We start from the raw sequence: 225,784 nt of genomic DNA, 5'->3' as shown, positions 1-225,784 counted from the left end.
CGCCGCCGGCGCGATCTTCGAAACATGCACCGCGTCATGGCCGGCGCCGCTCATGATCTCGCGCGCCGCATGCCCCGCGGCGGCCGCGCCGTGGCGAACGGCGGCGACGCAGCCGGCGTCGAAATGCACCGGCGGCGAGAACCAGGTCTCGGTCACGTCTACGGCCATCGCCCCGTCCCTGGTGAGCGCGGCCACGGCGTCGCGGAATTCCCGGTCCATGCGATCCAGTTCCGGCACGGTCGGGTTGCGGATGTCGACGGTGAAGAACACCTCGCCCGGGATCACGTTCGGCGAGCCCGGCTTCACCTCCATTACGCCGATGGTGCAGCGGCCGTCGACGCCGCGCTTCTGCATGATCCCGTCCAGCGCCAGCACGATGTGCGCCGCGGTGGTGAGGGCGTCGCGGCGGTTGGCCGGCGGTGTGGTGCCGGCATGGGATTCGCGGCCCGTCACCGTCACCTCGTACCAGCGCATGGCCTGGACGCCGGTGACGATGCCGACGCTTTTGTCCTCGGCCTCCAGGATCGGCCCCTGTTCGATATGGCATTCGAAATAGGCGCCGATCTTGCGTCCGCCCATCGGCGTCTCGCCCTGGAAGCCGATGCGCACCAGTTCGTCGCCGAAGCGCGCGCCCTCCAGGTCGCGCAGGTCGAGCGCCTGCTCCAGCCCCATCTGGCCGGCAAAGACCGCGCTGCCGACCATGGGCGGCGGGAAGCGGCCGCCTTCCTCGTTGGTCCAGTTCACCACCTCCAGCGGCGCCTCGGTCTCGATGCCCAGGTCGTTGAGGGTGCGGATCACCTCCAGCCCGGCCAGCACGCCGAACACGCCGTCGAACCGCCCGCCGGTCGGCTGCGTGTCCAGGTGCGAGCCCATCAGCACCGGCGGCAGGGCGTCGTTGCGGCCGGGGCGGCGGGCGAACATGTTGCCGATCTTGTCCACCGTCACGGTCAGGCCGGCGGCCTCGCACCATTGCCGGAACAGGTTGCGGCCCTCGGCGTCCGCATCGGTCAGGGTCTGGCGGTTGTTGCCGCCGGCAATGCCGGGCCCGACCCTGGCCATGTCCATATGGGTATCCCAGAGGCGTTCCGGGTTGATGCGCAGGTTGTCGGCAGTGGCCATGGCGTTGGAAGTCCTGTCTGAATGGCGGTCGCAGGGTCGCAAACCCAGTGTACCGGACCGGCGGTGCCGCGTCACGGCCGTCCGCATTCGCTGCGGGTTTGCCTTGGGAGCGGTTGCGCCGGTTCGGTGTCACGCTATTGTGAACGGATGCGACCCGAGGGATTTCCTTCACTTCCCGATCGAAAGACGGCCACGGCGCGCTCCCGGTTGTGGGGCGCCGTCGCGCTGGCGGCTGCCCTGGTGCTGTCGGTCCTGGCGCTGGAGGGCCTGACACTGGTGGGCGCGGTGGCGGCCGAGCCGGCGCCGCTGCTGCTGCTGGACCCGCGCGCGGCGGCCGCGTTGGCGCCGGACACGCTCGGCAGGGTGATCGCTGCCGACGCGGTGGAATCGCCGGGCGTGGCCCTGGCGAACGGCTCGGCGGATGGCGGTTGCGCCGGCTGGACGCTGCTGCGCGCGCCCGGCGCGACGACGCCGGTCCGGCTCGCGGCCCCGGTGGCGGGCCGGTTCTCTCCCGACGCGGCCCTGCGGGCGGTCGGCCGGTTGCCGCAAATCCCGGCGCATGTGGTGCTGGTGGCGGCGGGGCCGCCGCAATGCGTCAGCGTCGCCTGTAGCGTCAGCCGTCAGTTGGCGGCGCGAAAGCCGGGCCTGCGGATCGACGTGCTGGCGCTGCCCCCGGCGGGCGACCGCCTGCGCTGTGTCGCTGGCAACAGCGGCGGCGCGTTTCGGAGCCTCGAAGCCGACGGCCTGGCGCCGGCGCTGACCGGGCTGTTCGCGGCCAAGGGGGTGGCGGTAGCCGCTGCGCCTCCACCGCCGGCAACCGCCGGCCCGGAGCCTGCCACGGTCATCCCCGATGCGGCTCCGGCCAAGGAAGCGGAGACCAGGCCCGGCAGCGTACCGGTTCCGCGCCCGGCGCCGCGCCGGTCGGCGTCCGTGGCGAAGGAGCCTGCCGCCGGGACGGCACTTGCAAGTGCGCCCGCCGTGGACACGCCCGCCGCAGACACCCCCGTTGCGGACGAGACGACTGCGGGAGCGACACTGCGGGCACTGCCCTGGGTGGGGCCAACGGCCGAGGATCTGCCGGGCGCGCCGGAGCCGGAAGCCTGGCCGCAATCGTCTCCGCCTTCGGTCCGGCTTCAGGCGGTGCCGGCGCTGGGCGACGTGCCGCTGGCCAGCGAACTCTCCTATGAGGTCAAGGCGATCGGGCCCGACGGGGTCGTCCGGCTGGTGGGCCGGTCCTGGGCGGCCCAGCCGATTTTCGCGTTGCCGGCCGGCGATTACGTGGCGCGGGTGACCTATCGCGGCGTTTCGCGGGAATACCGGTTTCACACCAAGGGCCAGGGGTTGGAGCATCGCTCCCTGCCGCTGGACATCGGCTATGCGGCGCTGCGGACCGTGGCGACGGCCGGCGCACCGCCCTTGTTGAGCAATCTGGAATACACGGTGCGGCTGCCGGGCGGCGCGCCGGTGATCCGCCGCGATCCGCAGCCGGTGCTGGCCCTGCCCGCGGGCCGATACGAGATCGCCGTTCGTTCGGGCGCGGCCCGCGCGGTTGCGACCGTCACCGTCAAGCCGGGCGAGACGCTGTCGCAGACCTTCGACCTGCGCCTCGGCTATCTGCGCCTGCGCGCCAGCACCGGGGGCGAGGGACCGGTGCTGTTCCGGGTGCGGCGCGAGGCGGATGAGGACACTGCCGCTTCCGATCCGCCGGTGGAGGCCGAGATTACGGCGCCGCAAGGGCTGGCCTTGTTGCGCCTGCCGGCCGGCCGGTATGTCGCCACCGCCGAGCATGATGGCCGTGCCGTCCACCAGTTGGTCACGGTTGCGCCCGGCGAACTCACGCAGGTGACGCTGCAACCGCAAACCGCGCGGATCGGCGGCGGCCCGATCTGACCGCGATCTGACTGTGATCTGACCGGCCCCGAGCTGACCGGCCCCGAGCTGACCGGCGCGGACGGCCCGCACCCTCTCAACGACAAGGCCCAGCCCGACACGGTCGGGCTGGGCCTTGAATTGGGCCTTGAATTGGGAACCCGGCGGCCGGACGGTGCGAAACCGTCCGGCGATTGCCGGATGCGTCAGGCGGCCGGGCGGATGGCGGCGGCCAGAACCTCGCGGCCGACATGGCCTTCGTACTGGGCGAAATTCTCGGCAAAGCGCGAGGCCAAGTCGCGGGCGGTGGAATCGTAGGCCGCCTTGTCCGACCAGGTGTTGCGCGGGTTCAGCACCTCGTCCGGCACGTCCGGGCAGGTCTGCGGCACGTGCAGGCCGAACACCGGATCCGCCTGGGTGGCCGCGGTGGCCAGCCGGCCGTCCAGCGCCGCGCGCACCATGGCACGGGTGTGGGCGATCTTCATGCGCTGGCCGATGCCATAGCCGCCGCCGCTCCAGCCGGTGTTGACCAGCCAGCAATTGACGTTGGTGCCGGCGATCTTCTCGCCCAGCAGCTTGGCATAGACCGACGGATGCCGGGTCATGAACGGCGCGCCGAAACAGGTGGAGAAGGTGGCCTGCGGCTCGTTCACGCCCTTTTCCGTTCCCGCCACCCGGGCGGTGTAGCCGGACAGGAAGTGGTACATCGCCTGCTCGACCGTCATTTTCGAGATCGGCGGCAGCACGCCGAACGCATCCGCGGTCAGCATGACGATATTGGTGGGCTGCGGCCCCATGCCGGTCTCGCTGGCATTGGGGATGAATTCCAGCGGATAGGACGAGCGCGTGTTCTCGGTTAGCGCCGTGCTGGTCAGGTCCAGCAGCCGGGTCGCCGGGTCCATCATCACGTTTTCGAGCACGGTGCCATAGCGGTGCGAGGCCGCGTAGATTTCCGGCTCGGCCTCCGCCGACAGGTTGATGACCTTGGCGTAGCAGCCGCCCTCGAAGTTGAAGACGCCGTTGCCGGACCAGCCGTGCTCGTCATCGCCGATCAGCGTGCGCGAGGCGTCGGCGGACAGCGTGGTCTTGCCGGTGCCGGACAGGCCGAAAAACACCGCCGCATTGCCGTCTTCGCCGATATTGGCGGAACAGTGCATCGGCATGATGCTCTGGCTCGGCAGGACGTGGTTCAGATAGCTGAACACCGACTTCTTCGCCTCGCCCGCATAGGACGTGCCGGCGATCAGCACCACGCGGTGGCTGAAGCTCATGGCGATGACCGTGCCGGAGCGGGTGCCGTCGATTTCCGGGTCGGCCTGGAAGCCCGGCGCCTGGATCACGGTGAAGTCGGGCTCGAAGCTGGCGAGTTCGGCGACCGGCGGCCGGATGAACATGTTGCGGCAGAACAGATTGTGCCAGGCGTACTCGTTCACCACCCGCACCCGCAGGCGATAGTCGGGGTCGGCGCCGGCATAGGCGTCGCGCACGAACAACTCACGGCCCTGCAGATAGGCCATGACGCGACGATAGAGCCGCTCGAACGTGTCGGGCGCCATTTCCTGGTTGACCGGACCCCAATCCACGGTCGAATCGGTCAGTTCATCGCGGACAATAAACTTGTCGCGCGGGGATCGGCCGGTGTGCTCGCCGGTCGTGGCCAGCAGGGCGCCGCCGGTGGCCAACTGCGCTTCGCCGCGGCGGATCGCGGCCTCGTACAGGACTTCGACCGGCAGGTTCCAGTGCACGGAACCGGTATTGTTAATGCCTCGGGCGCTTAGGGCGGCGTTGCGTTCCACCGACTTTCCCTTTTTTGCAGATCGTCATGACGGATGGGCGCGCGTCTGCGGCACGCAGAACAGCGCGGATGCTGATAAAGCATAGCGAAGTTTCGGCCCGCTGTACTGATTCCTTGCCTTGCTTATTGTCGCGGAGCGGTCCGGCCCGCAACCAACAGCCGAACGGGCTCCGGGGCGCAAAAAGCATTGGGCTCCATCCGCAGTGTTGCCATATTTGATATGCGTTAAGGCGCAATCAGACCTCCCACCCGGAAGGAAAGGGCTTGGCGTGAGCGAAGACACGACCCCATCGGCACCGCGGGTCATCGCGTTGGTCGATGACGATCGCAACATTCTGACCTCCGTCTCGATTGCGTTGGAGGCAGAGGGCTTTACCGTTCTCTGTTATGCCGATGGCGAGTCGGCCTGGCGCTCGCTTCAGGTGCAGTCGCCGGACCTGGCCGTGCTCGACATCAAGATGCCGCGCATGAACGGCCTCGATCTGCTGCAACGTCTGCGCGAGCGTTCGAACCTGCCGGTGATCTTTCTCACCTCCAAGGCGGACGAGGTCGACGAACTCACCGGCCTGCGGCTGGGCGCGGACGATTACATCACCAAGCCATTCTCGCAGCGCCTGCTGATCGAGCGGATCCGCACGCTGCTGCGCCGCACCGACCTGACCGAACAGCCGGAAGCCAGCGGCGAGGAAAAGATCGTGCGCGGCGATCTGGTGTTGGACCACCAGCGCCATCTCTGCACCTGGCGGGAACAGCCGGTGCCGCTGACCGTGACCGAATTCCTGTTGCTGGAGGCGCTGGCGATCCGGCCGGGCTTCGTCAAAAGCCGCGATCAGTTGATCGATGCCGCCTATGGCGAGAACGTCTATGTCGACGATCGCACGGTGGACAGCCATATCAAGCGCCTGCGCCGCAAGTTCCGCCAGATCGATTCGGACTTCTCCGAAATCGAGACCCTTTACGGCGTCGGCTATCGCTATCGGGCGATCTGAGGCTCAGACGCGTTGGGGTGGTGGGCTCGCCTGGTGATCATCGCACTGGCCACGGGCGTGGTGTCGTGGGGGGCGATGAGGGTCGAGGACCGGGGCGACCAACGGGCGTTGGCCAGCCGGATGGAGCAGTTGCACCGCGGCACGGCGATGATGGCGCGGCTGTTCGCCGAGACGGCGTCGCGGGTCGCCGCGGCGACGGGAACGGGCGACAACCGCCGGGTCATCGATACCGGGCGCGCGGCGCTGCTGGTGGCGCGGCTGGGCGAACCGGCGGTTCGGGTGCGGCTGTTCGATTACAATGGGCGCCTGGTCGCCGATTCGGAATTGCGCGACGAACCGCCACCGGCGGCCGAAGACCTGACGCCGCTGCAACAGGCCTATGAGGATTTCGCCCGTTGGTTGCGGGCCGGGACCGGTCTGACCGACGCATCCGGCGTGCCGTTGATCATCCACCTTCCGGAGGCACGGGAAGCGTTGCAGGGAACGGCGGGCGAGCGGGTCGAGCCGGGCGAGGATGGCCGCACCCTGTTGAGCGTCGCCGCGCCGGTGCTGGACGCATCGCGGGTCATGGGCGCGCTGGTGGTCAGCACGGTCGTACGGCCCGACCCGGCGGCCCGATGGCGGCCGGCGGAACGGATCGGGTTGGCCGCGGTCCTGGCCCTGTCGGTGCTGGTGCTGGGAGGCTTCCTGCTGACGTGGCCGCTCGAGCGCGGCGTGCGTCTGCTGGCCGCGTCGGCCGAGCGCGCCCTGCGCCGGGGGGCGGTCGCGGTCGCCTCCGAGGCGGGGCCCGGCCGGGTGTTGGAGCCGCTCTCCGGGGTGATCAATCGCCTGTCGGGCCGCCTCCAGGCCCAGATCGAGGAGGCGGAACTCTATGCGCGCGAAGTGGCGCACGAGGTTAAGAATCCGCTGTCGTCGCTGCGCAGTGCCGTGGAAACCGCGGCGCACATTTCCGATCCGCACCAGCACAAGCGCCTGATGGAAGTGATCGTTCAGGACGTGGCGCGGCTGGACCGGCTGATCTCCACCATCACCGACCTGAGCCAGGTCGATGCGGAACTGGCGGCGATCCCGGATGACGAGGTGGACCTGGAAGCCATGCTGGATGCGCTGGTGGAAATCGAGAACGCCGCCAGCGCGCAGGAATGGGACCCGACCTTCGTGCTGTTGAGCGGCGGCGGGCCGTTCCGGGTTCGGGGTGCGGAGGCCCGGCTGGCACAGGTGTTCCGCAATCTGATGAGCAATGCCCGCTCGTTCAGCCCGCCAGGGGGAACCATCCGGATGACGGCGACGCGCAAGGGCGCGGTCATCACCCTGACCTGCGACGACGACGGGCCCGGCCTCTCCCCCGGCAAGGAAGAGGCGATCTTCCAGCGCTTCTATTCCGACCGGCCGGATCATCAGCCCTACGCCGGCCATTCCGGCCTGGGGCTGAGCCTGTGCCGCCAGATCGTGCGCGCGCATGGCGGCACGATCTGGGCCGAGAACCGGCTGGATCCGATCGGCCAGGTGATCGGTGCCCGCTTTACCGTCGTACTGCCGTCGGCGTAATTCCGTACGGTTTTGCCCGATTTTCGCGCGTGCCATGGCCTTTTCGCCCGAAATGGGCGATATACGGGGCAAGTCGGCGTCGGAACCGCCCGACACCATGCGGGGAACGGGCCATGCAGGAGCGATCCACGGAGCGACAGGGCGGCCGGCAGCGGCGTTTGGTGCTGCTCACCGGGCTGTCCGGTGCGGGAAAGACGACGGCCTTGAAAGCGTTCGAGGACATCGGCTTCGACGCCATCGACAATCTGCCCTTCCGCCTGCTCGCCCCCCTGCTGCACGACGATCCGCCGGCGCGGCTTGCCATCGGCGTCGATGCGCGCACGCGTGGCTTCGATCCGGCCGAGTTGCTGGCGCTGCGGCGCCGGCTGGTGGATGCCGACGGCTGGGATGTGGCGCTGGTCTATCTGGATTGCGACGACGACACGATGTTGCGCCGCTTCACGGAAACGCGGCGACGCCATCCGCTCTCGGACCTGGGCGGCGCCCGCGACGGCGTTGCGCGCGAGCGGGAATTGCTGGCGCCGCTGCGCAGCGAGGCCGACCGGGTGCTGGACACCTCGCTGATGACCGCACGCGAGTTGAAGCGCTGGGTGGCCGGCGGCTTCGAGTCGGAGGGGCCGAGCGGCCTGGCGGTGCAGGTGGTGTCGTTCTCGTTCCGGCAAGGGTTGCCGCGCGAGGCGGACCTGGTGTTCGACGTGCGTTTCCTCGCCAACCCGCACTATCAGCCGGACCTGCGGCCCCTGACCGGCCGCGATGCCCCGGTGGCGGACTATATCCGCACCGACCCCGGATTGCAGACGTTTCTGGACCTGTTGCAGGGCCTGACCGAGTTCGCGCTGCCGCGCTACGAGCAGGAGGGCAAGAGCTATCTGACCCTGGCGATCGGGTGCACCGGCGGCCGCCACCGCTCGGTGTTCGTGGCCGAGCAACTGGCGGCGATGCTGCAACGCCAGGGCTGGACGGCCAGCGTCCGGCACCGGGAATTGGGGATCGGCTGACCGGCGCATATATCCCAGCCGCATGGGCCGCAGAGAACCGCCGGAGATCCCTCCGGTCAGACAGTGTTTCAGGGTTTGCGATGAAGACGAGGACTGCCGCAGCGGCGAAGGGTGGCGGGCCCAGGCGATGGTTGGGGGCAATGGATGCCTGGGCCCACCGCTGCATCGCCCCAAATGTGGGCGTCGCAGTCAAACTCTGGAATACAAATAAGGCGTCCGGGTCCATCTGCCAAGGGCAATTCGTCGGGATGGCACCAAAATGCAATTTCCGGACTTATGGCGGTTCGGCGGCACCGCTTTACCGTTGTGGCGGCAGCAACACGCCGGGATTCATGATCCCCGCCGGATCGACCGCACCCTTGGCCCCCGCCAGCGCGCCGGCGAACACCGGCGAGCGTTGTTGCGTATACCAGGGCATGTGGTCGCGGCCGACGGCGTGGTGGTGGGTGATGGTGCCCCGGTGCCGGATGATCGCGTCGGAGGCTGCGGTCTTGACCGCGTCGTATTGCGCGCGCATCCGGCCGCGCCGGCCCTGGCCGATGAAGGTGAAATAGGGCGCGGGGCCGTCCGGATAGACATGGGTGAAGCGGCAGGCGACCGCCGCACCCTTGCCCGTCTCCCGCTCCACCGCCTCGCGCGTCGCGTCGTGGACGGCGGTGTAGAAGCTCTCGAACCGGTCCCAGGTGGTCGCGGTCTCGAACGTTTCCTTGATGATGCCGCGCGCGGTCAGCATTTCGCGCAGATAGCCGCCCTTGATGAAGGCCTCGCGCCAGCGCCCGGCGGCCCCGGCGCGCGGGTCGTCCTGGGCCGACAGGCTTTCGTCCGGCAGAAAGCCCTTGTGGTCGAGCGCGCATTCCAGGGCCCGGGCCATCCAGGCGTCCATCGGATGATCCGCGCTCTCGAAGCCCAGAATCAGCACGGCGGTGGAGCCGTCGCCGGTGCCGGAATAGCGGCATTCGTTGTGGTCCAGCAGGCGCACATTCGCGGGATAGAGGCCGGCCTGGCTGATGGCGCGCACCGCCCGCACGCCGTCCCAGTAGTCACGGAAATGCACGGCCGCGTTGTTGCGGAAGGTCGGCCGCTTTACCAGCTTCATCCACGCCTCGGTGATGATGCCGAGCGCGCCTTCGGAGCCGAGGAACAGCCGGTCCTGGCTCGGCCCGGCGCCGGAGCCGGGCAGGCGGAAGCTGTCATGGGTGCCGGCCGGCGTCACCGCGCGGATGCTTTCCGTCTGGTCGTCGATATGGGTCCAGCCGGTGGCGAAATGGCCGCCGCCCCTGGTCGCCAGCCAGCCGCCGAGGGTCGAGAACTCGAAACTCTGCGGATAATAGCGCATGGTGAGGCCGTGCGGCTTCAGCTGGGCTTCCAGATGCGGGCCATAGACCCCGGCCTGGATGCGGGCGGCGAGCGAGACGGGGTCGACCTCCAGCACCCGGTCCATGCGCGCCATGTCGATGGAGACCGTGGCCTTGTAGGCGTCGCCCACGTCCGGATGCACGCCGCCGACGACGCTGGAGCCGCCGCCGAACGGGATGGCCGCGGCGTCTGAGCGGGCGCACCAGTCGAGCAGGTCGGCCACGTCCTGCTCGTTGCGGGGAAAGGCGACCACGTCCGGCGCGCCGCGGAAGTCGCCGGCCATGCGCCGCACCTGCTCGTGGAAGCTCTGGCCGTAGGTGTGGACCAGCCGCTCCCAATGGTCGTGGGTGCAGACGTCTTGCAGCGAGTCCGGAATGGCGAGGCGCGGCGGGGCGAGCGCGATGGCCTCGGCCTTGGGGAAGGGATCGGCGGTGAAACCGTCGACGCCGAAGGCCTCGGCGAATTCCGCCTCGAACGGCACCATGTCGGCATCGGTGTAGCCCTGGCCGACATGGCCCCAACCCCAGAATTTGCGGCGCGGCTTGGTCATGGGTGGCGTCCTCCTCCGTCGGGGCGATGGCTGGCCCCTGGGAACAGTTTGCCGGCGCGGGCGGCGCTGCGCAATCGCCCCCGACCGGGCCGGGCGCCCGGTCGGAAGCCCGGGGGTCAGAACGCCAGGGTGATGCCGCCGACCGCTGCGAACCCGGACGAATCCCGGCCGCCGGTACCGGCATCGTAGTCGACATAGTAGACGGACGCCTGCGCGCTGACGCCGGGGCCGAGGTCGTAATGCCCGCCCAGTTCGACCGAGACCTGGTCCGCGTCGTCCCCGCCGCCGGTGGCGTCGGCCGTGCCGTATATCAGCGCCAGCGACACGCCGGTGGGGCCGCTGGCGTAAAAGACGCTGCCGCCGGCCACAGTACGCTCCTCGAAGCCGACGGTCGGCTCGTTTTCGTAGGAAACGGCGAAGGAGGCCCCGAACGGGCCATAGCCCAATTCCAGGCCGCTGGCGACGATATAGGCGCCCTGGCCGCTGGTGCCGTTCGTATCGCCGAAGACTTCCGTGCCCAGCGACGCGGCCACGCTCAGGTCGCCGAAAGTGTGTTCGTAGTTGACCGCGGCCTGTACGATCTGCTCGGCGGTCGTGCCGTCGTTCTTGGCCTCGGTCGGGAAGGCATCGTCGTCCTCGACGCCTTCCGGGGCGTAGCTGACGCCGAACTGGAAGCCCGCGACGCGCGGCGAGAGATAGCGGACCTTGTTGGCGTCGTCGTCGCGGAAGAAGAACGTGGCCGTGGTGAACAATTCCGCGCTGACGCCCAGGATCCAGTTGCCGGCTTCGCCATCGTCGAGGCCGATGCCCTGGGAGGCGACGCCATAGTGCATGGCATAGGCCGCCCCGTCCTCGCTGCCCAGCAGGAGTTCGCCGAAATCGCCGCGCAGGAACAGAAAGGCCTCGTCGATCTGGTCGTCGCTGGTCTCCGCTTCGAGCTGCACCTGCACGCCGACCTTGAGACCGTTGTCCAGGTTGGTGTGGGCGATGAAGTGGATTTCGGCGTCGGCCTGGGTATCGAAGCCGCTGACATCCTCGCCGCCGCCGGCGTCGGTCGAGGCATAGCCGATCCATTGGGTCATGAAGCCGCCCAGGGTCATGTCGAAGCCTCCGGCCGCCGCGGCGCCGGGCCAGGCCAGGGCGGCGGCGATCAGGGCGGCGCCGATCAGGGCCGCGTCGGTGCGGGGCGGCATGGCCGGCCGTGTCCTGTTTGGAAACGCAAAAAGGGTGCGGCGCGGCGCGCGTGCGCCGGCCGTCGGCGAGTGGGGCGGCATGGCCGATGTCTCCATTCGTCGGGTGGGAGGGGAGCGAACCGCAAGGCCTTGCGGTCGCGGCCACAATAAGCGAATGAGAGTCATTCGCAATACAAAAACCCACAAACCCCATTCAACGGCAGATGATCCGGCCGGGTCCGATCAGGTGGGAGGGATCAGGTGGGAGCGGCGTCGGCCGGCACCAGCGTGCCCTCGTTCAGGTAGAACGGGAACACGATATTGCTGCGATTGTTGGTGGCCCGCACCGTGTAGACGATCGTGATGTCCAGCCGTCCGCCCAGGGAATCCCGCACCGTCACGGTCACCGCGTCCAGGCGGATGCGCGGCTCGAAGAACAGGATGGCCTGGCGGATCTCGTCCTGGAGGTTCGCTTCCAGGTTGGCGTCCATGATATCGAACACATAGCGGTAGATGCCGCAGCCATAGTCCGGCTGCATCACCCGCTCGCCCGGCCGGGTGCGCAGCAGGATGGTCAGGCTCTGGCGGATGTCCTCCTCGGCGGAGACCATCATGGCGGCGCCGTCGGCGCCGGCAAAGGCGGGCGGAAACGCCCAGCCGGTGCCGAGGAAGGCCGCGTCGGGACCGGGACGTCGCACGGTTCGGGCCTCCTCAGTTGATCATGACCACGCCGCCCTCGATCGTGGTCGAGGCGCTGCCGCTCAGTTTGGCGGTGGCGTTGCCGGTGGCGGAGAAGGCGGTGTCGGCACTGGCCGAGACGTTCAGGCCCTTGATGTCGACATTCATGGTCGCGGTCATGCTGATATTGCCCTGGGCCTTGAGGGTGATGTCCTTCGGGCTGTCGATCAGCACGCCGCTGGTGGAAAGCTCGATCTTGTTGCCGGTTTCGTCCTGGACGGTGATGGTCTTGGACGAGTCGTCATAAATCATCCGGTTGTCGGCCGGGGTGGTGATGGTGATTTTCTTGTTTTCCTCGTCGAACTCGACCTTCATTTTCTCGCGCGTCACCACCGCCTTGGTGTTGTTCTGGTCTTCCATGTCGTAGGGCGGCTTCAGCTTCGGATTGTAGACGCTGCCCAGCACCACCGCCTGGGCCGGGTCGTCGTTCAGGAAGCCCACCACCACCTCGTCGTCGATTTCCGGCAGCCAGAAGCCGCCGAACTGGTTCGAGGCGTAAAAGCCCGCCAGCCGCGCCCACACCGCCGGCTGGTCGTCGCCCAGCAGCGGCAGCTTCACCTCGATCCGGTAGAGATTGTCCGGGTCTTCCTGGAGTTTCTGCACCTTGCCGATCTGCAACCCCTGCATCGGCGCCACCAGGCCGGCGGCGTCCGGGTTGGCGATGCTGTGGCGCTCGGCATGGGTGTCCGGGTCGATGCCGGTCTCGACCGTGGTGGTCCAGCTGCCGGCGCGGATGCGCTGGCGGACGGCGCCGATATAGCCGGTGCCGCTGAACCGGTCGCCCAGATTGGCCAGTTCGATGGTCTCGCCCAGCACCGCCTTGGCCGAGCCCGGAAAGGTCAGGCTCGCCCGGTTCGCCGCCAGCGCGGCCCGCAACTGCCGCGCCTTGGCCCAGGGCGAGAGGCTGTCGCCCAGCACGGCCGCGGTCTGCAACAGCGCCGGTTCGCCGCCAAACGCGTCGGCGAGCGTGCCGGGCGCCAGATTGCCGGGGCCGGCCTGGCTCTGGCCGAGTGCGGCCGCGATCTCGGAGCGGACCGCCTGGCTGTCCACGTCCCAGGTCGACGCCTGGGCCTGCGCGCGCTGCGGCCGCGCATCCACCTGCCCGTCGAAGCGGATCAGGTCGGTGCCATAGGTCACCACCAGCGTCGCCGACTGTGTCGCGTCCGGCGCGGTCACGGTCAGGCCGTCATTGGTCGGCACCACCACCAGGCCGTTTGCCTCCGCGCGCGCCAGCAGGAAATCCCAGTCGGTGGCGTCGAACTGCACCAGCCTGGTGAATTCCGGCGCGGTGCTGTCCACGGTTGCCGACAGCCCGGCATCCTGGACCAGCTTGGCGATGACGGCGCTGTCCTTCGCCTTCTCGGTCACGGTATTGCTGCGGGCCAGGGTCATTTTCACCGCTTCGTGCAGGCACTCCACCTCCAGTTCCGCATCGTTTTCGCCGCTGATGGCGAGCCGCTGGGCCACCACCACGCCCTTGAACAGCGTCTTCGGCGCATCGGTGCCATAGCCCGCGGCGATCTCCACCTTGGTGCCGGGGGCGAATTTGGCGTCCGTCAGCGGAAACCCGCTGAAGCCGGGATCGCCATCGGCATAGGCAAAGCGGGCGCGGCTGAGGCGGTTCACCGCGAATTCGATGTCGACCCGCAGCAGGTTCTCGCCGTCGATGGCGGTGCCGTCGGCCTTCACCGTCACGGAGACGACGCCTTCGGTGGTTTCCAGCGGAGAGGTGGCCATGCCCGATCCTGGCTCAGGTCAGCGGGGGGAAATGCAGCACGGTGTTCGGTTGCAGCGACCGGAAATCGGTCAGGCCGTTGAACCGCGCCACCATCGGATAGTGCGAGCCATCGCGATAGATGCGCTCGCAGAGCAGCGGCAGGGTATCGCCGTCGCGCACGATCACCGCATGGGTCATGTCCGGCGAGTTGTCGCCCTTTTCCTTTTGCGCCTCGGCATTGCTGGTATAGCGCACGAATTTCAGCTTCAGCTTGGCCCGCAGCGGCTCGCCCGTGGGCTTGAACAGGGTGTAGCTGAGGTTCAACTCCCGCGTACGGCCGTGGAAATTGTCGAAATTCTCCGCCCAGTTCAGCTTGACCACGTTCGGTTCGTGATAGTCGCCCTTGTAGGTGTAGCAGACCGATTTCAACTGCTCGATCAGGGTCGCGACCGGGGTCGGCTCCGGTGGCGGGCTGCCGGGCGGGGCGGGCGTGGCCGGCGGCACCACGCCGGTGGAGTCCAGCACCAGCGCGAACGACACCGACTCCGGCACATAGCGCGCGTATTTCTTGTTCTGGCTGTTGCCGTTGATCGGGATGTCCGGATCCTGGTCGCTGCCATAGTCGATGCCGAAGGCCCGCTCCAGCTCGGCCGGGTTGATCAGCGCGGTGAAGGTATCGGCCGCGCCCGTCTTCGGCGTTACGGCGCCGCTCTTGGAGAGGGTGCAGGCCTGGATGGTGAGCTTGGTCAGCCCGGCCATGGCTCAGCGCTCCCGCTGCCGGCGGAGCGCCTCGGCAATGCGGCGGTCGCACTCGGCCATCATTTCCCGTCGCAGCGCCCGCAGCGCCTGGGCAAGACGGGCCTCGTCGCCCCGCGGCTCGGCCCTGCTGCCGTCGGGCTCCAGCTCGCAATGTATGGTCAGGTTGCGGATTTCGACCGCCACTTAGAACATCCTCTTGATTTCGGTATAGGCCAGCTCGATCCGTTCGAGCGCCACTTCGTTCTTGGTCGAATTGAACGCCTCCACCGTCCACGCCACCGGATAGGCGTTGGCGATGTTCCAGAACCGATCCGGCCCGCCGGCGGCGTTCAACAGCGACACCTGCACGGTCTTCGGCTGGATCGCCTTGGCGAAGCCGCCTTCCAGCACGCTTTTGCACCAGGTCACCAGCGGCGAGCCGATGACCGTGACGCCGCGTTTCAGCACCAGGTTCGGGTGGCTGATTCCCTTGGGCAAATGGTGCTTGAAATTGTTCTCCCCGCCTTCACCGACCTCCTCGACGTCGATCTTGGACGCCAGCCCGTCCACCTCCTGAAACGCGGTGTCGGACTTGTTCGTGTCCAGGATGGTGACCTTGAAATGGAAGGCGGGCAGGGGATAGGGGTTGAGGGCCATAGGCGCAGTCACCCAATGCTCGGCAACGGACGAGCCCCGGGCATGGCCCGGGGCTCGGGGATGGCCGGCTAGCCGTTGGCGATGGTCAGGCCTTCGTGGGCGATCTCGATGGTCTCGACCGCGACCTCGTTGCCGTCCGACTTCAGATCGGTTCCGGTGATCTTGGTCGGGAAGGCGTTGGTCAGCGTCCAGACCATGGTCGGCGAGCCGGACTCGTCCAAGAGGCTGATCGTGATCGGGATGCGCTTGATCGTGTTCATCTTGATCTGGTTGAACCAGTCCCAGAACTTGTTGTCGGACTTGAACACGCCCTTCTTCATGGTGATGTTCGAGTATTTCTTGATGCCCGGCATTTTCACCGTGCTGAACACCGGATTGTCGCCGGCGCGATACTCGATCGGTTGGGCCTCCACGTCGAGGCCCGAAACCTCCTGGAAACTCATGACGTTGCTGTCCCATTTCACCTGGAAGTGAAACTTGGGAATGGGCCAGATGCTGGTGCTTTGGGCGGAACCGTCGTCGGCCATGGGGGTGTCTCCTTAGGTCGTGCGGATAGGTCGGCGCGGCGCCCTACGAGCGCTGCTGCTGTTGCTGGAAGGTGATCTCGATGAACTCGGCGGGCCGCGTCGGCGCCAGCAGGACGGTGACGCGCAGAATGCCCTCCAGAATGTCGTTCGCCGTCATGGTCTCGCCCAGGCCCACATGCACGCTGAACGCATCCTCCGGCACGGCGCCAGCCAGGCCGCCGGCCTTCCAGATGCCGGTCAGGAAGTTGGCGATCATGGCCTTGATCGTGATCCAGGTGTTGGCGGTGTTCGGCTCGAACACATAGGCCTTGGCCGCCAGCCGCACCGATTCCTCGATCATGATCATGGTGCGGCGCACGTTGATATAGCGCCAGTCCAGGCTGTTGCCGTCGAGCGTGCGCGCGCCCCAGACCAGCACGCCCTCGCCGATGAAGGGGCGGATCGCGTTGATCGACTTGCCCATGGGCGTGACGTTCAGGTCCTCCTGTTCGGCATTGGAGATGTTGACGGTCGGCGAGACCACCGAGGCCAGGCTGACATTCGCCGGCGCCTTCCAGACGCCGCGGGTGGCATCCACCATGGTGTAGATGCCGACCATGGCCGCCGCCGGCGGGATCAGGTTCAGCTTGCCGGCAATATGCCCGGTCAGTTCGCGATAGAGCAGGCTCTGGGTCTGGAGCATTTTCTCCAGCATGGCCTTGTCGTCGGGCTTGCCGGTCCAGTCGTCGGTGATGGAGGCGATCGCCTTCTCCAACTGCTGCTGCGCCGGCGTCAGGCTGCTGGCCGCCGGGGCGGCTGCACCGCCGGCGCTCGCGTTGCCTTCGGCCGCGGTTTCACCCTCCGCCGGGGTGTCGCCCCCCGCCGAGGCGCCGCCTCCCGCCGGGGTGTCGCCCCCCGCCGAGGCGCCGCCTCCCGCCGGAGCATTGCCGCCATCGGAGGCCGCGGGCAGGCCCAGTTCCGCCCGCAACAGGGTCTGCAAGGCCGTCTTGCCGTCGTCGTCGAACTGGCTGAACGAGATGTCGCGGGTCTGGTAGATGGTGGTGTTGACCCAGGGGTAATAGGCGCAGCCATAGTTCAGGAAGTTGATGCCCAGCTTGTCGCGGAAGGCGTCGACCATGTCGCCGGCCGGGTCCTGCCGGTCGCGCCAGCCGTCCCAGACGTCGAGCACGGCAAACCGGTTCATCATCTTGCCGCAATGCGCCAGCATCGCCTGCTGCACGCTGATGCAGTCCTGATGCGAGAGGCGCACCGCCTCCGGCACCACCACCAGCGTCGGCTCCTGCTCTTTCTCCAGCGCGATCAGCGGCTTGGTCATCTTCGAGGCGTCGAAGTCGTCGCCATAGCCGCCGATCGAGACGATGTAGCAGGGGCCGCCGCCGTTCTGGAAGAACAGGCTCATGGCCGCCGACATCAGATACGGGGTCGAGGTCTGCGGCAGCCAGTAGTCGGTCCCGCCCAGGCTGATATCCGCCGGGTCCTGCACCGGGGTCACCGCATAGATGTCGTCCCGCGCTTCCGGCTGTTTCGTGGTCAGCCCGAACTGCGCCGGCGGCGGCGCGCCGAAATAGGTGATGAACTCCGCCATGGAGGAAATCCGCCAGGGCACGTTGCGCAGCGAGCGATTGCCGTTCACCGCCTTTTCCGTGTGGCCGATGAACACCGGCACCGCCGTCGCGACTTCGACGATGGAATTGGGGAAGGCGTCCTTCTCGACGATATAGACGCCGGGGGTCTTCATCACGGCCATGGCTAGGGGTTCCTCTGGCTGTTAGACATGAACGAATATCTCCGCCTGCATCGCCCCGTCCGGCTGGCCGGGGATGGGGCGAAACCGGTTGCCGGCGCCGGGCAGGCGGCGGATCAGCACCCGCTCGGCGACGCTGCCCTGTTCGCGCAGCTGAAAACGGTAGGGCGGCCGCTCCGCCAGCGCGAGCGGGTCGGCGGAACGGAAGGTCTGCGCCGGCGCCCGGCCGGGCAGGGGCGTCTCGTCCACCGCCTCGAACCGCAATTCGCCCGCGGCGTCGACGACGCTGAGCGGCCCGCGATCCGCCGCGCCCTGCACCAGATAGGTCCAGAACACCTTGCGGCTCGCCAGCCGGACGACGGTCTCCAGTGGCGGAGGCGTATCGCCCTCCGGCGGCGACGTATCGCCCTCCGGCGGGGCGAGGCGCACTTCCAGCAACGGTCGGCGCCCGGGCACGGCCGGGTGGGGACCGGCGTCGGCTTCGGGGTCGGCCAGATCGGCGGCGTTCACACAGTCGCCGGCGTGCAGCCGCCAGCGGCCGTCGTCCTCGCGCACCCCGGCGTCGGTGGAGAGCACCGCCATTTGCGGCCCGTCGCTCAGGAACGCCTCGCTGGCGGCGGGCAGGTCCGGGTCGGTCGGCCAGACCAGGAAGCGGAAGGGGGCGGCGTCCGCGGGCGGCAGGTCGGCCGCGTCCACGGCAATCGTGAGCCGGCCGCCCTGGCCGCGCCAGGCATACCAGCGGGCGGCGAGGCGCCGCGCCGTCGCCGCGTCCGGCACGAAGCGCACGCCGGTCGCGACGCCCTCGGCATAGAAGGCGTGCTCCAGCGTGAGCGTGACCAGCGGGCGGAAGCGCATCAGGATGCCCCCCTTCCGCCGACCCTGGCCAGCGCCACCTCCGGCGCCGTTATCGGCTCGGCCACGTCGTCCAGCGCCTCGGGCGCGATCGAGACCGTGCGCATGGAATAGAGCACCGAGGGCAGGTAGCGGCCGCCGAACACGCCCCAGAGATGGCTGAGTTCCTGGGTGGGCAGGTTCTGGATTTCCAGCACGACCCGGTCCAGCCCCGCGTCCATTTCCGGCGCGTTCTGATGCGTGAAGACGGCGTTGGCCTGGAGGAAGCGCACGGCCGTCGCCACATGCTTCAGCGCCTGGAGATAATTGCCGTCGGTGTAGCCGGCCGCCAGCATCACCAGCATGTTGAGCCGCAGCGGCTCGCGGTGGATGGCGAAGCGGTCGCCGGGCATCATGGGCGGCGGCGGCACGCGCGAGACGGTCTCTTTCTCGATATTGACGATGAACAGCGCCAGCTTGTCGTCGATCAGCTTGCTCGGCGAACCGTCGGTGTCGACCGCATTGGTGACCACCACCAGATCCTCGTCCGACCGCAGCCGCACCCGCAAATGCTGGTTCAATCGGCTGGCGATGAGTTCGAGGGCGCGATCAATCATGGCGTGTGGTTCTGCCCCTGATGCCGTTCCGCTGACGGTCCGGGCCGGGGCGACAAGCCACTGTCACTGGCTGTTCGGTCATCCATACCGCGTCGTCCGATCCCTGGGCCGTTGGATCAACGGGTTGAGCGTTGCGAACAGCTTATGGGTTTTGCGGTTGGGTGCAAGGCCGATTCCTGTACAACCATGAGAACAGGTGCATTTTCCCCGCGGCCACGGCGGACCGCGCGGGCTTGGGCCTTGGGGTGTCGGCAAAAGAAAAGGCGCCCGCCCCCGTTGGGGGACCGGCGCCCGATCCGACCGGGGCGGAGCCCCGGCAACCAGAGTGGCTTGCGGCTCAGTTGAGCCGGCGCGGCAGTTCCGCAATCGCGGCATCGACGGCGGCCTGACCGGACGCGCCGGCCATGTCCTCCGCCAACACGCGGCGGCTGGCCTCGATGGCGATGTCGACTGCCTTGGCGCGAACCTCGCGCAGGGCTTCGGCTTCCGCCTGGCCGATCTTTTCCAGCGCCTGCTCGCGGCGACGGGCAATGGCGGCTTGCAGCGCAGTTTCCGCTTCCCGCTCGATGCGGCCGGCCTGTTCCTGGGCCTCTTCGATCATGGCCGCAGCGGTGGCCGTGGCTTCCTGCTGCTTCTTGGCGATGTCGGCATACATGGCCTCCGCCTCTTCGCGCAGGCGGCGGGCTTCGTCCAGCTGGTTGCGGATCGCATCGGTCCGCTTGTCCAGCACGGCGAGGATCGCGGCGCGACCCTTCCACCACACCAGGGCGAGGAAGATGAGCAGCGCAGCGGCGACGACGAGTTCGGGGGTCATCGGCGGGCCTCCATGCTGGCGTCAACGGCGGATTCGATCCGCGCGGCATCGACCGAGCCACCGGACAGGCGACCGCTGGCAGCCGTCGCGACCTCGACCGCAACCGTGCGGATATCGGCGAGCGCGGCATCCTTTTCGGCGGCGATGCGCTTCTCGGCCTCGGTGGCCTGCGCGGCCAGTTCCTGGCCGACCTGCTCCAGCGCCGCGGCCTGCTGCTGGGCCATGCGGGCCTGGGCCGAGGCCAGTTCCGCCTGGGCTTCGGCGCGGGCGGATGCGAGATTCGCCTCATAGGCGGCGCGCATCTCTTCCAGCTCGTCCCGGCGGCGTTGCGCCAGTTCCAGGTCGCCCTGGATGCGGGCGTCGCGTTCGGCCAGCAGGCTGGCGACGCCGGGGACCACCCGCGATTTCAGCAGGCGGTAAAACAGATAAAACACGATCACCAACCAGAAAATCTGGCTGGCAAACCATGTTGGTTCAAACTGGGGCATTGTTCGGCTCCAAGGGAGCTAGGCGATCCGCCGACCGGAGTGCGCCGCGCCGACGGGGGACTGGGATCGTCCCCGCCGGCGCACCGCCGCTCGAACGAGTTGTCGGGCCTGGCCGCGGTCGGGTGGAACCCCGCACCCCGCGACCCCTGGCCCGGCAACCGGTCTTAGGCGAACAGCGCGATCAGCGCGACGATGAGGGCGAACAGCGCGATGGCTTCGGTAACGGCGAAGCCGATCCAGATGTTCGCGCCGATCTCGTCCTTCGAGGCCGGGTTGCGCGCAATCGCCGAGATGTAGGACGACCAGACATTGCCCACACCGATACCGGCACCGATCATGCCGATCGCAGCCAGGCCAGCGCCAATCAGTTTCGCGGCATCCGCTTCCATGTCGAAAACTCCTCTAAGCGTACTCGTTCGAGCGGGTTACAAGGGATCAAGGTTGGGAACACCGGCCAGCCGGTCAGGGCCGCCTAGTGCAGGTGAATTGCGTCGTGCAGGTAGATGCAGGTGAGAATGGTGAACACATAGGCCTGCAACGCCGCAACCAGAAACTCCAGCGCGGTAATCGGCACCAGCAGGGCCAGCGGCAGCACGCCGGCTGCGCCCATCAGCACCGCAAACCCGCCCAGCACCTTCAGCAGGGTGTGGCCCACCACCATGTTGGCGAACAGACGCACCGACAGGCTGACCGGACGGGAGAGATAGGACACCAGTTCGATCGGCACCAGGATGACCGCGGTCCAGCCGGGCGCGCCTTCGGGGAAGAACAGCCGCAGGAAATGCGTGCCGTGGCGCACGATGCCGATGACGGTGACGGCAATGAAGATCACCGCCGCCATGAAGAAGGTCACCGCCAGATGGCTGGTGAAGGTGAACGAGCCGGGGATCAGGCCCAGCACGTTGCCGAACAGCACGAACAGGAACAGGGTGAAGATCAGCGGGAAGTATTTCTTGCCCTCGTCGCCGACATTGTCGCGCAGCATGTTGGCGACGATGCCATACAGCATTTCCGCGATTACCTGCATCCGGCCCGGCACCAGCTGCGCATTGCGCATGCCCATCCACATGATGCCGAAGGCTACTGCCGACGCGATCACCATCCACAGCGAGGAATTGGTGAAGGACAGGTTCAAGCCCGCGATATGGATGTCCAGGATCGGCCAGATCTGGAACTGGTGCAGCGGATCGATCACCTTTTCGGCGTGTTGCAGAGCGGCGTCCACAGCGTGTGACGCTGCGTTCTGAGCCTGGTCGGCGTGTCCGGTCGATGCCACGGTCGTTTACCCGTTTCGTGTCGTCTACTGGTCGTCTTTAACGCGATCCGGTTCGGCACCGGCCTGTTTTGCTTCCCGGCGCTTGCGATCCATCTCGCGCGCCGTCCGCATCACATTGACCAAAGCCGCACCGAACCCCAGCATGCAGAACAGAATCAGCAGCCAGGGCTTTGTGCCCAGCCATCCGTCCAGCATCAGACCGATCGCGACCCCGACGGCCACTGCCGCCAGAATCTCGACCGCGATGCGAAAACCGACGGCCGCGCCCGACATCGAAGCAACGCTCCGCTTCGGCCGGATCTGCGACTCCTGTTGCGCGCGCGCGGCGGCAAGGCGTTTGTCGAAATCGTCCGAAGGCCTGGGATCGCTCATTGCGGGTTGGCTGCCTGGTTCGCTTTGTCAGCGCCTTGAACTGTCCGCCCGCAACATCGCATCCCGAGAGCGGCCGCCCCGGTGCAAGGCGGGCGGAACATAGGCGGGTCTGGGGAGAAGGGTCAATGCACCCTGCGCAGCCTTGCGCTTACTTGCCACAGTTCGGCTAGGGGCCGAACGGAGCGGGAGGAATCCGGGCTCCGCTCCCGCCGGCGACGCGGGCCGGGGGAAGGGCCGGCGGAAGCCGGCGGAACGCCCGCCTATTGCAGGGCGGACGCGGGCTTGTCGGCGACGACGGACCAGTTGGCGTTGGCCTTGGCGATGTTGCCGGGAACATCCTGCAACCAGCGGTCCCGAACCGCCTGGTTGAAATTGAGATAAAGCTGGCCGTCGACGACGCGGAAGGCGGTGGGGTCGGTGTCCACCTTTTTGGCGAACACCATGGCCATGGCGCAATAGCCGCCGAAGGCCGGCGTGTAGCGGGCCGGGTCGGCGGCGAAGGCGTCGCGGTTGCCCGCGCTGGCAAAGCGGTAGGTGGCGCCGTCATGGGTGGCCGTGAAGGCCGCCTTGCCCGGCACGGCCGCGCCCTCGGTCTGATAGGCGACCGGGTCATAGCCCTTCAGCGCCAGACCGTCCGGGCCCAGATTCTGGCGCACATCGCCGGCAAGCGCGCTGCCGGTCCAGGCAACGACCAGCAACAGGGCGAGGGTATGGAAGAGAGGGCGCATGGCGGGGCTCCTTAGGCGTCTGCGTTTTCCGCACCATAGCCGGAATGCCCGACCGCCGCCGTTCACACTCCGGCCGTACCGGGTCAATTGCCGGTGAGCGGGCGGTGAGGTGAGTGGGCGGTGAGGTGAGTGGGTGGGGAGGTGAGCGGGTGGGGAGGTGAGCGGGGGCTATTCCGCCGCCCGCAAGGGCAATTGCATCTGGCGCAGCGAATCCGCCTGGCGCAGGTCGACCGAGACCAGCCGCGACACGCCCCTTTCCTCCATGGTCACGCCGAACAACCGGTCCATGCGGGCCATGGTCAGCCGGTGATGGGTGATGCAGAGGAAGCGGGTGCCGGCCTCGTCGGCGATTTCCTCGATCAGGCGGCAGAGCCGGTCGACATTGGCGTCGTCCAGCGGCGCGTCGACCTCGTCCAGCACGCAGATCGGCGCCGGGTTGGTGAGGAAGGCGGCGAATAGCAGCGCCACCGCCGTCAGCGCCCGCTCGCCGCCGGAAAGCGCGGTCAGCGCCTGCGGTTTCTTGCCGGGCGGGCAGGCGAACACTTCCAGCCCCGCCTCCAGCGGGTCGTCGTCGCCCACCAGCCGCAACTGCGCCTCGCCGCCGCCGAAGAGGCGGGTAAAGAGCCGGCCGAAATGGCCGTTGACGCTCTCGAATGCCGCCAGCAGCTTTTCCCGCGCATTGCGGTTCAGGTCGCCAATGCCGCGGCGCAGCTTGGCGATGGCGGCGGTCAGGTCGTCCCGCTCGGCGGTGAGGGTGGCCAGTTGGTCGTCGAGGGCGGTGATCTCCTCGTCCGCCAGCAGGTTGACGGTGCCGAGCCCCTCCCGCTCCCGTTGCAGGCGGGCGAGCCGCTGTTCCAGATCGCCTTCCGCGGCGCCCTGCGGCGGCGGCGGCAAGTGCTGGGGCGAGAGCGCCAGCCGCTCGCGGATGCGCTCGGTCAGATGGGTCGTGGCCTGCTGGCTCTGCTCGTGCGCGGCGCCGGCGCGGATGCGGGATTCGCGCGCCTGGCTTGCCGCGGATTCGGCCGCTTTCAGCCCGCGGTCGCGCTCGGCCAGCGCGGCCTCGGCGGCGGCGAGACGGTCGGCGGCGACCCGGCGCTCGGCCTCCGCGTCGATCAGCCGGTCGGCCAGCGCTTCCAGGTCGGCGGCGAGCGTCGCCGGCTTGTCCGCCAGTTCCACGGCGCGGGCCTGTTCCGTGGCCAGGCGCGCGCGCAGGGCAGCGCCGTGTTCGTCGCTGGCCCGGCGCTGCCAGCCAGCGCGGTCGCGGGCGATGGCCTCCAGGCGCTGGCGGCGGCGCGCCGGCGGCGCGGCTGTGGCGGTCGTGCTCCTCGCGTGCCGCGAGCCAGGCGTCCCAGGCGGTGGTGACCGCGGCGCGGGCGCTTGCCTGCGCGGCCTGGGCCGCGGCGGGGTCGGCGAGGCTTGCCAGCACGTCCGTCGCTTCGCCCAGGCGCTGCTGCCAGTCCGCCTGCTCGCCCGCGAGCCGTTCCACCGTCTCGCTGCAGCACCTGCACCCGCGAGGCGCCGACCGCGGCCGCCTGGGAGAGGCGGCTGGCCTGCTGGTCCGCGCGGGCGAGTTCGCCCTCGGCGGCGCGCAGCTCCTCGCGCGCGGCGTTGCGGGCCGCCAGCGCCTGCTCGCGCCCGGCCTTGGCCTTGGCCGCAGCGGCGGTCGCCTCGGCCAGCGCCGTGTCGGCGGCTTTCAGTTCGCGCTCCAGCGCGGCCAGGCGGTTGCGCTGTTCCAGGCGTTGCGCCGCGGCCGTGGGCGCGCCGGGCAGGGCGGTGTAGCCGTCCCAGCGCCAGAGGCCGCCATAGCGCGTCACCAGCCGCTGGCCGGGCCTGAGCGTCGGCGCCATGGCGGCGGCGGTGAGCGGGTCGGGCGCGATGCCGATCTGGCTCAGGCGGGGGTGGAGCGCATCCGGCGCCCGCACATGGCGGCCGAGGCCGTCGCAATCGGCGGGCAGCGGCTGGTCCGGCTCGTCGAGGCCGCCGCGCCAGTGCAGCGGTTTGGCGGTGTCGAGGTCGGCGGCGATGTCGTCGCCCAGCGCCGCGGCCAGGGCCTGCTCATAGCCCGGCTCCACCTGCAACAGGTCCAGCAGCGGCGCCTTCACGCCGGCCAGGATCTTGCGCAGCGTGTCCGCCTCGGTCTTGCATTGCAGCCGGCGGCGCTCGGCGGCCTGGCGTTGTTCGCCGGCCCGGGCCGCCGCCTTTTCCGCCTCCGCCTCCGCCTCGCGGGCCCGGGTCTGGGCCTCCTGCAGCGCGTTGCGCTTGCGCCGGCCCGCGTGCGCGGTCGTCGTGGCCGCGGCGATGGCGTCCTCGGACGGCAGGTCCCGGGCGGCGGCGGCATGGTCGCGGGTCGCCTGCTCCGCCTGCCGGGCCAGGGTGGCGAGGCGCGATTCGGCCTCCTGCCGCGTCCGCTCCGCCGCCTTGCGTTCGGCCTCGGCGGCGGCGAGCGCCCGGCCGGCAGCCTCGGCCTCGGCCTCGGCGGCGGCGAGCGTGGCCTGGGCGGTGTCCACGGCGGCTTTCAGCGCCGCGCCCGCGCGCTGGCCGCGTCCTGCTCCGCCTCCAGGCCGGTGGCTTCCGCGGCGAGGGCGGCGAGCGCGGCCGCGGCTTCCGCCGCCAGGTCCGCCTCGCGCTTCAGGTCGCCTTCCAGCGAGGCGATGCGGCCGGCGAGCTGGGTCTGTTCGGCGGCGACGCGCTTGGCTTCCTCGCTCTTGCGGTCGCGCTCGACGGCGAGGCGCTGCCAGGCGTTGGCGGCCTCGGCCTCGGCCTTGCGCAGCGCCGGCAGCGCGGCGGCGGCATCGGCCTGGAGCTTGGCGGCGTGCGCGGCCTCGCGGGCGGCGGCATCCTCGGCCGCCTGGGCGGCGCGCACGGCCTGGCGGGCCTCCGCTTCCGCGGCGGCGACCGCCTGCCAGCGCAGCGCCAGCAAGGCCGTCTCCGCCTCGCGCAACTGTTCCTGCAACTTGCGGTAGCGCCGGGCCTGACGCGCCTGCTTTTCCAGCCCCTGGCGCTGGGTCGCAAGCGTGGCGAGCACGTCGTCCAGCCGCTCCAGATTGGCGTCGGCGGCGCGCAGCCGGCTTTCCGCTTCCTGGCGGCGGGAATAGAGGCCGGCGACGCCGGCGGCTTCCTCCAGCACGCCGCGCCGCTCGGTCGGCTTGGCGGCGACGAAGGCGCCGATCTGGCCCTGGGCGACGATGGCGGTGGAGCGGGCGCCGGTGGCGGCGTCGGCCAGCAATTGCTTCACGTCGCGGGCGCGGGCGCCGCGGCCGTTGATGCGATAGGCGCTGCTGCCGCCCCGCGGCAGGCGGCGCACCACCTCGATCTGGGCCTGGTCGCGATAGGGCGCCGGCGCCAGGCCGTCCGGATTGTCGAGCGCCAGCGCCACCTCGGCAAAATTGCGGGCCGGGCGCGCGGCGGTGCCCGCGAAGATCACGTCGTCCAGTTCGGTCGCGCGCATCTGCCGGGCCGCGCTTTCGCCCATGACCCAGCGCAGCGCCTCCACCAGATTGGACTTGCCGCAACCGTTCGGGCCGACCACGCCGGTCAGGCCCGGTTCGATTCGCAGTTCCGTCGGCTCGACGAAGGACTTGAAGCCGGCAAGGCGCAGGCGCGTGAGATGCACTGGGGCTCCTGGCGGCTTCGGCTGCGAGCCGCTGTTACGGGGTGGCGTCGGCGACCAGTTTCGCGATCTCCTCCACCGACATCTCGCCGGCATAGAGCTTGCCGCCGATGACGAAGCTGGGGGTGGAGTTCACGTTGTACTTCTTCTCGCCCTCCAGGCGCTGCGCGATGACCGCGTCCAAAAGGGTCTGGTCGTTCAGGCATTTCTGCACGACCTCCGAGGACATGCCCACCGCCCGGCCGATCTGGTCGAGCGCGCCCAGCGGGTCCTGGCTGGTGGCCCAGGTCTGCTGGGTCTCGAACAGCAGGCTTAGCATGGCCGGGCGTTGCAGCGGCTGGGCGCACCGCACCAGCGCGGCCGCGCGCAGCGCCAGCTGGTCCAGCGGAAAATCGCGGAAGACGAGGCGCGCCTTGCCGGTGTCGAGCAATTGCTTTTTCACCTCCGGCAGCACCTCGGTCTGGAACCGGGCGCAGTGCGGGCAGGTGAGCGAGGCGTATTCGACGATGGTCACCGGCGCGTTCGCATCGCCGATGACATGCTCGTCCGGGCCGATCTCCACGGCCAGGTCGCCGGTGTCGGCCGCCCGTGCCTGGGACCCGGCCGGAACGCCGCCGCCCAGGCTCAGGGAAACGGCGGCGGTCGCGACAAGAGCGAGCGCCGCTCGCCGACCGATCAACCAAAGCTTGGACATGGCGCCCATGCCTCCTTCTGTTCGTTTGCGTTGATAGTGCCGATTCGCCGGGGTGCCAACGCCCCGGTGCCGGCGGTTGCAAGCGCATAGGTAAGGGCGCGGCCGCTGCGGTTCCAGTCCGCAGTGTGCCGCGCGCCGGCCGGAAGGGACGGGCCGCCGGGCGGTCCGGTTCAGTTCAGGGTGCTGCGGACGATGCGGCGGAGATTCTGCCGCAAGTCCCGCTCCAGCCCAGTATGAACCAGTCCGTCCGCATCGTTGGCGGCGGCCGAGAGGGCGGTGCGCATCGCCAGGATATGGGCCAGGACCACGTCCGCCTCGCGCTCGCCGATGCGGCGCGCGGCACGGGCGATGGCGTGGATGGAAGCGGCGAAATCCGCCAGCAGGTCCAGGCCGAACGTGTGGGCCTGGCCTTTCATGGCATGGCTGAGCCGCAGCACCGCATCGTGCCGCGCGGCCTCGCCGTCTTCGCCCTCGCGGGCATAGCGGCGCAGCGCCAGCACCGCCGCCTCCATCTCGTCCAGTGCTTCCGGCGCCCAGTCGCAGACATAGACCCAGCGCAAGCGCTCGACCACCGCCCGCGCGCGCTCTACGGCGGTTGGGTCCGTGGGACCCAGTTCCCTTGGTGTTTGATCGTTCGACATCCCAACCGCCTTCGCGAGGATGACCCCGTCCGCCCGAAACCGGATTGAACCGCAAAGCGATGAAGGAGCGACGAAACCCGGTCCCGGCAATTCGCGCAAAAATGGCGGCGCCGCCGCCGCTGCGGGCTCAGCCGTAGGTGTCGCGGAAGCGGTAATAGGCGGCGACGGCCGTCAGGAACCAGGGATTGCCGGAATAGAACGGCATGGTTGGGAAGGTGCGGTTGTCCAGAGCGGTCTCGCCGGCCGGGTCGCCCATGGCCTGCAACGCCATTTTGTGGCCCAGATAGTTGCTCATGGCGACGCCGGAGCCGAGATAGCCGCCGGCGTAATGGATGCCGTCATGCTCGCCGATGTGCGGCAGCTTGTCGAAGGTGAAGCCCAGGCTGCCACCCCAGGCATGGGTGATCGGAACCTCTTTCAACTCCGGCCAGACTTGGCCCATGAAGTCGTAGAGCATGCGCGCGGACACGCTCCAGTGCGCTTCCCGCATGGCCGGCCGGCCGCCCATCAGGATGCGCGTGCCGTCGGGCGAGGCGCGGTAATAGTGCACCGTGCGCTTGGTATCGATGATCATGTTGTCCCGCGGCACCAGCCGGCGCACCAGCGCCGGGTCCATTTCCGCGGTGGCGATGATGTTGGAGGTGACGGGGATGAAGCGCCGCTCCAGCCAGGGAATGGCGCCGCCGGTATAGCCGTTGGTGCCCACCACCAGCTTGTGCGCCTTCACCGTGCCGCGCGGCGTCTGCAAGGCGAGCGTCGCGCCCTCGCGCTTCACGGAACGCACCGGCGTCTGCCCCAGTACCAGCCCGCCGGCGGCCTGCACCCGGTCCAGCAGGCCCTGGTGCAACAGGCCCGGATGCACGACGCCGTCGCGGGCGTTGAAGCGGCCGCCCAGATAATAGTCGCTGCCGATATGGGCGTGCTGGTCGGCCTTCGACACCATCTCCACCGGCAGGCCCAGCCGATCCTGCATCAACTCCACTTCCTTGCGCAGGCCCGCCTCGGCGCTGGCGCGGTGGATGCCGGTGAAGCGGCCGGAGCGCTTGTAGTGGCAGCGGATCTGCTCGGTCTCGATCAGGTGCTCCAGGTGCTCGATGCTGGCGATGCCCTCGCGGAACAGGCGCACCGCGCCCTCCCGCCCCAGCTTGGCCTCGGCCTCGGAATATTTGAGCTTGAAGGGCGCGGCGCCGACGCCGCCGCCATTGCGCGAGGACGCACCGTAGCCCGGCTCGTTCGCCTCGAACACGGTCACCTGCCGCCCGGCGCGGAGTGCGGTCAGCGCGGCGGAAAGCCCGGTGAAGCCCGAGCCGATCACGGCGATGTCGGCCTCCGGCGGCAGCGCCGGCGGCTCGCCGGTCGGGCGCGGGACTTCATCCCACCAGAACGGGGCATTCTTGACGGTTTTGGGATCGAACATGGCGGGGCGGCATCTCGAGCAGGCGGGCGGGGGCGGCGGCGGTCCGGGGCCGTATTGCCCCCGGAGTGGGCTTGGGCCAGACTGCCATGCCCGACGCCGGGACGCAAAAGCTCTGAGACGGAAGCGAGGACGGTCATGACGAAACGCCGGGTACTGGTGGCGGGCGCAACGGGCCTGGTCGGCAAGGCGGTGGTCGAACACCTGCTGGCCGAGGGCGAGGCGGACGTGATTGCCGTCTCGCGCCGCGACCCGCGTCTGCCCGGAGCCCTGCACCTGGCCGTCGACCTGACCGACCCGGCCGCCTGCCGCGCGCGGCTGGGCGGGCTGAGCGGCCTGACCGACATCGTCTTCGCCGCGCTCTATGAAAAGCCGGAACTGGTGGCCGGCTGGCGCGATCCGGAGCAGATGGCGGTGAACCGCGCCATGCTGCTGAACCTGCTGGACGCGATCGAGCCGAACGCGCCCGACCTGCGCCATGTGGCGCTGTTGCAGGGCACCAAGGCCTATGGCGTGCATGTGGAGCCGATCCGCGTGCCGGCCAAGGAGCGCTGGCCGCGGCACGACCATGAGAATTTCTACTGGTTGCAGGAAGACCTGATTCGCGAGCGCCAGGCGCTGGGCCGGGGCTGGAGCTTCTCGATCTGGCGGCCGCAGGCGCTTCTCGGCAATGCGCTCGGCAGCCCGATGAACCTGATCGGCGCGCTGGGCGCCTGGGCGGCGATCCGGCGCGAGCAGGGGCGTCCGCTGGCGTTTCCGGGCGGCGGCCCGCTGGTGACGGCGGCCACCGACACGCGGTTGCTGGCCGAGGCGATCGTCTGGGGCGGCACGGCGGAGACGGCGGCGAACCAGACCTTCAACATCATCAATGGCGACGTGCTGGTCTGGCCGCACATTTTCGGCGCCATCGCCGAGGTGTTCAACATGCCCATGGCCGAGCCGCAGGAGGAGTTCCTGCAACGGACCATGCCGGGCGAGGAGGCGGTCTGGGCCGAGATGGTGGAGAAATACGACCTGCGCCGCCACACGCTGGCGGAGTGGATCGGCTCCAGCTGGGAGTTCACCGACCGCTCGCTGGCGACGGGTATCGAACACCCGGCGCCGTCGGTGCTGAGCCCGGTGAAACTGTACCAGGCCGGCTTCCACGACGCGGTGGACACGGAAGACTGTCTGGTCTGGTGGCTCCAGCGCCTGCAGCGCGAGCGCTGGCTGCCGGCCTGAGGCGCGGGCAGCGCCCGTCCGCCTTCCCGGCTTCTCGCTTTCCCGGCCCCTTGCTTTCCCGGCCTTGAGCCGGGATCTCCGGCCGCCTGGTCCGGGGGCGAGAGATCCCGGATCGCGGCGTTGCCGCGTCCGGGAGAGCTGGATATTGAGCGGCGGTTCGGGCCGGCCTATTTCGTGGCCGTCACCATGATCTCCACCAGGATTTCCGGACGGGCGAGGTCGGCCTTGACGCAGGCGCGGGTCGGCGGGTTCTCCGGGTCGACCCAGGCGTTCCAGACCGCGTTCATGGCGGCGAAATTGCCCATGTCGGTGAGCCAGAGCTGGGCCGTCAGCAGCTTCGACTTGCTGGTGCCGGCGCGCTGCAGATAGCCTTCGATCTGGTCGAGGATATTCTGGGTCTGGCCCTTGACGTCCAGCTTGATGTCGCTCGCGACCAGGCCGCTCAGATAGACCATGTCGCCGTTGATGACGCAGCGGCTCATGCGCGGGCCGGGACCGGAGGTGATGTCGAGACGTTCGATGGCCATGAGGCAGGCTTCCTGTTCAAGTCGGAGGTTTTTTGGACGACCGAGCCTAAGGCCGTGCCGCACGATAGGGAAGGGGGTGGCGCCCGCGTCCGGCCCCGTCTCAGACCGGCGCGCTGTTGCGGCGGATCCACTCCGCCAGCAAAGCCTCGCTCAGGCTGCCGTCGGCGAGGGCGATGAAGGTGCGGTACGCATCGACTTTGTCTGCGGTCAATCGGTGGCCGTTCAGGCGCAAGAACGCACCGGCCGCGATGAAGGCGATCCGCTTGTTGCCATCGACAAAGGGGTGATTGCGCGCCAGCCCGACGCCATAGGCCGCCGCCAGGGCCGCAATATCCGGCGGAGGGTCGCCATACGCCGCAAGTTGGCGGGGACGCGCCAATGCTGACTCCAGAAGACCGTCGTCCCGAACCCCCTCCGGCCCGCCGTGGTCGGCCAGGCTGCGTGCATGGGCGATCAGAACCGTTTCCTTCAAAAGCCAGCGCGGTTCCGCGCGCTCACTCATTTGGCGAGGGCGCGCAACGTGTCGCGATATTCGTTCATGAAGTCAAAGGCGACGCCGGTTTGCTCGGCGACTTCCGGATCGTACGGCGTGATCAGATAGCCGCTGGGCGTTTCCACCAGATAGAGGTGGTCGCCCTTGGCCACGTTCAGCTTGGCCAGGAGTTCCTTGGGGAACACGGCGCCGGTCGAACTGCCGACGGTGGTGAGTTTCAGCTTGTGCATGGCTGCGGGTCCTCGGGTCAGGCCATTATAATAAGCATTATAAGTCCTGGCCGCAAGGCCCGCCCCGCTGGCCCCCGTCGCCGCGGGGTTATTCGGCGAAGAACGGGGTTTCGCCCTCGCCGTTCATGCGGATGTCGAGGCGATAGCTGGCCTCGCTCTCTTTCACGGCGATCAGCCGGCCGCGCCGCGCTTCCGGCACCAGCGACAGCACCGGGCAGGCGCTGTTGTCCTCGTCGGCGAAATAGACCCGGGTCACGATGCGGCGCATCAGGCCGGGGCCGAAAATGCCGAGGGCCGCGTGCGGCGCCTGCCAGCGATTGCCGCCCGGCTCGGCGTCGAACGGCACCGCGCCCGGCTTGACCGTGACGAAGGTGAACGAGCCGTCCGGCCGGGTGATGCAGCGCCCGAAGCCGCGGAAGGCGGCGTCGGCGCCGGTGGCATACTGGCCGGAGGCATCCGCCTGCCACCACTCCATCAGAAAGTCGCGGCGGGCCGCGCCCTCGCCGTCGTAGAGCTTGCCGGTGACGGTGATGGCGGGGCCGTGCTGGCCGCCCCGGGTCAGGTCGTGCTCGCCGGCACGCAGGAAGGCGTAGTTGTAGAACGGGCCCAGGGTCTGGGCGGCGGTGGGGCGGGTCATGGCGGAAAACTCTCCCTCGGTCTCAGTCGACCATCGGCGTTTCATTGCGGCCGCGCAGCACGATGTCGAAGCGGAAGCCGAGCGCCATTTCGTGAATGCCCAGGCTCTCGTCCGGCCGGGCGATCAGGCGGGTGCGGGCGGCGGCGTCGGGGATCGCCTGCAGGATGCCGTCAATGGCGTTCAGGGGCTCGCCCGGGAAGAACATCTGCGAGATCAGCCGGCTCGCGAACGCCTCGCCATAGAGCGAGAAATGGATGTGCGGCGGCCGCCACCAGTTGCCGGTGTTCGGCACCGGATAGGCGCCGGGCTTGATGGTGGTGAAGCGATAGCGCCCTTCGGCATCGGTCAGCATCCGCGCCGCGCCGGTGAAATTCGGGTCCTGCGGCGCGGGGCGCGCGTCGACCTCGTGCGGGTATTTGCCGGAGGCGTTGGCCTGCCAGACCTCGACCAGGGCGTTCGGCACCGGCCGGCCGTCCTCGTCCGTCACCTGTCCGGCGACCACCATCAGCGAGCCGAGCACGGTGTTGTTGTTGGAGATATCCGTGCCGAGGCCGCCCAGATCGCGCGCGTCGAACGCCGGGCCGCTGGTCTCGGTCAGGGTGCGCGGCAGTGGGATCAGCGGTTCGGCCGGCGCGGTGGTGGTGGTGCGGAAATAGCGCTGGGTGCGCAGGTCCGGCTGGGTCGGTCCGCCGAAGGGTTCGTAGATCCGGGTCATGCGGGGCGGCTCCTCTGGTGTCTTTGCCACCCAGTCTAGGACAGCGCCATGACGCCGGCTAGGTGCGGCGGAGGCCGGCCGGCAGGTTTTTCGGATCCAGATAGTGGCGCTCGTCGCCGCTCCAGCCGACGCCGGCGGGCACGGTGTAGTCCAACTCCGCCACCATGGCCGCAAAGCGCCAGCCGTCCGGGGTGCGCCGATAGCGGTCGTCATAGCGCCCGGCCACCAGATAGGAGACGCCGAAGCGGCCATAGGTCGCCTGCAGGTAGGAGGTGCCGGTGGCGGTGTCGCCGTCGACGGCGATGCGGTGGCTGTGGATGTACTGCTTGATGAAGAAGCGCTCGCGCTCGCCCATGCCGCAAAAGCCGGCGTCGATCTGGGCCCGGCCCCGGTATTCCGCCAGATAGCCGAGCTTCACATGGGCATCGTCGGTGAACAGGTCCGCAATCGCGCCGAAGCGGCCGTCATTGATGCAGGCGTGGTAGGAGTCGCGCAACGCCCGGATTTCCTCCTTGTCCTCCAAGAGGCGGAGCCGGGCTTCCAGGGCGGCGATGCGGCTGGCGGTTTCGGCGGCGTCGCTCATGGTGGGCGCCCTCAGTTCGGCCGCACGTCGCCGGCGACGGCACGGACGGCGGCCAGCGCCTTGTCGATGCCGGCGGCGTCCACGTCCAGATGGGTGACGGCGCGCATCAGGCCGCGCGGGCCATAGCCGGCGCCGATGCGCACGCCGTGCTGCAACAGCCGCCGGTTCATCTCCTGGTTCGTGATGCCGAGGCCGCCGCAGTCGAAAAACACCATGTTGGTGGCGATGTCCGGCGGGTCCAGCTCGATGCCCTCGATCTGGGCGAGGCCGCGGGCGAGCCGGCGGGCGTTCTCGTGGTCGTCGGCCAGGCGCTCGATGTGATGGCCGAGCGCATAGACGCCGGCGGCGGCGATGATGCCGGCCTGGCGCATGGAGCCGCCGAACTGGTGCTTCCAGTGCCAGGCCTCGTGGATCGCGTCCTTCGAGCCCACCAGCACCGCGCCGACCGGGCAGCCGAGCCCCTTCGACAGGTCGATCCAGGTGGTGTCGCAGAGTTGGGCATAGTCCCGCGCCGGCCGGCCGCTGGCCACCGCCGCGTTCAGCAGGCGGGCGCCGTCCATGTGCACGGCGAGGCCGTGCTCGCGCGCGGTCTCGCTGACGCTTTTCAAAGTCTCGTAGGGCCAGACGGCGCCGCCGCCGAAATTCGAGGTCTGCTCGACCGAGACGGCCTTGGCGACGACGCGGTTGTGCTTGTAGGGGCGGATGGCGCCCCGCACCTGGTCGGCGGTGAAGATGCCCCGCTCGCCCTTGACCGTGATCATCATCGCACCGGACAGCGCCGCCGGCCCGCCGGCCTCCGCGTGGATCGGGTGGGCCAGCTCGTCCAGGATGACGCCGTCGCCCTGGCGGCAATAGAGGCGATAGGCGATGGCGTTGCACATGGTGCCGGATGGCAGATAGACCGCGGCTTCGTGCCCGGTCAGTTCGCAGGCCATTGCCACCAGCCTGTTGACGGTCGGGTCCTCGCCCGCCTGCTCGTCGCCGACCTCGGCGCTGGCCATGGCCTGGCGCATGGCGGCGGTGGGGCGGGTGCCGGTGTCGCTGATCAGGTCGACTTCGAGAACGGGGGGCATGGCAGGACCTCGGGAACGACGGGGAGACCTCCACGGTTACGACGACAGAGAGGCCAGCGCAATTGCTTGTTGAGCTTTGGCGTTGTTAGGCTACCGGGCAGTACCCGTCAGCCGAAGGGCGACACATCAAGACAGAGAGGAAACCGACCATGCTTCGCAGCATTGCAATGGGCCTGGCCCTGACGATCGTATCCGGCGCGGCCGGCGCGGCCGGCGCGGCCAGTGCGACCGGTGCGACCGGTGCCGCCGATATCGTCGACGGACCGCGGGTCCACTGGAACTATTCCGGCTGGGGCAAGCCGCGGGCGTCCTCCGTCGCCTATATGGGCCTGGGCGAGTATCTGGAGAAACGCACCGGCGGCAAGTTCACCATGCAGATTCACTGGGGCACGCTGTCGCCGCCCCGGTCCGTGCTGGACGGGCTGAAGCTGGGGGCGTTCGAGGCCGGCAGCTATTGCGCCAGCTATTACCCGGCCAAGGTACCGGCGTCGGCCGGCATCGAACTGCCCTTCCTGCCGATCGTCTCGCCGGACCAGCAGGCCAAGGTGGCCGATGCCTATGCCGAAATCGACGCGGTGCAGAACGATTTCAAGAAGTGGAACGCCATCAACTACCACAATTCGATCCTGCCGCCCTACGAGGTGCTGGGCAAGGGCACGCCGCCGAAATCGCTGGACGACTGGGCCGGCCTGCGCATCCGCTCGCCGGGGCCGAGCGGCATCGCCCTCAGCAAGCTGGGCGTGACGCCGACCAGCGTGCCGGCGCCCGACGTCTATACCTCGATGGATCGCGGGCTGATCGATGCGGCCGGGTTCGCCATGTATTCGCATCTCTCCTACCGCACCTACGAACTGGGCGACTGGTACACGTTCGGCCTGAAATACGTGAACCTGAACTGCGGCCTGGCGATCTCCATTCCGGCCTATGAAGCGCTGCCGGCGCAGTACAAACAGTTGCTGGAAGACTACAAGGACTATGGCTACAAGAAGCAGATCGAAGCCTTCGACATCAGCGAGAATATCGAAGGGCCGGAGACGTTCGATTCCGCCGGCCTGACCCGCATCACCATCTCGCCGGAAGAGCACGACGCCTTCGCCGAGCGGGCGGGCAAGCCGGTCTGGACCGAATGGGTCCAGAAGATCACCGCAGACGGCTATGACGGCCAGATGCTGCTGGATTCGATCCTGGCGGCGGCCAAGACGTACCGGGACTTCAAGTTCCAGTGACTCCGGGGCCGCGATGCTGACCCCTCGGTCTCCTTCTCCCCTTCTGCCGCGGAAGCGGGAGTCCATGCCGGAGAGTGTTTCACAGAGTCCGGACTTTGTGGGCAGCGCTCAGGCATGGGGCCCGCGTCGGGCGCGGGACGGGAATGCGGTGGCGGCGGACTTGCCTTGATGGCGACGGGGCGGCTAGAACCGCTCTTGTGTCCCGCCAGACGAAGGAACGCACACGGCCATGATGGACCAGGAAAACCAGGGCGACCTGCCCGACAGGATGGGGCTGGCGACGACGCTGGCCGGCTATGGCCTGTGCCTGCTGGTGATCGTCCTGATGTTCACTCTCGCCCAGCCGTCCTATAGCTGATCGCGCTATAGCAGATCGCGTTCGGCGACCCGCGCCTCCACCCGCTCGCAGAGATAGTGGTAGAGGGCGAGGTGGCCTTCCTGGATACGCGGCGTGTGCCGGCTCGGCACCGCCAGCAGCGCGTGCGCCAGCGGGGCCAGCCTGCCGCCGCCCTCGCCGGTGAACGCCACCACCTTCATCCCTTCCCGCCGCGCAGCCTCGGCCGCCTGCACCACATTGGCGGAGTTGCCGCTGGTCGAGAGCGCCAGCAGCACGCCGCCGGCGCGGCCGTGCGCCTCCACCTGGCGGGCGAAGACGCTTGCATAGTCGTAGTCGTTGGCCCAGGCGGTCAGCACCGCCGGGTTGGCGGCGAGCGCGATCACGTTCAGGCCGCGGCGCTCCTTCAGGAAACGCCCCACCAGCTCGCCGGCGATGTGCTGGGCGTCGGCGGCCGAGCCGCCATTGCCGCAGACCAGCACCGGCAGCCGGGCGGCGAGCGCGGCGGCGGTCCAGTCCACCGCCTGGGCCATGGCCTTGTCGAGGTTGGCGGCGGCGGTCGCCTGCAGCACGGCGGCGCTGTCGGAGAGGTAGCGGGACAGGTCCATGGGGCTCGGTCGCCTCCGTTCAGGCGGTTTCGGTCAGTTGGGCAATGATGGCGGTGGTGCTCTGGCCCTCGACCAGGGGCGCCAGCAGCACCCGGCCGCCGTTGGCCTGCACCACGTCGGCGCCGACCACCGTGGCGACGGTATAGTCCGCGCCCTTGACCAGCACGTCCGGCTTCAGCGCCTCGATCAGGGCGAGCGGCGTGTCCTCGGCGAACGCGGTGACCAGATCGACGGGCTTCAGCGCCGCCATCACCTCGGCCCGCGCCGCCAGCGGGTTGACCGGGCGGCTCGGCCCTTTCAGGCGGGTGACGGAGGCGTCGTCGTTCAGGCCGACCACCAGCCGGTCGCAATGGCTGCGGGCATAGGCGAGCAGGGCCACATGGCCCGGATGGATCAGGTCGAAACAGCCATTGGTGAAGCCGACTTTCAGCCCGGAACGCTGCCAGGCGGCGACGCGGCGGGCGGCCTCGTCCGGCGCGGCCACCAGCGATTCCGCCGGCGGCGGCCGGCGGCGGGCGGCGTAGAGCTCGTCCGGCGTCACCTGCGCCGTGCCGCGCTTGCCGACCACCACGCCGGCGGCGGCGTTGGCCAGGTTTGCGGCCTCGCCCCAGTCGAGGCCGGCGGCGAGGCCGAGCGCGAGGGCGGCCACCACCGTGTCGCCGGCACCGGAGACGTCGAACACCTCCTGCGCCTCGGTCGGGATGTGGATCGGCGGGGCGCCGTCGCGGAGGACCGAGAGACCGTCCTCGCTGCGGGTGGCGAGCACCGCCTCCAGCTGGCAGGTCTCGATGAGATAGGCGCCGGCCGCCTCGACCGAGGCGTCGTCGTGCACGGCGATGTCGGTCGCCTCCGAGAGTTCGCGCCGGTTTGGCGTGATGACGCTGGCGCCGCGGTAGACGGTGAAGTCGCGGCCCTTGGGGTCGACCAGCACGCGCTTGCCGGCATGGCGCGCGGCGGCGATCACCGCGGGCGCCATGGGCGGCAGGGCCGTGCCCTTGCCATAGTCGGACAGCACGACGATGTCGGCGGCCTCCAGCCGGGCGGCGAAGGCGTCGAGCAGGCCGGTCTGTTCCGCCAGCGACACCGGCTCCGTCCGCTCCCAGTCGTGGCGCAGCACCTGCTGGCCCTGGGCGAGGAAGCGGGTCTTGACGCTGGTCGGCCGCTCCGCGGAAGCGACGAGACCGCTCGCATTCACGCCCCATTCCGCCAGCACGGCGCGCACCGCCTCGCCATCGGCGTCCTGGCCGATCAGACAGACGAGGTCGACCTTGCCGCCGAGCGCGGCGATGTTGGCGGCGACATTGCCGGCGCCGCCCAGCATCTGGCGCGTCGCGTCGTGGCGCAGCACCGGCACCGGCGCTTCCGGCGAGATGCGCTCGATATGGCCGGAGACATAGCGGTCCAGCATCACGTCGCCGATGACGAGGACGCGGGCCTTGGCGAAGGCGGGCAGGCGGTCGAGAAAGTCCATTGGGGCGGTCACTGTGGGCATCGGCCTCCCTGGGGCCTAGAGCAATTTCAAGCACAATGGAATCACTGTGCGACTCGGGTAATGGCGTAAAATCCAATGGCTGGAGCAGGCGCCGTGCGCCAAGGCGAACGGAAACTGCTCTAGCGGTACGGGTCGGTCTGGCTGAGGAAACGGGCGACATAGTCGCCGACGCCGTCCTCGATCGACCGGAACGGTTGGTTGTAACCGGCTGCGGCGAGGCGGTCCATGCGCGCCTCGGTGAAATACTGGTAGCGCGGGCGCAGCCCTTCCGGCATCGGCACGAATTCGATCCGGGGCGGCCGATCGCAGGCGGCTGCCAGCGCCTCCACCAGGGCGCGGAAGCTGCGGGCCTGGCCGGTGCCGACATTGTAGAGGCCGCTTCGCGGCCGGGCGCGCAGCAGCCAGAGGGCGACGTCGGCGCAGTCGGCCACATAGACGAAGTCGCGCAACTGGCCGCCGTCGGCATAGTCCGGCCGGTGGGACTGGAACAGCTTTACCGTCTCGCCGGCGGCGACGGGGGCGTGGTTCTTGGCGACGATGCTCTGCATGTCGCCCTTGTGATACTCGTTCGGGCCATAGACGTTGAAGAATTTGAGCCCGGCCCAGAAGGGCGGCTGCGGCCGGCCGCGGTCGCGCTGGTCCACCGCCCAGCGGTCGAACCACAGCTTGGACCAGCCATAGAGGTTCAGCGGCCGCAGGCGGGCCAGCGCCTCGGCGCCGTCGTCGTCGTCGAAGCCGGCGCTGCCGTCGCCATAGGTGGCCGCCGACGAGGCGTAGACCAGCGGGATCTGCCGCTCGGCGCAATAGTCCCAGAGCAGGCGCGAGGTCTGGAAATTCTGGCGCACCACCGCATCGCCGTCGCGGACCGTGGTCGACGAGATCGCGCCCATATGCAGCACGGCCGAGAGGGGCTGCCGCGGCAGCCAGTCGGCCAGCGCCTCCGGCGCCACCACGTCGTCGACCAGGTGATGGGCGAGGTTGCGCCATTTCTCGTCGCAGCCCAGCCAGTCGCAGACGGTGACCGGCTCGGCCCCGCTCTCCCGCAAGGCCGCGACCAGATTCGAGCCGATAAAGCCGGCGCCGCCGGTAACCAGGATCATGGGGCACTCCGAATGCGGGAAGCCAGCGCCGCAGGGCGCCGGGGGCGTTGCCTGCAACATAGTCACGCTTCGCCGTTGGGCCTATAGTCGATGGCGTCCCAGGGTTCGCCGCTGAACGGGCGCGCGCGGGACGAACCGGTGCACCGGGCCAAGGAGATTTTCGGCGGATGAAAACCGACAGCACGGCGGCGGCCGGCGAACTGGAACGCCTTTGGGATTTGGCCGGCGGCGCAGCCGACGCGCTCGACCGGGTGGTGCTGACCGGCGACGAGCCGGCGCTGCCGGGCCTCTACAAGGTGGGCGTGCAGGCGCAGGCGGCGATTGCGGCCACCGGTCTGGCGGCGGCGGAACTGCACCGGGCGCGGGGCGGGCCGGCCCAGGACGTGGCGGTGAGCATGCGCCACGCGGCGGCGGCGTTCCGCTCGGAACAATATGTGCGCCTGGACGGCAAGCCGACCCGGGATTTCTTCGATTCGATCCACGGCTTCTACAAGTGCGGAGACGGCGGCTGGGTGCAGGTGCACGCCAACTATCCGGCCCACCGCATGGCCGTGGCCGAACTGCTGCACTGCGCCTATTCGCGCGAGGGCGTGCAGCGCGTGTTCGACGGCATGGCGGCGCAGGCGGTCGAGGACCTGCTGGCGGCGAACCGGCTGCCGGTCGGACGCATGCGCTCCGAAGACGAATGGGCCGCCCACCCGCAGGCGGCGGCGCTGGACGCGCAACCGGTGCTGATCCTGGAGAAGATCGGTGAGGCGCCGCCGCGGCCGCTGCCGCCGGTGGGCGCCCGGCCGCTGGAGGGGCTGCGGGTGCTGGACCTGACCAAGGTCATCGCCGGGCCGGTCTGCGGCCGCACGCTCGCCGAGCACGGCGCGGACGTGCTCCAGGTCACGGCGGCGCATCTGGCCCATGTGATGCCGCTGGTGATCGACGCGAACCGCGGCAAGCGCAGTGCCTATCTGGACCTGCGCAAGGCGGATCAGGTGGAACGGCTGAAGGCGCTGGCGGCCGACGCCGACGTGTTCGCCCAGGGCTATCGCCCCGGCACGCTGGCGGCGCGCGGCCTGGGGCCGGAGCATCTGGCGGCGATCCGGCCGGGCATCGTCTATGTCTCGCTCTCGGCCTTCGGCCACCAGGGGCCGTGGGCGGCGCGGCGCGGCTTCGATTCGATCGTGCAGACCTGTTCCGGCATCGGCCATGCGGGCGGCGTGGCGGTCGGCAAGGACGGCATGAAACACCTGCCCTGCCAGGCGCTGGACCATGCCAGCGGCTATCTGATGGCGCTGGGCGCGATCATGGGCCGGCTGCGGCAGGCGCAGGAGGGCGGCTCGTGGCTGGCGCGGGTGTCGCTGGCGCGGACCGGGCGCTGGCTGCAGTCGCTCGGCAAGCAGGATGCCATGGGCGCCGACGACATGACGCTCGCGGCCATCGGCGACCTGATCGAGGATTATGGCGCCACCGCCTTCGGCCACATGACCGGCGTGAAGCCGGCGGCCGAGTTGAGCGCCACGCCGGGACACTGGGCCACCCCGACCGTGCCGCCGGGTGCGCATGCGCCGGAATGGCGGTGACGAGGGTTCGAGCGGCCCCGAAATCCCATGGCATAACCGACCCACCAAAAAGAGCCTGTTTCCCGGACGGTGCGGAGCGCCGGTCCGGGATCGCTTTCGGCGCGCGAACACGGACGGGGCGGTGTTCGAAGGATGAGGCCGGCCCCGGATGCCCGCTTCGCGGGGCTCCGGGGTACATGCATGCCCGCTCCGCGGTCTCCGGGGATCAGGGCGAGGCCGCTGGCAGGATCGGGCGGAGATAGGGCGCGATGCCGGCGGTGCGGTCCCAGTGCTTGGGGTAGCCGAGCGAGACTTCCTCATAGCGCACGCCATCCCAGTCTTCGGAGCGGCGGATGTGCAGATGGCCGTAGACGACGGTGCGGGCGCGGAAGCGCTCGGCCCAGCCGGCGGTGCGTTCGGTGCCGCACCAGGGCGCAAAACGCGGGATGCGGCGCAGGCGCACCAGGTCGCGGCGCAGCGGGTAGTGGTTGATCAGCACCGTCGGCAGCGCCGGCTCCAGGGCGGAAAGGCGGGCCTCGGCCGTGGCGCAGAGCGCCCGGCACCAGTCCTCGCGGCTGGCATAGGGGGCGGGGTTCAGGAACAGTTCGTCGGCGCAGGCCGCCCGGCCCTCGCGCGCCCAGGCCACCACGTCGGCGCGAGCCACCTCCGCCGGGCGGAAGCTGTAGTCGTAGAGGGTGAAGAGCGGCGCCAGCACGCAGGGGCCGCCGTCGCCGGTCCAGACCGGCCAGGGGTCTTCGGGGGTGGCGACGCCGTAGGAGCGGGCGAGTTCGACGATGGCCCGGTATTTCGCATCGCCGCCGAGGCCGGCGAATTCCGGGTCGTCGGTCACGGTCCAGAGATCGTGGTTGCCGGGCGTCCAGATCACGCGGGCGAAGCGGCGGGTGAGCGTCCGGAAGGCAAGGTGGAAATGCTCGCTGCGCTCGGCGACGTCGCCGGCGAGGATCAGCCAGTCCGGTCCGTAATCCGGCAGCGCCGCCAGCGCGTCGCGGTTGATGGCGGAGGCAAGGTGCAGGTCGCTGATGGCCCAAAGTCGCATGGGGCGGCACCCTAGCGGCTGCGGCCGCGGAGGGCCAGGGCGGAGCGCGTTGCGGCGAGGGCGGTGTTCGGGTGTGGTGTTTGTGGAGGGCTCCCGATCCATGAGGCCCGGTGTTTCCCGGGCGAAGCGGAGCGCAGACCCGGGATCGGTGAGAGGGGGAGCGAACACGGGCCGGGCGGTGTTCGCTAGAGGGGACCGGCCCCGGATCGGTGCTCCGCGCCGTCCGGGGTACACGGACCGTTTCGTGACGCCCAGAGGGGATGGCGGGTGGCTCGCCTCAGTGGGGCTTGCCGAGGTCTTTCACCATGTTGGCGCTGGTCTCGGTGACCTTGCCGGACTTGTAGTCGGTCAGGCGGTAGGCCCAGCCGGCGAGGTGCTTGTTCAGGGCGGCGATCTCGGCGGTGACCGCGTCGGCTGTCTTCACCTGGTCGGCGATGCGGCCGGCGGCGGAATCCTCGCCCTTCTTTGCCTTCGCGAACGCGTCGAGGCCGTCGACCCGCGGGCTGGCGGCGGCGGCGGCCTTGACCCAGGTGTGGTCGTCCTGCTTCACCGCGGTCAGGGTCAGGGTCAGGCCGTCATAGGTGCGGTAGGTGCTGACGACCGGATCGGCGGTCCAGGTGACCTCTTGGGCGGGGCGGACATCCTCGAAAATCAGGAAGTCGGTGACGTTCGCCATGTTGTTCATCTCGTTCGGCGCCTTGGGTTCCTTGCCCTCCGGCACCGGCGAGGCGTAGGCCATGTTCTCCGCGCCCAGGTCCGGCCGCTCGACCGTGAAGGTGTCGCCGTCCGGATGGGTCATGGTCACGCGCAGGATGCGGCGCGAATCGATGTTGACCACGTCGCGGTCGAGCCATTGCAGCGTGCGCCGCGGCGGCTGGAACGAGCCCGAGGCGAGCCAGACCTGGGTGTCGCCATGCTTGCGCACGAACACGCCGGCGCCCATGTCCTTGGGCCGGGTCAGGCCGATCAGCAGGTCGGCCAGCGGCTTGTCCCCGGCCTTGGCGGTGAAGCGGATCGAATCGGTGTTGCCGCCGTCCTTGGGCGTCACGTCCTGCACGTGCAGCGCGGCGAAGTTCTCGGGCTTCTGCGTCTTGGGCTCCAGCGTTTCCATGCTGGCGAGTTCGACCAGGGCGTCGCGGATTTTGTCGAAGTCGGCCTTGTAGCCATACTTCTCCGCGACGGTCCAGGTATCGCCCTCTTTGGTCATGGTGACGGTGCCGTCCGACTGGGTGGCGACGCGGACGCTGGTGGCGTCGTTCACCCGCTCCAGCAGGCCCGGATAGAGCGGCTGGCGCTGCCATGGGTCGGCAATGGTCGCGTCCCGTTCCAGGGTGGCGTAATAGGCGCCGCCGGCCACCGCGACGGTGACCACGGCGAGGGCGGCGAAGGCGATCGGTTTCATGCCGTTGGGCCTCTTTCTGCGATCAGGCGGCGCGGTTGGCGTGGCGGCGCATGTTGCGGCGGACCAGGGCCAGGACCAGCGCGAACACAGCGACCAGCACCGGGACGGCGGCGATGTTGATCAGCTTCACCCAGTCGGTGACCTGCTCCACGTCCTTGCGCAGCTTGTATTGCACGTCGCGCAACTCGCGGCGCAGGCCGACCGCCTTTTCGCGGAAGCGGGCGATCTCGTCCTTCTGCTGCTGGCTCAGCACCACGCCGCTGTCGCCCTTGACCTGGGTCTGGAGCTTTTTCAGCGAGGCTTCGGCCTGGTTCAGCTCACGCACCAACTCCTGCTCCTTCTGGCGGAAGTCCTGCTCGGCCTTGCGCTGGATCGCCTGGATATAGGTGAAGGGCCGCTGGAACACGCCGCGCGAGCGCAGGCTGATCAGCGCGTCCGAACCGGACAGGTTTTCCGTGGCGTTCACCAGCAGATTGCCGTTGTCGGCATAGGGGGCGGCGATCTTCTTGCCGAAAAAGTCCTGCACCCGCACCCAGAGCCCGTCGGCCAGGAAGTCCACGTCGGCGACGACGATGGCGTTGAGCGGCGCCTTGGATTCGGCGATGTGGGCGGCCTTGGCGGCGTCCCACTTCTTTGTCTCCGCGTCGAGCTCCGCCTTCTTCTTGGCCGTGTCCTCGCCTTCCTTGGCGTTGGCGATCGCCTTTTCCAGCTGGTCGATCATCGGCGGCTTGGGCGGGCCGTCCGGGAAGGCGGACTTGACCGGGCCGCGAATGCGCGCGGCGAGGGTGTATTTGCCGTCCGGCTTGAACGTGTTGGTCTGCTCCAGGATCTGGGTCGAGCCCTGCTGCGCCAGGGAGAGATCGCCCTTGCCGCCCTCGGCGGAGGTCCAGAGCAGCGGCGTGAAGGTGGTGGTGGCGCCCTTTTCCGGGTCGAGATGGCCGGGCGAGGCCAGGTTCAGCAGCGAAAGCTGGCTGGTGACCAGGTCCTGCTGGCTCATTTCCTCCGGCCCGAGGGCGAGCCAGAGCGGGTAGTCGATGGCGGCGACCCGGGTCTTGACCGGCCCCTGGGTCGGCACCTGGACTCGGCGGGCGAGCTTGGCGTCGCCGATCACGTCGCCCGGCGGCATTTCCAGACCCCAGGCCTTCAGCAGCTTCGGCAGGTTGGAGGCGGCGACGATGTTGGGCGACGGCCCGCGGCGCATTTGCGGGTCGCTGGCCTGCACCTCCGAATGCGGGTCGATCAGCACGACGACCCGGCCGCCCTTGAGCGCGAACTGGTCGATGGCATAGCGGGTGCGGTCGTCGATCTTGTCCGGGTGGATCAGCAGCAGCAGGTTGGCGTCGTCCGGGATGACCGCGTTGGTCATCGGCAGTTCGCGGACGTCGAACAGCTCCTTCAACTGGCCCCAGACCGCCCAGGAATCGTCCGGCGCGCCGGGCACGGATTTCGCGTAGGGCGAGCCGGAGACGGGCAGGCCGCTGATGACGGCGGCCACCGGCTTTTTCGGGTGGGCGAGATTGTAGACCAGCCGGGTCAGATCGTATTCGAGGAAGGCCTCGCGCTTCTGGTCGAAGAAGGGAATGATCTGCTGCTGGTCGGTGGAATTGGTGCCGGCGAGGCCGAAATAGACCAGGTCGCCGCCCTGGTCGATCGGCACGCCTTGCAGGCCGACGGCGACGGCCAGGTCTTCCTCGTCGGTGAAGGGCTGGGGATCGTGGATTTCCAGCCGGACCTTGCCGCCGGCGATGCGGGCGTATTCCTCCAGCATGTCGCGCACGCGCTGGGCATAGACGCCGATATCCGGCAATTCCTCGGCGATGCGGCTGGAATAGTAGAAGCGCAGCGTGATCGGCTCGTCGATCCCTTGCAGCACCTCCTTGGTGCCCTTGGAGAGGGTGTAGAGCCCGTCCTCGGTCAGGTCGACCTGGGAGGAGCGGAAAAGCTGGTTCGAGAGCACCACGACGGCGACGAACAGCGCCGCGATGACGATCAGTCCCAGCACCGACAGCAGGTTGCGCTGGCGGACGGGGTTTTGGGCGGGGTCTGCCATCGGATCAGTCCGCTTTCTTCAGGTCGACGACGAGGACGTTGGCGGCGAGCCACGCGGCGATCAGGGCCACGAAGAACACGGCGTCGCGCAGGTCGATCACGCCCTTGGCGATGTTCTGGAAATGGTTCAGGAAGCTGAGGCTCTGCACCGCGCTGACGACGGCCTGCGGCGCCCAGCCCTGGACCAGGCCGACGACGACGCCGGAGCCGCCGGCGGTGAACAGGAAGCTGACCGTGATGGTGAGCACGAAGGCGATCACCTGGTTCTTGGTCACGGCCGACAGGCACGAGCCGATGGCGAGATAGGAGCCGGCCATCAGCAGCGAGCCCAGATAACCGGCGGCGATGACGCCGTTGTCGGGCTCGCCCAGCACGTTGACGGTGATCCACATCGGGAAGGTCAGCGCCAGCGCCAGGCCGACAAAGGCCCAGGCGGCCAGGAATTTGCCCACCACCGCCTGGGTGATGCTGATCGGCAGGGTCAGGAACAGCTCGATCGTGCCCTGCTTGCGCTCCTCGGCCCAGAGCCGCATGGAAACCGCCGGGATCAGCAGCAGGTAGAGCCAGGGGTGGAACAGGAAAAAGGTCTGGAGGTCGGCGTTGCCGCGCTCGATGAAATAGCCGAGATAGAAGGTGAACGACCCCGCCAGCGCCAGAAAGATGATGATGAAGATGAAGGCGACGGGGGTGGCGAAATAGCCGGCGAATTCGCGCCGGAACACGGTGGCGATCGGGCCCATGGCTCAGGCGGCCTCCCGCGCTTGCGGCTGGGTCAGGCGGCGGAAGACTTCATCCAGATTGCCGCGTTCGGTTTGCAGATTGCTGATCGGCCAGTGCTCGGCCGCGGCCCGCTCGGCGATGGCCGTGGCGATGTCGGTGCCGGGGGCGGGGAAGACGGTGAGCGACACGCCCGCGCCGTTGCGCTTGCCCTGCTCGACCGCGCCGATGCCGGGAATGTGGCTGAGCGCGGTCTTGATCGCCTCGGTCTGGCCGGCCGGCAGCGTCAGGCTGACGGCGCCGTGGCGGGGCGAGCGGGCGACCAAGCCCGCCGGCGTGTCGTCGGCGATCACCTTGCCCTGGGCGATGACCACGGCGCGCGAGCACACCGCCTCCACCTCCTCCAGGATGTGGGTGGAGATGACGATGGCCTTGGTCGGCGAGATTTCGTGGATCAGCTTGCGCACCTCGTGCTTTTGGTTCGGGTCCAGGCCGTCGGTGGGCTCGTCCAGGATCAGCACGTCGGGGTCGTGCAACAGCGCCTGGGCCAGGCCGACCCTGCGCTTGAAGCCCTTGGAGAGGGTGTCGATCGGCTGCGCCAGCACGCTTTCGAGCTGGGTCATGGCGATGGCCCGGTCCACCCGTCCGCGCCTGTCGGCGCCACGCAGGCCGCGGGCGGCCGCGACGAAGTTCAGGAAGCCGCGGGGCGTCATGTCCGGATAGAGCGGGGCGCCCTCGGGCAGATAGCCCAGATGCCGCTTGGCGGCGATGGGATGGTCGAGCACGTCCTGGCCGCAGATCGCGGCCCGGCCAGCGGTCGGGCGCAGGAAGCCGGTGACCATTTTCATCGTGGTGGATTTGCCGGCGCCGTTCGGGCCAAGGAAGCCGAGAACCTCGCCCCGGCGGACGGTGAGGCTGACCGAGTCAACGACCGTCTTGGCCCCGAACACCTTGGTCAGGCTTTCGGTGGCAATCATCGTGTCCATGGTGGCGTGACGCCTCCCTTTGCATCCGCGTGCGCGCAACTGTGACCAGTTCGCATGAGGCGGCTTGCCCGGCATCGTGTCGCGCCGCGGTCAGCGCCACCTGAGCGCGAGGTAGGCTATCGTCCAACATGTTGCAACGGGACGATTTGGCACTGACGCCGTTGTCAAAAGTCCAGGATCAGGCAGGTGGTGCTGCCATGGGCCAGCAGCTTGCCGTCGGCGTCGACGATCTCGCCTTCGGCCGTGCCGGTGCGCCGGCCGACATGGCGGGCGCGGGCCTCGCAGCGCACCGGGCGGCCGTCGAGCCGGGCCGCGCGGACCATGTTGATCTTGAATTCGAGCGTGGTCTGGCCCTTGCCCGCCGGCAGGGTCGACTGGATCGCGCTGCCCAGCACCGAGTCGAGCAGGCTCGCATACCAGCCGCCGTGCAGCGTGCCGAGCGGGTTGGAAAAGGCGATGTGCGGCGTGCCGGCGAAGACGACGCGCCCGGCCTCCGCCTCCTCCATCCAGAGGTCGAGCGACTCCATCATGGTCGAGCGCGGCAGCGTGCCGGCCTTCATGCGGTGCAGCAGCTCCAGATAGGGCAGGTCGCGGGCGGCCTCTGCCAGCGTTTCCGGGTCGGTGTAGCGGATGGTGCGGGTGGGCATGGGCTCGGGTTCGGCTGGAAAAAGGCCCCGGCAGCGCGCGGGCGCGTCGCCGGGGCCGGAACGGACGGGCGAACGGCCGCGCTACACGGCGCAGTGGCCGCCATCCACCACCAGTTCGGCGCCGGTGATGTAGCTGGCCTCGTCGGAGCAGAGGAACAGGGTGGCGTTCGCCACCTCCCACACCTCGCCATTGCGGCCGAGCGGCACGCGCTTCAGCATTTTGGCGCGGGTCACCGGGTCGGCGGTCTTGCCGCTGGTGCGCATGGGCGGCATCAGGCCCGGATGGACGCTGTTGACGCGGATATTGTCCGGCCCGAAGCGCGAGGCCGCTTGCTTGGTCAGCAGGCGCACCGCGCCCTTGGATGCGTTATAGCCCGGATGAATGAAGCCCTGGCCGACAAGACCGCTGATGGACGAGATGTTCACGATCGCGCCGCCGCCCTGCTTTTTCATCTCCGGCGCGCAGTATTTGATGCCGAAGAACGGGCCGGTGGAGTTGATGGTCATCAACCGGTTCCACATTTCGGTGTCGTCCAGGTCCTCGGCCGCGCTGCCGGAAATGCCGGCATTGTTCACCAGCAGGTCGAGTTTGCCATAGGCATCGACCGCCGCCTTGACGGTGGCGGCCCAGTCGGCCTCGCTGGTGACGTCCAGATGATGGAACAGGGCGGTCAGGTTCTGGCTGGTCAGCTGCTGCGCCAGCTCCTGGCCCGCCTGGTCGTCGACATCGGCGATGACGACCTTGGCGCCCTCGCGGGCGAAGATTTCGCAGGTGGATTTGCCCATGCCATGGGCGCCGCCGGTGACGATGGCGACTTTGTCGGCGAGACGCATTTCTCAGGCTTCCTTCCGGTTGGTTCGGTTCGCGTGTAACCGCTGGGCCGAGAGTGTTCCACCCGGAACGAGCGCCGACAAGACCGCGCGCGCATATCCCCCGCAACCGCAGGCGCCGCCGCGCCCGCGGCGCTGCCGCCTCGGGCTGCGGCCGGCGCCCGGTCGGGCGGGTCGCCTAAAGCCCCGCGCCCTCGTCCAGGCCCAGCATGAGGTTGAGGTTCTGGACCGCGGCACCGGAGGCGCCCTTGCCCAGATTGTCCAGCACCGCGATCAGGCTGGCCGCACCGGTCTTCGGGTTGCCGTGGACCGACAATTCCAGACGGTTGGTGCCGTTCAGCCGCTGCGGCCAGACGCGCGCGCCCTCGGCCTCGGCGGTGATCACGGCGACGAAGCGGGACTCGCGATAGGCCGCGCGCAATGCCGCCTCGGCGGCGGCGATGCCGTTGGCGCCGAGTTCGGGCAGATGCACCGCCACGGCCATGCCCTGGGCGTACTGGCCGACCGAGGGCACGAACACCGGGGCGCGGGCCAGCCGGCCGTGCCGGGTGATTTCCGGCAGGTGCTTGTGGGCCTGGCCGGCGGCATAGAGAAACGAGCCGGAGACGTCGCCGGACTCGAACTCCGCGATCATCGCCTTGCCGCCGCCGGTATAGCCGGACACGCCGGAAATCGCCGGCGGGTGGTCCGGGTCGATCAGGTCGGCCTCGACCAGCGGCCGGATCAGGGCGATGGCGCAGGTGGACCAGCAGCCGGGGTTCGAGACCCTCTGCGCGTCGACGATGGCGTCGCGCTGGCCCGCCGCCATCTCCGGAAAGCCGAACACCCAGTCGGGGTTCACCCGGTGCGCGGTGGAGGCGTCGATCAGGCGGGTGCCGTGCGGGGCGGCCAGCGCCGCCGCCTCGCGCGCGGCGTCGTCCGGCAGGCAGAGAATGGCCACGTCGGCTTCGGCCAGCGCCTCTTCGCGGGCGGCCGGGTCCTTGCGGCGCGCGGGATCGACCTGCACCAGCGCGATGTCCGTGCGCGGTTGCAGCCGGTCGCGGATCTGGAGGCCGGTGGTGCCGGCTTCGCCGTCGATAAACACTTTGTGGACCATTGCGCGACTCCCGATGCGGCGCAGGCGTGGGGCCTGGCGCGTTGCGCGACCCCGCCAAGGGGGCGGGGAGGGCTTTTGAGCGGACCTTACATACGGTGCAACGGTGCGCGCGCCAACGGTTCTCTGGTCGCGGCCCGAGGCTCCGGCGGGTTCAGCGGGTGAAGACGATATCGCCGCGGGAGCTGAGCGTGACGGCGCCGAAGCAGTCGGCCGGCGTCTCGGCCGGGGCTTCGGCCTGGCATTCGGTGATGTCGTTCAGCAGCACCTCGCCGACAGTGCCGCAGTCGAGGTCCGGCATATCGAACACGTGGATCGAGGTCTTGTGCGCCCGCAACGGCGCCAGGTCGACCAGCACCCGATCGTTGATGATGCCGTCCTTGTCGAAGAAGGCGAGGTCGATCTTGAAGGCACTGTAGGCGATGTCGCTCTGATTGCCGACGCGAATGAACACCTGGCAGACATCGTTGCGTACCGCGATGCTGTTCAACTCGATCTTGATGGCGCCGTCGTCCGCGGCTGCACTGCCGGCCCACAGTACCATCATCAACACCAACAACTTCTTCACTGCGCGGTCTCCTTCGCGGTTCTTGCGGGCCGAATCGTCAGACCTTGCCGACTTATCAACGGCCCCGGATAGCGTGACACGCCGGCAAAGGCAATGGCGATGGCGGCCGGAGCGCCCGCTTTCGCCCGAGAAGGCTTGCGCGGGCGCGGCCGAAGCCGCACTTTGGCCGCCGCCGGTTGCTAGGGAGATCAACACACGATGGCGTCGCTCCAATGGCCGAACGGGGCCAAGCTTGCGCTCTCGCTGGTCGTCAATGTCGAGGAAGGGGCGGAAGCCCGCGTCGACGAGGGCGACAAGCGGCCGGAACCGGTGGACGAGCTGGGCATCGCCATCCGCCACCCGATCCGCAATTACGGCAACGAGAGCAACTACGCCTACGGCATCAAGGCGGGCGCGCCCCGGGTGATGCGCCTGTTGCGCCAGCACGGCGTGCGCGCCACCTTCACCGCCGCCGCCCAGGCGCTGGAGCGCGCGCCGGAGCTGGCGCGCCAGATCGTGGCGGGCGGGCACGAGGTCTGCTCGCACGGCTACAAATGGGTGCACCAGTTCGGCCTGGACGAGGCGGCGGAGCGGGACTTCATCCGCAAGGCCGTGGCCTCGATCCGCGCCAGCACCGGCGAGCGGCCCCATGGCTGGCTGTCGCGCTATCTCCTGACCGACAACACGCGGCGGCTGCTGATCGAGGAAGGCTTCACCTATCACATGGACGACTATTCCGACGACCGGCCGTTCTGGAACGACCCGGCGGCGCGGGACATCGTCATTCTGCCCTACGCGCTCGATAGCAATGACATGAAGATGTGGACCGACCCGGCGATGACGCCGGCGCAATGGCTGGACTATGCGGTCGACACGTTCGACTGGCTCTATGACGAGGGCGCGGCGGGCGAGCCCAGGATGATGAGCCTGGGCGTGCATCTGCGCATCATCGGCCGGCCGGGTCGCATCGGCTATTTCGCGAAATTCCTGGACTATGTGGCGACCAAGCCGGACGTATGGGTCGCCACACGGCGCGAGATCGCGGACCATTTCCGCACCCAGGCCGTTTGAGAGGGCGTCCCTCGATACGCGCCTGCCCCCTCCCTCGCTTCATCCCGAGTAGCGCCGCAGGCGCGTATCGAGGGACGTCCCGCCACGCCGCCCCGAAGCCTCCCTCGATACGGCGCATTGCGCCTACTCGGGATGAAGCGAGGATTGCGCGGGGCCACGGATCGGAGGCCGGTGCGCACGCTTTTCCTTTGCCGCCTCTGCCGGCCATCCCCTCTTGCTTCATCCCGAGTAGGCGCAATGCGCCGTATCGAGGGAGGTTTCGCGGCGACATGGCGGGACGTTCCTCGATACGGCGCATTGCGCCTACTCGGGATGAAAGGGCGGGGGTGAGGCGCCGGTCGCCCGGCATCGTGCGAGGATGGTTTCGCGGGCGAGTCCGGATGCTGTAGGGTTCCGGGCACGCCATTCAGCGCCAATTGAGGACCCGCCCCATGGACGGCATCGCCCGTTTCGCCGCGCACGTCGCCGATACCCCGTTCGAGGCGCTGTCGCCGGCGGCGGTGGCGGCGGCCAAGACCTTTCTGCTGGACAGCCTGGGAGTCGGCCTCGTCGGCAGCGTCGGTCCCTATGCGGCGGAGTTGGTGGCGCTGAACGGCGGCGAGGCGGCCGCGGTCGGCTCTGCCAGGGTGCTGGGGCAGCAGGCGCGGCCCGTGCCGGCGCCGGGGGCGGCGTTCTGCAACGCCTACCAGATCCACAATTCCGAGTTCGACTGCGTGCACGAGGCCGCGGTGGTGCATCCGATGGCGGTGATGCTGGGCGCGATCCTGGCCCAGCTCGACCGCTCGGGCGGCCAGGCCAGCGGCCGGGAGCTGCTGGCAGCCATCGCGCTGGGCGTCGACGTGGCGGCGGGCATCGGCGTCGCCAGCAAGGCGGGCCTGCGCTTTTTCCGGCCGGCCACCGCCGGCGGCTTCGGCGCGACCCTGGCGGTGGGGCGGCTGATGAGCTTCGACGCGCAGGGCCTGACCGATGCCGCCGGCATCGCCTACAGCCAGATGGGCGGCACCATGCAGGCGCACACCGAGGGCTCGCCGGTGCTGGCGATGCAGGTGGGCTTCAACGCCCGCAACGCCATCACCGCCTGCGACATGGCCGCGGCGGGCATTGCTGGGCCGCAGAATGTGCTGGAAGGGCCGTTCGGCTATTTCCCGCTGTTCGAGGGCGCGTACGACCTGGCGCCGGTGCTGGAGAGCCTGGGCCGCACCTGGCGCATCGCGGAGGTGGCGCACAAGCCCTTCCCCTCCGGCCGGGCGACGCACGGGCTGGTGGACGCGGCGCTGCAATTGCAGCGGGAGCTGGGCTTTGCCGCTGCTGACGTCACCGCGGTCACCGCCGCCGTGCCGCCGCTCACCCACCGGCTGATCGGCCGGCCGGTGAAGGACGACATGGCCGTCGGCTATGCCCGGCTCTGTGGCCAATATGCGGTGGCGAGCGCGCTGATGGGCGGCGGGCTTGGCATTGCCGACTTCGCGCCGGCGGCGTTGGCGGACGCGGACCGGCTGGACCTCGCCCGGCGCGTGAGCATCGCCGCGGATGCGAATCCGGACCCGAACGCGCTCAGCCCCGTCACGGTGACCGTGCGGCGGACCGACGGCAGCGAGCATGCGCGCACGCTGACGGCGATCTATGGCAACCCGGCCAACCCGATGACGCGCGCGGCGCATCTGGCCAAGTTCCGCACCAATGCGCGGGCGGCGGCGCGGCCGCTGGCGGACGAGGCGATTGCAGCGCTGATCGCCCTGTTGGATGATCTGGACCGTCAGCCGAGCACCCAGCCGCTGCTCGCCCTCATCCACGGAGAGAGGCCATGACCGTCACCGACATCCCGCCCGAACCGGAGGTGGCATTGCCGGCCTACTGGGCCGGGTTCGACCCACGGCAGGCGCTGGCGGACTATCCCATCGGCGACGCCTTCCTCGCCGGACCCGCCCAATGGTCGGCGGACGAACTGCGCGCTGTGCAGGAGCGGCGCTTCCAGCGCGTGGTGGCGCGGGCCTGGAGCGTGCCCTTCTACGAGCGCCGCTGGCGCGAAGCCGGGCTGTCGCCGTTCGACATCCAAACCCTGGAAGACCTGCCGAAAATCCCGCCCTTCTCCAAGGCCGACCTGATGGCCTCGATCGAGGCGCTGCCGCCCTGGGGCGACTATCACGGCCTGGACCACAACAACCCGCAGAGCTTTTTCCACACCACCAGCGGCACCACCGGCGTGCCGCAACCCCTGTTCTTCGGGCCGAGGGACCGGGAGATGCAGAATCTGCTGCTGGCACGGGCCTATCGGTTGCAGGGGCTGGGCGACCAGGATGTGGTGCACTCGGTCTATGGCTTCGGCATGGTCAATGGCGGCCATTATGTGCGTGAGGCGGTGACCCATTTCACCAGCGCGCTGTTCCTGCCCGCCGGCACCGGCCGCGACCTGCCGAGCGTGCAGCAACTGCACCTGATGCAACGCTTCGGCGCGACGGTGCTGGTGGGCTTTGTCGACTACATCAAGCGCCTGGCAGAGGTGGCGCGGGAGCAGGGGCTGGACCCGGCGACGGACCTGGGCGTGCGCCTGATCGCCGGCCATCTGGGCAACGAGGACCGGGCGGCGCTGTCGGCGCTCTGGGGCGGGGCCGAGTGCTTCGACTGGTACGGCGTCGGCGACACCGGCATCATCGCGGCCGAAGGACCGGCCCATGACGGGCTGCACCTCTGGGAGGACGCGCATCTGGTCGAAGCGCTGGACCCGGAGACGCGGGCACCGGTGGCGGACGGGACGCCGGGCAATCTCTGCACCACGGTGCTGTTCAAGGACGGCGTCTACCCGATCATCCGCTTCGACACCCAGGACGTGACGACGCTGCTGCCGCCGGCGGGCGACATCAATTTCCGGCGCATGGCCGGCTTCCAGGGCCGCAGCGACAACATGGTGAAGCTGCGCGGCATCAACGTCTATCCGACCGCCATCGGCGCCCATCTGGAAGGCGTGGCCGAGGCCACCGGCGAATATGTCTGCCGCTGGACACGCGACGGCGCGCGCGAGGAACTGACCGTGCTGGTGGAGGTGCGGGGCGCCGGCGCCGGCCTGGACGCCCGGCTCCGCGGCCTGCTGCGCGAGCGGCTGGGGGTCGAGGTGGCGGTGGAGTTGGTGGCGCCGGGCGCGACCGCACCGCTGACGGAGATCGAGCACCGGCAGAAGCCGATCCGGTTGGTGGACGAGCGCGGGTAGCGGCGTCCCTCGATACGGCGCTGGCGCGCCTGCTCGGGATGAAGCCGGGCTGGGAGAGGATGAAGCGGGGCTGGGAGAGATGGAGGCCTCAGGGGCCGGGTTGCGGGCGCTGGGGTTGGGTCGCGGGGCTTCTGCCCTGGTTTTGCTTCATCCCGAGTAGCGCCGCAGGCGCGTATCGAGGAGGCGGCGCGGAGTTGAGGCGTCCCTCGATAGGGCGCTGGCGCGCCTGCCCGGGATGAGAGGGGAGGGGCGCCGGGAGAGTGTCGCGAAGAAGAGAGAGGGGTCTGTGACCACGCCGCACAGGCCCTTTTGGTGTGTCCCGGCCTTGAGCCGGGACCGGCCGGCGGATGCGAACACCAACCGCGGCGGTGTTCGCACGATGACACCGGCCCCGGATGGCGGCTCCGCCACCTCCGGGGAACGGGATTAGTAGGCGTATTCCGTGAACAGGGGGTCGACGCTTTCGTTCCAGCGCTCGTGATAGGCGCGGAGCTTGGCGGCGGCGGGGGATTCGCGGGTGGCGACGATCTCGTCCAGCACGTCCAGGAAGCCGGTCTCGTTGTTGCCGGCGCCGTCGAGCCGGGCGCGCGCCTGCAGGCCGGAGCGGGCGATTTTCATCACCTCGCCGCCCAGGTCGGCCAGGGTGCGGCCGCGGAACGGCGTCGCCAGGCCCAGGCGCGGCGCCTCGTCGCGCAGCCGGTTGCGCTCCTCCGCCGTCCAGTCCTTGACCAGGTCCCAGGCGGCGTCGAGCGCGCTCTGGTCATAGAGCAGGCCGACCCAGAGCGCCGGCAGGGCGCAGAGCCGGCGCCAGGGGCCGCCGTCGGTGCCGCGCAACTCCAGATAGCGCTTCATCCGCACTTCCGGAAAGGCGGTGGTGACGTGGTCGGCCCAGTCCTCCATCGACGGCCGGTCGCCCTTGCGGATGACATGGCCCTGGTCCTCCGCTTCCAGCTCGCCGGCCAGGAACTGGCGGAAGGAGCGGCCGGCGAGGTCGACATAGTCCTGGCCCCGGTGGACGAAATACATCGGCACGTCGAGGATATAGTCGGTGTAGCGCTCGAAGCCGAACCCGTCCTCGAACACGAAATCCAGCATGCCGCTGCGATCCGGGTCGGTGTCGGTCCAGACATGGCTGCGATAGGACATGTAGCCGTTCGGCCGGCCCTCCTTGAAGGGCGAGTTGGCGAACAGCGCGGTGGCCAGCGGCTGCAGGGCCAGGCTGACGCGGAATTTCTGCACCATGTCCGCTTCGGAGCCGTAGTCGAGATTGACCTGCACCGTGCAGGTGCGCAGCATCATGTCGAGCCCGAGCGTGCCGACCTTGGGCATGTAGTTGCGCATGATGCGATAGCGGCCCTTGGGCATCCACTGGATGTCCTCGCGCCGCCATTTCGGGTCGAAGCCGATGCCGACCATGCCCAGGCCCAGGTCGTTGCAGACCGTGCGCACCTGGTCCAGATGGGTGTGCACCTCGCGGCAGGTCTCGTGGATCGTCTCCAGCGGCGCGCCGGAAAGCTCGAACTGGCCGCCGGGCTCCAGCGTGATCGAGCCGCCGGCATGGTCGGTCAGCGCGATGGTGTTGCCGTTTTCCTTGATCGGCTCCCAGGCATAGCGCTCGGCCAGGCCGCGCAGCAGCGCGCCGATGCCGTCCGGGCCCTCATAGCCGGGACGGGTCAGGTCCTTCAGGCGGAACACCAGCTTTTCGTGTTCGGTGCCGATGCGCCAGTCTTCGGGCGGCTTGTTGCCCGCCGCGAAATAGGCGACCAGCTCATCCTTGCTTTCGATGGGGGCGCTGTCCGAATGTCCTGCCATGCACGCTGCCTTACAGCACCAGGGGGTAAAGAGAAGCCCGTCAGGTTGCGCGCACGGGACGGTCGCCGTCACCGGCCAGCGCCTGGCCGATGGCCAGGGCGGCGATGGCGGCGGTTTCCGCCCGCAGAACGCGCGGCCCCAGGGCCACCCGGCTAACAAAGGAGACTTCGCCGAGCCCGTCAAGTTCGCCCGACGCAAAACCCCCTTCCGGCCCGATCATCAATCCCCAGGGACGGGGTGGGGCGGTCTCGTCCGGCCCGTAGAGGCCGTCGAGGGCATCGGCGATGGGCACGCCGCCGCCCTGCTCGTCGCACCAGAGCAGGGTACGGTCCGGCGGCCAGGCGGCCAGCAGATCGCCCAGGCGCTGCACGGGTTCGATGGTCGGCAGGTCGAGGCGCTCGCACTGTTCGGCGGCCTCGATGACGATGCGGGCCAGGCGGTCCGGGTTCAGGCGCTCGGCCATGGCGCGGGCGCTGGCGACCGGCAGGAATTTTGTCGCGCCCAGCTCGGTGCCCTTTTGCAATATCCACTCCAGCGCCGGGCGTTTCGGCACGCCGAAGGCGAGCCAGGGGCCGTCGGCGGCCGGTTGCGGCCGCAATCGCTCTGCCAGTTGCAGCGTCGCGCGGCGGCGGTCGTCGCCGGCGACCCGCGCCCGCCAGAGCCCGTCGCGGCCGTTGAACAGCAGCACCTCGGCGCCGGGGCCGCGGCGCATCACCCGCAGCAGATAATGGGTCTGCTCCGGCCCCAGCGCCACGGCGGCACCGGGCGCAAGGGTCGCGTCCACGAACAGGCGCGGCGCGCTGGAAATCGGAGTATGATCGTCGCCTGACATGGTCGAACTATGACCCGATTTGCCCCTGGCCCGAAATGACATCTGCGCGCACCAGTCTTTCCCGCGATCCGCACAAAGCGACCGACATTCGCCGCAGCGTGGCCGAGCGGTTGTTGCCGGCCGCCCTGCACCCGTATGCGCGGCTGGCGCGGCTGGACCGGCCCATCGGCACCTGGCTGCTGCTGCTGCCCTGCTGGTGGGGGCTGGGGCTGGCGGTGAGCGGGGCCGGCGCGAGTGGGGGCGGCGCGAGCGGGGCCGGTGGGAGCGGGGTTGGTGCGAGCGTCTGGGCGGCCATCGGCTATGGCCTGTGGTTCGCCCTGGGGGCGCTGGCCATGCGCGGCGCCGGCTGCACCTACAACGACATCGTCGACCGGGATTTCGACGGCCGGGTCGCGCGGACGGCGCTGCGGCCGATCCCGGCGGGCGAGGTGAGCGTCAGCCGGGCCTGGATGTTCCTGGCGCTGCAACTGGCCGTCGGCGCCGTGGTGCTGTTCGTGCTGAACCCGGTGGCGATCCTGATCGGGTTCTGCTCGCTGCCGGTGGTGGCGGCCTATCCCTTCGCCAAGCGCGTGACCCACTGGCCGCAGGCGGTGCTGGGCCTGGCCTTCAACTGGGGCGTGCTGGTGGGCTTCGCCGCGCTGACCGCGGGCCTGACCCTGTCGGCCGCTCTGCTCTATGCCGCCGGGCTGGCCTGGACGCTGGGCTATGACACGATCTACGCCCACCAGGACAAGGAAGACGACGCGCTGATCGGCGTGAAGAGCACGGCCCTGTTGTTCGGCGCCCGCACCCGGCCCTGGCTGGTGGCGTTCTATGGCGCCGCGACGCTGCTGATCGCCGCCGCCGGCGGGCTTGCGGGGCTGGGCGTCGGCTTCTGGATCGGCCTCGCGCTGCTGGCCGCCCATTTCGGCTGGCAGGTGGTGGCGTTGCGCCTGGACGACCCGGACGACTGTCTCGCCAAGTTCAAGGCCAATCGCGACGCCGGCCTGATCGTGACCGCTGCACTCCTCTTTGGTGGACTCTGACGCCCTTGGACCTGGACGACTTCATTCGCGCCAACACGACCGTCACCGCGCCGAAGCTGGTGCCGGAAATCCGGCTGCACCTTGCCACCGAACTGACGCCGCTCTGGCACGCCACCGAATCCTATCTGAACCAGATCAACATTAACGCGCCGTTCTGGGCCTTTGCCTGGGTCGGCGGGCAGGCGCTGGCACGGTATATCCTCGACGATCCGGAGGCGGTGCGGGGCCTGCGGCTGGTCGATATCGGCAGCGGCGGCGGCATCGTCTCCATCGCTGCGGCGCTGGCGGGGGCGGAGCATGTGACCGCGCTGGACATCGACCCGGTGGCCGGGACGGTCTGCCGGCTCAACGCAGAACTGAATGGGGTTGCGGAGCGCATTTCCTGCGAGACGGCGGACGCCATCACCTATGACTTCGCGCCGTTCGACCTGATCCTGGTCGGCGATGTCTGCTACACGCGCGGCGAGTCGGCCGACCTCGCCGATCATCTGCGCGAGGCGGCCGCGCCGGTGCTGTTCGGCGACCCGGGCCGGCAGTTCCTGCCGCGCCGGGGCATCCGCCAGGTGGCGACCTACACGGTCGAGACCTCCCGCGAGATCGAGGCCAACGCGATCACCGAGGCCAGCGTCTGGCGCATGATCGGGCTTTGAGAGGGCACTTGAATCCCGGAGCCTGCGGAGCGGGCATCCGGGACCGGTTGCGGCGTGCGAACACCGGCAGCGGCGGTGTTCGAAGGATGACACCGACCCCGGGTCGCGGCTCCGCCTTGCCCGGGGAGCATCGCACCGGGAGTGGCAGGCTGCGCAGGGAAAACCGGAGCGGGGGAGGAGGCTAGGCCGCCTTCGGCGCTTGCCCCAGGTCGAGCACCAGGCCCTCCAGGCCGGGCCTGGCGGCGGGATAGACGTCGGTGACGAGCGGGTCGTGGCCCGGCACCAGGAAGGCGCGGTCGCCGGCCAGCCTGGCGCAGGTGCGGTAGCCCTCCAGCATCTCGGCCATGTCGTAGAAGACGATGAAGGGCAGTTCCTCGTCGACCTCCTTGAACAGGTGGATGGCGTCGCTGGCCAGGAACACCGGCCCGCGCTCGGTGTTGACCGTCAACCCCATCTGGCCGCGGGAATGGCCGCCGATCAGGTGATAGTCCAGGCCCGGCGCATAGCTGCCGTCGCCATGGATGAATTTCAGCCGGTTGTCGTAGAGCAGGCCGACCAACTCCTCCACGTCGTCCTGGTGGTAGGCGGTGCGGAAGAAGGGGTGGGTCATGTCGCGGCCGGTGATGGACTGCATCTCCAGGTCCTGGATGGTGAAGGTGGCCTTGGGGAAGCGGTGCAGGTTGCCGACATGGTCGAAATGGGCGTGGGTGAGGATGACCTCGTCCACCTGTTCTGCGTCGATGCCGACCTTGCCCAGCAGGTCGACCGGATCGGCGAGCCAGGTGCGGTTCATGCTCTGAACCTTGTCCTGGGTCATGCCGGTGTCGATGACGATGGCCCGGTCGCCGTTCACCACCGCCCACATGAAATAGTCGAGGCCGCGGCAGATTTCGTTCGGATTGCCGCCGATGAAGGTGTCGCTCATCAGCCGGTTTTCGTGGCGGCCATAGCAAAAGGCGTAGAGATTCCAGGTGGGCGTGGCCATGGGGCGGGGTCCTCGGAAACGGTCGTTCGGCGCACTGGTTCGGGGGTGGGCGCGGTTGGCCGGGCACTATCGGCCAGACCGCCCGCGCGTGCAAGGCGTGGGCAATCGCGGCCGACCGTGCGACAATCCCGAACGGCCATTGCGGCGGCGCGGGGGATGGATTAAATTGGTATATAGGATACCGAATAAAGCGAGGTCGGCCGATGAGCCCGAACGAACGCCGGTCCGTCATTGCCGCGGAGATCGCCGAGCGGACCGGAATCGACGCGGCGATGATCCAGCGGCTGGTGCATGCCTTTTATGCCCAGGTGCGGCGCGACCCGTTGCTGGGCCCCGTGTTCGAGGCGCGCATCGGCGACTGGGACGTCCATCTGGGGCGCATGTGCGCCTTCTGGTCCTCGGTCGTGCTGATGACGGGGGCGTATCACGGCCAGCCGATGGTCAAGCATGCGCCGCTGCCGGTGGACGGCGTGCATTTCGACCGCTGGCTCGCCCTGTTCGAGGCGACGGCGATGGCGGAGTGCCCGCCGGTGGCCGCGGCCCATTTCGTCGACCGCGCCCGGCGCATCGCCGCCAGTTTGGAACTGGGCATCGCCGTCAGCAACGGACTGAGGCTCGCGCCGGGCGAGCGGCTGAACCGCCCGGACGTGCATGCGCCCGTCCCGGCCCGGTGAAGGAGGCCGGACCATGACCAACGACAAAGACCCGAACGCCCCCGGCGAGTTCGCCTCGCCGCCCTGTTTCATGCACGAGGTCGACCCGGTCTATATGGGCCTGGCGCCGGCCGACACGCCCCGCGAAGGAACCGCCGCCATGAACGCCCCGCCGCCCACCGCCTCGACCGCGTCCGCCAGCCTGTTGCTGCGCCTGGGAATGGCGCTGATGGACGATCTGCCGGACGCGGTGATCTATTCCGACGCCGACGGCACGATCCAGTTCTGGAACGCCGGTGCCACCCGCATTTTCGGCTTCACGGAAGCGGAGGCCCTGGGCCGGTCGCTGGACATCATCATTCCGGAGCGCCTGCGCGAGCGCCACTGGCAGGGCTATCGCAAGACGATGGAAACCGGCCAGTCCAGCCACGAGCCCGACGAGATCCTGTCGGTGCCGGCGATGAACAAGGCGGGCGACAAGCTCTCGATCCAGTTCACCATCGCCGCCGTGAAAGGCGAGGACGGGCGCGTCTGGGGCGTGGTCGCCCTGCTGCGCGACGCCACCGCGACCTTCGACGAGTTGAAGCGCCTGCGCAAGGCGGCGCGGGCCGCGGGCTAGGTCGCTTTCGGCACTGCTTTCCTGCCCCATCTCCCGCACAAGCGGGAGCCCATGCCTGAGAGCTTCTCACAGGACACGGACTCTGTATGGGTCTCTCAGGCATGGGTCCCCGCTTCCGCGAGGACAGGGGAGATGGGGGTGTGCCAGCGGGAAAAGAACCCGCTCTAGGCGGTCTTGCCGGTGCCGTACACCTCGGCCGGGTCGAACAGCTTTTCGGTCTCCTCGAAGGCCAGGGGCTGGCCGCTGCCGCCGAGCGGCACCGAGCGGTAGAAGCAGGAGCGATAGCCGACATGGCAGGCGGCCTTGCCCTGGGGGTCGACCCGCAGCCAGAGGCAATCCTGGTCGCAGTCGACCCGGAGTTCGACCACTTTCTGCACATGGCCGCTGGTCGCGCCCTTGTGCCAGAGTTCGCCGCGCGACCGGCTCCAATACACCGCCTCGCCGAGGCGGATGGTTTGGGCCAGCGCCTCGGCGTTCATATAGGCGAACATCAGCAGTTCGCCGGTGGCGGCGTCGGTGGTGACGCAGGGGATCAGGCCGGCCGCGTCGAATTTCGGCGCGAAGCCGGTGCCTTCCTCCACCGCGGCTTTGGTTTCGCGCGGCGCAAAAGAGTGTTCGGTCATGGGAAAAATCCGCTGCCGGTTCCGGTGTTGGGATGCGTTCTGCTCGTGCCTATACTATAGAGAGCCTGTCAAGCCCCACAGAGAAGCACGACCCCAATGGAATCCTGGGACACACGCGACCCCAACCAGCGCCTGCCGGTCTCGATCCTCACCGGCTTTCTCGGCAGCGGCAAGACCACGCTGCTGAACCAACTGGTGAAGCAGCCGGACATGGCCGGCACGCTGGTGATCGTCAACGAGTTCGGCGAGATCGGCCTCGACCACCTGCTGGTCGAGGAGGTCTCGGACGAAATGGTGCTGATCAATGCCGGCTGCCTGTGCTGCACGGTGCGCAACGACCTTCAGGAAACCCTGATGAAACAGGCGCTGGCGGCGGAGCAGGGCAAGATCCCGCCTTTCCACCGGGTGGTGATCGAGACCACCGGCCTGGCCGACCCGGCGCCGATCCTGCACACGCTGATGGCCGACCCCTATGTCAGCGGGCGCTATCGCATGGACGGCGTCATCACCACGGTGGACGCGGTGAACGGGTCCGCCACGCTGGACAGCCAGTTCGAAAGCGTGAAGCAGGCGGCCGTCGCCGATCGCCTGGTGCTGACCAAGGCGGACCTGGCCGACGCGGCCACGGTTGCGGCGCTGAAGGAGCGGCTCAAGACCCTCAACCCCGGCGCGCCGATCCACGAGGCCGAGAACGGACGGATCGCGGCGGCGCTGCTGTTCGACGCCGGCCTGTTCGACCCGAAGAACAAGATCGCCGACGTCGAAAAATGGCTCCAGGCCGAGGAGATCGCCGCGCGCGAGGAGGCGGAGCACGGGCACCATCACCATGGGCACGATCACGATGAGCATGACCACGGGCATGAGGAGCATGGGCACGGCGACCACCACCACGACGTCAACCGCCACGACGAGTCGATCCGCGCCTATTGCCTGACCCTCGACGAGCCGATCGAGGCGCATGCGTTCGAGGAATGGATCAACATGGCGATGATGCTGAAAGGGCCGGACCTGCTGCGGGTCAAGGGCATCGTCAACGTGAAGGATTTCGACGGCCCGGTGGTGGTGCACGGCGTCCAGCACGTGTTCCACCCGCCGGTGATGCTGGAGAAATGGCCGTCCGACGACCACCGCACCCGACTGGTGTTCATCACCCGCGACGTGGAGAAGGAATTTTTGGAGCAGTTGCTGAACAGCTTCACCGGGCCGGAGCGCCGGCGCGTGAATTTCGTTTAGAGGACCGGTAACGGAAAAGAGCCCATTGGTTTCATCCCGAGTAGCCGGCATTAGCCGGCGTATCGAGGGAGCGCGGCCCCCGATACGGACCTTCGGCCCTACTCGGGGTGAAAAGACAGAGGCGGCGGACAGTCAAAGACAAGGAACCTCCATTGCCCAGCATTCAAGAGGTCCAGGACGAGCTGATCGAGGAATTCGCCTTCTTCGACGACTGGATGGACCGGTACCGCTACATCATCGACCTGGGGCGCAACCTGCCGGAGTTTCCGGCGGACAAGCAGACCGACGCCTACAAGGTGCGTGGCTGCCAGAGCCAGGTCTGGTTCGTGGCCGAGCCCATGGGCGACGGGCGCCTGCGCTTTCTCGCGACCAGCGACGCGCACATTGTCAGCGGCCTGATCGCCATCCTGCTGCGCATCTATTCCGAGCGCACGCCCAAGGAAATCCTGGCGACTAGGCCGGACTTCATTGCCGCCATCGGCCTGGACGAGCACCTCTCGCCCACCCGCAACAATGGCCTGCATGCCATGGTCACCCGCATCTTCGCCGAGGCGAAAGCCGCCGCGGCCGCCGCCTGACGAGACCCACACCACCATGAGCGAAGCCGCCAAGATCAAGGCTCTTTACAATGCCCGCATCATGGAACTGGCGGACGATATCCCGCTGCAGGGCCGGCTGGACGATGCCGACGCCAGCGCCAGCGTGCGCAGCCCGCTCTGCGGCTCGCGCATCACGGTCGACCTGAAGGTGCAGGACGGGGTCGTGACCGACTACCGCCACGTGGTTCGCGCCTGCACGCTGGGCCAGGCCGCGGCCTCGATCATGGCGCGGCACGTGGTGGGAGCGTCGGTGGCGGAGCTGAAGCATGCCGGTGCCGCCATGCGCGCCATGCTGAAAGAGGGCGAGCCGCTGCCGGCCGATGTCTGGGACGACCTGGAAGTCCTGACGCCGGTGCGGGAGTTCAAGAGCCGCCATGGCAGCGTGCTGCTGAGCTTCGACGCCGTGGAAAAGGCGCTGAAGACGATCGGCGCGGCGTGAGCGGCGGGGCCGATGGCCCAAGCCGTTTCATGCCCCCTTTGCGTCATCCCTCTGTGCTTCATCCCTCTGTGCTTCATCCCTCTGTGCTTCATCCCGAGTAGGGCCGGAGGCCCGTATCGAGGGACGAGGGCACCCGCGTCCCTCGATACGCCCCGGACTGCGTCCGCGGCTACTCGGGATGAAGCATGGGGCGGTGGGAAATGAACGGCGGCCGATGGTGGCGGCGTCCCACCGCCGCCCCGCCGGCCGCCCGGATCAGACGATGCCCTTGGCCTTGAGCGCGGCGAGGTCGGCCTCGCTGACGCCGATGCTGCCATAGACCTCCGCATTGTGGGCGCCGAGTTTCGGTGCGACGGTGCGCACGGCGACGCCGCCGCCGCCGCTCTCCGTGCCGGTCATCCGGATCGGCGAGCGGATATGCGGCACCTCGCCCAGTTCGTCGTCATGGGCGGTCACCACCATGCCGCGGTGCTGCACCTGCGGGTCGGCGAACATGTCGGCGTAATTGTAGACCGGGCCGCTGGGCACGCCGGCCTCTTCCATCACGCTGACCCAGTGGTCGGTGGTGTTGGTCTTCAGCACCGCCGTGATCGCCGCCTCCAGCGCTGCGCGGTTCTTGACCCTCATGGCCGACGAGGGCCAGCGTGGGTCGTCCACCCATTCCGGATGGCCCAGCGCCGCGGCCGCGCGGGCCCAGATCTTCTGGTTGCCGGCGCCGATCATGATATAGCCGTCGGCGGTCTCGAAGCGCTGGTAGGGCGCGTTCTGGCGGTGGCGCGAGCCCTGGCGCGTCGGCTCCTTTTTCTCCGGGTCGGCCAGATAGCCGGCGCTGGTCCAGGACGAGAGGCCGATGGCGGTCTCCAACAGCGAGGTCTCGATCAGGCAGCCCTCGCCGGTCTTTTCGCGCTGGTAGAGCGCCGCCAGCACGCCGTGGGCCGAGAACATGCCGGTGCCGAGGTCGGTGATCGGCAGGCCGACGCTGGTGGGCGGGCCGTCCGGCTCGCCGGTCACGTGCATGATGCCGCCCATGCCCTGGGCGATCAGGTCGAAGCCGCCGCGGTGCGCCAGCGGGCCGTCATAGCCGAGGCCGGAGGACTGGCAGTAGATCAGGCGCGGATTGACCTTTTTCAGGTCCTCGTAACCGAGACCGGCCCGCGGCATTACCCCCGGGCGGTAGTTCTCCCAGAGGATGTCGACGGTCTTGACCAGGTCCAGGAACAGGGCCTTGCCCTCGGGCTCCTTGTAGTTGAGCGTGACGCTTTTCTTGTTGCGGTTGATGTAGCGGAAGAACGGGTTGCGTTCGGACTGGTCGCCCATGCCGCGGGTGGAGTCGCCGCGGCCTGGGCGTTCCACCTTGATCACTTCGGCGCCCATGTCTGCGAAGATCAGGGTGCCGAACGGGCCGGCCATGTGCTCGGTCATGTCGAGCACGCGAATGCCAGCGAGAGGGCCTGGATGGGTGGTCATGGTCGGGGGGCTCCGGAATGTTGGGGCTTCACCCTGAGTAGGCGCGAAGCGGCGTATCGAAGGGTCGTTTGCGTGCCCGCTGCCGATCCTTCGATACGCACCGGCTTTCAGCCGGCGCTACTCAGGATGAAGCGAAATGGACGATGCGCGTTGCTATTCCGCCGCCGTCACGCTTTCCAGCGTCGGCAGGTTGTAGCGGTCTTCCGGCTTCTCCCAGCCCTTCCAGACCGGCTTGCGCTTTTCGGCAAAGGCGGCGCGGCTCTCCATGCGGTCGCTGAGGGCGCCGTGCTCGTGCAGCGCCTTGGCGAGCTTGTGATAGGGCGCGGCCGGGTTCGGGCGCACGGTCTTCATCATGTGCAGGGTGTTGACGCGCGCCGCCGGCGGCAGGGTCAGCAGGTGCTCGGCCATTTTCATGGCTTCCGGCATCAACTGGTCCGGCTCGACCAGGCGGTTGAGGAAGCCCAGCTCGTACATGCGCTCGGAGGTGATGCGGAAGGCGAAGGCCATTTCGGTGGCGATGGGGAAGGGCAGGTTTGCCACATGGCCGTGATTCCAGCCGCCCAGCATCCAGCGCTTGGCCTCGCTCATCTCGAAGAGGGTGCCGCGGACGGCGACGCGCAAGTCGGTCCGCTCCACCAGCATGAAGCCGCCGCCCATGGCATAGCCGTTGATGGCGCCGATCACCGGCTTGGTCAGCGTCTCGCGCATGAAGGGGTCGGGCTTGGCCGTGGGCTTGGAGAAGCCGGGCTTGCCGGCCTGCAGCGCCTCCTTCATGTCTTCGCCGGCGCAGAAGCCGCGGCCGCTGCCGGTGAAGATGGCGACCTCCAGGTCCTTTGCGTCCTCGAAATGGTTCCAGGCTTCGGAGAGCTGGCCGCGCAACTCGTTGTTGAGCGCGTTCAGCGCGTCCGGACGGTTCATGCGGATGACGAAGATTTCGCCATGTTGTTCGGTTTCGACGACGGCCATGGAAGTCCCCTCGGGCAGGTGAGCGTGCGGTGTTTCCCGTCACTCTACCGGTTCTGCCGGGGAGCGCCAGACGGTAGCCGCTGTGTCCCGGCCGAGCCGAAGGCGCGTGCCGGGATCGCTCGCTGTCGCGAACACGGGCAGCGCCGGTGTTCGAAGGACGAGACCGGCCCCGGATGGCGGCTTCGCCACCTCCGGGGTACAGGCCCCGGATCGGCGCTTTGCACCGTCCGGGGTATGGAGGCGGCTAGAGCTTGCCGGCCTGGATCGCGGCCCAGGTCTGGTCCAGGGTCTGGCCCATGATCTCGACCATCTGCTTGATCTCGGCGGGCTTCATGATCAGCGGCGGGGTGAAGCCGATGCTGTCCCCCATGGCGCGCACGATCATGCCGTTCTCGCGGGCGAGATTGTCGATATAGGGCCCCACCTTGCGGGCCGGGTCGAAGGCCTTCTTGCTGGCCTTGTCCTCGACCACCTCGATGGCGGCCACGAGGCCGACACCGCGCACCTCGCCCACCAGCGGGTGGTCGCGGAACTGGCCGAGCCCGTCCTGCATCAGCGGCGAGATCGCCTTCACATGGCCGATCATGTCGATCTCGTCATAGATTTTCAGGGTCTCGACCGCGACGGCGGCGGAGACCGGGTGGCCGCCATAGGTGTAGCCGTGGCCGAAGGGCGGGCCGCCGTCCGCGGTGCCCTCTGCGATGCCCTGATAGACCTGGTCGGAGACGAGCACCGCCGAAATCGGCAGGTAGGACGACGACAGCGCCTTGGCGCAGACCAGGATATCCGGCTGGATGTTGAAGGTCTCCGAGCCCCACATATTGCCGGTGCGCCCGAAGCCGCAGATCACCTCGTCGGCGATCATCAGGACGTCGTATTTTTTCAGCACCGCCTGCATTTTCTCGAAATAGGTGCGCGGCGGCACGATCACGCCGCCGGCGCCCATCACCGGCTCGGCGATGAAAGCGGCGACCGTGTCCGGCCCCTCGTCGACGATCATTTTTTCCAGGCTGGCGGCCAGCCGCGTCGCGAAATCCTCCTCGCTCTCGCCGTCGGCCGCATTGCGGTAGTGGTGCGGCGTGTCGGTGTGGAGGATGCCCGCGAGCGGCAGGTCGAAGAATTTGTGCATGTTCGGCAGGCCGGTCAGCGAGGCCGCCGTGCGCGTGGTGCCGTGATAGGCCTTCAGGCGCGAGATGATCTTCTTCTTCTGCGGCCGGCCCACCGAATTGTTGTAATAGTGCACCAGCTTGACCGCGGTGTCGTTCGCCTCCGAGCCCGACGACTGGAAAATCACCTTCGAGACCGTCTGCGGCGCCAACTCCACCAGCCGTTCGGCCAGGTCGACGATGGGCGTGTGGGTCTTGTAGCTGAAGGTGTGGTAGTAGGGCAGTTCCAGCATCTGCTTGTAGGCGGCCTCGGCCAGGCGCTTCTCGGAGAAGCCCAGCGAGGCGCACCAGAGGCCGGCCATGGCCTCCAGATATTTTTTGCCCTCATCATCATAGACATAGACGCCCTCGCCCCGGGTCAGCACCAGCGAGCCGGTCTCTTCGTGCTGGCGGAAATTGGTGTGCGGGTGGATGTGGTATTTGATGTCCCGGGCGGTGGGGGAATTGGGCATGAAATTCATGGGGGGCTCCGTCGGTGGCAAGGGCTGGAGGGCGCGCGTCCCGGTGCTGAAACACGTATGCTTGTAAGCCGCCGAATTGTAGCCCCTTTCGCGGGAGGGGGATAGGCGGGAGTGGGGAGGCTGCGATTCCGTTTCGTCCCACATCTATGGCTATCGGATCATAGACGTTCATCGCGGCCGCAGGATTTGGCTGGACCTCTCGGGAACCTCCAATTCGCGGACTTGCTCCCTGAGAATTCGCAAGAATTTTAATGAACCGCTATTCCGGAATTGAAGGTTCCATAGGTCTCGGATTTGGGGCGTCTGGCAACAGCCAGCCCCTTGCCCTCACTCGCTCGCCACGGCACGCTACCACCAGCCGCTAAACATTTCCCGCTCACCCGAAAGCCCCGCCGCCATGCCGAAACCCCTCCGCGTTGTCGTTGCCATGATGAAGCACGAGACCAACACGTTTTCGCCGGTACCGACGCCGCTCGGGCGGTTTGCCTCGGGGCAGGCGGAGCCGTTCCGCAATGACGAGGTGGTGCGGGCGTTCCAGGGCACCAACTCGGGCGTCGCCGCCTTTCTCGACCTGGCGCGAGAGGCCGGGGCGGAGATCGTGACGCCGATTGCCGCCAGCGCCCGCCCCTCCGGCCCGGTCGAGACCGCGGCCTATGAGGCCATGTGCGACGCCATCTGCGAGGCGGTCGCCCAAGGCTGCGACGCCTGCCTGCTCGACCTGCACGGCGCCATGGTCACCGACGACCTGGAGGATGGCGAGGGCGCGCTGCTGGCTCGCCTGCGCGGCATCGCGCCGGACCTGCCGATCGCCGTGGCGCTCGACATGCACACCAATCTCTACCCGGCCATGGTCGAGAACTGCTCGGTGCTGGCGGGCTTTCAGACCTATCCGCACATCGACAATTACGACACCGCCATGCGCGCCGGCCGGCCGCTGTTCGCCATGCTGCGGGGCGAGGCGACGCCCACCATGGCCTGGGGCCAGCGGCCGATGCTGCCGCACGTGATGTGCCAGGGCACCGGCCGCTTCCCGAACAAGGACCTGCAGGCCCGCACCCGCGCAATGGAACAGGAGCCGGACGTGCTGGCCGCCACGCTCTTTGTCGGCTTCCCGCACGCGGATATCAGCCAGGCCGGCCTCTCCGCCGTGGTGGTGACCGACAACAACCCGGAGAAGGCGGAACGCTACACGCAGGAACTGCTGGATTTCGCCTGGAAACACCGCGCCGACTGGGTCTACCGGATCGAGCCGCTGGAGCGCTCGCTTGCCCGGGCGGCGGCAGTCGAAGAGGGGCCGGTGGTGCTGCTGGACCATTACGACAACGCGGCGTCCGGCGGCACCATGGACACGATGACGGTGCTGGGCGCGATCCTGGATGCGGGGCTGGAGAATGTCGCGGCCTATGCCATCTGCGACCCGCGCGCGGTCGCCGAGATGATCGCCGCCGGCGTCGGCAACGAGGTGACGGTGAGCCTCGGCGGCAAGATGTCGATGCCGTCGCTGGGGCTCCAGGGCCAGCCACGCGAGGTAACGGGCCGGGTCAAGCTGATCCACGACGGCCGCTACCGCAACCAGGGGCCGGCTTCGACCGGGGTGTTGTTCGACCAGGGGCCGACGGTGGTGCTGGACACTGGCAAGGTCGAGATCGTCGTGATCAGCCGCCAGAACGAGCCGAACGACGAACAGGCCTTCCGCGCGCTGGGCATCGACCCGACGCGAAAGCGGTTCCTGATGCTGAAAAGCCGGGTCCACTTCCGCGCCGGCTTCGAGGCGATGGCCAAGGACGTGATCGAATGCGCCGGCACGGGCGTCTGCACCAGCGACTATGGCCAGCTGACCTTCAAGAATGTCCGCCGCCCGATCTATCCGCTGGACGAAATGTAGGGGGCGGCGTCCCCGCCGTTCGGCTCAGCCCGGCCTGGCGCAATCCAGCAGCGGGCCGAGCTGGCGGATGCGCTGCTGCACCACCGCGGCCTTGTGCGCCACCGCCGGGGACGGGTGCGCGGCGGAGCGGTCGCGCGGGTTCGGCAGGATGGCGGCGAGCAATGCCGCCTCGCGCGGGCTGAGCCGGGCCGCGGACGTGCCGAAATAGTGCCGCGCCGCGGCCTCCGCGCCGTAAACCCCGTCGTCGAATTCGGCCACGTTCAGATAGACTTCCAGAATGCGCTGCTTCGGCCAGAGCGCCTCCAGCATCAGCGCCAGATAGGCCTCCAGCCCCTTGCGCAGCCAGTCGCGGCCGGGCCAGAGGAACAGGTTTTTGGCGGTCTGCTGGGTGATGGTGCTGGCGCCGCGCAACGGGGCGCCGTCCAGATGGTCCTCCCAGGCGGTCCGGATCGCGTCCAGGTCCAGGCCGAAATGGGCGCAGAAGCGGTTGTCCTCGGCGGCGATGGCCGCCTGCGGCAGGCCGGGAGCGATGGCGTCGAGCGGCGCCCAGACATAGCTGAGCGACGCGCCCTCGGCCCGGCGCAGCAGCATCAGCGGCGTCGCCGGCGGCGGCACGAAGCGATAGACCAGGGTGAGCGCCAGCGGCAGCGCCACCAGCAGCACCAGCGCCAGGGCCAGCCCATGCCGCAGCAATCGCCTCACCACGGCCGGTGCCCCGTCGCTTGTCGGGGGCGGGGCCGGCCTGCGCCGACCGGTCGGTCGGGGAGCGGAACCGCCACGCCTAGGGCAGCGCGTCCGCGCGGGTGTAGCGGCGCCAGGCGCTCATTTGCAGGGCGGAGGTCTTGCAATGCACCACCACGGGCCGGGTCTTTACCGCAAAGGCGCGGGCGATGCCGTCGGCCACCTCGTCCTCGGCCGCGATGGTGATGCCCTCGGCGCCGAAGGTGCGGGCCCAGGCCGCGAAATCCGGGTTGGTGAGGCGGGTGCCGTCCAGGAAGGCGCGCTCGGGATAGCGCACATAGGAGTGCATGCCGATGGTGCCGTACATGGAATTGTCGGAGATGATCATGATCGGCGCGGCGCCGTATTGCAGCGCCGTCGCCAGCTCGTTGCCCATCATCAGCGTGCCGCCGTCGCCGATGAAGCAGACCACCTGCGTCCCCGGCCGGCGCAGCGCCGCCGCCACCGCCATCGGCATGCCGGAGCCCATGGCGCCGACGATGGAGGACAGGAACACCTGGCTCTGGCGGAAGCCGATATAGCGGTGGACGAAGCTGCCGAAATTGCCGGCGTCGGAGGTGACGGTGGCGTCGTCCGCCAGGTGCTTGTCCACCTCGCAGACCACGGCGGCGAAGTTGACGCCGTCGGCGGTCGGCTCCCACTCCTTGGCGAGCAGGTCGTTGTGGATTTTGTTGAGGCCCGCAACCCAGTCGCTGCGCTTGGCGGCGTCGGCGGGGGCGCCCCGTTGCAGCAGCGCCTTGACGACCTCATGCGGGCTGGCGGGGATGCCCAGGTCCGGGTTCCAGACCCGGCCGATCTCGTTCGCATCCGGCCAGACATGGACGAAGGGCAGTTGCGGCTGCGGCGCGGCGGGAAAGGTGTAGGACTGGCTGACCGTGTCGGTCATGCGTTCGCCGAGGCAGAGCATCAGGTCCGCCTTTTTCATCTCGCCGATCAGGGCCGGCGGCACGCGAATGCCCATATAGCCGCCATAGTTCGGGTGGCGGGCGTCGAACAGGTGCGGCCGGCGGTGGGTGGGGCTGACCGGCAGCACCCATGTCTCCGCGAGGCGGTTCAGGTCGGCGAGCGCCTGTGGCTCGGCGACGGCGTCGGCCAGCAGGGCGCCGCCCACCAGCACCAGCGGCCGTTCGGCGGCGGCGAGCATGGCGGCGAGCCGGTCCAGGTCTTCGCCGCGGGCGGCGGCGCGGAGCTGCGGGCGCGGCCGGTCGAGCGGCGCGTCGGTCTCCTCGTCGAACACGTCTTCCGGCAGGATGACGGCGACCGGGCCGGGCGTGCCGCTTTCCGCCGTGTGGAAGGCGCGGGCAATGGCCTCCGAGGCGGTTTCCGGCTCGTTCACGTGGATCACCTGCTTGGTGATGTCGGCGAGCAGGACGGAATAATCCTGCTCCTGCAAGGCCAGGCGGCCGAAATCCTTGCGCTCGACCTGGCCGATCAGCAGGACCAGCGGCGTCGCGTCGTGAAAGGCGGAGTGCAGCGCCACCAGGCCGTTGGCAAGGCCGGGGCCGCGGCTCACCATGGCGACGCCGGCGCGGTTGCGCAGCCGGCCGTCCGCCGCGGCCATGAAGCCGGCCCCGGCCTCGTGCCGGCAGACGACGACGCGGATCGTGTTGCGCTCCACCATGGTGGAGGTCAGGCCGATATAGCTCTCGCCCGGGACGCAATAGACCTGGTCGACGTCGTGGGCTTCGAGGCTGTCGCAGAGCAGCCGGGCGACGGTTTGGGACATGGGCGCGGTCTCTCCCCCACCCGCGCTCCCGGATGGCGGTCGGGCCAGGGCGCGTTGGGCACGGGTGCGTTGGGCACAGGGTCGTTGGGCGTGATCGGAACGGCGATCGCCCGCAGTCTAGACCATCGTCCGCCGCAAGCAAATCCTTGCAGCCGTATGCCGGATCGCGGGAGAGGCTGACCCGCAGACAACGAAAAGACCCCCTGGCGCCAGCGCCAGGGGGTCAGAGTGGTATCGCGTGGGCGGCGAGCGCCCGCAAACCCGGGATCAGGCCGAGGCTTCCGCCGGCGCCGCGCCGGCCTTCTTCGCCTGGGCCCGTTCGATGCGCCGCTTGATCTTGCGGGCCTCGGGGGCCAGTTTGCGGTTGGGCGTGCCCAGCAGGAAGGCGTCGAGCCCGCCATTGTGTTCGATCGTGCGCAGACCCTGGGTGCTGACGCACAGCCGCACCCATTCGCCCAGAATGTCGCTCATGACGCGGGTGTTCTGGACGTTCGGCAGAAAACGCCGGCGGGTTTTGTTCATGGCGTGGCTGACATTGTTACCCGTCATCACACCTTTACCGGTAATATCGCAACGGCGCGCCATGGTCGGCCCGATCCTTTAGAGGTTGAATGGCAATGGAAGCGCGCTTCCTACACAATAGAGGCGCCGGGTGTCAACCGGCGGCTGCCGGCTCCACCTCTTCATCCAGCGGCATGGCGGCCACCAGCACCCGAGTCACGTCGGACCCGTCGTCCGACAGCGGCAGCAACAGGCGCTTGTAGACCTGTTCGGTGCCGCCCAGACTGATCTGGTTGATCTGGTACATGGCTTCGCCCTGCTGCTCCACGGCCAGCATGTCCTGCTGGAACGCCGCGCGCAGCAGCGGATGCGGCCGATGGCCGGTGCCGCCCGTGTTCCAGGCCATGACCGGGTCCTGGTGCGGCTGGGCGATGGTGCCGCCGGCGGCCAGATCCACCACGCTCAGCATGGTTTCCTGGGCGGCGCGGCGCAGCAGGCGCGCGCTCAGCTCGGTGATCCGCGGCAGGTATTGCAGTTGATCGCGGCGGCGGGCCCATTCCCGATACAACTCGGCCAGCGGGCCGATTTCGCCGCGCTCCAGCACGGCCGTGTGGAAGGCCACCTTGACCATGACATCGTCGCCGCGCTCGATCCGCACGCGCAGCAACTCGCCCTTGGCGTAGGCCGGGCCCAGTTGCTCCAGGATGGAATCGATCGACTGCGCCTCGCCGGACGGCCCGCCAGTGGTGGGCATTTGTTGCAGATACGAGACGATATACGAGCGCACGGCTGCGGTCATCGACATCTCGCCGCGCGAATTGTCGATCTTGGAGCAGAGCTGGTTCACCGTCAGCCGATGTTCCTCTGCGATCCGACGCAGTGCGTTCCACATGCTTGGTTCCAGCCGCATGGTGGTGCGGCGACCGTTGATTGTGACGCTGCGCATTGCCAAACGGTTGGCAATATCCATGTGGTCGTCGAGTTGGGGGATACGTCCCACTCTTTCCGCCGAACTCATCATGTTCCCTCGTTTTCATTGATCGTGGCGCCGATCAGGCCCGGTGGTTGCGTTACGCCTGTCAGTGCCATGCCGCACGGTGTTGACCTCACCGCACCGCGGCAATTTACGATACTGTTGTATTTGAACATACCACGAATGGTTTTATACCCTGCAATCCCAACAATTCCCAGCATAATTTGCACACAGTGGAATTATTGTGGGGCGGGAGCGTAGGCCCGTATGCCATTGCGGCCGGCAAAATACCAATACAATACGAGGGCTAATGCCAGCACGATGGCGCCGCCGTCACCGATGACGGCGTACAATGGTAGTGCAATCGCCGTGGGCAGTGCGGCGTCGATCACCCCTTCCGTATCCAGCGGCAGGTGGGCGAGGATTCGGCCGTAAGGGTCGATAATCGCAGAGATTCCGGTGTTTGCGACCCGCACCATCGGCAGCCCTTCCTCGATGGCCCGCAGGCGGGCGATGGCCAGATGCTGGTGCGGGCCGGCGCTGGCGCCGAACCAGGCGTCGTTGGTGACGTTCAGCAGCCAGCCGGGGCGGTCCGAGGCGTCCGTCGCGGCGCCGGGAAAAATCGCCTCATAGCAGACAAGAGGGCTCAGGGACGGCGCGCCGGGCACAACCAAGGTTTGTGCGCCGGGGCCGGGGGTGAAGTCGCCGCGGCCCTGGGCGAGCCGCTCCAGCGGCAGCCATTCGCGCAGGGGCACATACTCGCCGAACGGCACCAGATGATGCTTGTCATAGACCGCGACCGGCCTGCCCCGATCGTCCAGCGCCACGACCGCGTTGCCGTAATGGGTGGCATCGATCCGCCGCGGCGTGCCGGTGATCAGCGCCCCGCCCGGCGGCACCACGGTGGCGGCGGCGCGAAGCGCGTCCGGCGTCTCCAGCAGCAGGAAGGGCGTGGCGGCTTCCGGCCAGATGATCTGGGTCACGCCCGCCGCCGCGGCGCCCTCGCTGAGGGCCAAATGCTTGCGGAAATGGGCGGCGCGCAGGTCGGTGCGCCATTTCTCGCGCTGGGGAATGTCGGGCTGCACCAGGCGGAGTTTGACCCCCGGCACGGTCGGCACGTGCGCCGGCGCTTCGGCCAGCCGCCAGGCCCCGCCCGCCCCGGCCAGCGCCAGCGGCAGGGACGCCAGGACGACCACCGCCACGGCCCGGCGGAGCGGCGCCAGCGCCAGCGCAGCCAGCGCCGCAGCCGGCAACACGGTCAGCAGCGACAGGGCATAGGGGCCGATCCAGGCGTCGGCCTGCAGGACCGCGGGAACCCGGTCCCAGGCCTGAACCGGCAGGTTCCATGGGAATCCGGTCAGAATGTGGCCGCGCAACCATTCCGCCGTCATCCAGAGGGCGGCGAACAGGGCCAGGTCGGCGCCGATTCGGCCGGAGCGCAGCCGGACGAAGGCCGCGCCGGCCAGCCCGGCGAGCAGGGCGAGGCCGGCGGCGAGGCCGGCGACCGCGAACGGCTCCATCCAGCCGAACTTGTCGGCCTCGACCAGAAACGCCTCGCCGACCCAGGAGAGGCCCACCAGGTGGAAGCCGAACATGCCGGCCCAGGCCAGCGCGAACCCGGCCCGGAGGCCGCGCGCGCCGGCGAGCAGCAGCAGCAATGGCGCATAGAGCAGGATCAGCGCCGGCGCCACGGCGGTCGGCGGCATGGCCCAGGCCGCGGCGGCGCCGCCGGCGACCAGCAGGGCCATGCGCAGCGGCAGGGGCAGACGCCAAAGGGCGCGCGCAAGCGTGTTCCGGTCGGACATGGGCGTCGGGTCAGGCCATGGTGGCGGCTTGCGGCGGTTCCGGCGGCGGCGGCAGGTTGCGCACGCGCAACCGTTTCAGCCGGCGCGGATCGCCCTCCAGAATCTCGAACTCGATGCCGGAAGGGTGGATGACGATCTCGCCCCGGCCCGGCACCCGGCCGACCAGGTTGAACACCAGGCCGCCCAGCGTATCGACATGGTCCCGTTCCTCGTTGCTCAAGACCTCGCCGACCTCGGCCTCGAAATCCTCCAGAAAGACGCGGGCGTCGGCGATCAGGGTGCCGTCGGGACGGCGCTCCAGCGTGGTTTCCTCGGCGACGTCGTGTTCGTCCTCGATCTCGCCGACGATCTGCTCGACCAGGTCCTCGATGGTGACGAGGCCGTCAATGCCGCCGAATTCGTCCACCACCAGCGCCATGTGCGTGCGCTCCAGGCGCATGCGCAGCAGCAGGTCCAGCACCCGCATGGAGGGGGCGACGATCATCGCCGGGCGCAGCAGCGTGCGCAGCGGCACGCTCGCGCCGTCGCCGGCAACGGCGGGCAGCACGTCCTTGACGTGAATCAGGCCGATCGTGTGGTCCAGGTCGCCCTCGAACACCGGCATGCGCGAGTGGTGGGTTTCGCCGATGCGCTGCACCACGTCCAAAAGCGGCATGTTCACCTCGATGGCGGCGATGTCGGCGCGGGGCACCATCACGTCCTCCACCGTCTGGCCGCGCAGGCGCAGGGTGTTTTCGAGGATCAGGTGCTCGGTCGGGTCGATCGGCTCGCTGTCTTCCTCGTGCCGTTCGGCCAGTTCCTCCAGCGCGTCGCGCAGCGAGGACTCGCCGCCGCGCTGGCGCCGCAACAGGCGCCAGATATCGCGCCAGACCGAGCGGCGGGCGCTGCGGGGCGGGGTGTGGCCATTGCCGTTGGCGTGGCCGTTGGCCGCCGCGGCGGATCCGCCATTGCCATGGCCGCCGGCGCCGCCATTGGCCCCGTTCGGCGCGGTGGCGGGGCTGTCGGCCTGGTCGGCGGCAAAGCCGTTGTGCAGGGAAAGGGCCGTCTCGGCGGAGGCGTTGGCGGCAGGAGACTCCGCCGGCGGCTCGGGGGCCGGCGGAGTGCGTCTAGGCGAAGGGTCGTCGGTCATCGGCGTTGTGGCGGTGCGCTCGGCCAGGCTCAAACGGGGTCGCCGTCGTAAGGATCGGGGACACCGAGGCCGGCCAGGATCGTCCGCTCTAGGGCTTCCATTCTGTCTCGTTCGACGGTGACTTGGTGATCATACCCTAAGAGATGCAAGACCCCATGTACAACCATGTGCGCAAGATGGTGGTCCAGCGTCTTGTTTTGCGCGACCGCCTCGCGCGCCACGGTCTCATAGGCGATGGCGATGTCACCCAGATGACAGGGTTCGCCTTCGGGCGCGGTCATCGCCGGATCGGCGGGGAAGGAGAGCACGTTCGTCGGCCCTTCGCGGTCGCGAAAGCGCCGGTTCAGGTCGGCCAGCGTCGGATCATCGGCCAGGACGATGGCCAGGCCGGCGTCCTCGCCGGTGACGCCGCCGGCGGCGGTCCAGGCGGCCTGGGCGGCGCGTTCGACGCGCGTTTCCACATCCGGCAGGCGCTCGGTCCAGGCTGCGCTGTCGACGGCGATGTCGGCGGCCAGGGACGATTTGCCGCTTGGGATCGGGTCGGCAGGAAGGTCCGGCGGGTCATTCGCTTCCGGCTCGCCCGGCGGGTCGGCCAGGGGCGGCCGGACCGGAACGTCCGGTGCGGCTGGAACGTCCGGTGCGGCTGGAGCGTCCGGAGCGGCCGGAGCGGCCGTCGGGCGGGCATAGGCGGTGACGATGCGGCCGACCAGCGGGTCGCGCACCACGTCGGCGGCGGTGAAGCGCTGGGTCGCGATCTCCGGCAGGCCCTCCAGCCGCCGCACCGCATCGATCAGGCCGGAAACGGTGCTGGGCGGCAGGTCGACCTGGTCCGGGTCGCCGCAGATCACCATGCGGGCGCCCTCGCCGAACCGGGTCAGGAACATCAGCATCTGTTGCGGCGAGGTGTTCTGCGCCTCGTCCAGGATGACGAAGGCATGGGCGAGCGTGCGGCCGCGCATGAAGGCGAGGGGGGCGATCTCGATCGTGCCGGCGTCGATCTGGCGCTGCACCAGATCGCCCGGCAGCATGTCGTGCAGCGCGTCGTAGAGCGGCCTGAGATACGGGTCGACCTTTTCCTTCATGTCGCCCGGCAGGAAGCCGATGCGCTCGCCCGCCTCGACCGCGGGACGGGAGAGCACCAGCCGCTCCACCTCGCCCGCCGCCATGGCGGCGACGGCGGCGGCGACGGCCAGATAGGTCTTGCCGGTGCCGGCGGGGCCGAGGGCGAAGGTCAGCTTGTGCGCCCGCACCTTGCGGATATAGTCCGCCTGCGCCGGGGTGCGGGGCTGGATCTTGCGCTTGCGCGTGGCGATGGTGACGTCGCGGGCGCCGAGGTCGACCCGGGCGTCGCTGGCGACCGCGAATTTCAGGGCGGCGCGGACGGTGCCGGCGTCGATGGCCTGGCCCTGTTGCAGCAGGGTATAGAGCGCGCGCAGCGCCTCCTCCGCCCGCTGTACGGCGCCTTCCGCCCCTTCCACCTCGACCGCGTTGCCGCGCGAGCGGATGCGGACGCCCAGCGCCTCCTGAATCAGGGCGAGGTGCTGGTCGTATTCGCCATAGAGCTGCTGGGCGAGCCGATTGTCGGCGAAGGTCAGCGCCCGCAGGATGTCGCCGGCGCTCAAGCCGCCTCGCGCGCGTCGGAGGAGAGGCCGTGCGGGCCCGCATTGGCGACGGTGATGTCGACGATCCGGTTCAGCCAGTCCGCGGGCGCGGTGGCATGCACCGCGTGCTGCCAGGGCGAGCGGCCGGCGAGCTGGCCCGGCTGGCGACCGGGCCGGTCGAACAGCACCGGCACGGTCCGGCCGAGAAAGCGGCGGTTGAACGCCGCCTGCTGCTCCGATAGCAGCGCCTGCAACGCGGCGAGACGCTCCGCCTTGGCCTCTTCCGGCACCTGGTCCTCGGCGGTGGCGGCGGGGGTGCCGGGCCGGGCCGAGTATTTGAAGGAATAGGCCTGGGCGTAGTTCACGTCGCGCACTAGGCGCAGCGTGTCGGCGAAATCGGCGTCGCTCTCGCCCGGGAAGCCGACGATGAAGTCGCTGGCCATGGCGATGTCGGGCCGGGCAGTGCGCAGCTTCTCGATGATGCGGCGATAGTCGTCGGCGGTGTGCTTGCGGTTCATGGCCTTGAGCACCCGGTCGCTGCCGGCCTGCACCGGCAGGTGCAGGAAGGGCATCAGCGCCGGCACCTCGCCATGGGCGTGGATCAGGTCGTCGTCCATGTCGCGCGGATGGCTGGTGGTGTAGCGGATGCGAGCCAGGCCCTCGATTTCCGCCAGTTCGCGGATCAGCCGGCCGAAGCCCCACTCGCCGCCGGCCGCGCCCTCGCCGTGATAGGCGTTGACGTTCTGGCCGAGCAGCGTGATCTCCTGCGCGCCCGCGGCCACGAGCCGCCGGGCCTCCGCCAGCACGTCCGCCGCCGGCCGCGAATATTCCGCGCCGCGGGTGTAGGGGACGACGCAGAACGTGCAGAACTTGTCGCAGCCTTCCTGCACGGTCAGGAAGGCGCTGACGCCCGCCGGCACGGTTTCCTCCGGCAGGTGGTCGAACTTGCTTTCCGCGGGAAAGTCGGTGGCGACGATGCCGGCGCGGCCGCGCGGGGTGGCGCGGGCCGCCTCCGCCTGGGCGACCAGGGTCGGCAGATGGTGATAGGCCTGGGGGCCGATGACCAGGTCGACCACGGGCGCGCGGCGCACCATTTCCTCGCCTTCCGCCTGGGCGACGCAGCCGGCGACGGCGACGACCACGTCCTTGCCCTCCCGGCGCCGCTCCGCCTGGAGCGCGCGCACGCGGCCCAGCTCCGAATAGACCTTTTCGGCGGCCTTTTCGCGGATATGGCAGGTGTTGAGGATGATGCAGTCGGCCTCGCCCGCGTCCTCGGTCGTGGCGAAGCCGGCTGCGGCGAGGGCATCCGCCATGCGGCGCGAGTCGTAGACGTTCATCTGGCAGCCATAGGTGCGGATGAACAGTTTGCGCGACGCCGTTGCTGAAACAGCGGGGGCCGAAACGGGGGAGGCCGAAACGGGCGATTCGGGAAGGGGGGCAGTCACCGCGGCAGCAAAATCCGGTCTGGTGGTGGTCAGGAGGCGGCCGCGCCGGCCGCCGTTGCGGCGGACCCTAGCGCCGGCTTCGGCTCTGTCAAGCCGGACTCGCGTCCGGTGAGGGAGGCGGCGACGGCGTTCTGGACCTCGTGGAACATGTACCGGGACAGTTCGCGGCGCGAGGCGAAGGCGTCGGCCCGGACGGGATTCATCAGCCGCACCTCGACCCGGGTCTGTCCCAGGCCGGCAAAGGTCCACAAATGCCCGGCCAGGTCCATGTCGCCATACCAGGCATAAAAGGGCCGGAGCGCGTGGCCGATGGGAATGCCGTTCAGATGGGTGAAGGCGATGGAGAGCGGTTGCAGCATCAGCGGCTCTTCGTCCGCGCTGCGTTCGGCGACGCTGAAAAGGGCGCTCTTGAACGGCAGCACGCGGTTGCCGTCGCTGCTGGTGCCCTCGGCAAACAGGATCAGCCGGCTGCCGGACGCCAGCCGGTCGCCGATGGCGTCGCGCTGCCGGGCGGTGCTGGAGCGGCGGCGGTCGACGAAGACGGTGCGCTGCAGCTTGGCGAGCAGGCCGAAAAACGGCCATTTCGCCACCTCGCTCTTGGCGATGAAGCTGACGCCGCCAATGGTCGAGAGCACCGGGATATCCAGATAGGAGGTGTGGTTCGAGACCAGCAGCAGGGGCCGGTCCGCGGCCAGCCCGCCCTTGACCTCGACATGCAGGCCCCAGAGCCGGCAACAGCAGCGATGATAGAAGGGTGGGATGCGTTCGCGCAGGGGCGACTTCACCCAGAGCGCCAGCGCCTGCACCGGAATCAGGGCCGCGGTGAACAGCAGATAGAGCGTCAGCCGCACCGCCGCGCGGATGGTCCGCACCCAGCGGGGGCCGAGCAGATCGTTGATGCCCGACCCGTGGTCCGGGCCGTCAGGAGCGTCGGCTGCCATCTTTGCCCAGAACCGAGAATTGCCGCGCCACCGGGCCGGCCAGCCGATCCGGCCGGACGACGATGCAGACGTCGATGGTGTTAAACTGCTCGTCGATGACCGCGCCGTCGCCGACCATGCCGCCCATGCGCAGATAGCCCTTCAGCAGCGGCGGCAGGGCGGCGCGGGCGGCCTTGGGGTCATAGCTGCCGGGCTCGTGCCAGTTCATGCTGACATAGCGTTTGCGCCGCGCCTTCGGCCTGAGCCGCAGCGGCGCCAGATGATAGTGGCGCAGATAGCTGAGCTCGACGCCGATCGCCTCCGGGTCGGTGCCGTGGAAGCTGGCGCAGCCGAACATCAGCTTGACGTCGTGCACATGGGCGTAGAGGCCGAGGCCGCGCCAGAGCAGGTGCATGGTCATCTGGCGGCGATAGGCCGGCGCGACGCACGAGCGCCCCAGCTCCAGCACCTGCTGGCCGCCGCGCAGCAGGCGGCGGATGCTGAACTCGTCCTGGGTGTAGAACCGGCCCAGCTTCGCCGCCATGTCGCGGCGCATCAGGCGGTAGGTGCCGACAATGGCGGCGTTCGGGTCTTCGACCTCGGTATCGACGACGATCAGGTGATCGCAGCCGGCATCGAAGGCATCGTAGTCCCGGCCGAGCGCTTCCATCTCCGGCGTGGGCCGGGCGCCGTACTCGGTGTAGAACACGTCGTAGCGCAGGCGTTGCGAGGCTTCGATCTCGGCATCGGTTTCGGCCAGCCGCAATTCCAGCGGGCCCGCGGTCAGGTGGATGTCGCGGTCGCGATTGACCAGCGTGTGCGGAGCCCGGCCGTGCCGGCCCATGAAGGGCAGGCCGCCGAAACGCACGGTTGCCGCCTTGGGCGGACGAATGCGCCGCCAGGGGCGGCCCCGTTGAATGGCGCGGCGAAGCGCTAACGGCATGCCGTTGGGTGTCCTTGCCTCATCCCTGAACCCTGGGTCCGCCTTTGGCCCCCTTGTCCGGCGGGCCATGAACGAACCGGCTTGATCCTCGGTTACTCGAAAAACAGAGCGGCTGCAACCGACAGGCCGCAGCCGCTCGATGATCGTGCCGATCGGATGGCATCCGGGATCGTCCCGATCGGACGGCAGTCGGATGGGAAAGGGCGAGGCCTATTCGGCTGCCGCGCGCCGCGCCCGGGTGCCGAGGCCGATCTTCTTGGCCAGGCTGGAACGCTGGGCCGCGTAGCTGGGGGCGACCATCGGATAGTCCGGCGGCAGGCTCCAACGCTCGCGATATTCTTCCGGCGTCATGTTATACGCGGTCTTGAGATGGCGCTTCAGCATTTTCAGCTTCTTGCCGTCTTCCAGGCACACGATATAATCGTTCGTGACGGACTTTTTGATCGGAACGGCCGGCTCGGGGCGTTCCTGGGTCGTGGAAGCAGCGCTTTCCACGGATGCCAAGGTCCGAAAGACCTGATGGATCAGATCAGAAAGTTCGGCGACAGGCACCGTATTATTGGAAACGTGCGCTGCGACGATTTCTGTCGTGTACTCCAAGAGCTCTTTCGTCGACTGCGGCTCGGTCTCGGACATTTGCGGCATACTCCGCCTGCGAAGGATGGGGGGTTGGTTTCTGGCGTCTACTTAGTCATGAATCGGTCATTGTGCAATGGTGTAATTAGGGAGTTAGTGTGGCAATGTGGATTTCAAGGAATGATTGATGGCTGACTATTTTCTAGACATCACTAAACATATGTGCCCAATGACATTCGTAAAGACCAAGTTAATGGTTGAGCGGATGCAGATCGGCGAAACCGCGGAGGTCCGTCTCCGCGCCGGCGAGCCGCTGGAAAATGTTCCCCGCGCCCTGCGCGAGATCGGGCAAGAAATCGTGTCGCTGGAGGAAGACGAGCCGGATATCTGGCTGTTGACCTTGCGCAAACGCCAATAAAGCCCGGCCCGGACCGGGAGGCGAGGGCGGCATTGCGCCGCCGCCCTCATGCCCCGCGGGGCCGGCGATGGGCCTCAGGCGACCTCGAACAGGCCGGCCGCGCCCATGCCGCCGCCGATGCACATGGTCACGACCACGTATTGGACGCCGCGGCGTTTGCCCTCGATCAGAGCGTGACCGACCATGCGGGCGCCGCTCATGCCATAGGGGTGGCCGATGGAAATGGCGCCGCCGTTCACGTTCAGCCGCTCGTTGTCGATCCCCAGCCGGTCGCGACAATAGAGCACCTGAACCGCGAACGCCTCGTTCAACTCCCAAAGGCCGATGTCGTCGACCTTCAGGCCGTGGCGCTCCAGCAATTTCGGCACGGCGAAAACGGGGCCGATGCCCATCTCGTCCGGGTCGCAGCCGGCGACCGCCAGGCCGCGATAGAGGCCCAGCGGCGAGAGGCCGCGCTTCGAGGCCTCCGCGGCGTCCATCACCACGCAGGCGCTGGCGCCGTCGGAGAGCTGCGAGGCATTGCCGGCGGTGATGACGCCGCCCGGCCGCACCGGTTTCAGCCCCGCCAGCCCGTCCAGATTCGTGTCCGGGCGGTTGCCCTCGTCCTTGGCGAGCGTCACCGGCTCGATCGACTGTTCGCCGGTCTCGCGGTTGACGACGATCTTGTCGGCGGCGACCGGGATGATCTCGTCGTCGAAGCGGCCGGCCTGCTGGGCCGCGGCGGTGCGCATCTGCGATTGCAGGCCATAGGCATCCTGCACATCGCGGGCGACGCCATAGCGCTTGGCGACGGTTTCGGCCGTGTCGATCATCGGCATGTGCAGGTGCGGGTGCATGTCCTGCAGCCGCGGGTCGACGGCGCGGAACTGGTTGGCGTGGTCGTTCTGCACCAGGCTGATCTGTTCCAGCCCGCCCGCGACGATGGGGCCCATATGGTCGTCGATCACCTGCTTGGCGGCGGTGGCGATGGCCATCATGCCGCTGGAGCACTGGCGGTCGATGCTCATGCCCGAAACGCTGGTGGGCAGGCCGGCGGCCAGGGCGGCCTGGCGGCCGATATTGAAGCCGGTGGAGCCCTGTTGCAGCGCCGCGCCCATGATGCAGTCTTCGATCGCCCCGGCCTCCAGGCCGGCGCGCTCGACCGCGGCGCGGATGGCGTGGCCGCCCATGGTCGGCGCATCCAGATTGTTGAACGCGCCGCGGTAGGCCCTACCGATCGGGGTACGCGCTGTGGAAACGATGACGGCTTCGCGCATGGGGTCCTCACTGAAGGCTTGGGAGTCTCCGCGTCTGTTCGCGACGCGTTACAGGGGAATGTAAAGAGAATTGTGCTCCGTGGCGAGCGCGCTTACTATCGCGCCTGCATTCAAAGCCGGAGTTGGCGGATGAGCGACAGTATTCAAGTCTTCTGGCAACCGCATTGAACCTCCTGCCTTCGTGTGAAGGACTTTCTGGCGGTCCGTGGGATCGCGTTCGAATCGGTCAATGTGCTGGAGGGTGACGGCCTGGAGAAACTGCGGGCGCTGGGCGCACGCTCGGTTCCCGTGGTCGCGCGCGGCGGCAAGTTCGTCTTCGCCCAGGTGATCAAGGACGTGGTCGCATTCCTGGACCTGCGGGAGGATACCGGCCCGGCGCTCTCGCCGACGGACCTGGCCGCGCGGTACGAGCGGGTGCTGACGGCCGCGGTCGCGACCGTGCGGCAGATGCCGGACGGTGCGCTGGCCAACACGCTGCCGAACCGGCCGCGCTCCTGGCGGGTGCTGATGCACCATGTCTTTCAGATCCCGACCGAATTCCTGGATGCCCTGGCCGAAGACCGGGTGCTGGCCTACGAAAACCTGGTGGCCGGGCCGCCGGCGGACATGGCGACCAGTGCGGCCATTGCCGCGTTCGGCGAGGCCTTGCGGCGCCGGTTTGCGGACTGGTGGCGCGAGGGCGGGCGGGACCTGGACTTTTCCCGGCCCTTCCATGCGTATTTCGGCGAGACGACGCTGCACGAAATGTTCGAGCGCACGGTCTGGCATTCCACCCAGCATGTGCGTCAGGTGCAAAGCCTGCTGCAGCAGGCGGGCATTGCGCCGGACGACCCGCTGGGCCCGGAGGCGATCCGGGGCCTGCCGCTGACCGACAGGGTCTGGGACGAGTAGGCGCGCTTCGGTGCGGCCGGGTGAGTTCCAGGGCGGTTTCGGTACTGGCTGCCCCCCTCTCCTGCCCCATCTCCCGCGCAAGCGGGAGCCCATGCCTGAGAGCTTCTCACAGGATACGGACTCTGTATTGGTCTCTCAGGCATGGGTCCCCGCTTGCGCGAGGACAGGGAAGGTGGGGTGATAAGCCAGCGGGAGAAGACTCCGCCCTAGCCGCCGCAGCTTGGCGTGGCGCCGCGTTTCAGCCGTTCCAGTTTCAGGCGCATGATCATGTCGGGATAGGTGATCTCGGCGCGGGTGATCACGCCGGAGGCCAGCACGGTCTCGGCGATTTCGAAGTCGGGCTCCGGCGTGACGCGGTTCTCGAAAAAGGCGCTGATCACGCGCCAGCCCTCGCCCGGCAGCAGGTCGCCCTGGTCGCCAAGGCCCTTGGGCGGGCCTTCGCGTCCGGCGATGTGGACGCTGACGCCGATCGGGTCGCCTTCGCCCTCGCCGCGCAGCAGGCGATACCACTGATGCCGCTTGCCGCCGCGAATGCCGGCCAGGACCGCGCGCATCTGCTGCCAGGGGAAGACGGTTTCCCGCGGCATGGTCTCGCTCCGCTCCTCCGGCTTGCGATAGCGGACCGCGACCGCGCCATCCTTCGACCGCTCGGCGAGGCCGCTCACCTCCTCGGTGACCTCGCCGTCGATGCTGCTTTCGAGCAGGAAGCGGAAGCGGCTGGCGTCGGCGGCCTCCCAACTGTCGATGCGCACGCTGCTGTCGAAGACCGCGCCGTCCTCGTTGTTGAGGGTCAGGACCGAGTGCTGGGAATAGGCCATGCCCTCGCAATCGCGCCGCCATTCCAGTTGCAGCACGCCGCGGCCGCCGAGAATGCCGCCGCCATTGCCGACGGGCAGCACCTGCATGGAATAGCCGGCGGTGTGCGGGACCACCGCGGCGGCGGGCATCACCCCCGTCGCGCTCGCCGGGCCGCACGGCAGGCCGGACGATACCAGCAGCGCCGTTGCGACGAGCGCGCCGCGCCAGCCCCGTGCGCCATGGCGGGGCGGCGGCGTCACAGGGTCGGTTCGTCCGATTTCATTTTCCACGGGCTGTCGCCTCGGCCAAGTTGGAGTTGTCCCAATAAAACATCTGCCCGGCGCTCTTCCAAGGGGGGTGTCAGAACGACGTAGGCGGCGGGGCTGCCGGCCGGCATGCGGACAACGAAAACCGCGACATGGCTATAGCCGAGCTGCCGGAGTTGAGCCTTCACAACCTGTTGCTGCTCTTCGGCGGCGCTGGCGAGCTGGTTGAAGGCGCCGGCGATGACGCGATAGCCGGCGGGAAGGGGCCTGTTGCGGCGGTGATAGGGCTTGCGGATGTGCGGCGGGCGGGGACGGGCCACCGGGGTGGGCGCGCTGCCGCGGCGGTGGGGCGGGCGCTGCGAGCGCGGCCAGTTGCACGGGCGGTGCGGGCGGCGCGCGGCTGGCGGCCGGCGCGGCCAGTTGTATGGGCGGCGGTGTCTGCGCGGCGCGGCGGCGGCGTTTGCCGCACGGGCAGGGAATCGGGCCGGGCGGGCAGGGGCTGCGCGGCGGGGCCGGGCGGCCGAGGCGACGCCTCCGGGTCCGGATAGTCGTATCGGCGCGGGGCAAAGGCCAGCGTGTAGACCGGGTCGGTCTTTTGCATCGGCCGGCAAACCGGCTCGCCTTCGACGGCGCGGAACAGGGCGCAATCCTGGCGCAGCAGGATCGAAAGGCCGTGGTCGCTCATCGACCGGCCGGTGGTGAGCAGGCTGGCACCGTCGGCGGCATAGCTGGCGATGGTCACCGCCGCCGGCACGGCGCATCCGGCGAGCGTCGCCAGTGCCAGGCCCGCCCCCAGGATTCGCATCAGCCGCATCGCATCCCTCCACCCTCGGATGGTCGCTGCCGTTGGAGCATCGCCCGTGAGCCTAGCGGAGTCCACCCTGCGGCCCGGTTAATGCCGCGGACGGGAAGGGAAATCGGGTGCCCTTCACTCCCGCGCCCTTCACTCCGACGTCCTTCACTCCGGCGGCAGGTCCAGGCGGATCCAGAGTTCCTGCAGGCGGGCGTCTTCGACCGGGGCGGGGGCCTGCATCATCAGGTCCTCGGCGCGCTGGTTCATCGGGAAGGCGATGACCTCGCGGATATTGGGCTCGTCGGCCAGCAGCATGACGATGCGGTCGATGCCCGGCGCCGAGCCGCCATGGGGCGGTGCGCCCAGCTTCAAGGCCGAGATCATGCCGCCGAAGCGGGCATCGACCACGTCGGCGCCGTAGCCGGCGATGGCGAACGCCTTGTACATGATTTCCGGCCGATGGTTCCGGATCGCGCCGGACGACAGTTCCACGCCGTTGCAGACGATATCGTACTGGAACGCCTTGATGGTGAGCGGGTCCTGGGTCTCCAGCGCCACCAGCCCGCCTTGGGGCATGGAGAACGGGTTGTGCGAGAACTCGATTGTGCCGGTCTTGTCGTCCAACTCGTACATGGGGAAGTCGACGATCCAGCAGAACCGGAACGTGCCCTGCTCGATCAGGTCGAGCTGGGTGCCGATCTCGGTCCGGGCCAGGCCGGCCAGCTTGGCGGCGTCCGCGGCCTTGTCGCAGGCGAAGAACACGGCGTCGCCGTCCGCAAGGCCGGCCAGTTCCTTGATCTGCTGCACGCGGGCCGCGTCCAAATTGCGGGCGATGGGGCCGCGCGCCTCGCCGCCTTCGGCGAACTGGATATAGCCCAGGCCGGGCGCGCCCTGGTGGCGGGCCCAGTCGTTCAGCTTGTCGAAGAAGCTGCGGGGGCGGGCCGCCGCACCCGGCGCCGGAATGGCGCGCACCACGGCGCCCTTGTCGATATTGCGGGCGAAAATGCCGAAGTCCGAACCGCGGAACGCCTCGGTCACGTCGGCGATGACGATCGGGTTGCGCAGGTCCGGCTTGTCATTGCCGTATTTCAGCATCGACTCGTCGAAGGGGATGCGCGGGAAGGGCGCGGGCGAGACCTGGCGGCCGTCGGCGAATTCCTCGAACACGCCGTGCAGCACCGGCTCGATGGCGGCGAACACGTCGTCCTGGGTGACGAAGCTCATCTCGAAGTCGAGCTGGTAGAACTCGCCCGGCGAGCGGTCGGCGCGGGCGTCCTCGTCGCGGAAGCAGGGGGCGATCTGAAAATAGCGGTCGAAGCCGGCCATCATCAGCAATTGCTTGAACTGCTGCGGCGCCTGCGGCAGGGCATAGAACTTGCCGGGATGCAGGCGGGACGGCACCAGATAGTCGCGCGCGCCCTCCGGGCTGGTCGCGGTCAGGATCGGCGTCTGGTATTCGCGGAAGCCCTGGTCGATCATGCGGCGGCGGATCGAGGAAATCACGTCCGAACGCAGGCTGATATTGCGCTGCATCTTCTCGCGGCGCAGGTCGAGGAAGCGATAGCGCAGGCGGGTTTCCTCGCCATAGTCCTCTTCGGCGTTGACCTGGAGCGGCAGCACGTCCGCCGGCCCTTGCACCGTCAGGTCGCGAATGCCGACCTCGATGGCGCCGGTGGGCAGGTTCGGGTTCACGGTCTCGGCCGAGCGCGCGAGGCATTCGCCGGTGACGGTGACGACGGTCTCGTTGCGCAGCCGCTCCACCGCCGCGAACGCCTCGGTGCTGCTGGAATCGACGACGCACTGGGTCAGGCCGTAATGGTCGCGCAGGTCGAGGAACAGCAGGCCGCCATGGTCGCGCTTGCGGTGCACCCAGCCGGAGAGGCGGACGGTCTGGCCCACGTCTTGGGCGCGGAGCGCGCCGCAGGTGTGGGAGCGGTAGGGGTGCAGGTCGGCAGTCATCAGGGCCACTCGGAACGCAAGGGTCACGGGGAAACGCGCCCCGATGCGCCCGCAAGGCCCCTTCTGTCAACGCGACCGGTGCGCGCCCCTGGCGTCGGGCGTCGGCAAACGGCCCGCGTCGAGGCCCGAATTTCCGGCAGCGCCGTCGCGATTCCGATTGCGCAACCGGCTGAATGTCGTATCATAATACCGTTAATGCGCAGCCATCGGACGACGGTGGTGCATCGGACGACGGTGGTGCATCGGACGACGGTGGTGCATCGGACGACGGTGGTGCATCGGACGACGGTGATCGGCGCGATGGCGTGAACCCGCCATGGGCCCGGAAGATGCTCTTGGGACAAGGGCGCGGGCGGACGCTGGCGGCAGGACGTGAACAGGGGAGGTGTCGAAGCATGGCAAGAATGGTGTTGGCCGTTGCGCTGGCGCTCGCGGCGGCGCTGCCCGCCCGGGCACAGGGACCCGGCGATCCGTTCCAGGCGGAAACCGTTGCGGCGATGCAGGCGCTCTGCACCGCGGACCAGGGCACGGCGGACGGCAAGTATGCGGTCGGCTTCTGCTATGGCTGGATCGAGGGACTGGGCCAGTTCTATCAGGAATTGCTGACGGACAAGCGGTTCGATTTCCCCAGGGTCATCTGCGCCGGCCGGGAGTTGAGCCGCGAGGAGGTGCGCTCGCAATTCGTCGACTGGGCCAGGCGCCATCCGGCGGATGCGGGTCGCCCGGCGTTGGCCGGGATCGTGGACGCGATGAAGGAGGAATATCCATGTCGGTAATGCGGGCGGTGATCGGGTCGCGCGGGACGAAAGCGGTGGCGGTTGCCGGGATTGCGGCCTGCCTGCTGACGGCCTGCGATTCCGTGGACAACCGAACCGTCAAGCGGGCCGGCGTCGGCGCCGGCGTCGGGGCGGTGACCGGGGGCGTGATCGGCGCCTTCAGCGGCAATTGGGGCGCCGGCGCGGCGGCCGGTGCGGCCATCGGCGGAGCCGGCGGCTATCTCTACGATCAGATCAAGAAAGACAACCACAACGACAAGTGAGCCGCGGTGCGGCGGCAGCGCCCCGGAGCGGGCTTTGCCGCCGGCCCGGCGGGTGGGCGTCCGCTTTCCGCCGCCCGGTCGGTTGCGGTTTCGCCGCCGCCGTTTCCGGCGGAAGCGAGTCTGCGGGATTTGCTTCCGCCCCAGCCTCCTGTATGACGCAGGGGAAGACTGGAAGCGGAACGAGGCATGACCACGCTGATCACCGACAATGCGGCGCTCGCCGCCTTTTGCGCATCGCTGGCCGACGAGGCCTTTGTCACGGTCGATACCGAGTTCCTGCGCGAGAACACCTATTACTCGAAGCTCTGCCTGATCCAGATCGCCGGCACCGAGCGCGCGGCGGCGATCGACACGCTGGCGCCGGGCATTGAGTTGCAGCCGGTCTATGACCTGCTGGCCAATCCCGACGTGCTGAAAGTGTTCCACGCGGCGCGCCAGGACCTGGAGATTTTCTATCACGATATGGGCGGCCTGCCGGCGCCGCTGTTCGATACCCAGGTGGCCGCCATGGTCTGCGGTTTCGGCGACAGCATCGCCTACGACCGACTGGTGGCGGCCCTGACCGGCGAGCAGGTCGACAAGGCCTCGCGCTTCACCAACTGGGCACACCGGCCGCTGAGCGAGGCGCAGATCGACTATGCGCTGGGCGACGTTACCCATCTGCGCGACGTCTATACGGGCCTGGCCCGCCGGCTGGAGGAAAGCGGCCGGGCCGACTGGCTGGCGGACGAGATGGCGGTGCTGACCGATCCCGGCTCCTATGACGCCGACCCGATGCTGGCCTATCTGCGGCTGAAGAGCCGCACCAGCAAGCCCAAATTCCTGGCCGTGCTGCAACAGGTGGCCGCCTGGCGCGAGCGCGAGGCGCAGACCCGCAACCAGCCGCGCAACTGGGTGGTGCGCGACGACACGCTGTTGAACATCGCCGCCCAGGCGCCGACGACGCAGCAGGCGCTGTCGCGCGTGCGCGGGCTCGGCAAGGGGCAGGCGGAAGGCCGGCTCGGCCGCGAGATCCTGGAGGCGGTGCAGGCGGGCCTCGACCTGCCGGCGGACCAGCGGCCGCGGCCGCGCTCGCCCCAGCCGGAGGGCGCGCGGGCGACGGCGGCGGCGGACCTGCTGAAAGTGCTGTTGAAGGCCTGCTGCGACCGCGAGGGCGTGGCGCCGAAGCTGATCGCCAGCAGCAGCGACCTGGACCGCCTGTCCACCGGCGAGCGCGAGGGCATGGCGGCGCTGGAAGGCTGGCGCCGCGACGTGTTCGGCCAGCACGCGCTCGACCTGATGGAAGGCCGGCTGGCGCTCACCTATCGCGACGGCGAAATCGCCTGGCTGATGGCGGACGACTGAGGGCGCACGGCCGGTCGGTGTTTCCCGGCCGCCGCAGAGCGGTGCGCCGGGACCGGTGTCATCCTTCGATCACGGCCGCTTCGGGTGTTCGCACGTCGACACCATTTTTCCCCGTTTCTCCCGCGGAGGCGGGAGTCTATGCCGGAGAGGTAAATCCCAAAGTCCGAACCCTGTAAGAGGCTCTCTGGCATGGGCCCCCGATCGGGTCGGGGGCGATGGAGAGTGGGTGTTATGACCCCGCCCGCTGCGCCTCCACCTGTTGCTCGCGCAGGGGCAGTTCGGCGAGGATGGCGTCGCGCTCTTCCTCGGTGAAGCGCGTCCATTTCGCGATTTCCGGCAGGGTGCGGTAGCAGCCGTCGCAGAATTTCGTCTGCGGGTTGACGCTGCAAATGCGGATGCAGGGGGAATAGATCGGCTTGTGCATGATCCCTCCCTTACCACGGCGTGCCGTGCTAGACCAAGACTTCCGCATCCCGAACCCGCAGGGGAGTTTGTCGCCATGGCCGATCCGCAACCGATCCGGGACCTGGGCCTGGGCTTTTACTTCGACGACCTGGAACTGGGCCAGCGCTTCCGCACCGTCGGCCGCTCGATCTTCGAGGCCGACCTGATGACCTTTATCGGCGTCACCGGCATGCAGGAGGTGCTGTTCAACAATCTGGCCTATATCGAGTCCGAATCGCCCACCGGCGCCCGCATCGTCCCGGGCCTGATGGCGCTGGGCATTGCCGAGGGGCTGGTGCTGGGCACGACGCTGCAAAAGACCGGCCTCGCCTTCCTGAACATGACCATGGACATCAAGGGGCCGGTCTGCATCGGCGACACCATCCATGTGGAACTGGAGGTGACGGAACTGCGCCGCGCCTCCAAGGGGCCGCGCGGGTTGGTGCGCACGAACAACCGCATCCTCAACCAGCACGGCGATTGCGTGATCGAATACGCGCCGTTGCGCCTGATGAAGGCGCGGGAATAGCCGCGGCTTGGGGGCGCCCGGCCGGATGCGCCGCCCCGCTTCCATGCGCGGCCTGGAGGATCTGGCGCGGGTCCGTCTCTCGCCGCATTTCTTTCTGCGCGACTTCCTCTATAGCGAGATCGCGGCGCTCTACGGCATTCCCAACATTCCGGACGATCCGGACCTGGCCATCGCCGCGGGGCGGCGGCTCTGCGCGGAGTTGCTGGAGCCGCTCTGGCACAGTTTCGGCGGTCTCCATCTGCGTTCGGGCTTTCGCTCGGTCGCGGTGAACGACTTCGGCAATGCGCTCGACCTGAACTGCGCCCAAAGCGAGAAGGACTTCGCCGGCCATATCTGGGACCGGCGCGACGCGGCCGGGCGCATGGGCGCGTGCGTCACCGTGGTCGTGCCCTGGTTCCTGCCCCTCTACGAGGCGACCGGCGACTGGCGGCCGCTCGCCTGGTGGGTGCACGACCATCTGCCCTATCACCGCATGCTGTTCTTCCCGAAGCTGGCCGCCTTCAACCTGACCTGGCGCGAGGCGCCGGAACGGCGCATCGACAGCCACGCAGCACCGCAGCGCGGCTGCCTGACCCGGCCCGGCATGGCCAACCACGCGGGTTCGCACGCGGCGGCATACGAGGGCTTCCCGCCGCTGTGCCGCGGCTGATGCCAACGGCCTAGGCGTTTGATCGGCGGCGCCCGGTGTGTCCCGGCCGCTGCGGAGCGGCGTGCCGGGACCGGTGTCAGCCCTCGAACATCGTCGCCGCCGGTGTTCGCGCGCCGCGAGCGGCCCCGGATCAGCGCTCCGCACGGTCCGGGGAACACGGGGCGCCAAACGGTTTCCGCCCGAGATGGTGCCCGGCACCAGCGCCGGCGAAGGCCGCCGCCGCTTCGGGGCTCAGAGCTTGGCGATCACCTGGCGGGCGAAATCCTCGGTCAGGCGGAAGGCGACGTCGCTCGGCAGGCTGAAGACCACGCCGGTCAGCCCCTGGCGTTCCAGGTCGCGCAGGCGCTCGACGATCTCGTCGGCATGGCCGGCAATGCAGAAATTGCGGATGATCTCCGGCGTGATGAAGCGGGCCTCGTCCGGGTCGAGATAGCTGTAATGGCTCTGGTGCAGCGCCATGTGCCGCGTGGCCGCGTCGCGGCTGGTGTGGAAGGCCATGTACTCGTCCCAGATCGGCCGCACATAGTCCGGCGGCTCGCGGCCAGTCTCGCGCACGAAATCGACCAGATAATGCACGTTCGCCATGATCGCCGGGCCGCATTCGGCGACGACCCGCTCGGACGCCAGCGTCTCGCCCGGCCGCAGCATCAGCAGGTTGGCGAGCGCGTAGGTCTGGAAACCCTCCAGCGTGCGGCCGGCCGCCTCGGCGCCGCGCTTCGCATGGGCCAGCACGCCGGCAATCGGGCCGCCGCGGGGAATGCCGGTGACGACGCCGTCGCCGAACTCGCCGGCCAGCGCCTGCGCCCGCGGACCGAAACCGCCGACCATGATCGGGATCGGGTGTTCCAGGTCGATATAGTCCAGATGGGTGTTCTGGAAGCCGATCGTGTGGGTCTCGCCGTTCAGCGAGTATTCGACCTGCTCGCCCGCCAGCAGGCCGCGGACGACGCGCAGATATTCGCGGAATTCGGCGACGCGGGCCGGGCGCTGGCCGAGCGTGCGCATGGCGGTGTTGCCGGTGCCGGTGCCGAAAAACACGCGGCCGGGCGCCAGCCGGTTGATGGTGGCGATGCCCCCCGCCGCCACCGGCGCCAGCCGCAGGCCCGGAATGGCGAGGCCGGTGCCGAGTCGGATGCGCGTGGTCTGCTGGGCGGCGATGGCCATCATCGCCCAGATGTTGGAGCGCATTAGCGGCGAATCCGGGAACCAGGCGAAGTCATAGCCCAGCTTTTCCGCGTGGGTGACATAGCCGATATCGTTGATATAGCCGCAACTGACGCCGAATTGCATGGGCCTGGCTCCCGGGTTTTGTTGGTGCGGGAATTATGGGTGCGGCCGTGCGGCCGGCACAAGGGGGTGATGCGGCGGCCGGCGGGCGGATTCCCTCCTTGCCAAAATTGTGCGGCGCACACAAAACTACGGGATGCCGTCCACGCCGCTCCATGTCCTTGTTCTGGATGCCAACACCCTGCGCGCCGCCGTCATCGAGGACGGGCTGCGCGAGGCGGGGGATTTGCGCGTCACCGTGCTGACCGAGACCGAAGGGCTGGTCGAGAACATCGTGGCGCTGGACCCGGACGTGATCTTCATCGACCTGGAAAACCCGAACCGGGACCAGTTGGAGCACATGTTCCAGGTCTCGCGGGCGGTGCGCCGGCCGGTGGCGATGTTCGTCGACCGCTCCGACACCGCGGCGGTGGAGGCGGCGATCGAGGCGGGCGTGTCCGCCTATATCGTCGACGGGCTGCGCAAGGAGCGGGTGAAGCCGATCCTCGACATGGCCATCAGCCGCTTCAACGCCTTCGACCGGCTGCGGCGCGAGCTGGAGGCGACGAAATCGGAACTGGCCGAGCGCAAGCAGATCGAGCGCGCCAAGACCCTGTTGATCAAAAGCCGCGGCCTCTCGGAACCGGAAGCCTATGCCCTGCTGCGGCGCACGGCCATGAACCAGAACCGGCGCATCGCCGAGGTCGCGGAAAGCCTGGTCATGGCCGCCTCGCTGCTGGGCAAGGGGCTGGGCAAGGGAGAGAGCCGATGAGCGGACCGGACGCCCCCATCCGGATCGGATACATCCCGCTGCTGGATGCGGCACCGGTCCTGGTCGCTGCCCGCAAGGGCTTTGCCGCGGCGGAGGGGCTGGACCTCGCGCTGGTGCGGGAGACGTCATGGGCAACGATCCGCGACCGGCTGGCGGTCGGCCATCTCGACGCCGCCCACATCCTGGCGCCGATGCCGATTGCCGCCAATCTGGGCCTGACGCCGATGCCCTCGCCCATGGTCGTGCCGATGACGCTGGGCATTGGCGGCAACACGGTGACGGTCTCGCGCGCGCTCTGGCAGAGCCTGGCGGCGCAGGGCGCCCGGCCGGACTTCGACCCCGCCGCCGCGGCGGCCGCCCTGGCGGCGGAGGTGCGGGCGCGCCGGAGCGCGGGCGGGGCGACGCTGACCTTCGGCATCGTGCATGCCTTTTCCACCCACCATTACGCGCTCGCCTACTGGCTGGCGCATGCGGGCATTCAGCCGGGGCGGGACGTGGAGTTGACGGTGCTGCCGCCCTCGCTGATGGAGGCAGCGCTGGCCGGCGGGCATATCGACGGCTTCTGCGCCGGCGAGCCCTGGGGCAGCCTGGCGGCGGAAGGCGGGGCGGCGATCCTGACCACCGGCGCCCATATCTGGCGCACCAGCCCGGAAAAGGTGCTGGGCGTGCGCGCCGCCTGGGCCGAGTCGAATCCGGATGCGCTCGCCCGCCTGCTGCGCGCGGTCTGCCGCGCCGCGGCCTGGTGCGATGCGGCGGAGAACCGGGCGGAACTGGCGGCGTTGCTGGCGGAGCCGGCCGCCGTCAACCGCCCGGCGGCCGTGATCGGGCGCAGCCTGGCGCGCCGGCTGCCGACGCCGGACGGCGGCGAGCGGGCGGTGGCGGATTTCCTCACCTTTGCCGACAAGGCCGCAACCTTCCCCTGGCTCAGCCACGCGCTCTGGCTTTACACCCAGATGGTGCGCTGGGGGCAGGCGGAGCACTCGCCCGCCAATCTGGCGCTGGCGCGCCGCACCTATCGGCCGGCGCTGTACCGGGCGGCGCTCGCCGGGCTGGATCTGCCGGTGCCGGCGGCGAACGCGAAGGTGGAGGGCATGCTGGACCGGGCGACGCCGGTGGGCTCGCCCAGCGGCACGCTCTGGCTCGGGCCGGACGGATTTTTCGACGGCCGCGTGTTCGACCCGGACCGGATCGACGCCTATATCGCCGCGGTTTCGGACCCGATTTAGCCGGCTGCCCATTTCGCGGGCGCACTTGCTGCGTTGCACAATTCCGCGGCACTTGCCCCTGTCCATCGCAACAAGTCGCCGCGCGCATCGGCAGCGGTTTTCGGCGGCCTCTCCAATTTTTAATATTTTACAAATAGTTAACAGTTTGGCACGGGGGTTGCTTGTGTGAGGGCGCAGGGCCAATGACGGTTCCTGGCACATGATCCACTGAATCTGACGGATTTCGGCAACGCCGCCGACCCCCTTGTTCCGCATCCGGGAACGGGAGGGGTCTGGCGGCTTTTTTTTCGTCGTGTCGCGCCGTCGGCGTCCGGCCAACCGCAACGGAGGTATTGATGAGCAAACCGGCAAACCCCTGGCCCAGCCCCGCCCGTGCCGTGCGCGATCCGGGCCGCGGCGGCGCCTTTTCGCGGCGCTCGCTGCTGGCCGGCGCGGCCGCGCTCGCCACCGCCGTCCTGATGGCCGTTCCGGCCGCGGCCGACATGCTGCCGGTCGAAAAGGACGAGCTGAAATTCGGCTTCATCAAGCTGACCGACATGGCGCCGCTCGCGGTCGCCTACGAGAAGGGCTATTTCGAGGACGAGGGCCTGTTCGTCACGCTGGAAGCCCAGGCCAACTGGAAGGTGCTGCTGGACCGGGTCATCACGGGCCAGTTGGACGGCGCCCACATGCTGGCGGGCCAGCCGCTGGCCGCCACCATCGGCTTCGGCACCAAGGCCCACATCGTCACGCCCTTTTCCATGGACCTGAACGGCAACGGCATCACCGTCTCGAACGAGGTCTGGGAGATGATGAAGCCGCACATCCCGACGCGGGCCGACGGCCGGCCGCAGCATCCGATCAGTGCGGCCGCGCTGAAACCGGTGATCGGCGCGTTCAAGGACCAGGGCAAGCCGTTCAAGATGGGCATGGTCTTCCCGGTCTCGACCCACAATTACGAGCTGCGCTACTGGCTGGCGGCGGGCGGCATCAATCCCGGCTTCTATGCGCCGACCGATGTGAGCGGCACGATCCTGGCCGACGCGCTGCTGTCGGTGACGCCGCCGCCGCAAATGCCGGCGACGCTGGAGGCCGGCACGATCAACGGCTATTGCGTCGGCGAGCCCTGGAACCAGGCCGCGGTGTTCAAGAAGATCGGCGTGCCGGTCATCACCGATTACGAGATCTGGAAGAACAACCCGGAAAAGGTGTTCGGCCTCACCGCGGAATTCGCCAGGGAGAACCCGAACACGGTGCTGGCGCTGACCAAGGCGCTGATCCGGGCGGCGATCTGGCTGGACGAGAACGACAACGCCAATCGGCCGGAAGCGGTCGAGATCCTGTCGCAGTCCAACTATGTCGGCGCGGATTATGACGTGATCGCCAATTCCATGACCGGCACGTTCGAGTACGAGGCCGGCGACAAGCGGCCGGTGCCGGACTTCAACGTCTTTTTCCGGCATTTCGCCACCTATCCCTATTACTCGGATGCGGTCTGGTATCTGACCCAGATGCGCCGCTGGGGCCAGATCGCCGAGGCGAAGCCGGACGCCTGGTACGCCGACACCGCGAAAAGCGTCTACCGCCCGGACATCTACCTGAAGGCCGCCCGCCTGCTGGTGGACGAGGGGCTGGCGAAGGACAGCGATTTTCCCTGGACCACGGACGGGTTCCGCGAGCCCACGCCCGCCGCCGACATCATCGACGGCATTCCCTATGACGGCCGCCGGCCGAACGCCTATCTCGACAGCCTCGCCATCGGCCTGAAGGGCGATCAGCGGGTCGAGGGTGGCGCCGTGCTGGGCCAGTTGAAGCCATAGGCCAGGGGGAGAATTCCGCATGACCGCGACCACCGCATCCATCGACCCGACCGAAGCCCTCGCCCGGCGGCAGGCCAGGCGCGAGCGCCTGTATGCGCGGCTGAACAAGGCCGGCGGCCTGCTGGGCGTGTTCGGCCTGGGCTTTGTCGTGCCGCTGATCAAGCTTGGCCTCGGCGACACGCCGCGGCACCAGTTGCGCGAACTGCGCCAGCAATTGTTGGTGCCGCTGCTGGGCATCGTCGCCTTCCTGGCCGCCTGGGCCTATCTGGCACCGCAGGTGCAGACCTCGCTCGGCGCCATTCCGGGGCCGGTGCAGGTGTGGGAGCAGGCGGGTAATCTGTGGGACGACCATCTGGCCGAACGCGAGAAACAGGCCGCCTTCTTTGAGCGGCAGGAGGCGCGCAACGCCAAGCTGATCGCTGCCGGCAAGGCGGATCGGGTCAAATACCGGGATTACACCGGCGCGCCGACCTATCTGGACCAGATCCTGACCAGCCTGAAGACGGTGGCGCTGGGCTTCGTTTTCGCCACCATCGTCGCCGTGCCGCTGGGCATTGCCTGCGGCCTGTCGCGGGTGGCGAACGGCGCGCTGAACCCGCTGATCCAGATTTTCAAGCCGGTCTCGCCGCTGGCCTGGCTGCCCATCGTCACCATGGTCGTCTCCGCGGTCTACAGCAATCCCAGCGACGCGCTGCCGAAATCGCTGCTGATCTCCGCCGTGACGGTGACGCTGTGCTCGCTCTGGCCGACGCTGATCAATACGGCGCTGGGGGTCGCCAGCATCGACAAGGACCTGCTGAATGTCGGCCGGGTGCTGCAACTGCCGACCGGGCGGACCATCACCAAGCTGGTGTTGCCGAGCTCGCTGCCGCTGATCTTCACCGGCCTCAGGCTGTCGCTGGGCGTCGGCTGGATGGTGCTGATCGCGGCCGAGATGCTGGCGCAGAATCCGGGCCTGGGCAAATTCGTCTGGGACGAGTTCCAGAACGGCTCCAGCCAGTCGCTGGCCAAGATCATGGTGGCGGTCGTGACCATCGGCCTGATCGGCTTCCTGCTCGACCGGCTGATGTTCGCGCTGCAATCCGCCTGCACCTTTTCGACCAACCGCTAAGGGGAGGACGGAACCATGGCATTCCTCGAACTCAATGGCGTCGCCAAGGGCTATGGCGAGGGCGCCGAACGCACCGAGGTGCTCTCGGACGTGAACCTGCATGTGGAAGAAGGCGAGTTCGTCTGCATTGTCGGCTTTTCCGGCTCGGGCAAGACCACCCTGGTCTCGACCATTGCCGGTCTGGCGCCGCCGGACCGGGGCGAGGTGCTGCTGAAGGGCGCCCCGATCCGTGGGCCGGGGCCGGACCGGGGCGTGGTGTTCCAGACGTATTCGCTGATGCCCTGGCTGACGGTGGCCGGCAATATCGCCTTGGCGGTCGACCAGGTGTTCGCCAGGGACAGCCGCCAGGAGCGCAAGGCGCGGGTCGCCCGCTATATCGCCATGGTCGGCCTCAGCCACGCCGCCGACCGGCTGCCGGCGGAATTGTCCGGCGGCATGCGCCAGCGGGTGGCGGTGGCGCGCGCGCTGGCGATGAGCCCGGAAATGCTGCTGCTGGACGAGCCGCTCTCGGCCCTGGACGCGCTGACCCGGGCCAAGCTCCAGGGCGAGATCGCGCGCATCTGGCAGCAGGACGCGCGCACGGTGGTGATGATCACCAACGATGTGGACGAGGCGATCCTGCTGGCCGACCGCATCATCGCGCTGAAGCCGGGGCCGAACGCGACCCTGGGCGAGGAGTTCCGGGTTTCGATCCCGCGGCCGCGCGAGGCCGCGGCACTGGCCGACGATCCGGAGTTCCAGCGCCTGCGCGCCGCCATCACCGGCTATCTGATCGACATCGCCAGCGAGCGCGGCGTCATGGGCGAGGGCGGACTGGTGCTGCCGAACGTGGTGCCGATCGACCTGCAAAAGCGCAAGCGGGAACGGCCGCTGCCCCAGGCCTATCGCGACGCGGCGGTGACGCGGGTCGAGCAGCGCTATCTCGAATACTCCAACCTGAAAAAGGTCTACCCGACGCCGAAAGGGCCGCTCACCGTCGTCGAGGACGTGAACCTGAAGGTGCACAAGGGCGAGTTCATCACCGTCATCGGCCATTCCGGCTGCGGCAAGTCGACGGTGCTGTCGATGACCGCCGGCCTGACCGAGATCGACGGCGGCGGCATCATCCTCGACAGCCAGGAGGTAACGACCGCCGGGCCGGACCGGGCGGTGGTGTTCCAGGCGCCGTCGCTGTTCCCCTGGCTGACGGCGCGGGAAAACGTCACCCTGGGCGTCGACCGGGTGTTCCCGCACGCGAGCAAGGCCGAGCGGGACGACATCGTCGCCTATTATCTGGAACGGGTCGGCCTGGCCGATGCCATGGACCGGCAGGCGGCGGACCTGTCGAACGGCATGCGCCAGCGGGTCGGCATCGCCCGCGCCTTTGCGCTGTCGCCGAAGCTGCTGCTGCTGGACGAGCCGTTCGGCATGCTCGACAGCCTGACGCGGTGGGAATTGCAGGACGTGCTGATGGAGGTGTGGAGCCGGACCAAGGTCACGGCGCTCTGCGTCACCCACGATGTCGACGAGGCGATCCTGCTGGCCGACCGCTGCGTGATGATGACCAACGGCCCCAACGCCAAGATCGGCAACATCATGTCCGTCGACCTGCCGCGCCCGCGCACCCGCCGGGGGCTGCTGGAGCACGCGGACTATTACGCCTACCGCCAGGAATTGCTGGACTTTCTCGAAGCCTATGAGGGCGGGGCCGACCCCGACCCGGCGGTGCTGGACACCATCAAGCGCAAGAACCGCCGGGCCTGTGCCCCCGGCTGCGAAGCGGCCTGAACGGGAGAATTGCGATCATGACCCAGAATCTCGTCGTCATCGGGGCCGGCATGGCCTCCGGCCGCGCGCTGGAGCACCTGTTCGAGGCCGCGCCGGACGCCTTTGCCGTCACCCTGTTCGGGGCGGAGCCGCGCGGCAACTACAACCGCATCATGCTCTCGCCCGTACTCTCCGGCGAAAAGACCTATGAGGAGATCGTCACCCACGACGCGGCCTGGTATGCCGACCACCGTGTCGCCTGCCGCTTCGGCGAGACCGTGACCCGGATCGACCGGGCGCGGAAGGTGGTGGTGTCGCAGGGCGGCGAGACGCCCTACGACAAGCTGCTGATCGCCACCGGCTCGGCGCCCTTCATCATCCCGGTGCCGGGCAAGGACCTGCCCGGCGTCATGACCTATCGCGATCTCGACGACGTCAACCAAATGCTGGCGGCGGCGAAGACGCCCGGCGCCAAGGCGGTGGTCATCGGCGGCGGCCTGCTGGGGCTGGAGGCGGCGGCCGGCCTGCTCGCCCGCGGCATGGACGTGACCGTGTTGCACCTGATGGGCCATCTGATGGAGCGCCAGCTCGACCCGGCCGCCGGCCATCTGCTGAAATGCGACCTGGAGCGCCGCGGCATCCGGGTGATGACCCGGGCCTCGACCAAGGCGATCCTGGGTCATGACAAGGTCGACGCGGTGCTGCTGGAGGACGGCACGGTGCTGGACGCCGACATCGTCGTCATGGCCGTCGGCATCCGCCCGGAAACCCGCATCGCCACCGACGCGGCCCTGGTGGTCGAGCGCGGCCTTGTCGTCGACGATCGCATGCAGACCTCCGACCCGGATATTCTGGCCATCGGCGAATGCGTCGAGCACGACAACGTGGTCTGCGGCCTGGTCGCCCCGCTCTACGACATGGCCAGGGTGGCCGCCAAAACCCTGCTGGGCGAGACAGCGGCCTACAAGGGCTCCGAGACCTCGACCAAGCTGAAGGTCACGGGCGTCGACCTGTTCAGCGCCGGCGACTTCGCCGATGGCGAGGGGCGGGAGGAGATCGTGCTGCGCGACGCCGCCCGCGGCGTCTACAAGCGCCTGGTGTTGCAGGACAACCGCATTATCGGCGCGGTCATGTATGGCGAGACCGCCGACGGCTCCTGGTTCTTCAACCATGTGAAAGAAAAGACCGACATTGCCGAGATCCGCGACACGCTGATTTTCGGCCCGGCGTTCGCGGGGGGCGCCGCCGCGGACCCTATGGCGGCCGTTGCGGCCCTCGCCGATGACGGCGAGATCTGCGGCTGCAACGGCATCTGCAAGGGCAAGATCGTCGAGGCGATCACGACCAAGGGCCTGACCACGCTCGACGAGGTGCGGGCGCACACCAAGGCCTCGTCGTCCTGCGGCACCTGCACCGGCCTGGTCGAGCAGGTGATGAAACTGACCCTCGGCGACGCCTACAACCCGGCCGCGGTGCAGCCGATGTGCGGCTGCACCGATTTCGGCCATGACGACGTGCGCCGGCTGATCGTCGCCAAAGGGCTGAAAAGCATCCCGGCGGTGATGCAGGACTTGCAGTGGAAGAGTTCCGGCGGCTGCGCCAAGTGCCGGCCGGCGCTGAACCATTACCTGGTCTGCGCCTGGCCCGGCGAATACGAGGACGATTACCAGTCCCGCTTCATCAACGAGCGCGTGCACGCCAACATCCAGAAGGACGGCACCTTCTCGGTCGTGCCGCGCATGTGGGGCGGCATGACCTCGTCGGCGGAATTGCGGGCGATTGCCGACGTGGTCGACAAATTCGCCATTCCGGCGGTCAAGGTCACCGGCGGCCAGCGCATCGACATGCTGGGCGTGAAGAAGGAGGACCTGCCGGCGGTCTGGGCCGACCTGAACGCCGCCGGCCTGGTCTCCGGCGCGGCCTATGCCAAGGGGTTGCGCACGGTGAAGACCTGCGTCGGCAGCGACTGGTGCCGCTTCGGCACCCAGGACTCGACCGGGCTCGGCATTCAACTCGAAAAGTTGATGTGGGGCTCGTGGACGCCGGCCAAGGTGAAAATGGGCGTCTCCGGCTGCCCGCGCAATTGCGCCGAGGCGACCTGCAAGGATGTCGGCGTGATCTGCGTCGACTCGGGCTACGATATCCATTTTGCCGGCGCAGCGGGCCTCGACATTCGCGGCACCGACCTGCTGGGCCATGTCGCGACCGAAGCCGAAGCGATCGAGGCCATAGCCGCCCTGGTCCAGCTCTACCGCGAACAGGGCCGCTATCTGGAACGCATCTGGAAATGGGCGAAGCGGGTCGGCATCGACACCGTGCGCGAACAGGTTCTGGACGATGCCGACCGCCGCGGCGCCCTCTATGAGCGCTTCCTGCTGTCGCAGCGCTACGCCCAGACCGACCCCTGGGCCGAGCGGGTGGCGGGCAAGTTCGCCCACGAATTCGCCCCGCTCGCCGACCTCTCCCAACCGCGCGAGGAGGCGCTGGCATGATGATCGCCAAGACCCCGGCCTGGATCGATATCGGCCCGCTGGAGGCCATCCCGCGCGAAGGCGCACGGCTGGTCAAGACCGGCGCCGGCTGCGTCGCCCTGTTCCGCGCCGCCGACGACCGCGTGTTCGCGCTCGACGACCGGTGCCCGCACAAGGACGGGCCGCTCAGCCAGGGCATCGTCCATGGCGGCTCGGTCACCTGCCCGCTGCACAACTGGGTCATCGACCTGGCAACCGGCGAGGCGGAAGGGCCGGACGAGGGCCGCGTCGCCACCTATCCGGTGCGGGTGGAGGCGGGGCGGTTGCTGCTGGACCTCGCCGCCCTCGGCGCGGCGCGGGCGGCGTGAGGGCGGGGCCATGACGAGCGAGGACGGCTGGACCCGCACCACCTGCCCCTATTGCGGCGTCGGCTGCGGCGTGCTCGCCCGGCCGGCGGCGGACGGGCAATCGGCCGAGGTCCGGGGCGACCCGGACCATCCGGCCAATTTCGGCCGGCTCTGCTCCAAGGGCTCGGCCCTGGGCGAGACGCTGGGCCAGGACGGCCGGCTGCGGCATCCGCGGGTACACGGGCTGCGCACCGGCTGGGGCGAGGCGCTGGACCTGGTGGCGGACCGGTTCGCCGCCGCCATCCGCGAGCACGGGCCGGACAGCGTCGCCTTTTATGGCTCCGGCCAGATGCTGACCGAGGACTATTACGTCGCCAACAAGTGGATGAAGGGCTTTGTCGGCACCGCCAATATCGACACCAACAGCCGGCTGTGCATGGCGTCATCGGTGGCCGGCCACAAGCGGGCGTTCGGGTCGGACACGGTGCCGGGCTGTTACGAGGATCTGGAGCAGGCCGATCTGGTGGTGCTGACCGGCTCCAACCTCGCCTGGTGTCATCCGGTGCTGTTTCAGCGCCTGGCGGACGCCCGGCGTGCCCGCGGCACCCGCGTCGTCGTCATCGACCCGCGCGAAACCGCCACCTGCGAGATCGCCGACCTGCACCTGCCGCTGGCACCCGGCAGCGACGTGGCGCTGTTCAACGGCCTGCTGCACCATCTGGCGCTCGGCTGCCATCTGGACCGCGGCTATCTGGACCGCCACACCGCCGGCCTGGAGGCGGCCCTGGATGCGGCGGCGGGCATGAGCCTGGGCCGGGTGGCGGGCCTGACCGGCCTGGAGCCGGTGGCGATCATGCGCTTCTGGTCCTGGTTTGCGGAGACCCGGCGCACGGTCACCGTCTACAGCCAGGGCGTGAACCAGTCCTCGGCCGGCACCGACAAGGTCAATGCGATCCTGAACTGCCATCTGGCCACCGGCCGCATCGGCCGGCCCGGCATGGGGCCGTTCTCGGTCACCGGCCAGCCCAATGCCATGGGCGGGCGCGAGGTGGGCGGGCTCGCCAACATGCTGGCCGCGCACATGGACCTCGCCAACCCGCAGCATCGCTGGCTGGTGCAGACCTTCTGGAATGCGCCGCGCATGGCGGCCTCTCCCGGCCTGAAGGCGGTGGACCTGTTCGAGGCGGTGGCGGACGGGCGGATCAAGGCGCTCTGGATCATGGCAACCAACCCGGTCGACAGCCTGCCGGAGGCGGACCGGGTGCGCGCCGCGCTGGCGGCCTGCCCGTTCGTGGTCGTCTCGGACATGACGGCGGCCACCGACACCGCCGACCTGGCCCATGTGCTGCTGCCGGCCGCGGCCTGGGGCGAGAAGGACGGCAGCGTCACCAACTCCGAGCGCCGGATTTCGCGCCAGCGCCGCTTCCTGCCGCCGCCGGGGGAGGCGCGGTCGGACTGGTGGCAGATCTGCGAGGTGGCCCGGCGCATGGGCTTCGGCAACGCCTTCGCCTATGCCGGGCCGGCGGAGATCTTCGCCGAGCACGCCGCGCTCACCGGGCTGGCCAATGGCGGCGCGCGCGACCTGGACCTGTCCGGTGTCGCCCGGCTCTCGGCGGCCGACTATGCGGTGCTGGCGCCGTTCCAGTGGCCGCGGCCGGTCGGCGATGCCGCCGGGCGGTCCCGGTTCTTCGCCGATGGGCGCTTCTACACCGGCGACGGCAGGCGCGCCTGGTGCCGGTGGTCTATCGCCCGCCGGTGGAGGCGCCCGACGCGGCCTATCCGCTGCGCCTGACCACCGGGCGCATCCGCGACCAGTGGCACACCATGACGCGCACCGCCCGGACGCCGCGCGCTGATGGCCCATAGCGCCGAACCCTTCGTCGAACTGCACCCCGACGATGCCCGGCGCTTCGGCATCGCCGACGGCGGCCTCGCCTGGGTCGCCACCGCCCGCGGCCGGGCGGTGGTGCGGGCGGTGGTGAGCGAGCGGCCATTGCCGGGCACGCTGTTCCTGCCGATGCACTGGACCGACCAGTATGCGAGCCGGGCCCGGGCCAGCGCGCTGATGGCGGCCCACACCGATCCGATCTCCGGCCAGCCGGAGCTGAAGCACACGCCGGCGCGCCTCGCCCCTATCGCGCCGCCTGGCACGCCTTTGCCGTGCTGGCGGAGCCGCCGGAGCCAGGCGCGTTCGACTATGCGGCGATGGCGCCCGTCGCCGGTGGCTGGCGGCTGGAATGCGCCGGCACCGCGCCGCCGGCGGCCTGGGACCGGTTCGCGGCGGCGCTGTTCGCGCCCGCGGACGGGGCCGCGCTGGAGGTGCTGTCCTATTGGGACAACGCCCAGGGCCAGCACCGGTTCGCCGCCTTTCGCGACGGGCGCTGCGCCGGCCTGCTGTTCGCCGGGCGCGAGCCGGTGCGGGTCTCCCGCACCTGGGCGGCGGAGCAGTTGGGCGCCGCCTGCGCCGCGGAAGACCGCTTCCGCCTGCTGGCGGGTCGGCCCGGCGCGGACCGGCCGGACCGCGGCGCCATTGTCTGCGCCTGCCTGAATGTGGGCGCGAACGAGATCGCCGCGGCCGCGGTCGGCGGTTGCGCGAATGTTGACGCGGTGGGCGCCGCCACCGGCGCCGGCACCAATTGCGGCTCGTGCCGCGCCGAAATCGGGAGGCTGATCCATGACCACGCCCTTGCGGAAGCCGGCTGATGCCGCCCCGAACCGGCTGGGCAGACTCGCCAAGCTGCCGGTGTTTTTCGATCTGGCTGGCCGGCGCGCGCGGCGGTGGCGGGCGGTTCAGCGGCGGCGGCCTGGAAGGCGGAATTGCTGGCTGCGGCCGGCGCCGATGTGACCGTCTACGCCGCCGACCTGGAGCCGGAAATGGCGGCGCTGCTGCAACGGGGGCGGCTGCCGGGTCGCTCCGCCATGCGGCGACAGGGCCGGATGCGGCGCGGCGCTGGCCGGGGCCGCGCTGCTGGTCGCCGATGCCGCCAGCGACGCGGAGGCGGCTGGGCTGGCGGCGCTCGCCCGCGCGGCCGGCGTGCCGGTGAACGTGATCGACCGGCCGGGGTTCTGCGACTTTCAGTTCGGCGCCATCGTCAACCGCTCGCCGGTGGTGATCGGCATTTCCACCGATGGCGCCGCACCGATCCTCGGCCAGGCCATCCGCCGGCGGATCGAGGCGCTGCTGCCGCCCGGTCTCGCCGCCTGGGCGGCGCTGGCGCAGCAGGTTCGCGGCCAGGTGGCGGCCTCGCTGCGGTCGGGTGCGGCCCGCCGCCGCTTCTGGGAGCGCTTCAGCGACCGGGCGTTCACCGCGCCACCACCGGCCGATGATGCGGCCGATGGTGCGGACGATGCGGGCCGGTTGCTGGCCGCGGCCGCCGCCGCTCCCGCCGCACCGCGGGGCCGCGTCACCCTGGTCGGTGCCGGTCCGGGCGATGCGGAACACCTGACGCTCAAAGGCCTGCGCGCCCTGCAGTCCGCGGACGTGATCCTGTTCGACGATCTGGTCGGCGAGGATGTGCTGGATCTCGCCCGGCGCGAGGCCAGGCGCATGCTGGTCGGCAAGCGCGGCCGTCGCGACAGTTGCCGGCAGGAGGACATCAACGACCTGATGGTCAAGCTCGCCCGCCAGGGCAAGCATGTGGTGCGGCTGAAATCCGGCGACCCGATGGTGTTCGGCCGGGCCGGCGAGGAAATCGCCCGGCTGGAGGCGGACGGCATCCCGGTGGCCGTCGTCCCCGGCATCACCGCGGCGAGCGCGCTGGCGGCGGGCCTCGGCGTTTCCCTGACCCACCGCGACCATGCCCAGTCGGTGCGCTTCGTCACCGGTCATTCCCGCCATGGCCGCCTGCCGGAGACGCTTGACTGGCCCGGCCTCGCCGACCGGCGCACCACGACCATGGTCTATATGGGCGGCGGCACGGCGGCGGCGTTCGCCACGCGCCTGATCGCGGCGGGCGCGGCGCCGGAAACGCCGGTGGTGGTCGCCCGCGACGTCTCCCGTCCGGGAGAGGCGGTGGAGACGGGGTCGCTCGCCTGGCTTTGCGAGCGCGGACGGGCGGCGGTCGACGGCGGGCCGGTGCTGATCGGCATCGGCGCGGTGTTCGGCCGGGCCGAAGCGCCGGCGCGGCGGGAGAGGCCGTCCCTCGCCATCGCAGTTTGACGTACGACGATGGAATAAGGGCGATGCGGCGGCAAGCCGATTGTCGGCGCCGGTGCCGGGGGTTAACCTGACACCGTATCCCCCCTTTGGGACATGGCCGACCCGATCCTCCGATGGCCAGCCCCAGCCGTTCCGCTCCCCCTGCCGGAGCCCGTGCCAGGATCGCGATGAGAGCCCTAGAACCGATTGTTGCGTTTCGTGGTGTCGAGAAGACCTATGACGGCCGGGTGAATGTCGTCGACAATCTGAACCTGGACATCGAGCGGGGCGAGTTCCTGACGCTGCTGGGGCCGTCCGGCTCGGGCAAGACCACGACGCTGATGATGCTGGCCGGCTTCGAGGCGCCCACGGCGGGCGACATTCTGCTGGCGGGCCGCTCGCTGGCCTCGGTGCCGGCGCACAAGCGCTCCATGGGCATGGTGTTTCAGAACTATGCCCTGTTCCCGCACATGACCGTGGCCCAGAACCTGGCCTATCCGCTGAAGCGGCGCGGTGCCGGCCGGCAGGCCATCGCCGAGGCAATCCGCCGGGCGGTCGACATGGTGAAGCTGACCGGGCTGGAGGAGCGCTATCCCGCCCAGCTGTCCGGCGGGCAGCAGCAGCGGGTCGCCGTGGCGCGCGCCCTGATCTTCCAGCCCGACCTGGTGCTGATGGACGAGCCGCTGGGCGCGCTGGACAAGAATCTGCGCGAGCAGATGCAGTTGGAGTTGAAGCACCTGCACGGGCAGTTGGGCACCACCGTCGTCTATGTCACGCACGACCAGAGCGAAGCGCTGACCATGTCGAACCGGGTGGCCGTGTTCCACGAGGGCATCGTGCAGCAGTTGGATACGCCGGAAGCGCTCTACGAAGAGCCGACGAACAGCTTTGTCGCCAATTTCCTGGGCGAGAACAATGCGCTTGCCGGCCGGGTCGAGGCGGCGGACGACGGCGACGGGCTCTGCCGGGTGCGGCTCGACACCGGCGAGGTCATCCGCGCCCTGCCGGTCAGCCCGGCCGCGGACGGGCGCACGCTGGTCTCGGTCCGCCCGGAACGCCTCAGCCTGCTGCGCGACGGCGATGGCGAGACGGCTGGCAACCGCATCGCCGCGCAGGTGGTGGAGACCATCTATTTCGGCGACCATGTGCGCCTGCATGTGGCGGCGGGCGCGGACCCGATGATGCTGAAACTGCCCTTGGGCGCCGCCGACGGTCTCGGTCCCGGCGCCGCGGTGCATCTGGGTTGCGCGCCGGACCATTGCCGCGCCCTGGACCCATCGGCATGAGCGCCGGCGAGGTCAGCCTGCGGGCCAAGCTGCGCGCCGCCAGCCGGCGCAAGCAACTGACCGCGCTGATGCTGCTGGCGCCGGCCCTGGTGCTGATGCTGCTGGCCTTTGTCTGGCCCATCGGCTCGCTGCTGACCAATGCGGTGCACGCGCCGGAGTTTCGTCAGGCGACGCCGCACCTCTCCGCCTGGCTGGATGCCTGGGACGGCAAGGCCCTGCCCGGCGAGGAAGCGTTTGCGCTGCTGGTGCGGGATTTCCGCGCGGCTTATGCCGACAAGACGCTGCCGCGGGCCAGCACGCGGCTGAATTACGAGGAAAGCGGGCTGCGCAGCCTGGCGATGAAGACCGGGCGCCGGGCAAAGCGGCTGGAGGCGCCCTACAAGGACGCCGTCATCGCCATCGACCCGGACTGGGGCAAGCTGGAAACCTGGCGCTCGCTCAAGGCCGCCAGCGCCCGCCTGACCGACCGGTTCGTGTTGCAGGCGGTGGACCTGGAGCACGATTTCGACGCCGGCATCCGCAGCGTGCCGCCGGAAAAGCAGGTCTATATCGACCGGCTGGAGGTGACGTTCTGGATCGCCATCGTCGTCACCCTGCTGTGCGCCGGCATCGGCTATCCCATGGCCTATGTCATGGCGATGGCGGGCAAGCGGACCGGGCGGCTGCTGTTCATCCTGGTGCTGCTGCCGTTCTGGATCTCGCTCCTGGTGCGCACGGCCGCCTGGGTGGTGCTGTTGCAGAAGGAGGGCATCATCAACGGCGCCCTGCTGGCGCTGGGGCTGGTGGACGCGCCGCAACAGCTGATCTTCAACCGCATCGGCGTCTATGTCGCCATGGTCCATATCTTGCTGCCCTTCCTGATCCTGCCGCTCTACAGCGTGATGAAGAGCATTCCGCGCGACCATGTGCGGGCGGCGGCCTCGCTGGGCGCGCCGCCGCTGAGCGCCTTCCTGACCGTGTATTTCCCGCAGACCATTCCGGGCCTGGGTGCCGGTTGCCTGCTGGTGTTCGTTCTTTCCATCGGCTTTTACGTGACGCCGGCGCTGGTCGGCGGCAGCGCGGACCAGATGCTGTCCGCGCTGATCGCGCAGTCGGCGCTCGGCACCGCCAACTGGGGGCTGGCGAGCGCGCTGGCGCTGGTGCTGTTGTGCTGTGTCGCCGTCATCTATCCGATCTTCGGCCGCTATGCCGGCGCGAAGAACCTGCGGCTGGGCTGAGACGATGGCCGCGGTCCGCCCCTATCGATCCCCGCCGGAGCGGCTCGGCGCCGCCGCGATCCGGGTGCTGGCCGGGCTCGGCTTCGTCTTCATGCTGGCGCCGATCCTGGCGGTGGTGCCGCTGTCGTTCAACGGCGGCACCTATCTGAGCTATCCGCTGCAAGGCTTCTCGTGGCAGTGGTACGAGGCGGTGTTCGCGCCCCGGCCCTGGATGCCGGCGCTCTGGAACAGCGTCATCGTCGGCGCCGGCACCACCGTGCTGGCCACCACCATCGGCACGCTGGCGGCCTACGGCCTCGCCTATGCGGACTTTCCCGGCAAGCGCTGGGTCGGCGCGCTGCTGGTCAGCCCGATGGTGGTGCCGATCGTCATCACCGCGCTGGCGGTCTATCTGGCCTTCGCCCCCTTCGGCCTGGTGCATTCCTTTCTGGGCCTGATCGTGGCGCACACGGTGCTGGCGATCCCGTTCGTGGTCATCACCGTGACCGCGACGTTGCACGGCTTCGACCGCAACATGGTGCGGGCCGCCGCCAGCCTTGGGGCGGGGCCGCTGACCGGCTTTTTCACCGTCACCCTGCCGCTGACGGCGCCCGGCATTCTCTCCGGCGCGGTGTTCGCCTTCGTGACCTCGTTCGACGACGTGGTCGTGGCGCTGTTCCTGGCCGGGCCGGAACAGTTCACCGTGCCGCGGCGCATGTTCAACGCCCTGCGCGACAAGCTCGACCCCAGCATTGTCGCGCTGGCGGTGTTCCTGGTCGGCATTTCCGTCGTGTTGCTGGTGACGATGGAATTGCTGCGCTGGCGCTCCGAGCGCTTGCGGAACCGGCGCCCGACCTGAAATGATCCCAACCGGCACAATACCCACAAGGAGGCTGCCCCCAATGAAACGCCGAATGAAACCCTTGTCCCTTCTGACTGCCGCGGGGCTCCTGGCCCTGACGGCGCTGGCCGGCACGGCCCAGGCGCGCGATTTCACCATTGTCGGCTGGGGCGGTGCCGCCCAGGACCGCCAGCGCGACATCTATTACGCGCCGTTCGCCAAGCAGGAGGGCATTCCCTTCAAGGAGGACACTTATCTGGGCGGCTGGGGCCAGTTCCAGGCGATGCAGGAAACCGGACAGGTGCCCTGGGACGTGGTGCAGGTCGAAACCGCCGAGATGATCCGCGGCTGCGAGGAGGGCGTGTTCGCCCCGCTCGACTGGTCGAAGCTGCCGCCGAAGGACAAGTTCATCAAGAACGCCACCAGCGAATGCGGCGTCGGCGTCATCGTCTGGTCGGTGCTGATGGCCTATAACGGCGACCGGTTGCAGGGCAACGAGCCCACCGGCATGGCGGATTTCTGGGACACCAAGCGCTGGCCCGGCAAGCGCGGCATGCGCCAGGGGCCGAAGCTGAACCTGGAAATCGCGCTGATGGCCGACGGTGTCGCGCCGGACGACGTCTACAAGGTGCTGTCCACCGACGAGGGCGTGGACCGGGCCTTCGCCAAGCTCGACGAGATCAAGCCGCTGGTGCAGTGGTGGAAGGCCGGCGCCCAGGCGCCGGAATGGCTGGCTGCCGGTGACGTGGACCTGTCCATTGCCTATTCCGGGCGCATCGCCAACGCGCAGAAGACCGGCGTCAACCTGAAGCCGATCTGGGACAACACCGTCTATGCCATCGATAGCTGGGTGGTGCTGGCGAAGTCGCCCTATATCGACATGGCGCACAAATACATCAGCTTCGCCAGCGACCCGGCCCGCCAGGCCGAGGCGGCGAAGCGCCTGCCCTACGGCCCGACCCGGGTCGAGGCGGCGGCGATGTTGCCGCCGGACGTGCTGGCGGGCATCCCGGCCGGCCCCAACCTGACCACCGGCCTGTTCGGCGGCTCGCAGGAAGCGAACGACTTCTGGGTCGACCGGCTGGAAGAGCTGACCGAGCGCTGGAACGCCTGGGTCGCCAAATAACGCCGAAATGAGTGCCGCCCGGTTCGGCCCGGGCCTTGGCGTTTGCGAAGGCAGCGCCCGATCCCCTGGGATCGGGCGCTGTTGCCGTTTCGGGGGCGGCGATGCGCCCCTCGATACGGGCCTGCGGCCCACCTCGGGGGGAAGGGCGGACTGGGGACAAGCGGGCGGCGCTCCATCGCCACCCTTCAGGGCCGCATGGTGCCGCCACCCGTCCGCTTCATCCCGAGTAGGCGCGACAGCGCCGTATCGAGGGACGCAGCGCTCTGCCCCCTCTCACGCCTGGGCGCGGATGGCGCGCACCATGGCCTCCACGGCGGCGTCGGGGGGCGTGCCGGTGTCCCGCACCAGGGTGCGCCAGGTGAAATGGCTGAGCGCCAGCGCCAGCATCGGCCGTTCCGCCGGCGACAGCGGCTCGCCCAGCACGGCGGCGCAGGCGGCCATGGTCGGGCCGAGGCGCAGCGCCACGATCTCCCGGGTCGGCGCGTGCGATTCCGCATCGCGCAGCACGCAGGCGGCCAAATCCGCGTTGCGCGCATACCAGTCCCAAACCGCCGCGAGGCCCGTGCGCAGCCGCTCCGCCGCCGGTTCGATGCGGCGCCAGGGCTCCGGGTCGGGCAGGGGGCTTCTTGCCAGCGCCTCCGCCGAGCAGGCCAGCAACAGGCTCCATTCATCGGGAAAATGCGCATAGAGCGTGTGCCGCTGCACCCCCGCCTGCTTTGCCACCCTGCTGAGGCTGGTCTGCGCCGGGCCGATGCTGCGGTGCAGGTCGACCGCGGCATCGACGATCCGCTGCCGCGTCGCGGCTTCCTGCGCGGCGCGCCGTTTTTTGACATAGGGGCGTTTGCCAGGGGACGACCCGCCCGGCGACGGATGGCTCCGGGCGGGGGAGTTGCGGGTCGATGTCGGCATATTCACTGTACAGGCTCGTGCATTAAAACTTGATCGCGGTCCAAATTTCATTATACATATATGTATAATGAAAATGATGCCCTGTCAGCAGCTACCGAGGGAGGCCTCTCATGGCGACGCGGATCGATGAAATTGCCGACGGTGTCTTTCGCCTTTCGACCTTCGTGCCCGAGATCGGGCCGCCGGCCGGCTTCACCTTCAACCAGTTCCTGATCCGCGGCGACGAGGCGTTGCTGTTCCACACCGGGTTGCGCGGCCTGTTTCCGTCGGTGCGCGAGGCCCTGGGCCGGGTGTTGCCGCCGGACTCGCTGCGCTGGATCAGCTTCGGCCATTACGAGGCGGACGAGTGCGGTGCGATGAACGAGTGGCTGGACCTGGCGCCCCGGGCCGAGGTGGCGCACGGCCAGACCGGCTGCATGGTGTCGCTGAACGACATGGCCGACCGCCCGCCGCGCGTGTTGCAAAACGACGAGGTCATCGACCTCGGCAACGGCAAGCGGGTTCGCTATCTCGACACCCCGCACGTGCCGCACGGCTGGGACGCCGGCCTGCTGTATGAGGAGGCTAGCGGCACGCTTCTCTGCGGCGACATGTTCACCCAGTTCGGCGGCGGGCCGGGCGACCCGGCCCTGGTCGAGAGCGACATTGTCGGCCCGGCCATCGTCGCGGAGGACGCATTCGGCTATTCCTGCCTCGGTCCCACCATGGGGCGCACCATCCGCGGCGTCGCCGGGCTGGCGCCGCGCACGCTGGCGCTGATGCACGGGCCTTCGTTCGCGGGCGACGGCGCGGCGGCGCTGAACGCCCTGGCCGACGACTACGACCGGCGCGTCCGCGCCGCCTGATCCCGGATCAGGCGCCAGACCCGCTCCGGCGTTGCCGGGCCGTCCAGGGCGGTGACGCCATAGGGGCGGAGCGCGTCCAGAACCGCGTTGGCGACGGCGGGGAAGCCGGCAATGGCGCCGGCCTCGCCGGCCCCTTTCACGCCCAGCGGGTTGGTGGTGCAGGGGGTGCCGGCCAGCGTCAGGTCGAACGAGGGCAGGTCGTCGGCACGGGGCAGGGCATAGTCCATGAACGAGCCCGCCAGCAACTGCCCGCTCGCGCCGTCATAGACCGCGTGCTCCAGCAGCGCCTGGCCGACGCCCTGGGCGATGGCGCCGTGCGCCTGGCCGTGCACCAGCAGCGGGTTGATGACCGTGCCATAGTCGTCCACGGCGGTGTAGCGCTCCAGTCGCACCGCGCCGGTCTCGGGGTCGACCTCGACCTCGGCCACATGGCAGCCGTTCGGAAAGGTGTGATGCTCGCGGGTGAATTCCTGGAGCGTGTCCAGCGGCTCGCCCTGGCGGCGGGCCTCGGCGGCCACGGCCATCAGGCCGATGCGGCGGTCGGTGCCGGCGATGCCGAACGTGCCGTCCTGGAAGTCGATGTCGGCGGTCGCCGCCTCCAGCATCTGCGCGGCGACGCGGATGCCCTTGGCCTTGATCTGTTCGACCGCGCGATAGATGGCGGTGCCGGCCATCAGGGTGGCGCGGGAACTGCCATGGCCGCCGCCGATGGGGATCAGGTCGGTGTCGCCGGCGCGATAGCGGATCGCCTCGGTCGGGAGGCCCAGCAGGTCGGAGATGATCTGCGGGAAGCTGGTCTCGTGGCCCTGGCCGATGGCCTGGGTGCCGGTGGTGAAGGTGAGGCGGTCGTCCGGGTCGAAGCGCAGTTCCACATTCTCGACCGGCGCGCCGAACGTGGCCTTCATGTGATAGGCGATGCCGAGGCCGCGCGCGCGGCCCGCCGCCGCCGAGGCGGCCTTGCGGGCGGCGAAGCCCGCCGAAGCGCGTGCCATGGCGGCGGCGACATTCTCCGGAAAATGGCCGCTGTCGATGACGGCGCCGACGGCGTTGGTGTGCGGCATGGCCGTCGACGGGACCAGGTTCTGCCGGCGCAACGCCGCCGGGTCGCGGCCGGTTTCGGCGGCGGCCCGGTCGATCAGGCGTTCCATGATGTTGGCGAACTCGCCGAAGCCCGGCCCGCGGGTGACGCCGGTCGGCACCGTGTTGGTGTAGACCGCGCCCACATCCACGTGCAGCGCCGGGATGCGATAGGGGCCGCCCGGCAGCTTCACGAACTGCTCGGTGTAGATGCGGGCCATGCTGCCGGTCAGATAGGCGCCCAGATTGCCGCGGCTCCAGACCTTGAGCGCGGTGAAGCGGCCGTCCGCGTCCAGGGCCAGCTCGGCGCGGGCGTCGTTGTCGCGCGCCTGGTGGTCCGAGACGAAGCCCTCGCTGCGGCTCGCAACCCATTTCACCGGCCGGCCGGTGGCGCGCGCAGCCCAGCAGAGCAGCACCATTTCCGGATACATGAAATTCTTGACGCCGAAGCCGCCGCCGACGTCGGGCGCGTGAAAACGCACGTGCGCAGGCGTCACCCCCAGCGTCTCCGCCACCCGGTCGCGCGCGGCGTGCAGGCTTTGGGAGGAAACGTGCAGCGTGTAGCGGCCGGTGGCGGGATCGTAGAGGCCGATGCCGCCGCGCGGCTCCATGGCGTTGGTGGCGACGCGATGATTGTGCAGGGCCAGCCGGGTCACGTGTGCCGCGGCGCCGAGCGCCGCTTCGGTCGCCGCCGCGTCGCCCACGGCCCATTCCAGGCAGACCCGCTCTGGCTCGCCGGTGGCGAGCGCGGCCGCGATGCTGGTGACGGCGGGCCGGGGGGTATAGTCGACGGCGACCTGCTCCGCCGCGTCCAGGGCCTGGGCGCGGGTTTCGGCGATGACCAGCGCCACCGGCTCGCCGGCATAGCGCACCCGGTCCCGTGCCAGCGGGTGCTGGCTCGGATAGCGGAACGGTTCGCCGGAATAGACGTTGACGCGTTCGTAGGGCAGCATCGGGCCGATGCCGGCGCCGGCGAGATCGGCGCCCGTCAGCACCGCCACCACGCCGGGAGCGGCCAGGGCCGCCGCGGTGTCGACCCGGTCCAGGTCCGCATGGGCATGGGGCGAGCGCACCACCACGGCATAGGCCAGGTCCGGCAGGCGCATGTCGTCCAGATAGCAGCCGGCGCCGATCACGAACCGGGCATCTTCGACGCGGCGCGGACTGTCGCCGATTTTCAGCTTGGGCATGGGCGGGCCTTCCTCCGGGCCGGGCATTCGGATCGGGCCGCGGCGCCTTGTTGGCGCCAGTGTTGCCCCGCTCGCCGCCGCGGTCAATCTTGCCGCCCGGGCGCGGGAGTGTCACCCTGAGAGGGCGGCGTCCGTCGCAGGGGCGCGACGCCGAAGGAGGTTCGCCCATGCAGATCCATCGTGCCGGCTGGACCGGCTCCCGCACCGCGCCCGCCGATGCCTTCACCGGCACGGTGCGGCTCGACCCGCTGATGCAGTCGGAGGCACCCGGCCGCGCCTCGGCCGCGCTCGTGACGTTCGAGCCCGGCGCCCGCACCAACTGGCACACCCATCCGGCCGGGCAGATCCTGGTGATCACCGCCGGCCGCGGCTGGGTGCAGAGCGCCGGCGGCCCGCGCCAGGACGTGGCGCCCGGCGATGCGGTATGGTTTCCGGCCGGCGAGAAACACTGGCACGGCGCCACCGCCACCACCGCCATGTCGCACATCGCCATCACCGAAAGCGTCGACGGCAGCCCGGTCACCTGGCTGGAGCCGGTGAGCGACGCCGACTACACCGCGGCTTGAGGGCCGCCGGCTACACCGCGGCCTGAGAGCCGCCGGCTACACCGCGGCCTGAGAGCCGCCGGACGGAAGGACACTTGCTATGAACCACGTCGCCTCGCCACTGGTCACCCGCACCGATGTGGGGCCGGTCAGCCACGTCACCCTCAACCGCCCGCAACAGGGCAACAGCCTGTCGGAGGCGACCATCGACGCGCTGCACGCGACGCTCTGCGACCTGCGCGAGGCGCGGGACATTGCGGTGATCGTGCTCTCCGGCACCGGCAAGCGCATTTTCTGTGCCGGCCATGATTTGAAAGAGTTCATGGAGGATGGCGGCACGGCCGAGTTCTCCAAGGCCATCGCCGAGAAATGCTCGGCCATGATGCTGGCCATCCGCGAGCAGCCGCAGATTGTGATCGCCAAGGTGGAAGGGGTGGCGAGCGCCGCCGGCTGCCAGCTTGTGGCCGCCGCCGATCTCGCCATTGCCGAGTCCGGGGCGCGCTTTGCGACGCCGGGCGTGAATATCGGCCTCTGGTGCCTGACGCCCATGGTGCCGCTCAGCCGGGCCGTGCACCCGAAGCACGCCATGATGATGCTGGCGACCGGCCGGCTGTTCGATACCGGGTTCGCCCTCGATATCGGCCTGATCAACGAGGCGGTCGCGCCGGAGGACCTGGACGCGACGGTGGAACGCCTGGCCGGCGACATCGCCGCGAAATCCACCTACACGCTGGCGGTCGGCAAGGCGGCATTCTATCGCCAGCTGCAAATGTCGATCGACGACGCCTACGAGTACGCGGGCAATGTCACCGTCCGCAACATGGCCCACCACGACGCGCGCGAAGGCATCCGCGCGTTTGTCGAGAAACGGCCGCCGGTCTGGAAGGGCCGCTGACCGGCAGGATCGCTGACTGGCAGGATCGCTGACGGGCGGGGTTACTGACGGACGGGGTTGCCTTGTGGCCGGGGTGCGTCCAGGCTCCGGTTTCGCGTTGATTCGCTGGTCTTTCCTTCTGCCGTCGGGATAGTCGCCCATGAAAGCCGTTGTCGTCACCGAAGCCGGTGTCAGGATCCAGGACGTTCCCCGGCCCGCGCCGAAGCCGAACGAGGTGCTGGTGCGGGTGCGGGCCTGCGGCCTCAACCGGGCCGACCTGATGGTCGCCTCGGGCATGGCCCATGGCGCCTCCGGCGGGGCCGGCACCATTGTCGGCCTGGAGTTCTGCGGCGAGATCGTCGATCTGGGCGCCGAGGCCAAGGCCGAGAGCACCCTTGCGGTCGGGGACCGGGTCATGTGCGGCGGCGCCGCCGGCTGGGCCGAATATGCCGTCGCCGACTGGGGCCGGGCCGCAAAGCTGCCGGACGCCAACGTCTCGTGGCACGAGGCGGCGACGCTTTCGACCGCGCTCAACACCATGCACAACGCCGTCGCCACCGCCGGCCGCATGACGGCGGGCGAAAGCGTGCTGGTGCAGGGGGCCAGTTCCGGCGTCGGCCTGATGGCGATGCAGATCGCGAAATTCCTGGGCGCAAGCCAGGTCATGGGCACCTCCACCAATGCCGAGCGGCGCGCCAGGCTGAAGGATTTCGGCTGCGATCTGGCGCTGGACAGCCGCGACCCCGGCTGGGCCGACCGGGTGCTGGAGGCCACGGGCGGCGCGGGTGTCGACCTGATCGTCGACAATGTCTCCGGCTACACGGTCAACGACTCGCTGCGCTGCACCAAGGTGTTGGGGCGCATCGTCAATGTCGGGCGCCTGGGCGGGTTCCAGGGCGAATTCAATTTCGACCTGCATGCGGCCCGCCGCATCGACTATATCGGCGTCACCTTCCGCACCCGTTCAATGGCCGAAATCCGCGAGATCAACCGCCGGATGCAGGCCGACCTGGGCGGAGCGGTGGCAGAGGGCAAGCTGCGCCTGCCCATCGACAGCGTCTATCCGTTCGAACGGGTCGCCGACGCGCTGGCGCACATGAAGGCGAACGCGCATTTCGGCAAGATCGTGCTGGAAGGCCCGGCCGACTGAGGCGGGCGCCGCCCGCCTTCAACCGGACGCGCGGCCCAGCACCCGGACCGTGAGGCCGTCGCTGTCCTCGCTGACGCGCGCCCGGATGCCGTAGACCGCGTGCAGGCGCTCCGCCGTCAGCACGGCGGCGGGCGGGCCGGCGGCGGCAATGCCGCCGCGGTGCAGCAATACCAGCCGGTCGCACCAGCGCGCCGCCAGCCCCAGGTCGTGCAGCGAAACCAGCACGCCGCGCCGGTCCCCTGCCAGGCGGCGAAAGGCTTCCATCAGGCCCAGCTGGTGCGCCGGATCGAGGCCGGCGGCGGGCTCGTCGGCCACCAGCAAGGGCGCCTGTTGCGCCAGCGCGCGGGCGATCAGCACCCGGGCGCGCTCGCCACCGGACAGGGCCGTCGCCGGCCGGCCGGCGAGAGCGGCGACCCCCATGGTGGCCATCGCCTCCGCGACGGCCTTGCGGTCCGCGGCCGAGGCGCGGGCGAGGCCGCCGCGGTGCGGCAGGCGGCCGAGAGCCACCAGGCGCTCGACCGCAATGGGCCAGGCGATATCCCGCTCCTGCGGCAGCCAGGCGGCGCGGCGGGCGCGTTCCGGCGGCGGCAGGGCGTCCAGGGCGTCGCCGCCCAGAGTGACCGTGCCGCCGGCGCGCGGGATCAAGCCCAGTGCGGCGCGCAGCAGCGTGGTCTTGCCGGCGCCGTTCGGGCCGATCAGGCCGACCACCTCACCGGGCGCGACCGAGAGCGCGGCGCCGTGCAGCACGGTCGTGGTGCCGCGCCGCACGCTCAGATCGGCAACAGTCAGCAGGTTCATGCGGCCTCGCGGCGGGTTTTGAGCACGAGCCAGGCGAAGAAGGGCGCGCCGATCAGCGCCGTGACCACGCCCAGTTTCAGGTCCCGGTCCGGCGCGATCAGACGCACCGCCAGGTCGGCGGCCAGCAGCAGCGTCGCGCCGCCCAGCGCCGAGGCCGGCAGCAGCCGCGAGGGCGCCGCCCCCACCAGCGGGCGCAGCAGGTGCGGGACGACCAGGCCGACAAAGCCGATGGCGCCCGCCACCGCCGTCGCCGCGCCCACCGCCAGTGCGGTGCCCAGCACCGCCAGCAGCCGCACCCGGCCGAGGCGTACGCCCAGCGCCGCCGCGGCGTCCTCGCCCAGGGTCAGGGCGTCGAGGCTGCGCGCGGTCAGGGCCAGCAGCAGCCAGCCCGCCAGCATGAACGGGGCGGCCAGCGCCACATGCTGCATCGACCGGTCGGCGAGCGAACCCAGCAGCCAGAACATGATCTCATAGGCCGCAAACGGGTTCGGCGACAGGTTCAGGGTCAGCGACACCAGGGCGCCCGCCAGGCTGGAGACGGCGATGCCGGCCAGGATCACGGCCAGCGAGCCACCCTCGCGCCCGGCAATGGCGAAGACCAGCGCCACCGCCACCACCGCGCCCGCCAGGGCCATGAGCGGCAGGGCCAGCGGCGCGAAGGCGGCGAGGCCGGTGTAAAAGGCCAGCACCGCACCGACCGCCGCCGCGCCGGACACGCCGATCAGGCCCGGCTCCGCCAGCGGGTTGCGCAGATAGCCCTGGAGCACGGCGCCGGCGAGGCCGAGGCTCGCGCCGACGCCGAAGCCCAGCAGCGCCCGCGGCAGCCGGATTTCGCGCATGACCAGCGCCAGCGCCTCCTGGCCCGGTGCCGGGTCGAACAGCGCCTGCAGGCTCGCCCCGATGCCGGCGCCGGACGGGCCGGTCAGCAGCGACGCCGCAAACAGGGCGGCGGCCGCCAGCCCCAGCAGGGCCAGCAGCAGCGGGTAGCGGATTGGCTCAGTCATGGCCGGGGCGCTTGGCCGCCAGCGCGCGCCGCACCGCCGCCAGCCGTTCGACGGCGTCCACGGTGGCCGGTGTGGCGCAGGTGGAGGCCGCGCCGCTGACGGCGACGCGCAGATTGCCGGCGACGAGGGCGCGCACCGCCGGATGGTCCAGCACCGCCTCGCCCATGGACGGCCGGCCATAGCGCTCCGGCAGCAGCAGCAATTGCGGGTGGGAGAGGGCCAGCAGTTCCAGCGGCAGGCGCGCGGTTTGGGAGAGGCCGCGTTCGGCCGCGATGTTGCGCAGGCCCGCGGCCTCGATCACGGCATGCATCAGCGTGCCCGTGCCGGCGGTGTAGCTGTTGGCGTCGAAAAACACGGCGCGGATCGGCGGGCTTGCGGCGGGAGCGGTCTCTGCCAGCGCCCCGAGGCGGCGTTCGACCGCGGCGGCGAGTCGCTCGGCCCGCGCCGGCCGGCCCAGCAGCCGGCCCATGCGCCGCAGGTCGGCGGCGATGGCGGCCAGGTCGCTGGCGGCGTCGAACCGTTCCAGCCGCACGCCCAGGCGTCGTAGCAGGCGCACGGTGACGGGGGTGGTGTAGGCGCCGGCCAGCACCAGGTCCGGCTTCAGGCGAAACACATCCTCGGCGCCGCCGCCGGTGGTCGGATAGGCCATGGCCGCCTCCGCCAGGGCGGAGGATTGCGGTTCGCGCGCCAGTTGGGAGACGGCGACCAGCTGGCCGGGTTCGGCCACCAGCATGGCCAGCTGGTCGGTGCAGACGTTCAGCGACACGACCCGCGCGGGCGGCGCGGTGCCGGCCTGGACGGGTGCGCTCGCAAGCCAGACCAGCCCGGCGAGCGTCGCCGGAAGCATGCGGCGCCCCGCAAAGCGGATCGCCTTGGAGGCCAGCGGATTCATGTCTGTCTCACACCGACCGCCGTCTCTGCGTCAACCGGGAGGGAAGGGGGCCGGCCTAGGCCGCCTCTTCTTCCGCGGCGCGTTCGGCCTCGCGCTTGTCGAGATAGCGTTCCACCGACTTCACCATGGGCTCCATATGGTTGCCGAAGGTGTGGGTCGCGCCGGGAATGCGCTCGAAGTCGATGGAAATGCCACGCTGGGCGCGCAGCTTCTCCACCAGTTTCTTCACCGCGTCCTCCTGGACGATTTCGTCCTGGCCGGCATGCAGGAACAGGCCGGAGGACGGGCAGGGCGCCAGGAAGGAGAAGTCGTAAATGTTGGCCGGCGCACCGATGGAGAGGAAACCGCCGATCTCCGGCCGCCGCATCAGCAACTGCATGCCGATCCAGGCGCCGAACGAGTAGCCGGCCACCCAGACATTCTTCGCGTCCGGCTTCAGCGACTGCATCCAGTCCAGCGCCGCCGCGGCATCGGACAGTTCGCCTTCGCCCCGGCTGTAGGCGCCCTGGCTGCGGCCGACGCCGCGGAAGTTGAACCGCAAGACGGAAAACCCGCGGCGTTTGAAAATCTGGAACAGCTCGTACACCACCCGGTTGTTCATGGTGCCGCCGTGCTGCGGGTGCGGATGCAAAATCACCGCAAGTGGGCCGTTTTCATCGGCGTAATGGTGATACCGGCCTTCCAGGCGGCCGTCCGGTCCGTTAAAGATGACCTCAGGCATAGGGCTTTGCTCGATCCCTTTATTGGGTTGCTGCGCAATAGCGACACGCGCGCCCTGCGATTGGAACGCCGGCGCGGCATGAGGGTTTTCGCCTTACTGTAAACGGAAATATATAGCACGCACTTCGAAAATTGCACGTGAAAACGACTTTACGATACAATTGCATGTCAATGACCCGCGACGCCGCCTATCTCGACCACAACGCCACCGCGCCGGCAAAGCCGGGCGTTGCGGAGGCCATGGCGGATGCCGTGCGGCTCGGTGGCAATGCGTCGTCGGTACACCAGCGCGGCCGCGCGGCCCGCCGCCGGATCGAGGCGGTGCGGGCGCAACTGGCGGCTGCGCTGGGCGCGCGGGCGGCCGACATCGTCTTCACCAGCGGCGGCACGGAGGCCAACCGGCTGGCGCTGACCGGCGCCGGGCGGGGGCGCTTGCTGGCGAGCGCGGTCGAACATCCCTCGGTCGCGGCCTTCTGTGCGAGCGGGCATCGGCTGCCGGTGGATGCCTCCGGGCGGGTCGATTTGGCGCGGCTCGAGGCGGCGTTGGCGGGCGGCGGCGCGGGCGTTTTGGTCTCGATCATGCTGGCCAACAACGAGACCGGCGTGATCCAGCCCGTGGCCGAGGCGGCTGCCATCGCGCATGCCGCCGGGGCGCTGCTGCATTGCGACGCGGTCCAGGGGCTGGGCAAGCTGCCGGTGGATCTGGCGGCGCTGGGCGCCGACCTGCTCACCGTGTCCGCCCACAAGATCGGCGGGCCGGCCGGGGTGGGGGCGCTGGTGCTGCGGCCGGGGCTCGAACTGGCGGCCAACCGCGCGGCCGGCGGGCAGGAGCAGGGCCGGCGGCCCGGCACCGAGAATCTGGCGGGGATTGCCGGCTTCGGCGCGGCGCTCGACCATCTGGCGGCGATGCTGGCCGATGCGGAGCGGCAACGGGCGCTGCGGCAGCGGCTGGAGGCGGCGGTTCGGAGCGAGGCGCGGGTGTTCGGAGAACAGGCGCCGCGGCTCGCCAACACGGTCTGCCTCGCCATGCCGGGGGTGCCGGCGGAAACCCAGGTGATGGCGTTCGACCTGGCCGGCTTCTGCGTCAGCGCCGGCTCGGCCTGTTCCAGCGGCAAGGTGCAGGCAAGCCCGGTGCTGGCGGCGATGGGCGTCGCCCCGGACCTGGCCGCCAGCGCCATCCGCGTCAGCTTCGGCACCGAGACGACCGCAGACGAGATCGACGCTTTTGCGCGGGCGTGGAAACAGCTTTTTGCGCGCAAACGGGCCGCGTGAGACGGGTGACAGTCGGCCTCGGCGGCCCTATGTGTTGCTGTGTCATGACCCAGGCCATCTATCTCGACTATCAGGCGACGACGCCGACCGACCCGCGCGTGCTGGCGGTGATGCTGCCCTATTTCAGCGAACGGTTCGCCAACCCGCACTCGGTCGAACACGCGCTTGGCCGGGCGGTCGAAGCGAAGGTTGAATCGGCACGTGCGGAAATCGCCCGGCTGATCGGCGCCGAGGCGCGGGAGGTGGTGTTCACCTCCGGTGCGACCGAGGCGAACAACATGGCGATCCTGGGCGCCGGGCGCTTCCGGGCCAGGGCGCCGAAGCCGCGCAGCCATGTCGTTACGCTGGCGACCGAGCACAAATGCGTGCTGGAATGCGTGCGCCAGTTGCAGCGCGAGGGGCTCACGGTCGACATCCTACCGGTGCAGCCGGACGGCCTGGTCGACCTGGACCTGTTGGCCCGCACCGTCACCGAGAACACCGCCCTGGTTTCGATCATGGCGGCCAACAACGAGATCGGCGTGTTGCAGCCCCTGGCCGCGATCGGCGCGCTCTGCCGCGAGAACGGGGCCTGGTTCCACACCGACGCGGCCCAGGCCTTCGGCAAGGTGCCGCTGGACGTCGATGCGCTGAACATCGACCTGCTCAGCGTGTCCGGCCACAAGGTCTATGGTCCCAAAGGCATCGGTGCGCTTTATGTCCGCCGCCGGCCGCGGGTGCGGCTGGAGCCGTTGTTCCATGGCGGCGGCCAGGAACGGGGCCTGCGCTCCGGCACGCTGCCGGCGCCGCTCTGCATCGGCCTGGGCGAGGCGGCGCGCATCGCCGGCGGGGATATGGCCGCCGATGCCGAGCGCCTGGGCGCGCTCAGCGACCGCTTGTTGCAGACCATCCGCCAGGCCCTGCCGGCGGTGCGGGTGAACGGCAGCCGGGAGCACCGCCTGCCGCACAATCTGAACCTGACCTTTCCGGGCGTGGACGCCCAGGAATTGCTGAAAGCCGTGCCGGACCTGGCGCTTTCGACCGGGTCCGCATGCTCTTCGGCGGCGGTGGAGCCGTCCTATGTGCTGGCCGCACTGGGGCTGTCGGAGGCCGACGCCCGCGCCTCGGTCCGGTTGGCGCTGGGGCGGCCGACGACCGGGGCGGAGGTGGACCGGGCGGCGGAATCCCTGATCGCGGCGGCCCGTACCCTGCAACAGGCGCGGCCTGCGGCCGAATAGCGGAGCCGGCGCGGCGACGCCGTGCTTGCGGGCCGGCGTGCATTGCGGCTATGGAGGCGGTATGCCAAAGATTACCTTTATTTCCCCGACCGGCGAGCGCACCACGCTGGAGCCGCCGGCGGGCCTGTCCCTCCTGGAAATCGCCCGCCGGTACAATCTCGATATCGAGGGCGCCTGCGAGGGGTCGCTCGCCTGTTCGACCTGCCACGTCATCGTCGATCCGGAATGGTTCGACATGCTGGACGAGGCCTCCGAAGACGAAGAGGATATGCTCGACCTCGCCTTCGGCCTGACCGAGACGTCGCGGCTCGGCTGTCAGATCATCCTGACGGAGGAACTGGACGGTCTGGTCGTGACCCTGCCCGCCGAAACCCGCAACATGCTGGGATAACGCCCGATGCTGTTCGCCGCCGACAGCCTGTTCGCCCGCCTGCGCGCCGCCGTGCGCCCGGACTGGCACGCCTATGTCGGCCACGCCTTCGTGGAGCGCCTGGGCGCCGGCACCCTGCCGCAGGACTGCTTCCGGCGCTATCTGGTGCAGGATTACCTGTTCCTGATCCATTTCGCCCGCGCCTATGCGCTGGCGGCCTACAAGTCGCGCGATCTGGCGGATATCCGGCAGGCCGCCGACGGGCTGCACACCATCGCCGATACGGAGATGCGCCTCCACGTCGCGTTCTGCGCCGAATGGGGCCTGTCCGAGGCGGATATGGCGGCGGAGCCGGAAGCCATGGAAACCATGGCCTACACCCGCTATGTGCTGGAGGCGGGCAATGCCGGCGACGTGCTGGACCTGCACGTGGCGCTGGCGCCCTGCATTGTCGGCTATGCGGAGATCGGCTCCATGCTGGCGAGCAAGGGCCGGATCGAGGGCAATCCCTACCGCGCCTGGATCGAGATGTACGCCAGCGACGACTATCAGGCCGCCGCCCGCCGCCAGGTCAAGCATATGGACCGGCTGATGGCCCGGCGCAGCGGCGAGGGCCGGTTCGAGGCGCTGGCGGCGACCTTCGGCGAGGCGACGCGCCTGGAAACCGCCTTTTGGGACATGGGGCTCAGGGGATGAGCCTGGCGCTTCAGGACCGGCCCCGCCTCGACCTCGGCCTCGGCAAGCCGCCGGGCCAGGGACGGGTGGTCGTGGCCATGTCGGGCGGGGTCGACAGTTCGGTCGCGGCGGCGCTGGTGGCCGCCGCCGGCTACGAGACCATCGGCATCACGCTGCAACTCTACGACCACGGCGCCGCGGTCGAGCGCAAGGGCGCCTGCTGCGCCGGCCAGGACATCCGCGACGCCCGCAACGTCGCCGACGCCATCGGCATTCCGCATTATGTGCTGGACTATGAATCCCGGTTTCGCCAGAGCGTGATCGACGACTTCGCCGACGCCTATCTGCGCGGCGAGACGCCGATTCCCTGCGTGCGCTGCAACCAGACCGTGAAATTCCGCGACCTGCTGGCCACGGCCCGCGACCTGGAGGCGGATGCGCTGGTGACCGGCCACTACATTCGCCGGATCGACGGCGCACACGGGCCGGAACTGCACGCCGCGCTCGATCCGAGCCGCGACCAGTCCTATTTCCTGTTCGCCACCACGGGCGAGCAACTGGACTTTCTGCGCTTTCCGCTGGGCGGCCTGCCCAAGACCGAAACCCGCGCGCTGGCGGAGCGGTTCGGCCTGCCGGTGGCGGCCAAGCCGGACAGCCAGGATATCTGTTTCGTGCCCAACGGCTCCTACGCCCAGGTGGTGGAGAAGCTGCGCCCCGGCGCGGCGGAGCCGGGCGACATCGTCGACCGCGACGGCCAGGTGCTGGGCCGGCACAAGGGCATTCTGCACTTCACCATCGGCCAGCGCCGCGGCCTGAACCTGGGCAACACCGACGGCACGGGGGAACCGCTCTACGTGCTGCGGCTCGATGCGGCCACGCGCCGGGTGGTGGTGGGGCCGAAAAGCGCGCTCGGCCGGCGCTATATCCGGGTGGGCGAGGTCAACTGGCTGGGCGATGCGCCGCTGGGGCCGGAGCCGGTGGCCTGCCGGGTCAAGCTGCGCTCGACCATGGCGGCGGTCGCCGCCAGCATCCGCGGCGATGGCGCCGGCGGTGCGCATGTCGTGCTGGAGGCGCCGGAATTCGGCGTCTCTCCCGGCCAGGCCTGCGTCGCCTATGCCGGCAGCCGGGTGCTGGGCGGCGGCTGGATCGCCGGCACCGCGGAGGAACCGCCGGCATGAACCGTCGCGAAACCCGCCAGCGCCTGCGCGCCATGCGCCGGGACTTGTCGCCGGACTGGATTGCCGCGGCGTCGGCGGACATCGCCGCGCGCCTGGACCGGGCGCTGCCGCAGCTGCGCTCGGCCCGGTTTGCCTTCACCTGGCCCATGGCGGGCGAGCCCGACCTGCGCGAGGCCGCCGGCCGCTGGGTTGCCGCCGGCGCGCGCGCGGCCCTGCCGGAAACCGTGCGCGGCCGGCCCCTGATCTTCCGTCCCTGGACGCCCGGCTGTGTCCTGCGCCCCGGCGTGTGGGAGATTCCGGTGCCGGTCACGGCCGAGACCGTGACGCCGGACATCCTGCTGATCCCGTGCCTCGGCTTCGATGAAGCCGGCTATCGCCTCGGCAATGGCGGCGGTTATTACGACCGCACCCTGGCGGCCATGGTGCCGCGGCCGCTGGCCGTCGGTGTCGGCTGGAGCGAGACCCGTTTGCCCACCATCGCGCCCGAGCCGCACGACATCCCCATGGATGCGATCGTGACCGAGCGCGCGGTGATCTGGCACCGTCCCCCGCCGGCCTGACCGGCTGCGGGAGCCGGCCGGGAGGGATGACCCGCACGCGCGGTCGCCGGCGCTCCGCGTGGGGGCAACAATGCGCCTTCCCGCCTGCCCGCCCTGTGATAGGCTGGGGCAACCGACAAATCCCAGTGAAGGAGGATACGCCCCATGAAAGGCGTGGTGTTCACCGGCGACCGGACGCTGGAAATCCGAGAGTTTCCCGATCCCACCCCCGGCCCGGGAGAGGTGGTGCTGGAAATCAAGGCCTCCGGCATGTGCGGCAGCGACCTGCACCAGTACCGCGCGCCGAAACAGCCGGAAGGCGGCGCCGTCACCGGCGGCGTGCGCCGCATGTCCGGCGTCATCGCCGGGCACGAGCCGTGCGGCGTCGTCGTCGCCGTCGGCGAGGGTGTGAGCGAGAAGCAGGCGCGCATCGGCCAGCGCGTCATGGACCACCATTACGACGGCTGCGGCGGTTGCAAGCACTGCCGCGGCGGCTGGACTCAGATGTGTCTGGAAGGCACCACGGTCTATGGCTCCGGCGGCCATGGCGGCCATGCCAACTATATGAAGGTGCCGGCGCACACGCTGATTCCGCTGCCGGACGCGCTGTCGTTCGAGACCGGCGCGGCCATCTCCTGCGGCACCGGCACCGCCTGGGGTGCCTTGAAGCGCCTGCACCTGGAAGGCGGCGAGACCATCGCCATTTTCGGCCAGGGCCCGGTCGGCCTCTCCGCGACCCAGCTGGCGGTGGCCATGGGGGCAAGGGTGATCGCGCTCGACGTCTCGGAAGAGCGGCGCGAACTGGCCAAGGAATTCGGCGCCCATATCACCATCGACGCGCTCGCCAACGATCCGGTCGAGGCGATCCGCGACCTGACCCATGGCGAGGGTGCGCAGAAGACGCTGGATTGCTCCTCGGCGCCGACGGCGCGGCGGGCGGCGGTGCAGGCGGTGCGCTCCTGGGGCACGGCCTGCTTTGTCGGCGAGCGCGGCATGGTCGAGTTCGACGTCTCCAACGACATCCTGCGCCGGCAGGTGACGCTGGTCGGCTCCTGGACCTTCTCGAAACAGGGGCAGGCGGAGTGCGCGGAATTCGTCGCCGACCATGACATCGCCGTCGACAAGTTGTTCACCCACCGCTGGCGCCTGGACCAGGCGGAGGAAGCCTACAAGCTGTTCGACACCCAGACCACCGGCAAGGCGGTGATCCTGCCGAACGGCTAGGGCGGCCCGCTTCCCCCCTGGCGTCATTGCGAGGCGGCAGAGCCGCCGTGGCAATCCGGACCGGCCTTTCGTGCCCGGTCGCGCGGCTTTTCTGGATTGCCACGCGGGCCTTGCCCACTCGCAATTGCGCCGAGCAAGGGGCACCCGTCACCAACCGATCAGCGGAGCCGCTCCCATGACCAAAATCGTCCGCGCCGAGGCCTATGCCGTCTCGCTCGCCTATGCCGAGGCCAAGTTCTGGACCATCGGCGGCAGCGAGAGCGAAAGCCATTATGTCGTGCTGCGCCTGACCGACGAGGCCGGGCGCGAGGGCGCGGCCGAGGTGGTGTGCAAGCCGGCCTGGAACGGCGCCACCCAGGGCGTGCTGCTGGCGGCGTGCGCGGAGATGGGCGCGCCCCTGATCGCCGGCGCCGATGCGGCCGACGCCACGGCCGGCGCCCGGCTCGCCCGCTCCATCGCCGGGCCGAACGGCTTGCAGGTGCTGCTCGACAATGCCTGGCGCGACCTGAACTGGGCCGGACCGTCAAGGCCGGCGGCCATCGCCAACGCCACGGTGCTGAACCGCGACACGCCGGCGAAGATGGGCGCCGCCGCCCGCCGCTCCCGCGACGAGACCGGCACCGCCGCCTTCAAGATCAAGACCGGCCAGGGCCTGGAGGCCGACCGCGCCGCCATCGCCGCCATCCGCGCGGCGGTGGGGGAGGGAGCCTTGCTCACCGCCGACGCCAACGGCGCCTACACCGCCGCGGACGTGCCGGCACTGGACGCGATCCTGGCCGACCTGGGCGTGGTGTTCTCCGAGGACCCGTGCCCGCTCGCCCCCGACGCGGCGGCGGAGCGGCTGATCCGCGGCGCGAAGGTGCCGCTGCTGGTCGACAAGGCGGGCAAGGCGGTCGATGCCGTCCGCGCCTTCCAGGACCGCGGCGCCACCCATTTCTCGGTGAAGCCGACCCGCATGGGCCTCTCCGAGGCGGAAACGGTGGCGGACATGGCCGCTGCCATCTGCATCGGCACCTCGGCCGAGGGGCCGCTGGGCGCGCTGGTGCAATTGCGCCTCGCCGCAAGCCTGCCGCATCCGGACCGGCTGATCTCGGCCGAGCTGGATTTCCACCGGGAACTGGCCGACCACTATCTGACGGAGCCGCTGGCCATCGGCGACGGCCGGCTGACCCTGCCCGCCGGCCGCAACGCGGCGGCGTGCGTCGACTGGTCGAAGCTGGCGCGGCTTGCCCATACGCGGCGGGAACTGCCGGGCTTGTGAGCCGCGGCGTTTCGGCGTTTCATAGGGGCAACCAACAATGCCCCAGAGGAAACGCCCCGCCATGAAACTGAACGCTTGGTTCCCCACCTGTGATATCGGCGACGATCCGGCCAAGATCCGCGATTGGGCGCAGGCGGCGGAAGACCTGGGCTTCGAATATATCGAGGTGCCGGACCATGTCTTCGGCGCCACCGCGCGCGACGGCTGGACGCCGCGCTATGACGCCCATGCGCCCTTCCACGAAACCTTCACCACCATGGCCTATCTGGCCGCCTGCACGACGCGCATCAAGCTGTCGTCCGGCGTGCTGATCCTGCCGCAGCGCCAGACCGGCGTCGTCGCCAAGCAGGCGGCGGAGGTGGATATTCTCTCCGGCGGGCGGGTGCGGCTCGGCATCGGCGTCGGTTGGAACCATGTGGAGTACGAGGCGCTCGGCTGCGACTGGAAAACCCGCGGCGTGAAGCAGGGCGAACAGATCGAGGTGCTGCGCAAGCTCTGGATCGAGGACCTTGTCACCTTCAAGGGCCGCTTCCACGACTATGTCGAGGTGACCGTGGTGCCGCAGCCGCGGCAACGGCCGATCCCGATCTGGCTCGGTGGCTCGGCTGCCGGCGTCATCAAGCGCGCGGCGCGGCTCGGCGACGGCTGGATGCCGATCCTGGCGCCGGACGACGACGGCAAGAAGGCGCTGGAGACACTGCACGGCCACCTGGACGCCTTCGGCCGCAAGCGCGCGGATTTCGGCCTGGAGGCATGGCTGCGCTTCCACGACAACGCGCCCCAGGCCTGGGCCGCCGCCGCCGACGGCTGGCGCGCGCTCGGCGCCGACATGGCCATGCTCTATCCGATGTGGCGCGACGGCAGCGTCGACAACCAGATCGAAATCCTGCGCCGTTTCAAAGAGGTGGCCGGCGGCTGAGCCGCCTCCGAAGCGACCGGCGGCCAAGCCGCTCCCCGAACGAGCCCCCCGAACGAGCCCCCCGAACGAGCCCCCCGAACGAGAAGGAGGATCGGCCCGATGAACCAAGCCGCCGCCCTCGACCGTACCGCTCTTGCCGACCCCGATCCCGTCGCCCGCGCCCGCGCCCTCGGCCCGGCGCTGGAAGCGGCCTCCGACACCATCGAGACGACCCAGCGCTGGCCGCAGGACCTGCTGGAGCAACTGCACGCGGCCAAGCTGATGCGCCTGTTCCTGCCCGCCTCCTGCGGTGGCGAGCAGTGCGACCCCTGCACCTATTTCCACGCGGTGCAGGAGGTGGCGCGGCACGAGGGCTCGGTCGGCTGGAACATGTTCGTCGCCAACAGCGCGGCCCTGCTGATGGCCTGGCTGCCGCTGGAGAGCGCGCGGACCATCTATGCCGACGACCCGAACGCGCTCATCGCCTGGGGCGCCGTCAACGGCCAGGGTGCCAGGGCCGTGGAGGGCGGCTATGTCGTCAACGGCCGCTGGGATTTCGCCAGCGGCTCGCGTCAGGCGACCTGGATGGGGGCGCACGGGCCGGTGACCGAGCCGGACGGCTCGCTGCGGCTGAACGAGCGCGGCAGCCCGCAAATCCTCTCCTGGCTGTTTCCGGTGGCGGAGGCGAACCGGCTTGACAACTGGAACCCGGTGGGCCTGCGCGGCACCGCCAGCGAGTCCTACACCGTGGACGAGGTGTTCGTGCCGGAGGCCTTCACCTCCACCCGCGAATACCCGGAAAAGCGGCGCGAGCCGGGGCCGCTCTACGCCTTCACCCAGCACGGCCTCTATGCCGTCGGCGTCGCCGGGGTGGCCAGCGGCATCGCCCGGGCCATGCTGGCGGCGTTTGCGGCCTTGGCGCGCCAGAAGGCGCCGCGCGGCCGGCCGCGCATGGCCGACGATCCGCTGGTGCAGGCCGACTATGCCAAGGCCGAGGCCAAGCTGGGCGCCGGCGAGGCCTATCTGCTGGCCGTGCTGGCCGAGATCTACGGGCGGGCGGACGAGTGGGCGCCGATCGATGTGGACGACCGGGCGCGGGTGCGGCTGGCCTGCACCAATGCCATCCAGTCGGCGATCGAGGTCGGCAACTGGGTGCATCACGCCGCGGGCGTCAGCGCCATTTTCCCCGGCGCGCCGTTCGAGCGGCGCTTCCGCGACCTGCACACGGTCAGCCAGCAAATCCAGTCGCGCAGCGCCCACTGGGCCGCGGTCGGCGAGGTGATGCTCGGCAATCCGCCGCCGGTGTTCTACTGAGGGGAGGGGCGGCATGCCGCGCCGACTGCACCTGAACCTGTTCATCCACTCCCGCGGCCATCACGAGGCGAGCTGGCGCCATCCGGATGCCTCGCCGCTGCCGCTGACGGATGTGCGCTACTACACCGATCTGGCCGCGCGGGCCGAGGCGGGCCTGTTCGACTCCCTGTTCCTGGCCGACAGCCTGGAGTTGGGCGAGGATGCCGGCCGGGCGGCGCGAAGCTGGCTGGAGCCGGTGACGACGCTCACCGCCATGGCCATGGCGACCGAGCGCATCGGCCTGATCGGCACCTGCTCCACCACCTATACCGAGCCCTTCAACCTGGCGCGGCAGTTCGGCTCGCTCGACCATATCTCGAACGGACGGGCGGCCTGGAACATCGTCACCTCGTGGAGCGTGCCGGCGGCGAAGAATTATGGCGACGACCAGCAGGTGAGCCATGCCGAGCGCTATGCCCGCGCCGACGAGTTCCTGGCCGTGGTCAAGGCGCTCTGGGATAGCTGGGGCGACGGCGCCGTGCTCGACGACCGGGAAGGCGGCCGGTATGCCGACATGCGTCTGGTCCATCCGATCGGCCATCGTGGCCGCTATTACAGCGTGCAGGGGCCGCTGAACCTGCCGCGCCCGCCGCAGGGGCGGCCGGTGCTGGTGCAGGCCGGCTCGTCCGAGACCGGCCGCGACTTCGCCGCCCGCCACGCCGAAGCGGTGTTCACCGCCCATCTGGAGCAGGCCACGGCCCGCGACTTCTACCGCGACCTGAAGGCCCGCGTCCGCCGGGCCGGGCGGCGCGAGGATCAGGCGCTGATCCTGCCGGGCTTCTCGCCGGCGATTGCCTCGACGGAGGCGGACGCGATCCGCTATCGCGACGAGTTGAACGCGCTCACCGATGTGGAGGTGGGGCGCAAGCGGCTGTCCGGGCGGTTCGGTGGCCATGATTTCTCGCACCTGCCGCTGGACACGCCGCTGTCGCCGGACGATTTCCCGGACCCATCCACGGTGGAGGCGGCGCGCAGCCGGACGGAGGTCATCCTGGGACTGGTGCGGCGCGAGCGGCCGACCCTCCGGGCGCTGCTGGCGACGCTGGCGGGTGCGCGCGGCCACTACATCTTCGCCGGCACGCCGGAGCAGGTGGCGGATTTCATGGAAGCCTGGCTCGCCGAGGGTTGCGCCGACGGCTTCAACCTGATGCCGCCGGTGCTGCCCGCCATGCTGGACGTGTTCACGGCGGAGGTGGTGCCGATCCTGCAAAAACGCGGCCTGTTCCGCACGGAATATGCCGGCGCCACCCTGCGCGACCACTATGGCTTGGAGCGCCCGGCCGCCTGAATCCCGGTGTTTCCCGGCCGCCGCGGAGCGGTGGGCCGGGACCGGTGTCTTTCATCGCACACCGCCCCGCCGGTGTTCGCGCGCCGCAACCGGCCCCGGACGGCGGCTCCGCCCCCTCCGGGGAACACAGTGCCCGAGGCTCGGTGTTTCCCGGCCGCTGCGGAGCGAACAGCGGTGGGCCGGGACCGGTGTCCCCGCATCTCCTTCGAACACCGCCCCGCCCGTGTTCGCACGCCGCAACCGGCCCCGGACGGCGGCTCCGCCCCCTCCGGGGAACACAAGGCCTGAGGCTCGGTGTTTCCCGGCCGCTGCGGAGCGGTGGGCCGGGACCGGTGTCGTCCTTCGAACACCGCCCCGTCCGTGTTCGCACGCCGCAACCGGCCCGGACGGCGGCTCCGCCCCCTCCGGGGAACGTCATCGCTGTCTTCGGGCCGGACCCTACCGCGGCGCGGCGGCGCGGATGATCGCCTCGATCCGCTCCCAGGGCAGGCCGGGCGGGATGCCGATGGCGTTGATGTCCACCGCCTCGTCCCAGGCATCCACCATTGCGGCCACGCGCTCGGGCGGGCCATAGGCGGCGAGTTGGTCCAGCAAATGCCCCGCTTCCGCCGGGACCACGCCGGTGGAGGGGCTGGGCTTCGGGTTCGCCGCCCGGATCGCATCCACCTCCGCGCCATAACCCTGGTTGGTGATGGAATTGGCATAGGCGTCGCCCATGGCGCAGACATACCAGGCGAGGTTGCTGGCCACCACCTGCCGCGCCGCCGTTGCATCCGCATTCACCGAGACATTGGGGCCGGCCACCACGGTAAACGGATCGTTGGCGCGGCCGGCGCGGCGGCGGATGCGCAGAATGTCCGGGACCCAGGTCTGAAAGCGGTCGCGGGCCACCAGATAGGGGAACCAGCCCTCGGCCAGTTGCGCGGCGGCGCGCACGCTCTGCGGTCCGAGGCCGGCCAGATAGATCGGCAGGTCCGGGTGCGGCGGCTGGCCGAGTTTCAGGGGGCGGGCCTCCACCTCATCCGGCACCGGCGCGCGGTCGCCGTTCAGGATCTGGCGCACCGCCCGCACGGTCTGGCGGAAGCGGCGGGTCGGCTTGTCGAACGGGATGCCGTGGAAGCCTTCCACCAGCGCCTTGGTGCTGGCGCCGAGCCCCAGAATGTAGCGGCCGCCGCTGATATCGGCGAGTGTCGCGGCGTTCATGGCGATGGTGCCGGCGGTCCGCCCCCAGACCGAGAGAATGCCCGACATGACGGTGATGCGCTCGGTCTTCAGCGCGATTTCGGTCAGCACCAGGGTGGAATCGAAGCCCCAGCCCTCGGGCACGCTGAACAGTTCGTAACCGAGGCGGTCGGCCAGAACGGCCATGTCGACAATGACCTCGCGGCGGGTTTCCATGGGGGTCAGGGCAATCCCCCGGCGTTGATCGGCCATGCCGGCTCCTTCGGGCTGTTTCGGATGGCGGGACCATAGCCGCCGGCAGCGGTTTCACCAAATTCAGCGGTTTGCGGGCATGGCCGATCCGGCCTATAGGAAGACGACCTGCCCGCTCCCCGCCTGAGGACCCGCATGACCAAGACCGTCGCGCTCTACGCCCCCGCCTATGACGACATTCGCCCGCGTCTGGAGGCGCTGGACCTCGACATCGCCATCCTGACCTACGACAAGGAGGGGCGGCTGTTCCGCGACGGCGCGGAGGTCGCGCCGGAGGAAACCGCCATCGACTATGTCTGGCTCTCCAACTTCATCTCGCGCGACAAGGCGCAGCGGCCGGTGTTCGGCCTGATGGAGCGGGTGCAGCGGATCGGCGTGCTCCAGACCTTCAACGCCGGCCTGGACGATCCGGTCTATGGCCGGATCAAGGCCAAGGGCACGCGTATCTGCAACAGCAGCGCCCAGGCCATGGCGATTTCCGAATATCTGGTCGGGCAGGTGCTGAACATCTTCCAGCCCTTCGCCGAACAGCGGCAGATCCAGGCGGACAAGACCTGGCGGATCACGCCGTTCCGCGAGATCTGGCGCACCAACTGGCTCATTGTCGGCTTCGGCCCGATCGGCCGCGAGACCGCGCGCAAGGTGAAGGCGTTCGGCGCCTCGACCACCGTCATTCGCCGCTCGCCCGAGACCAACGCGTTGGTGGACCGGGCCGGGACGCTGGACCGGATCGGCGACTTTGTCGGCGATGCCGACGTGATCGTGCTCGCCTGTCCGCTCACCGACCAGACCCGCGGCTTTGCCGATGCCGAGTTTTTCGGCAAGGTGAAGAAGGGCGCGATCCTGCTCAATATCGGCCGCGGCCTGCTGATCGACGACGCCGCGCTGATGGCCGCATTGGACGAAGGGCGACTGGAAACGGCGGTGCTGGACGTGTTTCACACGGAGCCGTTGCCGGCAGACGATCCGCTCTGGTCGCATCCGAAGGTGCGGATGACCTGTCACACCTCGTTTGCGGGCAGCGGCGGCGTGCTGCGGTGGAAGGAATTGTTCCTGGACAACCTGCCCCGCTATGTGCGCGGCGAGCCGCTGGTGAACGAGGTCAACCCGAACGATATTCCCTGACGGCGCCGCATCCGCCCGGCGCCGGCACAGCCGCCAGAAAGGGCAGAGTCCCATGCGCATCGAAGCCATCGCCATCGGCCACAACCCGCCGGAAGACGTCAACGTCATCGTCGAAGTGCCGGTCGGCGGCCAGCCGATCAAGTACGAGATGGACAAGGAGGCCGGCACGCTGGTGGTCGACCGCTTCCTGCACACGCCGATGACCTATCCCGGCAATTACGGTTTCGTGCCGCACACGCTGTCGGAGGACGGCGACCCGATCGACGTGCTGGTCTGCAACACCCGCCAGCTGGTGCCGGGCTGCGTCATCAACGTGCAGCCCATCGGCGCCCTGCTGATGGAGGACGATGGCGGCCAGGACGAGAAGATCATCGCCGTGCCGTCGCCGCGCCTGACCAAGCGCTATCTGGGCGTCCACAATTACGACGACCTGCCGGAGATCACGTTGCAGCAGATCGCGCACTTTTTCGAGCACTACAAGGATCTGGAGCCGGGCAAATGGGTCCGCATCGGCGGCTGGCAGAACGCCGACGTCGCCCGCCGGCTGATCCGCGAAAGCATCGAGCGGGCGAAGGCCAAGGGCTGAGGCCTCCCCCGTGCGCGATGTGCGAGGCGGGTGGCATTCGGCGTGCGACCTTGTAAAAGACTAGCCAAACAACGGCCTGCACAGGATCCCCCGCCATGCCCTTTTTCGACGAGCGCGGTCTGCCGACCAGCGAAACCATCCAGCTGCTGCAAAACCGCGTCAGCGTGCGCAGCTACACCGACCGGCCGGTCGACGACGCCCATGTGGAGGCGATCCTGCGCGCCGCCTTCCGCGCGCCGACCTCGTCCAACATCCAGGCCTACAGCGTCGTCGTCGTGCGCGACCCGGACACGCTGGCGCGGCTGGCGCCGGTGACCGGCAACCAGAAGCACGTGGCCAATGCGCCGGTGTTCCTGGCCTTCTGCGCCGACATGCGCCGGATGGAGCACGCGGTGCACGCCTTCGATGCCCGCATGGACGACAACAATCTGGAAATGGGTCTGGTTTCGTCCATCGACGCGGCGCTGGTCGGCATGTCGGCCTCGCTGGCGGCGGAGTCGCTGGGGCTGATGGGCGTGATGATCGGCGCCATCCGCAACAACGCCGCGGAAACCGCCAGGATTCTGGGCTTGCCCAACCGGGTCTATGCGGTGTTCGGCATGGTGCTGGGCTGGCCGGCGGACGTGCCGCAGCAGAAGCCGCGCATGCCCTACGAGTCCATGGTGCATCTGGAGCGCTTCGGCAATCATCCGGGCGGTGTCGCCATGGCGGAGGCCATTCGCCGGTACGACCAGGACCTGGCGCAGCATTATCGCGGCCAGGGCCGCACGACCAACGACGATTCCTGGACCGCGGAAACCGGCAGCAAGTTCGCGAAGCCGCCGCGCCAGCGCCTGCGCGAGGAATTGGAAGGCCAGGGCTTCGACTTCCGCTGAACCGTCGCCACCCGCCCGCCTGAGTTCGCACGCCGCAATCGGCCCCGGACGGCAGCTCCGCCTCCTCCGGGGAACACCTGTTTCCCGGAGGAGGCGGAGCGGTGGGCCGGGATCGGTCTCATCCTTCGAACACCGTTTGCGTCGGTGTTCGCGCGTCGCTGACCGGCCCCGGATCGGCGCTCCGCACCGTCCGGGGTACAGCGGCTTCTAAAATGCCAATGGTCGGAAATGCCAATGGTCAGAAATGATGATAGCCGCCATCCGGGATGGCGAGTGGCGTGCCATCGCCCCGGCGGACGCTGACGCCCTCGCCGGCGGTCATGCTGCCGATGCGCGTGACGGCGAGGCCGCTCGCGGCTCCGGCCGTGCGGATGGCGGCCTCGGCCGCCGGCGGCGCGGTGAAGACGATTTCATAGTCGTCGCCGCCACTCAGCAGCCGCGCGAGCCAGGCCGGGTCGTGCGCCACCGCCGCGCGCCCGGCGGCGGAGAGTGGCACGGCGTCCGCCTCGATCGCGGCGCCGAGGCCGCTGGCCTCGGCAATGTGGCCCAGATCCGCCACCAGCCCGTCGGAGACGTCGGCGGACGCGGTGGCGACGCCCGCCAGCGCCAGTCCGAAGGCGACGCGCGGTTGCGGCAGGCGGAACTTGGCCTCGGCCGCGCCGGCCAGGTGGGGGGGCAGGAAGCCGGCCTCCCCCTTGGCCACCGCCAGCCCCAGGGCGCCGTCGCCGATCCAGCCGGTGACCCAGACCGCGTCGCCCGCCTTGGCGCCGCCGCGCCGCGGCGCCCGCGTCCCGGCCGCAAGCTCGCCGAGCGCGGTCAGGCTGAGCGTGAGCGGGCCGGGCGTGCGCACCGTGTCTCCCCCCAGCAGCGACCAGTCGAATGCCGTCTGGTTGGCCCGCAGGCCGGTGGTGAACGCCTCCAGCCACGCCGCATCCTCTGCCACGGTCAGCGCCAGCGTGAGCTGGTAGCCGATGGGCCGGGCGCCCTTCGCCGCCAGGTCGGAGAGGTTGGCGCGCAGCAGCCGCTCGGCCACCAGGCGCGGGTCCTCGTCTTCCAGGAAATGCACGCCGGCCACGATGGCGTCCGTGGTCAGGACCAGGTCGCCCGCCAGGCTCGCGCGCGCCAGCACGGCCACGTCGTCGTGCAGGCCGTCCGCACCGGGATGGGTGGCGAGCGGCGCCAGATAGCGGGCGATCAGCCCGAATTCATCCAGTGGCGGGGAAGTCATCCGGGCGCATCCGGTGGGCCAGCCGGTCGAGCACGGCATTGACCAGCGAGCGCTCGCCTTCGTCGAAAAAGGCGGCGGCGATCTCGGTGTACTCGTCGATGGTCGCCCGCGGCGGCACGTCGGTCAGCGCCTGCAATTCATAGGCGCCGGCCAGCAGGATCGCCTGCAACACGTATTCGAGCCGGCCGAACTGGCGTTTCTGCAAGGCTTCCTGCACCAGCAGGGTCAGGGCCGCGGCGTCGGTGGCGATGCCGCGGGTCAGGCGGCGGAAAAAGCCCAGGTCGACATCCAGAGCCAGGCCGTCGATTTCCTCGCCGAGGCGGTGTTCCTCGAACTGTTTGGCGACGGCCGGCACGCGGGTGCGGGTCATGGCGGATTGATAGAGCACCTGGATCGCCGCCACGCGCGCCAGTCGGCGGCGCCCGTGCAGCGGGCGCGCATCGGTCGCTTCGCCCTCCGGCTCGGCGCCGGGGGCGAAGGCTTGGATCAGGTCACGGTCGCGCATGATCGGTGGTGTGCCAGTCCTTCAGGACTCAAGAAAACGGCGGGCGAGTTTCAGGTTCATGATGCACGCCTTGGCCGCCTCACCGCCCTTGTCCTTGCCATTGGGGTCGGCCCGAACCAGCGCCTGCGCCTCGTTCTCGACCGTCAGCAGGCCGAAGCCGAGCACGAGGCCGCCGTCCGTCGCCAGGTTCTGGCAGGCGCGGGCGGTCTCGTTGCAGATCAGGTCGTAATGGCTGGTTTCGCCACGGATGACGCAGCCGAGCACGATATAGCCGTCATAGCCGCCGGCCTCGTAGGCGGTGGCGACGGCGAAGGGCAGTTCGAACGCGCCGGCGACTTCCACCAGTTCGTGCTCCCAGCCTTCCTTGTCCAGCGCACGGCGCGCGCCTTCGATCATCGGGTCGGTGATGTGCTTGTAGTACGGGGCAACCGCAATCAGGATGCGGGCGGAATCGCTCATGGTCTCAGGCGTCCTCGCGCGGAACGGGGCGGGTTTCGACCACCTTTAGCCCGTAACCTTCCAAGCCCACAATATGCCGTTCGGTGTTGGAGAGCAGCACCATTTCGCGCACCCCCAGATCCAGTAGGATCTGGGCGCCGATGCCATAGTCGCGCAGGAAGGTGCCGCCGCGGTCCTTCTTCTCCATCAGCTCGGCCTTGAGCCGTTCCGAGAGCCCGGTGGAGCGGGTCTCGCGGATGACGACGACGACGCCGCGGCCGGCCTCGCCGATCAGGCGCATGGCCCGGTGCAGGCCGCCGCCGCGGCTGCGGTGATGATCGCCGAGGAAATCCTCCAGCAGGTTCTGCGCGTGCATGCGCACCAGCACCGGTTCCGCCGTGGTGATATCGCCCTTCACCAGGGCGATATGCTCGCCATACTCCACCGTCGTGCCGAAAACGATCATCTGGAACTCGCCGCCATAGCGCGAGTTCAACTCGGTCTCGATCAGGCGCTGCACCGTGCGGTCGTGGCGGCGGCGATAGGCGATCAGGTCGGCAATCGCGCCGATCTTGAGATTGTGATACTGCGCGAACGGGATCAGGTCCGTCAGCCGGGCCATGGAGCCGTCGTCGTTCATGATCTCGCAGATCACGCCGGACGGGTTCAGCCCGGCCAGGCGCGAGATATCGACCGCGGCTTCCGTATGGCCCGCCCGCACCAGCACGCCGCCCTCGCGGGCTTCCAGCGGGAAGACGTGACCGGGCGTGGAGAGGTCGTTCTTGCCCTTGGTCGGGTCGATGGCGACCGAAATCGTGCGGGCGCGGTCGCCGGCGGAAATGCCGGTGGTCACGCCTTCCGAGGCCTCGATCGAGACGGTGAAGGCCGTCGACTGGCGCTGGCGGTTGTCGCGCGGCATCAGCGGCAGGTCCAGTTCCTGCACCCGCTGCTTGGTCAGCGACAGGCAGATCAGGCCGCGGCCGTGCTTGGCCATGAAGTTGATGGCGTCCGGGGTCGCCATCTGCGCCGGGATCACCAGGTCGCCTTCGTTCTCCCGGTCCTCGTCGTCGACCAGGATGAACATGCGGCCATTGCGGGCGTCCTCGATGATTTCCTCGATGGGCGAGAGGAAGGAGAGGTCCGCCTGGGTGCGGGGCTTCTCCGCCGCGTCGGCGGCTTCGGCGGCTTCAGCCAGGGCCTGGGGAGAAACCCGCTTGATATTGTCTGTGTTCTTGCTCACGAGACGCCTCGCGTTTCGGTTAGGCGGGCAACGTAGCGCGCCAGCATGTCGATTTCCACGTTCACGCGATCCCCGGCTTGGGCGGCGCCGAACGTGGTGTGGCTCAATGTGTGGGCGATCAGGTTGACGCCGAACCGGTTGCCGTCCACCGCGTTCACGGTCAGCGAAACGCCATTCAGCGCCACCGAGCCCTTTTCGGCGATAAAGCGCGACAGGCCCGCCGGCACTTCGAACACGAAGCGGACGCTGTCGCCCTCCGGCGTGCGCGACACCACCCGGCCCACCCCGTCCACATGGCCGGAGACGATGTGGCCGCCCAGTTCGTCGCCCACCTTCATCGCCCGTTCCAGGTTAATCGCCGAGCCTTCGCGCCAGTCGCCGAGCGTGGTGCAGGCCAGCGTCTCGGCCGAGGCTTCGACCGCGAACCAGCCGGGCCCCTTGTCGACCACGGTCAGGCAGGCGCCGGAATGGGCGATGGAGGCGCCGAGATCCACGCCGCCGGTCTCGTAGGCGGTTTCGATGATCAGCCGCGTATCGCCGCGTTGCTCGATGGAGCGGACACGGCCGATGTCGGTAACAATGCCGGTAAACATGAAACAGTCAGCTTCTGACGGATAATGGGGAGCGTTCGTAGACCTCTAGCACATCGTTGCCGACTTGTCGCAAGTCTCTCCGGACCAAGCCGCGCCGGGGATGTCCGTGCGCCACCCCGGACTTGGCGTTCCGGCGATGTCCGCTGCAAAGCAGCCTGCGATTCAACAGGTTACGGTCTCGCCATCCTCGGGTATATGCGTTCGGGGCGCGATGCCGTTGGCAATTGCGAAGTCCCGCAATTCGCGCCGCGAGAGCAGCGCATGATTGACCGCCTCCATATGCGTGGCGACGATGTCTGCGTTCGGGGCCGCATTCGCGACTTCCAGAACATCGGCCGCCCCCATGATGATGGAGCCGTAGCCGTTGATTTGTGCGTCGCCGCAATTGAGGATCACGACGTCCGGTGTGTGCTGGGCCAGGCTGTTGGCGACATCACCATTCCAAATCGTGTCGCCGGCGAGATAGAGCGTTTTCTCATCCCGATGGCGGAAGACAATGCCGCAGACCTGGCCGAGGCGCTCGCCAAGGTGGAGCATGGTGTTGTCGCTGCCGTGCTGGCCCGGCGTCTTGACGAGCGCGATGCCGTTGAAGGCGCTCGTTTCGCCGAGCAGGCGCACATCGGCAAAGCCTTCGGTCCGAAACTGCGCGGCGTCTTGCTCATTCTGCGCAAACAGAGGCAGCGTTTTGGGCAATGCCTCTGCGGCCGCGTCGTCCCAGTGGTCTTTGTGCGTGTGCGTCACGATGACGGCATCGACCTGCGCGATCCGGTCGAGGCCGAACGGCAATTCCACCAGCGGATTGCACATGGCGGCGTTGGGAGTGCCGGCGAACGGCGGCAATGCGCCCTTGGCCGAAAGCATCGGGTCGATGAGGAAGCGGACACCGGCGTATTCGAGGATGAGGGTGGCGTTTCGGACTTGCGTGATCTTCATGCGGCGGCCTTGTGGCTCCGGGATCCGTTGGCCCCATCGGATTGGCAGACGGGGATGAGTCTGTTACAGCGCCCGCTTGCGCTCGTAGAACTCCAGCGTGTCATCGCCCAAGCGGTGCGATTCCTGCAAGGCAAAGCGCTGCATTGCAACTATGCGCCCAATGCCAAGATCGCCGACGCCGGCGAGCCCGTCCGCGCCGATCAGGGCCGGCGCCCGGAACCAGGCGATGCGGTCGACCAGGCCCGCGCGCAGCAGCGAGGCCGCGGTCTCCGCTCCGCCTTCCACCAGCACCCGGCCGATGCCGCGGTCCGCCAGGGCGGCCAGCGCCGCCCGCGGGTCCAGGCTGCCGTCGGCGGCGAGAGGGACGGTCACGCTTTCGGCGGTGCCGGGCGCTGGCGGCGCCTCCGGCCCGGCCAGGCGCCAGGTGGGCGCGGCGCCGTCGCTGAACAGGCCGAGCGCGGCGGGCAGCCGGCCCTGACTGTCCAGCACGATCCGCACCGGCGAGCGGTCCTCCAGCCCGGCCAGGCGGCAGGTCAGGCTCGGATTGTCCGCCGCCGCGGTGCCGCGGCCCACCAGGATGGCGTCGTGCGTCGCGCGCAGATAATGGCCGTGGCGGCGAGCCTCCGGCCCGGTGATCCACTGGCTTTCGCCGGTGGCGGTGGCGATGCGCCCGTCCAGCGTCGTCGCCAGCTTCAGGGTGACGAGCGGCAGGCCCTCGCGCACGCGCTTCAAAAAGCCGGCGTTCAGGTGCTCGGCCTCCGCGGTCAGCACGCCCTCGGTGACGGCGATGCCGGCGGCGCGCAGCAGGGCGAGGCCGCGGCCGGAGACGCGCGGGTCCGGGTCGCCGCAGGCCACGACGACGCGTGCCACCCCGGCCGCGATCAGCGCTTCGGCGCAGGGCGGGGTCTTGCCGTGATGGCTGCACGGCTCCAGCGTGACATAGGCGGTGGCGCCGGCGGCGGCGTGGCCGGCCATGGCCAGCGCTTCGGTCTCGGCATGCGGGCGGCCGCCCGGCTGGGTCCAGCCCTGGCCCAGCACGCGCCCGGCGGGCGAGACCAGCACGCAACCGACGGCGGGGTTGGGCCAGGTCCGGCCCAGGCCGCGGGCCGCCAGGCCCAGGGCCACGCGCATCCAGCGCCCGTCGTCCGCCGACGGCAGCCCGGACCCGCGGGCGGCGTCAGTCGCCGCGGCGGCCATGATTGCGGGTCTTGTCCGCCAGGCTGCCGATGAAATCCTCGAAGTCCTTGGCCTCGCGGAAATTGCGGTAGACGCTGGCGAAGCGGACATAGGCGACCTTGTCCAGCCCTTCCAGCGCCTCCATCACATAGCTGCCGACCAGTTCGGACGAGACCTCCGCCTCGCCCGACTGTTCGATGCGCCGGACGATGCCGTTGACCGCGGCCTCCACCTTGCGCTCCTCCACCGGCCGCTTGCGCAGCGCCACCGACATGGAGCGTTCGATCTTGTCGCGGTCGAACAGTTCGCGCCGCCCGTTCGATTTCACCACGGTGATTTCGCGCAGATAGACCCGTTCGAACGTGGTGAACCGCGCGCCGCAGGCGGGGCACTGCCGCCGCCGGCGGATCGCGGTGTTGTCGTCCGTGGGGCGGGAGTCCTTGACCTGCGTATCGCCGTGGTTGCAGTGGGGGCAGCGCATCGGCCGGCCTCGCCGATCAGGCGCCGTAGACCGGGAAGCGCGCGCAGAGCGCCTTGACCCGTTCCGCGGCCGCGGCTTCCGCTTCGCGGTTGCCGTCGGCGTGCTTGGCCAGTTCCGACAGCACGTCGCCGATCAGGTCGCCCACCTGCTCGAACTCGGCCACGCCGAAACCGCGCGTCGTCGCCGCCGGCGAGCCGAGGCGCAGGCCGGAGGTGACCGCCGGCGGCGCCGGGTCGAACGGGATGGCGTTCTTGTTGCAGGTGATGCCGGCGCGCTCCAGCGCCGCTTCGGCCGCCTTGCCGGTCAGGCCCATCGGGCGCAGGTCGACCAGCATCAGATGCGTGTCCGTGCCGCCGGAAACGATGGCGAGGCCGCGGTCGACCAGCCGGGCGGCCAGCGCCTTCGCATTGGCCACCACCGCTTCGGAATAGACGCGGAAGCTGGGCTGCAACGCCTCGCCGAAGGCGACGGCCTTGGCGGCGATCACGTGCATCAGCGGCCCGCCCTGAAGCCCCGGGAACATGGCCGAGTTGATCTTCTTGCCGATGGCCTCGTCGTTGGAGAGGATCATGCCGCCGCGGGGCCCGCGCAGCGTCTTGTGCGTCGTCGTCGTGACCACATGGGCGTGGGGCAGGGGGCTCGGCACCACGCCGGCGGCCACCAGGCCGGCGAAATGGGCCATGTCGACCATGAAATAGGCGTCGACCCGGTCGGCGATGGCGCGGAAGCGCGGGAAGTCGATCTCGCGCGGATAGGCGCTGCCGCCGGCGATGATCAGCCGGGGCTTGTGCTCCAGCGCCAGCCGTTCGACCTCGTCATAGTCGATGCGGCCGTCGTCTTCGCGCACGCCGTACTGCACGGCGTTGAACCATTTGCCGGAGACGTTGGGCTTGGCGCCGTGGGTCAGGTGGCCGCCGGCAGCCAGCGACATGCCCATAATCGTCTCGCCCGGCTTCATCAGCGCCAGATACACGCCTTCGTTGGCGCTGGCGCCGCAGTGCGGCTGGACGTTGGCGAAGGCGCAGCCGAACAATTGCTTGGCACGGTCGATGGCAATGCGCTCGGCCACGTCCACATACTCGCAGCCGCCGTAATAGCGCCGGCCCGGATAGCCCTCGGCATATTTGTTGGTCAGGACGCTGCCCTGGGCCTCCAGCACCGCCTTGGAGACGATGTTCTCGCTGGCGATCAGCTCGATCTGGTCCTGTTGGCGTCCCAGTTCGCCGGTGAGCGCGGCGTTGAGGTCCGGATCGGCCTCGGCCACGGACGCGGTGAAAAACCCGGCAGAGCGCAAAGCGGTTTCGCTCATGGCGCATTCATCCTTGCAGGTTGGGGTATCAAGCGCCCTCTATGACACAAGGTGCGGCCGGGGACAACGGCGGGGCCACAAGATGTCGCGGTTGCCCGCCGCCGCCTTCGCTCAACCCACCGGATCGCCCAGTTTCAGCCGCCCACCCTGGCGGACGCGCAGATAGACGCCGCAATCGGCATGGCCGAAAGCCTTCATCAGGGTCTGCGGCGTCGGATGGTCCTTGCGGCCGGTGCCGTAATTCACCTCGGTCGCCACGCAGCGTTTGATGCGGCTGTCGACCTCGAACACCACGTCGCCGATGCGCAATTCCTGGCCGACCATGTCCAGCTCGCTCCAGGCGGGCATGTCCACATAGAGATTGCCGCGCATGCGCATCGGCTCGATGGTCTGGCCGGCCCGTTCGGAGAGGTCGGCGACGGAGTTCAGGTTGATCAGCGACAGGGTCTTGTCGCCGATATCGGTGAAACCCTGGCCGCCGATGGATTCGAGCAGGGTCGGGGTCGGGATGCCCAGATAGGCGCCGATCCACTCCGCGAGTGCCGCCTTGCCGGCCTCGGTCTCCAGGTCGACGCTGAGGTCCGAGCCGTCCGGCGCCCGCACGGCGATCCGGGCCGGCGCGCTGCTGGTGGCGCGGAGGGCGGCCAGCGCGTTGTCGTCGGCCACCTGGCGGAAATTGAACCGGCGCTGGTGCGGCGAGCGCCCGCCCGCCGGCGGGTCGTCGCCGCGCCAGAAGGCAAAGCGGCGGTCGCCCGGCAGTTGCTCGCCGGCGGCCAACTCCACCACGTCGAGCGGAATGGCCGGCAGGCCCTTGACCGGATAGCGAACGATCTGGCGGAGCGTCATGGTCGAATCCTTCCGTGGTTGACGCGCGGCCGACGCGGCCGACGCGGCCGGCGCGGCCGGCGCGGCCGGCGCGGCTCAGCCGTGCGCGCCGGGGATGTAGCCGATGGCGTCGATTTCCAGCCCGCAGTCGAACGGGGTGCCGCCCGCCTGCATGCGGGTGCGGGTCGGCAGGCATTCGGCGTCGGGGAAATAGCGGCGATAGACCTTGTCGAACCGCGCCTGCTCCGACTGGTCGCGCAACCAGACCACCACTTTCAACAGGTGCTCCAGACCGCTGCCGGCGGACTCCAGCAGCCATTTCAGATGGTTCATGACGATCTCGGCTTCTTCCTCGATCGACTTTCGCTCGTATTTCGGCAGCGGCAGCCCCTGCTCGCGGGCGGCACGCAGCCCTTCGCAGAAATCCTCCTGGAAGGGCGGCAGGCCGCTGACATAGACATAGCCGTTATAGGTCACGCAGAGGTTGAACGGACCGCCCGTCTCCGGCACGCGCGGGTCGCGGATCACGGTCTTTTCCGCCGCCATGGCCCTCAGTCCTTCTTCTTCAGGCCGGCCAGCACGGCGCCGGCGTATTCGGCCGGCTCGTTCGACAGGCGATAGGTGCGTTCGGCGACGCGGATGCCTTCCAGGATGGCGGCTTCCGTGCCCATGCCCTCCCAGGCGCGCACCAGGTCCTTTTGCAGGCGCATGGTGGTCGGCGCGGCGTGCACGATCATGGAGACGACGCGCTCCACCTCCGCATCCAGTTCCGCCTGCGGCACCAGGGATTCGAGCAGCCCCCAGGCCATGGCCTTGTCCGCGTCGATGGTCTCGGCCGTGTAGACCAGATGCTTGGTCTTGCCCCAGCCGATCAACTGCGGCAGCAGGCAGGCTTCGACCACGGACGGCAGGCCGACATTCACCTCCGGCATGCCGAAGGCGGCGTTGTCGCTGGCGATGCGCAGGTCGCAGGCGGCGACCAGCTCCAGCGCCGCGCCGAAGCAGGCGCCGTTGATGCGGGCGATGACGGGCACCGGGCATTCGCGCACCGACTGGCAGAACAAATGCACGCGGGTCAGGAACAGCTTGGCGCCGTCGGCATCCTGGCCGGCGATGACATTCAGGTCGGCGCCGGCCATGAAGGCGCGCTCGCCCGCGCCGGTGACGACCATGGCCCGCAGGTCCGGCGACTTGCTTTCCTCGTTCACCGCGTCGGTGAAGGCGATGAGGGTTTCGTGGTCGAGGCAGTTGGCGCGCCGGGCCTTGTTGACCGTGACCCAGGCGACATGGCCGCGGGCGCCATAGGATTTGCGCTCGACGAGAACGAGAGGGGAGGACATGGAATCGTGACCCTTAGAACAACGTGTAGGCGCCGTCGATGACGAGGACGTCGCCGGTGTGATAGCGGCTGGCGTCGCTGACCAGATAGACCGCGATGCCGGCAAAGTCTTCTTTCGTGCCCCAGCGGCCGGCCGGGATGCGCGGCAGCACCGCGTCGCGGAACTTGTCCCAGTTGAAGGCGGGCGCGGTCATCTCGGTCTCGATCCAGCCGGGCAGCACCGCGTTGGCGCGGATGCCGTGGCGGCCGTATTCCACCGCCAGCGCCTTGATGATGGCGTTCATGGCGCCCTTGGAGGCGGCATAGTGCTCGCCGCGGGCCTGGCCCATGATCGAGGCGGTGGAGGACGTGCCGACCAGCGAGCCACCCTCGCCGCGCTCCTTCATGTGGCGGCCGGCGGCGCGCAGCGTGAAGAACACGCCGTCCAGGTTGATGTCCAGCACCCGGCGCCATTCGGCATAGTCCATGCCGCCGAAGCCGTCCTTCAGCTTGCGCCGGTCGCCGGAAACGCCGGCATTGGCAAAGCAGGCGTCGAGCTTGCCGCCCAGGAAATCCAGCGTCTCGCCGAATCGGTCCTCGACCTCCTGCTCGCTGCCGACATTGCATTTCATCGCCGCGACCCTGGTGCCGAACGGTTGCAGGGCGGCCAGCGCCCTTGCGTTCTTTTCCTCGTTCGTGCCCCAGATGACGACATCGGCCCCGGCGGCCGCCAGCCCCTCGGCCATGCCGAGGCCGATGCCGCCATTGCCGCCGGTAATGAGTGCGGTTTTTCCGGAAAGATCGAAGGGTTGAAAGGCCATGGAGCGAATCCTCGATTCGGCGGGAAGGGGATGCGGTTAGCGTTTTCTCAGGTGTAGGACCATTGCCTTGGCAAGCGCAAGGCACCTTGCGGGGCCCGAACAACCCCTGCGCGACGGTACGTCGCTGCGCGGTTGCGAATTGTTCGCTCGATACCTGCCGCGGGACAGGGGGCAAATATTGAAAATTATGGCACTTTTAAGGGATAACCCGTGGTGTCGTGCGACGGAATGTGATAGAGGCATAACCACCATGGCCTGCGTTCGGTGCGCGCTGGTGTGGCGGGTGATTGGGTTTCGGAAAGAAGGCTGGAACGTCGATGCGTCGGTTGGTCGATATTGTTTGTTTCCTGGGGTTGGTCGCAGGCGTTGCAATGGCGATGCCGGCCTCCGGGCAGAACTTGCTGGGAGGCGGTGACCTGCTGTCCGGCGGACAGAGCGGCGGTGGCGACCTGCTGACGGACAACAAGGAGTCCGCGTCCCAGGGCGGCGGCGATCTCCTGACCGAGGGGCAAGGCGGCGGCACGAATGACGGCGCGCTCGGCGGTGGCCTTCTGGGTGGCGACCAGTCCGGTGCACCGGCAGCGGACAGCGGCCCGGCGCTGGGCGGCGGCCTGCTGGGCGACGAGAAGCCGGCGGAAAAGGGCCTGTTCACCTTCGGCGGCACCGAGGAAAAGCCGAAGGAAGCCGAAACCCAGGTGCAGGCGAACAAGGCGCACGAGGAGTTGTTCTCCGAGGGGCGCTACCCGTCCGCCAATGCCTGCGCGGCCTGTCATCCCGGGCAGTACCGGCAATGGTCGGTGTCGCAGCATGCCTATGCGCAGATCAGCCCGATCTTCCTGTCCATGCAAATGGCGATCAATGCGCTGACCTCGGGCACGAACGGCGATTTCTGCATTCGCTGCCACAACCAGGTCGGCATGAATATCGGCGAGTCGGTCTATTCCTCGAACCTGGACCGTCACCCGACCTCGCGCGAGGGCATCACCTGCGTGGTCTGCCACCGGTTGAACCGGAATTATGGCAAGGTCAGCGGCCGGTTCGGCCTGGTCGAGGGCGACATTTACGACAAGGTCTATGGCCCGACCGGCAACAAAGAGCTGGAGCGGGTGTTGAAAGACCCGAAATACGTGGTCACGGCCGACCGCGACAAGCCGGGCCGTGCGATCCACGGCGAGGTCGAGAAATTCTTCTCGCTGGTGACGCCGGGCTTCTGCGGCGGGTGCCATGACGTGACCCTGCTGAACGGCTTCCGGCTGGAGGAAGCGTTCGCGGAGTTCAAGCGCACCGATGCCGCGCGGGACGGCGTCACCTGCCAGGACTGCCATATGGGCAAGGTCCAGGGCGTGGCCTCTGGCTATGATACCGGCCCGGCGGCGATGGTCGGCGGCGTGCCGACCCACGACCGGCGCCTGACCAACCACTATTTCGCCGGTCCCGACTATCCGATCGTCCATCCCGGCATCTTCCCGCACAATGTCCAGGCGGCGGCGTTGAAGACGCTGCGCGAATGGCTGCAATTCCGCTATGAGGAGGGCTGGGGCACGGATGCGTTCGAGGACAACATTCCGTCAGACTACCAGTTCCCGGACTCGTGGATTTCGATCGACGACCGCTACGATGCGCGCAAGATCATCCGGGAGCAGTTCGACCGGCTGAAATGGGCGCGCGAGCAACGCCAGCAGGTGCTGGAGAACGCATTGCAGTTCGGCGGCTTCACCGCGGCGCGGCAATCGGACGGCGGCCTGGCCTTTACTGTTCAGGTCAACAACGCCACCAACGGTCACGGCGTGCCCACCGGCTTCGACGCCGAGCGGTTGATGTATCTCGAAGTCACGGTGACCGATGCGGACGGCAAGGTGGTGTTCGTCTCCGGCGACCGCGACCCGAACGGCGATATCCGCGACAGCCACTCGCTCTATGTCCATAACAACGAGTTGGAAGAGGACGAATACCTCTTCAACCTGCAGAGCAAATTCCTGGTGCGGTTGAACCGCGGCGGCGAGCGCGAGCAGGTCTTGCCCATCAACCAGTCGCTGGGGCCGTTGCCCTTCGTCCGGCCGGAATCGCGGGCGACCGCGATCTACGGCCGGCCGCGCAGCGCCCGGAAGTTCAAGCAGACCATCGATCCGCTCGGCCATCGCATTGCCGAGTACGAGGTCGCGGCCGACAAGCTGGGCGCCAACTTCCCGCTCAAGGTCGAGGTGCGGTTCATCGCGCAGATGGTGCCGGTCAATCTGATCGCGGCCATCCAGGGCGTGGGTTTCGACTATGGCATGAGTGCGCGCGAGATCGCCGACAATGTCGTCGCCGGCGCGCACACCGTCTTTGCCCACAGCTTCGAAGTCGACAAGGACGGTGGGTTCAAGGAAATCGAAAACACCAACATGGCAAGTACGCATTAACGGGTGGGTGGCCGCTGCGGGCCGGCGCGCTCAGCCCGCTTTTGCGTCGTCTTTCGATGGGTTTTAGGAGATCGGCATGGTGTCGGTAGAGAGAGTTGCCCGGTTCCTGGGGGCGGCACGGGTCAACACAGCGGCCATGGGCGCGTCGGTTCTGGCGATTGCCGCCACGCTGGGCCTGTGGGGCGGCGGCGAGGCGCTGGCCGCCAGCGCGCTTTCGGACAAGCCGCAGCCGCTGATGAAGGAAGAGGACCTGCCGAAGCGCTCCTCGCCCCTCATCGAGATTGGGCCGCACTTTCTCGGCAGGGGCAATCTGCCGAAGGGCTGGGTGCTGCCGACCGGCGCGGTCTGGCAGCCGGCCTTCTGGGTGTTCGGCAGTTCGCGCACCGCCTATGATTTCGTCGAGAGCCGCAATGGCGGCGAGGATCTCTCGGAGGTCACGTCCCGGCTCGACCTGTTCGGCAATCTCCAGCTTTCGGGCACCGAGCGCGTTCTGGTCGGCATTTCGCCGCTGCGCACGGGCGGTGATTTCACGAACTATCAGATCGAGCCCGGCGATGGCGACGGCTTCAACCGCCATTTCAACCTGGAGTTGACAACGGCGTTCTTCGAAGGCGAGCTGGGGGAAATCTTCCCCGGCCTGGATCCGGAGGACAAGGGCGCCTACGACATCAGCTTCGCCATCGGCCGCCAGCCGATCTTCTTCCAGGAAGGCGCGCTGGTGAACGACACGATCGACGCCCTGGCCGTCAACCGCGACACCATCGTCATCCCGAATCTGGTGGTCGACTGGCGCATGACCGGCCTGGTCGGCGTCAACGACATCCACCGTGCGGACCGGCGCCGGCACAGCGGCGACATCATGCTGGGTTGGTTCAACGAGTTGAACTTCCGCGAGCGGACGGTGAATTTCGACACCATCGTCATCGCCACCCAGGATTCGCCGGGCGCCTATCTCGGCGTCAGCACGGTGGAAAGCCTGGGGGTCTGGAACCTGGCCCTGCGCCTGAACGGCTCGCTGGCGCTGAAGGACGAAACGCCGGCGGTACGCGACGGCGTGCTGGGCCTGGTCGAGATTTCGCGCACCCTGCCGCACAGCGACCATATCGTCTATCTGAATGGGTTTGCGGTCGGCGGCAATTTCTCGCCCGCAGCACTCGATCCGTCCGCGGGCAGCGCGCTCGGCCGTGCCGGCATTCTGTTCGCCTCGGCCGAACTCGGGCGCTATGGCGCGGCGCTGTCCGGCGAGACCTCCGACACGCTCGGCGGCTCGCTCGGCATTCAGATGTTCTTCAACAACGGCCGGACCCAGCTCATCTTCGAGGGCGGCGGCCGGTACGAGGCCAACGAGGATGTCGGCAGCGCCGTTGCGGTGGGCGCCCAACTCCGCCAAGCCTTTGGCCGCCGGGTGGAATTCCGCAGCGATGCCTTCTATACTGTGCAAGAAGGTCGCGGTGGGGACGGTGTCGGTGTCCGCGCCGAAATCGCGGTGAACTTCTAACGGCAAGGCCATGGCGGCATGACGGGTTATCTGGACTATTTCGGCTACGGCCTGGCGGCATGCGTCGCCGCATACGCGGTGCTCAGCCTGCTGTTCATGGCGCGCCGCAACCAGTTCGAAGCTGCGTTCGCCCGCGGCCAGGCCGAGGCGTTCCAAAGGCGCGTCGCGCTGGAACTCGACCAGGCGCAGCAGGTGCGCGAGCGGGAATTGCGCACCTGGGACGGCTATCGCAAGTTCGAGGTGGCCGAGGTGGTCGACGAGGCGCTGGATGTGCGCTCGGTCTATATGCGGCCGCGGGACGGCAAGCCGTTGCCGCCGTTCAAGGCCGGCCAGCACCTGGCGTTCCGTTTCAACGTGCCCGGCCAGGACAAGCCGGTGATCCGGTGCTACTCGCTGTCGGACGCGCCGACCGACCGCACGCGCTATCGCATTTCGGTGAAGCGGCAGGGGCCGCCGCCGAACAATCCGGACGTGCCGCCGGGCGTCGGGTCCAACTATGTGCACAGCCTCGAAGTCGGCGACCTGCTGGACGTCCGGGCCCCCGGCGGATCGTTTTTCCTGCCGCCGGAAAGCGACCATCCGATCGTGCTTCTGGCCGGCGGCGTCGGCCTGACGCCCATGCTCTCCATGTTGAATTACGTCACCGACAACAACCAGCAGCGCGAGACCTGGCTGTTCTTCGGCATCCGCAACAAGGCGGAGCACATGTTCGCCGATCATATGCGGGCGGTGGCGGCGCAGCACGAGAACGTCACCATCGTCAACGTCTATGGCCGGCCGACCGACGACTGCGTCGAGGGCCATGACTACCAGGCCAAGGGCTATGTCTCGGCGGACCTGCTGCAAGAGATGCTGCCGTCGCTGAATTACGACTTCTACATGTGCGGGCCGCCGCCGATGATGTCGTCGCTGTTCGAAGGGCTGCGCGAGCGCGGCGTGCCGGAGGCGCGCATCCATTTCGAGGCGTTCGGCCCCGCCAGCGTGAAGAAAACCGCGCCGCCGCCGGCCGCCGCAACCGCCACCCCGGCCGAAGGGGTGGAGGTGATCTTCGCCCGGTCGTCCAAGACGGTCACCTGGAAGGGCGAGAACCAGTCCCTGCTGGAACTGGCAGAGGAAAGCGGCGTCGCCATGAGCTTCGGCTGCCGGGCCGGCAGTTGTGGCGAGTGCGCGACCGCGATCAAGGACGGCAAGGTCCGCTACCTGACCGAGCCCGGCTTCACCCCGGAAACCGGCAGTTGCCTCGCCTGCTGTTCGGTGCCGGACGGCCGGCTGACCATTGATGCTTAATCCCGACATCGCAATTCAAAGGGAGCGCTACATTATGATGAAGATATTCGGTTTGGTGTTTGGGCTGCTGCTGTTGGCGTCCGCGCCTTCGGCCATGGCGCAGACCAACTGGGACCGGTCGAAAATGGTCGGCCCGGACAAGTGCGGCGAATGCCACAAGACCTCGGTCGAGGTGTGGCGCGGCACGCACCATTTCAGCACCTTCACCAACATGCCGCGCTCGAAAGAGGCGCGCGACATCGCCAACGCCATGGGCATCAAGCGGATCAAGGCCGACTCGCTCTGCCTCGATTGCCACTTCACCACGGTGAAGAACCAGCCGGTGGCGGGCATTTCGTGCGAGAGCTGCCATTCGCCCGGGCGGGACTGGATCAAGGTCCACAGCGGCTATAGCGGCAAGAAGAAAGAGACCGAGTCCAAGCAGGAAGCGGCCGACCGGTGGGCCAAGTCGGTGCGGGCCGGCATGATCCGCCCCGGCAACACCTACGCCATCGCCAAGAACTGCTACAACTGCCACGTGGTTCCGCAGGAAAAGCTGGTGAACCAGGGCGGCCATCCGGCCGGCAGCCCGTTCGAACTGGTGAGTTGGTCCCAGGGTGAGGTCCGCCACAATGTCTGGTGGAACAACGGCAACGGCAATCCGGTGGCGAATGCCAACCGCAAGCGCATGCTGTTCATCATCGGCCAGGCCGTGGAACTCGAAACCGCCCTGCGGGCGGTCGGCAAGGCCACGGCCAAGGACAAGTACGCCGTCGCCATGGCCCAGCGGGCGCAGAACGCGGCCAAGCGGTTTGCGGCGATCGCGGGCAAGGTCAGCACGCCGGAAACCAAGGCCATCGTCGCCGCGCTGGGCGGTGTGAAACTGTCCCTGAACAACGGGGCGCAGTTGAACGCGGCCGCCAACAAGGTGGCGACCCAGGCCAAGGCGCTTTCCGCCAAGTATGACGGTTCCAAATTCGCGGCGCTCGACCCCTTCATTCCGGGGCCGAATGCGTACAAGGGCAAGCCGGCGCGCTAAGCGCCGGCGGACCGGGAGGCCGGTGGTAATGCGCTACGGCTCTCCCGGCCATCCCACAAAAGAACGGCACGCAGACCGGCGGGCGAGGCGCTGATGGCATACAGCACGATCCAACGGCCAACCCGGTGGGACCGCGCGTTCGGGGACGAGGCGATGAGCGAGGCGGACATTGCGCTGATCCTCGCCCAGCCGTTTTTCGCGCAGATCGACACCCAGGCCTTCCCGGCGCAGATGCCGCTGGCGGATATTCTCAGTCACGACAGCCGGATCGTGCGCTATGAGCCCGGCGAGGTGATCATCCGTCGCGGCGACTACGGCAACTCCCTGTTTGCGGTGGTGGAGGGCACGGTCCGGGTGCTGCTGCAATCGCCGCGCGGCCTGCAACGGCGGGCGCCGGGGCAATGGCGGCGATGGAGCCGTGCCTTCGCCAGCACGTTCGGCTCGCGCCGGCGGGTCGAGAACCGGGATCTGGCCCGCTACCAGATCCAGACCGGCGGCACGCCCCGCGCCGCCTATACCCGCATTCGCGATCTGGACCGGATCGTGGCCGAAACCCAGACCGTGCCGCTGGGGCAAGGCGAGATTTTCGGCGAGATCGCCGCGCTCACCCGTCAGGCCCGCTCGGCCGACGTGGTGGCGGAAACGCCGGTGACGGCGGTGGAGATCCGCTGGCAGGGCATCCGCGACATTCGCCGCTTCGCCCGCCCGGTTCGCGACCAGTTGAACGACCGCTACCGCGACCGCACCCTTGCCAACACCCTGGCGCGCGAGCCGCTGTTTGCCGGCCTGGATGCCAAGGTGATCGAGGCTATCGCCAGCGAGTCGCTGATCGAAACCTATGGCGAGGAAGACTGGTATCTGCGTCTGCAGAAACTGGATCTGGCGGGCCGGCTGGAGCAGGAACCGGTGATCGTCGCAGAGGGGCACCAGCTCGACGACGTGCTCTTCATCCTTTCCGGCTTCGGCCGGGTGACGGAGACGGTGGAGCGGGGGCAGCGCACCATCGGCTATGTTCGCGCCGGCGAGGCGCACGGCCTGCGCGAATTGCTGGAGGATCTGCAAAGCGGCGGCATCGGCCTGCGCCGCACCAGCCTGCGCGCCATCGGCACCGTCAACGTGCTGCGCATTCCCTCCACCCTGGTCGAACACCACATCCTGCCGACGCTGGCGCCCGGCCAGTTGCGGCCGCAGCAAAAGTCGCGCGCGGGCGAGGACTCGCAGCGGCGCCTCGATTTCATCGTCGACGGCCGCTACATGAACGGCACCGCGACCATGGTGATCGACCTGGCCCGATGCACCGGCTGCGACGACTGCGTGCGCGCCTGTGCCTCCGCCCATGACAACAATCCGCGCTTCGTCCGGCACGGCCACAGCGAAGCCAATCTGATGATCGCCAATGCCTGTATGCATTGCGTCGATCCGGTCTGCCTGATCGGCTGTCCCACCGGCGCCATCCGCCGGATCGAGGAAACCCGCACGGTCGCGATCAACGACGCCGCGTGCATCGGCTGCCAGACCTGCGCCAACAGTTGCCCCTACAGCAATATTCGCATGGTCGAAATCCGCGACACCGCCGGCAAGCCGGTGCTGGACGCGGACACCAACCAGCCGATCATCAAGGCGACCAAGTGCGACCTGTGTTTCGACACGCCCGGCGGGCCGTCGTGCGAGCGGGCCTGTCCGCATGACGCGCTGATCCGCATGGATATGCAGGACCCGTTTTCGCTGTTGAAGTGGATCGAGCGGTGAATTCTGTTCTGACCCGCCGCCGCATGATCGGCCTGTCTGCGGCGGCCGTGCTGATCGCCGTGTTGTTCTACGGTGCCCGGCTGGGGCCGGCGGCGCTGGCCAACAGCCGGGAAATCACCGGCTGGGTGCTGGCCGGCGTGAGCGTCTTCCTGCTGCTGTTCAATGTGCGCAAGCGCATACCGGCCTTTCCGGTCGGGCGCGGCTATTACTGGTTGCAGTTGCATATCTATCTGGGCCTGTTTTCCGGCGCGGCCTTCCTGGCCCATTCCGAATGGCGCCTGCCGACCGGCGTGCTCGACTGGTGCCTGTGGCTGGTGTTCGCCGGCGTCTTTGTCACCGGCGTGTTCGGCATCGTGCTCAGCCGTCTGGTGCCGTCGCGCCTGAACGCCCGCGGCGAGCGGGTGATCTATGAGCGCATTCCCGCCTTCCGCACCCAACTGGCCGGGGAGGTCGAGGCGCTGGTGCTGCGCGCGGTGCAGGAAGCGGCCTCCAGCACGATTGCGGAACTCTATGTCAACCGCCTGCTGCCCTTCCTCAGCCACAGCCGCAATTTCTGGGCGCATATGCTGTCCGCCAGCGATCACCGCCAGGCGTTGCAGAACGAGATCCATGCCGTTCGCCGCTACCTGCCGGCGGAGGGCAATGCCATTCTCGACGAGATCGAGGCGCGCGTGCTGGCCAAGGACGACCTCGACTACCAATACACCTGGCAATCGCTTGTGAAGGGCTGGCTCTTGCTGCACCTGCCGCTCAGTTGCGCGATGATCCCGCTGGTCGTGGTCCACGTGGTCATCAACTACGCCTTCGGCCTGGGGGGCATGTGATGCGCCTGCAGCTATTCGGCCATCGCGAAAGCCGTTACGAGCGCCCGACGCTGGACTGGTGTTGCGGCGGCGTCGAACAGTGTGCGCTCGGTCCCGATGCCGACGGCGGCTGTCGCGCGGGGCCGATGTGCCAGCCGGTCAAGGTCGGCGATCTCTACAAATGCGCCCGGTCTCCGGTGGCCGGCGGCCCGTGCGCGGCCGGGCCGGGACCGAGCGGCCAGTGCGGCTGTATGGTGCCGACCTGCGTGCCGCGCCCGACCCTGCGCGCCCGCCGCAGCCGCATCGCCCGCTGGGCGACGCTGCTGGCGGTGGCCGTGGTCCTGATCGCCGTTTCCCTGGGCGCGCGCGAGCGCTGGCTCGCCGGGCCGCTCACCGCCGGCCACGCCGAAATCGGCGAATGCACCGCCTGCCACCAGGGCGCCGGCGACAGCCCGTCGGTCTGGCTGCACCAGGCCTTTCTGCCCGATGACCCGGTTGCCGCCAGCAAGAGTTGCCTCGGCTGCCACGATCGCGGCGGCGAGGCGCTGGCCTTCTCGCCGCACAATCAGCCGCCCGACGTGCTGCGCGCCTGGGGCGAACAGGGCGGGGCGGCGAAACCGGATGCGGGCGGCACGCCGCTCGCCTTCACCCTGGCATCCGCGGTGTTCGGGCCGGCCGCCAAGGACGAGCCCCTGGCCTGCGCCACCTGTCATCAGGAACACCGCGGCGGGGCCGAATTCACCGCCATGTCGGATTCGGCCTGCCAGTCGTGCCACCAGCGAAAATTCGACAGCTTCCCGGAAGGCCATCCCGCTTTCGGCGGCTTCCCCTACCGGGAGCGCCAGCACATCGTCTTCAACCACGCCAGCCATATCGACCTGCACTTCCCGAAATCCGACCCGGCGCTGCGGCCCGAGAATTGCACCAGCTGCCATGTGGCGGACGGCAACGGCGCCGGTATGCTGCTGACCGGGTATGGGTCCACCTGCGCATCCTGCCACGACGCGGATATCCGCAAGGGCCCGGCGGCGGGCCCGCCCGGCAAGCCCTTCCTGGCCGTGCCGGGCCTCGACCTGGCCACGCTGGTGGAAAAAGGGGTGCCCGTCGGCTTCTGGCCCGACAGTTTCTACGATCGCGGCGTCCCGCCGGTGATGCGGGCGCTGCTGTCGGTCGGCTATATGGACGAGGCCCAGCTCGACAAGCTGCAAGGCGTCGACCTGCTCGACCTGACCCAGGCCGGCCCGGAGGTGCTGGAGGCGGTGAAGGCGTTCGCCTGGGCGACCAAGGCCATGCTGGCGGACATGCTCCAGAACGGCGTCCTGGGCAATGCCAAGGGCATGCAGGATGTGTTCGGCGTCCATCTCGGGCCGACGGCCATGAGCCGCCTGGGCGGATCGGTGCCGCGGGACGTGCTGGCGATGGCTGCGGATGCCTGGTTCGGCTGTTCGCTCTATAGCGAGCTGGCGGCGTATCGCGACGGCCATCCGCCGGCAACCGTGCCGCTGGACGAGCATGTGGACGGCAAGCCGCCCGCCTGTGCGGCCGGCGGGGACAAGACCGCCGCGGCGGAAGCCTCCGGCCACCAGCCGGACGCGTCCGAACCGGCGGCCGCGGGCAGCGACATCGCTCCCTCGGCACTGGATGCCCTGACGGGCGGGGATCAGGCCGCGTCACCGTTCGGCGGTGGCATTCTCGGCGGCGGCGACCAGCCGGCGCCCGCGGACGGCGGTGGCATTCTCGGCGGTGGCGACGGGGGAGGCGGCATTCTCGGTGGCGCCCCCCTGGGCGGCGCGGCCGAGGGAAATGCGGACTCGATCCTGGGCGGGATCGCCCAAGAGGCCCAGGGCGGCAGTGGCGCAGACGCCGCCGCTTCGGATCAGGCCCCGGATCAGGCCTCGTCCCAGCCGGCCATGATCCAGCCGGAGCCCGTGGACCCGGCGGAATGGGCCCGGTACGGCGGTTGGTATCGGACCGCGGAGGCCGTGTACTATCGGCCGGTCGAGCACGCGGACGGCTTCCTGCGGGCATGGCTCGACTTTGCCGGCGCCGCCCATGGCAGCCCGGCGGGCAAGCCACTCGCCAACGCGATTTTCGAGACCATGGGGCAACCCACCTCCGTCGGACGCTGTGTCAAATGCCACGCCGCGGACCAGCAGGCGGATGGCAGCGTCCGGCTGGACTGGCAGGCGCGGATGATGAAAATGGCGGAAAAAACCGTCACCACCTTCCGGCATGCGCCGCATCTCACCATTGGCGGCCAGGAAGCCTGCAACACCTGCCACAAGGTGACGCCCGGCGACGCCGTGCTGGCCAGTTTCAAGAGCTTCGACGCCGGCACGTTCACGCCCGGCTTCCAGGCGATGACGAAAGAGACCTGCGCCACCTGCCATTCCGGCCCCGAGGCCGGTGGCGAATGCCAGCACTGCCACAACTACCATGTGGGCATGTTCTCTCGCACCCATCCGATGGGTCGGTTGACCACGGCGGGGACGGTGGGGAACGCCGGCCCGAGACCAAGGCGGACGCCAAGGCCGGACGAAGGCGGAATAGAGGCGGGAGAGGACCGGGCGCGCTACAGGGCGCGCCGCCAGAGCGTCATGGCTTTCGGCGATGCGCGGGATTCGTCCAGATCGCGCCAGGTGAAGGACGCGGCGAAGCCGGGCACGGGCGCATAGCCGCGCTTGTGCCAGAACGCATCGTGCGGCCGGTAGCCCCGCGGGCAGCGGGGGTGGTCGTCCGGGCGGATCACGGACAGGAAGCAGGCGTCCCGATAGCCCAGCGCCCGCGCGCGGGCCTCGCGGTGGTCGAAAAAGGCGTGGCCGATGCCGCGCCCACGCCAGGCCGGCTCCAGCACGGACTCGGCGCAATAATAGAGACGCTCCACCGGCAGACGGGCCGCCCGGAACGCCGCCAGCAGTTCCGCGTGCTCGGCGGCGAGCGGCAGGGCCGTTGCCGCGCCGACAATGCGTCCGCCCTCTGCCGCATCCCGTGCGGCGACGACCACCGCACCGGGCGTTCGCGCGTACAGCTTCAGATAGTCGGCCTCATAGGCCGCGCTGCCGTCATACAGATACGGAAACTCGCGAAACACGCCGACCCGCAACCGCGCCAGATCGGGAATGACCGTGGCGATCGCGTCCGGCTCGCTCAGGCTTTCGACCGTGACCGATCCGATAACGGTGGCAGGCAGCATGGACGGGCTCGCTGGCAATCCGAAGGGGAGGACGCCCCTCTCTCGCACGCGCCCGCAACCCGTGGCAAGCGCGCCGTGGGGCGATCCCGTCCGTTGCGCTGCGGCGGGTCAGGTGCTTTCGGCGGTGACCGGGTCGATCATCTTGCCGATGGGCGTGACCGTCGTCGCCGGGAAGCCGCTGCGCTCCGCGTGCTCGGCGATCAGGCCTTCGTTATCGGCGATGTAAATGCAGAAGGTCTTGTCGCCGGCCACGTAGGAATGTTCCCACTGGATGTTCTTGCCCTCGGCCTTCATGGCGGCGAGGACGGCATTCGACCCCTTGGCAGCCTCGCGCAACTGCTCGCGCTCGAAAGTTCCGACCTCCGGAATGGCCCGCTCGATGACATATCTTGGCATACCATCACTCCTCTCTTGAGATGTGCCCCTGCCTACAAGAACAAATGCTAGCAGTGGTCCAAGAGCGGAACAAGCGGCCTTTAACCGTTTGCCAGGATGCGGGCATGCCCTTCCGGGTCGGTCGGTCCCTCGCTGCCGAGGATGAACACGCGGCTGTCGGGGCGCAAATCCAGCATGGCCCGCGCGCTCGCGGACCGTCCGGCCGCCAGCAGGGTCGCGAGGCCGGCCACCGCGGACTCGCCGGCGGCCAGGGCCGGGCGGCCCTGGGCCAGGCGGCGCACCGCATCGCCCGCGCGCCGGTCGTCGACCCAGGCCGAGGCCAGGGCGTGGTGGCGCAGCATATCCCAGGCCAGCACCGACGGCTCGCCGCAGTCGAGCCCGGCCTGGATCGTGCCCTGGCTTTCCACCGCCTGCCATTCGCCTTCGGCCAGGCTGCGGAACCAGCAGGCGGCGCCTGCGGCCTCGCACACCACCAGCGTGGTCGTGACGCCCAGTTGCCGGAAGCGCAGCGCCAGCGCCGCGGCCATGCCGCCGACGCCGGCTTGCAGGAACAGGTGGGTGGGCGGCGCGTCCCATTGCGCCACCGCTTCCTCGGCGATCAGGCCATAGCCGGCCATCACGTCCTGCGGGATCGTCTCATAGCCGGGATAGGAGGTGTCGGACACCACGACCCAACCCTTGGCCTCCGCCTGTCGCGCGGCCTCCTTCAGCCCCTCGTCATAGCCGGAGACGGTGACGGTCCGGGCGCCATAGCGCTCGATGGCGGCCCGGCGCGCCGGCGCCATCACCTCAGGCACGAACACCACGGCGCGGCAGCCATAGCGCGCGGCCCCCCAGGCGACGGAGCGGCCGTGATTGCCGTCGGAGGCGCAGCAGACGGTCAGTTCCGCCGGGTCCCGGCCCGCGGCCTGCCATGCCGCCACCTGCCGGCCGACCGCATAGGCGCCGCCCAGCGCCTTGAAGCTTTCCAGGCCGAAGCGCGGGCTTTCGTCCTTGTAGAGCACCGCCGCCACGCCGGCCTCCGCCGCGGCCCAACCGAGCGGGTGCAGGGGGGAGGGGGCATAGCCCTCCCAGCCGCGGATGGCCGCCGCCGCGGCGGCGAAGTCCGCCGGTTGCAAATGGGCCGGGGCCGGGATCGGCGCGGCGGTGGCGAACCGGTTCCGCACCAGACCGAAGCCCTCGCCCGCCAGCGAGAGGGGCGCTGCCTCGCCCATCATCGCATCCGCTTGGCAATGCGCGGGTCGAGGCTGTCGCGCAGTCCGTCGCCCAGAATGTTCACCGCCAGCACCGTCACCGCCAGGAACGCGCCGGGGAAGAAGATGATCCAGGGCGCGATCTGGAAATAGGTCCGGCCCTCGGCCATGATATTGCCCCAGCTCGGGATTTCCGGCGGCGTGCCGGCGCCCAGGAAGGACAGGATGGCCTCGAACACCACGGCGCTGGCGAACACATAGGTGGCCTGCACGATCAGCGGCGCCACCGCGTTCGGCAACAGGTGGCGGGCCATGATGCGGGGCAGGCTGACGCCGGAGACCACCGCGGCCTCGATATAGGGCATTTCGCGAATGGTCAGCACCACCGAGCGCACCAGGCGGACGACCCGCGGCACCTCCGGAATGGTGATGGCGATGATGACATTGGTGATGCTGGCGCCCGCCAGCGCCACCAGGGCGATGGCGACCAGAATGCCGGGAATGGCCATCAGCCCGTCCATGACGCGCATGACCAGGGCGTCCAGCCAGCGGATATAGCCGGCGACCAGGCCGATGGCGAGGCCGACCACCGTGGCCACCGTGGCCACGCTCAGCCCCACCACCAGCGAGATCTGGCCGCCATGGATGACGCGGGCGAACAGGTCGCGACCCAGGAAATCGGTGCCGAACGGCCCGGCATAGCCCAGCGGCCCCTCGAAGCCGGGCGGCTTCAGGCGGACGATCGGGTTGATGCGCAGCGGGTCGGGCGTGATCCAGGGCGCCAGGATCGCCAGCGCGGTCATGACGACCAGGATGACGAAGCCCACCACCGCGGTCGGGTGTTTGCGCGCCAGCCGGCGCAGCCGCTTGCCCAGGCTCGGGCGCGGCGGCAGCGTGGCGACGGCGCTTTCGCTGATAGCCGTCATCAGTAACGGATCCTCGGGTCCAGCACGGTGTAGGACAGGTCGATCAAGAGGTTCACCAGCACGTAAATGCCGCTGAAGATCAGGATCACGCCCTGGATGATGGGGTAGTCGCGCCGCAGCACGGCGTCGATGGTCAACCGGCCGAGGCCCGGAATGTTGAACACGCTTTCGGTCACCACCACGCCGCCGATCAGCAGCGCGACGCCGACGCCGATAATGGTGACGATCGGCACCGAGGCGTTCTTGAGCGCGTGCCGCATCAAGAGAGTGCGGTTGGCGACGCCCTTGGCGCGGGCGGTGCGGATATAGTCCTCGGTCAGCACCTCCATGACGCTGGCCCGGGTCATGCGCGCGATCAGCGCCACATAGACCAGTCCCAGCGCCAGGGTGGGGAGCGCAATGGACGAGAGGAACGGCCCGATGCCCGCGCTCAGCGGCTTGTAGCCCTGCACCGGGAACCAGCCCAGGCTCAGCGAGAACGCCCACATCAGCACATAGCCGATGACGAACACCGGCACGCTGAAGCCCAGGACCGCAAAGATCATCACCACCCGGTCGACCCAGGTGTGCGCCTTCCAGGCTGCCAGCACGCCCAGCGGCACGGCGACGACGATGGCGAAAATGGTGGTGCAGATGGCCAGCGCCAGCGTCGGCTCCAGCCGCTGGCCGATCAGCTTGGAGACCGGCAGGTTGGAGAAAATGGAAATGCCCAGATCACCGGAGAGCACATTGCCCGCCCAGGTGAAGAACTGCACATAGAGGGGCCGGTTCAGCCCCAATTGCTCGCGAATGCGTTCGATATCCTCGGGCCGGGCATAGTCGCCGGCGATGACCACGGCCGGGTCGCCGGGGGTGAGGTAGAGCAGCAAAAACACAAACACCGCGACCACTGCCATGACGGGGATGGTCGCAAGAATGCGGCGGATGATATAGGCGTACATGCGTCCGGCCTTGGACTCGCTCGAAAAACACAGGCGCCCCGGGCGAAGCGAAGCGGAAACCCGGGGGCCGCCGCGGGCCTGGAAGCCAACCACGGGCGGCCCCGGCACAAGAGGCCGGGGCCGCCCGGGTCAGCGGAGCCGCCTTATTGCGGCAGCTCGATGTTCCAGAAGAACGGCACCGGCGACACCAGCACGCCCTTCAGGCCCTTGCGCCAGGCCATCGGCTGGTACCACTGGCCATAGTTGACGTACGGGGTGTTCTTGAAGGCTTCGAGCTGGATGGCGTGCGCGATTTCCTTCTGCTGCGCCAGGTCGGTCGACCGGGCGAAGTCGTCCCGCAATTGCTCCATCTTCGCGTCGGTGGGCCAGCCGAACCAGGCCCGCTCCACGCCACCGCCGGAGATGCCGATATTGCGGATCGGCGACTGCACGTCGGCGCCGGTGGAATAGGTGTGGAACACGTTCCAGCCGCCCTCGGCGACCGGCTTTTTCTCGGCACGGCGGCTGGTCAGGGTCGACCAGTCCATGGCCTGCATGTCGACGTCGAAGCCGATGTCGCGCAGCACCTGGGCCGTCACCAGCGAGGCGTTGTTCAGCAGCGGAATGTCGGTCGGCTGCATCAGCACGACCTTGTGGCCCATCACGCCTTCCTCTTCGAGGATCTTCTTGGCGCCGGCGATATCGCCGTTCAGATAGGGCTCGCCGCCGTCTTCGGATGCGAACTGGGTCCCGCAGATGAGATAGGCCTTGCAGGTCTTGTAGAGCGAGGGATCGCCGACAATGGCCTGAAGGTAGGTTTCCTGGTTCACCGCCATGTCCACGGCCTGGCGCACGCGCGGATTGTCGAAGGGCGGGTACAGGTGGTTCATGCGCAGCCAGCCTTGCGTGCCGAGCGGATCGATCACGTCGATGACGATGTTCGGATTCTCGCGCATCAGCGGCAGCATGTCGGGCGACGGCGTCTCCCACAGATCGACCTCGCCATTGGCGAGCGCGTTCATGGTGGTGGCCGGGTCGGGGATGTAGACCCACTCGACGCGGTCGACCTTCACCACCTTGCCGCCGGCGGCGCCGGATGCCGGCTCGTCACGGGGCACATAGTCCTCGTTCTTGACATAGACGACCTTGGAGCCGGGCACCCATTCGTCCGCCACGAACTTGAACGGGCCGGAGCCGACAATGTCGGTGACCTGGGTGAAGGCGTCGGTTTCGGCATCCTTCTTGCGCATCATGAACGGCACGTTCGAGCTGATCTTGCCCAGCGAGTCGAGCACCAGGCCGTACGGCTCTTTCAGGATCAGCTTGAAGGTCTTGTCATTCACCGCTTCCATGCTGGCGGTGAAGTCCATCAGTTTCTGACCGCTGCCGTCCCGCTTGCCCCAGCGTTGGATCGAGGCGATGCAGTCGGCGGATGTGACCGGCGTCCCGTCATGCCATTTCAGGCCGTCGCGCAGCGTGAAGGTCCAGGTCAGGCCGTCCTCGCTGGTCGAATATTCGCGGACCATCTGCGGCTGGACGTTGCCTTCCTTATCCTTGGCAAACAACGTGTCGTAGACCATGTAGCCATGGTTGCGGGTGATGTAGGCCGTGGTCCAGATCGGGTCCACATTCTTCAAGTCGGCATGCGGTACGATCCGCAGCACCTTTTCGGCACTGGCCGATCCCAGCATGGCCGCGGCAACGGCTGCAATGCCGATCCCCTTGGCCAAGGTCGATAACAGGCGCATCTCTGACCCTCCGTTAAGCGGTTTTGTGTGCCGAAACCGGCCGGCACCCTGTTTTGACAAGCAAGCCTCGTGCCAATATTCGCGAATGAGGCATGCGCCCGCGTTTCCTCCCTTATGCGAAATCAGCAGGCATGGCACTGTAGCGCGCCGGCGCGAGCCACCGCCAGCCCGATTTCCATATATTGCCTAAAATTCAATCAGGATGACCGCCAGCGGGCCAAAGCCGAAGTCTGCGCGCAATCTTACCTCAGGCCCGGGGCGGTTGTGGGATACGGGAATATGGACCGCGATGCCCGACAATGCAGCAGGGCCGACGGCCTTCGCACGCCGGTCGAACACCATGGTCGTCGCCATGTCGAGGGCGTGTTGCTGCCATTCGCCCCGCCCGCGGCAGAGGCGTGGAGACGGGCGGTGCTCGGGCCAGGGTGAGGTTGGGTCAGGCGACGGGGGCGGGGTGGCACAGCCGTCGCATTCTGGCATGCTATAGTCGGGCCGCTCGGGCCTCGTGCCACCCCGTTTTCCCTTCGCCCCATTGAGGAGCCTTTCGCATGCGCGTGTTCATTGCCAGCCTCGGCACCGAAACCAACACCTTCTCACCATTGCCGACCGGCTGGGACACGTTCCGCGACACCATGCTGTTCCGGGACGGCGACAAGGCCACCGATCACGAGCCCATGCTGTTCTCCGAACCCCTCCATGTGTGGCGCCGGCAAGCCGAGGCCCGCGGCTGGGAGGTGGTCGAGAGCATCGCCGCCTTCGCCCAGCCGGCCGGGGTCTGCGTCCGCGCCGTGTATGAAGGCCTGCGGGACGAGATGCTGCGCGATTTGGAGGCGGCCATGCCCGTCGATATCGCGCTCATCAACATGCACGGCGCCATGGTCGCCGACGGCTATCTGGACTGCGAAGGGGATATGCTGAGCCGGGTCCGCGCCATTGTCGGGCCGGACCGGGTCGTCGGCGGCGAGTTGGACCTGCATTGCTCGGTCACCGGCGACATGGTGCGGGCGGCCGACGTGCTCGTCACCTTCAAGGAATACCCGCACATCGACGCGCCGCAGCGCGCCAAGGAGTTGTTCGACATCTGCGCCCGCACTGCCGCGGGCGAGGTGCAGCCGGTGATGGCGCGCTATGACCTGCGCATGATCAACACCTGGCGCACCCCGTTCGAGCCGACCCGCAGCTTCGTCGACAAGCTGCAAGCGCTGGAGGGCAAGGACGGCATCCTGTCCATCAGCTTCGCCCACGGCTTCCCCTGGGGCGACGTGCCGGAGGCGTCGGCCAAAATCCTGGTGGTGAGCGACGGCGACGAGGCCAAGGCCGCGGCCCTGGCCGAGACGCTGGGCCGGGAGGTCTGGGCGATGCGGGAGGCCACCGCCATGCCGCCCCGCGACATGACCGAAATCCTGGACGAGGCCGCCGGCCACAACAAAGGGCCGGTCGTCATTGCCGACACCTCGGACAATGCCGGCGGTGGCGCGCCCTCCGATTCCACCTATCTGCTGGGGGCGGCGCTGGACAAGGGCCTGACCAACATTGCGAGCGGCCTTTACTGGGACCCGGTGGCGGTGCGCTTCTGCGAGGAAGCCGGCGAGGGGGCGACGCTCGACCTGCGCATCGGCGGCAAGGTCGGCAAGGCCAGCGGCCTGCCGCTCGACCTGCGCGTGACGGTGAAAAGGATTGTCCACGATGCCGTGCAGACCTTCGGCACCTCCACCAACCTGCTGGGCACGGCGGTCTGGGTGCAGGCGGAGGGCGATATCGACCTGGTGTTGAACACCAACCGCACCCAGGTCTTTCACCCGGATGCCTTCACCCAGCTGGGCATCGACCTTTCGGCGAAGAAAATGGTGTTCGTCAAAAGCAGCCAGCATTTCTATGCCGGCTTCAACCCGATCGCCGAGGCGGTGCTCTACTGCGCGACGCCCGGCGCGATCGCGCCGCACTATGGCGTGATCCCGTTCAAGGTGTTCACCCAGCCCTATTGGCCCAAGGTGGAGAATCCCTTCGCCTGACCGGCCGGGCGGATCGCCGGCACAAAAAAAAGCGGCCCCGATCCGGGGCCGCTTTCGCATTCAGGCGGAGAGGCTCGCCGCGGTCACGCGGAACCCCAGATATAGACGCAGCTGAACAGGAACAGCCACACCACGTCGACGAAGTGCCAGTACCACGCCGCGGCCTCGAAGCCGAAATGATGGTCCGGCGTGAAATGGCCCTTGATCGTGCGGATCAGGCAGACCGCCAGGAAGATCGTGCCGATGATCACGTGGAAGCCGTGGAAGCCGGTCGCCATGAAGAAGGTCGAGGCATAGATGCCGTCGCGGAAGCCGAACGCCGCGTGGCTGTACTCATAGGCCTGCAACGAAGTGAACAGCACGCCCAGTGCCACGGTGATGGCCAAGCCGCGGATCGTGTCGCGGCGGTTGCCATGCAGCAGGGAATGGTGCGCCCAGGTGACCGTGCAGCCGGACAGCAGCAGGATCATGGTGTTCAGGAAGGGCAGATCCCACGGGTCGAACGGGTGAATGTTCGCCGGCGGCCAGACGAAGTTGATCGCTTCTTTCGGGAACAGCGAGGAGTCGAAGAACGCCCAGAAGAAGGCGGCGAAGAACATCACCTCCGAGGCGATGAACATCGACATGCCATAGCGCAGGCCGATCTGGACGACCCGGTTGTGGTGGCCCTGGCGCTCGGCCTCGTCGGTGACGTCGCGCCACCAGCCGAACATCGTGCCCAGCACCATGGCGATGCCGATAAAGGCCAGCCAGTAGCTGTTATAGTGCATCAGCAGCAGCGCGCCGCTGGCCAGGACCAGACCCGACAGGGCGCCGATCAGCGGCCACGGGCTCGGATCTACCAGATGGTAAGGGTGTTTTTGTTCATGGGCGTGGGCGTCGGCCATCGGTCAAAAGCTCCGGTGGAGTCAATTCCGCGAAGCGGAAGGGGATGATTCGGACAACTGCGCGGTATCGCGTGGCTTCGCCGTAGGCTCGGCCACTTCGTAGAAAGTGTAGGACAATGTGATGGTCTCAACCGTGTCCATACTCGGATCGTCATTCAGGCTCGGATCGACATAGAAGGCAACAGGCATATCGACGCTTTGTCCCGGCCGCAATGTCTGCTCGGTAAAGCAGAAACACTGGGTCTTGGTGAAATACTCGCCGGCCTTTTCCGGGGTGACGTTGAAGACCGCCGTGCCGGTGATGGTGTGGTCGGAGAGATTCTCGGCCTTGAAAAAGGCCAGGGACTGCTCGCCCAATTTGATGCGAACCGCTTTCTGCTCGGGACGGAAATACCAGGGCAGGTTCGGGTTGGTATCCGCGTTGAAACGGATGGTGATCTTGCGGTCCAGCGTGGTCGCGCTGGCGGTCTCGGCCACCTTGGGCGTGCCGGCATAGCCGGTGACCTGGCAGAAGATTCGGTAGAGCGGCACCGCCGCGAACGACAGGCCGACCATGCCGGCGACGAGGCCGGCCAGCACGACGCCTGTTCCCAGATTGCCCCTCTTGCGGGAAGTGCTCATGGGGGACTGCCTCCGCCAAACTGGACGACCGTCATGACGTAAAACAGGACGAAGACCGCCACGAGCACGGCCAGCAGGGCCAGATTGCGGCTGCGCAGGCGACGGCGGCGCTCGGCTTGGTTCGGGTCGCTCATACGCCCCACACTCCGATGGCCCGCTCGCCCAGCATCCAGGCGAACAGCAGGAACAGGTAGAGGATCGAGTAGCCGAACAGGCCCATGGCCCGCTTGTTCGACGGGCGCAGCGCCAAGCGCACCGCCAGCCCCAGGAAGACAGCGCCCAGCCCTGCCGCCACCAGCCCATAGGTGGCGCTGGCAATGCCGAGCCAGGCCGGCAGCACGCCCAGCGGCGCGAGAATGACGCTGTAGAGCAGGATCTGGCGCAGGGTCGCCTTCTCGCCGGCGACCACCGGCAGCATCGGCACGCCGGCGCGGGCGTATTCCTTGGCCTTGACCAGACCCAGCGCCCAGAAATGCGGCGGGGTCCAGAAGAAAATCAGGGCGAACAGCGCGATGCTGCCCGGCGAGACGTCGCCGCTCACCGCGGCCCAGCCGATCATGGGCGGGAACGCCCCGGCGGCACCGCCGATCACGATGTTCTGCGGCGTCCGCCGCTTCAAAAACATGGTGTAGACAAAGACATAAAAGCCAATGGTCAATGCCAACAGCGCCGCCGCGACCCAGTTGGTCGCCAGGCCCATCACCGTCACCGACCCGACCGCCAGGATCACGCCGAAGGTCAGGGCCTGTTCGCGCGACATGCGGCCGGCGGGGATCGGGCGGTTGGCCGTCCGTTCCATCACGGCGTCGATGTCGGCATCGTACCACATGTTGATGGCGCCGGAGGCTCCGGCGCCAATGGCAATGCAAAGGATCGCCACCAGCGCCAGCACCGGGTGCATATGCCCCGGTGCCATGACCAGGCCGGTCAGCCCGGTGAACACCACCAGCGACATTACCCGCGGTTTCAGCAGCGCGACGAAGTCGGCCGCCGACGGGTTCGGCGCCAATGCGTCGATCCCGGAGCCGGGCCAGTGGTCGGTGGTGGGGGCGCTCATGACGATTGGGGTCTCCTTCGGTTCGGTCTGGTTGCGTCGGCCCGGGGGGCCGTGAGCCCGCCCTTAATGGGCGTGCTCACTCTCCTTGTAGACCGGGATATCCTCGAAGGTGTGGAAGGGCGGCGGCGAGCTGACCGTCCACTCCCAGGTGGTGCCGCCGGTGTTCCAGTAGTCGGCGGTGGCACGCTGGCCGTTGCGCAGGCTCCAGATCAGCAGGCCGAAGAAGAACAGGGTGGAGGCGAAGGTGATATAGGCGCCGATCGACGAGATCATGTTCCAGCCGGCGAACGCGTCCGGATAGTCGATATAGCGCCGCGGCATCCCCTGCAGGCCCAGGAAGTGCTGCGGGAAGAAGATCAGGTTCACGCCGACGAACGTGGTCCAGAAGTGGATCTTGCCCGGGAACTCCGGAATCAGCCGGCCGGTCATCTTGCCGAACCAGTAGTAGATGCCGCAGATGATGCCGAACACCGCGCCCAGCGACAGCACATAGTGGAAGTGGGCGACCACGTAATAGGTGTCGTGCAGCGAGAGGTCCATGCTCGCATTCGCCAGCACCACGCCGGTGACGCCGCCGACCACGAACAGGAAGATGAAGCCCAACGCCCACATCATCGGCGTCTCGAAGGTGATCGAGCCGCCCCACATGGTGGCGATCCAGCTGAAGATTTTCACGCCGGTCGGCACCGCGATCACCATGGTCGCCGCGGTGAAATAGGCCCGCGTGTCGACGCCGATGCCGGCGGTGTACATGTGGTGCGCCCAGACGATGAAGCCGACGAAGCCGATCGCGACCATGGCATAGGCCATGCCGAGATAGCCGAACACCGGCTTGCGGCTGAAGGTCGAGACCACCTGGCTGATGATGCCGAAGGCCGGCAGGATCATGATGTAGACTTCGGGGTGGCCGAAGAACCAGAACAGGTGCTGGAACAGCACCGGGTCGCCGCCGCCGGCCGGGTCAAAGAAGCTGGTGCCGAAATTGCGGTCGGTCAGCAGCATGGTGATCGCGCCGCCCAGCACCGGCACGGCCAGCAGCAGCAGGAAGGCGGTGACCAGCATGGACCAGACGAACAGCGGCATGCGGTGCAGGGTCATGCCCGGCGCGCGCATGTTGAACACGGTGGTGATGAAGTTGATCGCACCCAGGATCGACGAGGCGCCGGCCAGGTGAATGGCAAAAATCGCCATGTCCACCGCCATGCCCGGTTGGAAGATCGCGTTCGAGAGCGGCGGATATATCGTCCAGCCGGTGCCGGCACCGCCGCCGATCAGGGCCGAGGCCAGCAGCAGCAGGAAGGCCGGAACCAGCAGCCAGAAGCTGATATTGTTCATGCGCGGGAACGCCATGTCCGGCGCCCCGATCATGATGGGCAGGAACCAGTTGCCGAACCCGCCGATCAGGGCCGGCATGACCACGAAGAAAATCATGATCAGGCCATGGGCCGTGATCAGCACGTTCCAGAAATGGCCGTCCGGGGCGCCCCCGGCCGCGGTCAGGAACTGCACGCCCGGCTCTTGCAATTCCAGGCGCATCAGCACGCTGAAACTGCCGCCGACCAGCGATGCAATGACACTGAAAATCAGATAGAGGGTGCCAATATCCTTGTGGTTGGTCGAAAAGAACCAGCGCACAAAGAAACTGGGTGTGTGGTCGTGATGACCGTGTTCGTCGTGATGGGCGTGGGCTTCAGCCATGATCCGTCATCCCCGGTACGAAAAATCTCAACGAGCGCTCTATTGCGCGGCGGCGAGTTTGGTCGGCGTCGCGTCCAGCGAGCCGTACTTCGCCTGCGCCTGCTTCACCCAGGCGGCGAAGCGTTCCTTCGAGACCGCCTGCACCTCGATGGGCATATAGGCGTGGCGGACGCCGCACAGTTCCGAGCACTGGCCATAATAGGTGCCTTCCTTGGTGATCCGCACCCAGGTCTCGCGCAGGCGGCCCGGCACGGTGTCGATCTTCACGCCGAAGGCCGGCACCGTCCAGTTGTGGAGCACGTCGGACGAGGTCAGCAGAATGCGGATGTTGGTGTCGACCGGCAGCACCACCTTGTTGTCCACCGTCAGCAGGCGCAGCGCGCCTTGCGGCAGGTCGGCGCCTTCCAGCAGGTTGCTGTCGAAGCTGAAATCGCCATTGTCCGGGTAGCTGTAGCTCCAGTACCACTGGTTGCTGGTCACCTTCAGCGTCATCTCCGGGTCGTCGGTGTGGTCCGCCTTGTAGAGCAGCTTGAACGACGGGATGGCGATGATCACCAGGATCAGCACCGGCACCACCGTCCAGATCACCTCGATCGCGGTATTGTGCGTGAAGCTGGAGGGGACGGGGTTGGCCCGCTTGTTGAAGCGGATCATGACATAGAGCAGGAGCACCGTCACGAAGATGACGATGCCGAAAATGATGGGCAGCAACAAATGGTTGTGCATCGCCCGAATGTCTTCCATCACCGGGCTCGCGGCTTGTTGCAAGCCGAGCCCCCATTCATGTGGCTGGTCAGCCAGCGCCATGTCACCCAGCAGCAGGGTCACTGCCACTATGGTCAATCCCAGAATCAATCCGCCACGCACGTTCCGGATGTCCTTCCGCTTACGGTCAACGCTTCGCCCATCCGAGCCTGCAATTCTGGTCAAAGCAGGTCGCCTACCGGCATAGGGCGAAAGCCAAGTCATAGCAGAGGATACGGCCTGCCGCCACCCGCGCGATGCGACCCGATGTCACCGAAAACGCTAGGGTTTCTGCGGGTTTCGTCCCCATATCGCATAAATGCAAAGGCTCGCGTATACTTGCGCGGCCCGTATTGTCTCGGAAGGACGCTGCCAAGTGAGCCATCTTGCCACAACCGACGCCCTGTTCTTCGGCCAGACCGGCCTCGACCGGAGCGCGGCCGAACGCTGGGTCGCCACGGCCGCCGCCGGCGCCGACGACGGCGAGCTTTTCCTGGAATACCGCGCCAGCGAGGCTCTGGCCTTCGACGACGGCAAGCTGAAGACCGCCAGCTATGACCTGTCCCAGGGCTTCGGCCTGCGTGCCGTCGCCGGCGAGACCACCGCCTATGCCCATGCGAGCGAGCTCTCCGAAGCCGCGCTGAAGCGGGCGAGCGAGACCGTGTCGGCCGTGGCCCGCGGCCATGGCGGGACGCTGTCGCTGGCACCGGCCAACACCAACCGGCTGCTCTATGGCGACGGCAACCCGCTGGACGAGGTCGCCTTTGCCGAAAAGGTGCGGGTGCTGGAGGCGATCGACGCCTATGCCCGCGGCCTGGACCCGCGCGTCGCCCAGGTCTCGGCCTCCATCGCCAACGAGTGGCAGGCGGTGCAGATCATCCGGCCGGACGGCATGCGTGTCGCCGATGTGCGGCCGCTGGTGCGGATCAACGTGGCCGTGACGGTGGCCAGCGGCGACAAGATGGAGAGCGGCTCCAACGGCCGCGGCGGCCGGGCGCTGCTGGCGCCCTTCCTCGCCGAATCGGCCTGGCGCGCCCAGGTGGACGACGCGCTGCGCCAGGCGCTGACCAAGCTGGACGCCGTGCCGGCGCCGGCGGGCGAGATGCCGGTGGTGCTGGGCCCCGGCTGGCCCGGCGTCATGCTGCACGAGGCGGTGGGCCACGGCCTGGAGGGCGACTTCAACCGCAAACAGACCTCGGCCTTTGCCGGCCTGATGGGCCAGATGGTGGCGGCGGAAGGCGTCACCGTCGTCGACGACGGCACCCTGGCCGACCGGCGCGGCTCGCTTTCGGTCGACGACGAGGGCACGCCCTCGCAATACACGGTGCTGATCGAGAACGGCCGCCTGGTCGGCTATATGCAGGATCGGCAGAACGCCCGGCTGATGGGCGTGGCCGCCACCGGCAACGGCCGCCGCCAGTCCTACGCCCACGCGCCGATGCCGCGCATGACCAACACCTACGCGCTCGCCGGCCCCTACGACCCGGCGGAGTTGATCGCCCGGGTGGACCGCGGCCTCTATGCCGTGAATTTCGGCGGCGGCGCGGTGGACATCACCAACGGCAAGTTCACCTTCTCGGCCTCGGAAGCCTATCTGATCGAAAACGGGAAGGTGACGGCGCCGGTGAAGGACGCGACCCTGGTCGGCAATGGCCCCGACGCGCTCACCAAGGTGACGATGGTCGCGAACGACATGGCGCTCGACGACGGCATCGGCACCTGCGGCAAGAGCGGGCAGGGCGTGCCGGTCGGGGTCGGCCAGCCCAGCATGCTGGTCTCGGCCATGACCGTCGGCGGCACCGCCCGCTGAGGCGCGCCTATTCGAACACGCGCTGGCGCCACCAGGGGTAGTAGGGCGGCATGTCGGTCGCGGCGCTGTCGGTGAAGTTGGGCGCCCGCTTCTCCAGGAAGGACGAGACCCCTTCCTTGGCGTCCGGCATGGCGCCCAGCGCCCGCATGCCGCGGGAATCGAGCTTGTGCGCCTCCATCGGATGGTCGGCGCCCGCCATCTTCCAGAGCAGGTTGCGGTTGTAGGCGACGGAGACGGCGGCGGTGTTCGCCGCGATCTCCTGCGCCAGCGCCCGGGCCGCCGGCAGCAGGTCGCCCGGCGCATGCACCGAGCGGACCAGGCCGCCGCGCAAGGCCTCGTCGGCGTCGAACACCCGGCCCGTCAGCACCCATTCCTGCGCCTGGGCCATGCCGACGGCGCGGGAGAGGAACCAGGACGAGCACGCCTCCATCACCACGGCGCGGCGGGTGAACACCATGCCGAAGCGCGCGGTTTCGCTGGCCAGGCGCAGGTCGAAGGCCAGTTGCATGGTCATGCCGAAGCCGACCGCCGGCCCGTTGATCGCGCCGATCCAGGGCTTTTTCGAATCGTAAATGCGCAGCGTCACGCGCCCGCCGCCGTCGCGCCCGGCATGGGGGCCGGTCTCCGGCCGGTCGTTGCGGTCGAAGGTGGAGGCGCCGCGCGACAGGTCCGCCCCGGCGCAGAAGGCGCGGCCGGCGCCGGTGACCAGGACGACGCGCACCGCATCGTCCGCATCGGCGGCGTCCGCCGCGGCGATCAACTCGTCGATCATCTCGGACGTGACCGCGTTCAGCTTGTCCGGCCGGTTCAGCGTGATGGTGGCGACACCGTCGGCCACGGCGTATTGGATGGTCTTGTAGGGCATGAGCGCGTCGGATCCCCAGGGGTTGCGAGGGCATTGGCCGGCGATTATGGCATGGCCGGCCCGAACGGCAACAGCGCGGCTGTCGCCGGGCGGCGGCGATCCCGATGGACGCGGCATCCCCACCGCGGTAGTTTCGGCCGGGGCGGAAGGGGGATGTGTGACAACAACAGGCGCTGCCGGGGCCGCTATCCGTCGGCGGGATAGGGGGACAACGGTCAGGCCTCACCGTCCGAGGCAAGCATGATCCGGTCCGACCCCGTCCTCCGCACCGCTGTCGTCGGCCTGTTCGTCCTGGCCTGCCTGTATTCCCTGTATTTTGCCGCGGAGTTCTTCCTGCCGCTGACGCTGGCGCTGATCCTGCACCTGGTGCTGCGCCCGGTCATGCGGCTGCTGACGCGGCTGCGCCTGCCCAACGCGATGGCCGCGGGCCTGGTGGTGCTGGCCATCGTCGGCACGCTGGTCTCGGGCGCCGTCTATCTGGCGGAGCCGGTGAACCAGTGGGTCGACGACCTGCCCCGGATCGCCCACGACCTGCAACGCAAGGTGCGCGTGCTGCGCGAGCCCGTGGACACGGTCATGCGCGCCACCGAACATGTGGAGAAGATGACCGAGGGCAGCGGGCCGAAAAAGCCCGAAGTGGTGTTGCATCGGGAGTCCGCGGTCGAGCACCTGATCACCCGCATTCCCGGCGCGACCTTCCAGGCGTTTTCCATGCTGTTCCTGCTGTTCTTCCTGCTGGCCTATTCCGGCGAGATCCTGGACCGGGCGGTCGAGCTGGTCCGCACCCGGCGCAACAAGCACGAATTGCGGGTGCTGCTCGGCACGGTCGAGCGGGTGCTGTCGCGCTATCTGGCCACGATCAGCATCATCAATGCCGGCCTGGGCGCGGCCATTGGCGGCTCCATGTATCTGATCGGCATGCCCACCTATTATCTGTGGGGCGTCATGGCGGCGTTGCTGAACTTCATTCCCTATCTGGGGTCGGTGATCGGCACCGTGGTGGTGGCGCTGGTGGCGCTGGTGTCCTTTCCGACGCCGCTGCACGCCATCCTGGCGCCCGTCGCCTATCTGGCCTGCACCACCGTCGAAGGCCAGTTCGTGACCCCGTCCATCCTGGGGCGGAGCCTGTCGCTCAACCCGATCGTCATTTTCGTCGGGGTCGCCTTCTGGGCCTGGATCTGGGGACCGCTGGGGGCGCTGATGGCCGTGCCGATCCTGATCGTGATGAAGGCGGTTTTCAGCCATGTGGGCGCGTTGCGGCCGCTGGGCTATCTCATCGCCAGCGGCGACCTGGAGGAAGACCTGCCGCCCGCCGGTTCTCCCGGCCGCGCGCGTTAGGGCGCGGTCCGAAACCCTCAGTCGCGCCGGCCCCGCCGGGAAAGGCCGAGAATCAGCCCCAGGGCCAGCGCGCCGGCGACCAGGGCGAGGGGGTGGCGACGCACCGCCGACCGTGCGGCGCGATCGGCGGACTCCGCCACGGCGGCGAACTGCTGTGCGACCGCCTCCGACCGCTCGGCCGCCCCGGTGTCCCGGGCCAGGCGGTTCGGCCGGGCGGCCAGGACGCACAGGCCGGCGATGACGAGCAGGAGCAGCGCCACGGCAAACGCGGCCCAGTGCGCCGGCCACACGGTGGCGAGCGCCAGATAGATCGCGATCAGCAGGAAGATCAGCGCCAACCCGCCTGCGAACGCCGCCAGCGCGCACAGCACGGCACGCCGGGCCGCCTCGCGCAGTGCGGCGCGGATCTCCGCCCGCACGAGGCGGAGCGCTTCCATCCGGCGCAACAGGATCAAGGCGCGTAGCAACGGGCGCACCGCCAATCCCTCTCAGCGATTCGCGGCCCTGGGCGGCGTCACGACCGCCGCAACAGCAAGCCGATGATGAGGCCGGCCCCGAGGGCGGCGGCCAGACTGACCAGCGGCTTTTCGGCAATGGTGGAACGGGCGCGGGTGACGGCCTCGTCGAACTCTTCCCCGGCGGCGTCCTTGAGGCGGTCGGCTTCGGCCCTGGCCTGCCGCGCCGCGGCCCTGGCCCGGTTCCGGACCGAGGCGGATTCCGATTCCGCCAGCCCGGCCAGCGTCTCCGTCAGCTTCCGGACGTCGTCCTTCAGGCTCTCGAAATCCTTCTTCAAGTCGTCGTAGGACGCATCCCCATCACTCGCCTTGCCGGTGGGACCAGCCATGCTGTCTCTCCTTGAACGGGATCATGCAATCGATGGACTTTCTCCAAGATAATGTGAGCCGGGTACGATTTCCAGCATGCCCCGCGCGAGGGCGCGGCCGCCGCGCCCTGCAGTGCCGGCTGGGCCTTTGCAATCCGGTATCGCACGCGCCATGATGCAGCCCCCATCGCCCGCGCAGAGGAAATTACCCCCATGGATGTTCGCGCAGCCGTCGCCTTCGAAGCCGGCAAGCCCCTGGAAGTGGTTGAAGTCCAGTTGGAAGGCCCGAAGGCGGGCGAGGTGCTGGTGGAGGTGAAGGCCACCGGTGTCTGCCACACCGACGAATTCACCCTCTCCGGCGCCGATCCGGAAGGCGCTTTCCCGGCCATTCTGGGCCATGAGGGAGCGGGCATCGTGCGCGAGGTCGGGCCGGGCGTGACCAGCGTGCGGCCGGGCGACCATGTCATTCCGCTCTACACGCCGGAATGCCGCGAGTGCAAAAGCTGCCTGCATCCGAAGACCAATCTCTGCACCGCCATCCGCGCCACCCAGGGCCAGGGCCTGATGCCGGACGGCACCAGCCGCTTCTCCTACAAGGGCGAAAAGGTGCTGCACTATATGGGCTGCTCCACCTTCGCCAACTACACCGTGCTGCCGGAGATTGCGGTGGCGAAGGTGCGCGACGACGCGCCCTTCGACAAGATCTGCTATATCGGCTGCGGCGTGACCACCGGCATCGGCGCGGTGATGTTCACGGCCAAGGTGGCGCCGAACACGAATTGCGTGGTGTTCGGGCTGGGCGGCATCGGCCTCAACGTGATCCAGGGGCTGAAAATGGTCGGCGCGCGCCAGATCATCGGCGTCGATACCAACCCGGCCAAGGTGGAGATGGCGCGCAAGTTCGGCATGACCGACTTCGTCAACCCGAAGGAGCATGCGGACGTGGTCGGCCATCTGGTCGAGCTGACCGGCGGCGGCGCCGATTTCACCTTCGAATGCATCGGCAATGTCGCGACCATGCGCCAGGCGCTGGAAGCGTGCCATCGCGGCTGGGGCGAGAGCATCATCATCGGCGTGGCGCCGGCCGGCGCCGAGATTTCCACCCGGCCGTTCCAACTGGTGACCGGGCGGTCCTGGCGCGGCACGGCGTTCGGCGGCGCGCGCGGGCGCACGGACGTGCCGAAAATCGTCGACATGTATATGGAAGGCCGCATCAATATCGACGACCTGATCACCCACACCCTGCCGCTCGACAAGATCAACGACGCCTTCGACCTGATGCACAGGGGCGAATCGATCCGCAGCGTCGTGCTGTACTGATCGACCGGCGGAACGGAGGCGAAGGCCATGTTGATTCATCTGATCGCCCTTGCGGTGGCAACCTTGCCGAGCGCGGCCCTGGCCCATCACCTGATGGACGGGGCGACGCCGGGCTCGATCTGGCAGGGGTTTTCCTCGGGCGTGGGCCATCCGGTGATCGGGCTGGACCATCTGGCCTTTGTCGCCGCCATGGCCTTGCTGGCGCTCCGCACCGCGGCGCCGCGCCTGATGCCGCTGGCATTCGTGGCGATGACGGTTGCGGGAACCGGCCTGCATCTGGCCGGCATTTCCCTGCCCGGAAGCGAGGCGGTGATCGCGCTCAGCGTGGTCGCGGTCGGCGTGCTGGCGATTGCCGGCATGCGCCTGCCGGTGCCGGCGGCGGCGCTGCTGTTCGGTGTCGCCGGGCTGTTCCACGGCTATGCCTATGGGGAATCGATCGTCGGCGCCGAGCCCTCGCCGCTGATCGCCTATCTGATCGGCTTTGCGGCCATGCAGACGGCCATTGCCTGGGGCATCCAGATCGTCGCCGACGGGTCTCCGCGGGTGGCGGACTGGATGCGGGTGGCCGGCGGCATCGCCACCGGCGTCGGCGTGATGGCCCTGGCGGGCTGAAGCCCGTCATGGCGCTGGCGGGCTGAGTCCCGCCGGGGCGCGGCCGGAGGCTTTGCGGCGCCCGATCCGTCAGGCGGCCGGTTTCTCGGCGGTGACGATGTGCGCGGCGATCGGCATGACGATCTCGCCGGACGGCTGCACATAACGGGAAAGCGCCGCCTCGCAGGCGCCGGCCAGCCGCTCCATGGCGGCCTCGTCCATGGTCTCGGCCAGGGGCGAGCCCTTGACTTCGATCCGCACGAGTTCGCCCACCGAGGCAAAGCGGATCTGGCCGCGTTCCAGCGCGATCCGCGCGGGGGCAATGCCGGCGTCCGCCACGCGTTTTTCCATCTTGCCCCGGTCGCCCAGCACGAACGGCGCGGCGAAGACGCTGGCCGCCTCGGCGGTGACATGCTGGATCGCGACATCCACCAGGGTCTGATAGCCCGGCGCCTCGTCGACCGAGGCCCAGACCGCCACGGCGAGACGGCCGCCGGGCGCCAGCACCCGCCACATCTCGGCGAGCGCGCCGATCCGGTCCGGGACATACATCAGGCCGAACTGGCTGACGACCCGGGTGAAGCCCGCGTCGTCGAACGGCAATTCCGTCGCGTTGCCCCGCTGCCAGTCGACCCGCGGCTCCAGTCGGCGGGCGACCGCCAGCATGGCGGGATTGATGTCGAGACCGGTCACGGCCCCTGCCGGGCCGACCCGGTCGACCATATGGCGGGCCAGCGCGCCCGTGCCGCACGCCACGTCCAGCACCCGGTCTCCGGGGCCGACGCCGGCGGCTTTCGCCATCACAGGCGCCCACGCGCCGAAGATCGCGGGCACGAAGCTGCGTTCGTAGACCTCGGCGGCTTCGCTCGACACCTGCCAGGACTCTGTTTCCGTCATACTAACCTCCTAGCATTGGCCCCACGAATCTCTAGCATATTGCCATCGCAAATGCAGCCACAGCGAGGTCGGGCCATGGCCGGTCACCAACTTTCCTCCTCTCCCGCGACCTGTCACTGGGGCTATTTCGCCCCCGACCTGACGCCGGTGCTGGAGGTCGCGTCCGGCGATACGGTGGTGATCGAGACCGTCTCCGGTGCGCCCTCGGTGCTGCCGCAAGGGCCCGAATGGGATGTCCTGCCGGAGCATGCCGCGATCCACGCCCAATGCCCCTTGCCGCTTGGCAATGGCCATATCCTGACCGGGCCGGTGGCGGTCAAGACCGCGCAGCCGGGCGACGTGCTGCAGGTGGATATCGAGCGCATCGACCTGCGCACCAACTGGGGCTGGAACATCATCCGCCCGCTGGCCGGCGCCCTGCCGGAGGATTTCCACGAAACGACGCTGCTGCACATTCCTCTGGACAAGGACAAGCGCATCGCCAACCTGCCCTGGGGCACGGACCTGGCGCTGGCGCCGTTTTTCGGCGTCATGGGCGTCGCGCCGCCCGGCGAATGGGGCATGGTCACCTCGATCGTGCCGCGGGCGATGGGCGGCAACATGGATTGCAAGGAATTGGGCGAGGGCGCGACGCTCTACCTGCCGGTGTTTCAGCCGGGCGCGCTGTTCTCCGCCGGCGACGGCCACGCCTTGCAGGGCGATGGCGAGGTCAACGTCACCGCCATCGAAACCAGCCTGACGGGCCATTTCCGCCTGACCGTGCGCAAGGACATGCACCTGTTCATGCCCATGGCCGAGACCGCGACGCATTTCCTGACCTTCGGCATCGACCCGGACCTGGACCAGGCCGCCAAGCAGGCGCTGCGGGCGATGATCGACTTCATCTGCGAGCGCAAGAACCTGACGCGCGAACAGGCCTACGCCCTGTGCTCGATCACGTGCGACCTGCGCATCAGCCAGATCGTCAACCAGCACAAGGGCGTGCACGCCATGCTGCCGAAAGAGGCGCTGTAGGTGGCGGACACCCTTCGCCTCGCCATTGTCACCGACATTCACCACGGCGCCCCGAAGCTGACCAAGCGGGGCGACCGGGCGCTCGCCCTGCTGGACGAATTCCTGGCCTTCTGCGCCGGTTACGGCCCGGACATGATCGTGGAACTCGGCGACCGCATCAGCGACCGGGACCGCGAGACCGACCGGCGCCTGCTGGCGGAAGTGGCCGCCAAATTCCAGGGCCTGAACACGCCCCGCGCCCATCTGGACGGCAACCATGACAGCGACTTCCTGCTGTCGGAGGACAACGCCGCCGCCCTGGGCACGAGCGGCCATGCCAGCCGCGACCTGAACGGGTACCATCTGGTGTTCTGGAACGCCTGCACCAAAATCCCCCGGCCGGAGCCGTTCCGCGCCAGCGCGGCCGATCTGGACTGGCTGGCGGCGGACCTGGCCGCCACCGATCTGCCCACCGTCGTCTTCAGCCATGTGCCGGTGAGCGGCGCCAGCATGGTCGGCAATTACTGGTTCCAGAACAAGCCGCAGCACGCGACCTATCCGAATGCGGCGGAGGCGCGGGCGATCATCGCGGCCAGCGAGCGCGTTGTGCTCTGCGTCGCCGGGCATGTGCACTGGAACTCGCTGCACCGGGCGGATGGCGTGCCGCACATCACCATCCAGTCCCTGACCGAGAGTTTCACCACCGGCGGCGAGCCGGCGGCCGCCTGGGCGACGCTGGAACTGGGCGGGGGCGAGATCCGCTGGCGGACTTTCGGCCTCGACCCGATCCGCATGGCCCTGCCGCTGCGCCGCTTCGGCGAGCGCTGGGCCGAGCCCCTGCCGCCGCCGTCCTAGGGCGAGATCTTTTTCCCGCTGGCTCACCAGCCCATCCTCCCTGTCCTCGCGGAAGCGGGGACCCATGCCTGAGAAGCCAATACAGAGTCCGTGTCCTGTGAGACGCTCTCAGGCATGGGCTCCCGCTTGCGCGGGAGATGGGGCAGGAGAGTAGCTCAACCAGTGCCGAAAATAATATGGTGGGGGAAGCCGCAATTTTCCGGTCGGCGTGTGAATTCGATCACCATAAAAAGCCATTTTTCTTTGTATTTTCGTGTTGCTCGTCAAGTGGACGGGGATATTGTGGAGGAATGGACATGATCCGGGGAATATTTCTGGCAGTCGCCACCTCTGGTTTTTTGCTTTCGACGACGGCGGTGAGCGCCCGGCCGGATGGCTGGGGGCCGCCGATCCTCAACGGGGTGCGGCTCAACGGCTTTAAATGGAACGGTTGGCGCTACAACGGCACGCAATGGAATGGGTTTCGCTACAACGGCTATCGCTGGAACGCCGTGGCGGCCCATGCGCCGAATGCGGTGCCTCGCGCCGGTGCGGCGACACGGCTCGTCGCAAAAGGTGGCAAGCTGGTCCTGGTCACCGACTGACCGTCCATGACAGGCGGGATGCGGCCCGGACAGCCGCCCCGCTTGGGTTCCAGGCCCGCTTGGGTTCCAGGAAGGAGGCCGCTATGACACGCACCGGCATGCTCGCCATGGCCGTTGTCGGCCTGTTGGCAACCGCCGCCGCACCGGCCCATGCCGGCTGGGGGTGTCGCGATTGCAGCTTCAAAAACGGGGTCCGGTTGAACGGCATTCGCTGGCACGTCCAGACAGTCCAGGGCCAGACGGTCCAGGACCAGGAGTTTAAGGGCCAGGAGTTTAAGGGCCAGGGGGCGAACCGAGCCCGCGAAGCGGGTGCGTCCGCGCCATTGCAGGCCAAGGGCGGCAAGCTCGTCCTGGTGCCGCGCTGAGCTCGGCCGAACGGTGAGGGGCCGCCTGGGCGCCATCGTCTGTACCCTCTCTGCCGCGTCGGCCGCGCTTGCCGCGCCGGTCGGGGCGGGCGCGGGGGCAGGGGAAACGGTGGTCGACCGGAGCATGGTCGGCCTCGTCATCGAAGGCGCCGTGGGGCAGGGGCCGCGCCGGGTGCTGCGCATCGGCGCCGTGCGGCAGGACCCGGACAGCGACGGGCTGCTCTATCAGATCGCCGATGCGGACAGCGGCCGGCCGCTTTGCGGTCGCGGCGCCGATGGGAGCCCGGTCGAAGCCCTGCCGCTCGCCGGGTCCTGGGACGCGCGCATGGACTGGCACGCCGACGGCCTTACCTTCGCCTGCACCGACGGCGTGCTGGCGAAATGCGTGCGCTGGGGCTATCGGCCCTGGGCCGAGCGGCCCGGCGTGGACATGCGCGCGCTCTACCAGACCTGCCTGCGCATGGTGCGGGCCGACTATTGCGGCGACGGCGTCCCGCACACCGAGGAAGGCACGCCGATCAATCTCTGGGACATTGCCGGCATCCAGACCCGCGACCCGGCCCCCGGCATGACGTTCGAAGCCGCCTGGGGACCGGAGGGCGCGCTCGCCATTGCCCGCACCCGCTGGCCGCGGGACCTGGCCTATGTCCGCGCCCACTGTCCGGACCGGCTGGAGCAAGCCGGCGCCTCGGGCGAGGGGGCCCTGATCCGGAACGAGTCCCTCCCCCGGTAACCCGCCCCTTCAACAAATCGGCGAGTTGTGATGTAGGTTACTTCCTCCCGATCGTTAACGATTTATATGCGTATGCAGCAAATGGGTCGTTAAGGGTTATGAGGAGTTCCGCCGATGCAAGGATTGAAGCTCACCAGCGCCATCGCCGCCATCGCCGCCATCGCCCTGGTCGCACTGACGGCCGCCGCCCCGATTGCTGCCAACGCCGCCGACCCGTCCCGGGACGGTGGGCAGAAACTGCGGTGGGACGCCATCGCCGCCGAAGGCCAGCGGTTCCAGGAACAGCGCCAGCATCAGGCGACGCCGGTCCAGGTTGCGAAGGCGCGCAATTTCATGGCCATGGCCGCGGCGGCGCGCGAAGCCCGGTAGGGCCGACCGCGGAGCGATTGACCCAGGGCCGCAAGGATGGCGTAGTGCGGGCTCTCGACCGGAGAGCCCGCTTTCGTTTGGAACCGCTGCCATGCACGACCTTCTCATCCGAAACGCCACGCTGATCGACGGCACCGGCGCCGACCGGCGCACCGCCGACGTGGCTGTCAACGGCGATACCATCACGGCCGTGGGCCGCGATCTGGGCGTCGGCCGGCGCACGGTCGAGGCGGACGGGCTGCTGCTGACACCCGGCTGGGTCGACATCCACACCCATTACGACGGCCAGGCCACCTGGGACCCGTATATGACGCCGTCCTCCTATCACGGCGTGACGACCGCGGTGTTCGGCAATTGCGGCGTCGGCTTCGCGCCGGTGCGCCGCGGCAGCGAGCGCTATCTCATCAACCTGATGGAAGGCGTCGAGGACATTCCGGAATCGGTGCTCTCCGAAGGGCTGGATTTCACCTGGGAAAGCTTTCCCGACTATCTCGACACCCTGGCGGCCATGCCGCGGGTCATGGATGTGGGCGCGCAGATGCCCCATGCCGCGCTCCGCTTCTATGTCATGGGCGAGCGTGGCGCCGACCATGCCGAAACCCCGACCGAGGCGGAAATCGCCGAAATGGGCCGCCTGCTGGAGGAGGCGCTGGCCGCCGGCGCCCTGGGCTTCACCACCTCGCGCACGGTCAAGCACCGGGCCAAGGACGGGCGGGCGACGCCGACGCTTTCCGCCGCCGAGCCGGAACTGGCCGGTCTCGCGCTGGCGATGAAACGGGCCGGCAAGGGCGTGATCGAGGTCAACAGCGATTTCGGCGCCGGCGATTTCGCCATCCTGCGCCAGGCCGCCGAGCTGGCGGGGCGGCCGCTGTCGGTGCTATTGTTGCAGGTGGACAACGCCCCGGACCTCTGGCGCGAGACCCTGGCGGAGATCGAGCAGGCCAACCGCGACGGCCTGCACGTCACGGGCCAGGTCGGCTCGCGCTTCATCGGCATGATGATGGGGCTGGAGACGACGGTGAACCCGTTCGCCAGCCACCCGGCCTGGAAGGCAATGGCAGCGCTGGCGCCGCGGGAGCGTTACGCCCGCCTCGCCGCCGACGCGGACCTGCGCCGCGCCCTGTGGCGGGACCGGCCGGACAATGCGCACATCCGCTGGATCGCCACCGCGCTGGAGCGGACCTTCCCCCTCGGCCCCGACCTGAACTACGAGCCGGCGCCGGCGGACGCGGTGGCGGCCAAGGCGCGGGCGGCCGGGCGCGACCCGTTCGACCTGGCGCTGGAATGCATGCTGGCCCAGGACGGCAAGGGGCTGCTGATCCATCCGTTCGAGAACTACACCGCCGGCAATCTCGACAATGTCCGCACCATGCTCAGCCATCCGAATTGCGTTGCCGGGCTGGCGGATGCCGGGGCGCATGTGGGCGTGATCGCCGACCATTCCTCAGCGACGACGCTGCTGACGCTCTGGGGCCGCGACCGCACCCGCGGCGAGCGCCTGCCGCTGGAATTCCTGGTGCGCAAGCAGACATTGGACACCGCCCGCGCCTATGGCTTCACCGACCGGGGCGTGGTGGCGCCGGGCCTGCGCGCGGACCTGAACCTGATCGATTTCGACCGGCTGCGCGTGCGCCCGCCGGAAGTGCTCTACGACCTGCCCGCCGGCGGCAAGCGGCTGGTGCAGCGGGCCGACGGCTACCGCCACACCTTCTGTGCCGGCGTCGAGACGCTCTGCGACGGCGAGTTCACCGGCGCGCTGCCGGGCGGGCTGATCCGCGCCTGACGGCGACGGACCAGGGCGCGGCGGTGCCGGCGGCTGGAGCGGGTTCTTTTCCCGCTGGCTCACCGCCTCATCTTCCCTGTCCCCGCGGAAGCAGGGACCCATGCCTGAGAGACCAATACAAAGTCCGTGTCCTGTGAGAAGCTCTCAGGCATGGGCTCCCGCTTGCGCGGGAGATGGGGCGGGAGAGGGGGTCAATCCGTGCCGAAAGCACTCTATCGCCGCGTCGCCGTCTGCATCGCGTTGCGGATCGCCGGCGGCATGCCCCAGCTGAAATTCTCCAGGATCTCGGCAAGCAGGCGGCGGTGGATGTCCGGCTCCAGCGAGGCGCCGCCCGGCGGCAGCCGCCGGCTCACCTCCACCAGCAGCCGGTGGATTTCGGCCACGTTGTGGTATTCGGGCCAGGCTTGCTCGGCGGCGGCAAACGCCTCGCGCGCGGCCGGAATGTCGTTGGCGAGCAGCGCCTCGAAGCCCCGGCGTTCCAGGTCGGACGCGTCGGCCTCGCCCGGCACCAGCTTGGCAATGGTCTGCCCGCGCGAGGCGAAATAGGCTTCCTGCTGCGGGTTCGACATCTCCCGAACGGTGGAGACCGGCGGGCGGGCGGCTGGCTCGGTGAGGGGCGGCGCGGTCGTGGGCCTGCCGCCGGTGCCGGAGGCGGGCGGGTGGCCGCCATCGCCGCCGGCCGCCGACAGGGTCTCGGCATAGGCCTGGGCCTCGTTGAACTCGTTGCGCAGCGCCCGGCGGTAGCTGGTCAGATCGACGCCGATCTTGTCGGACACGTCGAGCGATTCCCAGTACTGGACGAAGCGCAACCGCTCGTCCAGCGAGCCGCGGGTGGCGAGGTCCACGTATTTGTCGAGGAATTCCCGCAGGTTGCGCTCGCGCTCGATTTCCAACTGGCCTTGCTGATAGGCGGTGGTCGCCAGGAAGGTCGCCAGCGCTAGCGCACCGCCGCCGAACAGCCAGCGGATCGCTTCTTTCACCAGATCGTTCATCGGCCCATCCCTCCTCTTGAGCGAAACGCGGCCCCCGCCTCAGTCGTCCGGCCCCCAATAGCCGCGATAAATGCCGCGGCTCTGGGTGCTTTTCTCGCCGGCGGTGGCCAGGATGCGGGCGTCGGTGCGGGTGACGCGCAGCTTGCGATGGCGGAACCAGCGGAACAGGCGCTCGCGCATCTCGGCCATCACCGCGGCATGGGCCGGGTCGGCGCCCAGGTCGGTCTGTTCGACGGGATCGGCGTCCAGGTCGAACAATTGCGCCGGAAACCCTTCCCAGAACAGGTATTTGTAGCGCCGGGTCCGCACCATGTAGCCCTTGGCCTCCGCCGGCGCCACGCCGAGAGCGGCGCGGGCGTCGCGCATGGAATAGTCGATCTCCGAGAAGGCCGCGTCCTTCCGCGCCGCCGCGTCGCCGCCGAACAGCAGCGGCTGCAACGAGGCGCCTTCCAGCCAGTGCAGGGCCGGCGCGCCGCCGACCGCCTCGACGAAGGTGGGCACCAGGTCGACCCCCTCGACCGGCGCCGCCAGATGCCGGCCGCGGCTCGCGTCCGCTTCCGGCCGCGGGTCGTAGACGATCAGGGGGATGCGCACGCTTTCCTCGTGCAGCAATTCCTTTTCGCCCAGATAATGGTCGCCCAGATAATCGCCATGGTCGCTGGTGAAGACGATCATGGTCGTCTCGAACAGGCCCCGCTCCTCCAGGAAGGCCCAGAGCCGGCCCAACTGGTCGTCGATCTCCTTCACCAGGCCCATATAGGCCGGGATCACGTGCTCCCGCACTTCCGGCCGGGCGAAGGTTTCGCTGTCGCCGTGCTGCATGAAGGCGGCATGGACCGGGTGCGGGCGCTCGCGCTCGGCTTCGCCCTGGTTCAGCGGCAACAGGTGCTGTTTGCCGTAGAGATTGTGATAGGGCGCCGGCGCCACATAGGGCCAGTGCGGCTTGATGTAGGAGAGGTGAATGCACCAGGGTTGGTCGCCCTGTTCGGCGATGCAGTCCATGGCGCGGCCGGTCATGTAGGCGGTCTCCGAATGCTCCGCCTTCACGCGGGCCGGCAGATGCGCCCATTTCATGTGCCAGCCGGAGAGCACCTCGCCGTCCGGCCCCTCCGCCGCATTGGCGAAGTCGTGCCAGGGGTTGGGGCTGTCATAGCCGTGGCCGCGCAGCCAGACATTGTAGCGAAGATTGGGGTCGAAGGCCTCGTTCGGGTGCAGGCCGTCGTCGCGCTCGAACGGTTCGAAGCCGCATTGGGAGAGCAGAACGCCCAGCTCGCCCTTCGGGTCGATGCCCAGGCGCTGCATGTCCTCGCGGTTGGCGGCCATGTGGGTCTTGCCCACCAGCAGCGTGCGCAGGCCGAGCGGGCGCAGATGGTCGCCCAGAGTCATCTCGTCCACCCGGGGCGGGAAGTTGTTGTAGCCGGAGCCGAGCGTGAACGGATAGCGGCCGGTGTAGAACGACATGCGCGACGGCCCGCAGATCGGCGCCTGGCAATAGGCCCGGTCGAACACCGCGCCGCGGGCGGCCAGGGCGTCGATGTTCGGCGTTTGCAGGTGCGGGTGGCCGGTGCAGGAGAGATAATCCCACCGCAACTGGTCGCACATGATGAACAGGATGTTCTTGACGGCGGACATGGGCGGCTTCCCCGGCTTCGGCTTTTCTTGCTGGCCGTTCAGGCTACTCGCAATTGCCGGCGGCCGGAAGGGCGCGGCCGCGGGTGGCCGGCCAGCAACGCGTTGTCGATCCGTCGCTTAAGGACTAAGCTATTCCCCGTATGGGATGGTGGTCGAACAGGGAGACGGGTAGCAATGGCGTTTCGGGTTCCAACCGGCGGCTTTCGACTGCCCGCCGCGGACATGCACCCGCCGGTGATGGCGATTGGCGACAGTCTCTACAACGGCATGCGGTCCGCCACGATCAATGGCGAGTATGCGGCCCGCAGCATCCCCGCCATGGTGGCCAAGGCGGTTGCGCCGGACCATCCGTTCCGCTGGCCGCGCTATCCGGAATCCCTGCTGATCAATGTCGAGGAGACGCTGCGCCGCGTCAGCCTGCTGAATTTCCGCCGGGCGTTGCAGCGCACGCTGGAATTCGCGCTCTCCAGCGCCAATCGGTATGCTCGTTGTGATTACGCCCTGCGCGAGCCGGTGTTGGCATGGGACAATCTGGCGATTTCGGGCGCCGAAGTGGAGCATCTGACCGACTGGTCCTATGATCGCTGGAACCGGGAGGTGTTGCGCATCATGCCCCGGTTGGATGGGGTCGGCTCGATTGGCGACCTCAGCAGTCTTGGCGACGATCTGCTGCAGTTACATCTGGGTCTGAACGCCCGCTTCCTGCTCAACCCCGGCAACGAACGGGCACTGGACCCGTTGACGCCTATGGATTGGGTGGTGCTGCGCCAGCCGCGGATGTTGCTGATTAGCATCGGCGCCAATCATGGCCTGATTGATATCACCCTGTCCGGCTCGGAAGCGGGGGGCCGGCAGCGGCCACGTCCGGGCGTCTCCGAGCGAAAAAATGGGCTGCGCTCGCTGTGGGACTGGGCCAGGGATATGGGGACTTTTGCCGAAACGCTGACGGCGTTGCCGGCGGCCACGGAGGAAATCTATATCAACACCGTACCTTTGCCTTCCACTGTGCCGAACCTGACCTATCCGACCACTCTGGATACGTTTCTCAAAGTGGATTTGCGTCAGAGCGAGGACGACTATTTCCCGCTCTATGAAAACCGCCTGGGTGGTCTGTCCGACTATGCCCAATTCACCGGTGCCGAGGTGCGAGAACTCGACCAGGAAGTATTGGCGATAAACGAGGCGATGATTGCCAATGTCCGGCGGGTGTTCGACGCCGCTGGTGATTCCAGGGCGCGTTTTTTCCGTGTGGACCAGACGCTGAAGCGATATGACGGCAAGCATGTCGATGCCTTGAAGGTTCGGCAACGGCGCCCGAGGATCGACCTAGAAAAGGACGATCACGCCTATTCCAACGAGGCCTTTGTTATCGCGGACACGTGGCTGGGGAATTGGCTGCGCGACGGCGGCGTCGGCAGCCTCGACAACCACCATCCCTCCGGGCTCGGCTACGCGGTGTTCGCGCGGGAACTGCTGGAATTCATGCAGGCATCCGGCGTGGCGGTCGATCCTGGCCGGCAGGTGATCTCGGAACATGGCGACCGCGTGCTGTTGGATCCGCCGGACGCCTATCAGACGCTGTTCAGCGTTCTCTACAAGGTGCGCCGGCACAAGGCTGGCTTGCCGTTGCAGCCGCGCCGGGACGAGGCTCTCGGACTTCGTGGCACTGCCGCCGCCAGCACCGCGGCGCCCCCACTGCCGCTGGACGCGGAGGAAGAGCAGGCCGCGCCGCTCGCCGCCTATATGAGCGCGGTTCTCGGCAAGGGCCGCTAGTGCGTTTTCGGCACGGGTTGGCCCACTTTCCTGCCCCATCTCCCGCGCAAGCGGGAGCCCATGCCTGAGAGCTTCTCACAGGATACGGACTCCGTATTGGTCTCTCAGGCATGGGTCCCCGCCTCCGCGAGGACAGGGAAGATGGGCTGGTGAGCCGGCTGGAAAAGACTCCGCTCCAGGCGTCAGGGGCGGTTTCCGTTCGCCACGGCTCTTGCAAACCGCCCTTTCTGATTGATTTGGCGCAATGATCTCACTGCGCTTGAAATTGCTCTATCGCCCCCGCCGCACCCGCTCGCGATGGGCGATGTAGAGGCCGGAGGACATGATGACGGCCGCGCCGATCAGGGTCCAGTGGTCCGGGAAGGTGGCGAACAGCACATAGCCGAACGCGGTCGCGCCCACCAATTGGCCATAGCTGAACGGCGCGATCACCGCGGCGGGGCCGCGCTGGAAGGCCATGGTGAAGAAATAATGCCCCAGGGCCGCGAACAGGCCCAGCCCGCACATCAACGCGATGTCCAGCGGCTCGGTCGGGGTTTGCCAGCTGGTATAGGCCAGCGGCGCCGCCGCCACCGTGCCCACCACCGTCGCGACGGTGGCCGACGTCTCGGCGTTTTCCTCGCCGGCGTATTTGCGGGTCAGCAGGGCATAAAAGGTGCTGCATGTGGTGCTGGCGACGAAGAACAGGATATAGGGGTTGGTCTCGCCCATGCCCGGCCGGATCACCACCAGCGCCCCGATAAAGCCGACGCCCACCGCCAGCCAGCGCCTGAGGCCGACGCTCTCGCCCAGGAACGGCACCGACAGCGCCGTGATCCAGAGCGGGCTGGTGATGCTGATGGTCGCCGCCAGCGACAGGTCGGCGTGCGCCAGCCCCTGAAAATACAGGGCGGAGGAGCCGAACAACAGCAGCCCGCGCAGGGTCTGGATGCCCAGATGGCGCGGCCGGAACAGGCGCATGCGGTGGCGCGGGAAAAAGATCAGCACCATCACCACCAGCGAGCCGATATAGCGCGCCCACACCACCTGGCGCATGTCGAAGCCGGCGGCCGACAGCAATTTGGCGGACGCATTCAGTGTCGAAAAACAGAGGACGGCCAGACACATCAACAGGATGCCTTGCAGCACCCTGTCCTTGGGCGGAGCGGCGATGGGCATGGACTAGGTGTCGCCCCGGGTGGTCGGTTCCGGGTCCGGCAGGCGGTGGGTCTCGAACACCTTGATCTGCGTCAGCGCAAAGACGAAGGTCAGGCCCATCAGGCCCCAGACCTTGAACAGCACCCAGGTATCGGTGTCCTGGGTGCGCCAGACGACCTCGTTCAGAACGGCCATGGCGGCAAAGAACAGGCCGAAGCGCAGGCTCAGCTTGCGGAAGCCGTCGTCGTCGATCGGCCAGACCTTGCCCAGCACGTATTTCAGCATCGGCTTGTCGAACAGCAGCCCGCCCAGCAGGATGACCGCAAACAGCGCCTGCACGATGGTGGGTTTCAGCTTGATGAAGGTCTCGTCGTGCAGCCAGAGCGTCAGGCCGCCGAACACGCCGACCACCACCGCCGTCACCACGGCCATGGCCGGAATGGTCCGGCGCACGAGCCACGAGGCGACCAGCGCGATCAGGGTTGCCACCATCAGCGCGCCGGTGGCGGGGATCAGGCCCCAGACGAAATAGGCGATGAAAAACACCAGCAGCGGGCCGTAGTCCGTCGCCGGGCCGATCCATTTCGGGTCTTCGCGCGTCATCGCCAATCTTTCGCTGCGGTAGGAACCGCTCGGATGTAAGGGCTTTGGACCATAAACCCTATGCTGCGGAAAGCCGCGACCGGTTGCAACGGCAGATTGTTGCGGTCCCGGCGGCCTTCGCCCTTGCCCCGGCCGGCGATCTCGCCTTTCATTTCCGGCAACAGCAGACGGAAACATTCCGCGGAGGATACGCCATGGCCCGGTTCGACACCGTCATCAAGGACGGCATGATTTTCGACGGCACCCGCCAGCCCCGCTACAGGGGCGATATCGGCATTCGCGACGGCGTCATCGCCGAGATCGGCCATATCGCCGCCGGCGACGGCGCCCGGGTCATCGACGCCAAGGGCCTGCACGTCGCGCCCGGCTTCATCGACCTGCACACCCATTACGACGCCCAGGTGTTCTGGGACCCGTATTGCACGATTTCCTCCTGGCACGGCATCACCTCGGTCGTGATCGGCAATTGCGGCTTCGGCTTCGCGCCGGTGCAGCCGGAGGCGCGCGACCAGGCGATGCAGTCGATGGTGCGGGTGGAGGCGATCCCGCTCGCCAGCATGCAGGCCGGCATGCCTTGGGACTGGGTGACCTTCCCCGAATTCCTGGATTCGGTCGAGCGCACGCCCAAGGCCATGAACATCCTGCCCTATGTGCCCTTGAGCCCGCTGCTGATCTGGGTCATGGGCTTCGAGCGGGCCAAGGCCGGCGAAATGCCGACCGCGGCCGAGCATGCTGAACTCTGCCGCCTGGTGGGCGAGGCGATGGACGCCGGCGCCTGCGGCTGGTCGGCCCAGCGCATGGTGCCGGACGGGCCGGCGGCGGTGCAGCGCGATTTCGACGGCTCGCCCATGCCGACCGACGTGATGCACGACGAGACCTGCCGCGAACTGGCCAAGGTGCTGCGCGCCCGCAATGACGGCTTCATGCAGATGCTGTTCGTTTCCGGCGACAACGCCCGCGACCGCGCCTTTTTCGAGGAACTGGCCGAGATTTCCGGCCGGCCGATCATCATGAACGTGGTGCAGGCATTCGACGACCGGCCGAACATCCATCGCCGCACGCTGGAATGGCTGAAATCCTGCCGCGAGCGCGGCATCCGCGTGGTGGGGCAGGGGCTGACCACGGATGCGGGCTTCACCTTCACCTTCGTCGACTGGAACCTGTTCGACGACGCGCCGGCCTGGCTCGACGCGACCCTGGGCACGCCGGAGGAACGCAAGGCCAAGCTGGCCGATCCGGCCCGACGCCAGGCGCTGAAGGATCACCTGCCGCGCACGGCGACCGGTCCCTTCAACGACATCGTCATCCTCGGCCCGCAACTGGAGAAGAACAAGCCGTGGGAGGACCACACGCTGGAACTCGCGGCGGAGAAGATGGGCAAGCACCCGGTCGACGTCATGCTCGACATGGCGGTGGAGGAAAACCTGGAGACCGTGTTCTTCGCCGCCCCCCCGAACGGCAAGATCGAGCATCTGCGCGAGATCGTCGACGACCCCTATGTGCTGTTCGGCGTCTCCGACGGCGGCGCCCACACCAAATTCCTGACCGCCGGCCGCTATCCGACCGAGACGCTGTGCAAGATCGTGCGCGAGCACGGCATGATCTCGCTGGAGGAGGCGCACTGGCGTCTCGCGGCGCTGCCGGCGCAGTTCGCGGGCTTCCACGGCCGCGGCGTGCTGCAGGTGGGGGCGCCGGCGGATATCGTCTGCTACGACTACCAGAACCTGAAAGTGCTGCCGGGCGAAATCGCCCACGACCTGCCGGGCGGCGAGTGGCGCCGGGTGCAGAAGGCCAGCGGCTATCGCTATGTGCTGGTGAATGGCGAGGTCACCATCCGGGACGACCAGCAGACCGGCACGCATTCCGGCCAGTTGCTCCGCCATGGCGGCCGGGTCCTGCCACAGGCGATGGCGGCGGAGTAGGCGCGGCGGGAGGTCCCGGATCGCGGCGTTGCCGCGTCCGGGAAAGCTCATGCGGCGTGGCCGCGTCCGGGAAAGCTCAGAGGGGGCGGTTAGCGCACGCGCTCGATCACGGTGGCGATGCCCTGGCCGACGCCGATGCACATGGTGCAAAGGGCATAGCGGCCCTGGCGCTCTTCCAGTTCGTACATGGCCGTGGTGATCAGGCGCGCGCCGGACATGCCCAGCGGATGGCCGAGCGCGATGGCGCCGCCATTCGGGTTGACGCGGCTGTCGTCGTCGGCCACGCCCAACTGGCGCAGCACGGCCAGGCCCTGGGCCGCGAACGCCTCGTTCAGCTCGATCACGTCCATGTCGTTGATGGAGAGGCCGAGCCGCTCCAGCAGCTTCTGCGAGGCCGGGGCCGGGCCGATGCCCATGATCCGCGGCGGCACGCCGGCGGTGGCCATGCCCAGAACGCGCGCGCGCGGCGTCAGGCCGTGCTTCTCCACGCCTTCCGCCGAGGCGAGCAGCGCGGCGCAGGCGCCGTCATTGACGCCGGAGGCGTTGCCCGCGGTCACGGTGCCGGGATTGCGGAACGGCGTCGGCAGCTTGGCCAGGCCCTCCAGGGTGGTGCCGGCGCGCGGGTGCTCGTCGGTGTCGACCACGATCGGGTCGCCCTTGCGCTGCTTGATCGAGACCGGGACGATCTCCTTCGCCAGCCGGCCGTTCTGCTGCGCGGCCACCGCATTCATCTGCGAGCGATAGGCCATGGCGTCCTGGTCCTGGCGCGAGACCTGGAATTCCTCGGCCACGTTCTCGCCGGTCTCGGGCATGCTGTCGATGCCGTACTGGGCCTTCATCATCGGGTTGACGAAGCGCCAGCCGATGGTGGTGTCTTCCATCTTGGCGGCGCGGCTGAAGGCCGAGTCGGCCTTGCCCATGACGAAGGGCGCGCGGCTCATGCTCTCGACGCCACCGCCGATGCAGAGGTCGGCCTCGCCGGTCTTGATCGCGCGGGCGACCGAGCCGATGGCGTCCATGCCGGAGCCGCAGAGGCGGTTGATGGTGTTCGCAGGCGCCGAGTCCGGCAGGCCGGCCAGCAGGGCCGCCATGCGGCCGACATTGCGGTTGTCCTCGCCCGCCTGGTTGGCGCAGCCATAGGCGATGTCGTCGATCTTGGTCCAGTCGACGCTGCCATTGCGCTCCATCAGCGCCTTGATCGGGGCCGCGCCCAGGTCGTCGGTGCGGACGGCGGCCAGCGAGCCGGCATAGCGGCCGATGGGCGTGCGAATGGCGTCGCAGATAAAGGCGTCTTTCATGGGGCGTCTCCCGTCAGTGGGTGCTTGTCAACAGCCCGTCACTATAACGGTATGGCGCCGCCGCGCACGCGCTTTTGCCGGGGAGCGGCAGCAGGGCCCAGGCAGGGATCGCACCGGTTCGGCGGACGCTACGGCCCCCGCTGCATGCGCTGCGCCGTGACGGTCGGCCCCCAGTCGGCAAAGGCCTCGCTTGCCGTGAGCCGGAAGCCGGCCCGGTCGTAGAGCCGGCGCGCCGCGGTCAGCCCCTCGAAGGTCCAGAGATAGAGGCCGGTCTGGCCCGTGGCGGCGGCGAAGGCCAGCAGCGCGTCGAACAGCCGGCCGCCGACGCCGGTGCCTCGGGCGGCCGCGTCCGCCACGAACCAGCGCACCCGGGCGCCGGTCTCGCCATCGACCGGCCGGTGGTCGAGCGTCACCGAGGCCATGATGCGCCCGTCCTGCCAGGCGAGCCAGAACCCGTCCCGGGCCGGGTCGTAGCGGCCGAGGAACTCCGCCAGCTCCGTCGCCACCTCTGCCTCGAACTGCGGGCCGAAGCCCCAGGCGCGGCTGTAATACAGCCCGTGCAACTCCACCACCCGGCCGAGGGCGCCGGGCGCGTAGCCGCGGGTGATGCGGATGGGCGCAGGGGGCCGGGCAGGGGTGTCGGGAATGGCAGGGATGCTCATTGTTCTATTTCTCTAGAAGAATGGTTGCAAGCGGCGCGGGCCTGCAATAGGATGGGCGCATGGATACCATTTCCGCCGCCCAATGTCTGGAAGCCCTCGGCCAGCCGACCCGGCTGGAGGTGTTTCGCCTGCTGGTGAAAGCCGGCGAGGAGGGGCTGCCGTTCGGCGAGGTCCAGGCCCGGACCGGCGTGCCGGCCTCGACCCTTTCGCATCATCTGGCGACGCTGGCCCGGTGCGGGCTGGTCACGCAGACCCGCAAGGGGCGGCAGAATTACAGCGCCGCGGCATTTGCCAGCATGCACGCGCTGCTGGAATTTCTCACCGCCGAATGCTGCACCCTGGCGCCGCACAGTCACGCTCTGCCCGACGCCGACGAGGACGCGGCTTGACGGACTCCCGTTCCACGCGACACGGCCCCAGTGGCCGGACCGGAGGTTCCCCATGACCAGTTTCGCCCCCGCCTTGACCCAGGTCGGAACCCGCCTGAAAGGGATCGGCCATGGTTGGCTCGGCCTGATCGTCGTGCTGGCGGCCCAGGCCGTCGTCGATGCCGGCGCCCTGCCGGCGCGCATCGAAAGCGTCGTCGGATCGTTCGGCGAGACCTTGCCCTTTCTGTTGCTGGCGGTGGCGTTCGCCGCCTACAGCAAGGCCAGCGGCGCCGACACCCTGATCGCCAGGGCGTTCGAGGGCCGGGAAGGGCGGATGGTGCTGGTGGCGGCCCTGTTCGGGGCGCTATCGCCCTTCTGCTCGTGCGGTGTGATCCCGGTGATTGCCGGGCTGCTGGCCATGGGGGTGCCGCTGTCGGCGGTGATGGCGTTCTGGCTGGCCTCGCCGCTGATGGACCCGACCATGTTCGCCATGACCGCCGGCATTCTCGGCTGGAAGTTTGCGGTGATCAAAGCCCTGATCGCGGCCGGGATCGGCGCGGCCGGCGGCTATGCCACCATGGGGCTGGGCCGCACCGGCCTGCTGACCAACCCGTTGCGCGCCCGCGGCGGCGGTTGTTGCGGCTCGACGGCGCCGGCGGCGCACGATCACGCGCCCGACCCGGGCGGCGATAGCTGTTGCGGCAGCGAGCCGAAGCGCGCCGTCGCCTGGACATTCTGGACCGACACCGCCCGCCGCCGCACCTTCGCGGAGAGCGCCCGGGACAATCTGTTGTTCCTCGGCCAGTGGCTGGCCCTGGCCTTCGCGTTGGAGGCGATGATGCTGGCCTACCTGCCGCAGGAGACGGTGGCGAGCGTGCTGGGCAGCGACAGTTGGTATGCGATCCCGCTGGCGGCGGTGGTGGGCATCCCGGCCTATCTGAACGGCTATGCGGCCCTGCCGCTGGTGAGCGGCCTGATGGAGCAGGGCATGAGCGCCGGCGCCGGCATGGCCTTCCTGGTGGCGGGCGGCATCACCTGCATCCCGGCGGGGATTGCGGTGTGGGCGCTGGCACGGCCGTCGGTGTTCGCGCTCTATCTGGGCAGCGCCTTCGGCGGTGCGATCCTGTTCAGCCTGGCGGTGGCGCCGCTGCTGTAGCGGCGGCTCTCCGCACTCCGGCTTTCCCGGCCGCAGGCCGCCGCCAGGCGGTCGGAGGGCCGGGATCTCCGGTCGGTTGGGCGCCGGTCGCTCGGTTGGGGTGCCGGCTCGGTTGAGAGGTCCCGGATCGCGGCCCTGCCGCGTCCGGGAAAGCTGGGGCGGCGTCGTTGTGTCCGGGAAATCCGGCGGCGTGGGGCGTGGTGAGAACCCGCCGGTTCGCCTGTGGCATCGCAGCTTTCCCGGCCGCAGGCCGCCTGCAAGGCGGTTGGAGGGCCGGGATCTCCGATCGGTTGGGCGCCCCGGCGGCGGCGTCAGACGTGGAAGCTCTCGCCGCAGCCGCAGCGGCCCTTTTCGTTCGGGTTGGTGAAGGTGAAGCCGCTGGAGAAGCGGTCTTCCTTGTAGTCCACCTCCGAGCCGAGAATGAACATGACGGCGGTCGGGTCGATGAACAACTTCACGCCCTTCTGCTCCACCACTTCCTCGAACCGTTTCGGCTCGTCGGCGTATTCCACGGAATAGCTGAGGCCGGAGCAGCCGCGGGTCTTGATGCCGATGCGCAGGCCCTGCACGGGCTGGTCGGACTTGGCGACCAGTGCCTTCACGCGGTCGGCGGCGGCATCGGTCAGGGTGACGACGGGGGGACGTTCCATGACAGTCTGTCTCCTCTTGCTCTCTTAAAAGCCTAACGCCAAGCGGGCGTCTTCGCTCATCATTTCCGGTGTCCAGGGCGGCTCGAAGGTGAGCGTCACCTCGATCTCGCCAATGCCGGGCACCTGGTCGAGCGCGTCGGCCACCATTTCCGGCATCTCGCCGGCGACGGGGCAGCCGGGCGCGGTCAGGGTCATCACCACCCGGGCCGAGCCATCCTTGTGGATGTCCAACTCGTAGATCAGGCCCAGGTCGAAAATGTTCACCGGAATTTCCGGGTCGTAGACCGTGCGCAGTGCCTCTATGGCCTCGTCGCCGGTGGCGACCGCCTGGCCCTCTGGCAGCGGCTGGCCGCGGCGGGCGCAAAGCTCTTTCAGCTCCTCCATGGAGGGCTGGCCGAAGCCGAAATCGTCCGGGTATCCGAAAGGGGCGTTCATGGCACTGGGCTCCATGCTGGCGCTCACGCAAAGATGGTGCGGACGTCGTCGAGGGAGCGGACCAGCCGGTCCACCTCGTCGCGGGTGTTGTAGAGGCCGAAGCTGGCCCGCGCGGTCGACGGCACGCCCAGCCGGTCCATCAGCGGCTGGGCGCAATGATGGCCGACGCGGACGGCGACGCCGGCCCGGTCGATAATGGTGCCGACATCGTGGGCGTGCGCCCCCTTCCAGGTGAAGGAGACGATGCTGGCCTTGCCGGGCGCGGTGCCGTGCAGCGTCACCTCCGGCACCTCTGCCAGCCGTTCCATGGCATAGGTCACCAGGTCGTGCTCGTGCGCGGCGATGGCGTCGAGGCCGATGGCTGTCACATAGTCGATGGCCGTCGCCAGCGCGATCGCCTCGACGATCGGCGGCGTGCCGGCCTCGAAACGGTGCGGCGGCTCTTTGTAGGTCGAGGACTCGATGCCGACATGGTCGATCATCTCGCCGCCGCCCTGATAGGGGGGCATGGCCTCCAGCAGGTCCGGCTTGCCGTACAGCACGCCGATGCCGTTCGGGCCATAGACCTTGTGGCCGGAAAAGGCGAAGAAATCGCAGTCCATCGCCGGCAGGTCGAGCGCGATGTGCGGCGTCGCCTGGCAGCCGTCCACCACCACTTTGGCGCCGACCGCATGGGCGGCCGGAATGATTTCGGCCAGCGGCGTCACCGTGCCGAGGGCGTTCGAGACCTGGGTCACGGCGACGATCCTGGTGCGCTCGTTCAGCAGGTTGCGGAACGCCGCCATGTCCAGCTGGCCGTCGTCCAGGATCGGGATGGCGCGGATTCTGGCGCCCTTTTCCTGCGCCACGATCTGCCAGGGCACGATGTTGGAGTGGTGCTCCAGTTCCGAAATCAGGATCTCGTCGCCGGGGCTGAGCACGCTGCGGGCATAGGACTGGGCGACCAGGTTCAGGCCCTCGGTCGCGCCCTTGGTGAAGATCAGGCTGTCCGAGTCCTTCACCTTCAGAAAGCGGGCCACGGTCTCGCGCGCCGCCTCGAACCGGTCGGTGCAGCGTTGCGAGAGATAGTGGATGCCGCGATGGACGTTGGAGTAGTCGTTTTCGTAGACGTCGCGGATCGTGTCCACCACCTGCCGCGGCTTCTGGGCCGACGCGGCGCTGTCCAGATAGACCAGCGGCTTGCCATAGACCTCGCGGCTGAGGATGGGGAAGTCGGCGCGGATGGCGTCGATGTCGAAATTGGGCTTGCTGAGCGTGGCCGTGGTGGCGTTCATCGTGCCAGATGCTCCTGAACGAGGGCGAGCGCCGCCGCACGGGCGGGCGCGAACGGGATGGCGTCAATGGTCTCGGCCAGGAAGGCCTCGACCAGCAGCCGGCGGGCCTGGTCCTGCGGAATGCCGCGGCTTTGCAGGTAGAACAACTGCGTTTCGTCCAGGTCGCCGGCGGTGGCGCCGTGCGAGCATTTCACGTCGTCGGCATAGATTTCCAGCATCGGCTTCGAGTCGATCTCCGCCGTATCCGAGAGCATCAGCGCCCGGTTCAACTGGTGGCCGTCGGTGCGCTGGGCATCCTCTGCCACGACGATATGGCCCTGGAACACGCCGCGCGCCCGGTCGTCCAGCACGCCCTTGTAGACCTGCCGGCTGGTGGTGTCGGCGACGGCGTGGACGATCTTGGACGTGTGGTCCAGGTGCTGCCGGTCGCGGCCGGCATAGGCGCCGTCCAGCGTGCAGTGGCCGCCGGCGCCGACCAGATGCGTCGTCACCCGGTTGCGGGCGAGGCCGCCGCCGACGCTCACCACGAAATTGTCGTAACGGGCATGGGCGGGGATGGTGGCCAGATGGTGCCAGACATGGGTGGCGTTGGCGGCTTCGGCCTGAAGCTTGACGTGCGTGAGCGTCGCGCCTTCGCCGAGTTCGATGGCGGTGGCCCCGTTCGCAAGCGTGGCCTCGCCTGCGCCCAGGGCGATATGGCGCTCGATCACCGTGGCCGAGGCGCCGGCGGCGACGCGAATGCGGTTCTGGCTGTGGGCCATTTGCGGCCCGCTGCCGGGGGCGGTGATGTAGAGCAGTTCGATGGCCGCGCCGTCTTGCAGGTCCAGCACCGCGCCGTCCTGGCCGAGAGCGACGGCCAGGGACAGCATCGGGTCATCGTCCGCCGCCGCGCCGAGCGCCAGCACCAGACCAGCCCGATGCGCGGACTCGAACCCGGCGGTCGGCGGGTCGGAGAGCATGGCGACATGGCGGCCGTTGACGAACACGGCCCGCTCGGCACCGTCGAGCCGCGCGGGCAGGGCGCCGGTCAGCTCGTAATTGGCGGCGGCCGGCTGGAAGCGGGTGCGGGCCAGATGGACGAGGCTGGTGTATTTCCAGGCCTCGATCTTGTGGTGTGGCAGGCCGGTCTCGGCAAAGCGGGCGAAGGCCGCCTGCCGGGCGGAGGCCGCCTCCCGGGCAGGGGCCGCCTCCCGGGCAAAGGCTGCCTCCCGGGCAAGGGTTGCCTGCCTGTCCGGCGCGGCGGCGCTGTCCAGCGCCTCGCGGAACGCCTCGACGCCGTAGGTGCGGGCGGGTGTGGCCATCAGGCGGCCTCCCCGACCACGTCGGCATAGCCTTCGGCCTCCAGGCGATGGGCCAGGGTCTTGTCGCCGGTCTTGACGATGCGGCCGCCGGCCAGCACGTGCACCACGTCGGGCACGATATAGTCGAGCAGGCGCTGGTAGTGGGTGATGACCAGCATGGAGCGATCCGGCGCGCGCAGCCGGTTCACGCCTTCGGCCACGATCTTGAGCGCGTCGATGTCCAGGCCGGAGTCGGTTTCGTCCAGAATGGCGAGCGAGGGCTCCAGCATCGCCATTTGCAGCATCTCGTTGCGCTTTTTCTCGCCACCGGAAAAGCCGACATTGACGGCGCGCTTCAGCACCTCGTCGGTCATGCCCAGTTCCTTGATCTTGGCGCGGGCGGCCTTGACGAACGCCATGGCGTCGTGCTCGTCCAGCCCGCGGGCGCGGCGGACGGCGTTGACGGCGGTGCGAAGGAAGGTGGTGCCGGTGACGCCCGGAATCTCCACCGGGTACTGAAACGCCAGGAACACGCCGGCGGCGGCGCGCTCGTCCGGCGACAGCGCCAGCAGGTCCTGGCCCTTATAGGTGACGGAACCTGCCGTGACCTCATAGCCGTCACGGCCGGCCAGCACATAGGACAGGGTCGACTTGCCGGAGCCGTTCGGCCCCATGATCGCATGCACCTCGCCATCGGGGATGGACAGGTCGATGCCCTTCAGGATGGGCTTGCCGTCGACCGAGGCGTGCAGGTTTTTGATGGTGAGCATGGTGGAGAATTCCGCTGGGTATTGTGCCGTCATTGCGAGGAGCCGAAGGCGACGCGGCAATCCATGCCGACGGTCACCACCGGTTGCTGCGGCGGGCTGGATTGCTTCGTCGCTGCGCTTCTCGCAATGACGCCGATGAAAAGGGTACAGAGAGCGGCCATCACCCCACGCTCCCTTCCAGGGAAATGCCGACCAGTTTTTGCGCCTCGACGGCGAATTCCATCGGCAGTTGTTGCAGCACCTCGCGGCAGAAACCGTTGACGATCAGGGCGATCGCCTCTTCCTCGCCGATGCCGCGCGAGAGGCAGTAGAACAGCTGGTCCTCGGAGATTTTCGAGGTGGTGGCCTCGTGCTCCACCCGCGCGGTGCGGTTCTGGCTTTCGATATAGGGGAAGGTGTGGGCGCCGCAGCGGTCGCCGATCAGCAGCGAGTCGCACTGGGTGTAGTTCCGCGCCTTGTCCGCCTTGGGCGTCACCCGCACCAGGCCGCGATAGGTGTTGTGCGCCTTGCCGGCGGAAATGCCCTTGGAGATGATGCGCGAGCGCGAGCCCTTGCCGCGATGGATCATCTTGGTGCCGGTATCGGCCTGCTGGTAGTTGTTGGTGATGGCGATGGAGTAGAACTCGCCCACCGAATCCTCGCCCTGCAGGATGCAGGAGGGATATTTCCACGTCGCCGCCGAGCCGGTCTCCACCTGGGTCCAGGAGATCTTGGAACGGTCGCCCTTGCAGATGCCGCGCTTGGTGACGAAGTTGAAAATGCCGCCCTTGCCGTTCTCGTCGCCCGGATACCAGTTCTGGACGGTGGAGTATTTGATCTCCGCATCGCCCAGCGCCACCAGTTCGACGACGGCGGCGTGCAACTGGTTCTCGTCGCGCATCGGCGCGGTGCAGCCCTCCAGGTATGAGACATAGGAGCCTTCGTCGGCGACGATCAGCGTGCGCTCGAACTGGCCGGTGTTCATGGCGTTGATGCGGAAATAGGTCGACAATTCCATCGGGCAGCGCACGCCCGGCGGGATGTAGACAAAGCTGCCGTCGGTGAACACGGCGCAGTTCAGCGTCGCGAAGAAGTTATCCGTGTAGGGCACGACCGAGCCCAGATACTTCCGCACCAGGTCCGGATGGTTCCGGATCGCCTCCGAGATCGGGCAGAAGATCACGCCCGCCTCGTTCAGCTTCTTCTTGAACGTGGTCGCGACCGAGACGCTGTCGAACACCGCGTCGACCGCCACATTGGCGACGCCGGCCAGCAATTCCTGCTCTTTCAGCGGAATGCCCAGCTTCTCGTAGGTGCGCAGCAATTCCGGGTCGACCTCGTCCAGGCTTTGCGGCTTGTCGGCCTGGGACTTCGGCGCGGCATAGTAATAGCTGTCCTGGTAGTCGATCTCCGGCAGGTCGAGCTTCTGCCAGTTCGGCATTTCCATGGTCAGCCAGTGGCGATAGGCTTTCAGCCGCCAGTCCAGCATCCACTCCGGCTCGCCCTTCTTGGCCGAGATGAAGCGGATCACGTCCTCGGACAGGCCTTTCGGCGCCGTTTCCATCTCGATATCGGTGACGAAGCCGTATTTGTAGCCTTCGCCGGCCAGCGATTCGACGTGTTCGATGGTTTCGGTGGTGGCGCTCATAGCGGGGCCTCTTGTTCGATCGGGGCTTCGGGCCGGCCGAAATGGGTGATGGGGCGCAGCACGTCCGCCAGCGTGACGCTGTCCAGCGCGGTGCGGATCGCGGCGTTCACCTGCTCCCACCCGCCGGCCAGCAGGCAGAGGGATTCGACCGCGCAATTGTCGGCCGCGCCGTCGACGCAGGCGGTGACGGCCAGCGGGCCTTCGAAGGCCACCACCAGTTCGCGCACGGTCACCGCCTCCGGCGCGCGCGCCAGTTCATAGCCGCCGCGGGCGCCGCGGTGCGAGGCGACGACGCCGGCCGCGGCCAGCGTCTTCAGCACCTGGCTGACCGTGGCGCCGGGCAGGCCCGTGGCCTCGGCGATATCCGGGGCCGACACCAGCCGGCCGCGCTGGCCCGCCAGACAGCCCAGCACGACGACGCCGTAGTCGGTCATTTTGCTCAAGCGGAACATGCCGCCGGTCGATCCATTCCGTAATGTGACACTACGGATTATCTGGAGCAATCGGCTACGGATTGCAACCCCATTGCCCGCACGACTTTGGGGGCAGGGGAGGGGGCGGCGTCAGGGCGTAGCGCGGAAGGCCGGCGCGATCTCGGCCGCGAACACTTCCAGCGAGCGCTGGCGGCCGTTCGGGTCGATCAGCAGCACCTGGTCGATCTCGCCCGCGGCAAGGCGTTGCAGGCGGGCCGTGATCTCCTCCGGCGTGCCGATCAGGGCGGAATCGTCCCCCGCCAGCCCCGCGGATTGGATCGCGTCGGCGCTTTGATAGCGTTCGGCGCCGCGGCCGCGCGCCAGGTCGCCGATATGGGTCAGCACCCGCTGACGCACGGCCAGCGCCTGTTCGCGCTCGTCGGCGGTCTCCACCAGTTGCAGCGCGCGGGCGACGGCGATCTGGCAGGAATGCCGGCCGCGCCCGGCGGCTTCCAGCGCGTCGCGATAGAGCGCGGCCCGCTCCAGCGTCAGGTCGATGGGCGCCAACTGGTCGAGCAGCAGGTTGAAGCCTTCGCGTGCCGCGCGGCGGATCGAGGCGGGGCTGCCGGCGGCCATCCAGAAGGGCGGGTGCGGTTGCTGGATCGGGCGGGGCTCGACCACCACGTCGTCGAAGCGCCAGAACCGACCCCGATGCGAGAAGCGCCCCGGCTCGGTCCAGGCCCGGCGCAGGACATCGACGCATTCGGCAAAGCGCGCCTCGGCCTCGTCCTGCGGGATGGCGAAACCGGCGAATTCGCTCTTGCGATAGCCCTTGCCGATGCCGAAGTCGAAGCGCCCGTCGGACAGCAGGTCGAGGGTCGCGGCCTGCTCCGCCAGCAGCGCAGGATTGTGCCAGGGCAGCACCACCACGGCGGTGCCGAGGCGGATGCGGCGGGTGCGCGCGGCCAGATAGGTCAGCAGGTTCAGCGAGGCGGAGACCTGGCCGACGCCGGTGAAATGGTGTTCGACCATGAACAAGGATTCGAAGCCCAGCGCCTCGGCCCGGATCACATAGTCGATGAACGCGCGATAGCCCTGGCTATCCGCATCCGGGCCGGAGCCGGCGGCTTTCGCACCGCCGAAAAGGCCAAAGCGCATGCGCGGCCTCCCTTATCCTGTGAGTCGGCGTTGCGTGCGCTTCAGCCTATCCGGTTTGCGGTGGCTGCCAACCCCTGGCGGGCACGGGCGCAATCGCCCCGTGCGGCGCCGTGGGGATTGCGCCCGTGCGGCGCGCTGGGGCTTGCGCTGGCGGGGCGCTGCTGGCATATAGCGGCTTCTCGCCTGCCGTCTGCTGGGGCGTAGCCAAGCGGTAAGGCAACGGTTTTTGGTACCGTCATGCGCTGGTTCGAATCCAGCCGCCCCAGCCAAACTTTGCCGGAGTCCCGTTCGATACGCGGTCCGGCGGCAGGTTCGCGCCTATTGCGACACTTCGATGATGTTGCCGAACAGCACCCAGCGGTCGCCTTCGAAGCGCGACAGTTGCTCGGCCTGGATGGTGTGGAAATCGGTCGGGCTGGTGTTGATCAGAATGCCGGGGATGAGCATCGGGATCTGGAGGTCCTTCACGTCTGCGGCGCAGTGCATGATGCCGGGCCGCGAGAGATCGGCGCAGTTGGTCAGCGTGTAGTCGATCAGATAGGCCAGGCTGTACCCGTAAGCATAGCTGATGTCGGTGCGGTCGGCGTTCGGCAGGTATTTGTCCATGAACGCCGCCCATTCCTTGTAGCCGTCGGTGTCGTGCCATTGCGGGTCGGTCGGGTCGCGCATGTATTGCGCCGTGATCAGCCCCTGCGAGCAATCGAGCCCCGCGGGCCTCAGCGTCGCGCCCACCGATGACGAGACATTGTTCAGGATCTGCAGCGGCTTCCAGCCGATCTCACAGGCCTTGCGGATGGCCTGGGCGGCGAATTTTGGCGTCGAGACGTTGAAAAACACGTTCGCGCCGGTCGCGGCCAGTTCCAGCATCTGCGCATCGACCGTCGGATCGGTCACCTCGTAGGGCAACGCCTTGACGATCATGTCCTTGGCCTTGTCCCCCAGTTCGGCGATGAAGCCGTCGCGGTAATCCTTACCGTAATCGTCGTTCTGAAACAGAATGGCGATCTTCGGGTCCTTGACGGTCGCCAGAATATACTTTGCGTAGATCTGCCCCTCGATGTCGTAGCCGGGCTGGAAGCCGATGGTCCACGGGAATTTCTGCGGCTGCGCCCATTTCGAGGCGCCGGTCGCGACGAACAACTGCGGCACCTTCTTGGCGTTCATATAGCGGTGGATGGCCGAGTTCGACGCCGTGCCGGTCTGCCCGGCCGTGAACGCCACGTGTTCCTGCTCCACCAGTTTCCGGGTCTGCTCGACGGTGCGCGGCGGCGTATAGCCGTCGTCGAGCGAGATGAAATCGACCTTCCGGGTTTTGCCGTCCTTGCTGGTGATGCCGCCCCGATCGTTGACCATCTGGAAATAGGCGACATAGGCCTTGCCGATCGCACCATAGGCCGACGCTGGGCCGGAATACGGGCTGGTATTGCCGATTTTGATCGAGGTATCGGTTACGCCCACGGTCTGGGCTTGTGCGCCGATAGAGGTGACAACGGCAATGGCAGCCGTCGCCAAAAGGCCTTTCAACCACATTTTGGGTAACTCCCTAATACAGTTATTCGGTTGTCATGAGGTCGTACCGATGCATCCGATATGACACTAAAGAATAATACTAAAGGCCCAGTTTCAGTCCGTCCACGGGCGAAAAGCGGGAAACACTCAACAGTCGATGAAAGAGTGGGGCAGGGGAGCCCGCCTGTCCGTCGTCGGGAAATTCGGGATAACCGGGCGCCCGGGATGGGCGGGGCCAGCCTCAGTCGCGGAGGGTCGGCCCGGCCACCAGTTGCCGTTCGGCGGCGGTTCGGATCATTTCCGCCAGCGCTGGATCGCGCTTCGACAGCTTCAGGAAGTCCTGGCGCTTCAGCACCAGCAGCCGGCAATAGCCCAGCGATACCACCTTGCTGGTGCGGCGGCGAAAGGGCTGGACCAGGGCAATCCCGCCAAAGAAGTCGCCGCTGCCCAGGCGCTGGTCGCCGTCGGGGAATTCCAGCGCGACCGCGCCCGACGCGATGAAATACATCTCGGTCCCGCGCTGGTCGGCCTGCAGCAGCACCTCGTCCGGCTTGGTGAAGCGGGTGCGCAGAAGCCGCGCGATCAGTTTCAGCTGGCCGTCGGACAGGCCCTGAAAGATCGGCACCCGGTCCAGCAGCGCCCGCGGCCGCAGCGTCAGGTCGAGGCGGGGCGGTGCGGCCACCGCCCGCTCGCGCCGGTCGAGATCGCCGATCAGATTGTCGTGCAATTCCTGGCCGATAATGCCGTCGTTCAACAGCCGCGTGTATTGCTGCCGTTCGCGCCGAATCGCGGCCCGCGCCACCAGGATGCGCTCCACCGCGCTCGCATAGTGCGGATATTGCGCCGCGATCGCGTCGATCTCGGCATTCACCGCATCGTGCCGGTCGGTCATCAGGTGCGACAGGTTGTCGGCCGCGTCCTGGCCGATCATCGGCGCGACGACCTGGCCGATGAACGTCCGCAACTCGCGGACGATCCGCTCGGTTTCCAGCAGCGCGATGAAGTGCATTTCGATGGCCCTGCGCAGCGGCCAGTCCAGCTTGAGAAACCGTCGGGTCAGCACGGCGAGGCGATAGCCGTCCGGCGCGCGGATGGCCGCCGCGGCGGCGGTGTCATAGCCCTCGCGCCCCTGGATGCGCGCCGCGTCCGCGATCCGCTCGGCGTTGAGGCGCAGCGCGACCGCCGAGCGTGGTCCGATTGCCCCTTCGTCGAACGCCCGCCGGATCAGTCGCGCCTCCTGGCCGCCGGTGATGGTCAGGCCGAGGCGCAGCCGCTCGCCGAAGGATATGCGTTCGCCGGCGGCCTGGGCCTCCGCCTGTTCGCGCCGCTCGCCGAGCGCACGGTCGACGGTCGCCAGCGCCTCGGGCTCCAGATCGCGCGCGCGCACGATGTTGGTCACCACCGCGCGCACCCGCTCCAGGGCGCCGGCGATGATCTTCTCGCGCAGGGCCAGGTCCGCCGCCGACAGGCGATCCAATCCCAACCGGTGCGTCACCCAGGCGAGCGAGCCCGCGTTCAGGAAAATCGTGGCAAGGGTGTAGGCGGCCGCAACCGCCCCCAGCAGCCGCGCATCCTCGCCCAGCACGCCCCGGTCGGCGATGGAGAGCGCCAGCACCAGCGTGACCGATCCGCGGACGCCGCCCCAGATCAGCAGGGCGCTCTGCCGTGCGGTGAGGGGCGTGGCCAGGTTCAGGCGCGCCAGCACCGGCAGCACCGCGACGAAGATCACGGCCCGCGCCAGCAAGGCGCAGACATAGACCAGGGCGGTGAGCGGCGCCACGATCCAGCCGACATGGCTGATCACGCTGGGCACCAGGCTGGCGGCGATGATCAGGATCAGGGCATTGGCCCAGAAGCCGATCTGCGACCAGACCACCCGCACCGTCTGCCAGTTCCCGGGCCCCATCCACAGGAAGCCGATGGACCCGGTGGCGAGGCCGGCAAACACCACCGCCACCACGCCGGAGCCGCCGACGAACTGCTCCGCGCCGATGAAGGAGCCATAGGCCACGAACAGGGTGACGGAAGCCTCCGCCGCGCTGGATCCCGCCAGCAGCGGATAGATCCGGCCCGCCACCAGCGCCGCCGCCAGCCCCAATCCGGCGCCTGCCCCGAAACTGTAGAGAAAGCCGCTCACCACCTGCCCGGCCGAGGGCTCGGTCGTGCCGGAGAGCAGGCCGATCATCAGCCCGAAAATGGCGATGGCCGCCGCATCGTTCAGCAGGCTCTCGCCTTCCAGGATCACCAGCAGCCGGCGGGGCGCGCCGATCTCCCGAAAGGTCGAGATCACCGCGGCCGGATCGGTCGTCGCCACGGCCGAGCCCAGCAGCAGGCAGGCCACGAGCGCGGTCGGCGTCGCGACCCAGACCGAAACGCCGATCAGCACGGTTGCGGTGACCACCGCCAGGATGGCCATGACCATCACCACCGCCGTGTCGTCCAGAAGGCGGCGGACATTGACCGCCAGCGTCATCTCGAACAGCAGTGGCGGCAGGAAGACATAGAGCATGGACTGGGAGTCGAGCATCAGTTGCGCGAACACCCAGCGGTCATAGGCGTCCAGCCCCTCGCCGAACAGGGCGCTGCCGCGTTCCAGCGCCACCAGCCCGATGGCGAGTCCCGACGCCGCGAACAGCACGGTTGCCGGCAATCGCAGTTTCCGCGCGAGCGGCACCGCGGCGGCCGCCAGCGCCAGCAGGCCGATCAGCACCAGCAGGCCATAGGCGACAATTGTCATCGTTGCGGGGGTTCCGCCGTCACGGGGCACGGGTCATCAAGTGGCATCAGGATGCCAGCGAACGCCGGCCCCGGCAAAGGGCAATGTGAGCCGGCCGTGGGGCGAGGGCGAGCGGGCCGGCCGGCCCGGGCGCGGTTCCGCGGCGACGCACACCGGGCCTGGTCCCGCCGGCCATGCTCCGCGCCGGTCGAAAATTTCCGCTCTATTTCAAGTTGTTGAGGCAAAGATGCATGGCCGGTTGCCTCGCCCGCCGCATTGTGCAAATAAGCGCCGGTCATACCAACCGTGCGAGGCTTTGACGCTTTCGCCGGCCCGCACCCCTTGTTCGACCCGATGCCCGGTCGAGCCGCGGGGGATGGGCCGCGCGCTCGCCCCCGCGCGCTTGGTATCGGCGGCATTGTCGGCATTTCGGAAGAAGCAGCCATGGCCGGGTTTTCCGCATATTCGCTCCTGCGCCAAGCGTTGACCGGGCATAAGCACTGGCCGCCGCAATGGCCGGACGCCCAGCCGAAGGCGGAGTACGACGTGGTGGTGGTCGGCGCCGGCGGCCACGGGCTGGCCACGGCCTATTACCTGGCCAGGGACCACGGCATCACCAATGTCTGCGTGCTCGACAAGGGCTGGCTCGGCGGCGGCAATACCGGGCGGAACACCACCATCGTCCGCTCGAACTATCTCTATGACGAAAGCGCCAGGCTCTACGACCATGCCATCGACCTGTGGGACGGGCTTTCCCAGGATCTGAACTACAATGTCATGTTCTCGCAGCGCGGCGTGATGATGCTGGCGCACACGGTGCACGACGTCCACAGCTTTCAACGGCACATCCACTCCAATCGCCTGAACGGCGTCGACAACCGCTGGCTGACGCCGCAACAGGCGAAAGACCTCTGTCCGCCGCTGAACATCGCCGCGAGCGCCCGCTATCCGGTGCTGGGCGCGGCCTGGCAGCAGCGCGCCGGCACCGCCCGGCACGACGCGGTCGCCTGGGGCTATGCCCGGGCGGCGGCGGCCCGGGGCGTCGACATCGTCCAGAACTGCCCGGTGACCGCGATCCGCCGCGGGCCGGACGGCGCGGTCGAAGGAGTCGAGACTGGCAAGGGCTTCATCCGAGCGAGGAAGGTGGCAGTCTCCGCCGCCGGCCATACCTCCGTCATCATGGCGAGCGCCGGCGTGCGCCTGCCGCTGGAGAGTTTTCCGTTGCAGGCCCTGGTCAGCGAGCCGGTCAAGCCGGTGTTCCCGTGCGTGGTCATGTCGAACACGGTGCACGCCTATATCAGCCAGTCGGACAAGGGCGAGCTGGTGATCGGCTCCGGCACCGACCAGTACACCTCGTACTCGCAGCGGGGCGGGCTGCCGCTGATCGAGCACACGGTGGCGGCGATCTGCGAGATGTTCCCGATCTTCCGCCGCATGCGCATGCTGCGCAATTGGGGCGGCGTGGTCGACGTGACGCCGGACCGCTCCGCCATTCTGGGCAAGACGCCGGTCCGGGGGCTCTATGTCAACTGCGGCTGGGGCACGGGGGGCTTCAAGGCGACACCGGGCGCCGGGCATGTGCTGGCCCACACCGTCGCCCGCGACGAGCCGCACGCGCTGAACGCCCCGTTCACGCTGGAGCGTTTCACCACCGGCCGGCTGATCGACGAGGCTGCGGCCGCCGCCGTCGCCCACTAGGAGGAAACAGGCATGCTGCTGATCCCGTGCCCCTATTGCGAGGCGGCGCTGCCGGAAGCGGAATTCGCCTATGGCGGCGAGGCGCACATCGCCCGCCCGGCCGATCCTTCGGCGGTGAGCGATGCGGAGTGGCGCGACTTCCTGTTCATCCGCACCAACGCCCGCGGCCCCCATTTCGAGCGCTGGCGGCACGTTCACGGCTGTGGCCGTTTCTTCAACGCCGTGCGCGACACGGTGAGCGACCGCTTCCTCGTCACCTACAAGGCGGGCGAGCCGAAGCCGGACCTCGCGGCACTGCGGGCGGCTGCCGGCAAGGGCGCTGCGGAATGACGGCTTTCCGAATCCCCGGAGCCGGCCGGGTCGATCACGGGCGGCCGGTGCGGTTCTCGTTCGACGGCCGGGCCTATGACGGGCTGGCGGGCGACACGCTGGCCTCCGCCCTGCTGGCGAACGGCGTGCATCTGGTCGGGCGTTCGTTCAAATACCACCGGCCGCGGGGCGTGCTCTCGGCCGGGTCGGAGGAGCCGAACGCCCTCGTCGGCATCCGCGGCGGCGGCGGGCGCGAGGAGCCGAACACGCGCGCGACGGTGCAGGACCTCTATGAGGGCCTGGCCGCGGTGAGCCAGAACCGCTGGCCCTGCCGGCAGTTCGACCTGGGCGCGGCGGCGGATCGGCTGCACCGGCTGCTGCCGGCCGGCTTCTATTACAAGACCTTCCTCTGGCCGAAGAGCTTCTGGGATCGGATCTACGAGCCGCTGATCCGCCGTGCCGCCGGCCTGGGCGTGGCGCCGTCGGCGCCGGACCCGGACCGCTACGCCGCCCGCTATGCCCATTGCGACGTGCTGGTGGTCGGCGCCGGCCCGGCCGGGATCGCGGCGGCGCTGGCGGCGGCGCGGAGCGGCGCACGGGTCATCCTCGCCGACGAGCAGGCGGAAATCGGCGGCGCGCTGCTGTCCGAACCGGGCGTCCGGATCGACGGCCAAACCGGCTGGGACTGGCTCGCCGCCGCACGAGCGGAACTGACGGCTCTCGCCCAAGTCCGGCTGCTGGAGCGGACCACCGCTATCGGCTATTACCACCGGAACATGGTGGGCTTGGCCCAGCGGCTGACCGACCACCTCGCCACCCCGCCGGAGCATGCCCCCCGGGAGCGGTTGTGGCGGGTGCGGGCCGGCCAGGTGGTGCTGGCCCAGGGCGCCATCGAACGGCCCTTGCTGTTCCACGGCAACGACCGGCCGGGCGTGATGCTGGCCGGGGCGGCGCAGACCTATCTGCACCGCTATGGCGTCCGGGTTGGGGAGCGAGCCGTGGTGGCGACCAGCCATGACAGCGCCTGGCACGCGGCCTTCGACCTCGCCGATGCGGGCGTGGCGATTGCGGCCATAGCCGACGTGCGCGCCGCGGTGGACCCAGCCCTGATCGCCGGCGCCCGAGCGCGCGGGATCGAGGCGTTGCCCGGCCACGCGATCACCGACACAAGCGGGCGGCTGCGGGTGCAGGCGGCGACGCTCGCCCCGCTGGCGGCAGCGGCAAGCGGAACCGGGCGGATATTGACCTGCGACTCGGTGCTGATGAGCGGCGGTTGGACGCCCTCGGTCCATCTGTTCTCGCACACCCAGGGCAAGCTGGTCTGGGACGAGGCCGTCCAGGCGTTCCTGCCCGGAGAAAAGACCGAGGACTGCCATATTGCCGGCGCCGGCCGCGGGCTATGGGGTATCGGCGCGGCTCTGGCGGACGGCGCGGCCATGGGTAGGGCTGCGGCAGAAGCAGCCGGCTTTCCCCCGGCGGAAGCACCGGCCCTTGCCGTGGAGAGTGACCGCGCCGGCACGGGCATCGGCCTCCGGGAACTGCCGACGCATCGGGCACCGCACCGGGTGCGGGCGTTCGTCGATTTCCAGAACGACGTGACCGCCAAGGACATCCGCCTCGCCGTCGCCGAGGGCATGCGCTCCATCGAGCACGTGAAGCGCTACACCACCACCGGCATGGCGACGGACCAGGGCAAGCTGGCCGGCATGAACGGGCTGGCGGTCGCCGCCGACGCGGCGGGCGAGCCGGAGCCGGCGCTGGGCCTCACCACCTTCCGCCCGCCCTACACGCCGACCACGTTCGGCGCGCTGGCCGGCTATCACCAGGACGGCCTGTTCGAGCTGACGCGCAAGACGCCCATCGACGGATGGGCGGAGGACAACGGCGCCGTGTTCGAGCCGGTGTCGCTCTGGCGCCGCGCCCGCTATTTCCCACGGGCCGGCGAGGACATGCGCGCCGCCGTGGCCCGCGAGTGCCGCACGACGCGCCAGGCGGTCGGGATGTTCGATGCCTCGACGCTCGGCAAGATCGAGGTGGTGGGGCCGGACGCGGCCGAATTCCTGAACCGCCTCTACACCAACCCCTTTGCCCGCCTGGGCGTCGGCCGCTGCCGCTATGGCCTGTTGCTGGGCGAGGACGGTTTCATTCGCGACGATGGCGTGATCGGGCGCCTCGCCGCCGGCCGTTTCCACGTCACCACCACCACCGGCGGTGCGGCGCGGGTGCTGGGCATGATGGAGGACTATCTCCAGACCGAATGGCCGGACCTGCGGGTGTGGCTGACCTCCACCACCGAGCAATGGGCCACCGTCGCCCTGAACGGCCCGAACGCGCGCCGGCTGTTGCAGCCGCTGGTCGAGGGGCTGGATCTCTCGGACGGGCGCTTCCCGCACATGTCGGTGGCGGAATGCCGGGTGGCGGGCGTCCCGGCCCGGCTGTTCCGGGTCAGCTTCACCGGCGAAATGGGCTTCGAGGTGAATGTGCCCGCCCGCCACGGCCTGGCGCTCTGGCAGCGATTGCAGGCGGAGGGGGAGGCGCACGGCCTTGGCGTCTATGGCACCGAGACCATGCACGTGCTGCGGGCGGAGAAGGGCTTCATCATTGTCGGCCAGGACACGGACGGCACGGTGACGCCGGACGATGCCGGTCTCGGCTGGGCCATCGGCAAGCGCAAGCCGGACTTCGTCGGCAAGCGCTCGCTGACCCGGCCGGATCTGGTGGCGCGGAACCGCAAGCAGTTGGTCGGGCTGCTGACCCACGACCCCCGCGTCGTGCTGGAGGAAGGCGCCCAGATCGTCGAGAACCCGCACCAGCCGCTGCCCATGACCATGATCGGCCATGTCACCTCGGCCTATTGGAGCGAGACGCTCGGCCGTTCCATCGCGCTGGCGCTGGTCGAGGGCGGGCGGATGCGCATGGGCGAGACGCTTCACCTACCGATGCCCGGCGCAACCCACAAGGCGCGGGTTGCCGGCACCGTGTTCTACGACCCCGATGGCCGGAGGCTCTCGGCATGAGGGAAGGTTCCCCGATGGCATCCGAAGGCCCTGTCCGCCTGGCACTGTTGCCGGAGACGGCGCGCTATAGCTTGAGAGTGCGGCCGGCCGAACGCGCTGCTGCGTCCCGTGCCTTCGGCAGCGACCTGCCTGTCCGCATCGGCGCGCGGATCGACGCCGACGGGCCGACCGGCGCGCGCGCCGCCCTCTGCCTGGGGCCGGACGAATGGGTGCTGCACACTGCGGCCGAGGATGCCTTGACCCTGCAACGGGCCTTTGCCGCAATCGAGGCCGAAGCGCCGCACAGCCTGGTGGATATCAGCGACCGGGAATGCGCCATCGCCCTGTCGGGAGACGGGGCGGCGGACCTGCTGGCAACCGGCTGCCCGCGCGACGTCGAGGCCATACCCGTCGGCGGCGGGACGCGGACGGTGTTCGATACCGTGCCCGTGGTCCTGTTCCGCGACGGCGAGACGGACTACCGGATCGAGGTTTGGCGCTCGCACGGGCCCCATGTGTGGCAATGGCTGAACCGCGCCAACCGCGAACTCGGCGCGGGCGCATCCCAGAGCAATTTCAAGCACAATGGGATCACTGTGCGACTCGGATAATTGCGGAAAATCAAATGATTAGAGCTGATGCGGTGAGCCAAGGCGAACGGAAACTGCTCTAGGCGAGCGGACGGAACGGGGGCGACGGGGCGCCCGGTTCCGGCGTCAGTTCTGGCCGTGGCAGTGCTTGTATTTCCGGCCCGAGCCGCAAGGGCAGGGCGCGTTGCGGGCGACCTTGCCCCAGGTCTCCGGCCGGGCGGCGTCGAAGGCCGGGCGGGGCGCCGGAGCGCGGGCCGGCTGCGCGGCCTGGGCCGTTGCGGGTGAGGGGCCGGCGGGCCCCGCCTCCGCGTCCGCCAGTTCCAGCGCCGAGGTTTCGTCGTGCCGTTCCTGCCACTCGTGGCCGTCGGGAGATTGCGGCATGTCAACCTCCTGCTGGCGCAGTTCCAGATGCGACAGGGCCGAGGTCACGCCTTCGCGCAGATGGGCCAGCATGGCCTCGAACAGCTCGAACGCTTCGGACTTGTATTCGTTCAGCGGGTCGCGCTGCGCATAGGCCCGGAGGCCGATGCCCTGGCGCAGATGGTCCAGTTGCAGCAGGTGGTCCTTCCAATACTGGTCCAGCAATTGCAGCAGCACGCTCTTTTCGGCGAGCCGCATCAACTCCGGCCCCCAGTTGGCCGCCTTGCTCGCCATGCGCTCTTCGATGGCCTTGGCGATGCGGTCGTGGATCTCGTCGTCCGCGATGCCCTCTTCCCTGGCCCAGTCGGAAACCGGCAGTTCCAGGGCGAACAGCCGCTGCGCGTCCGTGTGCAGGCCGGCGGTATCCCACTGATCCGGCAGCGCCTTTTCCGGCATGTGCGTGGAGACAATCTCGTCCAGCACGTGTTCGCGCATGTCGAGCACGGTCTCGTGGACATTGTCCGTCGTCATGATCTCGCGGCGCTGTTCGTAGATCACCTTGCGCTGGTCGTTCATGACGTTGTCGAAGCGCAGCAGGTTCTTGCGGATGTCGAAGTTGCGCGCCTCGACCTTTTGCTGCGCCTTTTCCAGGGCCTTGTTGATCCACGGATGGATGATGGCCTCGCCCTCTTTCAGGCCCAGCCGGCGCAGCACGCCGTCCATGCGCTCGGACCCGAAAATGCGCATCAGGTCGTCTTCGAGGCTGACGAAGAATTTCGACGCGCCCGGGTCGCCCTGACGGCCGGAGCGGCCGCGCAACTGGTTGTCGATGCGCCGGCTTTCGTGGCGCTCGGTGCCGATGACATAGAGGCCGCCGGCCTGCTTCACCAGCGCCTTGTCGCGCTCGACCTCGGCCTGGGTTTCGGCGACGATGCGCTCGCGCTCGGCTTCGTCGGCGACCTTTTCGACCCGCTGCAACGCCATCAGCTCGGCATTGCCGCCCAGCTGGATGTCGGTGCCGCGGCCGGCCATGTTGGTGGCGATGGTGACCGCGCCCGGCTGGCCGGCCTGGGCGATGATCAGCGCTTCCTGCTCGTGGTAGCGCGCGTTCAGCACTTGGTGCTTGATGCCCGTCTGCTTCAGCAGCGCCGACAGCGCCTCCGAGCGCTCGATCGAGACCGTGCCGACCAGCACCGGCTGCTGGCGTTTGTTGCACTCCTGGATCTCGGCGATGATGGCGTCGTTTTTCTCCGCCATCGACCGATAGACCTCGTCGTCGTAGTCCTTGCGGAGCACGGGGACATTGGTCGGCATGTCGACGACTTCGAGCTGGTAGATCTCGTCGAATTCGCCGGCCTCGGTCATGGCCGTGCCGGTCATGCCGGCCAGTTTCTCGTAGAGGCGGAAATAGTTCTGGAAGGTGATGGAGGCCAGGGTCTGGTTCTCCAACTGGACCTCGACGCCTTCCTTGGCTTCCAGCGCCTGGTGCAGGCCCTCGGAATAGCGGCGGCCTTCCATGGCGCGGCCGGTGAACTCGTCGATGATGATGACCTGATTGTTGCGGACCATATAGTCCTTGTCGCGCTCGAACAGGGTGTGGGCGCGCAGGGCCTGGTTCATGTGGTGGACCAGCGAGATGTTCGCCGTGTCGTACATGTTGCCTTCGGCCAGCAGTCCGGACTCGCGGAACAGGGTCTCGACGAATTCGCCACCGTCTTCGGTCAGGGTGACCGTGCGGGCCTTTTCGTCTTTCTCGTAATGCTCGGGCTTCAGGCTCGGCATCAGCGCATTGACGCGCACGTAAAGCTCGGTCGAGCTTTCGGTCGGGCCGGAAATGATCAGCGGCGTCCGCGCCTCGTCGATCAGGATCGAGTCGACCTCGTCGACGATGGCGAAATAGAACGGCCGCTGGACCATGTCCTCCAGCCGGAATTTCATATTGTCGCGCAGATAGTCGAAGCCGAACTCGTTGTTGGTGCCATAGGTGATGTCGCAGGCGTATTGCTGGCGGCGCGCATCGTCGTCGAGGCCGTGCACGATGCAGCCGACCGACAGGCCCAGGAACTGGTAGACCTGCCCCATCCAGACCGCGTCGCGGCGGGCCAGATAGTCGTTGACGGTGACGACATGGACGCCGCGCCCGGTCAGTGCGTTCAGATAGACGGGCAGGGTGGCGACCAGCGTCTTGCCTTCGCCGGTCTTCATCTCGGTGATCTTGCCCTGGTGCAGGACGATGCCGCCTTGCAACTGCACATCGTAATGCCGCTGGCCGAGGGTTCGCTTCGCCGCCTCCCGCACGGTGGCGAAGGCTTCGATCATCAGGTCGTCCAGGCTCTCGCCCTGGGCCAGCCGTTCGCGGAACGCGACGGTTCGGGCGGCGAGCGCGGCATCGTCCAGCGCCTCCAGGTCCGGCTCCAGGGCGGTGATGGCCTGGATGTTGGAGCCGAGCTTCTTGATCACACGATCGTTGGCGGAGCCGAACAGGCGTTTCGCGAGCGCGCCGAGCATGGCGGTCCTCGTGGCTGATTGCATGGGTGGCGGCTGCGGGATCAAAGACAACGCCCGGCGGGACGGGCAGAAAGCCCGGCAGCCCCGCTTGCGCGCCAGACAGGCACGACAACGGATGCTCGGGAGATAGGCGGCAGAGGGGCCAAAGTCAATTGCGGCCTAAGGTTCGCAGCCGCCGGCTCGGCCCCGAGGGTCACCCCTGGGGCGGCATCTCGCCGGGGCCGGTGACCGCTCCCTGTTCGCCGGTCTCCAGCCGCGCTTTCAGCGTGGACAGCAGCGGGAACAGCGCCGCCATGATGGCGATCAGCAAGCCGTACGGCCCCTCGCGATAGCCCTTGCGCTGCACATAGCACTTGAAAAACCGGGTGAAGAGGCGGCGCACATCGCCGGGAATCGAGCCCTGCAGGCCCTGCTCGCGCATGTCGCGGGCGCGGTTGGTGGTGTAGCGGTTCAGGCGCTGGATCATGTCGGTGATGTCTTTGTCGACATAATGGATCATCCGCCCCTTCAAGTCCGGCCCGCGCTTGCCGGTGAAGGTGACGCCGGGGTGGGACCGGGCGACGCCCCATTGCTTGGCGCCCTTGCGGAACAGCCGCATCACGCCGCTGGAGCCGAACGAACCGCCCCAGCCATAGCGCACCAGGGTTTTGCCCACATAGTTGTCGAACGGGATCAGCGCATAGTCGAAACCGGCATTCGCATCGACGAGGCGCCGGATCTCGGCTCCCAGTTCCGGCGTGATGCGCTCGTCGGCGTCCAGTTCCAGGATCCAGTCGCTGGCGGCGGCGTCGATGCCGGCATGGCGGCGGGCGCCCTGGTTCGGCCAGGCGCCCTCGACGATGGTGTCGGTATAGTGCCGGGCGAGGGCGACGGTGGCGTCGGTGCAGCGGTCCGCGACCACGACGATTTCATCGGCCCACCGGGCGGCATCCAGGCAGGCTTCGATCTGGTGCGCTTCGTTGTGGGCGCACAGCACAACCGCAACGGTCATGGCGAGGGCTCCAATAGTTTGCGGGCGGCGGCGATCACCGACTCCGGTGGGATTTCGCCCATCAGGCTGCCGGTCGTAAAGCGGTTGTAGCCGGGGGCGTTGACGAATTCGTCGAACGTGGTCCGGGTTTGGACCACGGCGGTGTGCTCGCCCCAGGGCGCGTACAGTTCCGGGCGCGACGGGCCGAACAGGCCGACGGTCGGCGTGCCGACGGCGGCGGCCATGTGCATCAGGCCGGAATCGTTGCCGACATAGAGCCGGGCGCGGGCCAGGGCCGCGGCCAGCACCGGCAGCGGCCAGCCGAATGCCGCCACGCTCGGGTGGTCGTGCAGCGCCGCGAACACCGGCTCGGCCATGGCTTCCTCGCCGGGGGCGCCGGCGACCAGGATGCGGGCGCCGGCCAGCGGCCCGTCGGGGGCGACCAGGGCGCGGGCCACGGCCCCGAACCGCTCCGCCTGCCATTGCTTGCCGGCCCAGTTGGCGGTGGGGCCGATGGCGAGCCAGGGGCCGTTCGCGCCCAGGCGCCGCCCGGCTTCCGCGGCGTCGGCGTCGCTCCAGCAGAGGCGCGGCGCCAGCGGCGCCGAAGCGCCCAGGGTCTCGGTCAGATGCAGCACCCGGTGGCGCAGGGCCCGGTCCGGGCCCATCACCGTGCGCCGGCGGCTCCAGACCGTGTAGGCAAAAGCCGAGCCGCGCAGGTCCACCACATGGGTCCAGCGGCGGCCGACGGCCTGGCGCCACAGCTTCCACCAATGGCCGGCGCGCGGCAGCTTGCGGATCGGCCACACCTCCGCCACTTCGGGCATGGCCGCGAACAGCGGCGCCGGCAGGGCGCCGCAGGCCACGGTCAGGGCCACGCCCGGATAGCGCTCCGCCAGATAGGGCACGGCGCCCGTGGTCAGAACGGCGTCGCCCAGGCGGTTGGCGGTGATGAGGAGGGCGCGGCTTGGCTGAGGCAACGGAACAGGCACGAAAATGGTGGCGATGACGGCGAGGCGCCTCTATAGCAGCAACGAGACGCTGGCCAAGCCCCTATGCGCTGCCTCAAGGACAATTCGCCATGACCAGCCCTTCTGCGTCCCCTTCCGATCCCGCCCTTCTGGCCGCGCTGGCGCCGCTCGGCGCCATCGATCCGGCCGATCGGGCCATCGCGCCGCCGCACCGCCGACCGCTGGACGAGCGGCGCGAATGTCTGGTCATATGGCAGCCCGATTCGGAGGGCGGCGACTGGAGCCTGGTGGTCTATGCCCGGCCGGTCGACCCGACCGATACCGCGACGCCGGTGGCCCGCCTGGCCCTGCACCTGCCCGCGAGCCAGGACCGGGCCTCGGTCCATTGGGAGGACGCGGACCCCGCTTTCCGGGCCTGGGCGGCCGCCGAACTGCCCGCCATCGCCCGCGACCTCGCCGCCGGCCAGCCGGCGGAACTGGCGAGGCTGCGGGCGAGGGCCAGGATCAACACCAATGTCGCCGGCAAGCTCAGCGGGTTGCTGCCGCATGCGGTCGTGCTGGGCGGGCTGGCGGCGTTCGCCTACATGTTCGGCATCGTCAACATTCATTGAGCCCCCGCCCGGCCCGCCGCAGCGCCCGCCCGGAGAAGCGGCCGGGCGCGAGGGCCGGTGGCATGGCGGCTCAGAGCGTGTCCAGTGCCTCGTTCAGCAGGGTCATGGCCTCGACGGCGAAGCGGAACATGTTCGCCTCGCGGTCGCCGTCGGCGGTTTCCAGCGTGCGTGCCACGCTGACCGCGCCGGCGATGGCGACGCAGGTGTGGCCGGCGGCATCGCCATAGCGATTGCCGGTCGGCCCCGCCGCCCCGGTCTCGGCCAGACCCCAGTCGGTGTCGACCTTGGCGCGCACGGTCTTGGCCAGCAGGGCGGCATAGGGCTCGGACGAGGAGCGGATGCCCATTTCCGCCATATCGGCGCGGTCGATGCCCAGCAGGCCCTCGCGGCTCCACTGCGAATAGGGCACGGCGCCGCCGCGCATATAGGCGCTGGCGCCGCCAATGCTGAGCAGCGCGGCCGAGACCAGGCCGCCGGAGGAGGTTTCGGAGACGGCGAGGGTCTCGCCGCGGGTTTTCAACTTGCCGCCGATCTCGGCAGCCAGACGGGTCAGGTCGTTCCAGTCGGCCATGGGGGCATCCTTTCGGGGGAGAGCCGGGTGCTTACGCCGCTTCGGCGTTGCGAAGCTTCAATTTCAGCCCAGCCACCTGGTAGATGTCCAGATCGGTGATGTCGGCGATGTCCTGCAGCGACAATCGCGTCTCCAGGATCAGCGTGCGCGCGAACTCCAGCGGGTTGCGGCGGCGGCGGCTGCGCGGCGCATAGGCGGACGCCCGCGGGCGTGGCGAGCCCGGCTCCGCCTCTTCGTCCAGGCCGCGGGCGCGGGCGTCGCGCCGGGCCTGTTCCCACCGGGCCTTGTCGGCCTTGCGCCGCAGTTCGGCCTCGCGGAAGCGGCTCGCGGCCTCCCGCTGCGAGGCGCGCCAGCGCTGCTCCGCCGGCGTCGGTTCCGGTTCCGGATCGACGGGATCGCCGCGCGCGGCCTCGTCCAGCGTCATGCCGTGCTTGGCCACCAGACGCTCCGCCGCCGCCAAAGCCGCCGCCCGCTCGCCCTCATAGGGGCTGTTGGCCGCCAGCTTCAACAGGTTGTGGAAGCGTTCCTGCTCCTTCGGGGACAGTGGGGTGGAAATGGCCTTTGGCTCCGGCTGGTTTGGCATGGTCACAAAGCCCAAATCCTAACCGATTTGGCCCCGAAAGGCGACAGGACTTCCGGGTGAGGGCTCAGCTTCCCGGCACGATCCCCGCCGGCAGGCTGGCGATATGCCTGGCGATCTCGCCGGGTCGGGTCAGCCAGATTTTGTCCCGGTGCCTGTCGATATGGGCGAAGACGCGCTTCAGCGCGCGCAGCCGGTAGGGGCGGCCGACCACGAACGGGTGCAGGCTGATCGGACAGACGAGCGGGTATTTCGCCGACTGTTCCAGCATCTCGTCGAACTGGTCGATCAGCATCTGCGCGAACTCGTCCGAGGTGTAGCGGAACCAGACAATGCCCCGGTTGTCGTTGCACTCGATCGGATAGGGCATGGACAGGATCCGGCCGCCGCGGGTCGCCATCCAGATCGGCTGGTCGTCCATGGTCCAGTCCATGTGGTAGAGATAGCCTTCCTCTTGCAACAGATCGAGCGTCACCGGCGAGTTGGACAGCCAGGGGCTCATCCAGCCGGTCGGCCGCTGGCCCTCATGCTCGGCGATGATGTCGGTGCAGGAGCGGATGAAGGCGCGTTCGTCGGCTTCCGAGAGCTTGCCCTGTTCGTCGGAATTGGTGTGGCCGTGGCCCAGGAATTCGTCGCCGCGGTCGCGGTGGCGCTTCGGAATGTCCGGGCATTCCTCGTAAATGGCGGTGTTGAGCTGGACCTCCGCCGGCATGTCATAGCGGTCGAGCGCGTCCAGCATGGTCCAGAAGCCGACGCGGTTGCCGTAATCGCGCCAGGAATAGACCGAGTCGCTCACCGCCTGGTCCGGCGGGGCGATGGCCGCTCCCTTGCCCTCGCCATAGCGGAACACTTCCACATTGTTGGCGATATAGACCGCGAGCCGCGTGCCGTTCGGCCACTCGTAGGTCTTGCGGGAATCGATGGAGGAATAGGCGTAGCGGGATTGCCTTTGAACGTCGGACATGAGCGGCCACCTGACGGGGAAGGGGAGACGCCGAAAGCCTAGGCCAGGCATCGCCATCGGCCAAGCGTTCGTCCCGGGCGCGCCCGCTGGGGCCGGTCGCCCTTGGCGAGCGCCCGATGGCTTGGCATAGTTGGCGGCAACAGGGGCCTGCCTGGCAAGGCCTCCGATCCGAAACCGAGGAACGCCCACCATGAGTAGCAGCACCAGCACCGTCGCCAGCCGCGCCGGCGTCAACGAGGAATGGCTCGCCAGGCGGGCCGAGGAGGTGCTGGAGCCGGATCTGCCGATCTGCGACCCGCACCACCATCTCTGGGATTTTCCGGCGCACCGCTATCTGCTCGACCAGTTGCTGGCGGATATCGGCGACGGCCACAATGTGCGCTCGACCGTGTTCATCGAATGCACGGCCTTCTATCGCGCCGACGGGCCGGAAAACCTGCGCCTGGTGGGCGAGACCGAGTTCGTCAACGGCACAGCGGCCATGGCCGCCAGCGGCCGCTATGGCGCGAGCCGGCCCTGCTCGGCCATTGTCGGCTGCGCGCTGCTGAACCAGGGCGCGGCGGTCGAGGAGGTGTTGCAGGCCCATGTCGCCGCCGGCAATGGCCGCTTCCGCGGCGTCCGCCATTCCGCCGCCTGGGACGCGCACGACGAGATTCACAACGGCCACACCAACCCGCCGCGGGGCCTCTACCTGGACGCCAAGTTCCGCGAGGGCTTCGGCGTGTTGCAGCGCATGGGGCTGACCTTCGACGCCTGGCTCTATCACCCGCAATTGCCGGAGGTGGCCGCGCTGGCCGCGGCCTTCCCCGACGCCAAAATCGTGCTGGACCATTGCGGCGGTCCGCTGGGCATCGGCCCCTATGCCGGCAAGCAGGACGCCTATTTCGCCCAGTGGCAGAAGGATATCCGCGCCATCGCCGCGGCCTCCGAGAATGTCTATGTCAAGGTCGGCGGCATCGGCATGAAGGTGAACGGCCACGGCTTCCACGACCTGCCGGAACCGCCCTCGTCCGAGCGGCTGGCCGAGGTCTGGCGGCCGTATATGGAAACCTGCATCGAGGCGTTCGGGCCGAAGCGCAGCATGTTCGAGAGCAATTTCCCGGTGGACAAGGTCTCCGGCAGCTATCGCACCTACTGGAACGCCTTCAAGCGCGTCGCGAGCGGCGCCAGCGCCGAAGAGAAGCGCTGGCTGTTCCACGACGCCGCCGCCACATTCTACGGGCTGGAGACCCTGGGCCGGTGAGCAGCATTCAAGCCTTCGACTGGATTGCCAAGCACGCGACCGCCCAGCCGGACGCGCCGGCGCTGAACGATCTCCTGTCCGGCCGCCGCTACACCTATCGGGACATGCACGAACGGCTCGACCGCTGCGCCCTGTTCCTGCACCGGCACTGCGGCGTCGGCCCGGGCGACCGGGTGGCGCTGCTGATGCACAATTCCTCCGACGTGGTCGAGGTTTTGTTCGCCTGCTGGCGGCTGGGGGCGATCTGCGTGCCGATGAACTGGCGCCTGGCCGTGCCGGAAATCGTCTACATTCTGGGGGACTGCCAGCCCAAGGCCCTGGTGCACACCGCGGAGTTCGCCGAGAACGCCGCCGCGGCCGCGGCCCAGCTTCAGGGGGAGGTGGCGCTGGTCGGCGTCGACGACGGCCGGCCCAGCCCGTATGAAAGCGGCCTGAACGCCGCCGCGGGTTCTCTGCCGGCGGTGGAGCACGGCTTCGACGATCCGTGGGTGCTGCTCTACACCAGCGGCACCACGGGCCGGCCGAAGGGCGCGCAGATCACCTATGGCATGCAATTGTTCAACGCGGTCAACTGCGCCGTCGCGACCGGCATCACCAACCGCAGCCATGGCCTTTGCGTGCTGCCGCTGTTCCATGTGGGCGGCGTCTGCGTCTATCTGAGCCCGATCCTGCATGCCGGCGGCAACAACACCATCATGCACGAGTTCGACGCGGAAAAGATGCTGGGCCTGATGACGGACCGCAGCGCCGACGCCATGACCCACTGCCTGGGCGTGCCGACCAACTTCCTGTTCATCAGCCAGTTGCCGGCCTTCCGCGAGGCGAAGCTGGACCATCTGCAAAGCGTCGGCGTCGGCGGCGCCGCCCCATCCACGGCCCTGCTGGAAACCTACGCCAAGAAGGGCGTGCTGTTCGAGCACGCCTGGGGCATGACCGAGACCTCGTCCATCGGCACGATCATTCCCAAGCACAGGGCGCTGGAGAAAATCGGCTCCTGCGGCCTGCCGGCCCTGCACGTGGACTGCAAGATCGCCGACGAGGACGGCAACGACCTGCCGCCCGGCGCGGTCGGCGAATTGCTGATCCGCGGGCCCACCGTCACCAGCGGCTATTGGCAGATGCCGGAGGCGACGGCCCAGGCCTTCCTGCCCGGCGGCTGGTTCCGCACCGGCGACGCGGCGCGCGTCGACGAGGACGGCTATTACTACATCGTCGATCGCTGGAAGGACATGTACATCTCCGGCGGCGAGAACGTGTACCCGCTGGAGGTGGAGGACGCGCTCTACCGCCTGAACGGCGTCGCCGAATGCGCCGTGGTCGGCGTGCCCGACCCGCGCTGGGGCGAGGTCGGCCGCGCCTTCATCGTGCAGGAGGCCGGCGCCGGCCTGACCGAGGACCGGGTGATCGCCCATTGCCGCGAAAACCTGGCCCATTACAAGGCGCCGAAAAGCGTCCGCTTCATCGACGAACTGCCGCACAACGCCACCGGCAAGATCACCAAACACCTGCTGCCGCGGGAGTAGGCCGCGCGGCCGCTCCGGAGCCCGAAAGGAGTCCTGCCCATGGAAATCGGCGCCTTCATGTTCGCCACCGACTACAATATCGACATCGTCGAACTGGCGACGGCGATGGAAGAGCGGGGCTTCGACGCCCTGTTCGTGCCGGAGCACACCCACATTCCCGCCAGCCGCCAATCGCCCTTTCCGGGCGGCGGCGACCTGCCGCGGAAATACGTCCACACCCACGACCCGCTGGTCTCGCTCGCCTTCGCCGCGGCGGCGACGGAGAACCTCACCATCGGCACCGGCATCTGCCTGGTGCCGCAGCACGATCCGATCGTGCTGGCCAAGGGCATCGCCTCGCTCGACATGCTTTCGGGCGGCCGGTTCGTCTTCGGCATCGGCGGCGGCTGGAATGTGGAGGAGATGGAGAATCACGGCGCCACCCACAAAACCCGCTTCGCCATGCTGCGCGAGAAAGTCCTGGCGATGAAGGAACTCTGGACCCGGGAGGAGGCGAGTTTTGCCGGCGACTTTGTGAATTTCGAGAACATCTGGAGCTATCCGAAGCCGGTGCAGGCGCCGCACCCGCCGATCCTGCTGGGCGGCGAGACCGACTACACGCTGCGCCGGGTGGTGGAGTTCTGCGACGGCTGGTTCCCGCGCGCGGGTGCGAATTTCGACCCGCACGACGCCATGCAACGCCTGCGCCGCCACGCCGACGCCGCCGGGCGGGACATGAGCACGCTCTCGGTCACCGTGTTCCGTGCGCCGGCGGAGCAGGCCGCGTTGGACAGCTATCGCCAGCACGGCGTTCACCGCGCGCTGCTGGAAATCCCCGACACGTCCCGCGACGAGGTGCTGAAGCTCTTGGACCGGTACGCGAAACTGCTGACCTAGCCCGGCGCCGGTTAGAGCGTCGCGGCGGTTGCATCCGCCATTGACCCCGCGGCCATTCTGAGTATGGTCGCGGCTCCCCTGGACACGGGCCCGTAGCTCAGTCGGTAGAGCAACTG

The 225,784-nt window shown here is 68.7% G+C and carries 211 protein-coding genes, 1 tRNA gene and 2 pseudogenes (1 of these 214 cut by a window edge); 88 read left to right on the top strand and 126 right to left on the bottom strand.

The genetic code is table 11. The features are described 5' to 3' along the window. Positions 1 to 1,119, bottom strand: partial view of a Zn-dependent hydrolase gene (locus tag H6844_17360; protein ID MCB9931174.1) — the 5' portion only. 135 nt of this gene lie to the left of the window's left edge; only the first 1,119 of its 1,254 coding nucleotides appear in the window; its start codon is at positions 1,117 to 1,119; the stop codon falls past the left edge of the window. A gap of 207 nt (positions 1,120 to 1,326) precedes the next feature. On the opposite strand from H6844_17360, the gene H6844_17355 reads away from it, so the two are divergent. After that, entirely contained in the window at positions 1,327 to 3,009 is a 1,683-nt protein-coding gene (locus H6844_17355) for a hypothetical protein (protein ID MCB9931173.1), read from the top strand. Between the two features lie 185 nt (positions 3,010 to 3,194). Here the strand turns inward: H6844_17355 and H6844_17350 are convergent, their stop codons facing one another. Beyond that, positions 3,195 to 4,784 carry a phosphoenolpyruvate carboxykinase gene (locus tag H6844_17350; protein MCB9931172.1) on the bottom strand — a complete coding sequence of 530 codons (1,590 nt, stop codon included), beginning with the start codon at positions 4,782 to 4,784 and terminating at the stop codon, positions 3,195 to 3,197. A gap of 268 nt (positions 4,785 to 5,052) precedes the next feature. Between H6844_17350 and H6844_17345 the strand changes: the two genes are divergently transcribed. The 3 genes from H6844_17345 (at position 5,053) to rapZ (ending at position 8,318) form a co-directional block, all read left to right on the top strand. Next, positions 5,053 to 5,772 carry a response regulator transcription factor gene (locus H6844_17345; protein ID MCB9931171.1) on the top strand — a complete coding sequence of 240 codons (720 nt, stop codon included), beginning with the start codon at positions 5,053 to 5,055 and terminating at the stop codon, positions 5,770 to 5,772. A gap of 33 nt (positions 5,773 to 5,805) precedes the next feature. Then, on the top strand, positions 5,806 to 7,320 hold the full coding sequence (locus H6844_17340; protein MCB9931170.1) for a histidine kinase: 1,515 nt from the start codon (positions 5,806 to 5,808) through the stop codon (positions 7,318 to 7,320). A gap of 113 nt (positions 7,321 to 7,433) precedes the next feature. Then, positions 7,434 to 8,318: an RNase adapter RapZ gene (gene rapZ / locus H6844_17335; GenBank protein MCB9931169.1), complete on the top strand. Its 885-nt coding sequence runs from the start codon at positions 7,434 to 7,436 to the stop codon at positions 8,316 to 8,318. Positions 8,319 to 8,616: 298 nt separating this feature from the next. Here rapZ and H6844_17330 read toward each other — a convergent pair whose 3' ends face one another. From H6844_17330 to H6844_17225, 22 genes are all read right to left on the bottom strand, one after another. Further along, the gene (locus H6844_17330; GenBank protein ID MCB9931168.1) at positions 8,617 to 10,224 is read right to left on the bottom strand and encodes an FAD-binding oxidoreductase; all 1,608 of its coding nucleotides are present in this window, start codon (positions 10,222 to 10,224) and stop codon (positions 8,617 to 8,619) included. Between the two features lie 116 nt (positions 10,225 to 10,340). Beyond that, positions 10,341 to 11,417, bottom strand: coding sequence for a porin (locus tag H6844_17325; GenBank protein MCB9931167.1), 1,077 nt, complete (start codon positions 11,415 to 11,417; stop codon positions 10,341 to 10,343). 236 nt (positions 11,418 to 11,653) lie between these two features. Then, entirely contained in the window at positions 11,654 to 12,010 is a 357-nt protein-coding gene (locus H6844_17320) for a GPW/gp25 family protein (GenBank protein MCB9931166.1), read from the bottom strand. 97 nt (positions 12,011 to 12,107) lie between these two features. Then, positions 12,108 to 13,871: a Rhs element Vgr protein gene (locus tag H6844_17315; protein MCB9931165.1), complete on the bottom strand. Its 1,764-nt coding sequence runs from the start codon at positions 13,869 to 13,871 to the stop codon at positions 12,108 to 12,110. A 13-nt stretch (positions 13,872 to 13,884) separates the two neighbouring features. Continuing rightward, entirely contained in the window at positions 13,885 to 14,610 is a 726-nt protein-coding gene (locus H6844_17310) for a peptidoglycan-binding protein (GenBank protein MCB9931164.1), read from the bottom strand. 3 nt (positions 14,611 to 14,613) lie between these two features. Further along, positions 14,614 to 14,793, bottom strand: a complete 180-nt coding sequence (locus H6844_17305; GenBank protein ID MCB9931163.1) for a hypothetical protein — start codon at positions 14,791 to 14,793, stop codon at positions 14,614 to 14,616. Continuing rightward, positions 14,794 to 15,246 (bottom strand): phage tail protein, encoded by a 453-nt coding sequence (locus H6844_17300; protein MCB9931162.1) that lies wholly within the window; start codon positions 15,244 to 15,246, stop codon positions 14,794 to 14,796. Between the two features lie 68 nt (positions 15,247 to 15,314). Next, positions 15,315 to 15,773 carry a phage tail protein gene (locus H6844_17295; protein ID MCB9931161.1) on the bottom strand — a complete coding sequence of 153 codons (459 nt, stop codon included), beginning with the start codon at positions 15,771 to 15,773 and terminating at the stop codon, positions 15,315 to 15,317. Positions 15,774 to 15,816: 43 nt separating this feature from the next. After that, a complete protein-coding gene (locus H6844_17290) occupies positions 15,817 to 17,520 on the bottom strand; it encodes a phage tail sheath family protein (protein ID MCB9931160.1) in 1,704 nt (567 codons plus the stop codon). A gap of 21 nt (positions 17,521 to 17,541) precedes the next feature. Continuing rightward, complete coding sequence (locus tag H6844_17285) at positions 17,542 to 18,372, bottom strand: hypothetical protein (GenBank protein MCB9931159.1); 831 nt, start codon at positions 18,370 to 18,372, stop codon at positions 17,542 to 17,544. Continuing rightward, complete coding sequence (locus tag H6844_17280) at positions 18,372 to 18,965, bottom strand: DUF4255 domain-containing protein (GenBank protein MCB9931158.1); 594 nt, start codon at positions 18,963 to 18,965, stop codon at positions 18,372 to 18,374. Before H6844_17280 ends, H6844_17285 begins: the two co-directional genes overlap by 1 nt. 337 nt (positions 18,966 to 19,302) lie before the next feature. Then, positions 19,303 to 19,779: a F0F1 ATP synthase subunit B gene (locus H6844_17275; protein MCB9931157.1), complete on the bottom strand. Its 477-nt coding sequence runs from the start codon at positions 19,777 to 19,779 to the stop codon at positions 19,303 to 19,305. Beyond that, entirely contained in the window at positions 19,776 to 20,267 is a 492-nt protein-coding gene (locus H6844_17270) for a F0F1 ATP synthase subunit B' (GenBank protein MCB9931156.1), read from the bottom strand. The genes H6844_17275 and H6844_17270 overlap by 4 nt, the downstream gene beginning before the upstream one ends. Before the next feature lie 164 nt (positions 20,268 to 20,431). Beyond that, positions 20,432 to 20,656: a F0F1 ATP synthase subunit C gene (locus H6844_17265; protein MCB9931155.1), complete on the bottom strand. Its 225-nt coding sequence runs from the start codon at positions 20,654 to 20,656 to the stop codon at positions 20,432 to 20,434. A gap of 83 nt (positions 20,657 to 20,739) precedes the next feature. Next, the gene (locus H6844_17260; protein MCB9931154.1) at positions 20,740 to 21,462 is read right to left on the bottom strand and encodes a F0F1 ATP synthase subunit A; all 723 of its coding nucleotides are present in this window, start codon (positions 21,460 to 21,462) and stop codon (positions 20,740 to 20,742) included. Positions 21,463 to 21,567: 105 nt separating this feature from the next. Beyond that, entirely contained in the window at positions 21,568 to 21,915 is a 348-nt protein-coding gene (locus H6844_17255) for an AtpZ/AtpI family protein (GenBank protein MCB9931153.1), read from the bottom strand. Positions 21,916 to 22,175: 260 nt separating this feature from the next. Then, positions 22,176 to 22,643 (bottom strand): YHS domain-containing protein, encoded by a 468-nt coding sequence (locus H6844_17250; protein ID MCB9931152.1) that lies wholly within the window; start codon positions 22,641 to 22,643, stop codon positions 22,176 to 22,178. Between the two features lie 168 nt (positions 22,644 to 22,811). Then, a complete protein-coding gene (locus tag H6844_17245) occupies positions 22,812 to 24,587 on the bottom strand; it encodes a hypothetical protein (protein ID MCB9931151.1) in 1,776 nt (591 codons plus the stop codon). 571 nt (positions 24,588 to 25,158) lie between these two features. Beyond that, positions 25,159 to 26,256, bottom strand: a complete 1,098-nt coding sequence (locus H6844_17240) for an AAA family ATPase (GenBank protein ID MCB9931150.1) — start codon at positions 26,254 to 26,256, stop codon at positions 25,159 to 25,161. Positions 26,257 to 26,290: 34 nt separating this feature from the next. Beyond that, positions 26,291 to 26,947, bottom strand: coding sequence for a DsbA family protein (locus H6844_17235; protein ID MCB9931149.1), 657 nt, complete (start codon positions 26,945 to 26,947; stop codon positions 26,291 to 26,293). 170 nt (positions 26,948 to 27,117) lie between these two features. Continuing rightward, the gene (locus H6844_17230; protein ID MCB9931148.1) at positions 27,118 to 27,588 is read right to left on the bottom strand and encodes an Hpt domain-containing protein; all 471 of its coding nucleotides are present in this window, start codon (positions 27,586 to 27,588) and stop codon (positions 27,118 to 27,120) included. Between the two features lie 127 nt (positions 27,589 to 27,715). Further along, positions 27,716 to 29,005 carry an FAD-binding oxidoreductase gene (locus H6844_17225; protein ID MCB9931147.1) on the bottom strand — a complete coding sequence of 430 codons (1,290 nt, stop codon included), beginning with the start codon at positions 29,003 to 29,005 and terminating at the stop codon, positions 27,716 to 27,718. Positions 29,006 to 29,140: 135 nt separating this feature from the next. Between H6844_17225 and H6844_17220 the strand changes: the two genes are divergently transcribed. Beyond that, positions 29,141 to 30,223 carry an SDR family oxidoreductase gene (locus H6844_17220; GenBank protein MCB9931146.1) on the top strand — a complete coding sequence of 361 codons (1,083 nt, stop codon included), beginning with the start codon at positions 29,141 to 29,143 and terminating at the stop codon, positions 30,221 to 30,223. 167 nt (positions 30,224 to 30,390) lie between these two features. Here H6844_17220 and H6844_17215 read toward each other — a convergent pair whose 3' ends face one another. The 7 genes from H6844_17215 to H6844_17185 all read right to left on the bottom strand — a co-directional run bounded on the left by H6844_17215 (position 30,391) and on the right by H6844_17185 (position 34,481). Further along, positions 30,391 to 30,750, bottom strand: a complete 360-nt coding sequence (locus H6844_17215) for a RidA family protein (protein ID MCB9931145.1) — start codon at positions 30,748 to 30,750, stop codon at positions 30,391 to 30,393. A 100-nt stretch (positions 30,751 to 30,850) separates the two neighbouring features. Beyond that, the gene (locus tag H6844_17210; GenBank protein ID MCB9931144.1) at positions 30,851 to 31,252 is read right to left on the bottom strand and encodes a type II toxin-antitoxin system death-on-curing family toxin; all 402 of its coding nucleotides are present in this window, start codon (positions 31,250 to 31,252) and stop codon (positions 30,851 to 30,853) included. After that, a complete protein-coding gene (locus tag H6844_17205; protein ID MCB9931143.1) occupies positions 31,249 to 31,473 on the bottom strand; it encodes an AbrB/MazE/SpoVT family DNA-binding domain-containing protein in 225 nt (74 codons plus the stop codon). The genes H6844_17210 and H6844_17205 overlap by 4 nt, the downstream gene beginning before the upstream one ends. A gap of 88 nt (positions 31,474 to 31,561) precedes the next feature. Next, on the bottom strand, positions 31,562 to 32,110 hold the full coding sequence (gene pcaG, locus H6844_17200; GenBank protein MCB9931142.1) for a protocatechuate 3,4-dioxygenase subunit alpha: 549 nt from the start codon (positions 32,108 to 32,110) through the stop codon (positions 31,562 to 31,564). 22 nt (positions 32,111 to 32,132) lie between these two features. Continuing rightward, positions 32,133 to 32,825: a carboxypeptidase regulatory-like domain-containing protein gene (locus H6844_17195; protein ID MCB9931141.1), complete on the bottom strand. Its 693-nt coding sequence runs from the start codon at positions 32,823 to 32,825 to the stop codon at positions 32,133 to 32,135. 58 nt (positions 32,826 to 32,883) lie between these two features. Beyond that, positions 32,884 to 33,408, bottom strand: a complete 525-nt coding sequence (locus H6844_17190; protein ID MCB9931140.1) for a nuclear transport factor 2 family protein — start codon at positions 33,406 to 33,408, stop codon at positions 32,884 to 32,886. Positions 33,409 to 33,419: 11 nt separating this feature from the next. Beyond that, a complete protein-coding gene (locus H6844_17185) occupies positions 33,420 to 34,481 on the bottom strand; it encodes a threonine aldolase family protein (GenBank protein MCB9931139.1) in 1,062 nt (353 codons plus the stop codon). 149 nt (positions 34,482 to 34,630) lie between these two features. Between H6844_17185 and H6844_17180 the strand changes: the two genes are divergently transcribed. Then, a complete protein-coding gene (locus tag H6844_17180; GenBank protein MCB9931138.1) occupies positions 34,631 to 35,707 on the top strand; it encodes a C4-dicarboxylate ABC transporter substrate-binding protein in 1,077 nt (358 codons plus the stop codon). A 363-nt stretch (positions 35,708 to 36,070) separates the two neighbouring features. Here the strand turns inward: H6844_17180 and H6844_17175 are convergent, their stop codons facing one another. The 3 genes from H6844_17175 to rfaD form a co-directional block, all read right to left on the bottom strand. Next, a complete protein-coding gene (locus H6844_17175) occupies positions 36,071 to 36,649 on the bottom strand; it encodes an SIS domain-containing protein (GenBank protein ID MCB9931137.1) in 579 nt (192 codons plus the stop codon). Positions 36,650 to 36,668: 19 nt separating this feature from the next. Further along, positions 36,669 to 38,141: a bifunctional D-glycero-beta-D-manno-heptose-7-phosphate kinase/D-glycero-beta-D-manno-heptose 1-phosphate adenylyltransferase HldE gene (hldE, locus tag H6844_17170; protein ID MCB9931136.1), complete on the bottom strand. Its 1,473-nt coding sequence runs from the start codon at positions 38,139 to 38,141 to the stop codon at positions 36,669 to 36,671. A gap of 119 nt (positions 38,142 to 38,260) precedes the next feature. Next, positions 38,261 to 39,241 carry an ADP-glyceromanno-heptose 6-epimerase gene (gene rfaD, locus H6844_17165; GenBank protein MCB9931135.1) on the bottom strand — a complete coding sequence of 327 codons (981 nt, stop codon included), beginning with the start codon at positions 39,239 to 39,241 and terminating at the stop codon, positions 38,261 to 38,263. Between the two features lie 167 nt (positions 39,242 to 39,408). Here rfaD and H6844_17160 point away from each other — a divergent pair, with 167 nt between their 5' ends. After that, on the top strand, positions 39,409 to 40,812 hold the full coding sequence (locus tag H6844_17160) for a CoA transferase (GenBank protein MCB9931134.1): 1,404 nt from the start codon (positions 39,409 to 39,411) through the stop codon (positions 40,810 to 40,812). A gap of 205 nt (positions 40,813 to 41,017) precedes the next feature. On the opposite strand, the gene H6844_17155 is transcribed toward H6844_17160, so the two are convergent. The 9 genes from H6844_17155 to H6844_17115 form a co-directional block, all read right to left on the bottom strand. Then, the gene (locus H6844_17155) at positions 41,018 to 41,848 is read right to left on the bottom strand and encodes a metallophosphoesterase (protein ID MCB9931133.1); all 831 of its coding nucleotides are present in this window, start codon (positions 41,846 to 41,848) and stop codon (positions 41,018 to 41,020) included. Positions 41,849 to 42,125: 277 nt separating this feature from the next. Continuing rightward, positions 42,126 to 43,250, bottom strand: a complete 1,125-nt coding sequence (locus H6844_17150; GenBank protein MCB9931132.1) for a DUF4340 domain-containing protein — start codon at positions 43,248 to 43,250, stop codon at positions 42,126 to 42,128. A gap of 22 nt (positions 43,251 to 43,272) precedes the next feature. Further along, positions 43,273 to 45,300 carry a Gldg family protein gene (locus tag H6844_17145; protein MCB9931131.1) on the bottom strand — a complete coding sequence of 676 codons (2,028 nt, stop codon included), beginning with the start codon at positions 45,298 to 45,300 and terminating at the stop codon, positions 43,273 to 43,275. 4 nt (positions 45,301 to 45,304) lie between these two features. Then, a complete protein-coding gene (locus tag H6844_17140; protein ID MCB9931130.1) occupies positions 45,305 to 46,039 on the bottom strand; it encodes an ABC transporter permease subunit in 735 nt (244 codons plus the stop codon). Between the two features lie 3 nt (positions 46,040 to 46,042). After that, positions 46,043 to 46,993, bottom strand: a complete 951-nt coding sequence (locus H6844_17135) for an ABC transporter ATP-binding protein (GenBank protein MCB9931129.1) — start codon at positions 46,991 to 46,993, stop codon at positions 46,043 to 46,045. Between the two features lie 173 nt (positions 46,994 to 47,166). Next, a complete protein-coding gene (locus tag H6844_17130; GenBank protein MCB9931128.1) occupies positions 47,167 to 47,649 on the bottom strand; it encodes a PaaI family thioesterase in 483 nt (160 codons plus the stop codon). 81 nt (positions 47,650 to 47,730) lie between these two features. Then, complete coding sequence (locus H6844_17125) at positions 47,731 to 48,483, bottom strand: SDR family oxidoreductase (GenBank protein ID MCB9931127.1); 753 nt, start codon at positions 48,481 to 48,483, stop codon at positions 47,731 to 47,733. Between the two features lie 175 nt (positions 48,484 to 48,658). Beyond that, entirely contained in the window at positions 48,659 to 49,576 is a 918-nt protein-coding gene (argC, locus tag H6844_17120) for an N-acetyl-gamma-glutamyl-phosphate reductase (GenBank protein ID MCB9931126.1), read from the bottom strand. A 151-nt stretch (positions 49,577 to 49,727) separates the two neighbouring features. Further along, positions 49,728 to 50,141 carry a hypothetical protein gene (locus tag H6844_17115; protein ID MCB9931125.1) on the bottom strand — a complete coding sequence of 138 codons (414 nt, stop codon included), beginning with the start codon at positions 50,139 to 50,141 and terminating at the stop codon, positions 49,728 to 49,730. A 198-nt stretch (positions 50,142 to 50,339) separates the two neighbouring features. On the opposite strand from H6844_17115, the gene H6844_17110 reads away from it, so the two are divergent. The 3 genes from H6844_17110 (at position 50,340) to H6844_17100 (ending at position 54,396) form a co-directional block, all read left to right on the top strand. Then, entirely contained in the window at positions 50,340 to 51,191 is an 852-nt protein-coding gene (locus H6844_17110) for a polysaccharide deacetylase family protein (protein ID MCB9931124.1), read from the top strand. Between the two features lie 431 nt (positions 51,192 to 51,622). Then, the gene (locus H6844_17105; GenBank protein ID MCB9931123.1) at positions 51,623 to 52,999 is read left to right on the top strand and encodes an MmgE/PrpD family protein; all 1,377 of its coding nucleotides are present in this window, start codon (positions 51,623 to 51,625) and stop codon (positions 52,997 to 52,999) included. A gap of 29 nt (positions 53,000 to 53,028) precedes the next feature. Next, positions 53,029 to 54,396: a phenylacetate--CoA ligase family protein gene (locus H6844_17100; protein ID MCB9931122.1), complete on the top strand. Its 1,368-nt coding sequence runs from the start codon at positions 53,029 to 53,031 to the stop codon at positions 54,394 to 54,396. A 426-nt stretch (positions 54,397 to 54,822) separates the two neighbouring features. Here H6844_17100 and H6844_17095 read toward each other — a convergent pair whose 3' ends face one another. Together H6844_17095 and H6844_17090 are read right to left on the bottom strand one after the other, a co-directional pair. Continuing rightward, positions 54,823 to 56,208 carry a glutamate--cysteine ligase gene (locus H6844_17095; protein ID MCB9931121.1) on the bottom strand — a complete coding sequence of 462 codons (1,386 nt, stop codon included), beginning with the start codon at positions 56,206 to 56,208 and terminating at the stop codon, positions 54,823 to 54,825. A 40-nt stretch (positions 56,209 to 56,248) separates the two neighbouring features. Further along, positions 56,249 to 57,040, bottom strand: a complete 792-nt coding sequence (locus tag H6844_17090) for a 16S rRNA (uracil(1498)-N(3))-methyltransferase (protein ID MCB9931120.1) — start codon at positions 57,038 to 57,040, stop codon at positions 56,249 to 56,251. 35 nt (positions 57,041 to 57,075) lie between these two features. Here H6844_17090 and H6844_17085 point away from each other — a divergent pair, with 35 nt between their 5' ends. Together H6844_17085 and H6844_17080 are read left to right on the top strand one after the other, a co-directional pair. Beyond that, positions 57,076 to 58,065 (top strand): 4-hydroxybenzoate octaprenyltransferase, encoded by a 990-nt coding sequence (locus tag H6844_17085; protein ID MCB9931119.1) that lies wholly within the window; start codon positions 57,076 to 57,078, stop codon positions 58,063 to 58,065. Between the two features lie 5 nt (positions 58,066 to 58,070). Then, complete coding sequence (locus tag H6844_17080) at positions 58,071 to 58,715, top strand: methyltransferase (protein MCB9931118.1); 645 nt, start codon at positions 58,071 to 58,073, stop codon at positions 58,713 to 58,715. Between the two features lie 181 nt (positions 58,716 to 58,896). Here H6844_17080 and H6844_17075 read toward each other — a convergent pair whose 3' ends face one another. Next, positions 58,897 to 59,700 (bottom strand): N-acyl homoserine lactonase family protein, encoded by an 804-nt coding sequence (locus tag H6844_17075; protein MCB9931117.1) that lies wholly within the window; start codon positions 59,698 to 59,700, stop codon positions 58,897 to 58,899. Between the two features lie 203 nt (positions 59,701 to 59,903). Between H6844_17075 and H6844_17070 the strand changes: the two genes are divergently transcribed. Together H6844_17070 and H6844_17065 are read left to right on the top strand one after the other, a co-directional pair. Beyond that, complete coding sequence (locus H6844_17070; protein ID MCB9931116.1) at positions 59,904 to 60,374, top strand: group III truncated hemoglobin; 471 nt, start codon at positions 59,904 to 59,906, stop codon at positions 60,372 to 60,374. A gap of 139 nt (positions 60,375 to 60,513) precedes the next feature. Continuing rightward, complete coding sequence (locus H6844_17065) at positions 60,514 to 60,972, top strand: PAS domain-containing protein (protein MCB9931115.1); 459 nt, start codon at positions 60,514 to 60,516, stop codon at positions 60,970 to 60,972. A 164-nt stretch (positions 60,973 to 61,136) separates the two neighbouring features. Here the strand turns inward: H6844_17065 and hisI are convergent, their stop codons facing one another. Beyond that, on the bottom strand, positions 61,137 to 61,595 hold the full coding sequence (hisI, locus tag H6844_17060; protein MCB9931114.1) for a phosphoribosyl-AMP cyclohydrolase: 459 nt from the start codon (positions 61,593 to 61,595) through the stop codon (positions 61,137 to 61,139). Positions 61,596 to 61,691: 96 nt separating this feature from the next. Between hisI and H6844_17055 the strand changes: the two genes are divergently transcribed. The 3 genes from H6844_17055 (at position 61,692) to H6844_17045 (ending at position 63,866) form a co-directional block, all read left to right on the top strand. Continuing rightward, positions 61,692 to 62,828, top strand: coding sequence for a GTP-binding protein (locus tag H6844_17055; GenBank protein MCB9931113.1), 1,137 nt, complete (start codon positions 61,692 to 61,694; stop codon positions 62,826 to 62,828). 215 nt (positions 62,829 to 63,043) lie between these two features. Continuing rightward, a complete protein-coding gene (locus H6844_17050; GenBank protein MCB9931112.1) occupies positions 63,044 to 63,406 on the top strand; it encodes a SufE family protein in 363 nt (120 codons plus the stop codon). A gap of 16 nt (positions 63,407 to 63,422) precedes the next feature. After that, complete coding sequence (locus H6844_17045) at positions 63,423 to 63,866, top strand: iron-sulfur cluster assembly scaffold protein (protein MCB9931111.1); 444 nt, start codon at positions 63,423 to 63,425, stop codon at positions 63,864 to 63,866. 255 nt (positions 63,867 to 64,121) lie between these two features. On the opposite strand, the gene H6844_17040 is transcribed toward H6844_17045, so the two are convergent. From H6844_17040 to H6844_17030, 3 genes are all read right to left on the bottom strand, one after another. Then, the gene (locus H6844_17040) at positions 64,122 to 65,333 is read right to left on the bottom strand and encodes a CoA transferase (protein ID MCB9931110.1); all 1,212 of its coding nucleotides are present in this window, start codon (positions 65,331 to 65,333) and stop codon (positions 64,122 to 64,124) included. Between the two features lie 153 nt (positions 65,334 to 65,486). Continuing rightward, positions 65,487 to 66,299 (bottom strand): enoyl-CoA hydratase/isomerase family protein, encoded by an 813-nt coding sequence (locus tag H6844_17035; GenBank protein MCB9931109.1) that lies wholly within the window; start codon positions 66,297 to 66,299, stop codon positions 65,487 to 65,489. A 244-nt stretch (positions 66,300 to 66,543) separates the two neighbouring features. Then, a complete protein-coding gene (locus H6844_17030) occupies positions 66,544 to 67,926 on the bottom strand; it encodes an aspartate aminotransferase family protein (protein ID MCB9931108.1) in 1,383 nt (460 codons plus the stop codon). A 397-nt stretch (positions 67,927 to 68,323) separates the two neighbouring features. On the opposite strand from H6844_17030, the gene H6844_17025 reads away from it, so the two are divergent. Next, positions 68,324 to 69,811, top strand: a complete 1,488-nt coding sequence (locus H6844_17025) for a M81 family metallopeptidase (protein MCB9931107.1) — start codon at positions 68,324 to 68,326, stop codon at positions 69,809 to 69,811. A 24-nt stretch (positions 69,812 to 69,835) separates the two neighbouring features. Here H6844_17025 and mtgA read toward each other — a convergent pair whose 3' ends face one another. The 11 genes from mtgA to H6844_16970 all read right to left on the bottom strand — a co-directional run bounded on the left by mtgA (position 69,836) and on the right by H6844_16970 (position 82,231). Beyond that, the gene (gene mtgA / locus H6844_17020; GenBank protein ID MCB9931106.1) at positions 69,836 to 70,513 is read right to left on the bottom strand and encodes a monofunctional biosynthetic peptidoglycan transglycosylase; all 678 of its coding nucleotides are present in this window, start codon (positions 70,511 to 70,513) and stop codon (positions 69,836 to 69,838) included. Positions 70,514 to 70,592: 79 nt separating this feature from the next. After that, entirely contained in the window at positions 70,593 to 72,278 is a 1,686-nt protein-coding gene (locus H6844_17015; GenBank protein MCB9931105.1) for an acetolactate synthase, read from the bottom strand. 267 nt (positions 72,279 to 72,545) lie between these two features. Continuing rightward, entirely contained in the window at positions 72,546 to 72,863 is a 318-nt protein-coding gene (gene rpmB, locus H6844_17010; GenBank protein MCB9931104.1) for a 50S ribosomal protein L28, read from the bottom strand. 70 nt (positions 72,864 to 72,933) lie between these two features. Beyond that, positions 72,934 to 73,779: a ribbon-helix-helix domain-containing protein gene (locus H6844_17005; GenBank protein ID MCB9931103.1), complete on the bottom strand. Its 846-nt coding sequence runs from the start codon at positions 73,777 to 73,779 to the stop codon at positions 72,934 to 72,936. Positions 73,780 to 73,991: 212 nt separating this feature from the next. After that, positions 73,992 to 75,557, bottom strand: coding sequence for an apolipoprotein N-acyltransferase (gene lnt / locus H6844_17000; GenBank protein MCB9931102.1), 1,566 nt, complete (start codon positions 75,555 to 75,557; stop codon positions 73,992 to 73,994). Positions 75,558 to 75,567: 10 nt separating this feature from the next. Continuing rightward, on the bottom strand, positions 75,568 to 76,686 hold the full coding sequence (locus H6844_16995) for an HlyC/CorC family transporter (protein ID MCB9931101.1): 1,119 nt from the start codon (positions 76,684 to 76,686) through the stop codon (positions 75,568 to 75,570). A gap of 29 nt (positions 76,687 to 76,715) precedes the next feature. Next, complete coding sequence (gene ybeY, locus H6844_16990; GenBank protein ID MCB9931100.1) at positions 76,716 to 78,308, bottom strand: rRNA maturation RNase YbeY; 1,593 nt, start codon at positions 78,306 to 78,308, stop codon at positions 76,716 to 76,718. Beyond that, positions 78,305 to 79,651 carry a tRNA (N6-isopentenyl adenosine(37)-C2)-methylthiotransferase MiaB gene (gene miaB, locus H6844_16985; GenBank protein ID MCB9931099.1) on the bottom strand — a complete coding sequence of 449 codons (1,347 nt, stop codon included), beginning with the start codon at positions 79,649 to 79,651 and terminating at the stop codon, positions 78,305 to 78,307. Before miaB ends, ybeY begins: the two co-directional genes overlap by 4 nt. 110 nt (positions 79,652 to 79,761) lie before the next feature. Beyond that, positions 79,762 to 80,673, bottom strand: a complete 912-nt coding sequence (locus H6844_16980) for a 1-acyl-sn-glycerol-3-phosphate acyltransferase (GenBank protein MCB9931098.1) — start codon at positions 80,671 to 80,673, stop codon at positions 79,762 to 79,764. Then, positions 80,654 to 81,496, bottom strand: coding sequence for a GNAT family N-acetyltransferase (locus tag H6844_16975; GenBank protein ID MCB9931097.1), 843 nt, complete (start codon positions 81,494 to 81,496; stop codon positions 80,654 to 80,656). The genes H6844_16980 and H6844_16975 overlap by 20 nt, the downstream gene beginning before the upstream one ends. Positions 81,497 to 81,805: 309 nt before the next feature. Continuing rightward, a complete protein-coding gene (locus H6844_16970; GenBank protein ID MCB9931096.1) occupies positions 81,806 to 82,231 on the bottom strand; it encodes a MucR family transcriptional regulator in 426 nt (141 codons plus the stop codon). 127 nt (positions 82,232 to 82,358) lie between these two features. Here H6844_16970 and H6844_16965 point away from each other — a divergent pair, with 127 nt between their 5' ends. Next, positions 82,359 to 82,589 carry a sulfurtransferase TusA family protein gene (locus tag H6844_16965; protein ID MCB9931095.1) on the top strand — a complete coding sequence of 77 codons (231 nt, stop codon included), beginning with the start codon at positions 82,359 to 82,361 and terminating at the stop codon, positions 82,587 to 82,589. A gap of 74 nt (positions 82,590 to 82,663) precedes the next feature. On the opposite strand, the gene H6844_16960 is transcribed toward H6844_16965, so the two are convergent. Further along, positions 82,664 to 83,845, bottom strand: coding sequence for an acetyl-CoA C-acyltransferase (locus tag H6844_16960; protein MCB9931094.1), 1,182 nt, complete (start codon positions 83,843 to 83,845; stop codon positions 82,664 to 82,666). Between the two features lie 183 nt (positions 83,846 to 84,028). Here H6844_16960 and H6844_16955 point away from each other — a divergent pair, with 183 nt between their 5' ends. Beyond that, the gene (locus tag H6844_16955) at positions 84,029 to 84,736 is read left to right on the top strand and encodes an NrdH-redoxin (GenBank protein ID MCB9931093.1); all 708 of its coding nucleotides are present in this window, start codon (positions 84,029 to 84,031) and stop codon (positions 84,734 to 84,736) included. Between the two features lie 206 nt (positions 84,737 to 84,942). On the opposite strand, the gene H6844_16950 is transcribed toward H6844_16955, so the two are convergent. From H6844_16950 to aspS, 3 genes are all read right to left on the bottom strand, one after another. Beyond that, positions 84,943 to 85,794 (bottom strand): DUF1849 family protein, encoded by an 852-nt coding sequence (locus tag H6844_16950; GenBank protein MCB9931092.1) that lies wholly within the window; start codon positions 85,792 to 85,794, stop codon positions 84,943 to 84,945. 190 nt (positions 85,795 to 85,984) lie between these two features. Further along, complete coding sequence (locus H6844_16945) at positions 85,985 to 86,614, bottom strand: hypothetical protein (GenBank protein ID MCB9931091.1); 630 nt, start codon at positions 86,612 to 86,614, stop codon at positions 85,985 to 85,987. Positions 86,615 to 86,758: 144 nt separating this feature from the next. Next, a complete protein-coding gene (gene aspS, locus H6844_16940; protein ID MCB9931090.1) occupies positions 86,759 to 88,540 on the bottom strand; it encodes an aspartate--tRNA ligase in 1,782 nt (593 codons plus the stop codon). A gap of 416 nt (positions 88,541 to 88,956) precedes the next feature. Between aspS and H6844_16935 the strand changes: the two genes are divergently transcribed. The 3 genes from H6844_16935 (at position 88,957) to rnd (ending at position 90,935) form a co-directional block, all read left to right on the top strand. Then, entirely contained in the window at positions 88,957 to 89,328 is a 372-nt protein-coding gene (locus H6844_16935; GenBank protein MCB9931089.1) for a hypothetical protein, read from the top strand. Beyond that, positions 89,328 to 89,591 (top strand): hypothetical protein, encoded by a 264-nt coding sequence (locus H6844_16930; GenBank protein ID MCB9931088.1) that lies wholly within the window; start codon positions 89,328 to 89,330, stop codon positions 89,589 to 89,591. Before H6844_16935 ends, H6844_16930 begins: the two co-directional genes overlap by 1 nt. 186 nt (positions 89,592 to 89,777) lie before the next feature. Continuing rightward, positions 89,778 to 90,935 carry a ribonuclease D gene (rnd, locus tag H6844_16925; GenBank protein ID MCB9931087.1) on the top strand — a complete coding sequence of 386 codons (1,158 nt, stop codon included), beginning with the start codon at positions 89,778 to 89,780 and terminating at the stop codon, positions 90,933 to 90,935. Positions 90,936 to 91,164: 229 nt separating this feature from the next. On the opposite strand, the gene H6844_16920 is transcribed toward rnd, so the two are convergent. Further along, on the bottom strand, positions 91,165 to 91,359 hold the full coding sequence (locus tag H6844_16920) for a DUF1289 domain-containing protein (GenBank protein ID MCB9931086.1): 195 nt from the start codon (positions 91,357 to 91,359) through the stop codon (positions 91,165 to 91,167). A 75-nt stretch (positions 91,360 to 91,434) separates the two neighbouring features. Between H6844_16920 and H6844_16915 the strand changes: the two genes are divergently transcribed. Together H6844_16915 and H6844_16910 are read left to right on the top strand one after the other, a co-directional pair. After that, positions 91,435 to 91,908 carry a MaoC family dehydratase N-terminal domain-containing protein gene (locus H6844_16915; GenBank protein MCB9931085.1) on the top strand — a complete coding sequence of 158 codons (474 nt, stop codon included), beginning with the start codon at positions 91,435 to 91,437 and terminating at the stop codon, positions 91,906 to 91,908. A gap of 25 nt (positions 91,909 to 91,933) precedes the next feature. Continuing rightward, positions 91,934 to 92,557 (top strand): hypothetical protein, encoded by a 624-nt coding sequence (locus H6844_16910; protein MCB9931084.1) that lies wholly within the window; start codon positions 91,934 to 91,936, stop codon positions 92,555 to 92,557. Between the two features lie 231 nt (positions 92,558 to 92,788). Here the strand turns inward: H6844_16910 and H6844_16905 are convergent, their stop codons facing one another. Next, positions 92,789 to 93,847, bottom strand: coding sequence for an LLM class flavin-dependent oxidoreductase (locus H6844_16905; protein MCB9931083.1), 1,059 nt, complete (start codon positions 93,845 to 93,847; stop codon positions 92,789 to 92,791). Between the two features lie 133 nt (positions 93,848 to 93,980). Between H6844_16905 and H6844_16900 the strand changes: the two genes are divergently transcribed. The 13 genes and pseudogenes from H6844_16900 (at position 93,981) to H6844_16840 (ending at position 111,882) form a co-directional block, all read left to right on the top strand. Continuing rightward, positions 93,981 to 94,595 (top strand): ANTAR domain-containing protein, encoded by a 615-nt coding sequence (locus H6844_16900; protein ID MCB9931082.1) that lies wholly within the window; start codon positions 93,981 to 93,983, stop codon positions 94,593 to 94,595. After that, positions 94,592 to 95,821 carry an ABC transporter substrate-binding protein gene (locus H6844_16895; protein ID MCB9931081.1) on the top strand — a complete coding sequence of 410 codons (1,230 nt, stop codon included), beginning with the start codon at positions 94,592 to 94,594 and terminating at the stop codon, positions 95,819 to 95,821. The genes H6844_16900 and H6844_16895 overlap by 4 nt, the downstream gene beginning before the upstream one ends. A 335-nt stretch (positions 95,822 to 96,156) precedes the next feature. Further along, a complete protein-coding gene (locus H6844_16890; protein ID MCB9931080.1) occupies positions 96,157 to 97,620 on the top strand; it encodes an ABC transporter substrate-binding protein in 1,464 nt (487 codons plus the stop codon). Positions 97,621 to 97,639: 19 nt separating this feature from the next. Next, entirely contained in the window at positions 97,640 to 98,731 is a 1,092-nt protein-coding gene (locus tag H6844_16885; protein MCB9931079.1) for an ABC transporter permease, read from the top strand. A 15-nt stretch (positions 98,732 to 98,746) separates the two neighbouring features. Next, positions 98,747 to 100,498 (top strand): ATP-binding cassette domain-containing protein, encoded by a 1,752-nt coding sequence (locus tag H6844_16880; GenBank protein ID MCB9931078.1) that lies wholly within the window; start codon positions 98,747 to 98,749, stop codon positions 100,496 to 100,498. A 17-nt stretch (positions 100,499 to 100,515) separates the two neighbouring features. Next, a complete protein-coding gene (locus tag H6844_16875) occupies positions 100,516 to 102,969 on the top strand; it encodes an NAD(P)/FAD-dependent oxidoreductase (protein ID MCB9931077.1) in 2,454 nt (817 codons plus the stop codon). Then, positions 102,969 to 103,316 (top strand): nitrite reductase small subunit NirD, encoded by a 348-nt coding sequence (gene nirD, locus H6844_16870; protein MCB9931076.1) that lies wholly within the window; start codon positions 102,969 to 102,971, stop codon positions 103,314 to 103,316. Before H6844_16875 ends, nirD begins: the two co-directional genes overlap by 1 nt. Positions 103,317 to 103,326: 10 nt before the next feature. Continuing rightward, positions 103,327 to 105,998: pseudogene (locus tag H6844_16865) on the top strand (molybdopterin-dependent oxidoreductase). Next, positions 105,970 to 107,454 (top strand): annotated as a pseudogene (cobA, locus tag H6844_16860) (uroporphyrinogen-III C-methyltransferase). The pseudogenes H6844_16865 and cobA overlap by 29 nt, the downstream one beginning before the upstream one ends. Positions 107,455 to 107,621: 167 nt before the next feature. Next, the gene (locus tag H6844_16855; protein MCB9931075.1) at positions 107,622 to 108,719 is read left to right on the top strand and encodes an ABC transporter ATP-binding protein; all 1,098 of its coding nucleotides are present in this window, start codon (positions 107,622 to 107,624) and stop codon (positions 108,717 to 108,719) included. Next, positions 108,716 to 109,936, top strand: coding sequence for an ABC transporter permease (locus H6844_16850; GenBank protein ID MCB9931074.1), 1,221 nt, complete (start codon positions 108,716 to 108,718; stop codon positions 109,934 to 109,936). Before H6844_16855 ends, H6844_16850 begins: the two co-directional genes overlap by 4 nt. 4 nt (positions 109,937 to 109,940) lie before the next feature. Beyond that, on the top strand, positions 109,941 to 110,774 hold the full coding sequence (locus H6844_16845; GenBank protein ID MCB9931073.1) for an ABC transporter permease: 834 nt from the start codon (positions 109,941 to 109,943) through the stop codon (positions 110,772 to 110,774). A gap of 55 nt (positions 110,775 to 110,829) precedes the next feature. Continuing rightward, the gene (locus H6844_16840) at positions 110,830 to 111,882 is read left to right on the top strand and encodes an ABC transporter substrate-binding protein (protein ID MCB9931072.1); all 1,053 of its coding nucleotides are present in this window, start codon (positions 110,830 to 110,832) and stop codon (positions 111,880 to 111,882) included. Between the two features lie 273 nt (positions 111,883 to 112,155). Here the strand turns inward: H6844_16840 and H6844_16835 are convergent, their stop codons facing one another. After that, a complete protein-coding gene (locus tag H6844_16835; GenBank protein MCB9931071.1) occupies positions 112,156 to 112,791 on the bottom strand; it encodes a TetR/AcrR family transcriptional regulator in 636 nt (211 codons plus the stop codon). Between the two features lie 110 nt (positions 112,792 to 112,901). Here H6844_16835 and H6844_16830 point away from each other — a divergent pair, with 110 nt between their 5' ends. Beyond that, positions 112,902 to 113,636, top strand: coding sequence for an MBL fold metallo-hydrolase (locus tag H6844_16830; protein ID MCB9931070.1), 735 nt, complete (start codon positions 112,902 to 112,904; stop codon positions 113,634 to 113,636). Here the strand turns inward: H6844_16830 and H6844_16825 are convergent. After that, positions 113,609 to 115,903, bottom strand: coding sequence for a xanthine dehydrogenase family protein molybdopterin-binding subunit (locus tag H6844_16825; GenBank protein ID MCB9931069.1), 2,295 nt, complete (start codon positions 115,901 to 115,903; stop codon positions 113,609 to 113,611). The genes H6844_16830 and H6844_16825 overlap by 28 nt on opposite strands. Before the next feature lie 167 nt (positions 115,904 to 116,070). Here H6844_16825 and H6844_16820 point away from each other — a divergent pair, with 167 nt between their 5' ends. From H6844_16820 to H6844_16810, 3 genes are all read left to right on the top strand, one after another. Next, positions 116,071 to 116,469 (top strand): cupin domain-containing protein, encoded by a 399-nt coding sequence (locus tag H6844_16820; GenBank protein MCB9931068.1) that lies wholly within the window; start codon positions 116,071 to 116,073, stop codon positions 116,467 to 116,469. Between the two features lie 79 nt (positions 116,470 to 116,548). Then, the gene (locus H6844_16815; GenBank protein ID MCB9931067.1) at positions 116,549 to 117,343 is read left to right on the top strand and encodes an enoyl-CoA hydratase; all 795 of its coding nucleotides are present in this window, start codon (positions 116,549 to 116,551) and stop codon (positions 117,341 to 117,343) included. A gap of 139 nt (positions 117,344 to 117,482) precedes the next feature. Next, a complete protein-coding gene (locus tag H6844_16810; protein ID MCB9931066.1) occupies positions 117,483 to 118,472 on the top strand; it encodes a zinc-binding dehydrogenase in 990 nt (329 codons plus the stop codon). 18 nt (positions 118,473 to 118,490) lie between these two features. Here the strand turns inward: H6844_16810 and H6844_16805 are convergent, their stop codons facing one another. The 4 genes from H6844_16805 to H6844_16790 are packed head-to-tail and all read right to left on the bottom strand — an operon-like array spanning position 118,491 to position 121,887. Continuing rightward, entirely contained in the window at positions 118,491 to 119,270 is a 780-nt protein-coding gene (locus tag H6844_16805) for an ABC transporter ATP-binding protein (GenBank protein ID MCB9931065.1), read from the bottom strand. Further along, positions 119,267 to 120,274 carry an iron ABC transporter permease gene (locus H6844_16800; protein ID MCB9931064.1) on the bottom strand — a complete coding sequence of 336 codons (1,008 nt, stop codon included), beginning with the start codon at positions 120,272 to 120,274 and terminating at the stop codon, positions 119,267 to 119,269. Before H6844_16800 ends, H6844_16805 begins: the two co-directional genes overlap by 4 nt. Then, a complete protein-coding gene (locus H6844_16795; GenBank protein MCB9931063.1) occupies positions 120,267 to 121,166 on the bottom strand; it encodes an ABC transporter substrate-binding protein in 900 nt (299 codons plus the stop codon). Before H6844_16795 ends, H6844_16800 begins: the two co-directional genes overlap by 8 nt. Before the next feature lie 55 nt (positions 121,167 to 121,221). After that, complete coding sequence (locus H6844_16790; protein MCB9931062.1) at positions 121,222 to 121,887, bottom strand: alpha/beta hydrolase; 666 nt, start codon at positions 121,885 to 121,887, stop codon at positions 121,222 to 121,224. Between the two features lie 170 nt (positions 121,888 to 122,057). On the opposite strand from H6844_16790, the gene H6844_16785 reads away from it, so the two are divergent. The 11 genes from H6844_16785 to H6844_16735 all read left to right on the top strand — a co-directional run bounded on the left by H6844_16785 (position 122,058) and on the right by H6844_16735 (position 133,161). Then, entirely contained in the window at positions 122,058 to 123,158 is a 1,101-nt protein-coding gene (locus tag H6844_16785) for a cysteine desulfurase (GenBank protein ID MCB9931061.1), read from the top strand. 29 nt (positions 123,159 to 123,187) lie between these two features. After that, positions 123,188 to 124,375: an aminotransferase class V-fold PLP-dependent enzyme gene (locus tag H6844_16780; protein MCB9931060.1), complete on the top strand. Its 1,188-nt coding sequence runs from the start codon at positions 123,188 to 123,190 to the stop codon at positions 124,373 to 124,375. Between the two features lie 61 nt (positions 124,376 to 124,436). After that, entirely contained in the window at positions 124,437 to 124,766 is a 330-nt protein-coding gene (locus tag H6844_16775) for a 2Fe-2S iron-sulfur cluster binding domain-containing protein (GenBank protein ID MCB9931059.1), read from the top strand. A gap of 6 nt (positions 124,767 to 124,772) precedes the next feature. Next, positions 124,773 to 125,441 carry a thiaminase II gene (tenA, locus tag H6844_16770; GenBank protein ID MCB9931058.1) on the top strand — a complete coding sequence of 223 codons (669 nt, stop codon included), beginning with the start codon at positions 124,773 to 124,775 and terminating at the stop codon, positions 125,439 to 125,441. Further along, the gene (gene mnmA, locus H6844_16765) at positions 125,438 to 126,598 is read left to right on the top strand and encodes a tRNA 2-thiouridine(34) synthase MnmA (GenBank protein MCB9931057.1); all 1,161 of its coding nucleotides are present in this window, start codon (positions 125,438 to 125,440) and stop codon (positions 126,596 to 126,598) included. The genes tenA and mnmA overlap by 4 nt, the downstream gene beginning before the upstream one ends. Further along, entirely contained in the window at positions 126,595 to 127,158 is a 564-nt protein-coding gene (locus tag H6844_16760; protein MCB9931056.1) for a 5-formyltetrahydrofolate cyclo-ligase, read from the top strand. Before mnmA ends, H6844_16760 begins: the two co-directional genes overlap by 4 nt. 144 nt (positions 127,159 to 127,302) lie before the next feature. Then, positions 127,303 to 128,361 (top strand): zinc-binding dehydrogenase, encoded by a 1,059-nt coding sequence (locus H6844_16755; protein MCB9931055.1) that lies wholly within the window; start codon positions 127,303 to 127,305, stop codon positions 128,359 to 128,361. A gap of 175 nt (positions 128,362 to 128,536) precedes the next feature. Then, positions 128,537 to 129,622: a hypothetical protein gene (locus H6844_16750; GenBank protein ID MCB9931054.1), complete on the top strand. Its 1,086-nt coding sequence runs from the start codon at positions 128,537 to 128,539 to the stop codon at positions 129,620 to 129,622. Between the two features lie 61 nt (positions 129,623 to 129,683). Continuing rightward, a complete protein-coding gene (locus H6844_16745) occupies positions 129,684 to 130,541 on the top strand; it encodes an LLM class F420-dependent oxidoreductase (protein ID MCB9931053.1) in 858 nt (285 codons plus the stop codon). Between the two features lie 99 nt (positions 130,542 to 130,640). Further along, on the top strand, positions 130,641 to 131,834 hold the full coding sequence (locus tag H6844_16740) for an acyl-CoA dehydrogenase family protein (GenBank protein ID MCB9931052.1): 1,194 nt from the start codon (positions 130,641 to 130,643) through the stop codon (positions 131,832 to 131,834). Positions 131,835 to 131,847: 13 nt separating this feature from the next. Continuing rightward, positions 131,848 to 133,161, top strand: coding sequence for an LLM class flavin-dependent oxidoreductase (locus tag H6844_16735; GenBank protein ID MCB9931051.1), 1,314 nt, complete (start codon positions 131,848 to 131,850; stop codon positions 133,159 to 133,161). A gap of 438 nt (positions 133,162 to 133,599) precedes the next feature. Here the strand turns inward: H6844_16735 and H6844_16730 are convergent, their stop codons facing one another. Beyond that, the gene (locus H6844_16730) at positions 133,600 to 134,559 is read right to left on the bottom strand and encodes an LLM class flavin-dependent oxidoreductase (GenBank protein ID MCB9931050.1); all 960 of its coding nucleotides are present in this window, start codon (positions 134,557 to 134,559) and stop codon (positions 133,600 to 133,602) included. 171 nt (positions 134,560 to 134,730) lie between these two features. On the opposite strand from H6844_16730, the gene H6844_16725 reads away from it, so the two are divergent. From H6844_16725 to H6844_16715, 3 genes are all read left to right on the top strand, one after another. Then, positions 134,731 to 135,720 (top strand): hypothetical protein, encoded by a 990-nt coding sequence (locus H6844_16725; GenBank protein ID MCB9931049.1) that lies wholly within the window; start codon positions 134,731 to 134,733, stop codon positions 135,718 to 135,720. Between the two features lie 52 nt (positions 135,721 to 135,772). Continuing rightward, positions 135,773 to 136,306: an inorganic diphosphatase gene (gene ppa / locus H6844_16720; protein ID MCB9931048.1), complete on the top strand. Its 534-nt coding sequence runs from the start codon at positions 135,773 to 135,775 to the stop codon at positions 136,304 to 136,306. A 95-nt stretch (positions 136,307 to 136,401) separates the two neighbouring features. Continuing rightward, positions 136,402 to 137,181: a nitroreductase family protein gene (locus H6844_16715; GenBank protein ID MCB9931047.1), complete on the top strand. Its 780-nt coding sequence runs from the start codon at positions 136,402 to 136,404 to the stop codon at positions 137,179 to 137,181. A gap of 238 nt (positions 137,182 to 137,419) precedes the next feature. Here H6844_16715 and thiL read toward each other — a convergent pair whose 3' ends face one another. The 13 genes from thiL to H6844_16650 all read right to left on the bottom strand — a co-directional run bounded on the left by thiL (position 137,420) and on the right by H6844_16650 (position 148,048). Beyond that, the gene (thiL, locus tag H6844_16710) at positions 137,420 to 138,409 is read right to left on the bottom strand and encodes a thiamine-phosphate kinase (GenBank protein MCB9931046.1); all 990 of its coding nucleotides are present in this window, start codon (positions 138,407 to 138,409) and stop codon (positions 137,420 to 137,422) included. Continuing rightward, positions 138,387 to 138,914, bottom strand: a complete 528-nt coding sequence (nusB, locus tag H6844_16705; protein ID MCB9931045.1) for a transcription antitermination factor NusB — start codon at positions 138,912 to 138,914, stop codon at positions 138,387 to 138,389. Before nusB ends, thiL begins: the two co-directional genes overlap by 23 nt. Before the next feature lie 21 nt (positions 138,915 to 138,935). Then, positions 138,936 to 139,373, bottom strand: coding sequence for a 6,7-dimethyl-8-ribityllumazine synthase (gene ribH / locus H6844_16700; protein ID MCB9931044.1), 438 nt, complete (start codon positions 139,371 to 139,373; stop codon positions 138,936 to 138,938). Positions 139,374 to 139,377: 4 nt separating this feature from the next. Beyond that, on the bottom strand, positions 139,378 to 140,436 hold the full coding sequence (gene ribB / locus H6844_16695; GenBank protein MCB9931043.1) for a 3,4-dihydroxy-2-butanone-4-phosphate synthase: 1,059 nt from the start codon (positions 140,434 to 140,436) through the stop codon (positions 139,378 to 139,380). Positions 140,437 to 140,588: 152 nt separating this feature from the next. Continuing rightward, positions 140,589 to 141,185, bottom strand: a complete 597-nt coding sequence (locus tag H6844_16690) for a riboflavin synthase (GenBank protein ID MCB9931042.1) — start codon at positions 141,183 to 141,185, stop codon at positions 140,589 to 140,591. A gap of 162 nt (positions 141,186 to 141,347) precedes the next feature. Further along, positions 141,348 to 142,118, bottom strand: coding sequence for an MBL fold metallo-hydrolase (locus H6844_16685; protein MCB9931041.1), 771 nt, complete (start codon positions 142,116 to 142,118; stop codon positions 141,348 to 141,350). A 63-nt stretch (positions 142,119 to 142,181) separates the two neighbouring features. After that, positions 142,182 to 143,249: a bifunctional diaminohydroxyphosphoribosylaminopyrimidine deaminase/5-amino-6-(5-phosphoribosylamino)uracil reductase RibD gene (gene ribD / locus H6844_16680; protein MCB9931040.1), complete on the bottom strand. Its 1,068-nt coding sequence runs from the start codon at positions 143,247 to 143,249 to the stop codon at positions 142,182 to 142,184. A gap of 46 nt (positions 143,250 to 143,295) precedes the next feature. Beyond that, on the bottom strand, positions 143,296 to 143,775 hold the full coding sequence (gene nrdR / locus H6844_16675; protein ID MCB9931039.1) for a transcriptional repressor NrdR: 480 nt from the start codon (positions 143,773 to 143,775) through the stop codon (positions 143,296 to 143,298). Between the two features lie 16 nt (positions 143,776 to 143,791). Continuing rightward, positions 143,792 to 145,084: a serine hydroxymethyltransferase gene (locus H6844_16670; protein MCB9931038.1), complete on the bottom strand. Its 1,293-nt coding sequence runs from the start codon at positions 145,082 to 145,084 to the stop codon at positions 143,792 to 143,794. Between the two features lie 111 nt (positions 145,085 to 145,195). Next, entirely contained in the window at positions 145,196 to 145,930 is a 735-nt protein-coding gene (locus tag H6844_16665) for an MOSC domain-containing protein (protein MCB9931037.1), read from the bottom strand. Between the two features lie 75 nt (positions 145,931 to 146,005). Further along, positions 146,006 to 146,455: a RidA family protein gene (locus tag H6844_16660; GenBank protein MCB9931036.1), complete on the bottom strand. Its 450-nt coding sequence runs from the start codon at positions 146,453 to 146,455 to the stop codon at positions 146,006 to 146,008. Positions 146,456 to 146,460: 5 nt separating this feature from the next. Further along, on the bottom strand, positions 146,461 to 147,249 hold the full coding sequence (locus H6844_16655) for an enoyl-CoA hydratase/isomerase family protein (protein MCB9931035.1): 789 nt from the start codon (positions 147,247 to 147,249) through the stop codon (positions 146,461 to 146,463). Between the two features lie 13 nt (positions 147,250 to 147,262). Further along, on the bottom strand, positions 147,263 to 148,048 hold the full coding sequence (locus tag H6844_16650; protein MCB9931034.1) for an SDR family oxidoreductase: 786 nt from the start codon (positions 148,046 to 148,048) through the stop codon (positions 147,263 to 147,265). Positions 148,049 to 148,419: 371 nt separating this feature from the next. On the opposite strand from H6844_16650, the gene H6844_16645 reads away from it, so the two are divergent. From H6844_16645 to H6844_16615, 7 genes are all read left to right on the top strand, one after another. Beyond that, on the top strand, positions 148,420 to 150,450 hold the full coding sequence (locus tag H6844_16645) for a hypothetical protein (GenBank protein ID MCB9931033.1): 2,031 nt from the start codon (positions 148,420 to 148,422) through the stop codon (positions 150,448 to 150,450). Positions 150,451 to 150,526: 76 nt separating this feature from the next. Further along, a complete protein-coding gene (locus H6844_16640; GenBank protein ID MCB9931032.1) occupies positions 150,527 to 151,948 on the top strand; it encodes a hypothetical protein in 1,422 nt (473 codons plus the stop codon). 18 nt (positions 151,949 to 151,966) lie between these two features. Beyond that, complete coding sequence (locus H6844_16635; GenBank protein MCB9931031.1) at positions 151,967 to 153,235, top strand: 2Fe-2S iron-sulfur cluster binding domain-containing protein; 1,269 nt, start codon at positions 151,967 to 151,969, stop codon at positions 153,233 to 153,235. Positions 153,236 to 153,329: 94 nt separating this feature from the next. Beyond that, on the top strand, positions 153,330 to 154,253 hold the full coding sequence (locus H6844_16630) for a cytochrome c family protein (protein MCB9931030.1): 924 nt from the start codon (positions 153,330 to 153,332) through the stop codon (positions 154,251 to 154,253). Between the two features lie 153 nt (positions 154,254 to 154,406). After that, positions 154,407 to 156,002 (top strand): cyclic nucleotide-binding domain-containing protein, encoded by a 1,596-nt coding sequence (locus H6844_16625; GenBank protein ID MCB9931029.1) that lies wholly within the window; start codon positions 154,407 to 154,409, stop codon positions 156,000 to 156,002. Beyond that, the gene (locus H6844_16620) at positions 155,999 to 156,826 is read left to right on the top strand and encodes a hypothetical protein (protein MCB9931028.1); all 828 of its coding nucleotides are present in this window, start codon (positions 155,999 to 156,001) and stop codon (positions 156,824 to 156,826) included. The genes H6844_16625 and H6844_16620 overlap by 4 nt, the downstream gene beginning before the upstream one ends. After that, on the top strand, positions 156,826 to 159,480 hold the full coding sequence (locus H6844_16615; protein ID MCB9931027.1) for a hypothetical protein: 2,655 nt from the start codon (positions 156,826 to 156,828) through the stop codon (positions 159,478 to 159,480). The genes H6844_16620 and H6844_16615 overlap by 1 nt, the downstream gene beginning before the upstream one ends. Here H6844_16615 and H6844_16610 read toward each other — a convergent pair. From H6844_16610 to H6844_16580, 7 genes are all read right to left on the bottom strand, one after another. Then, positions 159,378 to 159,998 (bottom strand): GNAT family N-acetyltransferase, encoded by a 621-nt coding sequence (locus tag H6844_16610; GenBank protein ID MCB9931026.1) that lies wholly within the window; start codon positions 159,996 to 159,998, stop codon positions 159,378 to 159,380. The two genes, H6844_16615 and H6844_16610, sit on opposite strands and share 103 nt — an antisense overlap. Positions 159,999 to 160,106: 108 nt before the next feature. Further along, positions 160,107 to 160,394, bottom strand: a complete 288-nt coding sequence (locus H6844_16605; protein MCB9931025.1) for a DUF4242 domain-containing protein — start codon at positions 160,392 to 160,394, stop codon at positions 160,107 to 160,109. Positions 160,395 to 160,474: 80 nt separating this feature from the next. Next, the gene (locus H6844_16600) at positions 160,475 to 161,611 is read right to left on the bottom strand and encodes a diaminopropionate ammonia-lyase (GenBank protein MCB9931024.1); all 1,137 of its coding nucleotides are present in this window, start codon (positions 161,609 to 161,611) and stop codon (positions 160,475 to 160,477) included. Next, positions 161,608 to 162,513 carry an ABC transporter permease gene (locus H6844_16595; protein ID MCB9931023.1) on the bottom strand — a complete coding sequence of 302 codons (906 nt, stop codon included), beginning with the start codon at positions 162,511 to 162,513 and terminating at the stop codon, positions 161,608 to 161,610. Before H6844_16595 ends, H6844_16600 begins: the two co-directional genes overlap by 4 nt. Continuing rightward, positions 162,513 to 163,454 (bottom strand): ABC transporter permease, encoded by a 942-nt coding sequence (locus H6844_16590; GenBank protein MCB9931022.1) that lies wholly within the window; start codon positions 163,452 to 163,454, stop codon positions 162,513 to 162,515. The genes H6844_16595 and H6844_16590 overlap by 1 nt, the downstream gene beginning before the upstream one ends. Before the next feature lie 143 nt (positions 163,455 to 163,597). Next, positions 163,598 to 165,181: an ABC transporter substrate-binding protein gene (locus H6844_16585; protein MCB9931021.1), complete on the bottom strand. Its 1,584-nt coding sequence runs from the start codon at positions 165,179 to 165,181 to the stop codon at positions 163,598 to 163,600. Positions 165,182 to 165,367: 186 nt separating this feature from the next. Continuing rightward, positions 165,368 to 165,535: a hypothetical protein gene (locus tag H6844_16580; GenBank protein ID MCB9931020.1), complete on the bottom strand. Its 168-nt coding sequence runs from the start codon at positions 165,533 to 165,535 to the stop codon at positions 165,368 to 165,370. Between the two features lie 194 nt (positions 165,536 to 165,729). On the opposite strand from H6844_16580, the gene H6844_16575 reads away from it, so the two are divergent. Beyond that, the gene (locus H6844_16575; GenBank protein MCB9931019.1) at positions 165,730 to 167,193 is read left to right on the top strand and encodes a M81 family metallopeptidase; all 1,464 of its coding nucleotides are present in this window, start codon (positions 165,730 to 165,732) and stop codon (positions 167,191 to 167,193) included. Positions 167,194 to 167,276: 83 nt separating this feature from the next. On the opposite strand, the gene H6844_16570 is transcribed toward H6844_16575, so the two are convergent. The 6 genes from H6844_16570 to coxB form a co-directional block, all read right to left on the bottom strand. Continuing rightward, positions 167,277 to 168,080 (bottom strand): cytochrome c oxidase subunit 3, encoded by an 804-nt coding sequence (locus H6844_16570; protein MCB9931018.1) that lies wholly within the window; start codon positions 168,078 to 168,080, stop codon positions 167,277 to 167,279. Positions 168,081 to 168,101: 21 nt separating this feature from the next. After that, positions 168,102 to 168,701, bottom strand: a complete 600-nt coding sequence (locus tag H6844_16565; GenBank protein ID MCB9931017.1) for a cytochrome c oxidase assembly protein — start codon at positions 168,699 to 168,701, stop codon at positions 168,102 to 168,104. After that, positions 168,698 to 168,835 (bottom strand): hypothetical protein, encoded by a 138-nt coding sequence (locus H6844_16560; GenBank protein ID MCB9931016.1) that lies wholly within the window; start codon positions 168,833 to 168,835, stop codon positions 168,698 to 168,700. Before H6844_16560 ends, H6844_16565 begins: the two co-directional genes overlap by 4 nt. Beyond that, complete coding sequence (locus tag H6844_16555; GenBank protein ID MCB9931015.1) at positions 168,832 to 169,758, bottom strand: protoheme IX farnesyltransferase; 927 nt, start codon at positions 169,756 to 169,758, stop codon at positions 168,832 to 168,834. Before H6844_16555 ends, H6844_16560 begins: the two co-directional genes overlap by 4 nt. Positions 169,759 to 169,821: 63 nt before the next feature. Continuing rightward, positions 169,822 to 171,456 (bottom strand): cytochrome c oxidase subunit I, encoded by a 1,635-nt coding sequence (gene ctaD / locus H6844_16550; protein ID MCB9931014.1) that lies wholly within the window; start codon positions 171,454 to 171,456, stop codon positions 169,822 to 169,824. Between the two features lie 39 nt (positions 171,457 to 171,495). Next, a complete protein-coding gene (coxB, locus tag H6844_16545; protein MCB9931013.1) occupies positions 171,496 to 172,263 on the bottom strand; it encodes a cytochrome c oxidase subunit II in 768 nt (255 codons plus the stop codon). 313 nt (positions 172,264 to 172,576) lie between these two features. Here coxB and tldD point away from each other — a divergent pair, with 313 nt between their 5' ends. Continuing rightward, positions 172,577 to 174,010: a metalloprotease TldD gene (gene tldD, locus H6844_16540; protein ID MCB9931012.1), complete on the top strand. Its 1,434-nt coding sequence runs from the start codon at positions 172,577 to 172,579 to the stop codon at positions 174,008 to 174,010. 7 nt (positions 174,011 to 174,017) lie between these two features. Here tldD and H6844_16535 read toward each other — a convergent pair whose 3' ends face one another. After that, positions 174,018 to 174,875, bottom strand: a complete 858-nt coding sequence (locus H6844_16535; GenBank protein MCB9931011.1) for a crotonase/enoyl-CoA hydratase family protein — start codon at positions 174,873 to 174,875, stop codon at positions 174,018 to 174,020. A 240-nt stretch (positions 174,876 to 175,115) separates the two neighbouring features. Here H6844_16535 and H6844_16530 point away from each other — a divergent pair, with 240 nt between their 5' ends. After that, positions 175,116 to 176,213, top strand: a complete 1,098-nt coding sequence (locus H6844_16530) for an AI-2E family transporter (GenBank protein MCB9931010.1) — start codon at positions 175,116 to 175,118, stop codon at positions 176,211 to 176,213. A 17-nt stretch (positions 176,214 to 176,230) separates the two neighbouring features. On the opposite strand, the gene H6844_16525 is transcribed toward H6844_16530, so the two are convergent. Beyond that, complete coding sequence (locus H6844_16525; GenBank protein ID MCB9931009.1) at positions 176,231 to 176,689, bottom strand: phage holin family protein; 459 nt, start codon at positions 176,687 to 176,689, stop codon at positions 176,231 to 176,233. Between the two features lie 38 nt (positions 176,690 to 176,727). Next, positions 176,728 to 177,057 (bottom strand): DUF883 family protein, encoded by a 330-nt coding sequence (locus H6844_16520; GenBank protein ID MCB9931008.1) that lies wholly within the window; start codon positions 177,055 to 177,057, stop codon positions 176,728 to 176,730. A gap of 192 nt (positions 177,058 to 177,249) precedes the next feature. Between H6844_16520 and H6844_16515 the strand changes: the two genes are divergently transcribed. Together H6844_16515 and H6844_16510 are read left to right on the top strand one after the other, a co-directional pair. Continuing rightward, positions 177,250 to 178,356: an S-(hydroxymethyl)glutathione dehydrogenase/class III alcohol dehydrogenase gene (locus H6844_16515; protein ID MCB9931007.1), complete on the top strand. Its 1,107-nt coding sequence runs from the start codon at positions 177,250 to 177,252 to the stop codon at positions 178,354 to 178,356. Positions 178,357 to 178,383: 27 nt separating this feature from the next. Further along, complete coding sequence (locus tag H6844_16510; GenBank protein ID MCB9931006.1) at positions 178,384 to 178,968, top strand: HupE/UreJ family protein; 585 nt, start codon at positions 178,384 to 178,386, stop codon at positions 178,966 to 178,968. 69 nt (positions 178,969 to 179,037) lie between these two features. Here H6844_16510 and H6844_16505 read toward each other — a convergent pair whose 3' ends face one another. Then, a complete protein-coding gene (locus H6844_16505; GenBank protein ID MCB9931005.1) occupies positions 179,038 to 179,844 on the bottom strand; it encodes a class I SAM-dependent methyltransferase in 807 nt (268 codons plus the stop codon). Between the two features lie 75 nt (positions 179,845 to 179,919). On the opposite strand from H6844_16505, the gene H6844_16500 reads away from it, so the two are divergent. The 7 genes from H6844_16500 (at position 179,920) to H6844_16470 (ending at position 185,526) form a co-directional block, all read left to right on the top strand. Then, positions 179,920 to 180,858: an acetamidase/formamidase family protein gene (locus H6844_16500; protein MCB9931004.1), complete on the top strand. Its 939-nt coding sequence runs from the start codon at positions 179,920 to 179,922 to the stop codon at positions 180,856 to 180,858. Continuing rightward, the gene (locus H6844_16495) at positions 180,859 to 181,692 is read left to right on the top strand and encodes a metallophosphoesterase (GenBank protein ID MCB9931003.1); all 834 of its coding nucleotides are present in this window, start codon (positions 180,859 to 180,861) and stop codon (positions 181,690 to 181,692) included. A 290-nt stretch (positions 181,693 to 181,982) separates the two neighbouring features. After that, positions 181,983 to 182,276, top strand: coding sequence for a hypothetical protein (locus H6844_16490; protein MCB9931002.1), 294 nt, complete (start codon positions 181,983 to 181,985; stop codon positions 182,274 to 182,276). Between the two features lie 83 nt (positions 182,277 to 182,359). Further along, a complete protein-coding gene (locus tag H6844_16485) occupies positions 182,360 to 182,641 on the top strand; it encodes a hypothetical protein (protein ID MCB9931001.1) in 282 nt (93 codons plus the stop codon). Between the two features lie 109 nt (positions 182,642 to 182,750). Next, positions 182,751 to 183,374: a hypothetical protein gene (locus H6844_16480; protein MCB9931000.1), complete on the top strand. Its 624-nt coding sequence runs from the start codon at positions 182,751 to 182,753 to the stop codon at positions 183,372 to 183,374. A 114-nt stretch (positions 183,375 to 183,488) separates the two neighbouring features. Continuing rightward, the gene (locus tag H6844_16475) at positions 183,489 to 183,743 is read left to right on the top strand and encodes a hypothetical protein (protein MCB9930999.1); all 255 of its coding nucleotides are present in this window, start codon (positions 183,489 to 183,491) and stop codon (positions 183,741 to 183,743) included. A gap of 91 nt (positions 183,744 to 183,834) precedes the next feature. Continuing rightward, positions 183,835 to 185,526, top strand: coding sequence for an amidohydrolase family protein (locus H6844_16470; GenBank protein MCB9930998.1), 1,692 nt, complete (start codon positions 183,835 to 183,837; stop codon positions 185,524 to 185,526). A 212-nt stretch (positions 185,527 to 185,738) separates the two neighbouring features. Here H6844_16470 and H6844_16465 read toward each other — a convergent pair whose 3' ends face one another. Both H6844_16465 and H6844_16460 read right to left on the bottom strand, forming a co-directional pair. Further along, on the bottom strand, positions 185,739 to 186,518 hold the full coding sequence (locus H6844_16465; protein ID MCB9930997.1) for a hypothetical protein: 780 nt from the start codon (positions 186,516 to 186,518) through the stop codon (positions 185,739 to 185,741). A gap of 39 nt (positions 186,519 to 186,557) precedes the next feature. Continuing rightward, complete coding sequence (locus H6844_16460) at positions 186,558 to 188,150, bottom strand: sulfatase-like hydrolase/transferase (GenBank protein MCB9930996.1); 1,593 nt, start codon at positions 188,148 to 188,150, stop codon at positions 186,558 to 186,560. A 174-nt stretch (positions 188,151 to 188,324) separates the two neighbouring features. Between H6844_16460 and H6844_16455 the strand changes: the two genes are divergently transcribed. Continuing rightward, positions 188,325 to 189,923, top strand: a complete 1,599-nt coding sequence (locus H6844_16455) for a hypothetical protein (protein ID MCB9930995.1) — start codon at positions 188,325 to 188,327, stop codon at positions 189,921 to 189,923. Positions 189,924 to 190,193: 270 nt separating this feature from the next. On the opposite strand, the gene H6844_16450 is transcribed toward H6844_16455, so the two are convergent. Both H6844_16450 and H6844_16445 read right to left on the bottom strand, forming a co-directional pair. Continuing rightward, entirely contained in the window at positions 190,194 to 191,081 is an 888-nt protein-coding gene (locus H6844_16450) for a DMT family transporter (GenBank protein MCB9930994.1), read from the bottom strand. Positions 191,082 to 191,084: 3 nt separating this feature from the next. Further along, positions 191,085 to 191,663, bottom strand: coding sequence for a septation protein A (locus H6844_16445; protein MCB9930993.1), 579 nt, complete (start codon positions 191,661 to 191,663; stop codon positions 191,085 to 191,087). A gap of 194 nt (positions 191,664 to 191,857) precedes the next feature. Between H6844_16445 and H6844_16440 the strand changes: the two genes are divergently transcribed. Further along, entirely contained in the window at positions 191,858 to 193,585 is a 1,728-nt protein-coding gene (locus H6844_16440) for an amidohydrolase family protein (GenBank protein ID MCB9930992.1), read from the top strand. Positions 193,586 to 193,674: 89 nt separating this feature from the next. Here H6844_16440 and pcaF read toward each other — a convergent pair whose 3' ends face one another. Together pcaF and H6844_16430 are read right to left on the bottom strand one after the other, a co-directional pair. Then, positions 193,675 to 194,883, bottom strand: a complete 1,209-nt coding sequence (gene pcaF / locus H6844_16435) for a 3-oxoadipyl-CoA thiolase (protein MCB9930991.1) — start codon at positions 194,881 to 194,883, stop codon at positions 193,675 to 193,677. 128 nt (positions 194,884 to 195,011) lie between these two features. Next, a complete protein-coding gene (locus H6844_16430; protein MCB9930990.1) occupies positions 195,012 to 195,545 on the bottom strand; it encodes a GNAT family N-acetyltransferase in 534 nt (177 codons plus the stop codon). 59 nt (positions 195,546 to 195,604) lie between these two features. Here H6844_16430 and H6844_16425 point away from each other — a divergent pair, with 59 nt between their 5' ends. Both H6844_16425 and H6844_16420 read left to right on the top strand, forming a co-directional pair. Next, entirely contained in the window at positions 195,605 to 195,934 is a 330-nt protein-coding gene (locus H6844_16425) for a winged helix-turn-helix transcriptional regulator (GenBank protein MCB9930989.1), read from the top strand. A gap of 52 nt (positions 195,935 to 195,986) precedes the next feature. Beyond that, on the top strand, positions 195,987 to 197,069 hold the full coding sequence (locus tag H6844_16420) for a permease (protein MCB9930988.1): 1,083 nt from the start codon (positions 195,987 to 195,989) through the stop codon (positions 197,067 to 197,069). A gap of 311 nt (positions 197,070 to 197,380) precedes the next feature. Here the strand turns inward: H6844_16420 and H6844_16415 are convergent, their stop codons facing one another. The 8 genes from H6844_16415 to H6844_16380 all read right to left on the bottom strand — a co-directional run bounded on the left by H6844_16415 (position 197,381) and on the right by H6844_16380 (position 204,676). Continuing rightward, a complete protein-coding gene (locus H6844_16415; protein ID MCB9930987.1) occupies positions 197,381 to 197,719 on the bottom strand; it encodes an iron-sulfur cluster assembly accessory protein in 339 nt (112 codons plus the stop codon). A 24-nt stretch (positions 197,720 to 197,743) separates the two neighbouring features. After that, entirely contained in the window at positions 197,744 to 198,169 is a 426-nt protein-coding gene (locus H6844_16410) for a DUF59 domain-containing protein (GenBank protein ID MCB9930986.1), read from the bottom strand. An 8-nt stretch (positions 198,170 to 198,177) separates the two neighbouring features. After that, complete coding sequence (locus tag H6844_16405) at positions 198,178 to 199,428, bottom strand: cysteine desulfurase (protein MCB9930985.1); 1,251 nt, start codon at positions 199,426 to 199,428, stop codon at positions 198,178 to 198,180. Beyond that, on the bottom strand, positions 199,425 to 200,729 hold the full coding sequence (gene sufD / locus H6844_16400) for a Fe-S cluster assembly protein SufD (GenBank protein MCB9930984.1): 1,305 nt from the start codon (positions 200,727 to 200,729) through the stop codon (positions 199,425 to 199,427). The genes H6844_16405 and sufD overlap by 4 nt, the downstream gene beginning before the upstream one ends. Then, positions 200,729 to 201,478: a Fe-S cluster assembly ATPase SufC gene (gene sufC, locus H6844_16395; protein ID MCB9930983.1), complete on the bottom strand. Its 750-nt coding sequence runs from the start codon at positions 201,476 to 201,478 to the stop codon at positions 200,729 to 200,731. The genes sufD and sufC overlap by 1 nt, the downstream gene beginning before the upstream one ends. Positions 201,479 to 201,638: 160 nt before the next feature. After that, on the bottom strand, positions 201,639 to 203,105 hold the full coding sequence (gene sufB, locus H6844_16390) for a Fe-S cluster assembly protein SufB (GenBank protein MCB9930982.1): 1,467 nt from the start codon (positions 203,103 to 203,105) through the stop codon (positions 201,639 to 201,641). After that, positions 203,102 to 203,557: an SUF system Fe-S cluster assembly regulator gene (locus H6844_16385; GenBank protein ID MCB9930981.1), complete on the bottom strand. Its 456-nt coding sequence runs from the start codon at positions 203,555 to 203,557 to the stop codon at positions 203,102 to 203,104. Before H6844_16385 ends, sufB begins: the two co-directional genes overlap by 4 nt. A gap of 111 nt (positions 203,558 to 203,668) precedes the next feature. Next, the gene (locus H6844_16380; GenBank protein ID MCB9930980.1) at positions 203,669 to 204,676 is read right to left on the bottom strand and encodes an LLM class flavin-dependent oxidoreductase; all 1,008 of its coding nucleotides are present in this window, start codon (positions 204,674 to 204,676) and stop codon (positions 203,669 to 203,671) included. 194 nt (positions 204,677 to 204,870) lie between these two features. On the opposite strand from H6844_16380, the gene H6844_16375 reads away from it, so the two are divergent. Further along, positions 204,871 to 204,945: transfer RNA gene (locus H6844_16375), tRNA-Gln, on the top strand. A gap of 49 nt (positions 204,946 to 204,994) precedes the next feature. Here H6844_16375 and H6844_16370 read toward each other — a convergent pair. Continuing rightward, positions 204,995 to 206,206: an ABC transporter substrate-binding protein gene (locus H6844_16370; GenBank protein MCB9930979.1), complete on the bottom strand. Its 1,212-nt coding sequence runs from the start codon at positions 206,204 to 206,206 to the stop codon at positions 204,995 to 204,997. Positions 206,207 to 206,426: 220 nt separating this feature from the next. After that, on the bottom strand, positions 206,427 to 208,922 hold the full coding sequence (locus H6844_16365; GenBank protein ID MCB9930978.1) for a cation:proton antiporter: 2,496 nt from the start codon (positions 208,920 to 208,922) through the stop codon (positions 206,427 to 206,429). Positions 208,923 to 209,345: 423 nt separating this feature from the next. Here H6844_16365 and H6844_16360 point away from each other — a divergent pair, with 423 nt between their 5' ends. Genes H6844_16360 through H6844_16345 form a run of 4 tightly spaced genes read left to right on the top strand, consistent with a single transcriptional unit; the run spans position 209,346 to position 214,515 of the window. Next, positions 209,346 to 210,599: a sarcosine oxidase subunit beta family protein gene (locus tag H6844_16360; protein MCB9930977.1), complete on the top strand. Its 1,254-nt coding sequence runs from the start codon at positions 209,346 to 209,348 to the stop codon at positions 210,597 to 210,599. A gap of 12 nt (positions 210,600 to 210,611) precedes the next feature. Beyond that, positions 210,612 to 210,929 (top strand): sarcosine oxidase subunit delta, encoded by a 318-nt coding sequence (locus tag H6844_16355; GenBank protein MCB9930976.1) that lies wholly within the window; start codon positions 210,612 to 210,614, stop codon positions 210,927 to 210,929. Next, positions 210,926 to 213,925: a sarcosine oxidase subunit alpha family protein gene (locus H6844_16350; GenBank protein MCB9930975.1), complete on the top strand. Its 3,000-nt coding sequence runs from the start codon at positions 210,926 to 210,928 to the stop codon at positions 213,923 to 213,925. Before H6844_16355 ends, H6844_16350 begins: the two co-directional genes overlap by 4 nt. After that, positions 213,922 to 214,515, top strand: a complete 594-nt coding sequence (locus H6844_16345) for a sarcosine oxidase subunit gamma (protein ID MCB9930974.1) — start codon at positions 213,922 to 213,924, stop codon at positions 214,513 to 214,515. The genes H6844_16350 and H6844_16345 overlap by 4 nt, the downstream gene beginning before the upstream one ends. A gap of 105 nt (positions 214,516 to 214,620) precedes the next feature. On the opposite strand, the gene secA is transcribed toward H6844_16345, so the two are convergent. From secA to H6844_16330, 3 genes are all read right to left on the bottom strand, one after another. Further along, on the bottom strand, positions 214,621 to 217,362 hold the full coding sequence (secA, locus tag H6844_16340; protein MCB9930973.1) for a preprotein translocase subunit SecA: 2,742 nt from the start codon (positions 217,360 to 217,362) through the stop codon (positions 214,621 to 214,623). Positions 217,363 to 217,555: 193 nt separating this feature from the next. Beyond that, complete coding sequence (locus H6844_16335) at positions 217,556 to 218,353, bottom strand: glycosyltransferase family 2 protein (GenBank protein MCB9930972.1); 798 nt, start codon at positions 218,351 to 218,353, stop codon at positions 217,556 to 217,558. Continuing rightward, a complete protein-coding gene (locus tag H6844_16330; protein MCB9930971.1) occupies positions 218,350 to 219,327 on the bottom strand; it encodes a glycosyltransferase family 9 protein in 978 nt (325 codons plus the stop codon). The genes H6844_16335 and H6844_16330 overlap by 4 nt, the downstream gene beginning before the upstream one ends. 83 nt (positions 219,328 to 219,410) lie before the next feature. Between H6844_16330 and H6844_16325 the strand changes: the two genes are divergently transcribed. Beyond that, positions 219,411 to 219,911, top strand: coding sequence for a hypothetical protein (locus H6844_16325; protein ID MCB9930970.1), 501 nt, complete (start codon positions 219,411 to 219,413; stop codon positions 219,909 to 219,911). A gap of 70 nt (positions 219,912 to 219,981) precedes the next feature. Here H6844_16325 and H6844_16320 read toward each other — a convergent pair whose 3' ends face one another. From H6844_16320 to H6844_16310, 3 genes are read right to left on the bottom strand one after another with little or no spacing between them, the layout of a single operon-like run. Further along, on the bottom strand, positions 219,982 to 220,482 hold the full coding sequence (locus tag H6844_16320; protein ID MCB9930969.1) for a CinA family protein: 501 nt from the start codon (positions 220,480 to 220,482) through the stop codon (positions 219,982 to 219,984). A 31-nt stretch (positions 220,483 to 220,513) separates the two neighbouring features. Continuing rightward, positions 220,514 to 221,071: a DUF2786 domain-containing protein gene (locus tag H6844_16315; protein MCB9930968.1), complete on the bottom strand. Its 558-nt coding sequence runs from the start codon at positions 221,069 to 221,071 to the stop codon at positions 220,514 to 220,516. 58 nt (positions 221,072 to 221,129) lie between these two features. Further along, the gene (locus H6844_16310; GenBank protein ID MCB9930967.1) at positions 221,130 to 222,026 is read right to left on the bottom strand and encodes a polysaccharide deacetylase family protein; all 897 of its coding nucleotides are present in this window, start codon (positions 222,024 to 222,026) and stop codon (positions 221,130 to 221,132) included. Positions 222,027 to 222,216: 190 nt separating this feature from the next. On the opposite strand from H6844_16310, the gene H6844_16305 reads away from it, so the two are divergent. The 3 genes from H6844_16305 to H6844_16295 are packed head-to-tail and all read left to right on the top strand — an operon-like array spanning position 222,217 to position 225,668. Next, positions 222,217 to 223,269: an amidohydrolase family protein gene (locus H6844_16305; protein MCB9930966.1), complete on the top strand. Its 1,053-nt coding sequence runs from the start codon at positions 222,217 to 222,219 to the stop codon at positions 223,267 to 223,269. Beyond that, positions 223,266 to 224,792 (top strand): long-chain fatty acid--CoA ligase, encoded by a 1,527-nt coding sequence (locus tag H6844_16300; GenBank protein MCB9930965.1) that lies wholly within the window; start codon positions 223,266 to 223,268, stop codon positions 224,790 to 224,792. Before H6844_16305 ends, H6844_16300 begins: the two co-directional genes overlap by 4 nt. Before the next feature lie 39 nt (positions 224,793 to 224,831). Then, positions 224,832 to 225,668 carry an LLM class F420-dependent oxidoreductase gene (locus tag H6844_16295; protein MCB9930964.1) on the top strand — a complete coding sequence of 279 codons (837 nt, stop codon included), beginning with the start codon at positions 224,832 to 224,834 and terminating at the stop codon, positions 225,666 to 225,668. The last annotated feature ends 116 nt before the right edge of the window (positions 225,669 to 225,784 follow it).

The organism is Alphaproteobacteria bacterium (genome assembly GCA_020638555.1).
Lineage (GTDB): Bacteria > Pseudomonadota > Alphaproteobacteria > Bin95 > Bin95 > JACKII01.
This window is presented reverse-complemented; position numbering and strand designations above follow the sequence as displayed.

Excerpts from the sequence above, each read along its gene's own strand:
- rapZ (MCB9931169.1), top strand. The coding sequence starts at position 7,434 with ATGCAGGAGCGATCCACGGAGCGACAGGGCGGCCGGCAGCGGCGTTTG.
- H6844_17330 (MCB9931168.1), bottom strand. The coding sequence starts at position 10,224 with ATGACCAAGCCGCGCCGCAAATTCTGGGGTTGGGGCCATGTCGGCCAG.
- H6844_17325 (MCB9931167.1), bottom strand. The coding sequence starts at position 11,417 with ATGCCGCCCCGCACCGACGCGGCCCTGATCGGCGCCGCCCTGATCGCC.
- H6844_17320 (MCB9931166.1), bottom strand. The coding sequence starts at position 12,010 with ATGATGGTCTCCGCCGAGGAGGACATCCGCCAGAGCCTGACCATCCTG.
- H6844_17315 (MCB9931165.1), bottom strand. The coding sequence starts at position 13,871 with ATGGCCACCTCTCCGCTGGAAACCACCGAAGGCGTCGTCTCCGTGACG.
- H6844_17310 (MCB9931164.1), bottom strand. The coding sequence starts at position 14,610 with ATGGCCGGGCTGACCAAGCTCACCATCCAGGCCTGCACCCTCTCCAAG.
- H6844_17300 (MCB9931162.1), bottom strand. The coding sequence starts at position 15,246 with ATGGCCCTCAACCCCTATCCCCTGCCCGCCTTCCATTTCAAGGTCACC.
- H6844_17295 (MCB9931161.1), bottom strand. The coding sequence starts at position 15,773 with ATGGCCGACGACGGTTCCGCCCAAAGCACCAGCATCTGGCCCATTCCC.
- H6844_17290 (MCB9931160.1), bottom strand. The coding sequence starts at position 17,520 with ATGGCCGTGATGAAGACCCCCGGCGTCTATATCGTCGAGAAGGACGCC.
- H6844_17285 (MCB9931159.1), bottom strand. The coding sequence starts at position 18,372 with ATGCGCTTCCGCCCGCTGGTCACGCTCACGCTGGAGCACGCCTTCTAT.
- H6844_17280 (MCB9931158.1), bottom strand. The coding sequence starts at position 18,965 with ATGATTGATCGCGCCCTCGAACTCATCGCCAGCCGATTGAACCAGCAT.
- H6844_17275 (MCB9931157.1), bottom strand. The coding sequence starts at position 19,779 with ATGACCCCCGAACTCGTCGTCGCCGCTGCGCTGCTCATCTTCCTCGCC.
- H6844_17270 (MCB9931156.1), bottom strand. The coding sequence starts at position 20,267 with ATGCCCCAGTTTGAACCAACATGGTTTGCCAGCCAGATTTTCTGGTTG.
- H6844_17265 (MCB9931155.1), bottom strand. The coding sequence starts at position 20,656 with ATGGAAGCGGATGCCGCGAAACTGATTGGCGCTGGCCTGGCTGCGATC.
- H6844_17255 (MCB9931153.1), bottom strand. The coding sequence starts at position 21,915 with ATGAGCGATCCCAGGCCTTCGGACGATTTCGACAAACGCCTTGCCGCC.
- H6844_17250 (MCB9931152.1), bottom strand. The coding sequence starts at position 22,643 with ATGCGCCCTCTCTTCCATACCCTCGCCCTGTTGCTGGTCGTTGCCTGG.
- H6844_17235 (MCB9931149.1), bottom strand. The coding sequence starts at position 26,947 with ATGTCCAAGCTTTGGTTGATCGGTCGGCGAGCGGCGCTCGCTCTTGTC.
- H6844_17230 (MCB9931148.1), bottom strand. The coding sequence starts at position 27,588 with ATGTCGAACGATCAAACACCAAGGGAACTGGGTCCCACGGACCCAACC.
- H6844_17225 (MCB9931147.1), bottom strand. The coding sequence starts at position 29,005 with ATGTTCGATCCCAAAACCGTCAAGAATGCCCCGTTCTGGTGGGATGAA.
- H6844_17220 (MCB9931146.1), top strand. The coding sequence starts at position 29,141 with ATGACGAAACGCCGGGTACTGGTGGCGGGCGCAACGGGCCTGGTCGGC.
- H6844_17215 (MCB9931145.1), bottom strand. The coding sequence starts at position 30,750 with ATGGCCATCGAACGTCTCGACATCACCTCCGGTCCCGGCCCGCGCATG.
- H6844_17210 (MCB9931144.1), bottom strand. The coding sequence starts at position 31,252 with ATGAGTGAGCGCGCGGAACCGCGCTGGCTTTTGAAGGAAACGGTTCTG.
- H6844_17205 (MCB9931143.1), bottom strand. The coding sequence starts at position 31,473 with ATGCACAAGCTGAAACTCACCACCGTCGGCAGTTCGACCGGCGCCGTG.
- pcaG (MCB9931142.1), bottom strand. The coding sequence starts at position 32,110 with ATGACCCGCCCCACCGCCGCCCAGACCCTGGGCCCGTTCTACAACTAC.
- H6844_17195 (MCB9931141.1), bottom strand. The coding sequence starts at position 32,825 with ATGACCCGGATCTACGAACCCTTCGGCGGACCGACCCAGCCGGACCTG.
- H6844_17190 (MCB9931140.1), bottom strand. The coding sequence starts at position 33,408 with ATGAGCGACGCCGCCGAAACCGCCAGCCGCATCGCCGCCCTGGAAGCC.
- H6844_17185 (MCB9931139.1), bottom strand. The coding sequence starts at position 34,481 with ATGCCCCCCGTTCTCGAAGTCGACCTGATCAGCGACACCGGCACCCGC.
- H6844_17180 (MCB9931138.1), top strand. The coding sequence starts at position 34,631 with ATGCTTCGCAGCATTGCAATGGGCCTGGCCCTGACGATCGTATCCGGC.
- H6844_17175 (MCB9931137.1), bottom strand. The coding sequence starts at position 36,649 with ATGGACCTGTCCCGCTACCTCTCCGACAGCGCCGCCGTGCTGCAGGCG.
- hldE (MCB9931136.1), bottom strand. The coding sequence starts at position 38,141 with ATGCCCACAGTGACCGCCCCAATGGACTTTCTCGACCGCCTGCCCGCC.
- rfaD (MCB9931135.1), bottom strand. The coding sequence starts at position 39,241 with ATGATCCTGGTTACCGGCGGCGCCGGCTTTATCGGCTCGAATCTGGTC.
- H6844_17160 (MCB9931134.1), top strand. The coding sequence starts at position 39,409 with ATGAAAACCGACAGCACGGCGGCGGCCGGCGAACTGGAACGCCTTTGG.
- H6844_17155 (MCB9931133.1), bottom strand. The coding sequence starts at position 41,848 with ATGCGACTTTGGGCCATCAGCGACCTGCACCTTGCCTCCGCCATCAAC.
- H6844_17150 (MCB9931132.1), bottom strand. The coding sequence starts at position 43,250 with ATGAAACCGATCGCCTTCGCCGCCCTCGCCGTGGTCACCGTCGCGGTG.
- H6844_17145 (MCB9931131.1), bottom strand. The coding sequence starts at position 45,300 with ATGGCAGACCCCGCCCAAAACCCCGTCCGCCAGCGCAACCTGCTGTCG.
- H6844_17140 (MCB9931130.1), bottom strand. The coding sequence starts at position 46,039 with ATGGGCCCGATCGCCACCGTGTTCCGGCGCGAATTCGCCGGCTATTTC.
- H6844_17135 (MCB9931129.1), bottom strand. The coding sequence starts at position 46,993 with ATGATTGCCACCGAAAGCCTGACCAAGGTGTTCGGGGCCAAGACGGTC.
- H6844_17130 (MCB9931128.1), bottom strand. The coding sequence starts at position 47,649 with ATGCCCACCCGCACCATCCGCTACACCGACCCGGAAACGCTGGCAGAG.
- H6844_17125 (MCB9931127.1), bottom strand. The coding sequence starts at position 48,483 with ATGCGTCTCGCCGACAAAGTCGCCATCGTCACCGGCGGCGCCCATGGC.
- argC (MCB9931126.1), bottom strand. The coding sequence starts at position 49,576 with ATGGTCCACAAAGTGTTTATCGACGGCGAAGCCGGCACCACCGGCCTC.
- H6844_17110 (MCB9931124.1), top strand. The coding sequence starts at position 50,340 with ATGGCGTCGCTCCAATGGCCGAACGGGGCCAAGCTTGCGCTCTCGCTG.
- H6844_17105 (MCB9931123.1), top strand. The coding sequence starts at position 51,623 with ATGGACGGCATCGCCCGTTTCGCCGCGCACGTCGCCGATACCCCGTTC.
- H6844_17095 (MCB9931121.1), bottom strand. The coding sequence starts at position 56,208 with ATGGCAGGACATTCGGACAGCGCCCCCATCGAAAGCAAGGATGAGCTG.
- H6844_17090 (MCB9931120.1), bottom strand. The coding sequence starts at position 57,040 with ATGTCAGGCGACGATCATACTCCGATTTCCAGCGCGCCGCGCCTGTTC.
- H6844_17085 (MCB9931119.1), top strand. The coding sequence starts at position 57,076 with ATGACATCTGCGCGCACCAGTCTTTCCCGCGATCCGCACAAAGCGACC.
- H6844_17075 (MCB9931117.1), bottom strand. The coding sequence starts at position 59,700 with ATGGCCACGCCCACCTGGAATCTCTACGCCTTTTGCTATGGCCGCCAC.
- H6844_17070 (MCB9931116.1), top strand. The coding sequence starts at position 59,904 with ATGAGCCCGAACGAACGCCGGTCCGTCATTGCCGCGGAGATCGCCGAG.
- H6844_17065 (MCB9931115.1), top strand. The coding sequence starts at position 60,514 with ATGAACGCCCCGCCGCCCACCGCCTCGACCGCGTCCGCCAGCCTGTTG.
- hisI (MCB9931114.1), bottom strand. The coding sequence starts at position 61,595 with ATGACCGAACACTCTTTTGCGCCGCGCGAAACCAAAGCCGCGGTGGAG.
- H6844_17055 (MCB9931113.1), top strand. The coding sequence starts at position 61,692 with ATGGAATCCTGGGACACACGCGACCCCAACCAGCGCCTGCCGGTCTCG.
- H6844_17050 (MCB9931112.1), top strand. The coding sequence starts at position 63,044 with ATGGACCGGTACCGCTACATCATCGACCTGGGGCGCAACCTGCCGGAG.
- H6844_17045 (MCB9931111.1), top strand. The coding sequence starts at position 63,423 with ATGAGCGAAGCCGCCAAGATCAAGGCTCTTTACAATGCCCGCATCATG.
- H6844_17040 (MCB9931110.1), bottom strand. The coding sequence starts at position 65,333 with ATGACCACCCATCCAGGCCCTCTCGCTGGCATTCGCGTGCTCGACATG.
- H6844_17035 (MCB9931109.1), bottom strand. The coding sequence starts at position 66,299 with ATGGCCGTCGTCGAAACCGAACAACATGGCGAAATCTTCGTCATCCGC.
- H6844_17030 (MCB9931108.1), bottom strand. The coding sequence starts at position 67,926 with ATGAATTTCATGCCCAATTCCCCCACCGCCCGGGACATCAAATACCAC.
- H6844_17025 (MCB9931107.1), top strand. The coding sequence starts at position 68,324 with ATGCCGAAACCCCTCCGCGTTGTCGTTGCCATGATGAAGCACGAGACC.
- H6844_17015 (MCB9931105.1), bottom strand. The coding sequence starts at position 72,278 with ATGTCCCAAACCGTCGCCCGGCTGCTCTGCGACAGCCTCGAAGCCCAC.
- rpmB (MCB9931104.1), bottom strand. The coding sequence starts at position 72,863 with ATGGCGCGCCGTTGCGATATTACCGGTAAAGGTGTGATGACGGGTAAC.
- lnt (MCB9931102.1), bottom strand. The coding sequence starts at position 75,557 with ATGTCCGACCGGAACACGCTTGCGCGCGCCCTTTGGCGTCTGCCCCTG.
- H6844_16995 (MCB9931101.1), bottom strand. The coding sequence starts at position 76,686 with ATGACCGACGACCCTTCGCCTAGACGCACTCCGCCGGCCCCCGAGCCG.
- H6844_16980 (MCB9931098.1), bottom strand. The coding sequence starts at position 80,673 with ATGGCAGCCGACGCTCCTGACGGCCCGGACCACGGGTCGGGCATCAAC.
- H6844_16975 (MCB9931097.1), bottom strand. The coding sequence starts at position 81,496 with ATGGGCCGGCACGGCCGGGCTCCGCACACGCTGGTCAATCGCGACCGC.
- H6844_16970 (MCB9931096.1), bottom strand. The coding sequence starts at position 82,231 with ATGTCCGAGACCGAGCCGCAGTCGACGAAAGAGCTCTTGGAGTACACG.
- H6844_16965 (MCB9931095.1), top strand. The coding sequence starts at position 82,359 with ATGGCTGACTATTTTCTAGACATCACTAAACATATGTGCCCAATGACA.
- H6844_16960 (MCB9931094.1), bottom strand. The coding sequence starts at position 83,845 with ATGCGCGAAGCCGTCATCGTTTCCACAGCGCGTACCCCGATCGGTAGG.
- H6844_16945 (MCB9931091.1), bottom strand. The coding sequence starts at position 86,614 with ATGCGGCTGATGCGAATCCTGGGGGCGGGCCTGGCACTGGCGACGCTC.
- H6844_16935 (MCB9931089.1), top strand. The coding sequence starts at position 88,957 with ATGGTGTTGGCCGTTGCGCTGGCGCTCGCGGCGGCGCTGCCCGCCCGG.
- H6844_16930 (MCB9931088.1), top strand. The coding sequence starts at position 89,328 with ATGCGGGCGGTGATCGGGTCGCGCGGGACGAAAGCGGTGGCGGTTGCC.
- rnd (MCB9931087.1), top strand. The coding sequence starts at position 89,778 with ATGACCACGCTGATCACCGACAATGCGGCGCTCGCCGCCTTTTGCGCA.
- H6844_16920 (MCB9931086.1), bottom strand. The coding sequence starts at position 91,359 with ATGCACAAGCCGATCTATTCCCCCTGCATCCGCATTTGCAGCGTCAAC.
- H6844_16915 (MCB9931085.1), top strand. The coding sequence starts at position 91,435 with ATGGCCGATCCGCAACCGATCCGGGACCTGGGCCTGGGCTTTTACTTC.
- H6844_16910 (MCB9931084.1), top strand. The coding sequence starts at position 91,934 with ATGCGCCGCCCCGCTTCCATGCGCGGCCTGGAGGATCTGGCGCGGGTC.
- H6844_16905 (MCB9931083.1), bottom strand. The coding sequence starts at position 93,847 with ATGCAATTCGGCGTCAGTTGCGGCTATATCAACGATATCGGCTATGTC.
- H6844_16900 (MCB9931082.1), top strand. The coding sequence starts at position 93,981 with ATGCCGTCCACGCCGCTCCATGTCCTTGTTCTGGATGCCAACACCCTG.
- H6844_16895 (MCB9931081.1), top strand. The coding sequence starts at position 94,592 with ATGAGCGGACCGGACGCCCCCATCCGGATCGGATACATCCCGCTGCTG.
- H6844_16890 (MCB9931080.1), top strand. The coding sequence starts at position 96,157 with ATGAGCAAACCGGCAAACCCCTGGCCCAGCCCCGCCCGTGCCGTGCGC.
- H6844_16885 (MCB9931079.1), top strand. The coding sequence starts at position 97,640 with ATGACCGCGACCACCGCATCCATCGACCCGACCGAAGCCCTCGCCCGG.
- H6844_16880 (MCB9931078.1), top strand. The coding sequence starts at position 98,747 with ATGGCATTCCTCGAACTCAATGGCGTCGCCAAGGGCTATGGCGAGGGC.
- H6844_16875 (MCB9931077.1), top strand. The coding sequence starts at position 100,516 with ATGACCCAGAATCTCGTCGTCATCGGGGCCGGCATGGCCTCCGGCCGC.
- nirD (MCB9931076.1), top strand. The coding sequence starts at position 102,969 with ATGATCGCCAAGACCCCGGCCTGGATCGATATCGGCCCGCTGGAGGCC.
- H6844_16855 (MCB9931075.1), top strand. The coding sequence starts at position 107,622 with ATGAGAGCCCTAGAACCGATTGTTGCGTTTCGTGGTGTCGAGAAGACC.
- H6844_16850 (MCB9931074.1), top strand. The coding sequence starts at position 108,716 with ATGAGCGCCGGCGAGGTCAGCCTGCGGGCCAAGCTGCGCGCCGCCAGC.
- H6844_16845 (MCB9931073.1), top strand. The coding sequence starts at position 109,941 with ATGGCCGCGGTCCGCCCCTATCGATCCCCGCCGGAGCGGCTCGGCGCC.
- H6844_16840 (MCB9931072.1), top strand. The coding sequence starts at position 110,830 with ATGAAACCCTTGTCCCTTCTGACTGCCGCGGGGCTCCTGGCCCTGACG.
- H6844_16835 (MCB9931071.1), bottom strand. The coding sequence starts at position 112,791 with ATGCCGACATCGACCCGCAACTCCCCCGCCCGGAGCCATCCGTCGCCG.
- H6844_16830 (MCB9931070.1), top strand. The coding sequence starts at position 112,902 with ATGGCGACGCGGATCGATGAAATTGCCGACGGTGTCTTTCGCCTTTCG.
- H6844_16825 (MCB9931069.1), bottom strand. The coding sequence starts at position 115,903 with ATGCCCAAGCTGAAAATCGGCGACAGTCCGCGCCGCGTCGAAGATGCC.
- H6844_16820 (MCB9931068.1), top strand. The coding sequence starts at position 116,071 with ATGCAGATCCATCGTGCCGGCTGGACCGGCTCCCGCACCGCGCCCGCC.
- H6844_16815 (MCB9931067.1), top strand. The coding sequence starts at position 116,549 with ATGAACCACGTCGCCTCGCCACTGGTCACCCGCACCGATGTGGGGCCG.
- H6844_16810 (MCB9931066.1), top strand. The coding sequence starts at position 117,483 with ATGAAAGCCGTTGTCGTCACCGAAGCCGGTGTCAGGATCCAGGACGTT.
- H6844_16805 (MCB9931065.1), bottom strand. The coding sequence starts at position 119,270 with ATGAACCTGCTGACTGTTGCCGATCTGAGCGTGCGGCGCGGCACCACG.
- H6844_16800 (MCB9931064.1), bottom strand. The coding sequence starts at position 120,274 with ATGACTGAGCCAATCCGCTACCCGCTGCTGCTGGCCCTGCTGGGGCTG.
- H6844_16795 (MCB9931063.1), bottom strand. The coding sequence starts at position 121,166 with ATGAATCCGCTGGCCTCCAAGGCGATCCGCTTTGCGGGGCGCCGCATG.
- H6844_16790 (MCB9931062.1), bottom strand. The coding sequence starts at position 121,887 with ATGCCTGAGGTCATCTTTAACGGACCGGACGGCCGCCTGGAAGGCCGG.
- H6844_16785 (MCB9931061.1), top strand. The coding sequence starts at position 122,058 with ATGACCCGCGACGCCGCCTATCTCGACCACAACGCCACCGCGCCGGCA.
- H6844_16780 (MCB9931060.1), top strand. The coding sequence starts at position 123,188 with ATGTGTTGCTGTGTCATGACCCAGGCCATCTATCTCGACTATCAGGCG.
- H6844_16775 (MCB9931059.1), top strand. The coding sequence starts at position 124,437 with ATGCCAAAGATTACCTTTATTTCCCCGACCGGCGAGCGCACCACGCTG.
- tenA (MCB9931058.1), top strand. The coding sequence starts at position 124,773 with ATGCTGTTCGCCGCCGACAGCCTGTTCGCCCGCCTGCGCGCCGCCGTG.
- mnmA (MCB9931057.1), top strand. The coding sequence starts at position 125,438 with ATGAGCCTGGCGCTTCAGGACCGGCCCCGCCTCGACCTCGGCCTCGGC.
- H6844_16760 (MCB9931056.1), top strand. The coding sequence starts at position 126,595 with ATGAACCGTCGCGAAACCCGCCAGCGCCTGCGCGCCATGCGCCGGGAC.
- H6844_16755 (MCB9931055.1), top strand. The coding sequence starts at position 127,303 with ATGAAAGGCGTGGTGTTCACCGGCGACCGGACGCTGGAAATCCGAGAG.
- H6844_16750 (MCB9931054.1), top strand. The coding sequence starts at position 128,537 with ATGACCAAAATCGTCCGCGCCGAGGCCTATGCCGTCTCGCTCGCCTAT.
- H6844_16745 (MCB9931053.1), top strand. The coding sequence starts at position 129,684 with ATGAAACTGAACGCTTGGTTCCCCACCTGTGATATCGGCGACGATCCG.
- H6844_16740 (MCB9931052.1), top strand. The coding sequence starts at position 130,641 with ATGAACCAAGCCGCCGCCCTCGACCGTACCGCTCTTGCCGACCCCGAT.
- H6844_16735 (MCB9931051.1), top strand. The coding sequence starts at position 131,848 with ATGCCGCGCCGACTGCACCTGAACCTGTTCATCCACTCCCGCGGCCAT.
- H6844_16730 (MCB9931050.1), bottom strand. The coding sequence starts at position 134,559 with ATGGAAACCCGCCGCGAGGTCATTGTCGACATGGCCGTTCTGGCCGAC.
- H6844_16725 (MCB9931049.1), top strand. The coding sequence starts at position 134,731 with ATGACCAAGACCGTCGCGCTCTACGCCCCCGCCTATGACGACATTCGC.
- ppa (MCB9931048.1), top strand. The coding sequence starts at position 135,773 with ATGCGCATCGAAGCCATCGCCATCGGCCACAACCCGCCGGAAGACGTC.
- H6844_16715 (MCB9931047.1), top strand. The coding sequence starts at position 136,402 with ATGCCCTTTTTCGACGAGCGCGGTCTGCCGACCAGCGAAACCATCCAG.
- thiL (MCB9931046.1), bottom strand. The coding sequence starts at position 138,409 with ATGACTTCCCCGCCACTGGATGAATTCGGGCTGATCGCCCGCTATCTG.
- nusB (MCB9931045.1), bottom strand. The coding sequence starts at position 138,914 with ATGCGCGACCGTGACCTGATCCAAGCCTTCGCCCCCGGCGCCGAGCCG.
- ribH (MCB9931044.1), bottom strand. The coding sequence starts at position 139,373 with ATGAGCGATTCCGCCCGCATCCTGATTGCGGTTGCCCCGTACTACAAG.
- ribB (MCB9931043.1), bottom strand. The coding sequence starts at position 140,436 with ATGTTCATCCTGGTCGACGACGAGGACCGGGAGAACGAAGGCGACCTG.
- H6844_16690 (MCB9931042.1), bottom strand. The coding sequence starts at position 141,185 with ATGTTTACCGGCATTGTTACCGACATCGGCCGTGTCCGCTCCATCGAG.
- H6844_16685 (MCB9931041.1), bottom strand. The coding sequence starts at position 142,118 with ATGAAGATCACGCAAGTCCGAAACGCCACCCTCATCCTCGAATACGCC.
- ribD (MCB9931040.1), bottom strand. The coding sequence starts at position 143,249 with ATGCGCGTGGCCCTGGGCCTGGCGGCCCGCGGCCTGGGCCGGACCTGG.
- nrdR (MCB9931039.1), bottom strand. The coding sequence starts at position 143,775 with ATGCGCTGCCCCCACTGCAACCACGGCGATACGCAGGTCAAGGACTCC.
- H6844_16670 (MCB9931038.1), bottom strand. The coding sequence starts at position 145,084 with ATGAGCGAAACCGCTTTGCGCTCTGCCGGGTTTTTCACCGCGTCCGTG.
- H6844_16665 (MCB9931037.1), bottom strand. The coding sequence starts at position 145,930 with ATGACGCTCCGCCAGATCGTTCGCTATCCGGTCAAGGGCCTGCCGGCC.
- H6844_16660 (MCB9931036.1), bottom strand. The coding sequence starts at position 146,455 with ATGGCGGCGGAAAAGACCGTGATCCGCGACCCGCGCGTGCCGGAGACG.
- H6844_16655 (MCB9931035.1), bottom strand. The coding sequence starts at position 147,249 with ATGTCCTCCCCTCTCGTTCTCGTCGAGCGCAAATCCTATGGCGCCCGC.
- H6844_16650 (MCB9931034.1), bottom strand. The coding sequence starts at position 148,048 with ATGGCCTTTCAACCCTTCGATCTTTCCGGAAAAACCGCACTCATTACC.
- H6844_16645 (MCB9931033.1), top strand. The coding sequence starts at position 148,420 with ATGGCGATGCCGGCCTCCGGGCAGAACTTGCTGGGAGGCGGTGACCTG.
- H6844_16640 (MCB9931032.1), top strand. The coding sequence starts at position 150,527 with ATGGTGTCGGTAGAGAGAGTTGCCCGGTTCCTGGGGGCGGCACGGGTC.
- H6844_16635 (MCB9931031.1), top strand. The coding sequence starts at position 151,967 with ATGACGGGTTATCTGGACTATTTCGGCTACGGCCTGGCGGCATGCGTC.
- H6844_16630 (MCB9931030.1), top strand. The coding sequence starts at position 153,330 with ATGGCGCAGACCAACTGGGACCGGTCGAAAATGGTCGGCCCGGACAAG.
- H6844_16625 (MCB9931029.1), top strand. The coding sequence starts at position 154,407 with ATGAGCGAGGCGGACATTGCGCTGATCCTCGCCCAGCCGTTTTTCGCG.
- H6844_16615 (MCB9931027.1), top strand. The coding sequence starts at position 156,826 with ATGCGCCTGCAGCTATTCGGCCATCGCGAAAGCCGTTACGAGCGCCCG.
- H6844_16610 (MCB9931026.1), bottom strand. The coding sequence starts at position 159,998 with ATGCTGCCTGCCACCGTTATCGGATCGGTCACGGTCGAAAGCCTGAGC.
- H6844_16605 (MCB9931025.1), bottom strand. The coding sequence starts at position 160,394 with ATGCCAAGATATGTCATCGAGCGGGCCATTCCGGAGGTCGGAACTTTC.
- H6844_16600 (MCB9931024.1), bottom strand. The coding sequence starts at position 161,611 with ATGATGGGCGAGGCAGCGCCCCTCTCGCTGGCGGGCGAGGGCTTCGGT.
- H6844_16595 (MCB9931023.1), bottom strand. The coding sequence starts at position 162,513 with ATGACGGCTATCAGCGAAAGCGCCGTCGCCACGCTGCCGCCGCGCCCG.
- H6844_16590 (MCB9931022.1), bottom strand. The coding sequence starts at position 163,454 with ATGTACGCCTATATCATCCGCCGCATTCTTGCGACCATCCCCGTCATG.
- H6844_16585 (MCB9931021.1), bottom strand. The coding sequence starts at position 165,181 with ATGCGCCTGTTATCGACCTTGGCCAAGGGGATCGGCATTGCAGCCGTT.
- H6844_16580 (MCB9931020.1), bottom strand. The coding sequence starts at position 165,535 with ATGGCGACGACCATGGTGTTCGACCGGCGTGCGAAGGCCGTCGGCCCT.
- H6844_16575 (MCB9931019.1), top strand. The coding sequence starts at position 165,730 with ATGCGCGTGTTCATTGCCAGCCTCGGCACCGAAACCAACACCTTCTCA.
- H6844_16570 (MCB9931018.1), bottom strand. The coding sequence starts at position 168,080 with ATGGCCGACGCCCACGCCCATGAACAAAAACACCCTTACCATCTGGTA.
- H6844_16565 (MCB9931017.1), bottom strand. The coding sequence starts at position 168,701 with ATGAGCACTTCCCGCAAGAGGGGCAATCTGGGAACAGGCGTCGTGCTG.
- H6844_16560 (MCB9931016.1), bottom strand. The coding sequence starts at position 168,835 with ATGAGCGACCCGAACCAAGCCGAGCGCCGCCGTCGCCTGCGCAGCCGC.
- H6844_16555 (MCB9931015.1), bottom strand. The coding sequence starts at position 169,758 with ATGAGCGCCCCCACCACCGACCACTGGCCCGGCTCCGGGATCGACGCA.
- ctaD (MCB9931014.1), bottom strand. The coding sequence starts at position 171,456 with ATGGCTGAAGCCCACGCCCATCACGACGAACACGGTCATCACGACCAC.
- coxB (MCB9931013.1), bottom strand. The coding sequence starts at position 172,263 with ATGGCGCTGGCTGACCAGCCACATGAATGGGGGCTCGGCTTGCAACAA.
- H6844_16535 (MCB9931011.1), bottom strand. The coding sequence starts at position 174,875 with ATGCCCTACAAGACCATCCAATACGCCGTGGCCGACGGTGTCGCCACC.
- H6844_16530 (MCB9931010.1), top strand. The coding sequence starts at position 175,116 with ATGATCCGGTCCGACCCCGTCCTCCGCACCGCTGTCGTCGGCCTGTTC.
- H6844_16520 (MCB9931008.1), bottom strand. The coding sequence starts at position 177,057 with ATGGCTGGTCCCACCGGCAAGGCGAGTGATGGGGATGCGTCCTACGAC.
- H6844_16515 (MCB9931007.1), top strand. The coding sequence starts at position 177,250 with ATGGATGTTCGCGCAGCCGTCGCCTTCGAAGCCGGCAAGCCCCTGGAA.
- H6844_16510 (MCB9931006.1), top strand. The coding sequence starts at position 178,384 with ATGTTGATTCATCTGATCGCCCTTGCGGTGGCAACCTTGCCGAGCGCG.
- H6844_16505 (MCB9931005.1), bottom strand. The coding sequence starts at position 179,844 with ATGACGGAAACAGAGTCCTGGCAGGTGTCGAGCGAAGCCGCCGAGGTC.
- H6844_16500 (MCB9931004.1), top strand. The coding sequence starts at position 179,920 with ATGGCCGGTCACCAACTTTCCTCCTCTCCCGCGACCTGTCACTGGGGC.
- H6844_16490 (MCB9931002.1), top strand. The coding sequence starts at position 181,983 with ATGGACATGATCCGGGGAATATTTCTGGCAGTCGCCACCTCTGGTTTT.
- H6844_16485 (MCB9931001.1), top strand. The coding sequence starts at position 182,360 with ATGACACGCACCGGCATGCTCGCCATGGCCGTTGTCGGCCTGTTGGCA.
- H6844_16475 (MCB9930999.1), top strand. The coding sequence starts at position 183,489 with ATGCAAGGATTGAAGCTCACCAGCGCCATCGCCGCCATCGCCGCCATC.
- H6844_16470 (MCB9930998.1), top strand. The coding sequence starts at position 183,835 with ATGCACGACCTTCTCATCCGAAACGCCACGCTGATCGACGGCACCGGC.
- H6844_16465 (MCB9930997.1), bottom strand. The coding sequence starts at position 186,518 with ATGAACGATCTGGTGAAAGAAGCGATCCGCTGGCTGTTCGGCGGCGGT.
- H6844_16460 (MCB9930996.1), bottom strand. The coding sequence starts at position 188,150 with ATGTCCGCCGTCAAGAACATCCTGTTCATCATGTGCGACCAGTTGCGG.
- H6844_16455 (MCB9930995.1), top strand. The coding sequence starts at position 188,325 with ATGGCGTTTCGGGTTCCAACCGGCGGCTTTCGACTGCCCGCCGCGGAC.
- H6844_16450 (MCB9930994.1), bottom strand. The coding sequence starts at position 191,081 with ATGCCCATCGCCGCTCCGCCCAAGGACAGGGTGCTGCAAGGCATCCTG.
- H6844_16445 (MCB9930993.1), bottom strand. The coding sequence starts at position 191,663 with ATGACGCGCGAAGACCCGAAATGGATCGGCCCGGCGACGGACTACGGC.
- H6844_16440 (MCB9930992.1), top strand. The coding sequence starts at position 191,858 with ATGGCCCGGTTCGACACCGTCATCAAGGACGGCATGATTTTCGACGGC.
- pcaF (MCB9930991.1), bottom strand. The coding sequence starts at position 194,883 with ATGAAAGACGCCTTTATCTGCGACGCCATTCGCACGCCCATCGGCCGC.
- H6844_16430 (MCB9930990.1), bottom strand. The coding sequence starts at position 195,545 with ATGAGCATCCCTGCCATTCCCGACACCCCTGCCCGGCCCCCTGCGCCC.
- H6844_16425 (MCB9930989.1), top strand. The coding sequence starts at position 195,605 with ATGGATACCATTTCCGCCGCCCAATGTCTGGAAGCCCTCGGCCAGCCG.
- H6844_16420 (MCB9930988.1), top strand. The coding sequence starts at position 195,987 with ATGACCAGTTTCGCCCCCGCCTTGACCCAGGTCGGAACCCGCCTGAAA.
- H6844_16415 (MCB9930987.1), bottom strand. The coding sequence starts at position 197,719 with ATGGAACGTCCCCCCGTCGTCACCCTGACCGATGCCGCCGCCGACCGC.
- H6844_16410 (MCB9930986.1), bottom strand. The coding sequence starts at position 198,169 with ATGGAGCCCAGTGCCATGAACGCCCCTTTCGGATACCCGGACGATTTC.
- H6844_16405 (MCB9930985.1), bottom strand. The coding sequence starts at position 199,428 with ATGAACGCCACCACGGCCACGCTCAGCAAGCCCAATTTCGACATCGAC.
- sufD (MCB9930984.1), bottom strand. The coding sequence starts at position 200,729 with ATGGCCACACCCGCCCGCACCTACGGCGTCGAGGCGTTCCGCGAGGCG.
- sufC (MCB9930983.1), bottom strand. The coding sequence starts at position 201,478 with ATGCTCACCATCAAAAACCTGCACGCCTCGGTCGACGGCAAGCCCATC.
- sufB (MCB9930982.1), bottom strand. The coding sequence starts at position 203,105 with ATGAGCGCCACCACCGAAACCATCGAACACGTCGAATCGCTGGCCGGC.
- H6844_16385 (MCB9930981.1), bottom strand. The coding sequence starts at position 203,557 with ATGTTCCGCTTGAGCAAAATGACCGACTACGGCGTCGTCGTGCTGGGC.
- H6844_16380 (MCB9930980.1), bottom strand. The coding sequence starts at position 204,676 with ATGCGCTTTGGCCTTTTCGGCGGTGCGAAAGCCGCCGGCTCCGGCCCG.
- H6844_16370 (MCB9930979.1), bottom strand. The coding sequence starts at position 206,206 with ATGTGGTTGAAAGGCCTTTTGGCGACGGCTGCCATTGCCGTTGTCACC.
- H6844_16365 (MCB9930978.1), bottom strand. The coding sequence starts at position 208,922 with ATGACAATTGTCGCCTATGGCCTGCTGGTGCTGATCGGCCTGCTGGCG.
- H6844_16360 (MCB9930977.1), top strand. The coding sequence starts at position 209,346 with ATGGCCGGGTTTTCCGCATATTCGCTCCTGCGCCAAGCGTTGACCGGG.
- H6844_16355 (MCB9930976.1), top strand. The coding sequence starts at position 210,612 with ATGCTGCTGATCCCGTGCCCCTATTGCGAGGCGGCGCTGCCGGAAGCG.
- H6844_16350 (MCB9930975.1), top strand. The coding sequence starts at position 210,926 with ATGACGGCTTTCCGAATCCCCGGAGCCGGCCGGGTCGATCACGGGCGG.
- H6844_16345 (MCB9930974.1), top strand. The coding sequence starts at position 213,922 with ATGAGGGAAGGTTCCCCGATGGCATCCGAAGGCCCTGTCCGCCTGGCA.
- secA (MCB9930973.1), bottom strand. The coding sequence starts at position 217,362 with ATGCTCGGCGCGCTCGCGAAACGCCTGTTCGGCTCCGCCAACGATCGT.
- H6844_16335 (MCB9930972.1), bottom strand. The coding sequence starts at position 218,353 with ATGACCGTTGCGGTTGTGCTGTGCGCCCACAACGAAGCGCACCAGATC.
- H6844_16325 (MCB9930970.1), top strand. The coding sequence starts at position 219,411 with ATGACCAGCCCTTCTGCGTCCCCTTCCGATCCCGCCCTTCTGGCCGCG.
- H6844_16320 (MCB9930969.1), bottom strand. The coding sequence starts at position 220,482 with ATGGCCGACTGGAACGACCTGACCCGTCTGGCTGCCGAGATCGGCGGC.
- H6844_16310 (MCB9930967.1), bottom strand. The coding sequence starts at position 222,026 with ATGTCCGACGTTCAAAGGCAATCCCGCTACGCCTATTCCTCCATCGAT.
- H6844_16305 (MCB9930966.1), top strand. The coding sequence starts at position 222,217 with ATGAGTAGCAGCACCAGCACCGTCGCCAGCCGCGCCGGCGTCAACGAG.
- H6844_16295 (MCB9930964.1), top strand. The coding sequence starts at position 224,832 with ATGGAAATCGGCGCCTTCATGTTCGCCACCGACTACAATATCGACATC.